This window comes from Sphingomonas gei (genome assembly GCF_004792685.1).
GTDB lineage: Bacteria > Pseudomonadota > Alphaproteobacteria > Sphingomonadales > Sphingomonadaceae > Sphingomonas > Sphingomonas gei.
The window spans coordinates 1-188799 of the sequence record NZ_SRXT01000009.1 but is presented as its reverse complement, the minus strand read 5'-3'; the positions used below and the strand labels follow the sequence as shown (position 1 = coordinate 188799).

The following is a 188799-nucleotide window of genomic DNA, read 5'->3' as shown; positions in this document are numbered from 1 at the left end:
GCCGCCGCGATGCTCCGACCGATACGGTGAGCACAGACGATGGCCTCCCGCCGCTGCCGGGCGCCGACGAGCCCGCTCCGCCTGCCGGCACCGATGGGCTGGGGGAATCCTCGGCCGAGGGTGGCTTCGCTGGCGCACCTGCCGGCGGTCGCCGTCGCCGCACGCCAGAAATGGCCGACTGACCCATCCCAACCTACATCGATCAGGGCCTGCTTCGCTTGCGCGAAGCGGGCCCTTTTTTCGTTTCGCCATCCGGCCACCTCGAACGGTCTTCGTGGACCTCCTTGTCCGGAGCCGACCCGCGTCCGGCACCAGCGATCTGTCAGGCGAGGCAGCCTATGAGCTGCCGCCGGCGAGGCTTTACGAACCCATTCGCACACGCAGGTTTACAGGGACGACGCCGGCACGGTCGCGCAGGCGAAATGCACGTCCTGATCCGTCACCAAGCCGGCGATGATGAAACGGGTGACGCGGTGCTGGCCTCATCGGCCCCGACACCCATCCACCGCCTGTTCCTGACACCTGCGGCGAGACAGGCTCGCATCGCAACCCCCTCCGGTCGCCCGTGTTGCCGCTCACGCGGCTGCCCGCGCCAGCTCCCGCCAGGGGTTCCCCTACGGTGCGATACGACCCCGCACGCCGCTCTTTCGGTGTCACCGGCGGGAAGGCCGTCGGTCCCAACAAGGAGCAACCCCATGAACATCGTCAACATCACCGGCCGCGTCGCCAAGGATCCCGAGACCCGCGGCACCGTCACCACCATCATCGTCGCGACCGACCGCGTGAAGCTCAAGGACGGCAAGACCTATGTCGACGAAGCCACCGGCTACACCGCCAAGGAGACCGAGTTCCACAAGGTCACCTGCTTCAACGGCCTCGGAAAATCCGCCGCAACCCGCGAGAAGGGCAACGTCGTCGCGATCTCCGGCAGGATCCACTATTCTAGCTGGGAAGACCGCGACGGCCTGACCCGCTACGGCTGCGAGATCATCGCCAACAGCGTCGACTTCTTCTGATCGACCCGAGGCGGCGTCAGGCGACGCCGCCTCTCGTTCATTCAACGCGGACCGCGCCATCGGCTCGGCGACGCCGCCGGCAAAACCTCAGGCAAGAAGCGCTTGGTCGCGGATGCGTTGGATCTCCCCCACCGCATATTCGCCGAGGGTCGGCCGCACGCAACGATCAACGGCGTCGGCCGGCCACGTCACTCGAGTTGCCCCGGAAAGTTCTGACGGCGTCCAGCCTCCAGATTGCGAACCATGTTATCGACCCCGATCTCGACGAACTCCGCGAGGTGGAAGCTTGCCGTCTCCTTCAGCTTCCACTGATGCTCCGTAATGACCGCGATCACGGCGTTGACGAGCGCGATCACCGCCTCCTCCTCCAGCGGAAAGTCGACGTAGATTCGCCCGGGGTCGCGAAAATACCGCTTGTCGAGATGGGCGAAGAACCTGTCCCGCCGGCCCATGATCGCGGTGATGGTCGCGCGATGCCCCTCCAACCGCGCAAGCTGCTCGCCGAATATCTCGGCCGGCGGGGTCCCGGCCTTCCATGTGAGGTGCGCGCGGTTGGTCACGCAGAATTTGATGAAAGCGAAGATGCTCCCTTCCGAGCGACCAGGATCCTCGAGCAGACGGGCCGCGGCCAAATGCAGATCGATCTCGGCCGAATGCATCAACAGATAGAGCGTCGGTTCGATCTTCCACAGCTTCTCCCCGTGGATCTCGCGCTGGCGAAGCAGCTGGCGGTAGACAGCAAGTTTAGCCACAAGCCCCGGTGGCTCTGTCGCGTGGAGTAAGGTCGCGTAGTGCGACAGACGCGCCTCGTAATTCGCCTGGAGTGCGGCTTTCATGTAACGTTCCTCTTTCCACCGAGCTGCCTGATTCCGCGCATCCCGGCCGCGGCCGGGACCGGCGCTCTACTCGGCTATCGCCTCCCGAAGCCCCGGTGCCCGGGTCTTCGCCCTTTCGGGTAACGATCACCTTGCGGGGTGCCTGGGGCAAGCGGGGTACCCTAAAAAATCTCTCTCTCTGAATGCCTAGATATGACGTGCGGGGATCCGAGCCCGTCAAGGATGAGCGGTCCCCCCAATTTTCACGCAGCCCGTCACTCACGCTTCGCTTCCGTTCTGGGCCGCGAGAAAATCGGCTCCCCCACTCCCCGCTGGCGCGGCGTTAACCAGGGTCCGGCTCCGCCGGCTTCCCGGTTAACGTCCCTGACCGCCACGACCGCCGCACGTCGAATGAGAAGCCTCATCGAATGGATGAGATTCATGGAGGCTATCATGACCAACTTCACGAACTTCGCCGACCTCGCCAGCCACATTGCGGCCGCGCGCGAGAATGAAGACCTGACCCAGACCTACGAGGGTGCGTTCATCGAGCATAGCGAGATGGCGAAACTGAGCATCGTGGACGCGCCCGAGGCGCTCGACATGCCCGACCCTGAGCAAGTCCGAGCCGCTGTCGAGATGATGACGCAGACGATGTTCGATGTGCTGCGCGACACGCGCATGGAACCGTTTGCCACCGATCTGGTCTGGGGGTTCGCCAACAGCTTCCACGTCGTTGCCAAGCGGATCGAAGGCCGGGAGGACGATGCGGCCAAGAAGCTGGGCGAACTCGCCCGTGCTTACGACCCTTCCGAGATCTACGCGACCGAACTGGAAGACACGCAGCTCCTCTGCCAGACCCTGCAGGGCTGCCGCGAGGCAATGGAATGCATGCGCGACCACGCCGCCGAGATGTACCGCATCGAGACCGGCAAGCCCTTCTCGCCGGTGCGGGGAAGCAGGGTCTCAACTGCGCTCAACGCATCGATGATCGATGCGCGCGACTATCTCGCCTCGCGTGCCCGGGAGCGCCGGGAACAGTTCGCGCCCGAAGGCCCGGTGGTGGCCTTCTCCGGGGGTCAAATGTGGGACGATGCCGACCTGCTCTGGAATGGCCTCGACGGCATCAAGGCGCGCATCCCGGAAATGATCCTTGCAACCACTGCGCAGGCCAAGGGCTGCGATGCCGTGGCGCACGCATGGGCGGCCTCGCGCGGTGTGAAGGTCATCCAGTTCCGGCTCGACCGGAGCCAGGGCAACCGCGCCGCCTTCGTCCGCAACGACCGCATCCTGAACCTCAAGCCGGTCGAAGCCGTCATCTGCGAAGGGTCGGGCATCCAGCAGAACCTTGCGCAGAAATTGCGGCAGGCGGGCGTCCCGCTGCATATCGTCCGCCTCGCGCACCAGCGCAGCGCACAGCGGGCGTGAGCGCTCACGGAGAGGTCCTGGCTTCAGCCGGGGCCTCTCCTCTTCTTCTTTGCGTCGACTTGCGGCGCTCAGGGGCATCGAGCCCCTTCGCGCCGCTCGGACTGACCTTTCGGTCGTGGATCAACCTTTCGTTTCGCCGGCGCACCCGTCACGATAGGAGGGAGCCATGTTCACGGTCCATCCCGACGAAATCAAAGACTTCACCGGCGACCAGCTCGTCGCGCTGTTGCGGCGGCTCCTTTATGCGGAAGCCCGCAAGGCGGGCGTTCCGCTGCGGGGCGTCGAGGTCCCGCTCCAGATCACGGTCGCCGATGGCGGCCAGGACGGCAGCATTTCCTGGGAGGGCGGCAAGGACTCGACCGACTACTTCCCCGGCCGCGACATCATCTTCCAGTGCAAAGCCAAGGACAGCGGCGACGCGCAGTGGAAGCGCGAAGTCTGGACAAAGCCGACCCAACCTCCGCGCATCGCCAAGAAAGAGCTGAGCGACGCCGTCCAAGGCGTGCTGACCCGTGGCGGCAGCTATATCGGGATCACCGCCAAGCCGCTCGTAAGTCCCAAGCCCGACGACCGCGTCAAGGCGATCCGTGAAGGCATCCGCCTCGCCGGCGGCGATCCTGACAAGCTTACCGCGATCAAGGTCTATGAAGGCAACGCGCTTGCGGCCTGGGCAAGTACGCACCCTGCCGTCGCAGTCTGGATCAAGCAGATCAACGCCAGGATCGACCTCGCCGGCTTCTCCACGCTCGACCATTGGGGGACGCGTGCCGACATAACGACGCCGGCGTTCGTCGACAGCCCCGATCGCCGCTTCTCGCTCGGTCCCCAGGGGGCCGACGCGATCGACTTCTCACAGCTTGCCGAGCGTCTCGCCGACGAACTGGACCAACCCCGCACATCGGCTCGCATCTGGGGCGCCTCAGGTATCGGCAAAACCCGGTCGCTCTATCACGCGCTGAGCAGCAGCACCGGCCTGCTCGGCGAATCCACCGCCGCCAATTTCATCTTCTGCGACCTCCGCGAAGTCCGCGACGACCTCTGGAAGGTTGCCAATCAGATCGTCAAGGAACGCTCGGTCGCGGTCCTCGTCGTCGACGGCTGCCCGCTCGACGAAGCGCGCCGTCTCAACGAAATCGCGCGCTCCGCGGACAGCGAGCTTCGCATCATCACCGTCGGCGCCGACGGGACCGACCACGACGATCAGTGCGTCATGGTCCGACCCACCCAAGCCGATCGCGCGACCATTCGCGGCATCCTGAAGGCCGGGCTTCCCAAGGCGAAGAGCGACGAACTCGACTATCTTGCGGACTTTTGCGACGGATTTCCCAGGATCGCCGTTCTGGCGATCGAGACTTACGGCAAGAGGAGTATCCTAAAATCCGCCGACGATGTCGCGCAGCAGATGCTCAACGCCGCCGGCGCGGACCGCGAGACCATCCGCGCGCTGGAATGTCTCTCGCTGTTCGACAAGCTCTCGCCAAACGAGGACCCGCGCGTATTCGACGACATCGCCGAGACGCTCGTCCACATGAAGGGCGAGCTGATGTACGAGAATCTTGTCATCGCCGCCGGGCAGCATCTGGTAGGTCGCAGCTATGGCGCGATGAACGCACAGCCCCGTCCAATCGCAGATTTTCTCGGTCGACGCCGGCTAGATTACCTGCGGTCTTCGACGCTCATCGACTTCCTCGATCGCGCACGGACGCACCACCGCGACGCGATGCTCGCGCGGTGGCGTTATCTCAGGCCGTCGCCAACCTTGAGCGAAGTCATCGGCATTCTCCTGCGCGGCATCCTTGCCGACGAAAAGATCGTACATCCCGACGCCGCGGCCTATCTCTCTGCCGTCGCCCGGGTCGAACCCAACCGCATCGCAAGAGCACTCTTCGACGCGATTGGCCGCCAACCGCTTGACGATCTTGCCGCAATCCCCGTCACCGACGGGCTGCTCGATGCCCTGCGGTACCTCGCCGGCCGACAGGACAGCTTCTGGGCGGCGGCCTCTATCATCCTGCGCCTCGCTGCCGTCGCTGCAACCGAGGGCCCGCCGCCGATCGTCAGCCTCCTACGCCAGATCTTCCAGGTCGCCGCAGCCGGAACACAGGCCAACGACCGCCATCGCCGCGAGGCGCTCGAGCAGGCGCTCGAAGAAGATGACCCCCGGATCCGGCGTGCCGGTGTCGAGGCGCTCGGCGGTATGATCCAGACCTATCTCACGCGCTCCGGGGAATTCGAGCAAACCGGCGCCGAACCCTTTCGCCCCGAATGGCTGCCGCCCGACCGAAGCACGATGTACGCCTATTTCAATTGGGCGCTCGAGCGTATGCGTGAGATCTGGGCGAAAGCCCCTGAACTGCGCGGCGCGATCGAAGAGCATGTCGCGGGCGACCTGCGCAACCTGCTCGCACCCGAGCTACTTCCGACAATCGACGGCTTCGTGCGAGAGGTCGTCGCGCACGCCGGCCATTACTTCAAAGCCACCAAGCGCATCGGCGACTGGCTCTATTTCGACAGCCCCGAGAAACCAACGAAGTTCTCACGCGCGGTTCGCGCCCTCTACGACGCCACCCTGCCCGTTGACCCCGTCGACAGGGCCCTGCTTCACAGCCGTTTCTGGATGTCCGACCTCCACGATCCGGACAAACGCTACGCCCAGGACCAGGACAAGCCTGATTACGATCGATCCGCCAGGATCGTAGCAGCGCTCACGCCGGACATCGCACAAAACCCCGAACAACGCACGCGCGCCATCCACGCGTTCGCCACCCGCAAGCTCCATTCGCCGGGGCCCTTTGCTGTCGCCCTGGCCGACCATCTCGCCGATCCGGTCCCAGCGTTCGAGACTGCGATCCGCGCCCTCGATGCCAGCGGCAAGCATGACGGCGCCGACTTCGTCGGATCGCTTCTCGCAGCCCTGGACAAGCGCCTCATCGATCACCCTGAGAAAGTCACAACGCTCGTCGCCATCGCGCGCGCATCGACGATCCTTGCGGCGAACCCGATCTATATACCGATCTCGCTGCGGGTTACCGACGATCGTCTCGACGAGTTCACCGCCGATGTCCGCGACGGCAAAGTCTCGCCCCGCCAAAGCGCGGTCATTTCTCACGGCCGACGTCTCGAGCAAGTGTCGATGGCCGCGCTCAAACGGTTTATCGTCGCATTGCTCGATCGAGGCCAGGACGGCGGAGGATGGGCGGCGCTCGAAATTCTCTCGCTCCTCCTCCACGACAACAAGGCGCCAACGCCCGAAATGCTCGAGCTGGTGAAACTCGCCCTGCTGTCGCCCTCGATCGCTGACGACGGCGACGGCCATGCGGCGAACTCCGAGTATAACTACGACAGGATGTTCCAGTTTCTCGACGCATCCGCGGCAATCGACAGCAGTTTCGCACGCGCCATCGCCCTCCAGATCGAGCAGGCCTGCCGCACGACCGGCGCACGCTATGGCCGCCCTTCGGATGCTCTGCGCGTAGCACTCGCGATGGTCGTCAAGCGCGCACCCGAAGACGTCTGGCCGGTTTTGGCCGGCTTTTACGAAATCGCCACCCGGGTCGAGCGCGAACGACTCAACAGCGTCGTCTCGGCGTCCAAGCCCTTCGCTTATGACGAGTTGCGCACCGGCGCAGGCGCTCTGTTCGAGACGCCGCTGACGCTTATGCTCGATTGGGTGAAGGCCGATCCGGATGCCCGGATCGGCTTCCTCCTTACCTTCTTTCCAATCCTCGAACAGCGGGACGATGCCTTCGCCTGGCACCCGGCGTTGGAGCAGCTCGCCAAGCTTTATGGGGCGCGCAAGCGGTTCCGCGATGCCCTTCGCCAGCGCATCTATCCCAGCTCATGGGGCGGATCGCTTAACCCGCACCTCACCAGCTTCAAAGGACCGCTCGCGGCCTGGACGAAGGACCGCGGCATTGGCTCCTGGGCGACCAGCATGCTGGATAGCATCCAGCGGTCGCTGGAGAGCAACTTCTACGGGCGCTGAGGCGCCCGGCCCCAACCCGGAAAAAGAAGAGGAGGAGCGGGACAGCGGTTCCAACGAGGGAGGACAAGATGTCCATCACGTTCCGCATCGCGACCGCCGCCGACGATCAGCTTCGACCGACCGCCACGATCACCGCCCGCCAGCTCGCCGCCTTCAGGGCGTTCCTTCGCGAGGAAAGCGAGCGTACCAGCACCGCGCTTCTCGATCCGGACGCAGCCGAAGACGCGTTCCTGTCCTACCATTTCGAGGCACGTGTCTGCCCGCTGGCGCTCGCTGCAGTCACCAATGTTTTTGACTTCCAGACCGATGTCATCAGTGTCGTCGAAGAGGCGCAATTCCGGTGCCGCCGCGTGGCCGTCTACCGCATCGAAGAGACGGGCACGATCATGATGCGGGTCGCCTTAACCTCCGACCTTGGCGTGGAGCTCGATCTTGCAACCGCCAGCGCCTACGCCCTTCTCGAAGGCCTTGGCCTGCGCCCTGACAGCGTAGGCGAAATCCCAATCGACGCTGTCCGCGCCAGGCTGGCCAACCCGGCGGTTCGCCGCCGCGCGGACGAACACGGCGTCACCGCATATCTTGACCGGCTCGATCAGCTTCTGGCGACCGCTGACGCCGACGACACTTCCCGGCTGGAATGGGCATAGCCTCCCTCAAATGCCAACCGGTGAAGGAGGGCGCGCCGCTTACGCTGGTGCGCCTTTTTTTTCCCTGCCTGGTGCGAGATGCGAAGCGGGCGCTTCACGCCGTAACCGGCTGATCATCGCGCGGCGAAGGCAACGACCGCGTCATCGTGTCTATCGCCATCTGCAGATGCACCGCCGGCGCCGTATCCCCGACCGCGTCGAGCAACCCGAGCGACTGTCGCATCAGCGCCAGCGCGACGGCGCGCGTAACCACTGGATCCTTTCCGTAGATATCCATTTCCGCCCATCCAGGTGCGCGAATACCGGCGACAGTGTCAGTGCGCCCGCCCAACAACTCCCGCGCGCTGGGCGCGGGAGCCGGGGCTGGTAACACGTCAAGACATGCGCCTACGCTTTTAGTGCCGAGGCACCTGGACATATGCGCAGGCACCCCGGCGTGAAATCACACCGAGTTGCCGTCCTTGACGGGATTACCAGTCCCGGCGCTGCCCGTTTCGCAGCGCCCGCCGGGCCTAACACAGGCGCATCGTCGAACCAACTCAAAGGCGCCGTTGGCTGGTTGAAAGGCCTCGGCTCTCCGAAGCCAAGGCAAACGAGCGGCCAGCTCTGTCAACGACAGCGCCGCCAATGTAAATGCAGATCTCCGACAGCTCCGGAGCAGCCAAGATGACAGACACCGAGGTCGCATTGCGCGCGGCGATTAATCTACTCAGGGATTCGGTCGAGACCGGAAATATGCCCTCCGGCGAAAGGCTGACGGAAGAAAGCCAAGCGCTTCACGAACGTGCCGCAGAGCAACTCGAACGGCTTCTCGCCCAACTGTAGTCGCGGCCAACACTTCGCGCTCGGTAAGGGTGGCTACCGAGCCGGTGCGGCCATTAAGCTTGCAGACAAGCACCGGTGAAATAAGCTTTCGGAACAGTTTGAAGCGAGGAACTGCAGCATGCGAGACCGGTCCGATCCACGATCGCCAAGGGTCGCCTGGCTCCCCACGGCTGCAGCCCTGTTCTTCTCCTATTTTGCGGCGGCGCTACTGCTCATGCACGCGCTGCGACCGGATTATACGATCGTCGATCACATGATCAGCGACTATGCCGTCGGCGCCTTCGGCCCGATCATGACGAGCGCCTTCCTGTCGATTTCGCTGGGCTGTCTGGCGCTGGCGACCGGCCTCCTGCGGACAGGTCCAAAATCGTGGCTTGGAAGGGCGGGGGCGGGGCTCCTGATCGTCGCGTTTCTTGGACTGATCGTCACGGCGGCGTTCCCGACCGATCTCGAAACTGCGCCATCCACGCGGACTGGCGATATCCACACCATCAGCTTTCTCGTGAACATCGTCAGCATCATGCTCTCATCGATCTGCCTGAGCCTGAGCTATGCCTTCGACCCGCGGTGGAAGCGCCACCGGGTGGCTGCCCTGGCACTGGCCAGCGTCCTCCTCCTCGCCTTCGTTGCGCAATATCTCACCCTGCACAGGGGCGCGCCTTATGGCATCACCAACCGCGTGTTCGTGGCGGTCCTGATGGTCTGGCTTCTCTCGAACAGCCTGTGGCTCAAGGGCGCGGCGAGCGACACGCTTACACGGCCCGCATAAGCAAGGTTCCGATGGCGCCAAGCGCAACCGTATGCGTGCCCATTAGAGGATAAAATCTCTCACAGAATTCCGAGCATGTCGTTGAGGGAACCGCCGCGTCAAGGACGGCGGGGCCCCACCATTTTCTTCGGCGGAGCGAGCGCCGGCGCTCCCTTTCGGCGGCAGTGGCCGCCGAAGAAAATCGTGACCCCCACCGCCGCTTCGCGGCGCCGGCTCTGCCGGCGTCCCTGACCCGGCGGCTCCCTCAACGACAACCTTTCCCCTGTCATTCAAGACGACAGGAGGACAACATGCAGATCATCTCGACCGCCGCCCATGCCGATACCGCCAACTATCTCGCCGCGCTGGCCTTCGCCGAACGCCGCGCGCTGCACAGTTTCTTCGACCAGCACGTTATCGAGGATGCGCCCGGGCGCTACGTCGCCATCGACGAAGGCGACTACAACGCGCTGCCGATGACGCTCATCGACCGGGTGGTCCACACGGTCCCGGGCCGGATGTCCGACGAGTTCTGAAGAATCTGGGGAGGGGCTCCGGCCTCTCCCTTTTTTTGCTGGGAGAGGTACGGACATGGGGGGCATCGAACCCCCCATGTCCGTGCCGCGCCGTTGGCGCGGCGGGTCAGGTTCAGGCTGCCAGCCGCTTCTCGACAGCGTCGATACCGAGGGTCTTGATCCGGTCGGTGAGGGCCGCCAGCCGTTTGGCCTCGAGCTTGAGCAAGCCTGATCTTTCGACCGTCGAAATGGCCTGCTCGCGCTCTTTCTCTTCGAGCCTTCTGCGCCGCTCTTCCAGCCGACGTGCATCCTCTTCGAACGCCAAACGCTCCTGTTCCAGTGTCTTTGCCATATGGGCCTCGTGTTCAACGCTAATCGGGCTGTGAACGCGGTGACTATAGCCGCGATAACAGCGCACCGGAAGAAGCAGGTGAGGGCGAGGGCGCATCGGGCTCATCGCCCGATGACGGCTCTATTCGCTAGAGACCCCGTCGTCCTGGACGGACGCCGGGATCAAAGCTCACGGAGCCAAGGCAATTGCCTTGTCTCCGCCCTGCCGGGTTACGATCCTCGCCTGGCCAATGGGGCCGGTGGCCCCATTGATGCGCGCTTCGGGACCCAAGTCCCGGCGCGCATGGGGGAGCGCATCGCTTCGCTTGCCCGTCCCGTATCGCGCAGCGCGACTGCTTCGCGGCAGACGCTTTGCACCTTCCGCCCGTCGGCGGAGCAGTGCCCAGCCGGACCCGGTAACGGCGCCCCACCAAACATCACCAGACAGACCAGGGACAAGGAATCGGTCTCTGAGGATATGCACACCCTACGCACCTGAAGGTGCAAGGTTTCCGTTGCTGCGCAACGGTTTAGCGCGGATGGGATGGCGACTACATTGTAGTACGGTTCTTGCGGCGCGTAAAAGTCACGCAAATCCGCCACTTGGCTGTAGTACGGACGACTACGATGGCCTGGCGCCCGACGATCAACTTGCCGCGCGCCAGCCTCTAGGCTATAAGTCAGGCCTTCTTCAGTCCCCACCAGCCTCCCTGCTAGGAGGTTGGTCTTGGCTACCAGTTACCGGCACTATAATGTGCGGCTCGAGCGGACCCAGTGGGATCGGCTGAGCACCATCGCTGCGGAGCGCAAGCTCAGCGTCGCCGACATCATCCGGTCGGCGCTCGACGTCTTCCTTTCCTCGTCCGATCTGCTGACCGCCAGCCACCGCCGTCTTGCCCGGATCAGCGAGTTCCAGCAGCTCGCTTTGGACATCATCATCCGCGAGCAATATCCCGAGCTCCGCGAGCGGCTCGTCGCCGAAACCGACAAGCGCCTGGTCCAATATCATGGCGCGTGAGGACATCCGCTCGAACGGGAAAAACATCCCGCTGACCCATCACTCCGCGCGGGGCCGGGTTCAGCGCAACTCGGGCAATTTCACACGCGGCAGCCAGCTCCTCACCCATGAGATGCTGATGTGGTTTTCAGGCGCGAAGCTGCCCATCATCGCCTGGTTCTTCGCCTTCCTCGCCGCCTGGTTCATCATCCTCTCGCTGCGCCTCGACGAGCACGGATTCCAGCTCGTCTGCATGAAGCTCTATTCGGCGCTTTGGAACTGGGTCGACCTCAATCCGAACAAGCGCGTCAACGTCACGCTGCCGAACGGCGAAATCTACAAAACGATCATGCCGGCCGTGCCCTATATCCCCGCCGTCCAGAAGGCTTGGGCAACCACGGTCCACGCGTTTATCGGCTCGATCCTCGTCTCGGTTTTCGTCATCGCGCCGATCACGATCTGGTTCGTCGATATCTCCCGGCGGCGCGGCAAGACCATCCTCCAGGAACGCCACGAACGCGGCGCGATGCTGGTCGAGCGCGGTGTCCTCTTCGCCGAAATCGCCCAACATAACGCCGCCAAATTCGAGGAAGATGCGCGGCAGTTCTTCCCCCGGCTAAGCCCTTCGGCCGTGCTCCGATTGCCCTTCGCCGAACGGAAAGCCGGCGGCATCCACCACCCCTATTCGCTTGCCGGCGTGCCCTATCCGCACCGCATGGAGCAGTCGCACACGATGCTCATCGGCACGACCGGCTCGGGCAAGACCACCGAGCTCAGGAGCCTCGTGGCGCAGATGCGCGCGCGCCAGGACAATGCCGTCATCTTCGACCTGACCGGCGCCTATGTCGAAGCCTTCTACGATCCGGAGCGCGATACCATCCTCAACCCGATGGACCAACGCTGCCCGGCCTGGTCGATCTTCAACGATTGCCGCACGCACAGCGAATTTACCGCGGCGGCTGCAGCCCTGATCCCGTCGGACGGTGGATCTTCCGAGCCCTTCTGGGCGCTGGCGGCGCGCACGCTTTTCATCGAAATGTGCGTCCGCCTCCAGGAGCGCGGCCAGACCACCAATCTCGCGCTGTCCGAGAACCTGATGACGGCGGACCTAAAGCGGGTCCACCGCTTCCTCGCCAACACCATCGCCGACCCGCTGACCGCCCCGGAAGCCGCCCGCATGGCGGAATCGATCCGTGCCGTTTTCAACACCAACGCGCAGGTCCTGCGCTTCCTGCCGGACGAAGGTGAGCAATTCTCGATCCGGGACTGGATCACCGGCGACAAGCAGCCCGGCGCGATCCTTTTCATCACCTCCAACTATGTCGATCTGGCGATGAACCGGGCGCTGCTGACGCTCTGGATGGACCTGTGCATCAACCGCCTCATGACCATGCCGCGCACCCGCTCGCTGCGCATGTGGTTCATGTTCGACGAGCTCGGCGCGCTCCACAAACTGCCGGCAATCGAGAACGGTCTCCAGACCGCGCGCGCGTTCGGCGGCGCGATGATCCTGGGCATCCACAGTTTCGAGAAACTGGTCGAGGTTTATGGCGAACAGGGCGCTCGCAATCTCGCCTCGCTCGCCCGCTCCAAGCTCATCCTCGCAACCGCCGATCTCGACACCGCCGAGCAGTGCGCGCGCTACATCGGCAACCGCGAAGTGCGCCAGATGGATGAGGCGTACAGCTACGGCTATAACAACAATCGCGACGCCTCGACGCTGACACCGCGCAAGCAGGTCGAGCCGCTCGTGATCGCCGATGACATCACGAACCTGCCCTCCATGCACGGCTTCGTGAAGTTCCCCGACGGGTTCCCGGCGGCACGCATTCTGCTCGAATGGAAGGACTATCCCCAGGTCGCGCAGGGCTTCATCGCGCGACCCAATATTAGCCCCGTGCGGTCAAGGCGCGGAGAGGAAGTGTTTGCCGAAGAGGACGGTGCGGGAGGTGAGGCAGGGGGGCGGGATGGCGCCGCCCAGATCGTCGAGGAAGTGGTCGAGGCGACCAATCTCGCAAAGGAGATGGCAGCGCGGATCCTCTTCACGCCGACCGAGGAAGAGAATGCCGAGACGATGCGCGCCGCACAGCGCAACGACGATCGCAACGAGCAAACGACGCCCGCCCCCCATGCCGCCGACAAGGCGCAAGCGGCTCGCGACAAGCCCGAGGATCAGGCCGCCGGCACCCGCACCAGCGAGGAGCGTCGCGACAGTCGCGATGCGCAACCGCGCGGGATCCAAGTGGAGAATCAAAGCCTCGTCGAGCTGAGGGAAGGCTTTGCCAGCGGGCTTGATTCCGATGGCATGGACATGGGGATCTAGGCATGCTCTCGGTCGCCTCGGTCCGCTCCGCCTCGGGTGCCGCGAACTATTTCGCGAAGGACGATTTCAAGGACAATTATTACACCGCGGATGGCTCAGCCGAGCAGAGCGAATGGGGCGGGGCAGGGCCCGAGACACTCGGCCTCGACGGCGAGGTTTCGAAACAGGCCTTCGAGGAAATCCTGAGCGGCACGCTGCCGTCGGGCGAGGGCGTCGCCCAAGTGGAAAACCGCCGCAACGGCGTCGATCTCACCTTCTCGGCTCCTAAGTCGGTGTCGCTCATGGCCTTTGTCGCCGGCGACAAACGCGTGCTCGCGGCCAACATGGCTGCCGTCCAGAAGACGATGGCCTGGGTCGAGAAGAATCTCGCCGAGGGCCGCAAGGACGTGGAGGGCCGCAAGGTCCCGGTCCAGACCGGTAATCTGGTCTATGCGCTGTTCCAGCACGACACGAGCAGGGCGCTCGACCCGCAGGCCCATGTCCATGCCGTCGTCGCCAATCTGACACGGATGCCCGATGGCAAATGGCAGGCGCTCCACGCCGACAAGATCTGGAGCAGCAACACCACGATCGGCGCCATCTACCACGCCTATCTACGCGCCGGCATCGAGAAGCTCGGCTACCAGGTCGATCTCAAAGGCAAGCACGGGACGTTCGAGATATCGGGCGTGCCCAAGGCTGTGATCGACGCCTTCAGCCAGCGCCGCGAAGCGATCCTTGAGAAAGCGGCGGAACTCGGCATCGTCTCGGCCAAGGGCCGTGACGGGGTCACCACCAACACCCGTGATCCCAAGCTCAATGTCGATGACCGCGATGGCCTGCTGAAAGGCTGGATCGACAAGGCGGCAGCGCTCGGCTTCGACGGCAAGAGCCTGCTCGCTTCGGCCGAGGCACGCGCGGGTCAGAGCACCGCGGATAGCCGGCTTGAGCGCGGGTTTCGCGCGGTCAGCGACGCGATCGCCAGCGCTCGCGACCTGGTCGGCGGCTTCCTTCGCGCGCATGACCCGCTGGTCGATTCCGGCCTCGCGCGGGTCACCCAGTCTCCTGCCACGGCCCGATCGCAGCTCGCGGTTGCGTCCGCCGTCCGGATCCTGTCCGAACGCGAAGCGGCGTTCAATGTCCATCTACTGGTGAAGACCGCGCTCGATCTTGGCTTGAAGGGCGTCACGATCGAAACCGTCGAGCACCGCGTCGGACAATTGGTCGAGAACCGCCAGCTCATCCCGGGCGTCGCCCGCGCCGGCGACAAAGGCGTGAGCATGGTCACCACGCAGGAGGCGCTCCGCACCGAAGAGAGCATCCTCAAGGCAGTCGAGGACGGCGCGGGAAGAGCCGCGCCGATCGTCCAAGCCGCCGATGCCCCCGCACGGCTGCAGGCGGCCGCGGATCGCCCACTCAATGCCGGCCAGCTGGCCGCGGCCACGCTGATCCTGTCGTCGGAAGATCGCACGGTCACCGTCCAGGGCGTCGCCGGCGCGGGCAAGTCGACGATGTTGCAGGCCGTCGGGCGTGTCGCGGCAAGCGAAGGCCGAGAGATCCTAGGCCTCGCCTTCCAGAACAAAATGGTCGCCGACCTCGCAGAAGGCGCCGGCATCAACAGCCAGACGATCGCTTCGTTCGTGCTCGCCAACGAACGGTTCGTGACCGAGCGCGACACGCCAAGGTTCGAGGCAGCGCAGGCCAAGTTCGCAGGCGCCATGATCGTGGTCGACGAGACATCGATGGTCTCGAGCGACGACATGCTGAAGCTCCACCGGATCACCGAGGCGCTCGGCGTCGATAAGCTTGTTCTGGTCGGCGATCGCCAGCAGCTCTCTTCAATCGACGCCGGCAAATCCTTCGCGATGATCCAGGCGGCCGGCGGCACGATGGCGCGCATGGACTATAATATCAGGCAGGAGAACAACCCGAAGCTCCTCACGGTCTCTGCGCTGGCGAACATTGGCAAGGCCGGGGAGGCGATGAAGGTGCTTGGCGACTCTGTCCACGAGACTGCTAGCCCCCCCGAAACCGCCGCCGATATGTGGCTGGCGCTCGCGGCTGATGAGCGAGAGGCGACCGCTGTGTTCGCATCGGGTCGGGAATCGCGTGCGATCATCAATCAGCGCATCCAGGACGGCCTCGCGGCCGAGGGCACCGTGCGGGGGCAGGGGATCCACCTTACCGTCTATGAACGCGTCAATCATACACGGGAGGAGCTGCGCTACGCGTCGACTTACCAGCCCGGCCAGACGCTCGACGTCGGCCGCGGTGGCGCGCAGGACGTGGGGCTCGAAAAGGGGCGCTACGACGTCACGCGGGTAATGCCAAACGGCAAGGTCGAGCTCAGCGATGGCCGCCGCAAGATCCGCTTCGATCCCCAGCGCCTGTCCCCGACCGAGAAGCGCGATCGCCTCGAGCTGACAGAGAAAAAAGATCTCCACATTCGCGAAGGCGACCGCATCCGTTGGACCGCCAACGACAAGCCGCGCGACCTCCACAACGCGGCCCTTGCGCGTGTGCTCTCGGTTGACGCCAATGGTGTGACTGTCGAGACCGCGAACCAGCAGCACCTCACCCTCGATCTCGGCGATCCGATGCTCTCCCGGCTCGACCTTGCCTACGCGCTCAACATGCACATGGCGCAGGGCATCACCACCGACAAAGCCATCACGGTAATGGACAGCCACGAGCGCAATCTGTCGAACCAGCGGCTGTTCAACGTCGGCGTGACGCGGGTGCGCGACGAGCTAACCATGGTGGTGGACAACCGGGAAAAACTCGAGCGCCAACTCGATCTCAATCCCGGCAACAAGACCTCCGCACTGGAGACGGTCGGCCGGCTCGATATCGACGGCAAGAAGGCATCGGCGCCGCCGGTCAAGTTCGACCCCGGCCCGATCGACGGCCTCAATATGGCCGATCACCCCGATATCTTAGTCGATCTGCCGCCGATTCCGGACGGACCTATCGCGCCGGCGTCCGCCGCGGCGAAGGCCACCGACCTCAAGGCGCCGCCCGACCTCAAACCCGACAAAGGCGACCTGCTGCCGCCGCTGCCTGAGCGCAGCCTCGGCCTCGATTTGTGACACTCAACCGCCGGCGCGATGCCGGCCCAACCAAGGAGACGGAACATGGCGTGGGATTTTGATGAACGCGGCAAGTTCGGCAGCGAAAAAGCGGCCGAGGATTATGCCCGCCGCAACGGCCTCAAGGACGCTGATTTCCGTACGCGTCGCAAGGGCGACCAGGTCGAACTCGAAGTCCGCCGCTCAGCGGTCGAAGGCCGCAACCTCAAAGACAGCAATGAAGGCCGTCGCGACGGCTGGAACTGAGAAGCGCTCCGGCATGGGGCGCGAGCCTCGTGCCCTAACCGGGAGAGGTCCAATGTCACTTCGTTTCGACCAGCTTGGTCATCTGCCACATGACAGCCTGGTGCTCGCCACGGGCGCGTGTATCCTGATCGGCGTCGCGATATGGATCGCGTCGCGTGTCCCCATCCGCACACACATCGGTCGCGCGCCATCGCCGGTGGCAAGGCCGTTCCTCAGCAATCGGAAGCACGCGATGCTCGCCGCACTCGAGCGGGTCCTGCCGATGTACCGGATTCACGCGCAGGTCTCTTTGAGCGCGCTCGTTGAGCCGGCAGTTGGACAGGGCCACCCGCAAACCGCGGAGCACGACCCGTTTCTTCAGACGATCGTCGATTTCGTAATCGTCGACCCCGCCTCCAGCTCGGTCATCGCGCTGATCGAAATGGATGATCGCTTTGCCGATCCCGAGCTGGGCAACGAGCGCCACGAAATAGCGTCGGCGGCCGGATATCAGACGATACGCATCTCCGCGTCGGACCGCGCGACCATCGCTACCGCCCAAGCGGCAGTCGGGCACCTGCGAGACGCCGCGCTCAAGGCGGCGCCGGCAGTGACGCGCCTGCCTGTGCCAGTGCGCACATGGCCGCTTGGGGGGCGTTTCAATGGGACTCGATGACCGCGACTATATGCGCGAGCGCCGCCGTGCTGAAAGCAAGGGGGCACGGCTCGGCAGCGCATCCTGGATCGACAAGAAAGCGCGGGTTGAGCACGGCGGGCTCTGGTTCGACGCCAAGGATGGCGGGCACGACTTTCACTCCCGGAGGCATCACCTCAATCCGCGTGTCACGCCGCATCCGTGGCAGAAGTGGCTCTTCCTTCTTATGGCCCTGTCGATCCTGATCCCGCTGTACGGCGAGGCAAAGCGCGCAGGGTGGTTGCCCGATTTCACGGCGGCAAAGCCCTTTCCCGAGACTGGATCGGTAACCGTGGCGCGCAGCATAGAACCTGGCGACATCAAGAGTAGGCTGACGGTGGATGCCAGCGAGGCCAACGCTGTCGTTCAGCTATTCGAGCCAGCGAGCAATCGGCATATCTTCTCGCTCTACGTGGCGCGCAACGAGCGTGTCACCGTCCCAGCCCCTTCCGGCACATTTCGGATGCGATTGATCGAGGGGCAGAAATGGCACGGGACCGCCCGCTATTTCGGGCCGAACACCTCTTACGAGACTGTCGCTGAGTTGATGACCTTCGAGCCGCACAGCGCGCAAATCATCGACCTGCATCGCAGACCCGACGGCAACCTCAAGACGCGACTCATGTTCGGGCGGCCAGACGAGCTCTAGCCTGCGCGTCGACGGGCGAAGTGACCTGCCCTTGGGGCGCCCGTCATCCAGGCACCCGCCACGGCACCATTAGATGCCACCAGTGACACTTTACCCGAAAACGCTAGGTAAAGTGTCATGGCTGACAATTCCTAGAGCCGGCCTGCCTGGATATAGCTGCGGTAGGCAAAATTGATGAGGTCGCGTACGAGCTCGATGAGCCCACTGGTCGGTAGCCCATCGAACGGATCACCATGCGCCAGCGCGTTGCGCCGATCGGCCAGCGTCGGCTTCGTCGATCCGATCAATTGGCCTACGGCCGTCCCGCCGCAGCGCACGATCATGGGTATGTCGCCGTCGGTAAGCCCGGCGCCGTCAACCATATGCTTGAGCAACGCGGCGAAGGATCGCTGCGGGGGCTTGTCGGTAAGGCTCGGCGCCTCACCCGCTTTGAGCTTCCTCCTCGGCCGGCCGGGAAGGCGTTCACCGTATCGGTCATTCAGCGCCAGCTCGAGCGCGGTCAGCGCGACCAGTTCACCGGCCTTCATCAGATCGCCGTCGATCCATGCCAGATAAAAGAGCTTCAACGCGCGTTGGAATTTGCGTTGGACTACGTCCGGGATCAGCGGATCGAGCGCCATGCCCACGACAAAACGACGCCACTCCTCGAGGCTCGAAAACGCCAGCCGGGCCAGCGGAACACCCGGCGCCGGCCAGTAGAGGATGAGCGGCTCTGACCGAACCGCGAACGCGAGATCAGGAAACTCCATAGCCTCTTCTACACGATCCAACCGCATCGCGGCGGTTCAGATCAAAGAACGAATGCTGGTTGGCGAGGACCGCTCGTAATCTCGTCGATGACGAACAAGCGCGCTGGCGGCGTCCCCAACAGCTCGGTCTCCGGCACGGACCGGTCAAGCCAACGCATGACCTGGCGCCGCAGGATAATGGCACCGTGGCGATCCTGAAAGCGACTGACCTCGGCGTTGGCAGCGACCGTGACGATGCGGAATGCGAGTGGATAGTCTGCCATCGGCGGTTCCCAGACGCCGGCGAGGTAGAAGAAATTGCCATCGTCGAGCCGAACCCGGTAGCATCGGTCCTTCACGCTCATCTGGAATTCGGTAGCTGGCATGAGACAGCGGTGGCTGGGGAAGCTCTTCCCTTCCGAACGAACGAAGCGATACGACGCCCCGTCGCTGAACCGTGGGTTCGAACCCCAAGTCGCCTCGACCATCTCGAGCTCTGCGCTATTATCCGGATTGTACCGGACGATAGCGCGTTTGCTCCCGGCGGGGGCATTCGAGTCGAATGGAGTTGGCGAATCCATGCGAAAGAACATAATAAGAACGATGAGGACCCGCAAGGCGGCTTGAACGGAGCGATCAATGTGCAATGACTATCGCCTGGAAGTCGACATAGCGTCGATCGCGCAGGACTTCGACGATCTGAAAATCAAGATCGATATGCCCGAGGGTACGCCTAACCTCGCGGCGCGGGAGGACATCAAGATCAGCGATATGGCGCCAATCGTCCGCAGCGGCCGGGTCCGCGGGTCGGGACAATTGGTCAATCGTCGCTGGAGCTGGGCAGGGCAGGGCGGCAAGCCGGTCTATAATTTCCGCTCGGAAGGAAGGGAATTCACATCGCACCGGTGCCTTATCCTTGCTGACGGCTTCTATGAATTCACCAAGCCTGAGAATCCCAGGCAGAAGCGTAAGACCAAGTGGTTGTTCACGCTGCGCGACCATGCCTGGTTCTGCATCGCTGGTATCTGGCGCGAGACCCCCGAAGGTGAGGCATTCACGATGCTGACGATGGAGCCTGGCGAAGACGTCGCGCCCTATCATTCACGCCAGATCATCCCGCTCACCCGGAACCAGTGGTCCGACTGGCTGGACCCGACTGTTCCGGCTGGCGATGTGCTGCGCGCGTTGCCGAAGGGAAGCCTATCTGTAGCGCAGGTCTATCCGCCGTTAGCCGCACAGAGCGCCTTGCTCTAGCTTGCGCCTATCAGTGACCGTGGAAATACCGCTTCGGCTGGCAGTGTTCCACGGCGTGCCTGCCGCCACGCCGCCACGGCTCAGTCGTTGCGCACGATCAGCTTCTTGCCACTGTGGCTGCCGTCGAAGAGCGTCATAAGGGCCGTTGGAAGTCTCTCGAAGCCATCCACGAACTCCTCGCCATATTTGAGCTGGCCGCTCGTTACCAACGGCGTCGCCTCCGCCAGAAACTCCGGGAACGTGTCCATGACATAGGGCGTCGCGAACGCCTTGATGCTAACGAAGCGGTAGTGGATGAGCGTGATCAGCCGGGGCAGGTAGTTCGTGCCCTTTGGCAGCTCGGTCTCGCTGTAATCCGCGATCGTGCCGCAGACCGTCATCTTAGCGTCGGTGTTGAAATGCTCCATCAGCACGGGGAAGATCGGGCCGCCGACGTTCTCGAAGAATGCGTCGATGCCGTCCGGCAGCATTCGGGCGACCTGCTCTTTGAAGTCTGCCGCCTTGTAGTCGACCGCCTCGTCGAGGCCGAGTTCGTCCCTCAGGAACGCCGTCTTGTGCGGGCCGCCGGCCACACCAACAACCCGCAGACCCCGTAGCTTGCCGAGCTGGGCTGCCGCCGAGCCGACCGAACCTGCGGCACCGGTTACAACCAGCGTCCCGCCGGGCTTGAAGTCGTGGACCTTGGTCATGCCATACCAGGCGGTGAAGCCGGTGAGCCCAAGCGGCCCAAGCGCGGTCGATACTGGCATAGCGCCGGGGTCGATCTTGCGCAGGTCCGAGCCGTTCGAGACGGCGAAGTCCTGCCAGCCGACCCAGGACTGCACGGTGTCGCCGACGCCGAAGTCGGGGTTGCGGCTCTCCACCACCACGCCGACCGTCGGTCCGCCCATCGGGTCGCCGATGTCGATCGTCGGCCATTCCGAAGAGCCGTTGCCCATCAGGTTGCGCTGATAGGGATCGATGGAGAACAAGGTGTTGCGGAAGAGCACCTCGCCGTGCCGAAGCTCCGGAACGTCGACCTCGACGAGCTTGAAGTCGCTCAACTTCGCCGGACCCCGCGGGCGGGCGGCGAGCGTGTATTGCCTGTTGGTTCGTTTGGTCATCTCAAGGTTTCCTTGCATTTTTTTGGTGCGGCTTGCCGGATCGCCGACCGCAGTCGGTGGTTGCGACTATCCAGCGGGTCTCAGGGTACTGAGCATCGCTGCGTCGGAACTGGTGAAGTCGGGATCGACGTAGATGCGCACCGCGCGGAACAGGTCGCCCTCGAACTCATAGACGTTGCAGAACAGACCCTGGGAAATCCGCCCGTCCGGGAATGGCGTGCCGTCCGCCATCTCGCCCCGCTCGCGGCCCTCGACCACGATCTTGTCGCCATCCTCGATGAACGACAGGCCGTCGATGTCGTGTTCGAGCCGGCCGAACACGCCCGACATGTGCGTGATGAAGGTCCTTACCGCGTCCTTGCCGATCGCCTTGCCGAACTTTGGGTAGGTGAGGTCGACATCTTCGGTGTAGAACTCGAGTGCGCGGGTGTCGCCGGCGTCAGCGTAACGGAAGAACTGGCGGATTAGCTCGCGCCGGTTCGCAGGGGCGGGGCGGTCGTTCATTAGAGGGTCCAATCGTGTTCGCGCCAGCAGGCTGGGCTTCTCAGACGTCCTGGATGATCTCGAAAAGGTTTCCCCAAGGGTCGGCGAACAGGGCACCTCGCCGCTTGATCGGCGCATATTCGAGCGGACCGGCAACGATCTTGACGCCGCGCCGCTTGAGCTCGGCGAGCGTCGCCTCGATGTTGACGACCCGCCAGCAGAAGTGGTGCCAGCCGTGGACCTTCAGCGACCCTTCAAGGTCGCCACCGCCCAGGCGGTCCGTCGCACCGGGGCCGGCGGCAAGCTCGATACTGACGCTGTCGTCGTTCGGCGGGGAGAGAAACACCCAGTCCAGGCCAACGGCCTCGGTAGTCGCCGTCAGACGAAAGTCGAGCGTCTTGGTGTACCACTCGACGGCGGCGTCGAGATCGGGGACCCGCACGCCGGAATGATCGCCTCTCAAGTCGGCGAAGGGGCTCGACGGGTTCATGGGCACGTCGAAAAGGGCCATCTCTTGTCTCCTTGCCACGCCTCTCAGGCGCCGTTTCGAGGCGCGATCGCCTCCGCTCCACGCCCAACAGGGTGCGGATGAACCGAACACATCGGTGGTCGGCGAAATCCCGGCCGCCGGTCGGCCGGGACCCCTGTTGGGCTCAGGCCGCCAACTGGCGGTGCACCTCTTCAGCGTCGTGAATTGCCGCCATGTGTTTGAAGCGGCCGTCGATCACCTGATAGACAGCATATTCCGTCACCTCGAACGACTTGCCCGTCGGCTCCACGCCAACGAACGTCTTTGCAGGCGTGCCGGTGTTGACGAGCTGGGCGCCGAGGCGGTCGCCGTCGATGATGAGATTGGTCAGCGCCCAGTGAAGATCGGGGACGGATCCAGCCTCCTGGCGCTGGACGTCGAGGATGTCGTCACGCGTCGCAGGCTCGCCGTTGAGGGTCACCTCGTCGTGGATGAACTCGTCCATGACGTCGAAGTCGCGGGCGTTCAGCGCGGCGATGTATCGATCGTAAAAATCGCGAAGCTCAGTTTGAGACATTTTCGTTTCCTTGCTTATGATCTGCGCGCGCCGCCGCGCGTGCGTCGGCGCCAGACCCTTCCTTTTCGGAAGGCGAAAACCTGAACGCCGAGCAGCTCAGCGCCTCGTTGGCGACCAGTTCGAGTGTTTCCCGATCGAGGCCGGCCTTTGCCTGCACGGCAATGCCCTGCGTCACGGTCGTGACGAATGCCGCCAGAGCCAGTGGATCTGCTGAATCCGGCAGGTCCCCGTCGGCTTTAGCCCGCGCGAATCGCTCACGTAGTCGGTCCTGACCGGCGAGACGGTATTCATTGAGTTTGCGCCGCACAGGCTCGGCGTCGTCCGACACGGCAAGCCCGCCGTTGATCCCCAAGCATCCAGTGTGCTCGGGGAAACGCGTATTAAGGTCGACCGCCTGACGGATGATGCGCGTCGCGACCTCCCGCGCGGTGGGTAAGGCGAGCGCTTCCGGCATGTAGTCGAGGTAGCGCTCGTCATATCGGGCGAGCGCCTTGATGAAGAGCGCCTCCTTGTTGCCGAAGGCAGAGTAGAGCGCGGGGCGCTCCACGCCGGTCGCATCGACAAGATCGCCGTAGGTCGTGCCCTCATAGCCCTTCCGCCAGAAGACCTTCACGGCGGCGTCGAGCACTTCGTCGACGTCGAACTCGCGATGTCGTCCCATCACCATGCCTCCATAAATTTCGTAACGACCATTATGGTACCCTTGACCTGCTTTGTCTAGATACCATAATAAGCGTTATCGTAACGCCTATTATGAAAACCTGATGCGGCTTTCAAGGCGTGGATTTGACGACACCACGATGAAGGACAGTGACATGACCGATCGGTTCAATTCCAAGTCGACCGCCGACGAGGTACTCACCGGCACCGAGCTCAATGGAAAGCGCTACCTCGTGACTGGAGTTGGTTCCGGCATTGGCCGTGAAACCGCGAGGGCGCTCGCGGCCCATGGCGCCGATGTGGTCGGCGTCGTGCGGGACTTGGCCAAGTCAGAGAGCGCCACGCAGCCGGTCCGCGACGCCGCTGCCCGGGGTGGGGGAGCGTTCGAGCTTCACGCCATCGACCTCGCCTCGCTGCAGAGCGTGCGCGATGGCGCGGACAAGCTCCTTAACGAGAGCCGTCGGTTCGACGCGATTATCGCTAACGCCGGCGTCATGGCGACGCCGTTCGGGAAGACCGCTGACGGCTTCGAGACGCAGTTCGGCATAAACCACCTGGGTCATTTCGAGCTGGTCAACCGGCTCGAACCTTTGCTGGTCGACGGCGGACGCTTGGTGGTGCTCTCGTCCCAAGCACACCGCGTATCTGACGTCGACCTCGATGATCCGAACTTCGACGCACAGGACTACGATCCCTTCGTGGCGTATGGCCGTTCTAAGACGGCAAACGCTTTGTTCGCCGTGGAATTCGACCGTCGCCACAGCCATCGCGGCGTCCGCGCCGCCTCGGTCATGCCGGGCAACAGCCTCACCGACCTGCCGCGCAACTTCACCGAAGAGCAACTGCACGGCCTGTTCGAGACGGTGGGCAACGCCCGCGCCGAGGCAGGCCTCCCGCCCGCCGAACTGAAAGACATCTCGCAGGCCGCCGCGACGAGCGTCTGGGCCGCCGTGGTGGCTGACAAGGACGAGATCGGCGGCAAATATCTCGAGGATGTCGCGGTCGCGCCCGTCAACGACATGACCAACCCGTTCGCCGACGGCGTGCGGCTCTACGCCCTGGACGGTGAGAAGGCGAAGCGACTGTGGGCCAAGAGCGAGCAACTGGTCGCTGCGCAGTGATGTCGGCGCCGGGGGTGGCGCAGGCCGCCCCAGCCTGAACTGGAAAGGACTTCCATGACCACCATAGGTATCATCGGCGCGGGTGAGGTCGGCACCGCGATCGCACAAGCAGCGATCGGGCTTGGCTACGACGTCGTGATCGCGAACTCGCGCGGCCCCGAGACCCTCCAGGGATTGGTCGAGCAACTCGGTCCGTCCGCACGCGCCGGAACGGCTGCCGAGGCTGCCGCGGCCGGCGACTTCGCTGTGATCGCGGTGCCGCTCAAGCTCGTCAACAACATCCCCGTCGAGCAACTCGCGGGTAAAATCGTGCTCGACACGAACAACTACATGACCTGGCGCGACGGACACTACCCCCAGGTCGATTCCGGCGAGAAAACGATCTACGAACTGCGGCAGGAGCAGCTTCCCACCTCCAAGATCGTACAGGCCTTCTCTCACATCCAGGCGCCGCGCATGGCCTCGCGCGCGAGACCGGCCGGCGCTCCCGACCGGATCGCCGTGCCGATCTCGAGCGACCATCCCGAGGCGATCACGCTCGTCGCCGACCTCCTCGACCGCATCGGCTTCGACATCGTCGACAACAGTCCGCTGAGCGAGGCCTGGCGCAGCGCTCCCGGTCAGCCGGCTTGGGCCGCGCTCAATCAACAGACCAAGCCCCAGCTCATCGCCAACCTCGCACGGGCACGCCAAGTTACGCCCCTGTGAAGGCGGGCCTCCAGCGGGAAGCTGCATCGGGCACCTGCAGACTCATGCCAGTCTCAGGCCCCTCGTTTTCGCGCCGCCTTCTCCGCCCTCAGCTCGATCCAAGTCGGGGCGTGATCGCTGCTTTTCTCCCATCCGCGCACATGACGGTCGACCTGCGCATCTACAAGCCGACCGGCGAGGGCAGGACTGAGCAAAAGATGGTCGATGCGCAGCCCGGCATTGCGGTTGTACGCGTTACGAAAATAGTCCCAGAACGTGTAGACCGTCTCGTCAGGATGGATGGTTCGTAGCGCATCCGTCCAACCTTGCTCGAGCAAGCGGAAAAAGGCGGCCCGGATCTCAGGGGCGAACAGCGCATCGTCCAGCCACCGCTCCGGCTTATAAACATCGCGCTCGGTCGGCATCACGTTGAAGTCGCCTGCCAGCACCACTGGCGCGCCGGTCGCTAACAGCTCCGCCGCATGCTCGATCAGCCGCTCGAACCAGGCAAGCTTGTAGTCGAACTTCGGACCGGGGCGAGGGTTGCCGTTTGGCAGATATAGTCCTGCGACGAGGACGCCGTTTACTGCGGCTTCGATGTAGCGGCTCTGAGCCGGATCCGGGTCTCCGGGCAACCCGCACCGCGTTTCGTGGATGTCGCCCACGCGGCTCAGCATAGCGACCCCGTTCCAGCTCTTCTGTCCATGCCAGATGACATCGTAGCCGAGGTCACGGATGGCGCCCTCAGGAAACTTCTCCTGGGGCGCCTTCAGTTCCTGAAGCACCGCAATGTCTGGTTGCTCCTCGGTCAACCACCGGAGGAGCACGGGAAGGCGGCCGTTCACGCCGTTCACATTGTAGGTGGCGATCTTCACCGTGTCACAGATCCGGCAAGGTTTGATCGGCCCGGCCCCAGCCTTTTAGCGCTTTGGAAGCAGCCCGCTTTACGAGCTCGACGGCATCACCAACGTGGAAGTGGTTCGGCGCATCGATCGTCTCCATCTCCTTCCAAGTGATGGGCGCTGCTACCGGCGCCTCCGGGCGGGCCCGTACCGCATAAGGCATGACGGCCGTCGCGCCGCGCTGGTTGCGCAGGTAGTCGACGAAGATGCGTCCTTTGCGCTGCGCCTTGGGCAGCGCCGCCGTAAAGTTTTGCGGATCGCTTTGCGCGACGGCCCGGGCCAGCCTGTGCGCGAAATCCTTCACTTCCGGCCATTCGGCCTGCGGTACGAGCGGCGCAACCACATGGACGCCCTTGCCGCCGGTGATCATCGGGAAGGTTTCAAGCCCGATCGACTTCAGGATATCCCGGAAGTGAAAAGCGGCCGTGCGCACGTTCTCGAAGTCCAGCCCCTCGTCCGGGTCCAGATCGAAGACAAGCCGGTCAGCCTTTTCGACATCCTCGATGCGCGCGCCCCAGCCGTGAAATTCGATCGTGCCCATCTGGACGCAGGTCATCAGGCCGTCCGCGGTATCGACGAAGAGATAGGGTTCCTCGTGGCCGTCCTTCTCGAGGATGCCGACATGCTTGACGTCATCGCCAAAGCTGCCCGCATCATGTTTCTGGAAGAAGCATTTTTTGGCGCGGCCCTGCGGGCAGCGCACCAGACTGATCGGGCGACTGCCCAGCCACGGCAGCATGATCGGCGCGACCGCCGCATAATGGTCCGCCAGCTGGCCCTTAGTGATGCTGGATTCCGGAAAGATGACGCGATCTGTGTTGCTGATCTTGACGCGCGATACCGCCGGCGCGGCAAGCTCGGTCACTGATTGCTCCACTTCGAGAACGACCGCTTCCGCCTTCTTGTCGGCGCGGAGCCCGAGGTAGCTGGGATGGCGCAGCGTGCCCTCCTTGGTCATCTCGGTATAAGCGATCTCAGCTACGAGCTTGGGTTGAAGCCAATGGGCGCCGCGGACCTCCGCCCGAGGAGCCTTTACGGTTGACGCCGCCTGCCCGAGCGGGAGCATCGTCTCCATCAGACGCTCAATCTCGTCCATGCTGAAGCCTGTTCCGACCTTGCCGGCGTATCGCAGCTCGCCCCCATCGTGAATCCCGAGGATCAACGAGCGAAACCCGCGCGACTTGTCCGAGGGCGTCCAGCCGACAACGACGAATTCCTGGCGCTTGATGCATTTGGTCTTTAGCCATCCGCCCGAGCGCGACCCGATGTAGCGTCCATCGGCCTTCTTTGAAATGACGCCCTCGAGCCCGGCGTCGCAGAATTTGTGAAGCAGCTTTTCGCCATTTCCCTCAATATGTTCCGAATAGCGGATCCGGTGACTCCCCTCGGGAAGGATCTCCCGCAGCCTGGCCTTCCGGTCCGTGAGGGGCAGGCGCGTGAGGTCCTCCCCATCGAGCTCGAGCAGATCGAACGCGATGTAGTCGATGCTGGCCGGCGCGCCTTTGAGCGCGCCCTGGAGGTCCTGGAAGCTCGAGCGTCCGTGCTCGTCCATGACAACCGCCTCGCCATCGAGCAGCGCCGAGCGAAGGTTCAGCTTTGCGGCTTCCGCGACGATGCCTTCGAACTTTTCCGACCAGTCCAGACCGGACCGCGTATACGCGCGGGCTTCTTTGCTACCCACGGCGACGAGGAGGCGGTAGCCATCATATTTCATTTCGTGCAGCCACCGGTCGCCCGTTGGGACCGTGTCGACTAGAGTTGCCAGCTGGACGGGCTGAAATGGCGGCGGACTCAAAGCCGGCCGAGATCGAGCGCCCGCCGGCTTCGTCGCCTTCCTTTCTGCCTGGTCTCCGAGCAACTTGGCCATGACTGATAGACTCGCGCCTGGCGGACTCGTTCCAGCGCTGATGTGACTCGGTTCATCGACACATCGCACCTTCGTGACGGGTTTACGGAAACTCCGCAGGTGACCGGCGTTCCATGAGGTCAGCAAGCCGGATCAAGGAGTATGGATATGGCCGACGACAAGACACTCCGCTCGCCTCAGGACAGCTCGCGCATCGCGCTCGGTGAGGATTATGAAGTCGAATATTGGACTAACAAGTTCGGCGTCAGCCGCGACGAACTTGCGGATGCGGTAAAGGCGGTGGGGAATGGCGCTGATGCGGTAGGTGACTATCTGAAGCGGTAAGGTATTCTCGAGCGCATCATGGCCATAGACGGACATCCAGAACTGTTCACCGCGGCCACTCTCGAGGCGCTCTACGCCGAGATTTCGGCCGAGGGTGGTGTTACCGTCGCCACCCTTCGAGAGCGTTTGACAGCGTTCAGTACGCTGCCAATTGCCGATGCTGACTTGCAGGCATTCCGCGAAGGCAAGAAGCCTTGGAAGAAGCTTTGCGACGAGGTCGTTCCGGTCGAGCATTTCCTGGATGCAAAATATCCAGATGCCGCGCGTGTGCGCTTTCCCCTCGACGATCAGCCACCCGATGCTTGGCTCACAGTGGAGCCGGGAGCGGAGCCAATCGGGATCGAAGTCACAGGTGCCATGGCCCGAGCCGGTATCGAGGTTGCCAAGAGCATGGCCGACGAACCGGCAGTCCCGGGTTTCATTGCGCTGCCGGACGACGCGACCAACGAAGATTTTGCTCGGGTTCGCGCGCGCGGGCGGATTATGAACGCTAGGGTCTCGGTTGATCGCTTGATTGATGATGCGATCACCAGCCGCATGACGGGCAAGGATCACGTAAAATTCACCGGGCATATCCTGTTGATCACAGCGCCTGTCGGCTCTTCGCCTAACCGCTCGCCAGAAGCGCTCAGTGCGGCGCACGCTACTGCCGCCGCGAGCTTGCCGTTCGCGGAGGTCTTCGTCCTAGACCGATCACGAGGATCCCCGATCGTTCGACTGAAGTGATAGCCCAGACTCGCCATCAGGCCTCGCCCGGTGCGTTTACCCTGGGAGGAGCCGATCAGATTTGCTGACGCAATCTTGCGATCATCAAAGCCAAACTGATGACAAGTGCGACGGTAACGCCGGCGATCCACTGGCACACCGAAATTCCAGCCTTGTTCGCGACGAAAATCAACGGGAACTGGATCAGGGAAATGGTAACGGCGAACGCGGTTCCCAGCGAGTCACGCGCTCCGGCAGACAAGATGCTCCGCCGCACCATGAAGGGCGTCAGATAATCGGCCGCGTCGGTGGGCCTGTCCGGGTTGATGCCTTTCGTTCTGGCATCGCGGTCCATGAATATAGACGGCACATCGGTCTCTGTAACCTCGAGAGCCGCCAAACTTTTCGCCACCTCAGGTTCGATCAGCCCTGCGTCCGCGAACGTCCTGTAATCGTAGAGGAGGTCCTTGGTCCTCGGGTAGCGCAGGTTCAGGGGTAGGTGCGCCGGCGGTGACGCCGTCCGGAAGCGATCGAGCAGGCTGCTCTTTGCAGGCGGTGCAAGTTCCCCCGATCCCGACCGGTCGCGCCGATCGTCAAGAAACCCCTTGCTCGCGATCGCCGTGCTCAGCTTTTCCGAAATGATGCGAAATGCAGTAAGCTTTGGACCACCGACGGCGATCGGCCGCTCGACAACCACATCGTCTGCAGGAAGAGCACCTATAACGGACAGCAAGTCGTCGGGAATCCGGACGTAGCCCTTCTCGATATCCGCCACCGCTGCGGGGGCCGAGCGCGCCGCCAAGAAGCGGAGGCCGAAGACGCTGGCAACGAACAGGCGTAGCGTCGCTGAGCAAGTCCGGCTCGCCGGGAACAGGAACAGCGGCAGCTCAGGTTTGAGCGCCGGAAAGAGACCGAACGGAATACCAAGCGCGTTACGTAACGTCTGGTCCAGGCAGATCTTGCCGACCTCGTCCGTCATGCGCTTATCCACCCGAACCCGGCAGTGGATTGCGAGATAGTCTCGCATTTTCCGGTCGTCATCGATGTGCGCCAAGGCAGGGTGAACGAACACCAGCGCTGCCCACCGGCCCAGACCCAACGACTTTTTCGTCCTGGGCGTCACGATGACATAATAGCCTCGTGCCAATCGGGACCGATCGGCCGTCGCGCTGGCCGTTACCGCATTCTCATGAGGAAAGATCCCAGGATCGGGGGCGGTTGGTTCAACCAAGGCGCTCGAAGCCCTCTAAATCGGGACATGACGCGAAGCTATCGATGATCCGACCGCGCAGTTCGGCCCACAACGCCTTATCGCGCACCTGTTCCGCAAAGCGATCGGGCGTGAGATCGTACCCCAATCGCCCAAGCAAATCCCCGATCAGCGTCCTCTGCGAAACGCCGAGATCCGGGTCCGCCTGAAACTCCGACAAGCGACGGATCTCGCCATCGAGCAATAGCGGCCCGAAGCGGCATAAGAAGGCATAGACCGGCATATCGCAACCGATCGCCGCATTGCTCACGGTTGAACGATGAAGATCGTAATTTCCGGTCCGGGTTTCGGATTCCACCATTGCGTCCAAATTTGCCGCATCGGTGATGATCAGAAACGGAAAAGCGCTCCCCGACCGCGCGGCAAAGGTCGCTGGCACACTTCCATAGTAGGACAAAGTGGCTCCGTAGCAGGGTACATAGCAAGGCGTCGAAACGCGGATGCCCAATGCAACGCTGCTGGAGCTGCTCCTCAGCTTCTCGGCCATCCTGAGGGGGCTGGCATTCGATCCACAGCTAAAGAGACCTATGGGGTTGGGGATATCGAAAGCGCCGTGGTGCGAATCTAGGCCCGAGGCTTCCAGCTTCGCCACGATCGAACGAAAGTCGCCAAGGTTGGCAAGAGGCAACGACGTGACGGGCAGCCGTTCGGCCTGGCCATCACGCAGCGCGAAGCAGGACGGCCAGATCTCGAAAGGGTAATCGAGCGGTGTGCTTGTCAGCGCGTCCTTGGTCGTTGTTGCCGCGACGATTCGTCTCCTTTTCCTTGCTTGAGCATAGTTCATGACTGCCGTGACGGGTGCACAAAATCCTATTGCGGCGCATCAGACATATCCGTTATCGTAGATATATGGATAATGACTCGGCCATCCGTGCATTGGGAGCGCTCGCGCAGAGTACGCGCCTCGACGCCTTCCGCTTGCTTGTCCGGCACGAGCCCGAAGGGCTCGCCGCCGGCGACGTCGCCAAGTCACTCGACGTGCCGCAAAACACCATGTCCGTGCATCTGGCGACGCTCGCGCGTGCGGGCCTCATTCAATCGGAACGCCGCAGCCGGGTCATCAACTATCGGGCGGACCTGGAACGGCTAAAGCTCCTGACTCTCTTTCTGGTGAAGGATTGCTGCGGCGGCAACGCCGAACTGTGCGCCCCACTGATCGCCGAGCTCACTCCCTGCTGAAGGTCACCATGCCCTCTGCGGTCAGTTCCACAGCGCACGGTCCGACGGCCAGCTTTTTTCGTTAAGGATCTTTGATGAAACGCCTTCGCGCGATCAGCGATGTGGAGTCGCTTCCCGCACTCGACAACTCAGTCAGCAAAAATCGGCCCGCTATCGGTCTGGGCGACGACAAACCGCCACCACGTATACTGCTGTTGTACGGCTCGCTGCGCGAGCGCTCCTTCAGCCGGCTTGCGGTCGAGGAGGCAGCACGGTTGCTGATCCGGTTCGGTGCCGAGGTAAGGATATTCGATCCCAGCGACCTGCCATTGCCGGACCAGGTGCAGGGCGATGATCACCCCGCCGTCCACGAACTGCGCGAGCACGCGCTATGGTCAGAAGGAATGGTGTGGTGCAGCCCGGAGCGCCATGGGCAGATCACCGGCATCATGAAAGCGCAGATCGACCATCTTCCGCTCGAGTTCGCCGGCATGCGCCCGACGCAGGGGCGGACACTCGCCGTCATGCAGGTGTCAGGAGGGTCGCAATCCTTCAATGCCGTGAACACGCTGCGCCTCCTCGGCAGATGGATGCGGATGATCACCATCCCGAACCAATCGAGCATCGCCATGGCCTTCAAGGAATTCGATGAGGCGGGGCGGCTGAGGGCCTCGAGCTATTACGATCGCATCGTTGATGTCATGGAGGAACTGGTCCGCTTTACGGTTCTGACTCGCGGTCACGCCGACCAGCTCGTCGACCGGTATTCCGAACGCAAAGCCATGCGACAGAAGCTTGATGCAACCAGCGATCTGACTACGCTGGCCAAGGCTTAACGGGCGGCCCGATCTGCTCGGCGGGCAGTCGGCCTACCGGAAATCGCGGGGCTTCACCTTTATGCCCTCGGTCGGCTTTCCAGCTACGATCCCCGACCCGAGGCGAAGATCGGGAACGAAGATCTCCCGCGGATGCCTACCAAGGGGCGAAGCAGCCAAGTCGCGTGGGTCAGGGCGCATCGGGCTTTTCACGACATCGGCACGGCTGACGCGATAAATTTCGGAAACGTCAGCGCGATGGCCCACGCTGGCGAGAAGGGGGGACAGATCATCGAGGCGTTGGGCAATGAGGTGAATGACTTCGCCCTCACGCTGGACCTGCCCACGCACGCCCATCATCGAGGCACCGAGCACCGTACGACGGTTGTTTTCGAACACATTGGTCCAAACAACCAGATTCGCGACATTGGTTTCGTCCTCAAGCGTGATGAACATGACGCCCTTCGCCGACCCGGGCTTCTGGCGCACCAGCACGATGCCGGCCAGCTCGACCCAGCGTCCGTCCTTGGCGGTCTGAAGTTGCTCGCAGGTGATCATCTTTCGCGCCTTCAGCTCATCGCGAAGGAACGCGAGTGGGTGCGCACGTAGCGAAAGCCCCGACGCGCGATAATCTTCCACGACCTCGGCTCCCTCACCCATCGGAGCCAAGAGCACTTTCGGTTCGATCGCCTCTCGCCGCAGCTTCCCATCGCGCTCGTCGGCGGCCGCGAACAAGGGCAGGGCGGCGTTACCGAGCCCCTTCACGTCCCACAGGCCGGATCGACGGCTGAGCGCTAGCGACCCAAACCCATCGGCCTCGCCGATCCGGTCAAGCGCACCACGACCAACGCCTGCCCGGCGCTGGATTTCTTCCACGCTCATATAGAGCTGTTGCCCACGCGCGGTTACGATGGCCGCCCCATCCACGTTCGCCAGATCGCGGACCATACGGAGCCCCAGACGCACCGCCTTATACCGTCCGAATGAATCCTCGAGCGTGCAATCCCATCGACTGTGGTTGACGTCGATGGGCCGGATCTCAACGCCATGCTGGCGCGCGTCGCGCACGATCTGTGCCGGTGCGTAGAAGCCCATCGGCTGCGCGTTGAGGAGCGCCGCGCAAAAGGCGTCGGGATGATGGCACTTTACCCAGGACGATGCGTAGGCGATCAAAGCGAAGCTGGCGGCATGGCTTTCAGGGAAGCCGTAAGACCCAAAGCCCTCGATCTGCTTGAAGGTCTTTTCCGCAAACTCACGATCATAGTCCCTCGCAACCATGCCATCGATCAGCTTGTCGCGGAAATGCGACACGCCGCCCGTCAGCTTGAACGTGGCCATCGCTCGCCGAAGAAGGTCGGCCTCGCTCGCCGTGAAACCGGCGCATTCGATGGCGACCCGCATGGCCTGTTCCTGGAAGAGCGGCACACCGAGTGTCTTCTCCAAGACACGACGCAGCTCCTCGGTCGGGTAGGTGACTTCCTCCTCACCGTTGCGCCGACGCCGATAGGGATGAACCATATCGCCTTGAATCGGCCCGGGCCGCACGATCGCGACCTGTATGACCAAATCGTAGAATGTCTTCGGCGCCATCAGCGGGATCGACGCCATCTGCGCCCGGGATTCGATCTGGAAGACGCCAAGAGTGTCTGCTTTGCGTATCATTGCATAGGTTGCAGGGTCTTCGGCCGGGATCGTGGCGAGGTCGTGTTTGATCCCTTTGTCGTTCTCCAGAAACTCGAGCGCCCTGCGCATGCAACTCAACATGCCAAGCGCCAGCACATCGACCTTCATGAAACCCAGGAGATCGATGTCATCCTTATCCCACTCGATCACCTGGCGATCTTCCATCGCCGCGGGCTCGATCGGTACCAGCTCGTCAAGCCGGTCGCGTGTCAGGACAAAGCCGCCAGGGTGCTGCGACAGATGGCGGGGCGTGTTGATGAGCTGCCGCGCGAGTTCGAGGGTCAGCATCAGGCGCTTGTCGCTGAGGTCCATATTGAGCTCGACTGCGTGCTTTTCCTCGACGCCTTCGCGGCTCCAGCCCCACACCGCGCCGGCCAGCCCTGCTGTCATGTCCTCTGAAAGCCCCAGTGCCTTGCCTACCTCGCGAACCGCGCCGCGAGCCCGGTAGCGCGTCACCACTGCGGTCAGTGCGCTACGGTCGCGACCATAGGTTTCGTAGATCCACTGAATTACCTCCTCACGCCGCTCATGTTCGAAATCCACATCGATATCCGGCGGCTCCCTGCGTTCCGCGCTTACGAAGCGCTCAAACAGCAGCTCCGAGCGCACAGGATCGATCGAGGTGATGCCGAGGACATAGCAAACGGCGCTGTTGGCGGCCGAACCGCGCCCCTGGCAGAGGATTTCGCGCCGGCGTGCCTCCATGACGATCGAGTGGACGGTCAGGAAGTAAGGCGCATAGTCGAGATCCGCGATCAACTGCAGCTCATGCTCGAGCTGCGACCGCACTTTGGCGTCCAAACCGTCAGGGTAGCGCTCTGGGGCCTTCTCCCACGTCAGCCGCGCAAGCTCCTCTTGTGGCGTCCGCCCCGGCACCTGGATTTCGTCTGGATATTGATATTTGAGCTCCTCCAACGAGAAGGTGCACCGCGCGGCCAGTTCGGTTGTGCGGGCGACTGGGCTCGCATCTTTCAAATAGCGTCTGAACAGGCGCTCCATCTCCGCCGATGTTTTCAAGTGGCGGTCAGCGAAGCGCTCACGCCGATCGCCCAGTTTATCGATCGTGCACTTTTCGCGGATGCAGGTGACAACATCCTGCAATAGCCTGCGGTCGGGTGAATGATAAAGGACGTCGTTTGTGGCAACCGTCGGCACACGGGCCGCATCAGCTATGGCGGCGAGATCGCGAAGGCGGATCGCGTCACGCGGGCACCGGCGGATCGACAGCGCCACATAGCTGCGATCTCCGAAGATCCGGTGCATGCGAGCGAGCGCGGTTTCTGTCGTGGCATCGGCGCGATCGGGTACGAGGAGGCCGATTAGCCCTTCGTTCCACTCTTCGAGGTCCGACCAATCCAGATGACAGGCGCCTTTGCCCGCGCGGCCTTTGCCGACGCTCAGCAACCTGCACATGCGACCATAAGCCGCTTTGTCGGTCGGGTAGACGAGCAGTGCCGTGCCGTCGGTGAGATCCAATCGGCAGCCTACGATCGAGCGCACGCCGGTGGTCTTTTCCGCGTCCCAGGCCCGTACGATGCCCGCAACCGAATGCCGGTCGACGATGCCAAGTGCCGGCAGCCCAAGAAGCGCCGCCGCCGCAAAAAGCTCCTCCGGGCTGGAGGCGCCGCGCAGGAAGCTGAAATGGGTCGTAACCTGCAGCTCGACATAGCCGCCACCGGCGGTCATGCGAACGCTCCGTGAATGAACCACCGCATCGGCCCGGTGACGTGGTTCTCCCCGTCACCCACGCGGAAAAGCCAATAGCGACCGCCGGTTTCGGTCTCGACCTGATAATAGTCGCGGACCGTATAGGGCTGCTCGCCTTCAACCCCGTGATCGCGCCACCACTCACCATATAGGCGCTCGGGCCCATCACCTTGGGTGACGCGGTATCGCTTGCGCCGCCAGATGAACAAGCGCGGCGCCTCGTCGGGAAGCAGGGCGACCACGTCGATCGGTTCCGGGCTATCCAGCATCCGCGCAGGTCGAGGCAGGTCGCCAGCCCAGGCTATGCCGCTGGAACTGCCTAGCGCAGCCAGCCGCGCAACGGAGCGTTCCGGCATTGCGCTTGGCTGGGGCACCGCGCGGTGAAGATGCCGGTGTCCGAAGCGGTTGGCGAGCGCATCGACCAATGCGGCAATGTCCGGACCGTTGCGACCGGGACCGGCCAATCCCTCGCTTTGCGCAGCGCTCATCGCCTCGGCAAGCGGTGTCACCAGCGTCATCGCTTCTATGCCCAGCCCGGGTTCAATCGTCTCGATCTTGGCACATAAAAGCTTGGTCAAATGGGCGTGATCGCGCGACGGAATGGCCGTGCCGACCCGAATGGCTTGCCAGTGCCCATCGACCCTGGCGAAGTGACAATCGAGCCTGCGGGCTCCCTTGCCCAACGCCGTCAACTGCAGCACGATGTCGGCGACAAGATCGCCGATCACGCATGCGAACGCCTCGGACGTGGCGATCGGTTCCAGCATTCCTCGTCTGGCCCGAGGCAGGTGGTCGGGAAAGATCGGGTCGATGGGCTCGGCTATCTGGCCCAGGGCCTGATCGAGCCGGCGATAGAGCTGGCGCCCGAAGCGCTTCGCGAGAGGTGCCCGCGGCGCATCGATGAGCTGTTCGATCCGCTCGAACCCAAGCTTTCGAAGCCCTTCCACGTCGCGCGCATCGAGGCGCAACGCCGCGATCGGTAGCAGCGCCAGCGCCTTGCGATGATCGCCGGGAGCAATGGCTACTGGCCGACCCGCCGGGACCTGGCGCGCCACGGCGTGCGCACATCCCGCAGTGTCGGCGACCGCCAGCTGCAGCGAGAGGCCGAAACCAGCAACCCGCCTATGCAGATCTTTCAAAAGCGCCTGCTCGGAACCGAACAAGGAGGCGCAGCCCGTAATGTCCAGCCAGATGCCATCTGGAACATCGGGCGCGACGACAGGGCTGTACCGCTGTCCGGCCCAAAGCGCGAGACGCCGCAACCCTTCGACGTCAGCCTCCGGGTCCGCGTCGACGACTACCAGCTCCGGCGCAAAACTGCGTGCCTTGGTGACGGTCATGCCCGGTACGATCCCGAGCGTCCGCGCCGGACCATCGACCGACGCCACAACCCGCCTCCCATGATCCGGAATCGCCGTGACCATCGGAGCAGGTGCCGCCTCAGGCTGCGAACTGGCGTTCTTCCTGCGCAGCCGGTCGGTCGACCAGTGCGGCAGGAAGAGCGATACGACCCGTCGCATCGCAGCCCTCCACTATCCAACTATGCGGATTTCCGCCGCGCACGCGTTCGAGCTCAACCCGCCAGCGTGGCCGCCCCAGGCTCGGAATGCCGAGGTCTTCGCTTGGGTGAGCTGTCACCCGCCAGCGGGTCGCCGCCGCGGTTCCCCCTACGGCCTGTTCAACCCTTGACGCGCGTCGGAAGACGAAGGCAGCGACGCCCGAGCCTTCCGCTGCAAGTTGCAGACGTTTGGAGGCCGTGGTCGAATATTTCGCTACCTCGCCCACCACCCCGGCAAGGCCTGGTTGGCGCAAACATTCCTCCATCGCGAGAAGCACGTTGGTGTCGCTGCCAGCCTCGACGTGAATCACGCGGTCCGGATGCAGTCCGGCCAGATGAAGGGCAGGGGCGAAGAGGTCGCGCCAGCGCAGACACCAGAAAACCGGACCCTCTACGCGCGCGAGAATTCCGGCGAGAAACACGGTCGCGCTGGCCTCGTCAGCCAAATCGGTACTGCCTGCGATCTCATGAAGCGCGCCGGTGGCCATCCCGCCGCCTGGCAGGCGACAGTCAATGCTCTCGATCCCGAACGGAATAACGCCATGTCGGCCGTCCGCGCCTTCGATCTGCGCAATGCGCGCACGTAGATCATCAAGGACGGCGGACTGGCGCATAGCATCACAGAGACTCGGGAGGCGGTTGATTCGTTCCCACTTTGTTCTCTTGGCGATAGGCCAGAGTCAAGCGTGCTGAAGACCGCCTTTCGCGCTGTAGCCGCAACGACCGGCCAAAACCCGCGCATTTGGAGCGCAGGAATTTTCGATGACGTCGGTTCGGTAGCGGGCAGAGGACGAATCCGGCATGTTCCGGCGATGAACGATCTCAACGGCAAATCTATCGCGGAAATGCTCGCGCTCCATGCGGCGATCAATGAGGCACTCCGATCGCGCAACGTGCTGCGGTCGGCCAACAATCCGACCGGGGACCTGGCCGAATATCTCTTCTGCGCCGCTTTCGGTTGGGAACAGGAGGCCAATTCCAAGAAGGGGTTCGATGCGGCGGACGCCGATGGCGTCCGCTATCAGATCAAGGGCCGTCGGCTGCACAGCCGCAACAAATCGCGACAGATGTCCGCGATCCGGTCGACGGATGGCTTCGATATATTGGCCGGCGTCCTGTTCAACGATGACTTTTGCGTCATTCGGGCAGCGCTAGTCCCGGCAAGCGTGGTGTTCGAGCGAACGAGCTTTGTCGATTATACGAAAAGCCATAAATTCTACCTGCGCGATGAAGTTTGGGACGCACCTGGAGTCCGTGACGTCACCGAGCGTTTGCGGGCGGTCGAGCAGGCATAACCAGCTCCCTTCACTGCTGGTTATGACCGCCTGACCGGGCTGAGCGGTCGAGAGCTGTCACGCGTGAAAAAAATAGCGCGAGACGCACGAACGGGATTCACATTGCCGCAGGCGCTGCTAAGATTCATCTTATGTTCCACCAAGCTGACCTTTTCGATGCCGTTGAAGTCGGCCAGGGAGCAGCCGCCAAGTCATTGAATCTGCCGGCGCTGATTGAACGTATCGCGGATTTCTCAGCGCGGCCGCGCTACGCATTCATGGTGCTCAACCTCATTGCCAAAGCTGCCGGGGGAAACAGCGGTTCGGCGGGTCCATATGTCGATACCGAGGAGGAGGCCCGTGTACCACTCCGCGACTGGCTGTGCGATTCCTTGGTTCCTATGGCAAAGCGCGATGCCCGTCGCCTCATGATCGTTGAAGAAGTCAAAGCATCGCTCGCTGCTCAGGACGCCTTACCAGAGGACGCCCAGGAAGCCGCAGAGATGATCGATCGGGAAGTGCGTGAACGGGTTCGACGCTCGGGCCGGTGCAACGTCAGTCGCGCCGTTTCCGATCTCGTACGCGCCGGCTTGGTGCGACGACACTACCAAGGCTACCGGGTGGACCATCACAATCGTGGCGCTCAGCGCGAGGCGGTGTACACTATCACTGAGGCCGCGGCGCGTGCTCTCTGGTCGCAAAAAGCCCGATAACCCGCGAGGCCTCGCCACTTTCACCAATCTGCGGCTTTCAGCGATTTGCTGAAATCCACGTTTTAGTGAAATATTCCGAACGATTTAACGTTGGATGCGCGGCATCAGGAAGCGTTTGGTCAAGTCGCTCCCTGGGCTCGTGCTATGGGGTGCGGTGACGCACAGATCTGTAGGGCCACCATGAAGCTCATTCACACCGCCGACTGGCAGCTCGGCAAGCCTTACGGGCGTTTTGAACCGGAGGTACGCGCCGCACTTTCCGAAGCACGCTTCGACGCTATCGATGCCATCGGGAGGGAGGCGGCTCGCCACGGTGCCGATCATGTGATGGTCGCAGGCGATGTCTTCGACACTGAAGGACCGGAAGACCGCACGATCGTTCAAGCCATCTCCCGAATGGAGCGCCATGCGTGTCGATGGTGGCTGCTGCCGGGCAATCACGACTTTGCCCGCAACGGCGGTCTCTGGGATCGTGTTCGCCACCGCGCGGGAAGCTGTATCACCGTATTATCGGAAGCGCAGGCCCACGAAATCGAGCCCGGAATCTGGCTCCTTCCAGCGCCGCTGACGCATCGCCACAACCTCGATGATCCCACCGAGCTTTTCGACACCATGGCAACACCGGGAGGCCGAATCCGCATTGGCCTCGCGCACGGGTCGATCCGCGACTTCGGCACTCAGGGCGAGACGAAGAACCAGATCGCGCCCGACCGGGCTCGTCGCTCCACGCTCGATTATCTCGCGCTTGGAGATTGGCACGGGACGCTCAATATCGATGCGCGCACCTGGTATGCGGGCACCCCCGAAACCGATCGCTTCCAACGCGATGAGCCCGGCCAGATACTATTGGTCGACATCGGCGAAGGTCGCGATCCGGTGGTGACACCGATCCGCACGGGGCGCTTCCAATGGATCAAGCGAAGCTGGACCGTCAACGATCAGGCCGGGTTCAATGCCGAGTGCGACCAGTTGTTGGGATCGATCGATCCGCCTTCGACGCTCCTCGAACTATCGCTGGCCGGAATCACGAGCCTTACGGACCGGGTCGGGATGCTGGGCAGACTGGAAAACGATGTTGGGCACCGTGTCCGTTATCTCGACGTTCGCGCAGCCGATCTTGTCGGCCGCCCCAGCGCAGACGATCTTGCTAGCCTCGCGGTTGAGGGCATGCTCGGCGTCGCCGCGGCGAAACTCTCTGCGGCAATTGAAACGGGCGGCCCCGATGGGTTGATTGCAAAGCGCGCCCTGGAGCGACTCTTCGTCGAGTACAGCCGGGAGGACAGGGCATGAGCCTGTACCTGCGCCGTATCGCCATCGACGGCTTCCGCAAGTTTCGGGAGGCGATGGCGATCGAAGGGCTCACCGACGGTCTCAACATTGTCATCGAACCCAATGAGACCGGCAAGTCGACAGTGCTCGAGGCGCTGCGCGCGGCATTTTTCGTCCGCCACGGTACGAAGAACCAGCTCGCCCAATCGTTCGCGCCTTATGGGGAGGCCGTTGGTCCGGAGATCCAGGTGTCGTTCGATGCAGATGGCGCACCATGGACGGTGACGAAGCGCTTCCTGCGCGGTGCATCGATCGAGGTCACCGGTCCCCAAGGCAAGGCGCAGGGCGAAGAAGCGGAAGCTCGCCTGCACGCCCTTCTAGGATCGGTCCGGGACACCAGTCAAAGGGGTGATGCCGGGAGCTATGGCGCTCTGGGGCTCCTCTGGGTTGCTCAAGCTGAGGCGCTCACGGTCACCGGACCGGGGCAGATCGTGCGCGACACAGTACGGTCAACGTTGGAAGCAGAGGTCGGCTCGATTATGGGTGGCCCCGCCTACGCGCGCGTCCGCACCCGGATCGATGAGCAATATGGACGGTACTGGTCGCCCACCGGACAGAAACGCGGGCGACAAAACGAAGCCCGAGAGCGCGTCGAACAGGCCGAAGCGGCCGCGCGCGACGCCTCCGAGCGTCTCGCTGGGCTTGAGAGGACGTTCTCCGAACTCGAAAGTGCGCGCTCCAGACTGAAGGTCGTTCACCGCGAGATCGCGGATGACACAGACGTGCAAGCGCGGAAGGATCTCACTGCCTCTCTCGAGACGGCGCGCGCAGCTGCGCAAATCCTCGCGACGCGGCGGGCCGAGCATGAGGCCATCAGCGCGAAGACGCGCAACCTTGAAGATCTCGTCGATCGTCATCGGAAGGCGACCGACGAACGCACCAGCGCTGAACTCGCGCTTGAGGCTGCGCGCTCACGCCGCGCCGAAGTCCGCGAGGGCTTGGCCACTGCGCAGCAACGGCTTGCTGATGCGCGCAGCGCCTTGGAAGCCGCGCGCACCGCCCGTCAAGAAGCACGCCGTGCCCTAAGCGCAGGCGAGGAGCTCTTGCGCACGTCGCGCCGTCGAAGCGCGGTGTCCGCGGCACGCGCGAGGCACGCCGAACTGGTCGACCTAGAGCGTCTTCAGGTGGAGGCCGCAGCCCTCACTGCGACGCTGATACCGGCCAAAGCGATGGACGCGATCGAGGCAAACGAGCGGCTCGTAGCTGAGGCGCGCGCGGCGCGCGCCGCAGGTGCCACGCGGGTTGCCCTTGTTGGAGACGCTGCGGGCATATTGATCGATGGTGAGCCGATGGCGATCGGAGAGCGAACTCTGTCGGGCGAAACCCGCGTTCGGTTTGGCAATGCCGAGCTGATCATCACGCCGCCGGCAGGGGCGGCGAGTGCCGAAGGAGCGCTTTCTTCGGCGCTGGAGCGACAGGCGTCTGCGTTCGCGGATCTGGGGCTGACCAGCTTGGCGGAGGCGCGCGCACGGAATGATACTGCGCGAGATGCTGTAGGCGAGTTGCGCACGATCGCGGCGCGCATTGCGGCCGTGACGCCGGCCGACGACGTTATCGGGCTCGCTTCCGGTCCTGATGCGCTCAAGCTCTTCATCGTCGAATTGGTCGACGAGGATGAGGCGGTCGAAGCCGATATCCCGGACGTCGCGCTGCTCACGGCCAAGCTGGAAGCGGCCGACACCGCTCTCGCGAGGGCGGAAGGTGCACAGGAAAGCGCTGTTGAGGCGCTCCGCCGGGCCGAAAAAGAGGACGCGCCGCTGGCCAGCGCGGAAGCGGGCGCGGCCAGCACGCTGGCCAACGCTAACGGTCAGATCGAGACGATCGAAGGCCGCCCGGAATTCCCAACCCTGGCGGCAGACGTCGTTCGGGCCCGCGAGCAAACGGCTGAAGCAGCCGTGAAGCTTGAGGAGGCCACCCGGGACGCGACTGCGCACGATCCTGCGGCGATCACGCGAAGGATCGAGACAATCGATGCGCGGGTAAAGGCGGCGGGGGAGGCTCGTGTCAAACTCGAGATGGACGTCGCGCGGCTGGAGGGGACGGTCGAGAGCGAGGGCGGGAAGGGGCTCGCCGATCGGGAGGCAGGGGCTCGGGAGGAGGCTGAGGCGGCACGTGCGGCACTACAGCGGATCACCGAGGAATCCGACACGCTGAAGTTGTTGCGCGATACGCTCGATGAAGCGCGGGATGAGACCTCGGCAAAGTTTGTAGGGCCCGTCGCCAAGCGCGCGAAACGCCATATCGAGCGGCTCTTGCCCGGCTGCGACCTGAGCTTTTCTGAGGACCTCACGCTGGAAGCCGTCGTGCGCGGCGGAATCAGCGAAGGGTGCGGCGATTTGTCGCGCGGCACACAGGAACAGCTGGCGGTGCTGACGCGGATCGCATTTGCGGACATGCTCCTGGAGCAGGGCCGGCCCGTGTCGCTCATTCTGGATGACCCGCTTGTCTATGCCGATGACGCGCGGCTCGATCTTATGATCGAGATATTGAGCGAGGCGGCCGAAAGGATGCAGGTCGTTCTACTGACCTGCCGTGATCGCGCATTCCGCCACGTGCCGGGAAACCGCTTGTCCATGGCGCGAATTTTGCTCGACGGCGTCTAATCCTCGGCTCAGCCCGCGTGTATCACGCCGCGTGCTAAGAACGGTGTGATTCAGCCGCATCCGAGCCACAGCGCGCTTTGCTTAAAAATTGACTTTCGGCTCGCGCCACGCGTCGCCTCGGCTATAGTGGCGTCGCAACGATCGGGTCTTGTCCCGGGCGCAAGTAAGGGTGACGACAGACACGGATCAACCGCGCCTGCCATCATGTAAAATACCCGGGGGGGAATGATGGCCAGTGAACCGATTGACGATGTCGTGGCTTGGTCAAACACACAGGTGCCGTGGCGGCAGGACTGCCTTCGCCGCCTCGCAATCGCCAATGATCTAAGCGAAAGCGATGAGGCCGAATTGCTTGGCATGATCAAGCACGCGGCAGGATTCACACTTGCCGAAACGCCGCCGACCGCGGATCCGTTCACCAAAGCACATTTCAGCGGCGGCAGTCATATCCCTATCGTCTTGAAGGGCATAGCCAACATTGCCGGTGTCAATCGCCTTGTCGCAAACGCATCACTCGATTTTTGCCCGAAGGCGCTGACCATCGTTTATGGTCGCAATGGTAGCGGCAAGAGCGGCTTCGTTCGGATTCTGCGGACTGCATGCCGAACCCGCATCGAGAGCGCCGCGACGCTTAAGGTGCTCGCGGATGTGTATGGCGATGGCAAGGGCGCATTGTCCGCCGACATCATGATCGACGCCGGCGCCGGCGACGTTCCAATCGCCTGGTCGCCGGGGATGGCCGCGGCGCCTCAGCTCGGTCAGGTCGCGGTCTTCGATACTGCGTCCGCCCAGCTCTACGTCGATGGCGGCAACAAGATACGATACCTGCCGTTCGGTCTAGCACTTCCTCACCGGTTGAACGGGGTTTGCCTGTCCTTCAAGGCCGCCCTTGAGGCGGAACAAAAAACCGCGGTCGGCACCAAGATTTCTTTGGCGACGGTCACGTTCCTGACGATACGCGAAACCGCCGCGCAGAAGTTCAATCGTACGGTTACTAAAGCAACCACCGACGCGGCGATTGCAAAGGCATCCGCCTTCAGCGAAGTCGACGACGCCCGGCTCACCGAGGTGACCGGCATTCTGTCGGCCGGATCGACCGCTGCCGCCGACATGACCAACCTTGTGTCCTGGGTCGACACGCTCGCGATTGAGTGCGCGACGGCTGAGACAGGGCTGAGCGACGAAGCCTTGGCGGCGGCCGCAGCTCTCAAAAGCACCGCCGTATCTGCACGTGAAGCGGCGAAGCTCGCCGCCGGCGCGCTGTTCGACGACGAACCATTGGCGGGCGTGAGCAGCGAGAGCTGGCGCAAACTGTGGCGCGCAGCGCGGGATTATTCCGTCACCGAAGCTTATCCGGAAAGGGCGTTTCCTGTTCTGCCGGCCGATGCGGCTGGCGCGGACTGCGTGCTGTGCCAGCAACCCCTACTGCCCGATGGCGCAGCAAGGATGCAGCGCTTCCAGGCCTATATGGACGACACGCTCGACACGGCAGCGACCACGGCCGAGCAGGCCGTCGTCGACGCCATCTCGGCACTCCCGGCATTCAAGCAGCTTACCGCTGCAGACTTCGCAGAGCGCGTCGAACAAATCCGCTCGCGCGACACCGGACTGGCAGACGCCCTGACGACTTTTCAGGCATCGGTGATCGCTCGTCATGCCGAAGCAAAAGCCCGGCTAGTGGGAGGTGCCGAAAACGACATGCCTGCCATGGCGTCCGCCACCGAGGCGGTGAAGGCGTTGGCTACCAAGCTTGCTGATGAAAAGGCCGAACTGATCAAGGCCAGCGACGCGGAACAGCGGCTCAAGCTCGAGTCCGAAAAGGCCGAACTCGAAGATCGCAAGATTTTGAACGCCAACGCCGCGAAACTGATCACGCGCCGCGACCTGATGGTGACCGACGCTGCCTACACAAAGGCGCTGGCGCTGGTCGCAACGACCGGCATCACCAAGCGGGCAAACGAGTTGCTCGACATCCATCTAACCTCGGCTGTGGTCTCGCAGTTCGATGCCGAGCGCGAGCGCTTCGAGATCAAGCATCTGAAGATCGGCCTGGCGCGGAAAAGCGGGCAAACCAAGGCTGAGTTCGAGGTGAACCCGCAGACAACGCTGACAAAGATCACTTCGCAGATTTTGAGCGAAGGGGAGCAGCGGGCGCTCGCGCTCGCCGGCTTCCTGACCGAGGTCGCTTTGACCGATGGTTCGGGTCCGATCATCGTTGACGATCCGGTCTCTTCCCTCGATCGGGAGCGCAGCGCCAAGGTCGCTGACCGCATCGCGGAGGAAGCAGGCAAACGACAGGTGGTCGTGTTCACGCACGACATGGTGTTTTTCAACGAACTCTGCCGCGCTGCCGATGAAGTCGGAATAGATCCTGTGACCGTTGTCCTGTTCAGCGACCTCGACGCGGCCGGAAAGGTCGATCCGGCCGGAATGGGCTGGAAGGGACTCAACGTCGCCAAGCGCATCAGCAACATCAAAAACCGTTTCGCACCGATGCCCAAACTCCACGCAACGAGCCCGGCCGACTATGAGTACGCGATCAAAGGCCTCTATGGTCGCTTGCGCGACACGTACGAGCGGGTGGTCGAGGAGGTGATCTTTTGCGATATCGTGCGCCGTGGTACGGATGTCGTCCAAACCCAGATGCTGCGCTATGTCACCTTGCCCGATACTCTCGCGGTCCGGTTTCACGAGGGCATGTCCCGCGCCAACACCCACAGCCATGACAACCCGGCATCAGATACCGTGCCGGTACCCAGGCCGGAGGAGTTTCAAGCGCACATCGCCGAGCTTGAGCAACTGATCGCCGATTTCAAGGCCGCAAAAGATTTGGCGGAAGCTGCTCGTCCTCAGATGAAGCCTAAGAAATGAGAGAATCAGGCGACGAGAACGCCCAGTTTGGGCATCCGTCAGAACCGCAGGGAACTCTAGGAGCGTAACGGATGCCTGATGGTCTAGACTTTCGACGGACGTGGCTCTGGAACCAAGCCTTTGTGAATCCGAGAACCGATAGCAGCACGGAGGAGCAGGAATACTTCCGTGGGCAATTCTTGGCGATGCGCAGCAAGGTCGAGCAACTCGTCAATCGAATTGCTGTCGATATGCCCGGAATGACGGTACACGACGTCAGCCATCTTGATGCGCTCTGGGAGACAGCGTCTCTCGTCGCTGACGGCAACGTGACGGTGAACCCGCCAGAGGCGTTCGTTCTCGGCGCGAGTATATTGCTACATGATTCAGCGATGAGCCTTGCTGCCTATCCTGGTGGAGTAGATGATCTTAAGCAGACTATCGCATGGCAAGATTCGGTAGCGCGTCTCTCGCTCGCTGCCGAGGAATCGGGCGGCGAAGCTATCGATCCAGATCATCTCAGTCAGGCGTTAATCGGGCAGATAGTGCCAGACGTTTTAAGGCGCTTGCACGCCGAGCATGCCGAAGTGTTGGCAGGTCAAGCTTGGCTGACGAAGGACGGCCAGCAAATCTACCTTATAGACGATCCAGAACTCCGACATTTTTACGCGCAAACCATCGGCCGTATCGCGCACAGCCATTGGTGGTCGGTGCAGAAGGTCGAGGATGAGCTTTCGCAGGATCTCGGCGCAATGGCACAACGCACGAGCAAGTTGGTGGACAAGGTTAAGCTGGCCTGCCTTTTGAGGATTGCGGACGCCATCCACCTCGATAGCCGCCGTGCCCCCAGATTTGCTCGAGTTCTCACGCGCCCAATGGGCATCTCTGACATTCATTGGGCCTTCCAAGAGCGACTGGCGAAACCGCATGTGGAACTCGATGCCGTCGTCTTTACCGCCGGCAAAGCGTTCTGCCACGAGGATGCTGAAGCTTGGTGGCTCGCGTACGACACACTGAATTCGGTAGACCGTGAGTTGCACGATGTTGACCTTCTCCTTCGCAATCGAGGGCGCGAAGTGCTGAAGGCGCGTCGGGTCAAGGGCGCAGGCTCTCCGGAGATGCTGGCACGCACCGTGGAGACCCAAGGATGGCGCCCCGTAGATGCGAGACTGCAAGTTTCGGACGTTCCCCGGATCGTCGAGAACCTCGGCGGATCCAAACTCTATGGCGACGATCCGACTGTCGCGTTGCGGGAACTGATCCAGAATGGCGCCGATGCGGTCCAGGCTCGTCGTCGGATCGAAGACCGTCCGGTGACGTGGGGGTCAATCACCGTCGCAATTGAGAACCGCGATGGCTCACCCTGGCTGATCGTCGAGGATAATGGCATCGGCATGTCCGAGATGGTCCTCACTGGACCATTGCTTGATTTCGGCACGTCGTTCTGGCGGTCACCGCTGGCGCTCGAGGAATTTCCAGGCCTGATGGCGGCCGGAATGCAAGCGATTGGCCGCTTTGGCATCGGATTTTTCTCGGTCTTCATGCTCGGCTCGGAGGTGAAGGTTTTCTCTCGTCGGGCTGACCGAGGCAAAGAAACAGGGCGCCTTCTCGAGTTCAATGGAGGCACTAGCATGCGCCCCATCCTAGCGCCTGCTAATCCCAAACAGCTCCCTATTGATGGCGGCACACGTGTCGAGGTCAAACTCAAGAAGGACCCAACAAAACGTGGCGGTCTGCTCTATCCCGGCATTTACGGCGGCAAGCTCTCAATCGAACGGTTGGTTGCCGCAGTTGCGCCGGCGTTGAATGTCGAAATCGCCGTTCGGACGACAGACCTTCCAAACCCGATCGCCAGGCCGGGGGATTGGATCCAGATGTCGCAGAATGCGATCGTCGGTCGTCTCAATCCTCAAAAGACGTTGTCAGATGAAAAGGAAAGCGATCGAACGTTCATTCGCCCTCTCACAGACTCAAAAAATCAAATCGTAGGACGCGCCTTTATTTCGCCGGACCGTTACGCTTGGCAAGCGGACGGCGGCTGGGTGACGGTCGCTGGTCTCCGTGCAAACCAGCTTCGAAATGTTCAGGGCATCCTCTTGGGTGAAGCCGATACGGCGTCTCGGGATGTCGCGACGCCTTTGGCCGATACCGTGGCGCTGGCGGCATGGGCGACGGAGCAGGCAACGATTATTGCTGAACAGGTTCTCGATGAAGAGCGACAAGCGAAAACCGCAGAGATCGTCCTTGAATGCGGCGGAGATACTGGTTCTCTGAAGATTATTAAGTGGGGCGCTGACTGGCTCTCGAAGGCGGAATTCATCGAACGGTTGCGATCAACGCGGCGACTATTGATAAGTTTCGACGGAGAATTCAGCTACGATGAGGAGGCCGATGATATTCATCCTAAGGAGTTCAGACAGGACTTTAGACAGGCGGATGACGTGGCTTACACGCTAAAATTCGAGGGCGCCGTTCTCAAGGGCAGCTCCGGTACTTGGCCGAAAACAGGGAGCCGTCCCGAAGACTGGGCAGATTCCAACGTCGCTACCCTAGTCAGATCGTTGATATCGGACGTCTGGGGAGATAATGTTGATTACACGACAGAGCTCGGCGTGATCGGCAAGGTCAACGCTGAAGAAATTCGTCGAGAATTACGGGTGTATTCAGGCGCTGGTGCGGATCAATTTGAAGACATAGATTACTGAGAATAGCGTCAGGGTTAAAGACGATAGGGCGCTTTTCACGAACTCGAAGACGGCGTAACGCATCATGTCCACCGGTCATTGAGAGCGCCCGCTCCGGCGGCCATGCGCCGCACTCTGGGTAAGCGGTTCAAGCACCATCATGCTACTGCGCGAGAGCACGAGGCGCGAGATGCTCGCCGCAAGGCTCACCATATCGATGAGCAGGGCGGTTGCAGCCGCACCGACCGGTACCGGGCCATACTCATTGGGATGCAGGACCACTATGCCCGCGATTGCCGCGATCCCCGTCATGAGCCCCAAACCGCCATAACCCATGCACAATCGCAGGAGCGACCAGCGTGCCACCTCGCGGCGCATCTGCTCGAATGCCTCACGTTCCTGCCGGAGTTGTTCGCGCGCTCTCTCAGTCTCCAGCATCGGTCACCACCGCCATCCGCCGCCTGCCGACGGCGATCTGCGTCAAGGCATCGGCAAGCCCGGGAAGAGTGGCCTCGCACTTCGCCGCGATCTGAAGGAGAGTTCCGTTCACCACCTCCCCGAACGGGAAGATCAGCGCCGGCTCTGCATAGAAGCCGGCCCTCGCGAGCGCTATGCGCCGCTCTGGATCGATCGGTCGCTCTTCCTCGCCCCACTTGCGAACTCTGCGATTAAGGAAGCCCGTTCCCTCGAACGGCTCGGTGAAATGCGATACCGGCAGGTGCCGGGCGTCGCCCACCGTCCCGCCATATTTGAGGGTAAGTGGCGACATATCCGACGGCCCGATGAGCGTGACCCTGATCTCCTCATGCGTCGCTTCCTTCTTGCGGATCGACAAATGATATTCCCACTCGAGGCCGCTGCCGCTGAGCAACAGCCGCTCCGCTTCGTCGGCCAGCTCTCGTCCGAGCCCGAGCTCCAGTCCGAGATCGGCGACGCGCCGAAGCAGCCCGAGCTTCACGATGTCGAGCGCCGAGTACAGCCGACGGCGGCCGCTGCCGGGATTCTGCTCACCCAAGGCGATCACACCCCGATTCATCCAAGTCTGAAGCAGCTCCTTCTTGAGGCGTGTGATCCCAAGGACGTCACCTTGCGTAAAATGCTGCTCTGTCAGGGGACGGGCCATGACGACTAAAGTAGCAGCGATACTTTAAGATAGCAATGCCACTTTATTTGGTCATTGGACCCCGCCCTTGGAAGAACGATAGGCTGATCCCGGGGGTAAGGTTCCTGCTGACTTCCCGATCGCACGTATGTCCGATAAATGGGATTCTCGGACATAAGATTTGGCATTGAGAGGGGCCCCGGTTATCGTCGCCCGACCATCAGCACGAGACCATATGAGCCGCGACCTACTCCCGATCTCGACCGATCTGCCCAGTGACTTGCTCGCCGAGATCGAGGGCGCGCGCCACACCTTGGCAGCGTCCAAGGCAAGATCGACCCAAAAGGCCTACGCCGGCGATTGGGATCGCTTTTGCGACTTCTGCGAAGCACGCAACGTCGAGGCACTGCCCGCGCACCCCGACATGGTCGCGCTGTTCGCCCATGTCGAAGCGGAGGCGGGCATTGCTCCGGTGACGATCGGCCGCCGCATCGCTGCGATCAACCATCATCACCGCGAAGCTGGCCTTGCCTCCCCGAGCGCGCGAGACAGCGCGGGCATCATCGCCCAGATGATGGGCGGCGTTCGCCGGAAATATGCGCGGAAGAAGGAGCAAAAAGCACCGGCGGAAGCAGACGTGCTCAAGGCTATGATCGCAACGATCGAGGGCACGGGGATCAGGGCAACGCGGGATCGGGCGATCCTGGCGTTGGGAATGGCGGGCGCTTTCCGGCGCTCGGAGATAGCCGACATGCAGCTCAACGCACTGCAGTTCGTGCCCTCCGGCCTGCGTATCACGATTCCGCGGTCGAAGCGCGACCAAGAAGCGCTGGGCCAGGTCATCGCCATTCCCGAGGGCAGGTTCATTCGGCCGGTCGCATCGCTGCGCACCTGGTTGGAGGCGGCCGGGTTGAACGCGCCGGATCCTGTCACCGGGGAACCGCGCAAGGGGCCGGTATTCCGGCGCCTGACGCGCTCGGACGGGGTTACTGCCAATCCGATCACCGACAAGACGGTCGCGCGCCTGGTCAAGGCGTCGGCAGCCGCGGCGGGGCTCGATCCGTCGACATATTCCGGCCACTCGCTTCGGGCTGGTTTTTTGACGGAGGCAGCCGCGAAGCGGGCGAACCTGTTCAAGATGAAGGATCACTCGCGGCACAAGTCCCTCGACACGGTCGCGGACTATGTTCGCGATGCGTCGATTTTCGATGATCACGCCGGCGAGCAGTTCCTCTAGACCTCCTCGCTCAGCGCGTTGAGCCTTGCTTCCAAGCTGGCGACGTTTTCGATCACCGCCGCGAAGGGCGGGGCTGAGCCGAAGATCATGCCCTGCATGGCACTGTAGTCGCGAGCGAGTGCATCATACATGTCGCCTTCGGGCGTAAGTGCGAAGGTCGGTGGATGCGCGCTCGCCAAGTCGAACGCTGGCCGATTGAAAAAGACATGAGCATGCGCGACGCAGTCGGCGCCTAGCGCCATATCCTCAGTGGCACGTGAGCCGACGTCGGATCCAAGCAACTGATCCATATCGTAATAATGGCGCGAGACGCGGTGACCGTCCTGACGCAGCGAGCCCTTGCTGTCGAACCAGCGGCGGAGGCCGTGCAGGATCACGACCTTGTCCCAGAACGTTCGTTCGGCGTCGACGATGGTGACATTCGGCACGATCAGATCGAACTGAGGCACATCCTCGCTGAGATAAGGCTGCACGGTACGCTGGGAATTGGGGTCGAGCGCCGACTTGGCGCCCGACTCGATCCGCACCAGCTTGTCGACATATCCGTCCGCTGGCGTCGCCGACGGATATTGGACGAGCAAGGTCTGCAGGTCCTTGTCGCGTCGGATGACGAGTCGCTCCGCCGCGATCCCTGCCCGTTCCGCCGCCGCGGCCGCCAATCTGGCCAGATTGTCGAACAGCGGCCCGCCGATATAGGCTTCGCAGGCTTGGCGGATGGCATCGAGCGCCTTTTCCCGCTTCTTCCCGCTCAGCTTCTGCAAGTCGTCAACGCTGTGTGCCTCTCCAAGATCATCGCGGAAGACGGTGACGTCGATGTCTTCGGAAAAACGCTGGATCAGCCCGAAGCCCTTGGAAAGTGACGTGCCGCCCTTGAAGAGCAGGCGCGGCCCATCCGGGAGGCCGTTGAATAGGGCGTCAAGTGTCCAGCAGACCCAGAAGTCCTTCTCGACGTTCTGTGCTGTTGTGCCGATCCGCTGGGCGGTGGTGTTGAACAGACCTGCGCGGGTCTCGTCGTCAGCTCTTAGGATCTCGTCATAAGCCGGGTTCATGCGTTGCTAGCCTCGGGCATCAACAGGGGCCGGAGCAGGTCCTGCATCCAGGAGGGCAGCGTCGACAGGCCGTCGATCAGGTCGCGCCGGATCGCTTGGGCCTGAGGCCCATGGTTGACCAGATCATCGAGCTTGTCGACGAGATCGTCACGGGTGTCTGCGGTGTCGGTATCCCGCAGCCAGTGCAATGCCTGAATCAACCGCATCGCCGGGCGCCCCGCCCAATATAATTTGCTCGCCGCCGTCGGCTTAAACGTGATCTCGAGCTTTCCCAGCCGGATCGATTTCAGACGCGCGTCGGCATGCACGACGATCTTGGCGGGTACGGCATTCGTCAGACCGAGATCGTTGGCGGCAGTGAGACCGTCGACCAGCACCCTGATCTGATCGCGGCGTGCGATTGCGTCGATAACGCCTCGGGGATCGGGCGCGTTAAGCTGCCCTGTCAGTTGATTGACGGTCGGCTGATCGTACAGGCCGCGATCGATGCGTCGCAGCTGGTCTGAGCCGACGAGGCGCTGGAGCGTCTTGTCGACAGCGTCGCGGTTGCCCAAGTCGAGGAAGTCGCTTGGCGTCCAGACCGACCGAGCGCCCCCATCCTTGATGCGCGTCAGAATCGCTGACTTTAGATCAGAGGCGTAGGTCATGTCCGAAGCGTGTACTCATATTTCGGACAATGACAAGGCGTTATGTCCGAAGCGTGTAGGCACATTTCGGACAAGCTGACAGGGAGCCGGCTGTAAAACGCGCCTTTCAAGAGCTTCAGCTCACTTGAGCCCAGCGCCAAAATCGGATAACCAAAAGCAGCTCGGAGATCAGCATGAGCAAGCTTGATCACACCATGTACGCTTTCACGCAGGACAATCCTGGCGGACCGGTTCTTCAGTATGTCGACGATGAACCGGCTCCAATCGAACTTTCGACCGACGCCGCTGGACGTCCCACACGCGCTGGCTTGATAGGCTACGCGATCGCCTATGCGATAGCGTTCGGGGCGGTCGCCTATTTCCTGCTTACCTGATCAGGTTATTCCCGCAACTTCGGATCCAGGAAGAAGCCCTTGTTATGGGACTCGCCGACCTCTTGCTGGACGTCGACCGAGCCCTGAATGCGGCTTGCTCTTCCGGCTTCAGCGACCGCCTTATCCTCGCTGATCGCCACTCTTCCGCCGGCAATGATTGCTGCAGCCGCCCCTGGGTCGCCCCTTCCTCGGTTACCATGAACGGCATCGACGCCGCGAGGCCGATATGCCGCTCGCACATCACTTTCTCCTCCAACGCTGGTGCGACTGAGATCGACTAGCTCGGGCTCCCGAAGGTCCGCGCTGATCTCCCGGCGGATGTCGTCGCGCTTCGCCTGCGCCCACTGCGAAATCATCGCTGCGCGCACCTCCCGCTGATGATCTGACAGCACAGTCGACCAGAGCTCTGGCACATCCATGTTCGGATGCAGAGCTTGCTGCGCCCGATACCATTGCGAGAGATCCTGGCTCATGTTTTCGCTGAGCTGCATACCGTGCGTCTCCGCATAGCTGGCATCCCTGGACAGCGATTGCGACAACTCCTCCATCTTACGTGCCGCCTCAGAGTAGGACTTCGCGCGGGCCAGAGAGTCCTCGATGCCTTGAGAGGATGACGAGGACGTCGAAGCCCGGCTGAATTCGCCAGAGCGCGCGTATGTGCCATCCGATGTCGAAGCGGACGAGGACACGCCGTGCTCGTCCCGGATGCTGCTCGACTGCGTGTTGGAGCTATCGCTCGAACGACTGTCCGAGGTTCCGTGCCGGAGTGAGTCCTGCTGCTGCCCACTTTTCTGCACGCTCCCACTGACTCCGGGGAGCCGGCCGAGTAGCCTTGCGACAGTACCGGGAGCGCCGGCTCGACCGCCACCCCCGGATCCGCCCCCACCAAGGCCGGCCGAAACTCCGCCAGTCACGGTGTCTAGGGTTTGCGCCGACCGATCGTGCCCGTTTGTTACGCTCAAGCTCTGCCCGGTCGACGAGCGATCATCAATGCCTTGGCTGCTCGATGATGACCGCCGATCGCTCTGTTCAATCGATGTGTTGGCGGCCGTACCGCTGCTGGAATCGAAGCCGGAGGTGTGCTCGCTCGATGTTCCAAAGGCGCTACGGTTCGTGTGCGTGCTGGTGAGAATCTCCTGCGCTGTATTTTCAAACGACTGTGCTTGGCGATGTGCCTCGCTCGCCATCTCGCGCCATTCCGAAACGGTGCCCGTGTTCATCGTCGGCGTGAAACCGAGACGCGAGATAGCGCCGCCCATGTCGATCACATCCTGGCCATTCCCGAAGCCAGAGACGAGGGCGCCATTATCCTGTCGCCAGCCAATGCTCGGAGCGCCATCCATATAGCTTGCGGCATTCGTCCATTGGTTACTCTGCCGCATGTTGGAAGTCGCATTGGCCCAGCTCACGTTGCCGTAAGAGTAATTGCCAGTGGTCTGCTCCAGCGCGGCGGCCTCGGCCGCGTTCTGTGCCGGCGCCAGCATAGAGGTCGCCTGGCCGGCGATCGACATCGCGCCGCGAGCCAGACCGGCCGCCAGAAACGGAATGCTCATCAGCATAAAACCCGCAATCGTCGCTGTCTCGCCATTCACCGCCGCGATCCCCGCGTAGGTGCCAAGCGTCACACCGCCACCGGCCACGCCGGTCGCCGCAGCTTCGGCGCGCGTCATGCAGATCATGTGAAGAATGACATACAGCGGTCCCCACGCGGCGAGATAGAAGAACCCCATCGCATAGCCCTTGAGCGTGCCGAGACCGGTCTGTGGCATCAGGAACAAGGGGAAGATCACCGGGAACATCGCGAAGAAGACGACGGTCAGCACGATATTGAGGATCGGCACCCACGCCATCGCCTGCTGCGCGATCGAATCGTAGGTGTTTCGCGCCTGTATGTCCGCCCTAGTCTGGGCAAAGGTGTCGATCGTCGCTGCGCCCGTGCCGCCCGCCATGCTGTTGCGAGCCTGCATAAAGGCATTGATTGCCGTGTTCTGGCGTACCGATTCCGCATAGTCGCTAGACGAACCTGTGAACGCCTGATTTGCGATCGGCAGGTCATGCTTGAGTTTGTCGGCTGCGAGGGTGTTGCTCAGCTTGGGGTAGAGTTCCTTCCCCCAGAGCGGCGTGTTTGCTTCGATCATTGGCCCCCATCTGGCGCTCAGCAGGTCGTAGGCTTGCCTGCAGGTCACGATAGCGCTCGAAACCGTGCCATCGCCCTGCCGCTCCAGCCATTCCTGCGAGCGCGCTTCGGACCCAGGACCGATGTCCGCCCATAGGTCCTTCGATTGCGCGAGGATCGTCAGCGATTTCCGATAGAGCATCACGTCGCCGAACAGGCACTTCTTGAAATGCTCTTCGAGGTTTGTCGAAAACTCAGCGTCCCGGATAACGAAATTGCGCGTGGCGTCGTACAGCCGTGCACCATAGACCATGCCGTTGGTGCTGTAGTTAAGCTCGCCCGGCATGACGAAAACGGTCTCGGCCGTGCGCGTGAGCCAGTCGCCGACCTGGGTCGTGAAGCTAGCCAATATTCCGAGTCCAAGGGGCACGTTCGCGACAGTCGCCGGCGCCAGCGACGGGTTGATCCGGTCGGTCACCTTCACGTCGATCGTGGGGACCATCAGACACAGATAGATCAGTGTCGATTGGAGGAACCAATTCATCCACGCGCGGAAATTGAGCGTGAAAGCGACGACGAGCAGAGAGTAGATCAAGCCCATCACCATCACGACCCGCAGCAAGGATCGATAGCCACCGCCCCCCGACCAGGCAGCGACGGCGTTGAAGGTATTGACGAGATACTCGCCACCCCCGACCGTAAAGACCTCCACCATCGCCCAGGCTCCCTGCCCTACATCAGCCCCTGTGCATTCAGCCCACGCGAGAAATTGAGCGCCGACGACATTCCCGGCGTCATCGAATTCTGCAGCGTTGACTCGAGCATGATGCTGCGGTTGATGATCTGCATCGTCACCTGCAGCTTGTTGTTGAGCTTGACGTCGCGCTGGGCAAATTTTTGACGGGTCGCAGCGATCTGCTGTTTCCACTGGGTCGCCGTTGCCTGGTCGAACGTCTGATAGTGCGTCTGGGCCTGCTCGACGCGATCGAGCATATTGTCCAGCATAGCCGCGAGCAGGTCGACCGCTACGATTTCGGACAGGGTCTCGATCTCACCATCGGTCAGCGCGTAGTGGGCGTAAGCCTGTACCGCGAGGATCTTGTAAATTGGGACGGTCGCGATGTTGAGGAGCTGCTTCTCGGCCGCGTCGAGCGCTGTGTCCGTTCGGATCTTGCTGCTCATTGACTTTATCATGCCGGCGATCCGCGGACGAAGAGCCGACGAAGCAGGCACCGTAAGCGTCTGCTCGCCGACGTCGTAGCAATCCGTGTCATTGCACTTGAGCATCTTCACCGCCGGCGCATCGGCGGTGCCGTCGAGCAATGCGGTCACCACGGCTTCTTCCGCGGGGCCGAACATCACGACCTTTCCGCCCACCGCGGGGTCGGTGGAGGGTTGTGTGACGACCGTCCCGACGAGAGTCATGATATATTCGGAGAACGATTGGTCGAAGGCGCCAAACTTCGCTGACTTCTTGAGCGCCTCCCAAGTGTAATTGTGCGGTTCGCCGACCAGCTGATCCTTCATATTGGCATCGGTATTGCCGGCGATCGTGGCGTCCCGCTTGTTGCCGTTGTTGCATCCTTGCCGGGACGCTGCCCAATCGGAGAACACGCCCTGACTGTTGCCAACGGCTTCGCAGATCGTGGACCGCGTGGAGTCCATCTGTGGCCAGATTCCGCCGACGAGGGCCTGCGCGGTTTCGCAGCTCGAGATATTCATCTGATTGAGTAGCTGCGCTTTCTGGCTGAACTCATCCATCACCTTCCCGATCTCCGGTGACACGGAATCGATCGCCAGTTTGAAGGCGAAGCCCAGCGCATTGTTGGCGGTCGCCTTGAGCATCGCGACGATTTCGGAGGCGTTGATGAAGGAGAAGCTGCCGCTAAACAGATCGATGCCGCCGCATCCCGCGCGAGCGCTTGGTAGCTGCAGATTGAATGGCGACACGCTTTTCTGCGGGAAGCGCGTCCAGACGTTGCCAAGCGAGTAATAGCCGGCAGACTGTCCCTGAAAGGCCGTCGGGCCGGTGACGTTCGCAGCACCACCCGCGTCGTTGAAGAAGCCGTTCATCTCCGAAGCGACGTCTGCGCGAGCAACACCGATGAAGGCGAAATGCGACGCCGCGACCATGGCAAGACACCCTGCAACCTTCGCGCGAAACGGGCGGCGGCGCGCCCGAGCTGTTTGCTGCTCCATCAATAGTCGCTCCCCACCTTGGTGTTGGTCAGCATGAAAATGCGATCCATGATCTCATCGGCGCTGAGCACGCCGTATCCGACCGGGATCGTCCGCTTTGTCTGGGTGTCGAACAGGACCAGCGCCGGCGTCTCGTTTCCAGGCACGCCCATGCGAGCGCGCTGACCGGAATCGACAACGTAGTTGGGGAATTCCCTGTTGGGTCCTCCGTCCATCGAGACAGCCATCACGCTCATGCGATGACTGTCGGTGACCGAGCGCAGGATCGGCGCGAACACCTCACAGGCGCCGCAGCTTTGCGCGTAGAAATAGAACAGGCCGTAGCGCTGGCCGAGGTTCGTCAGGACCGCGTCCCGATCTGCCTTCCGATTGTCGAGCCAGAGTCGCTTGCCGACCGTCGAGACCGGTCTCTGCAGCGTGTAATCGAGATCGGGATTCTGCCAGAGCGCGCGCTGCCAGGTGTCCGAAAAGGTGGACGCGCGATCGAGCTGCTCCCGCTGGAAACGAACATAGGCGATGACATTCGCTTCGGTCGGCTCAAGGATCGCGCGTGCCTTCAGCTCGTCGAGCTGCTTGCTGATCGACGCGATCCTGTCGGCCGCGCTTTGCTCCGGGGCGACGCTCGGCGTTGCCTCCGGTGCCTTCGGCTTTGCACAGTAGAACCACTGGCCGAGCTTGCGCTCGCCGCAATAGAAGTCATCGGGCGCGTCCTTGTCGACGACATCTCGGCTGGGTTCGGGGTCCTGAGCCCTGAGCGGCGCAGCCGCGCCGATCGAGGACGCGACCGCCACAAGCAAGGAGAGCTTAGCGAACCTCAACATCGCTGGGCTTCCTTTCATCGGGTGAAGCAGGTTGCGCTGAGGTGGGACGATAATGGAGGCGTGTCGCTGGGCCGTCCCATGCGGCGAGATGGATGCAGCAGTCGACGTCGCCAGCAGCGGCGGTTTGGCAGCCGTGCCGCGTCGGCGCCGCAGGCGGTGATGCCGCCAGCAACAGGATCAGCGCCGGCAGTTCAACGATGGAGATCGCCACGTTCCAACTCCTCTCTTGTTAATCTGAGGACGGCCATCATCAGGGCCACGTCGATAAGGCGCGTCCCTTGGTCGAGTAGGCGGACGATTCCGTTCACGTGAGGACAGGCCGCCCGACGGCCGGCTTCAGCCGGCATCAGCTTGTCACCTTCCGCGACGAGCCAACCTTTGGCGCCCATTTTCAGAAGAGCTCGGCTAAGATCCCTTCGTGGGATTGGACATTCGAACCACGTGGCTATGGTCTCGAGAACGTCGTCGAAGCTTCTTGGCCGCTTGGCTCGATAGGCCGCGAGGAACACCGCAAGCTCGAGCACCGTCATATCCCATTCGAGGGTGACGGAGGCCGCCGGAGTGGGCGGATCATTTGCCGTGGAGATCATAATAAGCCTGAATCTTGTCCTGGATATCGGACATGGTTTGGACCTCGTCAGGCAGCTTCGCGGCGTCCATGAAGTCCGAATAGACCTCGGTGAAATCCATCACTGACAGGTCGAGTCTGGCGAACTCGTCTACCGTGAAACCCTGACACTTCTCTTTCTTTGCGCTACCCCAGGGTTTGCCGAGCTGGGGGCGCCCTTGCTCCTGCAGGATTCGGGAGAGCTTGCTCTCAAAGCAGCAATAGGCGGTTCGCCTGGTTGAGCAGATCCCGAGGAAGCTGGAGGAGCAATAGGTTCCCAGGTTGTGGCAAAGGCCCATCCGGTCCTTGATGTCGAGCTTCATCTCGTCCTGGCTGCAGGCGAAGAGGACGAGGAACGGCGTGGCGAATGCGGCGATCGCCGCCGGGCCTCCCGCGAGGGCTGCTGCGCCCGCAGCGACGGGAACCGCTCCTGAAACCTTGCCGGCGCAGCAGTTGACCAGGCCGAACACCGGCTTGTGGCAGGTCTCGCGCGTCCCCGTGAAAACCTTGAAATCTGCCTCGTTGAATTCCTTGCCGGCCTGATCGAGCGCGTGAAGCCCGACCAGCGCATCCCTGAACTCGGTCGAAGCCTCGCGAACGATCGGCTCGCAGTCACCGTTGATGCAGTAGACGTCGTTCCCGCAGATATACTGGGGCGTCGCGGCCGAGCTGCCGGACGGCGTGGGACACTGATAGACCTTCTGGCTAACCTTGCAGGGACCGTCTTGCGGGTCGTCCAGGCATTCATCGCGAAGGAAGGTGCAGCTTCGGTTGCCCTCTAGATCGCCACAGTCGTTGGCGTTGCTCAGGTGATGGCAGCTATATGTGCGTTCCCAGTTCCAGCAGGCGCGCGTCACGGCAACGCCGTTTACGGTCCGGGTGGTCGGATCAGGATCGACGCATGTCTCGGTGGCGAGTTCGCAGGTCTGCCCGGCAGTCGCTGCGCTGCACATCGTTTCGTCGCGATGCTCGTTGATCACCTGGCCGACATTCTCGACGGTGTAGGGCCGGCTCACCGCCGGGCTATCACACTCGTAGGTGATCAGATCGCCGTCCTCGACATCCGGCTCGGTGCAGAACCGCGGATTGCCCTGCCGGCAGATGTCGTACCTGACCGTCTCGCGGGACCGCTCGCGACAAACCCCATTTGCGACGGGCGCGGTAAATGAAGGTGAGCAACGACGTGTTCGGTTGTCGCTGCCTTGCGCCGCGGAGGTAGACCAGTTCTCGCAGGTGTAGATGTACTTGTCGGTTCCCGGTGTTGCATCAACGACGAGCGGTGTCCGACAGACCGGGGCACTGGTATCCACCTTGGTGCCGAAATTGCAGGTCGCTTCGTAATAGCCGCTCGTTCCCGACCCCGGCGGTAGCGGTGTGCAACTTCCGCTGGTACTTCCGTACGCTTCGCCGGCGAGATAGCTTGAGGGATCGCCTTCGACCGTCGTGCCTCGGTTCGTTGTCGCGAGAATTTCGGCATTGCTGAACGTCGAGCGCGTGTGCGTGGGATCCGTCGTGATGGTGTATTGCTCGTTGGTGCTCTTGAGCGCTTGCGCGTCGTTCACGAGCTTGTCCGGATCATCATAATAGGTGGACTGAGGCTGGGTCGTCCCTGTGTAGCCCGGGACCGCCGCCGCCTGAGCGTCGCTCGATGGCACAAGCGAGGAGTCGTTGCGCTTCTCCTGCGCCATCGCCTTGCCCTCGGCGCGGGCTTGGTCGATCGTCATCTCCTGCGCGAGGACTGGCTGGATCGCCAGCAGCAAGGCGCACAGCCCGCCCATGAGGCGACGGGCCATCATTGCCGGTCGCGCTTCATATTGGAGAGAGCCACGGCCGCTACGCGCGCACCGGGGCCGTTGCCGTCAGCAAAGGTCGAGAGCGCATATTCGACCGTTACGTTGCCGATCATGCGGTCATAGGGCGGCACCTTGGTTTGGCAGGAGAAGCCGGCGCAAAGATCGAAGTCGGACGAGACGGTGATGTAGGTTGGTACGGCCTTGACATCGAACGCGCGGAAGAGCCGAGGATCGATGCCTATGCTGGCGAACTGGCCCTTATCCACGACCCTGCCGAGCCGCGCCACGAACTCCTTCGCGTCGTTGTTCGGAAAACCTCTGAACACGACCACGCCGCCCGCGCTCGAGGTATCGCGGACGAGTTGCTTGAGCGTCGCATCCGGCATGGAGAGGCTGGCGAAGACGATGAACTGCGGCGCCTCCCCGCCCCTTGCGCTGGCGTTCTGGGACGCGCCCTTCACGATTTCGTCGAAATCGACAGGGCCGGCCGGATCCTTGGGTAGGGCGCTTGAGGCGACTTTCCGCATATTTTCGTTGCCGCCGTCGCGAACCTGAGCGGCTTCCTCACGGAACTGCGTGCCCCGGTCCTTCACTTGGTCGACGAACGCCTGGGCTTCCGCGGCAAGGTCGGCGGAGCGCTTCTTCACGGCCTGAACATCCACGCCGTCCACGGTCTGAGCCAGCAGCGCCGAGACGCTTGCGGTTCCAAGCACTGCGAGGATCCCGATGGTGAGAGAGCGCATCGCCGGACCCTCTAGAGAACGCAGCAATTGCGTTTGCGCCAGACGAGATAGCCCATGTCCTCGCCACCGGCGGGATAGGCGCGACCAGCGTCGGGCGGCATGGTGGAGGCCCCGATCGCCGAGCAGGCAAAACGCCCACTCACGGTCGGGATCGGATTGACCATCTGAAAGCGATATTGCTGCTTCCGCATGATCGGCATGAGATATTTCTTGCAGAGCCCGGCCGAGCCCATCGTCCCCCAGGCCAGCGCTTCGCGATGCATCTTGAAGGCAAAGCGAGAGAGCGCGAGCCGTGAGGACTGAACGTGCCCGATCGATGACGGTATGTTGCCGTTGAGAGGGTACATCGAGCCCTGGCAGCCAGCGCACCAGAAGAGGGGATCGAGCGGCAGATGAACGGTTCCCGCGATGCAGTCGCCCGCGCAGGCCGCCTGCGCGATCGGATTAGCGAAGACGATCGCCTCTGGGTTGATGAGCGCGGCGAGCGAGTCATCCTGCCAGAGCGGATCGACCTCGGTCATGTAGGCGATGTCGAACGAAGCCTGCTCGAAGCAGGCAAAGTCGGTCAGGATCTCCATCCAGTAGAGCAGCGGATAGACATACCAATGGACGTGCCATTTCGCCGTGCTTTGCGAGCGCCCCCCGACCATCGACGGTCCAGTTAAATAGCCCTGACCGATATCGAACCCCGGCGCGATCCGGATGCCACCGAGATTGGGGAAGCACCACGGCTTCATCGTCACATCGGCCAGGCGCGCCGGCTCCCAAAAGCCCACCGATATGCCGATGCGCGGGAGCGGATCGGAGCAAGCGCAGATTGGCGAAGCTGGATTGCTGGGGTCGGGTCGGCCGCTCGGCCAGATCTTCAGCCCGCCAACCGAAAGCGGAAAGAGGCATGACCAGCAAACATCGGTGATCGGATTGACGAACTTGCCATTGCAGGTGGGTCCAGCCGCCGCGGCCGGTGGGGCGAGCGCGAGCATTGCGAGAAGGAATCCGAGCGCCGCAAGCGCCCGTCGCAGCGACCGGATCACTCCAGCTCTCCCATCGTGTTGAGGAAAGCTCGATCTGCGCGTTGTTTTTGAATCAGGTAGATGCAGGTGTAAGCGGCGGTGGCGAGAAGCAGGACCGCCGCACCGATTGGGGCCGGTCGGCCGACCGCATGTCGGAGCGGAGAAAAGAAGCCGACGACCAATGCGCAGGTGACGCACAGGCCTTGCCAGATGAACCGCATGCGCCGCAGTGCCGGTGTTTCCGGCGCCGCCATCGGCGTGCGCAGAAGATCGAGCCAGAGTGGCATCAGCCCGCCCTTCCCTTCTTCACCACCTGTTCTGAGACGCGCATCATGCGCCCGTTCTGCTGGACGACAGCCGGAGTATGCTCGATCCCGAAGCGCGAGGTGAGCTTGCCCTCCTGATCGAAATAGAAGCGACGCTTCCGGTTCGTCATCTCCTCGATCGGAGAGCCGCTCACGAATATGATCTTCGCATTGAGGTCGGTGAACCTGCCGGTTGCCCAGGCGATCTGGTCGACATCGTCCCCGTCGACGAACACCAGCGCCTGCCGGATCGCGACGAAATCGAGCGGATTAATCCGCTGTCCCGCGCGGCCAATGAGGTTGCCCTTCTGATCTCGAATATCGTGCTCGAGCTGGACGGTCGGATCATACGTCCATTCTCTCGGCTCGGTTGCAGGCGATATGCCCGCGACTGGGGTCGGCCGACGCACTTTTGCCTCGACGCGCTTGGCGAACATTTCGTTCGTCCGCGCGAGCTCACCGCTCGCTTCCGCGCGCTTCAATCGTGCCTCGATGGTCGATAGGAGATCGGGCTCGATGACGGGAAACGCCTGGCCTGTCTGACCATAATCCCGCGCTTCGATGCGCGCCGGCGTCGCCATGAAGATCGCGAGCCCCATGAGTCCTGCGCTTCCGCCCACCAGGAGCAACCGCTTCACAGCACCGGCTCCCCGACGCCGATGATCTGCCGCCTGCACACGAAGCCGATCTCGGCATAGCGACTGTCGAAGCCGTCACGATGTGGGGACCCTGCATAGTAACAGCCCCGAGGAATGACGCCTTCGGCTCCGGGCGTGAGCGGCTCGCCGAACCGAGTGAGCGGCTTCATCTGCCCTACGATCGTGCCGTTGATCGTCACGGCCTGCGCTCGGTGCGCGACGACGTCACCCGGCATACCGTAGACGATCTTGCCGAACATCTGCGGCTTCGTTCCGAAATGACGACGCAGCAAAGGGCTTTCCGGTGGGTCGAAGAACAGATAGTCGCCGCGCCGCGGTACCTGGTGTCGCCGGATCAGGAACGCCCAATTTGGGAGGGACTGGCTCACGTTGATGAGGAACAGGTGGCTATCGCGCCACGCGCTGATCGCGTTCATCCCGAGCGTTCCGAGGACGGCTAGGCCGAGCATCGCCCAGAGCCGCTTGCGTGGCCGCCAGCGCTCAACGGGCCGATCACTGGCCACCGTTGCCATCGGGACCTCCGAAGGTTGAGACCGACGGTCCGTGAATCTGCTCAGGCGCGCCTTGCGGCATCGGCTGTGGAAACGGGCCGGTCGCCGGCGGGACCTGGGATGAAAGGGCTTGTGCGCCCGCCATCGGGTCGATTTGACCAGGCGCTGCCAGCTGCGCCTGACGCGACGCGGCCAACGCGGATTGAGCCGCCGCGAGCTCCTGCATCCGCTGCAGCTGCTCGGCCGAGGCGCGCCTTGGCTCTGGCACGCCGGAGGCAAAAACCGCCTTCTTTAGGCTCTCGGTGATGTCGGGCACGTTCTTGGTGAGGACCGCCTCACCGACCAGCACGACCTGGCCGTCGGCGCTTCGGCGTTGCAGCTCTTTGTCGAGCGAGGCCATAAACGCGCGCATTTCGGCCTGAACGCGGTCGGGCGGCGACCCAGAGTAACGCTGGGCTTCGACATAGTCGCCTACGAGCGCCGATAGCCGGGCGGCGACGATATGATCCTGCTTCGGCGCGGTGAGCGCGCGCGTTACCCACATGCCCCAGATGGCGAGCGCAAGCGCGACCAATCCGAGCACCATCTGTTGGCGGGTGAATCCGCCAAAACCGATCCTGCGCGCTGGGCGCGCCGGTCGTGACGCGGAATGTGATGCGGGAGGGAAGTCGAGTTCGGGTTGCTCAGCCATGATCGCGAGCCCTTTCCTGCAGGCGGTCAGGCAGGATTCGATCCCGGCGGAAGGTGATGACTACCGCCGAGAGGATCATGTGCGCGATCGCGAAAATGTTGAGGAAGGCGCCAGTGCGGGCCGGGTCGGCCGTGACATAGCGCGCGGTAAAATTGTTGAGCTGGTGGATGAAGCCATCGAACGAGAAACCGCCGATGGCGAGAAAGAAGAGAAAGAACAGGCCCCAGGTCATCAACAAAGTGCTGCCGAGGAAGCCAAGCCCGTGCAGCGTGAAGTAAAGGACCGATCGCCACTCGGGCGCTGTCAGCCAGGCCCTGCGCTCGCTGGTTGTCGTGGTATCGTCTGCGTTCGTCGCCATGACGCTACTCCGCGGCTATCGCGATCTCGTCCGGCTCGACGAGATTGCTCACCCATTTTTCGGGGTTTTCAGGGAAGGCGATCCGCTCGATCGCCTCGTCCATGCTCATGCCGTCGGCAATGAGGGCGTCGATCGCCGCAAACGTCCTCGGGCTCGAAGAGAAGAGCGTGGCCGAATAGGGATCGAGCACCAGGCGGCCGACCGCGAGCGTGTCGGGTCCCTTGATCATGATGTCCGAATATTCGAAGCCGTTACGCTTCAGCGATCGGAGTAGGGCGTCCGTATAATCGTCCATCTCGAAGCGATCGTGCTTCTTGAAGTCCGCGATCGTCTCCGGCTTCTGCTGCAGAATGACGAACCAGTCGGAATTTTCGAGCGCCGCAATCGAGCCGGCCGACTTATAATAGTCGTTGAGCGATTGGGTCGCAGTGACGAGGGACGCGCCATATTTGCGGCAGGTGCGAGCATAGGTTTCGATGAAGTCGGCCATCGCGCCGCCCCGGAGCATCTGCCAGGCCTCGTCGAGGAGCAGCGCTTTCGGGATCGAACGATCGAGTTTTCGCATCATCTGTTGCGACATGAACATGATCGCGGTGAGCACGACGCTGCGCAGCTCCTCGCGCGCCGAGAGGTCGGACAGCTCGAAAACGGTAAGCTGCGCCTGCAGCTCGAAGGATACCTCGCCCTGAAAGAACCGCCCGTACGTTCCGCCCGACGAGAAGGGCCGCATGGCAATTCCGAGATTGGACGCAAGCGGATTGCCGGTCCCCTCCAGCGCTTCGATCACAAGGTCGATCGACCCCTTGCTGCCATGCGCTTCCCAGACCTGGTTGACCGCTCCGTCGATGAGGCCTCGCTCAGTGTCGTCGAGCACGTTGATGTGCCGCGACATCTGATTGATGATCGCCTTCAGCATCGCCATGCAGTCGAGGAGGTAATCCTCATCCTCGGCCGCCTGGGCCTGGTCGATCATTGAAAAGGGGTTGAGGCAGAAGCCCGAGCTCATCGTGAACTCGACAAAGGCGCCACCTTGCAGCTTGGCCGAATGCTCGAACGAACGCCCGTCGTCGATCACCACCACCTTTGCACCTGCGCCGCAAAGCGAGCCGCACAGCTCCTGGAGCGCAACCGATTTGCCCGACCCCGATTTGCCAAAGACCGCAACGTTGTGATTGCCGGCGGTGTTCTCGAACGGACTCCAGAAGAAGGGCTGTCCCCGCCTGCCGATGAGCAACAGGTGCGGCACCTGGCCCCCGAGATACTCGCCCTGGACCGGCGCCAGGTTGGCGGCCGTCGTGGTGAGCAGCGTCCGCATCCGCTTCATGCGTTCGAGGTCTTTGGAGAGCCCGTTCGCCATCGTCATCGGCATGGCGCACAGGAGCCCCATCACCTGCAGGTAGCGATCGTCGAGAAGATCCCAGCCCGCGGCACGATAGACCGACTTGAGCACGCGCTCGTTACTGTCACCCTTTCCTTTCGGCGAGAAGGACGTGACGCTGTAGAAGACGCGGACCAGCTTGCGGCCCTGGCGGATCTCGTCGTTGACGTAGCGCCACTCCTGCGACTGGTCGCGCAGCTGCGGGAGGAACTTGGACGATTTTGAATCGGCGAGGCTCGTGGTCCGCATGAACTTGAAGCTGGCCTTGTTCGTCGAGGCCTGGGCATCGGGGAAATCGATGCAGAGGTTGGTTGCGACCGGGCACGGCATCCGCAGCTTGTCGGTGAACATGTCGCCGATAAGACGGGCGACGTCCCAAGGGGCCCACCGGTTCGGCAGGTTGCGCACCGAGAACGACCGTAGGTCGAACACGTCGGGATAGATTTCGCCGATCTCCGGGGCGCCTTTCAGCGTCTTGCCCGTCGGTCTGAAGCGTTCGGTCCGCAGCAGCATGCGGTCAGGCTCGACCTGCAGCTCGATATCGCGGCGGATCGCCTGGTCAGCGATCGGGTCGAGCGGATTATAGCTGACCGCATCCTCGCCGGCCGCGGTGGTCGGCGATGTGATGTCGTCGATCCAGCCGATGAGGGCTACCGGATCCATCTTGCGCGCAGTGACATTGACCGACTGCAGAGAGGAGATCAGTCCCTCCATCACCGAGACGATCTGCTCGATCGACACGCTCGACGATTCAGGCGTCGAATAGGAGATCGCGACGCGGTGATTGCGCAGACAGAAGGGCGCGTCGGCAGAGAGCGAGTCCCAGACACCGTCGGTCAGGAAGTCGACGCGGTGTTTGGCCATCCGTTCGTAGACGCCGCGCGCGGAGTAGCGCGGGAGATACCATTTCGAGAGGCGCTCGCCGATGCGCGGCGACATCCATTGGTGGAACTGAAGGCAGCCGGGGGTCGCAATACCTTCCGACAGGAATTGCGCCAGGATCTCGCCGGTGCGCTCATCGGCGCCGACGAGCGGCGCGGCCTCGATTACGAACCCGCGCGACGCGCTGTTGTAGAATATGCCCGTCTTGGGATCATAGCTCCGGTAGGGCAGCCAATGCGCCAGCATCGGGACGGCAAGGTCGGGTCGCTGGGCGTCGGGGCGCTTGCTGTCACCGAACATGCCAGAGAGGAGATCCTCGAAGAAGCCCCTCGCCATCTCAATTCTCCTGGGGCACGGCCGCTGGGAAGCCAGCAGCACGAACGACCGGCCTTGAATCGGGTTTGGCCGGCGGCAGCACACCGGCACCGGCGGCGGTGCGCGCCGTGTCTTCCACCTCGACTGCGCGGGCCTGATATTGTGGACTGGCCTTGACGCGGGCCGTCGCCTCAGCCCCCACTGACGTTTTGGGCAAGCCGGTCACGCCGACAGCACCCACCGTTTTAGGGCTCGTGGTCGTCGGGATGGTCCTGGGAGCTGCCGGGGTCACCCCGCCCGGCGACGCCGACGGAGGCGTGCTCGGCGGGGTCGAGGATGTCGGCGTCGATGGCACGATGGCCCGGGCGTTGCGGCCCGCCTTGGGGGCGAGGCGAGCCGCAACATCGCTCTTGATCGCAGCGACCGGATCAGCGCCGCGCGCTCGCGCAGCGGCGACCACCGCAGGATCAGGAAGATTGGGGTCGATTGCCGATACATCGACAGTCTCTGGATCGGCCCGCTCGACGGCTTCGGCGAGCGATCCCGGCACCGCGGCTAGAAGCGCTGAATTACGATCGGGGATCGCCGTAGCGGAGGCGATCGTCTGTTGCTGCCATTCTCCGCTCTGGACGACGGCGTGCACCGCGCTCATCTCGTGGAGTCGACCACGCTCGTCGATGTAGGGCTGGAAGACGATGCGCAGGACGCGCTCTTGGGTTCGACGCGCATCGCCAGGCTGGACAGGCAAAATCTGCCGTGTGGCCGCTCTGGTCGATCTTGGCGCCTTCGAGCGCGGGTCCGGAACGGGCCCCGCCGGTGTCACCTCCACGCCGCTCCCCTCCCCCGCAATCATCGCCAATGCGCGATCGTCGATTGAGGAGGACGGCGCGCAAACGCCGTCAGGCGCGGCGCAGGAAAAGCTTCCGCGCACGTTGCTGCCGAAGGTCGCGCATCCCGCGAGCAACGTCAGCGAGGCTAGAGCCATTCCTCCCATCGGGAGCCGCGGGCGCAGCGCAAGTCTGAGATGGCCACTCACGACTTGGCGCCCCGGAGCCAGGCCTCGAGGAATTCCTTCGGCCGGTAGCCTTCGAGGATTGCGCCGTCGCTGCGGACGATGACGGGTGTCGCGTTCAGTCCATGCTTTTGAGCGAACTTCTCATTGGCATCGAGGCCCCTGGTGTCGCAGGAGGCCGGCGCTTTGAACGGTTCGCCGGCATAGGCGGCGTGAAGCGCCTGTTCCTGGTTCTTGGAGCAATAGACACGGTCTGCGATGTCACGGCTACCGAGGACCGAGATCGGCCGCTCGATCACCTTCACGTCCATATCGCGAAGGACATTGGTCAATGCGCGGCAATAGCCGCAGCGGAAGTCCGTGAAGATGGTGACGCTCTGTTTGGCCGCCCTGTTCCCCCAGACGATTGCTCCGTCATTCGACAATCCGGTCAGGTTGAGCAAGGTTGGCCGGGCCGCCACGGTCGCTCGCCGGCCGCTAGCCGGCGCGGTCGCAACCTCTGCCGCACCTTCTTCGTTTCCCTCGGCGGCCGCCCCGTTCGCTTTGGCGGCGCCGCCGACCAGCATATCGGGGTTGATCTCGAGGAGGCGGGCGGCCGTCAGGTCCTGACGGGTCTCCATGTCGTAGACCCGTCCGATAATGAGATAGCGGGCGCCATGGTTGACGTAGAAGAGGTTCGCGCCGGCGGTCACCTCGCAGAGCCCTTCGATCTTCCCGCAATTGACCTTGGAGACATCCGTCTTGGGAAGGCGGGCCTTGAGGAGACCGATCACCTTGGCATCGTCCGGGCCGGCGACGTCGGCAGCCAGCGCGATGCCAGCCACACCGATCGCGCCGATCGCCGCCAGGACGGTGGCGCGCCGCGTCAACGGGCGCAGTTTACGCAGTCGATCAATTGCGGACATACACACCCTCCAGAAAGACGATTTCGACATCGATGCCGGTCGGCATCTCGATCACGGGCTGATATTGTTCGGCGCGCTCGATCAGATATTTCGAGACGTCCTTTCCGGACTCGGCGGCTCCGCCGCCGAGCGCGCGCAGGCCAACACTGCCAAAATTGGGGGTGCGGTTGATGCCGCCTTCGCCGTCGTTCGCAATGGTCGCGAGCGGCTGGTTGAACGCAGTGTTCAGGGCGTTACCACCACCACTGACGAGGCCAGCCAGGAACGCTTGCATCGCGAGCGAGCCCTCACGGCTGACGACACGACCGCGCACCCCTGTTTTTCCGCCGAAAGCGATGAAGCCCTTCACCTCGGAGACGGCGTAACGACCGCCGGGCTGGGGGCAGGTCATCTTCTGGAGTTTGACGTAGACCTTCTCACTGGAGAGATCGCCGCGCGCAGCGCCGTTGATCAGGCAACCTTCGATCTTGGTCGTGAGCAACTTGCCATTCTGATAGACCGAACGTGCCGGTCCCGTGACGCGCAACACGACGGGCAGCGGATCGGTCTGGCTGTTGACGCCCGCGCTCGCGTCGACGCCCACGATGACTTTCGCACTCGCGAAGCTGTTGGGCGGCAGATAATTGATGCTGTCGCTGTAGGTCGTCGTACCCTTCGCGACGCGGGTGGCAGTCCCGCCATCCGAGGTCTGGAAGCTCACCATTTTCACTTCCGCGCCGCTGCTGGCAGGCATCGGACGCCCGGGAGAGCCAGCGTCGGGACGCTGGTAATTCTGCACCCCATTTGGCCCGTACATGGCGGACGGACCAGGCGGCGGCGGCGGCGTTGACTTCGCCGCGATCTGGCGCCTGAGCTGGTCGTTCTCAGCCTCGTAGGCGGAAAGCACGCGCTGGCCATCGGCGCGCATCGCCTGATTTTGCCCTTTGAGCAGCTCAAGTTGCTGGGCGAGTTGATCGACCCTCTGCTGTTGCCCGTTCACCGATTTGAGCTGGTTCTCGACCGACTGCATCTGGTTTTCGGAGAGCGCCATCCATTCCTGTTGGTTGAGGTTCTTGTTGACCATGTCCTTGGTCGAGACCTCGACTTTGGCCGCATCTCCGTCGGTGGAGGTAGCCTTGCCGCCATCGTCGCCGAAGATCCAAAACGAGGACGCAATCAGCCCCGCACCCGCCACACCCGCCAGAAGAAGCCGCTGCTTTTTGCGGACGTTCTCATTGGTTGTAAGGTCGTTTGCCAGCGGCGAGACGCCTTCCTCTTCGGGTGCGCCGTCGAGAGGGGCGCGCTTGCGCCGGAGGATGTCGGCAAAAGCCATGTTATTGCCTCCCGTTCTGCGAGACGAGGTAGGCCGTCGTGACCTTGCCCGGATCCAGCTTCGGCTCGGCGATCGACACGGCGAGCGCGCTCGCCGGGGCAACCGTCGCTTCGGTCAGCGTGACCGATGCCGGCCCCTTGTTTTCGATCCGAAGGACACGGCCGGTCAGATCGGCGCCGCGATATTCCGCGATCATCTGGACCTTGAGCGTGCCGACATAGACCGGCCGGAGCGCCCGCTGGCGCATCTCATAGCCATCGACGACGCTGTTCGAATACATCGCCTGGACAAGCTCGACGGCTGACTCCTGCGGATCGGCCGCGGCCACCTGCGGGACCGGGTCGCCCGCTTTCTCCTTGGCAATCGCGGGGTTCGAGATGAACACCTGGACCGCCTGCTCGCCAGCGACCCGACACACAAATTTGTAGACATAGCCGCGCTTGCTCGTGGCGAAGAACGACAGCGCCTGGCGGCCGAACCCTTCCGGCACCGAAAGATAGATGTCGCCGCGGACCGGTTCGTTCACGACTGAAAAGTCGTCCGACGGGTTGCCGGTCGAAATCTTGGACACCGAGGCAAACTCGTCCTCGACGAGGCTGATCCTGGTCAGATCCTTTGCCGAAGCGGCGCAATCAACCTGGCTTCCATCGGACGCCATCACCGTCTGGTCGGCCCAGGCCGGCGCGGCGATCAGGAAAAAGCTCACGACCATGAGCGCGGCGCCGATGAAGCGGCTCAGATAGCAATAATAGCGAGAGAGGAAGACCGCGCCCGTCGCGGCGCTACCGATGACGTAGACCGACATCACAGATCCTTTTCCTTGCCGGTCGTCACCATTCCAAAGCCGATGAGCTTCAGAGAGAGGCCGGAGTATTGCCAATCGAAGCGGAAAGTCCGGCGCTCGTTCGAAACAACCTTGTTCCCGACGATCGTGTGCAAATCCCCGGTCACAGTGGACCAAAGGTTTTTCGGGTCGATTTCCATCGTCTGGATCGTAAAGAACTGCGCGATCGAAGATCCGCGCTGCTCGTTGACGATCTTCATGAGATCCCCGCGGATCTTCCCCTGCGCACTCGGAGCGGTGATCTCGAGGACCGACTTCATCCAATATTCGAGATTGGACGGGCTCCGATCGAGCGTCAGCACCGCCGTGTCGCGCGTGATCAGCTCGAGATACTCGCGCGAAACACCTGAGCTGCTGACTGCCAGGGGCCGCGTCAGCACAGGTTGCAGGACGACTTCCCGGTCTCGCGTCGCGGTGACCAGCATCAAGATGCCGCAGACGACGCCAAGGACCCCCGCAAGGGCGACCAGGAGATTGCGTTGCCGCAGAACGCGCTGGCTTTGCGCATGGGTGTAGGCGATCTCCATTTCAGCCGGCCATCAGTCGGAGATAGGAGGGTGGCGTGGCCTTCATGCCGGTGAACCCGGCCGGAAGATGCCAATAGGCCAGATGGAGGAGCCAAGACGTCGCCCGCCCTGCCTTAGCCTTCTTCAGTCCCCACCAGCCCGCACCCGAAAGCACGACGCCAATGAGAATGTGCTGAGACAGGATTCCCCAGACGAACGGGATAACCATCGCCAGGAACTCATCCAGCGTCCACAGCCCGATTAGCTCGGGATCATCCAGATGAGACGGTACGACGTACTTGTCCGCAGCCATTGCACCACCCTCCCCAAAGGCCGGCCGGATCTGCTATCCCGACCGACCGTCGGCCGTTTCAGATCGTCGCCGTGACGGTGGAGGTGACGATCGGGATGCCGGTACCCGCACCGACGCCGACCCCGACGGGGATCGCGATCTGGCCCATTGAGAAGCGGCCCGAGGCCAGCGCGACGATGCCGCCGGCGAGCGAGAGGACGGTGATGATCTTGCCGCCCGACCCTTCGAGGAAGTCGGTGAACTTGGTCAGGGCGGTGTCGAATGTGGTGTCGGCGCCAGCGAACGCCGGACCTGCAAACAGAAGGAGAGCGAACGCCAGCGCAACGAGAGCGAAGACCGCCAGCTCCGCACGACTGCTGTACTTGAGGACAGACTGCATGAGAGTTTCCCTTCAATCGGAACGCGACTGATCCGCGCCCGACTGAAGGTTGGAGGCCGCCAAACTCGGTTCGCAACGAACCGATCCAAGTGCCGCGCAGGTTTTTGCGAATCCATTTGCGCGATCCGCGTTCCCGGGACAGCGCGTCCCGACCTTCGGGACGGCACGTCCGCAAGTCCGGGACGCAGCGTCCTCGCGTGCGGGACCGCGTGTCCCGGTCGCGGGACGCTGCATTTTTCGGTAAATTCACCCTAACGTGACAGCCCGAGTCGATGATTTGATTCGCGACGTGCGTGCTTTGGGGATACGATTGCCGTTCGGAGACCGGTGGCTCACGTCGGCGCGGGATGACGGAAAGGGATATGAACATGACTGCGGAGACCCGCAATTACGTTCTGGATATATCCACGGACCTCTTTCAACTGTCGACCGAAAGTCTGCGCCTCCACTCCAACGAAACGCTCCAGTACGAGACGCTTGAAAGCCTCATCGAGCGTCGGGCGGCCTCCGACTGCTTCAAAAACGAGCACCGAACCGACACTTTGCGCAGGCACCTCGGCGCTATCCCGACTGAAGGGAAGGTCCGCATCCAGTTCAACATTTTGACGACCAGCGCTGAAAGCCTGGACGAGGCGTGCGAGTATCTGACACTGCAACTGGGTTCGGCAGTAACTGTCGGCGACGTGCTCTCAGTGATGCTCTTTGACTATGTCGCAGAGAAAAAGGCTACCCAAGTTCTCAACCAAATCGGACTGGGCGAAAGGACCCAATCTGGAGGTAATTTCGCCCCAAGCGAAACAGGCTCAGAGAACGTTATCCCTTTCCGCTGATTAACCTTCCACCGTCGCATCCGCCCAACTTCACATAGTCTTGCGATTAACTCGCAACTGTGATTTCGTCACAAATCCAGGAGGCTGAAGCGGGGCACAGCGATGCAATCCCTTCCCATTCCCAGGGGACCGGGAGATCCCGAGAATCACGCTGATGGCGAGCCGCACGACTACATCCCGCTCATTCAGCGGACGATGGCAGAGAAGGGGCTGCACATTCGCGAGCTCGCGGCGAAGACGGGCATCAGCAAAAGCCGGCTTGGCCTTTTGCTTCACCGCAATCCGGCCAAGCGCCCAAGTATCTCCCTCGTCGAGTTCAGGAGGATCTTAACCGCGCTCGATATGAGCCTCATGCAGGCCATCATCAGTGTCGAGACAGCGATCGATGAAGCTGCTGTCCACGACGAACGCTTCGCGACTTTGCTGTCGATGCTGTCCGAGCTCTTCAGTGGCCTTCCGGCGATGCTGGTCCAGGCTTTAGATGAAATCGACGGCATCGACGGCACGGAGATACGGCAGGAATGGGCCGTTCCGCTCAAGGAGGCCATGGTTGAGAAACTGGTCAAGGAAGTCATGAATATCATGGCACGCCGAGCGGTAATTTCCGAGACAAGCCGCCTCGGGCTTTGAGCACCTAGTAGGTCGAGACGCTGACCGATCGAAGAGGCGGCGCCGGCTCTGCAATGGCTTGGATGTCGTTCAGCGAACGCTTCGGCCTCATCGACACCGAAGCGAGCCGCTGCCAGTTCAGCAAAATGTTATCCACATAAGCGCGGGTCTCAGCGATCCGCGGCAGCACACCGTTTCGCACACGCCCGGGTCCAGCATTATAGGCCGCGAGCGCCAAATGAACCTGGCCGAAGTGGTCGAGTTGCTGCCGAAGATAAGCTGCGCCCCCCCGCAGATTCTGCTCGGTGTCATAGCGGTTCACGCCGAGACCAGCGGCCGTCTCCGGCATGAGTTGAGTCAATCCGAACGCGTTCTTCGGCGAGTAGAGTGTTGGCTGATACCCGCTTTCGCGAATGATCATCGCATCGAAGAGCCCGGTCGGAATGCCGTACTGGCAGGCGATGTCGCTCATGAGCGTGTAGAATCCAGACCGCCGACTTTCGGCGGCAGGACTGAGAAATCCTGCGGGACGATAGGCCGTCGTCGCGCAGCGCGGGATATAGGTCCTCATAGCGCCCGTGAACGCCAGACCGTCGCGCATCCATCCCGGGACTAAAATTGGTGCGGTTGGCTGCACGTCCCCAGCCGATGGCGTCGCGCCAATCAGGGCCACCCCGACTTGGGCGAAGGGGTCTTTGTCAGCCGCCGCCCGTGCCTCGCCGGGTCGGAGCGACTGGAAGCTGTTTCGCATTTCGAACTCGACCCATCGCCGGCTCAGATCGTGGACGCGAAAGGCGTCCATACTGCTTACGGCGTTCGCCGGCCCTACGACGACTTCCGTGTCGGCCGCCCCGTGGGATGGTGCTGATTGGAGCACCGTTGGTGATCCGGCAGATGCCGCACCCAGCTGTATGAGCTGCACCGTTCTGGCGGGGTTCGCTCCAGGCACCTGCGCCTGCGATCCGGACGCCAATGCCGCCCAAAGTATCAAACTCCGCACAAACACCGACCGCATCCCGACCTCCAAACCGGCTCGAAGGGAAGTTGAGATCAGGCAAATGTCGATTGTCAACGTGCCGCGACTGGACGAGCCTTCTTGAAAATTCGCTTTCAGGTGCCTGTATGTGGCTGATCGATCGTTACAGCATCGGGCTCGGAAGCCCACGGATCACCCTCCCCGCGCCAGTTCGCGAAGCGCTCGTGCGATGGTACGCCGGGGGGGATGCCAGGGCCGATGAAGAGGCGGCCATCGTGCTGGTACAGCAAGCGCGTATCGGCGAAAAATGGATAGCCTGCGACTGTCTCGGCAGCGCGTGCGCGCCACCGATATTACTCCCGGTCTTCCTGTCGGATGCGGAGACCTACTACCTGCGTCGGCTCACGGGAGCAGGGCGCGCCGAGCATCAGCCCGATTGTCCGTTCTTTCGTGATCAAGCGACAAATCGAATTAGCCAGGTACGCAACCCGGAAACCCCGGCCGACCCACCTTCAGGCTACTTTGAAGCCCTGCGACCGGCGCCGGAAAAGCTGGCACAACGGCCGGAAGAAGACAGTAGCGACGATCGCACCAGGAGCGCGTCCCTTCCGAAATTGGCACGCCTGCTCTGGCGGCTGCTAAACGTGTCAGGGCTCAATGTCGTACCGCCGATCTCTGCGGAGCCGCCCGAACGTTCCATCACCCAGGAGTTCAGGAAAGTCAGCGCCGCGGCTGCACGGATCGAGATCGCTCCCGGCATCGAGCTCGGCCGGGCCTTGTGGACGCACCCCGCCGCGCTGGAGAGCAAGCGCGCCTACGCCACCCTGCGCAGCCTCTCCCCCACATGGCCTCGCGGTCATGCTCCGCAGGGGTTCCTCACCATCTACGCCCCCGAATTCAGAGGCGGGACCATCTATCCTGCGGACTCGGCCCCGATCGTGATCGCCAACAGAGTTCAGTCACCGTCGGTGCGAGATAACCCTGTCAAAGGTCCGTTCCTCGTTATCGTGCTGATCGGTCAATATCCCGAAGCACGCGGCCTTGCTCCGTTGCGCGCATACGCGCAGCCGGTGTTCTCAGGGAACCGGTTCGTACCTATCGAAAGCGAGTTCGAGCGAAGCGCCCTGCGCGCGCTCCTGCGCACCAGGAAAGCATTCGCGCGTGATGAGATCGAGATTGCGATCGAGAAGCCTGTTTTCGACATGCTGACACCGCTTGGTTCCTGCCGTCCGGATTTTTTGCTGGAGGCTCGCTCGCGGCGGACTGGCGAAATACGGCAACTTGTCATCGAGGCAATGGGCTCGCTAAGCGATGAGCACCGTGCGGCCAAGATCGCCAGACACCCGAAACTCGCGGCGATCGCGCCGGTTGTGTGCATTTCGCCCGAAGACGTAGACGAAGCGCGCATCGGCGATATCCTCGCGCGCCACCTGTCCGAGTGACGGGCGAGCGATCTGTGCGGTCAGGTCCACGAAAGCGTTGCGGCGAACGATCCGACGATAAGGAGCGTCACCGGCGTCGAGAGCAGATATCGCCGTTGCCACCGCCACCATGTCCTAGGGACGAGGCGGAGGGCATCCGCGGGCGTCTTCACCGATGTCCACGCCCGGGTCCGGTGGAACTCGCCAATTGTCACGATGATAGACAAGATCAGCGCGATACCGCAGCAAAGCCCCGTTGCGGCGTAAAGCGCGATCCAGTTCGCCAGTTCTGATTGCGTCATCCCAGTCATGTCCGTCCTCTCGGAGCAAGGTTCTGCCTGCTGCTTGAGACTTGCCAGCGTCGAGTTTCTTTTGGATGAACAAAACTCGGCGCGAAATGATCCTCGAACCAATTACGCTACTTGAGCAAAACCTTCACTAGGTCCTCGTACCGGGAAGGATGCACGCGGTCTCTCGACGGGAATTGTGCCAGATCAAGGGACTCGTCGGCAAAGGAGATAGCGATCGAGTTGACGATCGCCGCGTTAGAGCGCGCATAGGGAAGCAGCCAGATGACCCTGCGCGCTGCCAGCCCGACCCTGATCCGGACGAGAGCTCGCCGCAACGGCGGCGTCGGCGCGTCGTTTGAACCGACAGCGACGATGATCGTGGAATACCGTTTTGGCGCTCGTGGCCACGTCAGGATCTGAGCGGCACTAGCACCTTCAACGGCGAGGACGTCGCAGCGGACGATATGGGTCGCGTTGATAGCCCTGCCCGCGCCGAGCGCGGTGCTGTCTCCCAGGATCAAGCATTCGAACATCAACTGTGACTGCTGCTGCACCGACGGCTCAATGGACCGACGGCGGCCCGAAGACCGCCGGGCTCAAGGTAGCCGGTCTGAATCATAAAGCGACTCTATTTCGCTCAAGCTCGCCTCGCCAATGATGAACGTGCCGCTGGCAGCCGAGAAGTACTGGCGCGCCAGATCGTCTGTTGAAGCCTCCGCCTGTGGAAACGCTACACCAAATCGCTTGAGCCACCGCGCATCAATGAAACTTCTAAGCGCCGCTAAAGCACTCTCGCGCGATTCATGGATGGTGATCGACTCAGTGTCGGGCTCGACGATTACCAAAACTATCACTTGCATTGATCGGCTCACTTTTGGCTGAACGACGACCGCAAATGGCTCGGTGAACCGCTCCGATCTTCATGTGTCTGCTGCCCCGACACCAAACCGGCCATTTGGGGGCGCCCGCGCGCTCGTCACAGCGCATGGGCCGAAGTTCAGGCCGTGGCATTCGCGCCTAGCCGGTCGAGCACCGGCAACGGAGTGGAGGGATTGGGCCGGCGGGAAGTTTCATCGCCTATCTCCGGATCGAGTAAGCCGCCGTCGGCTAGCAACTATGCCATCCGTAAAGGTTGGTGTATCCACGCAATACGAAGAACATATATCCGGAAATCAAATGAGTGATCGATGGCAGGAAATGGCCGTGTTCGTCCGTGTGGCGGAAACCGGCAGTCTCTCGCGTGCGGCGAGGGAGATGGAGCTCTCGCAACCGTCGATCTCGCGGATCGTCGGGACGCTCGAGGCGCGGCTGGGTACGACGCTTCTACTGCGCACCACACGCAGCATCTCGCTGACGGATGCCGGGGCCCTTTACCTTGACCGCGCAAAATATCTACTCGCAGAGATGGAGGAGGCTGAGCAGGCGACCAGAGGAGTTGACTCGCTGCACGGAGTGATCCGCCTCGCGATGCCCGTACTCTATGGCGCCCGTGCGGTCATTCCAACTCTGGCGCCATTCCTGGCCCAGCATCCCGATCTCCGGGTCGAAATGATCATGAGCGACGCGCGACAAAACCTCATCACGGATGGCGTCGATATCGCCGTCCGCCTTGGCGTCGGGCAACTCGATGACTCGTCCTTCGGATCCCGCAAGCTTGCTTTGGTGGAGCGATTGGTGGTCGCTGCGCCGAGTTACCTTTCCAAGCACGGCGTACCGGCCAATCCGGGCGAACTCGCCCATCACGATTGCATCGTGCAGCATGGTGAGTTTGGCCGCGAGAGCTGGCGCTTCACGCACAATCAGACCGTCACCTCCGTTAGCGTCCCGGCGAGGCTTTGGATCAATTCTGCACCAGGTGTTCTGGCCGCTTCAGTAGCGGGCTTAGGTATCGCGCTCGCCACTCGCTTGATGGCGGGAGAGGAACTGCGTTCTGGCCAGCTTACGCAGATACTAGCGCCCTATCGCCTCGACCCCGCCGAAGTCTATGCCGTCTTCCCAGCAGGTCCACGGCCCTCAGCTAAGGTCAGGGCGATCGTCGATCACCTCGCAACCTCGCTCGGGGTCCAGCTCTAAGCGAACCGTTTCTGGGCACTCCTCCGACGTTGCCGCGCTAGATATTGCGTTGGCGGTAGAGCCCCGGCACGCGAACGGGCTTCCACCTGCTGCAGATGGGCGAGGGACCGGTCAACGGTTTGGTATAACGAGAAATTGATTACGACGGTCGCGCCGCAGCCCTCTTGCTGAGGGGCGCCGCGAGAACTGCAGCCCCCACGATGAGAACGGCGTCGACAATCCAACCGGCGCTGTCTTCCATCTGCCTTGACCAAACGACGCCGTGCGTGACCGCCAGCGCCACCAACAGGACCGCCGTCAGGAGGCGCAGGGTGAGCGCGAGGGCTCGATCATTGCGGTAGAGGCACGCCAAGGCGAACGCGCTCGCAGCCCCCGCAGCCCAGCCCATTGCAGCTGCGGTCTCGCTCCGCCACAGCACGGGCACGGCGGCCGCCAGCGCCAGCGCCACGGGTTGCCCCCAGATCGTCGCGGTCCAGATGCGCTCCCACATCGGCGCGGGTCGCCCTTTATCGCGACGTCGGGCCAGCCAGATCGTGACGCCGCTCGATGTCATCACGCACAAGGCCAGGCCAAGCAGCCCGTAGGCTGCTTTGACGACGATCCCGCCAAACCATCCGAAGTGGAGCGGTTGGAGTGCGAACAGGATCTGCCTGCTGATTGTCTCCCCGGTGGCCTTCGGCGAGTCCACCATCCGCCCGGACGTATCGAAGACGTAGCGTTCGTATGTCGACAGCTGGCCAGGCCGGTGAACCGTGACATTGACCTTCTGGCCACTGGTGCCCGCACGTTCGATGCTGACTGACCGGATCGAGGCCTCGGGGGCCTTGGCGCGAACGACTTCTATCATCGCCGACATCGACGGCACGGCGGCGGCGGTCTGCTGCGGCCGCTCCCCCTCGAACCCCATGTCGCTGAAGGCATGTCGCAGGTCGCCTTTGTAAGCGGTCGCGGCAAGACTGGCGAAGATGACGAAGAACAGCCCCAGGAACACGCCGGTCAGGGTCACCGTGAGGTAAAACGGCAGTCCCCAGGTGCCGAGACGATTATGCAGATCGGCTTGCTGCAGACGCCAGGAACCGCCCCGGCGCAGCGTGAAGGCGTCCTTGATCATGCGGGGATGCGCCAGCACGCCGGACAGCAACAGGGCAAGCAAGGCGATGCCAATCAGGCCGACCAGGGTGCGGCCGATACCCTCCGGCAAGAGCAGGCCAGTATGGAGCGCGACGATGAAGTCGCTGGTCGGACGACGGATCCTGGCGGCGGGGCGGCCCGCGGCGTCGGCGAGCCATTTCTCGCCGCCAACGCCTTCGTCGCCACCGGCTGACAAAGTCAGGCGCGGAACCGCTGCTGACGGGAGTTCGATCGATACGGTCTTTTTGGCCAAAGTCGGCGCCTTGGCGCGAATGGCGTTGAAGCCTTCGTCCACCGCCCTGGGTGCCACACTCTCGAGAACCGGGCCGGCGGGCTGCTCCCAGCGTTGCAGCTCCTGGGCGAATACCGCGAGCGAACCGGAAAGGCAGACCAGGTAAATCAAGGCGGCCAAGGCCAGTCCGACCGCTGAATGGCCGGCCAGCACCGCGCCCACCAATCCCGGTGAGAGCAGCAGCTTGCGCCGCGCGACCTTCGGCTCCGGTCCGTTCACGCCAGCAGGCCCCACGCGATCGCAGCGCTGGAGACGGCAAGCGCACCGACCATGCCGATGACCGGGCGCAGGATCTTGCGGTCGGCCAGCGCCCAGATGACGAGGGCGGCCCAGAGGAACGGCACGATCAGGCTGCCGATCGAGACACGGTCGGCGGGCGCGCCTACCGGCAGGCCGGCGAACGCCGCTCCCACCGCGAGCGCCGCGAACATCGCGAGGAAGAAGGCGGTCATGCCCCGGGCCCAGCCCCGCCAGCGACTGCGCGGCCGGCTATCCGGCTCCGCGACCCGCGCCGGCTTCGTCCGATCCGCCCGTCGCTCCGCGCTAAGGAAAACGGCGAGCAATCCCGAGAGGCTGAAGGTCAGCAGGACGGCGGCGATCCCGATGACGCTCCCGAGCGACATTGACATCACGGCCGCCGCCGAGCCGAGCGCCAACCAGCCGGCAAGGGCCAACAGGCCGCGCCGGGCGGTCCCTCGCCGACAGCTGTGATGCAGCAGGGTCATCGCGCCGATGCAGGCCGAGACGCCGAGCGCGCAAGTGACGAAATCGTATAGGCTGCTCAGTGTCCCGCCCCCAAATGCGGCAAGTGCCGCCCACCGCAAACAAGGGTCATAGGGCGCGGCAACTCGCTGCAACTGCGGCCGACCGCCAAACTATATCGAAGACCTGCCATTCAGACGCCCGCGGTGAGCAGCCGCCGATCCCGCCTGACCGATTTGGCGGGATAGCGCAGCAATTTGGCGGGCTCGCCTGATGGCGCTGCCCGCGCGGCTGGCTAACAACCGACGTTGCGAACCAGCCGAGGCCGCGTGGAACGCGCGACGACGGAGCCTCCTGGCGCGAGAAACAGGAGCGGAACCATACGCAAGCCTGCTGCAATCACGGCCCGCGATGCGTGGTTCTGCGGAGCCGCTTGATGTTTGCGAAGATCATGTCGCTCAGGTCTCGACACGTCGGAGAGCGCCTCATCATCGCGGCGGCGCGCCATATCGCCGGGCGTCCTCCGGAGGTCGCGGAAGGACGGGCGATGCTGGCGCGCACGGGCGTGAGCGACGGTGGAACCTCGTCGCTCACCGCCGCGATCACGCTCCTGCCGGCGGCGGTGCCCGGGCTTCGGCTCCACGAGATCTCATCGCCGTTCGTCTCCGAAGGCGAAGTCATCCTGCTCGGCGAACTTGCCCGCCGGCAGCGGGTCAACCCGCAGCCGTTTCGCGCCGGTGTGCTCTGGCCATTATCTGTCGAGCCGGCGCTCGACCGGCTGCTTGGCGATGCCGCCAAAGCGCTCGGCGACGCCGGCTTGCTGATCTACCACCGTACCATCTCGAGCGCGGGCGATCTCGCGCGCGAGCTGCCGCCTGTGCAAGGATCCTTCGGATGGTGATCACGACGTCCGCCCCGCGTCAGCCCGGGAGACTGACCAAAGCGCTGACCCGGATGTTCATGAAGCATGCGACGGTCGAGAGCGTCGAGCCGATCGCCGAGAGCTTCTACTGGATCACCCTGGAGAGCGCGGCGTTCAGAGGCGTGGCCTGGACGCCGGGTCACAAAATCCAGATCATGCTCGGCTGGGCTTTCGCATCGCGAACCTACACGCCGGTCGAGTGGGACGCAGCTGCGGGCAGAACCCGCTTTCTTGCCTATGCGCATGGCGTCGGTCCCGGCAGCGACTGGGTGCGGACCCTCAAGGCGGGCGACGAATGCGATGTCTTCGGTCCGCGCGCCTCGCTTGATGTCAGCCGCCTATCGGGTCCGGTCCTGCTGTTTGGCGATGAGACCTCGTTCGGACTCGCTCTGGCGATGAGCCGGCTGCCCTACGCTGGCGCTGTCAGGGTGGCATTTGAAGTCAAATCCGTCGAAACCAGCGAACGCGCGCTCGCCCACCTCGATCTGGCTGCGTGGCGGCCGCTGGCAAGGCGTGACGACGACAGCCATCTCCAGGAGATGGAGGCCCTGCTGCCAGGTCTTGCCCGCTCGAACGCCACGTTCGTGCTGACCGGCAGGTCGACATCGCTGCAGCGCGTGCGCCAGGCGTTGAAGGGCCTGGATGTCCCGGCAACGCGCCTGATGACGAAGGCCTATTGGGCGCCGGGCAAAGCCGGCCTCGACTGATCTCTCGCGCCGCGCCGTGCCAGCGGCGTCCTACTGGGACGGCTCGCCGCCTCCCATGCGCTTTTTGGCGGCTTTGGGTCATTGGATGGCGGGATCGCCTTATCGGATGACAGCGTCCACAGCTACACCAAAGCGAATGCGAGGCATTATCAATTAGTGCCCGCTGTCAACGGGGGGCACTGCGATCTTTTTCCAGTTTCATGAGCACTCATCGTGCGCACCCGCTCTTTCGAACGCGCAACCGCATGCGCGCTGTTCGGTCCGATGACGATGGAGACTGCCAGGCCGTCGCTCGTTGTCTGTCTCAAGCGGTTCTCCCTCGACGACGAGCGCTTAGAATCGCGCCTCGCGGGCAATCCGCGCGAAGCCGGCAGTGCGATCCGCGATGCGGCGCAGCGCGGCTCCGACGCTGCCCAGCTCATTCTCGGCCAGCTCCTGCTCGATGGACGCGGTGTCGCGCGCGACCTCCCCGCAGCGTTGACGTGGTTCGAACGCGCCGCCGAACAGGGAAACGCCGAGGCGCGCAACATGGTCGGACGCTGCCATGAACGGGGCTGGGGCGTGCCTCAGGACTATGTCGTTGCGGCCGGCCATTTCGAGCAAGCGATCGGGCGCGGCCATGTCTGGGCCAAGGTCAATCTCGCCCAGATCCTGATGCGCCTCGGCGATCCCGCCGATCGCCCGCGGGCTTACGAGCTGTTCCGGCAGGCTGCCGAACAGGGCAATCTCAAGGCCATCAATTCGCTGGCGCGCTTCCTGGAGGAAGGCTGGGTCGTTCCCGCCGACCCGGCTCAAGCGGCAAGTCTCTACCGTCTCGCCGCCGAGCGCGGCGATCATTGGGCGAAATTCAACCTTGCCACCTTGCTGCTGGCGGCAGGTGATCGCGATTCCGCGCTCGCACTGGTCGCCGACGCCATAGCCCGCAGCGATGCGGGGTTCCGCCGCCGGGCCGCCCCGCTGCTGCTTGAACGGCCGGACCCTGACTTGCGCGGGCTCGGCCTCGATGCGCTCGCACGCGCGGCGGCGGCCGGGGAAGCCGATGACCAGTATCGCTATGCGCTCGCGCTCGAAGCGGGGCTCGCAGGTCCGCCCCGACCGCGCGAGGCGCGCCTGTGGCATCGGCGGGCCGCCGACCAAGGCCATGCCGACGCGATCCGGTGCAGCCGTCGCGCCACGGCGCTGCGCCTGGTCGCGCGCCGCCTACTCCATCGCTTCACGTTTGCCGGGGCCAAGCGCGCGCCGGTCCCCGCCAATCTCCAACCCTTGAGGTGACACACAGATGACCACATCCGTCCAGACACGACCTTCGGTCACCACGCTGCGCCCGGTGATGGCAAGCTCGGCACTTTCAGCGAGCCTCGCCACCGGGATGATGCTGTTCAGCGCGGGCAAGGCGGCGGCGCAGGAAACGCCGCCACCGCCGCCGGCCGACAAGCCCGTCCAGCTGGGTCCCGTCAGGGTCGGCGCCGACGAGGAGCGCGACACCGGCCCCAACGCCTTGCGCCACGGAACCCAGCTCGACCGCCTGCCCGACGATCTCCAGCACACGCCGCAGACCGTCACCGTGATTCCGCAGGCCATTATCCAGCAGCAGCAGGCGACGACGATCGACCAGGTGTTGAAATATGTGCCCGGCGTCACCGTCGCCACCGGCGAAGGCAATGGCGGCATGAACGGCGACGCCTTCCGCATCCGCGGTTTCGACGCCAAGGGAGATCTTACCGTCGACGGATTGCGCGACTTCGGGGCCTACGTCCGCGACAATTTCGCCGTCGAAGGCGTGCAGGTCTTCAAGGGGTCCTCGTCCGAGAGCTTTGGCAACGGCGCCACAGGCGGTGTCATCAATCAGGTCAGCAAGACCGCGCATCTCGTCGACAGCTACAGCCTGCTCGGCACGCTCGGCAGCGGCCCTCAAAAGCGCGTTGTCGCTGACGTCAACAAGCAGATCGGCGAGACGACCGCATTGCGCCTCGTCGGTATGTGGCACGATCAGGACATCGTCGATCGCGACAACGTTTATTCGAAGCGGTGGGGCGTGCTTGCCTCGGCCGGCTTCGGCCTCGGCACCGACCAGACGTTCACGCTCAACTACATGCACCAGCATGGCGACCGGCGTCCGGACATGGGCGTGCCGATCCTGCTACCGCCGCCAGGCTATAGCGGCCCGACGCTGCCGGTGACCGAATATGGCGTGTCGCGCTCGATCAATCTCGGCAAGGAGACCGACCGCGATCTCACCAATGTCGACATGGTGACCGCGCGTTATCGCGGTCAGTTCGGCGATTGGCTTACCCTTTCCAACGACACCCGCTACGCTCGCTACACCCGCTGGATGGCGTTCACGCCCACCATCTGCGGCACCGGCCCCGGGGGTTTCGTCAACTTCGGCACCTGCTCGCGCGACGTTCTCGCGGGCAACCCCAACGCCGCTTATACGGTCTGGCCGGTGGTCGGAGACGTGCAGAAGAGCAGCGGGGGCCAGAATGTCACCACCGCGATCGCGCGCTTCGACACGGGCGGCCTGAAGCATGAGTTGGTTGCCGGCGCCGACGTCTATTATCAGCGCAATATCTTCGGCAGCCTGACCGGGTCGAGGAGCCGGACCGGCGGCACCTTGCTCAATCCCAATTTCGCCAATCCCGCCGGCTTCACGATCAGCGCTACGCCGGGCGTCACGCGGGCTCGCGCCTGGAATCTCGGCTTGTTCGCAAGCGACCATCTGTGGCTGACCGACACCCTCTCGGTCATTGGCGGTCTGCGCTGGGACAGCTACAACGCCAAGACGCAGAGCTACAACACCGTGACGGGCGTCGAGGGACCCTGGTCCGAAGCCAAGACCCATTTTCTGAGCCCCAAGGCCTCGATCATGTGGGAGCCGACGCCCGGCCAGAACTATTACGTCAGCTATGCCCGGTCGTTCACGCCCGCGGGCCAGAACATCAGCTACCAGGGCGTGGCTACACCCAATCTCTCGCCCGACAAGAACTACACGCTCGAGGCCGGCGGGAAGTGGACCCTCCTGCACGACCAGCTCGGCCTGACCGCGGCGGTGTTCCGCACCATCAAGGATCGCGGCAGCTATGGCGATCCGCTCACCGGAGGCTCGGTGCCATCGGGGGAGAAGGACCGCGTGCAAGGCCTCGAGCTCGGCATCACCGGCAAGATCACCCCGGCTTGGGACGTCCAGGCGTCCTACAGCTATCAGGACAGCAAGATCCTCGCCGGTCCGCCGATCGGCAATTTCAACCCGACCGACTCGACCGGCAACGAGGTCGCCTACGTCTCCAAGCACAACGCCGCGCTTTGGACCACCTACGACGTAGCGACCCTGGTCTCGGGTATGCCGGGCAAGCTGCTGGTGGGAGGCGGCCTCAATTACCGCAGCCGCTACTTCGCCGATTCCGGCCAGACCTATCTGATCCCCGCCGCCACCACGCTGGACGGCCTGATCTCTTGGGAGGATGAACGCTTTCGCGTCGCGCTGAACGTGACGAACCTCACCGACAAGGTCAGCTACTCGTCAGCCTTTTTTTTCCGCGCCGAGGTCGCGCCCGGCCGGACGTTCACGGGCTCGGTCAGCGTGAAGTTCTGATCCCATGCTCGTCGAAATTCCCGACGTGCTGTCCGCTCCCCAACTCGAAGAAGTCCGCCGCATCATCGAAGCGGCGGACTTCGTCGATGGCCGGGTCACGGCGGGCGAGCTGGCCGCCCGCGCCAAGCACAATCTCCAGCTCCCGCAGGAAGGGCAAGCCGCGCGGGATGCGGGGGACATCGTGCTCAAGGCGCTGGGGCGCAACCCGCTCTTCACCAGTGCGGCACTGCCCTTCCGGGTGCTGCCGCCGCTGTTCAACCGCTACGACGCCGGCATGAAGTTCGACGCCCATGTCGATGGCGCTATCCGCGCCATGCCTTGGGCCGGACCACGCATGCGCGCGGATGTCTCCTGCACGCTCTTCCTCACCGACCCCGAAGATTATGACGGCGGAGAGCTCGTCATCGAGCACAGCTTCGGCGCCACCAGCGTCAAGCTCAAGGCCGGGTCGATGGTGCTCTATCCGGCCGCAAGCCTGCATAGCGTCACCGAGGTCACGCGCGGTTCGCGCTGGTCGGCCTTCTTCTGGACCCAGTCGATGCTCAAGGACGACGGCCTGCGCACGCTTCTCTACGATCTCGACATGGCGATCATCGAGGTCCGCCAGCAGCTTGGTCACGACACCCACGGCACGCTGAGCCTTACCGGCGTCTACCATAACCTGCTTCGCCGCGCGGCCGAGCTATGAGCCTAGACGTGGCTTTGCCCGATCAGGTTGCGTCGTTCGCCGACGCCACGGCCTCGGGGCATGCCGAGGCGGCTGCGCAGCCGCCCGCGCCTTACGTCCTGCCATTCCCGTCCGCCGGCTATGCTCAGAGGTCGACGCTCCGCACCAGGCTGTTCGCCTTCGCCATCACCGTCGCTCTGCACGGGGCGGCCCTGATCGGCATCATGTTGTATCGCTCGCCGGGCGTCTTCGTCGCGCCGCCTCCGGAACCCCTGGTCGTGACGCTCTTGCCGCTCGCTCGCCCGCCCGCCGAGGTCAAGAAGCACCACGAGAAGGCCAAGATCGTGCCGACACCGCCGCGCCCGGCGCTGGTCACTCCGATCGTCCGACCGATCGTCCCGAACATGGTCAGCCCGATCGTCGCCACACCGGATGAAACACCACCGGCATCGGTTTCGCCGCCCGCGCTGCAAGCGACGCCCGCGGCGCCCGCCATCTCCGCGCCCTTCTCCGACTCGGCCGGAAACGCTCAGGACAGCTGGGAGGGCCGCGTCCTGGCACGGCTCGAGCGGTTCAAGCGCTTCCCACCAGCGGCGCTCAGCCGGCGCGATCAGGGCGTGGCGACAATCCGCTTCCGGCTCGACCGCCAGGGCCACGTGTCGACCTCGTCGATCGCACGAAGCTCGGGGAGCAGGATCCTCGACGCGGAGGCGCTGGCGACCCTCGCACGCGCCGACCCCCTCCCGGCCATTCCGCCCAATCGCCCCGATCAGATTGAGCTCCTCGTTCCAATCGAGTTCTTTCTGCTGGCGGGTCGGTGACGCCGGTAGAGCGCGAGCGCGAGCCACTCGGTGGCGGAACTGCTCGTTCCCGCCAACTTATTGCTCTATCCCGCCATCCAGTTAAGAATGGTTCGCAATTTGTCGCGCTCCACGACAAGAGTGCGCAGGCGCAGCATGGCAGGGGAACGGAGGCGGGCATGTCGGAGATCGATGCGGAGGATGCCTTCGATCCTCAAGAAGTACCCCGGCCGGTCTTCGCGATCGGTGGTGAGCTTGTGACCGATGGATTCGAGCAACCGCAGCATGAGCATCGCAAGGCGCAGCTGATCATGGCGCTGCGGGGGCTGGTGACCTGCGAAGTTGCTAAAGGCCTCTGGATGGTGCCGCCGCAATGCGCCCTGTGGATCCCGGGAGGGATGGAGCATAGCGTGCGGGGCGTCGGCGAGGTCGCGATCTACATCCTGTTCGTCGAACCGGACGCCGCGCCTGCCATGCCGAAGGAGTGCTGCACGGTGGCGATCGCGCCGCTGCTGCGCGAGCTCATCATCGGCGTCGCCAAACTGCCGCCGCTTTACGACCGCGACGGGGCCCAAGGGCGTCTCACCCAGACAATGCTCGACGAACTGGCCGCCGCGCCGGTCGAGCGTCTCCATCTGCCGCTGCCGGGCGACCCGCGTCTGCGAAGGATCGCCGACGCGCTCACTGCAGACCCTTCCGACCGGGCCACCATCGGTGAATGGGCGCGCCGGGTAGCGATGAGCGAGCGCACCCTCTTTCGCCTGATCCACCGGGAGATCGGCATGAGCTTCGGGCGGTGGCGCCAGCAATTCCATATCATGGTCGCGCTGGAGCGCCTCGCACGAGGCGAGGCGGTTCAGATGGTGGCTTTCGACCTCGGCTATGAAAGCGCCAGCGCGTTCATCACCATGTTTAAGAAGGTGCTCGGCGAGCCGCCCGGCAAATATCTTGCCGCCCGGCAGGTCCAAAATGCGGCAAGGGCCGACGTCGCGAGGGCAAACGAGACCCGATCGCTATGACCTTAGCAGGGTCTCGTAACTTTTGAGATCGAAGGGGATGGCCCGCTCGTTATAGTCCGGCACGCTGTCAGGATCGATGACGGCGTCACCGCCCGCCGCATCGCCCGAGGGCGCGTCGGGCAGGCTCATGTCGCTGGCCAGCGCCTGATTGGCGAGCACATAATCCCGTAGCGCCTGTTCGTAGCGTTTCAGGCCAACCAGGGGCTCATGCCGGTGTGTCGCAAGCTCGCCGGCCAGGACATAGGCGCCGATCATCGCAACGGACGTGCCCTGACCCGTGGCCAGCGAGACGCAGTACCCCGCGTCCCCAAGGAGCACGACCCGCCCGTTCGACCATTCGTCCATGCGGATCTGGTTGATCGCGTCGAAATAGAAGTCCGGCGTGTCCTCCATGAAGGCCAGGATGCGGGGGAACTCCCAGCCAGCGTCGGCGAGCCGGTCGGCCAGCAGCCGCTTTTGAGCGGCGATGTCGCGATAGTCGTAGGTCAGCGGCTCCGGGGCGCCGAAACCAGCATAGGTTCTCGCCGGCTGGTCCTTGTCCAACACGAGAAGGCCGCCCCCGCGATCGCCGTTCTGGCAGAACACCTGCCAATGATCGAGGCCGAGGAAGTTCGGGATCGAGAAGACGGCGATGTAGGAGCCCAGATAGTGGGCGAATTGTTCGTCGGGACCGAACACCAGCCGCCGCACATTCGAGCGCATTCCGTCGGCTCCGATCACGAGGTCGAAGCGGCGCGGAGACGCGGTGGCGAGGTCGTTGGCCAGGGTGACGTCGACGCCGGTGTCATCCTGTTTCAGCGTCTCGATCGAGTCGCCGAAGATGAAGTCGATGCGATCTCCTACGGCCTCGAACAGCACTTGGACGAGATGATCGCGCAGGATCTCGACATTGGGGCTGTTGAATTTGCCGCCGGTCAGGGACCGCTCCTCGCTCCGAAAGGTCTCTTTCCCTGCGGCGTCGACCATCGACATGCCGGCAAGCTTGGTGCTGCGCTCGCGGATCGTGGCCAGAATCCCCATCCGCTGCGCGACCTCGACGGCAGCCGCACCGCGCACGTCGAGGGCCTGGCCGCCCGGGCGCAGGTCGGGTGCGCGCTCGACGACGGTGACCTTGAAGCCATAGTGGGACAGCCAATAGGCGACGCTCAAGCCGGAAACGCTCGCGCCGGACACAAGTACCTTCATATCGGCTGTCGTCATCACTGGTCTTCCGTCTGACTGGGATCGCCGGCGCGCAGCGGATATCCCGCAAGCAGGCGCTCGGCCGTGGGCAAGGCGTCCGCCTCGGAGTCCGCGACGAACAGCGGGTAGCCCCACACCGTGCGGAAGACCGGCGCGGACGCTTTGGCGATGAACCGGCGCGCCGGCTGCGGCTCGACATAGACCATCGCCCTGACGAGACGGTTGAGCGGCTCGCGGTTGCGCTTCATCCAGCGCGAGAGCTGCCAACGTTCTTCGCCGGTCTGCATGTGGTCGGGGTCCGCACTCAGCGCCAGAACGACAAACGGTTGCTCCCGGGCAAGCAACGCGTCGAACAGCGCGAGGCTGTCTCCATCGCCCGCCACATCATAGTGCATCCGAACGATCGGAAAGGCAGCGTCATCCAGGCGCATCGACACCTCCTCTGCCCGAATGGCTCGGGCCACGCACTTCTAGGCATCGCGCTCCGGATTGAATTGCGCGCGACCGGCAAAGGATTGTTCGATCCTGCCAAACTGCCCGCGGCAAGGGTGCAGGCCGGCGGCTCATCAGCCCTCCGGCAGCAACAAACGCCGAAAGAGGGAGAGTCGGGCCGGAAAGCCCGTGACGGGTTATGGAGTCGCGAGAGCCTCTCGCTGCGGCCCGTCGCGGACAGCTTCCCATGCCGCGAGCCACGCCTGGGTTTGGCACTGACCAGACCGATCCCGGTCAGGCCATGACCGACAAAGTCACCGCCGAACGGAAAGCCGCCGGAGACCTTGGCGAGATCGGTAAACTTATTGGCAGAACGGCCCCATCCCCGCTGGGTCGCCTCCGTCTATCCCGTCCTGGAATGAACCCAATCTCCTGCGCCCGGGAGGATGTGCGGCGCTGCATTTCGCGCGCACGATTCCGGGCCAGTGACCGTTCGACAATGCGACCGGGTTCGCATGGGGGTGCGTCTGGTCGGCCTTTGCGAGGATGTATGAGAATCGAAAAGAAGATCCTGATCTGTGGCGCCGGCATTGCCGGCCCCGCATGCGCCTATTGGCTGCACAAATATGGCTACTCCGTCGTCGTGGTGGAAAAGGCGCAGACCTTCCGGGATGGCGGACAGAACGTCGACATCAAGGGCGCCGGCCAGCAGGTCATCAAGATGATGGGCCTCGCCGAGGCGATCGAAGCAAAGGACACCCTGGAACGGGGGCAGAAGTATCTCGATGCCGCGGGCGCCGTGATCGCGGTCTTTCCCAAGGGCGCCGTCGGCACCCTGACGAGCGATTTCGAGATCCTTCGCGGCGATTTTGCCCGTGTCCTCTTCGAAGCCACCAAAGGCGATTGCGAATATCGCTTTGGGACAAGTGTCACCAATCTCGACGACAGTGGCGCGGGCATGTCGGTCACCTTCGACGACGGCAGGGCCGAAGACTTCGAATTGGTGATCTGCGGCGAGGGCATGAGCTCCTCGACCAGGGCCAAGGTCTTGGCCCAGGAGACCCGCTTTCGCTACCTCGGCGCCTACATGGCGTTCTTCAAGATTCCACGCCGTCCGGAGGACGATAACTGGGCCTATTCGGTGAATGGCGTCGGCGGCACCTTCATCACGTTAAGGCCCGGGAACGAGAAGGAGACGACCGTCCTGATCACTTTCCTCAGAAAGGATCACGACATTGAGGGAGACAATTCCGCGGCGAGACGGGACCTGCTGCTCAAGGCGCTGAAAGGCCGGGGGACGGTCGCCGACCGCATCACCGCGGAACTGGATATGGTCCAGGATTTCTACTTCGGGCCGATGAGCCAGGTCCGGGCCTCCGCCTGGTCGAAGGGCCGGTTCGTTTTGATCGGTGACGCCGCCTACTGTCCAACGCCGTTCACAGGGGCGGGGACGGCTCTTGCCCTGGTCGGCGCCTATGTGCTCGCCGGCGAGATCGCCCGAGGCGAAAGCTACGCCGAAGCCTTCGCCGCTTATGAACGGCTGGTCCGCCCCTATGTCGAAGCGTCGCAAGACCAGCTGAGTCCCCGCTTCATTCGGTTGCTGCACGCGAAGACGTGGTTCGGCATATCCGTCACGCACCTCGCTCAGAAATTCTTCTCGAGCGGAGGCGTGCAGAAGGTGCTGAGGCCAAGCGCTGCGAAGCGCGAAAAGGGTGTCGCGGAAGACTTCGTATTTCCGCAGTATTGATGCGCTGGGGCTTGAGAAGTTTTTTGAGGGCTCAGACCATTCGCGATGGCCTCGCAGACTGGCCTCGGGCGAGAAGCACTGCGAGCGTGGGATCACAGAGGCCGAACAGCCGCTAACGCGGCATGTCTTTGTTGCTCCTGAGATGGACACCCTGCAGACCTTGGACGACTCCGTTGATCAGCAACGCCGCGACGGCGCTTGCAGGACTTATCCGCAGCCGGCGCGGGAGAATGGGCGCCAAAAACCCGGCGATGATCTGGGCCGCGCGTTCGTCGGCGCGCTGGTGCTCGCGATCGCCCTGCAGCACACTTGGGCGAACGATCGTCAGCGACGGAAAGCCGAGCTTCTGCAGTTCGACTTCCAGTTCCCCCTTCGTGCGTGTGTAGGCGAAACGCGAGCCGGGATTTGCGCCGAGCGACGAGGTCAGCGCGAAGCGCGTCGCGCCGTGATCACGGGCATGACGGGCAATGGCGAGCGGGTATTCGTAGTCGATCGATCGGTAGTCCGACCTCGATCTGGTCGTCGCTCGCGTCGTGCCGAGCGCGCTGACTACACCGTCCACAGACCACCAGTCCGCTTGATCAGGCATGTTGGAGAAGTCGATGACGATGTTCTCCAGTCGGCCGCGCGTCGCGATAGGACGCCGCGTCAGGGCGATGACCTGGCTGATCCGCACGTCGGCAAGCGCCTGCTCCACCACACAGGACCCGACCAGACCGGTCGCGCCGACGACCAGCAACTTGGTCATGTCCGGACCGCCCCGGATCGATAGGGCTTGAGCGCTCTGGCAAGGAGGCTGTCCAGCATTCGATCGGGCAGGAGCCTGGTCAGGCGGATGAGCAACGCTGTGTTGCGGCCGACGGTATAGCGGGCCCGAGGCCTTTTGCTGACAATCGCGTCCGCGATCACGCGACCCGCCTCCTCGGGAGGCGCTCCGCCGGGGATAGACGCCTTGGCTTGGGCGATGATCGCATGCATCAGCGTGGCGTAGCGACCACGCTGTTCTGTCGTCATCCCGCTGACGATGCTCTCGCCACGGTCACCGACCCGCCCGAGCATGTCGGTCTTCACGGCGCCTGGCTCGATGACAACGACCTTCACCCCAAGCGGCTCGACCTCACGGCGCAGTGCGTCGCTGACCGCTTCAAGCGCGAACTTCGTGCCGGCGTAGGGACCGTAGGTCGCCATCGCCACCTTGCCGCCGACGGAGGAAATGTTGACGACCGTGCCGCGGCTTTCGATCAGTGCGGGCAGAAGCGCCTGCATCATCGCCACATGACCGAAGAGGTTGACGTCGAATAGCTGACGCCACTCGGAAAGCGGAAAGGTCTCTACGGGTGCGTTGACCCCGATGCCGGCGTTGTTGACCAGGCCACGTAGAGGGCGGCGCTCGGGATCCTCGCTGACACGCTTCAGGAGCGCGGCGATCCCGGCCTCGTTGGTGACGTCCAGCAGGATCGGCTCGAGGTTCGCAGCCCGGAGCGTTTCGGCATCCGTACTCCGACGCACGCCCGCGAGGACGTGGAAGCCGCGCTTTGCAAGCTCGCGCGCCGTGGCGGCGCCGATACCGGTCGAGGCGCCGGTCACCACGACGATCTCGCGACGAGATTCCAATTCAGCGGGTATGCGTTCCATCGTGCTGTCCAGTCGCGCAAATATCGGATGAAATCAGGTGAGGATCCGCCACAGCGCGGCGAAGCCGGTGGCGGCGTATGTCTCCGCGCGCATCGGATCTCGGGTCATGGCGTCGGCCGTCGCATCGACCAATCCGGTCACAACGGAGGCAACGAACATCAGTGGGGCGTCACGCATTGGCCCAGTTGCCCGGCTCCGATCCAGAAGCGTCGCGACGCCGGCATATGCCTCGCTGGCGACCTGTTGGCTTGCCGCGGTCACATCGTGCGAAACGCTGAGATGAGCGAGAACCTGACGCTCCCGCGGATGCTCGACCGCCCAGTGCAACCAGCCATCCCAGACATGCCGCACTTGGTCGCGCATGTCGGCTTCGGTCGGGATACCGACCGTGGTCGCCGCTGCCATTTCCGACTTCAGCTGTATGTAGAGCTGATTCAGCAGGTCCGCCTTCGTCTCGAAATAGGTGAACAATGTCCCGTTCGAGACGCCGGCCTCCTTCCCGATCATCGCCGTCGGCGCGCTGAGCCCCTGCGCGGCGATGATCCTGATCGCTGCGGCGATGATCGCGCCTCGCTTCTCTTCACTTTTCGGTCTTGGCATCGGTCATCCTCGACCGTCACGGCTATAGAAGAGTGACTGGACAGTCAACTACGTCGGTGCGTTCTGGCGTGCGCTGCCGTAGCCGCTGGCTCGCCGGAGAACTCATGCCCTGATTGACTGGGCTTCCGGCGCGCCAGCACGACCATGAACACTGGTCTCGGCCATCGGTTGAGCAGCTCTCAATGATCGATCCATCCGTCGGCGTACTGCACTCTTCCAGCCACGCCATCGAGCGCGCCCGGCCGTAGTGGAAGGATCATGCAATTTTCGTCTGGGGCGTTGAACGGCAGCTCGATCGGGTAGCGGCTCAGCCGCTCGTAGCCGAATTGCGGATAATAGCTCGGGATTCCCACGAGCAACACGGATCCGAAGCCAAGCGCCGCGGCGCGTTCGTGCGCCGCGCTGACCAGGCGTTTTCCGACGCCTTGCATCTGAAACTCGGGCACGACAGACAAGGGCGCCAGCGCCAACGTCGTCACGGCCGAGAGATCACTCCGTATTTGCGCCTTCGTGAGCAGAATGTGGCCGCCGGCTTCGCCGCCGATTTCCGCGAGCAGCGAGAGCGCCGGGATATAAGCGCCGGTCCCACGCAGGCGCTCAATCATGAGGTGCTCGCGGTGATCGCTGTAGGGGACAGCGGCATAGGCGCGCTCCACCAGGTCCGCGATCACCGCGCGGTCGCCAGGCCGCTCCGCTCTGATCACGATCATGGACATCTTGGCACGCCGCCTCTCTTGACACTCGACCACCCGGGGTCAGAACCGGGCAAGTCCATCGACGACGAGCGCCAGGCGCTCGTTGCGGGCGCTTGGCCTGATCCGGCCCGAGCGCTCCAGCTCGACAAGTCCATGCAGGGCCGCCCACAATGTCTCGGTCGCGAGCTCGACATCGCCATTTGATGCCGGGACGACTGCCGTAAGCGCCGCAAAGGCGTCCTGCAATTCCGGTCTCGCATCGCCTTGCGCGAAGCGCAGGCTGCTCGCCATGGTGAACATAGCTTCGTAAAGAGCAGGCTGCTCGGCAGCAAACGCCAGATATGCCGTGGCGACTTTCCGGGCCGCCTCCCGACCTTCGGCGCATTCCTGCGCGGCCTGCCGGAGCGCGATCGCGAGTTCCCGGAAACCCTCCAGGGCGACTGCCGCGACAATCGCCTCCCTGTTCTCGAAGTGCGAGTACAGGACCGGCTGGGTATATTCGATCTCCGCCGCCAAACGCCGGACCGTGACCGCGCTCCATCCCTCGCTGGCCGCAATCGACCTTGCCGCCGCGGTAATGTGACCCTCTCGCTCAGCCCGCTGCCTGGCTTTTCGCTCCGAGACTCCCACTGTCGGCCTTTCTCCGCGCCGGATGCGCCGAAAGACTTATAGCTATGGTTGAAAATCTAGCAATGCTAGATTATGTGTCTCGCAACGAGGAGGAGTTGCGCATGCACGGGTTCGCAATCGGCATCGCGCTGCTGGTGGCAGTCGCGATCATCGTCATCGGCGTCATGTATCTCACAAATCCTAGGGCGGCCACACGGAGCTTCGGCCTGCCGCTTCCTGAGGAAGGCGAGAACACCGCCTGGTGGCTTCGGCTGAAGGGCGTCCGCGACATCGTTTCGGGGCTGGTCTTGCTGGCCTTGATGGTTTGGGGCGGTCCACGCATGGCCGGCATCGCCTTGATGATCGAGGCCCTTATCCCCGCCGGCGACATGTCGCTCATTCTGGCCGCCAAGGGCTCGACCGGGCGGGCCTTCGGCATCCACGGGGTCACGGCGGCGCTGATGATCCTGGCGGCCATTCCCTTGATCATCGGCGCCGCCTGACATGCTGCACACCGCCTCGATCTGGCTCCTCGTCGCCGCATTCTTCGGTGCGGGGCTGTTCAACGCGATCGGTACGCCTGCAACGCGGAGCAGCTTCGTCCGCTGGGGGTATCCACCGTGCTGGTGCCGAGTCACCGGTGGGTTGGAGATGGCGAATGCAGCCCTGCTCGCCTTCACGGTCACGCGCGGGGCAGGCTTGATCCTCGGCGCCGTCATCGTCGCGGCGGCGGCATTGACCGTCTTGCGCCACCGTGAGTTTTCCCACCTTGCGCCGCTGGGCCTGTTCGCCGCCCTGCTCGTGGCGGCCGGAATGACGTCCTGATCCAACCGCCAGCTTCAGGCCGTCAAGATCGGGTCACCTGCAGTCTCGATCAGGGCCTGCGCGTGGTGGGTTTTCGCGGCCATGCAAGCCACGTCGCCAAGATGATGACGGCGCTCATGCCAAGGTCGATGTAAAGCTGCGGAGGAAAGTCCGTCAGGCTCTCGCCTGCCTTGAGAAACTCGGGATCGATCCAGGTAACGCCGGGAAAAAGGTTCGCGGCTGCTTGCGCCCAATAGAGCACGCCGCCGAACAGTGCCGCCGCCAGCACATTGGTCTGCCGGTCGCCTGCCCGACGCCACGTGAAGAAGAGCGTTGCCAACGACAGGAAGACGCCGAACGCCATGGTCTGGCCATCGTGGAATTTGGCATGTGGCGGCCAGTGGGGATTATAGATGTGCGTGGCGTTCATGTCGGCCACAAAGCCCCCGATGGCGATACCGACGGCATTGAGTGTCAAGAGACAACGCCCGGCTAATTGCTTGTCCATAGGCCTCCTCGGTAACGCGAGACGGTATTTCGGGCCGTTCTGACACGCCCGTTGTGGTTGCTCATCGCGTCGGAACGACCACCAGCTTTCCCTTCGGCAAACCGGTCGTCTCAAGTTCGACGATGGCGGCAATGGCCTCAGACAGCGATACGATGCGGCCGATGGCCGGGACGAGCAGGCCTCGCGCTGCAGCGTCGGTAATGCCGGCCAGCGATTGTCGCGTCGGATTGCCGAACACCAGGTGATGTCGCGACGACAGGAAAGTGCCGATCATCTTGGCCGGCGTGGGGACGATGTGCAGCGACACGCCGCCACGTTTCAACATCGCGCCGCACTGGCGCAGCGACAGCGCGCCTGCGGCATCGAAGACGACGTCGAAGCGGTGGTAATAGGAGGCGGCGTCGAAGCCGCGATAGTCGACGACCTCGCCGACACCGAGCGCCAGCGCTTCCTCGCGCCCCGACGCACTGCAGCTGCCGACGATCTCGGCGCCCTGCATGCGCGCGATCTGCACCGCCGAGCGTCCAACCCCGCCGAGACATCCATTGATGAAGACCGATTCGCCAGCCTTCAGCTTGGCCTTGGTGATGAGGGCGCTCCAGGCCGTCAAACTGATGATGGTCATTGCGGCCGCCTGCTCGAACGAGATCGATGCCGGTTTGAGGGCGGTGTTCTTCTCGTCCGCGACCACGAACTCCGCGAATGCGCCAGCCCGGCTGATGGCGGTGACACCGAGCACCTCGTCGCCGACCTCGCGCTGATCGACCCCGGGCCCCACGGCATCGACAACGCCGGCGAAATCATGGCCCAATCCGCGCGGAAACCGGAACCCGGAGAGCATCTTCATCTCGCCGCGGCGGATCTTCCAGTCCATCGGGTTGGCCGCCGCAGCGCGCACTCGCACGCGAATCTGGCCTCGCCCGGGTTCCGGCACATCAACCTCGTCCAGCCGGAGTTGCTCCGAACCGCCGTAGCGCTGATACTGAACGCGCCTCATGCCGCGTCTGGACCAACGCTGGTCGGAACGATGGCCGCTTTCATGGTAGCGCTTGCGAGCCGAAGTTCGTTGAGAGGTCGGTACGCGTCGCTGGCGATCCAGGCGCGGAATGCCGCTTCAGACGGCCACCGCTGAATGACCAAGGGCGCAAATGCGGCCCCTTCGTCAACAGGAACTCCGCCTTGTGCCACCAACTGACCTCCGAACGACCCGATCAGCGCGCTGGCGCGCTGCGCGTAGGTCTGAAGGCCCGCCGGATCTTCGACCGAGACAATTTCTATGACCACTAACACGGCACTTTCCGCCATCATGCGTCTCCGAGCGGTTTTGACAGCGGACCTCGCCGGCCGCTCCAAGCGGCAGATAGCCGCTCGTATCCAGACGATCTATCCGCTATGGTCCAGACTATCTTGGAGATCGTCCAAATATGGATCCGTTGTCTGATGTCCTCTCGTTGCTTGAGCCGAAAAGCTATTTCGTCGGCGGGTTCGAGGCGGGCGGCGAATGGTCAGTCTACTTCGGGGAATATGACGGGATCAAATGCTATGCCGTGACCTCGGGTGGGTGCTGGCTCATCCACGAAGGCGTTCCCAAACCCCTGCCCCTCGAGCAGGGCGACTGCGTTTTGCTTCCTCACGGCTTGCCGTTCCGCGTCGCCAGTGATCCGGCTCTGCCGTCCGAGGATTGGCGCCGCGTCTTTCCGGGATCGGGCACCGGCTCGCTCGCGAGGCTCAACGACGGCGGCGAGGTCACGGTGCTGGGCGGCCATTTCCAACTCGCCGGACCGCAGGCGCATATCTTGCTAGGCATGTTGCCCCCGGTCGTCCATTTGCAAAGCGAGTCCGACCGCGAGGCGCTGCGCTGGGCGATCGATCGGATGCGGCAGGAACTGGCCGAGGCCAGGCCGGGCAATTTTCTAATCGTACAACAGCTCGTCTACATGATCCTCATCCAAGCGCTCCGCCTCCATCTCGACGAAGGGCGGGGTGTAGGCTGGCTATTCGCGCTGTCCGACAAACAGGTGGGCACGGCTATAACCGCGATCCATCATGAGCCGGCCCGGCGCTGGACGGTCGAGACCTTGGCTCTCGCCGTTGGAATGTCGCGATCCGGCTTTGCGGCGCGGTTTCGGACTCTGGTCGGCGATGGCCCAATCGAGTATCTTACCCGCTGGCGCATGCTCCTTGCTGGACGCAGCCTGGTGCGGGGCGAATCCGTCGGTGCGATCGCGCGCTCGCTCGGATATGAATCAGAGAGCGCATTCAGCACCGCCTTCAAACGAGTGACAGGCGACACGCCCCGCGATCACGTGCGCGCGGCGAAAAGCTAGGCCCTGAAGTCAGTTCCAGAGACCGATCGGCGCGATTGTTCTCCCGCCTGCGCTCTGGCGAATCCAGAACGCCCTTTCGAACGGGTAGGATCGGACATCAGACAGTACCGGGCGGTCCCGTTCAAATCGTCTGCGTCGGCTTTTCGCCAACCGTCTCTGAGGGGGCCGGACGGCGAACGATCCAGATGCACGTTGCGATCAACAAGCCGGCTATGCTGGCCGCGATCGGCCATCTCGGATGGGCCACAAGGCAGAACGAGGTATAGCCGAGGCTCATGCCTACACAGGCAAAAATCTTGGCGTGCATCGGGACCGCCCGCTCGGCCTGCCATGCGCGGATGGGAGGCCCGAAGCGCTTGTGGTTGAGCAACCAGCCTTCAAGGCGTGGCGAAGACTTCGCGAAGCAAGGCAAGGCAAGCAGCAGGAAGTCGATGGTTGGCAATAGCGGCACGAACAGGCCGACGAAGCCCACACCGACAAGTACCAATCCAAGGGTCAGCCACAAGCTCCGCACGGCCCGCCCGCGTTTCGTCAGCGGCGCTCCCACCGGCTCAAAGGATACAGGCATCGGTCAATGCCTGCACATGCGCAAATGCAGCCTGCGCGCCCGTGACAACGCGTACCTCCTCTTCTTCATTGAGTGGCGCAGCGTTCAGGCCATCCGTGAAACTGCGCCAGTGGGCCGCCGGTCCCTCTGCAGTAGGCGCGAGATGACGGGCGCCGTACGTGTCGGACAACCCGATTTTGGCGACTTCCTTGCGCAACAGGCTCGCCCCGAGATTGGACCCTTCAGCGACATAAAGCCAGCCGAGCGCGGTCGCCACGTCGGCCGAAGCGTCTGCTCCGAAAACGGGCCGACCGGTTTGCGACGGTCTGGCAAGACGAAGGTCGGCGAGGTCGCGCTCGATCAGGGGTAGACGTCGCCGCTGTTCCAAGCCGGAAATGACCGACTGAAGTCGCTCGTCGCGGTAAAGCGCGTCGATATCGCGATGAAAAAGAAACTGCATGCCGACGAACCGGCGATAGCCTTCAACACTGTCGAGGATTCTCGCCAGCGTGATCGACGTATCGAGCTGCTCATGAACAGCTTGGGTCGATGCCCTCAGTCGTTTGGCGCGGCTGGTCTGCTCTGAGCCTGGCGCTCTGTCTGCGATGAGTTCACTCATGGTAATGCTCCTGCATGTGGGGTGGGATAGCGCTGCTAAAAATCGGGCCTGGCGAGCGAGAAGACGACGGGCACCTCGACGCGTACCGGATCGCCCGGGATTGCCGCGTCGGGCGCCGGCAAGGGCGAGCCGCGACGCGCCGTCGCGACGGCTTCCGTGTCGAGCAGCGGGTAGCCGGAGCCACGGCGCAGCTGGACGTTCAGCACCCGTCCCTGACGATTGAGCGTAATCGCGATCGTCGCGACACCCTGCTGGCCGGAACTCTCCGCAGACCGAGGGTAGCGGCGGTACTTGCGCAAATGGCCGAGCAAGCGGGCCTGCCAGTCTGCCTTGGCGGCTGCGGCTTGGGCCGCGACATCCTCCTGCGCTGCGCTGACGGTGGACACCGGGACGGGCATCGCGGGCGGAGCGGTTGTCCGCTCGACTTGCTTGCTTCCCGAGCTGTTGGCGGACGCTGCGGCCGCGCTGGGCGCGGGAGGCGGGGTTGCCGGCGCGGATTGGCCGCCGGCAGGGGGGACGGGCTGGATCGGGACCGGCGTGGGTTCGCGCGACGCGGCACGTTGCGCCTCGCTCTGCCGCTGGCGCGGTCCGGGTGGCACCTGTTCCGGGTGGTCCGGGCGTGCGGCCTGCGGTATATTGAAGACCGTAAGCACTGTGTTGCGCGCTGCCTGCGCGACAGGGACCGAGCTGTTGCTGCCAATCCAGAAAAACACGGCCAGCGCAAGAACCAGGGTAGCGATCACGCCGCTGCCGCCGATAGCACGACAGGATCTCGGCTGCTCATAAACCGACCGCTGCCACAGCTCGGGCGGCCCAGCTTCTACTGGGACGACGGCGACGGGGGCAATGCGCGGGTCCTCGCAATATCCTGCGGTCCCAGCAAGATTGGGCATAGCGCTAGAAAGCATATTCGAGCCGGAAGCTGGCGGCCGTACGTCGGTAAGAATAGAGCCAGTCGACATTGCTCTTCACCCGATTGTGCTGGACGAGGATGCTGGGGGTCAGGCCGGCGAAGCTCAGCGCCGGAACCTTGATGACCGAGACATAATCCTGCTCGGCGTCGTCGCGTTTGGCCCCGAGCAGCTCGCTGTAGGCGCCATAGTCGCGCCAGTGGAAGGAGCCGAGCAACAGCAGGTTGAGGCCCTTGCCGAGCGGCTTGTTGAGGCCCGCCCGGAAGCCATATTGCCGGAAGGAGTTGGTGGGGTCGTCGGTGCTCTTGTCGACGAAGTCCGGGCCGCCAAACAGCGTCCAGCTATGCCCCAGGACATACCAGCCCGTCAGATAGGCTTCGGTCTGCCCGCCACCATAGTCCTTGTACGCGGGCTGCTTATAATCGAAGGTCTTGTGGTCCAGTTCTAGCCGGAGTGCGGCGACCTGCGACAGGTTGAGGAGCCCTTCGGCGCGGACACCCCAGGCGGTGTAGAGAAGGTGGTGGCCGTAGCTTCCGAGATCGAAGGTCGGCGAGATAGTGTAGCTCGCCCTTGCGCTCTGATGATCGTAGCCGATCTGAGTCGAGAGGCTGGTCTGGCTGTAGCGCCCATTGCCCGGAAAGACGTCGCCGAAGACGACAGCCTTGCTCAGGATGCCGCCTCGCCCGCCCAGCGGCACGCGTCGGCTGATCGTGCCCTCGAGGTTGATGCCGGGCGCCTTGATCGGGTCGGGCACCTTTCGATCGATCAGGCAGGAGCCATCCGCTCCAGCGAGCAAGCAGGTATAGCTCGCCGAGGACTGGTTGAGATTGTCGCTATATTCGGGGCCGATCGCGATCGATCCTTGCCAGCCGCCGCGCCGGTTCAGCCCATTGATGAAGGCGTCGACGGTCTTGCGGACGCCCGCCACCTTTTCGCCGTCGCCCGCGAGTTCGGCGCGGGCTTGCCGGAAGGTGGCGAGCGCGTCGCGATCCTTGTGGTTCTCGAACAATATCCGGCCCAATTCCAGTCGGCCGGGGAGGAAGTCGGGCTGCAGCGCGAGCAGCTTGCGATAGAAGCGCTCCGCACCGACGAAATCCTTCTCCTGCCGCGCGAGCGCGCCCTGGGCATAGAGGACAAGCATCGGGTCATGATGGTCGAGCGCCAGATAGGCCTTGAGGAACCGGCGCACGTCAGCCCATTGTCGCCGTACCACCGAGACGTAGAGCGCTTCGCCCATTTCGTTGACATTGTTGCTGACCGTGTAGGTGTGCCCGTCGATCACGATCGTAGAGGGAACGGCGTCGAGATCGTCGGAGCCTTTCAGCACCTCGCGCTCGCGGTCGGTCTCGCGTCGGTCGATGCCATCATCGAGGCGCAGCCGCGTATCGTCACCGGCTGCGCTGCCCGGCGTTCCCGCTTGCGCATAGACCGGAATTGGCGCCAGCGCGGATGCCATGGCGAGGGCGAGCAGGGACAAGGCAGGGAAGCTGAGCCTCCCTGCCTTGCCTTGAGGATAGGCGAACCCGAGGGTGTCGCCGATCCGCATCAGTTCTTCGTGCCGCCGAACGCCGTGTCGTACTGACGGGCGGCGAAGGTCACGATGCCGGCGAGCGTTGCAGCGTTGGCACCGTAGAAGCGGCCATCGACAGTGCCGCCAGTCGCACCGGCCGAGTTGCTCGCGGTGGTGCTGGCGATCGCCCCTCCGCTGTTGAACGTCGCGCTGCCGATGTTGACGCTATAGGCGGCGTTGGAGAGGCCACCTGTCAACGTCTTGGCCGTGAAGTCGGCGTTGAAGGTGCCGCTTAGCAGACCACTTGACGCGGCGTAATTGTTGATGCCCTTGACCGAGTAGCTCGCAGTGCCGCTCGCCGGAATGGTCGTGCCGGTCGTCGTGCCGGCATAATAGACCGTGTGGTCGGTGCTGCCGGACGTGGCAGTGCTGGTCCATTCGCCGAACCAGACGTCGTTATTGGCCACCTGGGCGAAGTGGAACAGGCCGAGATTCTGGTGGTCGTCGGGCCCGGTGATCGGGTTGTTGATCGTGGTCACGCCATTGCCGTCGGTCGTGCCGTCGTTCTTCAAGTCCTGGAAGGCGACCTTGTTGGAGAGGCCAGTCGCGCTAGCGCTGAGCCCGGCCACGCCTGCGGTCGGGTGCGTCGGACCGAATGATGCGCTCACACCGACCTGGTTGTGGGAACTGTCGCTGGTGCCGCCCGCGACTTGCGCATGTGCGGTTCCAGCGAACGCCAGCGCTACGACGGCGGAGGTGGCGAAAAGCTTGAGGTTGGAAGATTTCACGTTACTTCTCCTGCTTGGTGACACCCCCGGCTTTCCGGGGGCGGTTATCCGGCAGTCGCTGCTCGGCCACGGTTTCCATGTCAGGCACGGCGGCGGCTGCCGAATGGCTTGAAATCATAATCGGCCGGTCAGGCTGATGCGGACGGTCCGGCCGGGAGCGGGATTGAGCGAGCGCGTCAGCGGATCGCCATAATAGCGGTCGGTGAGGTTGGTGCCGTCGATCTCCGCGGTGAAGCGCGGGTTGATCCGGAAGCGGACGTAGGCGTCCACCGTCAGATTAGCGCCCCAGGCATAGGGCACGTTCAGTGCGTAGCCCTGAACCTTGTCGTTGTCGGGAACGTTGACCAGCGTGTCGAGCAGCTTGTTCTTGTACTCGCTATACCAGGTGAAACGCGGGCCGAATTCGAGCCGGCGATTGAGCACGCGGGCGCCAAGCGTGAGGTTGAGCGAATTGTCAGGCGCCGCCTGCGTCAGAAGATAGCCGCCATAGAACCCGTATTTCACGCAGTCCGGAATACGATCGAGACCTGTATGACCTGAGTCGAGCGTGGTGGCGGTGCTTTGATCGCAGACCTTGTTGGTGAAGACGTGCGCATAACCAAAATCACCGAACAGCCAGCCATTGTCATAGCGCGCCTGGACCTCGAGGCCGGACAGGATCTGCTTGTCGATATTGGAAATCACAAGGTTGGTATTGCGTTCGATCACGTCGGTGGTGACGTTGCGATACCAGGTCAGCTTTAGATCGGCCTTCTGCCCCCGACCCAGGCCTAGCGTTGAACCCATGTCCTGAACGAAAGCCGCTTCGAGCGAATGCGCGTGTTCAGGTTTGACGCGGGCAAGCGGGTTATAGGACTGCGAGAAGCCGATCGTGCTCTCGAAAATGCTGGGATAGCGGTAAGCCTCTGCATACCGGACATAGAAGCGGCTTGAGGTGCTTAGGTAGACGGTGGCCGAGCCCATCGGCGCCCAGTTGCGAGCCGCCAAGTGGGTATCAGCGTAGGTCGCTGCTCGCAATTCCTGAAAGCTCGTTCCCAACTTACAGCTCTTGGGGTCAAACGGCGGCGCCTTGAAGGTGCCGTTGAGGCACGGGTTCTGCCCTCTCGTGAACTTGCCATCTTGATCCACAAAGAAGGGATCAATATCTCTCAGCTGCCGGATACCATTGTAGGAAAGATCGTACGGGCTATACTTGATCTGAGCTAGGTACGTGCTCGGATCATTTGGGTTGAAATACTGTAGATAGAGATAGTCATTCCAGCTCTGGGCGTCAGTGACATTATAGTCGACAACGGCGGAGTATCCCACGATGGGATACATTTTTGGCGCTTTTCCCGCGGCGATCTGGTCGCGCAAGTAATCGTCGGTGGCATGAAAGCCGGCGTATGTGAGGCCCGCGTTGAGCTTGAGAAAGCTGAACGGCCGCCATTCGCTCTTCAAGTCGATGCGGTATTCCTCACGCCGGCCCGACCTACTGGTCCCGCAGAAGAAGGACGCGCACTTGGGCGCGGTAGCATCAAGGAGGGATTCGCCGCGCGGGCGCAGCACTTCGCGCTGCCAATTACCCTGCACCAGCAGGTCCAATCGTGAGCCCAGCTTCAACTGATTGCTGGCGATGACCCCGAAGCGATCGTTGCGCGAATGCGCGGAGGCCGTGTCCTGCAGGATCGGATTAGTATAGGATGCCGACTCCGGGTAGCCACCGTTGCTGTTCGTATCGCTGAGCGTGTGGGTGTCCCAGAAACTCGCCTTCAGATCGAGCCACCACAGCCCCGGCTGAAGTCGATAATCGAGATTGTAGGCCTGGGCATGGACGTGGCTGGCCGGCCATTGGATCGAGCCGACGTGTCCGCCCCAGCCAAGCAGACGCGAAGCCATGATGTCGCCATAGGTGGAACGCGTGTCGCGATATCCGGCCTTGAGATCGGACACGTCGCTGATGTGCCAGACGAGCTTCCCCAGCCAGGAGGAAGTCCTCGACGACGTGTTGGTGATCTCGGTGCCCGGCAGATAATTGAATGCCATCCGCTGGACGAAGGTACCCTGATATTTCGGGTCGACGTTCTGGGAATAGTAACCGGCGCCGGACTCGCCCGCGAAATAATTTCCATGGGTGCGATAGGCATAGGCGCCGAACAGGTCGAGGTCGCCGAGCCGGCCGGCCAAAGCCACGCGTGCCGCTTTGTCACCGAGCGAGAAGAAATCATTGTCGTGGCTGGTCCGCGCCATGACCAGTACCGCCGGATCGTTGGCTGGGTAGATGATGTTGCCGGGCGTGCCGCGTGAGCCGGGATAGCCGGGGATATTATGATAGTCCTGGCCGAGGAACAGATGCGGCCAGCGTGGCTCGGTCGAATTGTTGCCGCCCTCGAGCTTGACCTCGATGCCGAACTTCTGATCCTTCCGGAGGATATCGTCGGCGTCGAGCGTGTGGATGACCACCGCGCCGCCGATTGAACCGTTTACGCCGCGCGCGGCCACAGGCCCTTTCTCGACCTGGATGCCAGATATTAGGTTTGGATCGATATAGGCCCGGTTGCTGACGCCGTTGTAGCCACGCCAGACGGTCAGGGCCTGCTCCGTCCCGTCGATGATCACAGGCACCCGGCCGGGTCCGGAGACGCCGCGGATGCTGGGGTCGATTGCGCCACCGTTGCGCGCGTCGCCGCTATAGACCCCGAGCATGCCCTTGAGCACGTCCGACGAGGTCACGCCCTTGTAGCGTTCGACCTCGTCCTTGCCCATGTAGGTCGTGGTGGCGTCGCGATCATAGATGTCATCAGCGCCGCGCGCATCGCGGTCCTCTCCCGCCGTCGTGGCAAGGCGTTGGTCGCCTTGCACCTGAAGCGGTCCGGTCGCGATTGCACCGTCCTCGACTTGCCCGACCGGGGCCAGCGTGACCACTCTGCCATCGATCTGGCCGGCGTAGCCGCTGCCGGCCAGCAAGCGTGCCAAGGCCTCGGAACGTGACATCTTGCCCGTCGCGCCTGCGCTGGCCACGCCGCGCACCGTGGCGGCATCGACGCTGACCTGCATTCCCGACTGCTGACCGAAGTCCGCCAGCGCACCGCTCAGCGGCTGAGCTGGTATAGTGAATGTTTGTTCTTCCGCCTTGGCGGTCTGAGCCGACGCGACAGACGGCGTAAACAATGCGTTGATCGCCACTGACGCCGACAGCAGCGCCAGCTTTCCCGCGAAACACTTAAGTCCCCTGTCCCCCAATCGCACCATCGTCACCTTTCCCGCCCGATCAAGAGTGCAGTATGATCCGGCTAATGCGAATCAATAGCACAATAAGGAGACGAGCGACGGCTGGTGATTTCCGGTAAAAAAATTGTCTGGCGAGAACTTTTCTATTCGACCGTGACGACCTTCAGCCAGGGCGACAGGTTGCGCACCTCGATGCGCTGCGCCCTAGCAAGGGCGACCAGGGCGGCATCGGGATCCCGCAAGTCATACAGGCCTGTCACGCGCCGACTTTCAAGGCCCGGTCCTCGGGCGAGGATATAGCCCCTGTACCATGGGCGGAGGGCCGCAATGACCTCGCTGACCGACTCGTCCGCGACGATGATCCGTCCCTGGCGCCAAGCGGCAACACGATCGGGGCGAACATGCTCGCGCCGCACGCTGCCCTGCCAATCAACACTCACTGATTCTCCGGCCGGCAGCATTTCCCGAGCGTTGCCCGCGCGTGCCGGCAGTGAAACCTGCACCGCGCCCCGGCTGACCGCGACCCCCGCTGCGCTGTCCGTCAACGTCACGTCGAACGCAGTTCCGAGCACGCGGGTCTCGCTTTCGCCGGCGAGCACCCGGAAGGGCCGGTTGACGTCGTGCACGACGTCGAAATAAGCCTCGCCCCGCAACAGGTGGACATCGCGTCGCCCACCCGCGATCAATACGCTTATGGCAGACGAGGGAGCCAAGGTGACATTGCTGCCATCGGGCAGGGTTATCGTCTTCACCTCAGCGGTGGCAGTCAGATGGTCAGCGCGAAGTGCAATCAACGCGTCGGGCAGCATCAGCCATGCGGCGCAGGAAGCGATGGCGACGGCCGCTACCCCGCTCCAGGCTCCCTGCCAGCGCTTAAGACGCCCGGTACCGGATCGCAGCGCAACCGCCGCTTGTGCAGGCACAGGGACGTTGTGCTGGACCAGCGCGATTGTGCCGGCAATGCGAAGTGTTTCCTGCCACGCTGCGGCATGACGCGGATCCGACGTTACCCACACATTGAATGCCTCGCGTAACGCCATGTCGTCCCGATCGTCATCGAGGCGAATGAGCCATGAACTAGCCTCGCGGTCGATCTTCTCGCTGGAGTTGTCGGGGTTATCGTTACACGCGGGATCAGCCATTGCAGTTCGATTATCCCTGATATCGGCCGCTGATCATGAGACGAGCCATTTGCATCGATAACGGATCGTCGCGCAGCATTTCCGGGAATTTCGGCAAAGCGCGTTATCTTTCGCCACGCAAGCTTCGTTTGCAGCGTTGGACGCCTTCGACAACCAGCTCATGCGCCAAGCTTTTGGAGATCGAGAGAGACGCCGCAATATCAACGAGCCTGGCCCCCTCGAAACGATGCATCTCGAAGGCGCGGCGCATCCGCTCGGGCATTGCGGCCACGGCCTTTCGGACAATCTCAAGCTCTTCCCTCGCGGCAATTTCAGTCAACGCCGAGGGCTGCTCGCTCGCAAGCGTTTCGGCGAGACCCGCCGAATCGGGGTCGAACAGCCGTTGTTCAAGACCCTTGCGGCGACGACCGTCCACGATAAGATTTCTGACGATGCGACGCAGATATCGTTCGGGTTCGGCAAGCAGTCGCCCCCCTGCAACGGCGTGGAAACGAAGCCACGCTTCCTGGACGACATCCTCCGCCTCGGCACGGTTGCCGGTGAGGCCCGAAGCGTACCGGACTAGAGCCTGTCGTTGGGTCAGGAATATGCTCAGGACATCCTCCTGTCGCGACAACAGACGCACTCCATATACTACTTTTAGCCAAGCCTCCTTAGCGCCCTCCCTCTTGCGAACCAATCGCAATTGCGGTGGGAGGCCATTCTTTCCAAGGCGAAACTGACAAGAGGCACAGGCCAGTGCCCTATGGATTCGATGCGAACCGCAGCCGCCTCCTCTCCATCGACGGAGCCGTCGGCCATGTCCATTCCGGCCCTCGGGCACAAATCCTATCGGGAAGATCGATCGAACGTCGCTACATAGAGCGGACTAGCCGGTGGAAAGGGGAGAAGATCTGCCAAAAAGCGGCACGAGCAAAGCCGCAACCAACGCGATAACGCCACTGGCAGCCATCACATAGGCGACCCCGAGATCATCCACGACCATGCCGCCAAACCAAGCGCCAACCGAGACGGATGCCTGAACCACGGCGACGTAAAGCGCTCCACCGGTTTCGAGTGCCTCCGGAGCCGCTTTCGCCACCCAAGACTGGCAAACAATGGAAAGGGCGCCATAAGCTAGCCCCCAAACGCCAACCATCAGGACAGCGATCACCCCGATGCCTCCAAACTGCGCGAGCAGGAACACAGGGAGCGCCAAGGCCAGCGCATTGAGGACCATCGCCAGACGATAGCTCCGCGTAACCAGCCAGCCTCCCAAGGCGTTGCCGATCAATCCGGCCACGCCGAAGAGCACCAACATTCCACTAATTTGCCCAGGGCTCATCTTCGCCACGAGAGCGAGGAATGGACCTATATAAGGATAAGCGAAGAACGTGCTGCCGAAAGTCATCAAGGCAAGCACTAGTCCGAGACGGGCTTGCGGGATGAATAGCAGCGCACCCAAGTCGCGCCAGCGCGTTGGGCGAACGGGTAAAGTCGAGGGCACGAACGCGAGCAACGCGCCGGCCGCCAGGGCGCTGATAAGAGAAGCGGCGCCGAACGCCGTCCGCCAGCCAAGATACTCTGCTATCAGCGTGCCAGCTGGCACACCGGCAATGGTGCCGATCGACAGGCCGGAGAAGATGATTGTTACCCCTCGCGCACCGGTTGGTTCCGGCATGAGCCGAGCGCCAATCGAAATGCCGAGCGGCCAAAATCCTCCTAGCGCAATCCCGACCAAAACGCGGCCGGCTAGAAGCGTGCTGAAGTTAGGGGCCAGGAAAGACATAAGATTGGCCGCGCATAGCAGCGCGATCAGTCCGATCAGGACGGTCCGCCGATCCCTCCGGCCAACAAGGACGCTGACCACAAGCGCACTACAGGCCGCGACGACGGCCGGCAGCGTCATGGTAAGTCCAGCCGTGCCGACAGTGATCCCGAGATCGTGCGCCATCGCCGGAATGAGGCCAACGGGCAGGTACTCCGTCGTGATGATGACGAAGCACGAACCCGCAACGGCAGTTACAGCAAGATATTGCTGTGACAAAGTCGGCTCCCGCGCCGATCGCGCGACGTCGACAGATTCAGACGAGTCCTTCATCTATTAGGCCTTGAATGTGATAGCGAAGGTCGTGAACGTCGCTAGTCGGCGAGTTCGATCGAGACCCGGTCTGGATAGAAAGCGAGGCAGCCGGCGATTTCGCCAACCGCTTCGAAGGGTTTCTCGTACGTCCACACGCTGTTAATGCCAGACGCGCCAAGGGCGGGTATGCTGTAGTAATTGGCATCGCCCTTATAGGGGCAATACGTCGTGTGCTGCGAACGCTCAAGCAGCGACATGTCAACGTCGCCACGCGGGATATATTGGACGGGAGCATACGACGCTTCTGTAAGCGTCCACGCGCTGCTCGACCTCGCGAATTGATATGCCCCCTCCCTGACAACAACCGTCACCGAAGATGGCCTTATGCTGATAGGATGACTGGCGTCGGGGACGAGTATCTTACGGTCAGCCACAGAAGGTCCTTTCACTGGTAGTTCCCGCCCCTTGGGCGCGCCAGAAATCGCCGATCGACCAAATCGATCAGCCCGCAATCAGCGCCGGCGGTGTGACTGAGCGCGGCAGATCCATGCCCTGTTCGTGAAGATAGATCGCGAGATCGAGCGTGTTGTCGGCAACATCGAAGTGCGTCACGAGCCCGTCCTTCAAGCGCAGAAGGAGGGTTTCGACAGACGTGCCGCTCGTCCCCGTCGGCTCGATGCCAAAGAACGGCGTGCCGTCGTGCTTCCAGTGCATATTGATCGCCACCAGCGCGCGATCACCGGCGACATAATGGTCGATCAGATCGACGCGAGGCCGAAACGCCGAGAGGAAAGCCTGTACCCAGCCCTTGAGCGCGTCACGCCCTACCGTGTCGCGTCCGGCCGGGCTGTTGATCACGACGTCAGGATGAATGATGGCGTCCCAACGATCGAGCTGGCCGTTCGCGAACCCTTCGTAGATAACGTAGGCGAGGCTTGTTTCAGCCATGATGTCGCTCCTTAAAAGTGACGCTGATGAGAACTAGGATTTCAAGCTGCGGGGAGACCAAGGGCCTCACGCACCTCGGGCCCGGACATGCCGGTGTCGTAGACAGGCGCGCCGAAATCGAACTCGCGCGAGCGATCGAGTGCCCCGACGATCACCGGATCGAAGCCGGCGTCGGTCACAAGGCCTGCTGCGATCTGCAGCGCTTCGGCGTCGTCCGATGCGAGAGGTATTCCGACGCGAGGTCCCGGGCGATGAGCCTCTTTCGCCAGGGTTTGATCCCAGACGCTGTTGAAGGCCCGAACGATACGCACGCCCGGAAACCACTCACGCAGGTACGGTCCCGTTCCGAGGCCCGATCGCCTGACCTCCTCAGCCATGGGTCCGTCCCGATCCGGATACGGGTTGGACGTATCGAGCACCACCTTGCGGCCGAAAGCCTCACTCATAGTGCGCCCATATTCCGGCAAGGTGACGAACGGGATCGACAACAAGATGGCGTCCCCGAAGGCGATTGCCTGTTCGGGCGTGCCTGCCCTCGCGCTGCCGCCTGCTTGCTCCACGAGGCCGCCCAGTGTCTCCGGGTGGCGCGAAGAGAACAGGACCTCGTGTCCCGCATGGGACCAGAATTTTCCGATCTGGCCACCGATCTGGCCACTGCCAATTATTCCGATCTTCATGGCTCGTGCTGCCTTTCACTTTTTAGATTTACGAATACGCTATCGCCTAAGCGGCCGCGGCCAGTGGTTCGTCGCAGACACCATTGTGCGGTTCACGGCACGAGGACCGACAGACCGGTGGTGGCGCGGCTATCGACCTCCTGGTGGAGCCTGACGGCATCCCGAAGCGGATAGCGGGTCGGCGAAACCGCGCCGAAAGCACCATCCCGAAAGAGGGTGAACACCTCCGCCATCGCCGCACGAAGCTCGCTTGCGCTTTTAAGATAGGTTAGGGCTTGCGGAGCCAGGAAGGTGAATCCGCGCTCCGCGACCGCATCGGCGTCCGCCTTCGGCCAACCGCCGGATGCTCCAAACGCCATCACGGTGCCACCCGCGCGGACGGCGCCGGCCGTGAACAGACGCTCGGCCGTGTCCGCACCGATCCCGTCGAAAACCACATCGACGCCAGTCCCGCCCGTGATCCGCGCGACCATGTCAAACGCCTCGTCGATTCCGACCGCCACATCGATTGCACCGCTGTCACGCACGAGGCCGCGCTTGGCCTCGCTCCCCACCACGCCGATGACGCGCGCACCGAGATAGGCAGAAAGGCGGGTCATCAATGACCCGATCCCACCGGCGGCGGTGGTCACGAGGACGGTGTGATCTCGCCGAACCTCGAAAAGCCGGCACGCACAGAGCCATGCCATGAAGCCCTTGACCGTGAGCGCAGCGGCGATTTCGAAGTCGATGTCCTGAGGCAGCTGAAATAGCAGATCCGCTTCAATCAGCCGCGCGGCGGCATAGGCGCCCTGCGAACGCAGATATCCGACCCGATCGCCCACCGCGAAATCCTCGGCTCCTGGGCCAACCTCGGTAACGACGCCGGCGCCCTCGATGCCCATCACCCGCCCCGGCTCGTCGGGCGAAATCAGCCCCTTGCGCTGCAGGACGTCGAAATAGTTGAATCCGATCGCTTTCTGCTCGAGCTTCACCAGGCTGGCAGTCGGTGCCGCGACCTCCTGTTCCTCGACCCGCATTACCTCCGGGCCACCTTGCCCATATTGCGCGACTACCAATGCCATAATGCCTCCATATTATTGAAAGGGGCCCAAGCGCGCGGCGTTACGCCACGAAGCGCACGACACCGCCGTCCACGCGCAATGCCGCGCCGCTGGTCGCGGACGCTTGTTCAGAGCAAGTGTAGACGATCATGTTGGCAACCTCGTCGGTCGTGGCGAAGCGCTGGATCAGGCTGGTAGGGCGTAGCGCCTGCAGGAATCCCTGCTCGGCTTCCTCCACCGTAATGCCATTCGCTTCGGCCTGCTTCGCCATATAGTCGCCAAGGATTTCGGACCTCGTCGGCCCCGGAAGCACGGCGTTGACGGTGACCCCCGTGCCGGCGACCGCTTCAGCCAGCCCCCGGGAGACCGCGAGTTGCGCGGTTTTGGTCATGCCGTAATCCAGCATCTCCTTAGGCGTGTTGACCCCGGATTCGCTGCTGACGAACACGACGCGCCCCCAGCCCTTGTCCACCATGCGCGGCAAGTAATGGCGCGACAGGCGCACGCCGCTCATCACATTGAGCTGGAACAGGCCGAGCCAATCCTCGTCGGGGATGGCCGCAATGTCGGCGATACCCTTATAGTCCCGGATGAACGCCGTACCGACATTGTTGACGAGAATGTCGGCGTCCGGCGCTGCCGCGACAAAAGCAGTCGCGCCGTCTGCAGTCGAAAGGTCGGCAGCGATGCCGGAGATGTCGATGCTCGGAAAGGTTGCGCGCATCTGCCGCACCGCTTCGTCAACCCGCGTCGCGGTACGGCCGTTGATGATGACCGACGCGCCGGCTCGGCCAAGCCCCTCCGCCGTCGCCCGCCCGATGCCGGCGGTCGACCCGGTCACGATGGCCAAACGGCCGTTCAAATCTATCTTCATGCGGCTGCCCTCCTGGCTTGGCGCCGAGCCCCTGAAGGGGCGCCGGCGTCACGCGTCACAGTTTGATGCCGGCCGCCTCAAGAGCGGTATCGATGCGGACATCGACCTCCCGCTTCGTGTCGGCCCAGGCCGGCACCGTCTCCAGCAATCGCTGCTGCCAGGCGACCAGATTGGGGAATTCGTTGAGAGGGATCTTCGTCCGCTCGTTCTGCGAGAACGGTCCCGCGATATCGAAGTCGACCAAAGTCAGCCGGTCTCCGACGATGTAGTCGTGCTTTGCGAGATGCGCATCCAGCACGGAAGCACCCGCGCGAAGCTTGGCGGCCGCCAGATTGACGATGGACTCGTCCGCAGGCTTGCCCATGAAGCGCTTGGCTAGCACCTCATCGAAGGTGAGCGTCGCGAAGACACGCCACTGCTCGCCCGACCAGAACATCCATTGGAGAATCTCATACCGCTCGCGCGTTGTAGTACCGGCCAGATCGCTTCCCGCCTTTTCGGCAAGGTAGAGATTGATCGCAGAAGACTCGTAGAGAACGAAATCGCCGTCTACCATGACAGGCGATAGCCCGTGCGGGTTCAGTTCCAGGTACTCGGGCGTATGGCTCTCGCCCTTGAAGAGATCGATGTTCACGCGTTCAATCTCGACACCCATAACTGCCGCTGCTGACGTAATGCGGCGCAGGCTTCCCGAACCCGGATCGCCGTAAATCTTGATCGACATTTGAATTCACTCCTTATTTTCGAATGTATCGTGGGGTTTAGGCTTGAGCGCGGGCGCGCAGGCTATCGAGCACCGGCAACAGCTCGGTGGGATCGGGGCGCCGCGTGTAATCGGGATTGACCTCGGCATAGGCGATCACGCCATCCGTCCCGATCACGTAGCGCGCCGGCATCGGCAGCACCCACGCCGGATCATCGTTGATCTTCGGTAGATCGTTGCCGAACTGCTGGTAGACCTCGATCAAATCGTCCGGCAGCGCGAAGCGCAGGCCAAAGTCGTCGGCAACGGACGCGCGGGCATCACTCAGGATCGGGAAGCCCAGCTTGTTGTCCCGCTGCGACTTGCGGCTGTTCGCAGGCGTCTGAGGAGAAATAGCCACCAGGCTGGCGCCTCGTGCCTCGATCTCCGAGCGAACCTCTTCCAGCGCCTGGAGGTCGTAGTTGCAATAGGGGCACCAGACGCCGCGATAGAAGGTCGCCACAAGCGGCCCCCGCGCCAGCAGTGCGCGCGAACTCACGGTGTTGCCGTCCGCATCCTCAAGCGTGAACTCCGGCGCAGTGTCGCCTGCCTTCAGGGCGTCATCGGCCTGTCCACTGTCGATCAGCGACTGAGTCGCGCGCTGCATTGTCTCGAGCTGGTCGCTGGTCGGTACCAGCGGAAAGCGTCCATTTTCGAAGTCGTCACGCATCGCGTCGAGCTTGTCTTGGAGTTTCATCACCATTTCCTCGTTTCGCGGTTAACCGCCGTGAAACAAGAGGTAGGGTATCCGCATAACGACGTGTACCCACCCTATGCGGACAACATATATCCGAATAGCAAATGAATGGCGGAGCGGCAGGCGGCGTTATTGCTTCACGCGGGGAAAGACAGCGGTCTTTTTAGCTGCCGGCGCCGGCGCTCGCGCTTCGCGACCGCCGATTTCGCGCAAAGTCGGTCAGCTGGTTGGGTACATGGAGCCGCCGCCGCTGTAGATCACCCAGCATTTCAACGAGGATGCCAAACCCCTTTTCCCGCAGCGGCCAAAATCCCATCATCAGGCCTAGAGTGCCGAATAGAATATCCTGAGGGGTGACATGCCGCGTCGCATTTGCCGAGCGTTGCCCGCGCTTCATCGCCTCATCGGCTGTCCGGGGACGGCAATGTTGCTACCCGGCATTCGGATCCTCACGTCGGGCCCGGGTACGATGGCGACGGCATCGCACCTCGCGATCAGCGGCATCGACGATATCCTATGTGATCAAGTGCGAGGGGTTTTCCCGAAATCGGGTTTGCGGCGGCCGAGGAATGCGGCAATTCCCTCGCGCGCCTCCGCTCCGCTGGCCGCGGCGGCAATAACCGCCGCCTCGCGGTCGAGATGGTCGGAGAAGGTGGCCGTCGCCCCGTCGAGAAGAAGTTCTCGCACCGCGCCGAGCGCCGCAGTAGGAGCCGCGGAGAGTTTCGCTGCGATGACCTTCCCTTCCGCGCACAGCACCTCATCGGCAACTGTACGGGTGACGAGGCCGTGGGCGGCGGCGTCCACGGCGGACATCCGAGCGTTAGTCAGGATCATCTCCTGAGCGCGACGCAGCCCGATCAGGCGAGGCAGCAGCCAGCTCATGCCGCCGTCGGCCGTCAAGCCGATGCCCGAATACGCCGCAGTAAAATGTGCCGACGATCCCGCCAGCACGACATCGCCGAGCGCGGCAAGACTGAGGCCCGCCCCGGCCGCCGGCCCGTTGACCACCACCAACAGCGGCTTCGCCATCGACGCCAGTCGCTTCACTGCATCGTGCACCCGATCAGCCAGCGCCTGCAGGTAGGCACCGGCGTTGTCTCCGGCTGCCGAGAACCCGTCGATATCCCCGCCGACGCAAAACATCCGCCCGGCGCCTGTTAGCATGACGCAGCGTACGGATGGGTCGTCGGCGACCTCTGCCGCGGTGCGCGCCAGTGCATCCGCCAGCCCCACGTCGATAGCATTGCCCGCATCAGGCCGGTTCAGAACCAACCGCGCGATACTGCCCTCGCGTTCGACAAGAACCGGACTGCCCATCTGAAATGCCTTATATCGCTTCGCGGGCCCGTTTCGCCGGCCGGTAGAGCCAGGGTCCGTCCCACGCCTCGTTGGACAACACAGCAACGAGGGCGCCCCCCGTAGCAGACCGCGGGAGTTCGCCACTCAACCGCTCAAACCGAAGTTCGAACGGTCCGGCCGACCTCCCCCCTAACGCGCTTCAGCTGCAGCCTGGATTGAAGCTGCTCACCGGCGGCAAGCCGGCTTAACCGACGAAATGGAGCGGACGCCCGGGCATCCGCTCCTTCCCAGGGATCAGTCGAGCCTAAACTTGAAAGTCAGGCCGTAGGTTGCGGGCATGCCGGTCAGCGTCGACAGCGTGTCGCCGGTGTGGACGAAGGTGGTCAGGTAGTATTTGTTGGTAACGTTCTTCCCCCAGACCTCGAGGCGATAGCGACCATCCTGAGTTTCGACGCCAGCGCGCAGGTCGAGCACGACGTAGCTGGGGAGATTGAAGCTGCCGCTGACAAAAGCGGGCGTCGCACGACTATGGTAGACAGCACTGGCACCAACGAACGCCTTCAGGCTGTCCGAAACGGGAGCTTCATAGTCCCCATTCGCCGAGATCTGCCATTTTGGCGTAAGCGGAAGCGCGTCGCCCTTAATGTCTTGTGCAACTCCGATGAGGCCGGGGGTTAGGTAGTGACTCAACACCTTGCTGTTCACATATGTGACACCCGTATTGAGGCTGAGCCCCTGGACCGGTCGAGCCGTGATCGATGTCTCAAACCCGGTTATGCGGGATTTGGGAATGCTGACCAACGACGGCAGAGTGCCGAATACGAAGTTGGTCACGTAGTCGGCGATCTGCTTGGCCCGATAGTCGTAGTAGAAGCCAGCAACGTCGATCTGAAGTGCACGGTTGAACCAGAACGACTTCAGGCCCGTCTCGTAAGCCAACACGGATTCCTGTTTGACGGGAAGCGTCTGGGAGACCGACACGGCAGACAGATTCTCGAACGCGCCCGCTTTGAATCCCTTCGTAACGTTGGCGTACAACATCACGGCATCCGTCGGCCGCCAGGATACGCTGCCGCGGTACGAGAAATTATGCTCGTTCAGGTCCTGGTGAATGAGGCCGGGAAAGAAGGTATTGCTCGAGTTCAGGGTTATGCACCCCTGCGGCCCCGCTACCGGCGGCGTAGCTGCTCCCGTGAGAGCTTGCGACAACGCGCTCAGGGTTCGGGCAAAGGCGCCCGTCGGACCGAAGGGTTCAATGAGGCATCCCTCATATTTGTCCCGCCTGTCCGTGTAGCGCGCTGATCCTTCGAGGGTAATCCGGTCCGTAAGCGCGAAGGTCAGGCCACCGAAGACCGCAGCGGTTTTGATCTTCTGATTTGCGAGGTTCTGGAAACTGTTAAAGTAAAAAACCTGGCTGCCGTCGGGCTGCGGAACGCCGCCTACCTGGGTCGTCGCGCCTGCCGGGATGGGAATTCCCGAATTCGTAGTGTTGATATAGAGGTTGGCCGTGTCGTTGACCTTGTCATACTCGTAGTTTCCACCAACGAGCCACTTCAGACGATCATCGGGGAACAGCGAACCGGCCAAGCGCAGCTCTTGGGAGTACACATCGAACGAGCCGACGATGTTATTTCTGGAGACGGGGTAGATTGTCCCGTCGAGGTCCGTCGGACCAAACGTTTTGGAGTGCGAGTACGATGAGATCGAGGTGAGCTGGACGCGCGATGACAGATTATATTCAACCTTCAGCGCCGCCTGGTAGAAGCTGTCGTCTCGCCTGTTGCTGAGCCCCGGATCGAAGCCGGCGGCGCGACTGTTACCCGTCGCGAGCGGGTAGTTTTGGAGGGCGGCCTGTAGGCTGGGAACCCCGGGGATCACACGATCTGCGCCGCCCGGCACCAAAGGAAGATACGTCGCATACTGCTTTTGCTGCATGTCGGACTTGTCGAACCAACCGTTCACATTCAGCTCGACCGACAAATCGGACGTCGGATTCCAGTCGACCAGAAGCCGGGCCACGGAGAAGTCGCGGACGCCGTTCTTGTTCGACGAGCCGAACGGGGTCACGGCCGGATCGTCCACGTAATTGTATTGCCAGGCCGAGCGATGCTCCGATCGGAACGCAAGGCGAGCCTTCAACGTGTCCGTCAACGGGCCACTCACATAGCCGCCGACATCGACCTCATCGAACCGTCCATAAGTGAGATCAGCGCCGGCCTTGAGCGTATCAGTGGGCTTGGCGGCAATGTAGTTAATCGCCCCGCCCGTTGAATTTTGGCCAAAGAGCGTACCCTGTGGTCCCTTCAGAACCTCGACACGCTCGGGATCGAGCGAGGCACCCTCGGTAAGACGCGAGAACGGAAGCGGAACCTGATCAACGTAGACGCTGACGGTCGGTGCGAATGCCAAAGCCTCCACGAAGCCACCGACGCCGCGCAGCGTGTAAACCGAGGCCCCGTAGTTGCTCTGCGTGAAAGTGAGACCGGGCGTGATCTTCTCGAGACCCTGTGGGCTGGTAATGCCGAGGTTCGACAGTTGCTCGCCACTCGCCGCCGTGATCGAGATCGGCACGCGGCTCAGCCGTTCCGACCTCTTGTTCGCCGTAACGACGATGTCGCCGACCGCGCTGTCCGAAGGAGCGGCTGCAGCGGCGACAGGTGGTTCGGACGGAGCCGGGGCGCTCGATTGCGCGTCCGCATCGCCCGGAGCAGGTACCACCGCCTGAGCGAGCGCCGCGCTGGTCGACAAGGCAGACGCCGACATCGCGAGTATAATCTTAAACCCCTTCATGTATTCCCTCCTATTTGACATTCGTCTTGCAAGAACGTTGTCTGCAAGTACTGGTACGTGTTCGGCCTGGTCGGAATGACGAGCAGGCTAAATCCAGATTATGTGTGGCTTATTCTGTGGCGCTCAGGTGAGGTTATACCCTCCGTCGACTGCTAGCTCTGAACCCGTAACGAACGCACTGTCGTCGGAAGCCAGGTAAAGGGCAGCCACGGCGATCTCGTCTGCTTGCCCGTTGCGGCCCAGTGGCGTCGTGGCGGCGGTCCGTGCGAAATAGTCATCATTCTCAGATGACGAGAAACCGGCGCGCCGGCCGATCGCCGTCTCGATGTTTCCAGGGGCAAGCGAGTTCACTCGAATGCGTCGCTCGCGCAAATCCAGTGCGAAGTTGCGTGCAAGTGCCGAAATGGCGGCCTTGGTCGCGGTATACGCACTAAAGGCTGGAAAGGTCTTCTTCGCGGCGATGGAAGAGGTCAGAATGATCGAAGCGCCATCCCGCAAGGCAGGCAGGAGCGTCTGAACGGTAAAGAATGTCCCTTTCAGGTTGGTGCCAATTGTGCGGTCAAACGCCTCTTCCGAGACGTCTCCGATCGGCGCGAATGTGGCAATCCCGGCGTTTGCGAAGAGAATGTCGGCAAGCCCGTAGGTCGCCACGACATGGTCGCGAAGCGCCTCCAAATCCTGATTGCGCGTCACATCCACGGTAAATGGATCAAACCTGCCGCTTCCGCCGTCGTGCGCGGCCGCACGGCTCAATTCGCCCTCGTCGAGGTCAGCCATCACGACCGTGGCGCCCTCTGCGGCGAAGCGCTTTGCCGCGGCGAGACCGATGCCGCACGCAGCACCCGTCACGACGGCAATCCGCCCATCAAGCTTGCCCATCTGTTATCCTCTCACCGATGCGATAGGTCGGCCGTCCGCCCCAGGACGGGCTCGTGCAGTCGCACCTTCGCAAATTGTCGTTTTCGTTGGACCGTTGCCGGAGCGGCAACGACTAGGCCGGGTCAGCTTCTACACTTGTCACGATAACAAGCGGATCAGCATCTACAGTCTCTACTTGTCCAACGCTTAGTTGAAGCGTGACATCAACACGAGATGCCGCCGCATGTTCTCTACGTTCCCCCGCGAGGCCAACACGAAAGAACTGGTTTCAAACAATCTCCGGCGATTCCTACGCCACTTGATCGTCATCCACATGATAGCAATATGAATACGTTCGGCTCGCTACGGCCTTGACGTCTATAGCCAGCCGCCACAGATCTTCTTTGCAACGTCGCGACCAAGCGCACAAGCAACCGATCCAAAGATTACATTCGTGATGCTGGCAGCGCGCGAACCAGAGACCATATCGGGCTTGTCCGCGCGCGGATCCTGGCTAGCTCGAGCGCCGGTCTTGGCGTTTACGATGTTTCACTTAAAGGCTTGTCACGCGGGCCGCCGCAGACGCCCGGTAGCTCGTGCGGCGCGGCCCGTCCCGATGCCACGAGTCCTCCGGGGCAACCCCCAGAGCCACAATGATAGAGCCTGCAGACAATCACGCCCGAGCACATTGCCCCGCACATTTGCACGGTCAGCATCAAAGCGATCAAGGCCATTATCAGCCTGACCAGGTCATCATCGTGACCGATGACAGCAAGCGACGCAGCTTCCCCGTCAGCCTCGGTGTCGGATCACGAACGCGATGCCGGCTTCCGGCAAAGGCCATCGCGCCGTCGATGGTCCCGCTGGCGTCCGCGTAATCGACACAAAAGCGGGAACGGGCCGGCCTGCGCTTGGCGGCTCGCCTGAAAGCCGCGCTCAGGCGATCTTGGACAACAGGCTGTCCACCGCGACCTTTGCGTCGCCATAGAACATCCTTGTATTATCCTTGTAGAAAAGCGGGTTCTCGATGCCGGAATAGCCGGTACCTTGTCCGCGCTTCGACACGAAGACCTGCTTCGCCTTCCAGACTTCCAGTACCGGCATCCCCGCGATCGGCGAGTTGGGATCGTCCTGCGCCGCCGGGTTCACGATGTCGTTTGATCCGATGACGATCACCACGTCGGTCGAAGGGAAGTCGTCGTTGATTTCGTCCATTTCCAGCACGATGTCATAGGGCACCTTGGCTTCGGCCAGTAGGACGTTCATGTGCCCCGGCAGTCGGCCTGCGACCGGATGGATCGCGAACCGGACCTTCTTGCCGGCGGCCCGCAGCTTGCGGGTGAGTTCGCTCACCGTCTGCTGCGCCTGCGCGACCGCCATGCCATAGCCCGGCACGATGATGATGCTGTCCGCGTCGTTGAGCGCGGAGGCGACGCCGTCAGCGTCGATCGCGATCTGCTCGCCCTCGATCTCCGCAGCCGGACCGGTCGTGCCGCCGAAGCCGCCCAGGATCACCGATACGAAAGACCGGTTCATTGCCTTGCACATGATATAGCTCAGGATCGCGCCGGACGAGCCGACCAACGCGCCGGTGACGATGAGGAGGTCGTTGCCCAGGGTAAAGCCGATCGCGGCGGCCGCCCAGCCGGAATAGCTGTTGAGCATCGAGACGACGACCGGCATGTCCGCGCCGCCGATACCCATGACAAGGTGGAAGCCGATGAACAGCGCGAGCGCGGCCATGGCGAGCAGGACGGTCAGTTCGCGACCCTCCACGCCGATATCGCCGACATACATCACCAGCAGGAGCAGCGACGCCAGCAGCGCGGAGGCGTTGAGGACATGGCCGCCGGGCAGCTTCTTCGCCTTGCCGTCTAGCTTGCCCGCGAGCTTGCCGAACGCGACGATCGATCCGGTGAAGGTGACCGCGCCGATGAAGATGCCCAGAAACTCCTCGACCTTGAGGATGTTGATTTCCACCGGCGTCTTGTGCGCGAGCAGGCCGGCAAAGCCGGTCAGAGCTTCACGCGCGGCAGGATCGAGCGCGTTCACTGTTTCCAGTTCAAAATGCGCGTTGAAACCGATCGCTACCGCCGCAAGCCCCACGAAACTGTGCAGCGCGGCGACAAGCTGGGGCATTTCGGTCATCTGAACGCGCATCGCGACGATCCAGCCGATCACGGCGGCAACGGCGAATGTGCCGGCCACGATTGGCAGGTTGGCGGCGCCGGACCCGAACAATGTCGCCAGCACAGCCAGGGCCATGCCGGCGATGCCGTACCATACGGCGCGCTTTGCGCTCGCCTGATTGGAAAGGCCGCCCAGCGACAGAATGAAAAGGACCGCGGCCGAGAGATAGGCTGCGGACACCACACCGGTATCGAACATGAAATTCCGCCTTAAGACCGCTGGAACATGGCCAGCATCCGGCGCGTGACCAGGAAGCCGCCAACGATGTTGATCGATGCGATCAGGATCGAGATCGTCGCCAACCCGAGCACCAGCGTGTTGGTTGAACCCAGCTGGAGCATCGCCCCCACGACGATGATCCCGGAAATGGCGTTCGTCACGGCCATCAGCGGCGTATGCAGCGCATGGCTGACATTCCAGATCACCTGGAAACCAACGAAACAGGCCAGCACGAAGACCGTGAAATGCGCCATGAAACTGGCGGGCGCCACGGCACCGACGGCGAGCAGTAACAACGCAGCGATGGCCAGCGTGATGACCTGCGAACGGGTCTGCGCCTTGAAGGCGGCGACGTCGTCCGCCCGCTTCTGCTCGGGGGTCAGTTCATCCGCCTTGGGCTTGGGCTTCTGCGCCGCGATCGCCTTGATCTTGGGCGGAGGCGGCGGGAAGCTTACCTGCCCTTCAAAAGCGATAGTCGCGCCCCGGATCACGTCATCCTCCATATTATGGACGATCACGCCATCCTTGCCCGGCGTCAGGTCAGAAAGCATGTGACGGATATTGCTGGCGTAAAGCGAACTGGACTGCGCCGCCATGCGGCTGGGGAAGTCGGTATAGCCGATGATCGTCACGCCTGTGGGGGACACGATCTTCTCGTCGGCCACCGTGAGCTCGCAATTGCCGCCGCGTTCCGCCGCCAGATCGACGATGACCGATCCTGGCCGCATGGCCTCGACCATATCCTTGGTCCACAGAACGGGAGCGTCCCGCCCCGGGATCAGTGCGGTGGAAATGACAATATCTAGACTTGGCGCCAGCTCGCGGAACTTGTTGAGCTGCGCTTCGCGAAATTCCGGGCTGGACGGGGCGGCATAGCCGCCCGTTGCCGCGCCATCCTCCTGCTCTTCCGAAAACTCGAGATAGACGAACTGCGCGCCCATCGATTCGATCTGCTCAGCGACTTCGGGGCGCACGTCGAAAGCCAGGGTGATGGCCCCGAGCGATGTCGCCGCGCCGATCGCGGCCAAGCCGGCCACGCCTGCCCCGATCACCAGGACCCTGGCCGGTGGCACCTTACCCGCCGCCGTCACCTGCCCCGTGAAGAAGCGACCAAAATTTGCACCAGCCTCAATCACGGCCCGATAGCCCGCAATATTCGCCATGGACGACAACGCGTCCATCTTCTGCGCACGCGAAATGCGCGGCACCATATCCATCGCCAGCACATTGGCACCAGTCGCGCTGATCGCGTTCAACGCCTCGCCGCGCTGCCCGGGATAGAAGAAGGAAATCAGCGTCTTGCCAGCCGAAAGCTGAGCAATCTCTTCGGCTTCGGGCGGACGCACCTTTATGATCACATCCGATGCGGACCATAGTTCGCCAGCGGATGGCACCACCGTCACGCCAACAGCCCGATAACTGGCATCATCCAAGCCGGCCGCTTTGCCTGCGCCGCTCTCGACAAGGCATTCATGGCCCAGCTTCTGCAATTGCAAAGCACTGTCCGGCGTCAGCGCGACGCGCGCCTCGCCCTGTACCACTTCCCTGGGGGCACCAACTTTCAAGCTGCCATACTCCCATGCTTACCAGCGCGCATGTGGCTTCGGAGATGCGCAACCAACCGGTCGAGATCTATCGGACTGAATTGAACGACATTCGGACACAGCAGGTCATATTTGGCCTCTGACCGGTGCATCGCGTAACGTTCGGCGAAACAAGACGCAGGGGTCCGACGTCGCAATCCAAACACCTCAAGCGCCCACGAAGAGAACGGCGGTCGAGGAAGGACGGGACGACGACGCTGCCGTTGTAGGCCACCGCGAGAACAGCTGCTTTTGAGGCGATCCCAGCACCCAGCGATTGAAATTCGTGCCAACTCTTATTCCAATCCTTTGTCGTCCCCGCCTTTCAGGCGAACCGTATGATCACCTCGAAAAGGCGAACCTCTCTCAAGGTCTCGCTCCGATTGCGTCCGGCCGGTGCTATCGTGACTCAAACCGCTTCCCAGATCGCCGCGATGCCTTGGCCGCCGCCAATGCACATGGTGGTGAGACCATATCGCTTCGCAGTCCGGCGAAGCTCGTAGACGAGCTTCGTGGTGATGATCGCACCACTGGCACCGATAGGATGTCCGATCGCTATCGCTCCGCCATTCGGATTGAGCTTGGCGGCGTCGAACTCAAGCTGACGTGCCACTGCGCACGCCTGAGCGGCAAAAGCCTCGTTGGATTCGATTACATCAAGATCGGCGACCGTTAACCCCGCCTTTGCCAGAGCATTGCGTGTCGCCGGCACCGGACCGATCCCCATAAGCGCAGGGTCGACGCCGGCATGGCCGTAGGACACGAGCCGAGCGAGAGGCTTCAGGCCATGCTCTTTCACGGCACGCTCGCTGGCGAGAATGACTGCCGCAGCACCGTCGTTGATCCCCGACGCGTTCCCGGCCGTAACTGTGCCACTGTCCTTGCGGAACAGCGCTCTCAGCTTACCAAGATCCTCGGCACTGGCATTCATCCGAACGTGCTCGTCTGTGTCGAACACGCTCGTCTTCCCGCGAGCCTTGATCTCGACTGGCATGATCTGCTCTCTGAAATAGCCCTGCGCGATGGCGTTTGCCGCGCGGGTCTGACTTTCGAGCGCAAGCGCATCCTGGTCTTCGCGGGAGATTTGATAGCGTTCGGCCACATTCTCGGCGGTCACGCCCATATGATAGTCGTGAAACGGGTCCGTCAGAGCGCCGTTGAGACCGTCGAGCAAGGCACCATCACCCAGGCGCTGCCCCCAGCGGGCCGACGGCACAAAGTAGGGTGCCCGGCTCATAATCTCGGATCCCCCGGCAAGAGCGATCTGATAATCGCCGAGCATGATCGACTGCGCGGCCGAAACGATTGCCTGGAGTCCAGATCCGCACAGGCGATTGACCGACAATGCGGGCGTCGCCTCCGGTATGCCCGCACCGATCGCCGCGATCCGTGCGACATACGCGTCACGCGGCTCTGTCGCGATCACGCTGCCGATCACCACATTTTCGACCAGGCTCGCCTCGATACCGGCGCGCGCGATGGCCTCGCGCGCCACGAGCGCGGCAAGCTCGCCCGGCTTCTGGTCCTTGAGAGCTCCGCCGAACGTACCGACCGCGGTGCGGGCTGCCGAAACCAGGAACACGTCTGTCATCGTTCTCTCCGTTATAAATGGTGCGGCTGTCATCCGTTCAGTTGCTCGAACGACCCGCGCTCGCCTGCGAGCGTCTCAAGCAGCGGCGCCGGCGTGAAAGCCCATCCGTTGCGGGCTTGCCCGAAGGCGGAAACCTGATCGAGCACGAGAGGCAAAGACTGTATGTCGGCCTGAAACATCGGACCACCGCGATCCCGCGGAAACCCGTAGCCGTGCAAATAGACCACATCGATGTCGACCGGCCGGTACGCGATGCCTTCACCAAGAATGCGCGCGCCTTCGTTGATCATCGCCAACAGGCAACGGCTCAGGATTTCGCCATCACCGATCTCACGACGCGTGAGGCCGATCTCGGCTGAGTAATCGACGACCAACTTATCGATTGCCGGATCCACCTCGGCGGTCCGGCCATCACGATAAAGATAGAACCCGGCCCCAGTCTTCTGTCCAAAGCGCCCGATCTCGCAGATGCGATCGATCACGCCTGAATAGGGCTGATCGGGAAACTGCGCTGTACGCCGCTTGCGGATCGCCCATCCGATATCCTGGCCCACAAGGTCCATCGTTCGACAAGGGCCCATCGCCATACCCCAACGTTCCAGAGCAGCATCGATCTGCTGCGGGAGCGCGCCCTCCTCGAGAAGAAAATACACCTGGCGAAGATACTCCTCGAAGATCCGGTTACCGATGAAGCCATCGCAAACCCCGGAGACCACGCCAATCTTACCGATTGCCTTGGAGAAACTCAGCGCAGTGGCAAGAACATCCGGGGCGGTTTTCTCGCCACGCACGACTTCAAGAAGCCGCATTACATTCGCCGGAGAAAAGAAATGAAGACCGACGACGCGCGAAGGGTCGCGTACAAAGGATGCGATCTCGTCAAGATCGAGAGTCGAGGTGTTGCTCGCCAGAATAGTATCGGGCCGCACAACAGCATCGAGCGCCGAAAAGACCGCCTTCTTTGCGGACATGTCCTCGAACACAGCCTCGATCACGAGGTCGACGTCGCTTAAGGCGTCGATATCAGGAGCCTGGGAAAAGGCAGCGACCCTGCGATCGGCCGTCGCCGTATCGATGCGGCGCTTATCGACATCGCGCTGGATCGTCTTGCGGATGTTCGCTTGCGCCTTTTCGAGCGCCTCCGGCCGCGCTTCAACCATCGTGACCGTCATCCCTGCATTGAGCAGCGCCAAAGCGATCCCAGTACCCATCAGGCCACCGCCGACGATCCCGACGCTCGCGATGGATCGGGGACTGACGTCCTTTGGAAGGCCCGGAATGCGCGCGACCTGGCGCTCTCCGAAGAAAGCGTGCCGCAAGCCGCGGGAAGCTTCGCTCAAGATGAGCTGCTCGAAAACTCGCGCCTCCAGGGCCAGGCCAGCCTCCAGGCCCTCTGGAAGTGCCGCAACGCAATCGATGACAGCCGCGACAGCCCCGCCACGACGGCCGTCATCCGGCTCCGCTCGCGCCATGTGGACTGCGTCCGGCAAATCTTCAGGAACGGGAAGCGCACCGGTGTTGCGCGCACTGATAGTCCGGGTAGCTAGCGACAACGCCGCTTCGATCGGATCGCCCTCAATGACCTCGTCGATCAGGCCCAGTGCGAGGGCCTCATCTGCCGACATCGGCTTGCCGCTCAGCATCATACCAAGTGCCGCGCGTGCGCCGATCAATCGTGGCAGGCGCTGTGTTCCGCCGGCGCCAGGAAGCAGGCCGAGCGAGATCTCCGGCAGAGCGAACTTGGCACCCTTTTGGGCAACACGGACATGGCCGGCGAGTGCAAGCTCCAACCCTCCGCCGAGCGCCATGCCATGAATCGCGATGATGACGGGTTTGGGGCTGTTCTCGATCAGGAGCAGGGTGTCACGCAGCTGCGCGAATTGTGCGTGATCGCCGTCAAAGTCGCTGATGTCTGCGCCCCCGCAAAACATCCGCCCCTCTCCAGCGATAATGATCGCCTCCGATGTCGGGTCGCTTACGGCCTCTTCGAATGCGGAGCGAAGCTCGGCGACGAAGCCATTTCCGATCGAGAGTGCGTTGACGGCCCCGTTCGACAGGCGAAGAACAACCGCGCCATGAAGTCGGGAAATGCTTACGGGCATAAGATGGTCTCTCCGGACTAGAAGTGGTCGACAAGGAGCGATGTCACGGGGCGGTCCCTGCAGCGATCGCCGAAGCGAGACCTGGTGTTTGCTATGAACCAAGCGCACGGCAAGAAGCCGGCGGATGATTAGTCGCGATTGCGCGATCGACCGCGTCGTACGGATCGATAGGGCAATTGCGGTTTGCAACGCTGCGAACGGCCGCACAAGCAATTGGCCCAAAGATTATGCTTATGATGCGGCTACGGTTCGCGGCATCCTTGGACCAGCTACTTGGTGCTCGCTGCGCGCGGGCAAATTCTTCATCCGTTCACGCCGCGACGCAGGGCATCGGAGCTGCAAAGACGACTAGGCTCAGACAGGGCCGACTTGCTGAATAGGCGCCCGGGGGAAGTGACGAAGAAAGATGCCAACGCCTGCGTCCGGTCGATGCGGCGCTCAGCTCATAATCCCGCGATAGGTCTCACCATCATCGCCGCCGGTCGCGATTCGTCTCAAGTCGTCGTTGATGAGGTGAGACGCTTGCGCCATGATCCGGTCCAACAATGCGCTGACTGTCGGAATATCATTGATCAGCCCCGCGACCATGCCACAGCTCCAAGCGCCGGCGTCCATGTCACCGTCGATCATCACCTTGGGATACACGCCAGCCACCTGTTCATGAATATCCGCGATGGTCAGAGCGTCGCCCCGCTCGCGCTCGATCTCCAGCAGACGCTCCACGGACGGATTCGTAAGGACCCTCTCGGTGTTGCGAAGCGATCGCATCACCAGGCGCGTATCCAACGTAGTAGCCCCCAATATGGCCAGTTTGACATTCTCATGAACCGGGGCCTCTTGTGTAGCCAAGAAGCGGGTCCCCATGGCGATTCCGTCTGCGCCCAGCGCGAGCGCGGCTACAAGACTGCAACCGTCCGCCATCCCGCCCGATGCAAGAAATGGAATGTCGAGGGCGGCAGCCGCGCTTGGAAGTAGGACGAAGTTTGGAACGTCGTCCTCCCCTGGATGCCCCCCGCACTCGAATCCGTCGATACTGACCGCGTCACACCCGATTTTTTCAGCGCTCAAAGCATGGCGCACCGAGGTGCATTTGTGGATGACCTTCACGCCGGCGGCCTTTAGCGCTGGCAGATGAGCCGCCGGACTTCTGCCTGCCGTCTCGACGACTTTCACGCCGCCTTCGATTATTGCGTGAATGTACTCCGCATATGGCGGTGCGGCGAAAGTCGGTAGAAAAGTCAGGTTCACCCCAAAGGGCCGATCCGTCATGTTCCGGCACCTGGCGATCTCCTTCGCAAGGAGTTCCGGGCTTCGCTGCGTCAGTGCGGTCAAGATACCGAGCCCGCCGGCGTTGGACACGGCCGACGCAAGTTCCGCAAGCCCCACAAAGTGCATCCCACCTTGTATGATGGGTCGCCTTATGCCGAGTAAATCCGTGATCCTTGTGCGCATGATCGCTCCTCTGCGCGTCGGAGCGCTCAGGCGCACCGACTATGCGGTTCGCCGATCTGGTCCGACGAGTGTGACTTTGGGAACGAGCCGGCGCACCCCGAGACGAGCTTCTCGCCGACCGACGGCGCCGCAGATCGGGTTTGTACTGTCAGCCTGTTCGCCGCCCGGGTACGCCTAAGACTCCGCCAAAGGACTATCGGCCGACGAACGCAGGCGGCCGCCGCTCGACGCTCGCACGGATACCTTCCTTGAAATCCTCGGTACCAAAAAGCTTGTCCTGCTCCTTGAGTTCTCGCGCCATAGCCGCACGTGCCTGCTGCTCATCGACCCGCGTCAGCGCGCCCCTAATGCTCGCCAATGCCAACGGTGCATTCGCTGCGATGCCTTGGCAAAAACCGAGGGCGCTCTCGTCCAGAGAGTCCGCATCCACCAAGCGGTCGGCGAGACCCAGCGCGAGCGCTTCCTCACCATCGACGCGTCGCGCCGTCAGCAGCAGATCATTTGCTCGCTGCGCGCCGACCAGGGCCGGCAATGTCGCGGTGATCGCGAAGCCGGGATAGAGACCGATGCTCGCGAAGTTTGCGTGAAAGCGGCTCGCCGGGGCCACGACGCGAAAATCGGCGGCAAGGGCCAGCCCGAAGCCGCCGCCTATGGCGCCGCCACGCACTGCTGCAACGAGGGGTTTGCGGCGCGAAAACATACGCGCGGCCTGACCATAGACCTCGGCCGGTCCAGAGCCTTCTGCAAGCGGCTTGGTGAAGTCGGCACCGGCACAGAAGTTCCGGCCCTCGGCCGTCAAGAGGGTGACCAAGACATTGGGGTCCGCGTCGTTCGCTTCGATCACATCGGCGATCGATCGGATCATGCCGACGTCGAAGAAATTGTGCGGGGGACGCGAAAGCCGGATCGTCGCGACCCTGCCCTCTTTTGCAACAACGATACCGTCCATCATCGACCTTTCCAAACAGGCGCGCGCTTCTCGACGAAGGCCCTGAGCCCCTCCACACGATCCTCGCTCGTGTAGGGATCCGGGTTCTCGTCGAGTCTCAGCGCCGCAGTGAGCGGCATTTCCCGAGACCTTCGGGCGATCCGGCGCATCCGCTTGACGGACAGCGGCGCATTCGCGGCGATCGCGTGTGCTCTCTTGAGCGCCGCCTCCTCCAGATCTTCGCCAGGAACGAGCGCGACGACGAGCCCGCGTCGCGCCGCCTCCGCCGCATCGATCGTCTCGCCGGTCAGCAGCATGTCCATGGCGAACGCCGGTGCAATCTTGCGCGGCAGCATGACAGAGGCAAATTGAGCGCCCATTCCCCGCTTCGCCTCGGGACAACCGAAGGACGCGGTTTCAGCGGCGATGGCGATATCGCAGGCGAGCATGAGTTCCAGTCCGCCCCCAATGGCAGCGCCATTGATCGCGGCGATGACGGGTACGTCAGATTCTGCCACGATCTCGAACAGGCCCCGCCTCGGGCCGGTATATGGGTTTTCCAGCAGGCTTTTCCCCGCCGCATCCGCGGTGGCGAACGCCTTAATATCGATCCCCGTGCAGAAGAACCGGTCGCCTTCGCCAGTGAGGACGATCGCCCTCACCCCCTCTTTCGGCGCATTGAAGACGATGTCGCCAAGCTCAATCATGATCTCGAGAGTCATGCAATTGCCGACCTTCGGTCGGTTCAGCTTAACCAGGAGTACATCCCCCTCGCGTCGACTGATTAAGTCCACGTTCTTTCCTTCCACGAAAACAGCATGCTCGCCCGCAGATCATTGTCCTGCGGAAATCTGGAGCCTCTCCCACGGGGATGCGCGGACAGAAGGCGCAATATCAATCCTCCGCGGCAAAAATCATGCCTGTGATAGAACGACCGAGTTCCCCTGCCCCGCGCGGACGCACTTCGCCGAAGGCTCGGCAGCTCCATCTGCATCACAAACGTAATTTCTTCTGACTTTGCGCCGGCCGTGTTGCCTTAGAAAAATCCCGGCGTAATTATCACAACAGCGATGGCCCGAAGGCCGTCGACGACATGATGGCCCCGGACGTCGCGCGACACGTCCGTTAGCCAGATATCTGTTATCCAAGCGGGTGCCGATGCAGCTCTTTGCGCTGCGCGGACGCGTGCAATTGCGGAGGCGAGAGGTCGGCTGCACCGACTCCTAACCCCGCTACTGTCGAACAATGGCGACGCCTGAAGCAATCGGCGTCGACGGGAGAGAATGATGAGCGGTATTGAAGAACGGATCGCCACGCCTGCCCTGGACCTGGACGTCTTGATCGTCGGCGCAGGCTTCGCCGGTCTGTATCACCTTCACAAGCTGCGCGGGCTGGGCTTCAACGCCAAGATCTTCGAAGCCGGCAGCTATCTGGGAGGGGCCTGGCATTGGAACCGCTATCCGGGAGCGCGGGTCGACTCCGAGGGGTTCCTTTATCAATATTCGAACCCGGATCTCTGGGGCGACTTCAGCTTCACGGAACGCTTTCCGGGCGGCGATCAGCTCCGCTCCTATTTCAAGCACGTCGACGCGAAGCTCGATCTGAGCAAGGACATCCTGTTCAACAAGCGCGTCGCGAGCGCTCACTTCGACGCCGTCGCCAATCGCTGGACCGTCGAGGCTGAGGATGGGACCATCGTCAGCACGAAGTTCATCAGCATGTGCATCGGTCAGTCCTCCGCCGTCCATATCCCGCCCGCCATCAAGCAGACGATGGGCGAGTTCGATGGCCCAATCGTACACACCGCCCTCTGGCCGGAGGAATCGCTCGATTGGGCGGGCAAGCGCGTTGCTGTCGTTGGCACCGGCTCGAGCGGTATCCAGGTCATCCAGGAAGTGGCGAAGACCGCACGCGAACTGACGGTTTTTCAGCGCACGCCGCCGATCGCCATGCCTCTCAAGCAGAAGTATTTTTCCGAAGACGAACTCGTCGAGGAAAAGAAGAGCTACCCCGCGAACTTCGCGGCTGTCCGCAACCGTTTTGGCGGATCGGAATATGATCCATTCGGCCCCACCGCCCACGCGGTGACCGAAGAGGAGCGCAATGCCGTCTTCGAGCGCCTTTGGGACCGCGGCGGCTTCAGCTTCTGGCTGGGCGGATGGGACGATGTCCTGACCGATGAGGTGGTAAACCGCTGGTATTACGATTTCTGGCGCAAGAAGACGCTGGCCCGCATTAAAAATCCGAAGGTCGCTGAAATCCTCGCGCCCGCAGAGCCGCCATATCCCTTCGGGACCAAGCGTCCCTGTCTCGAGCGGGACTTCTACGAGGTATTCAATCAGGACAATGTCGAGCTGATCGACATTCACGCGAACCCGATCGAGCGGATAACGCGCAACGGAATCCTCAACTCGGATGGCACGGAACGAGCTTTCGACGTTATCATCCTTGCAACCGGCTTCGACGCGGTCACCGGCAACCTCACGCGGGTCGATTTCCACGGTACCGCCGACCAGACCCTCAAGGAAAAGTGGGCCGACGGCTCAAGCGCCTATCTGGGCGTGGCGACGCATGGTTTCCCAAACCTGTTTTTCATGAATGGGCCTCAGTCGCTGAACGTCATTTGCGGCGGCCCGAGCTGCCAGGAGCGTAACGGGGACTGGCTCGCCGATTGCCTTGTGTATCTGCGAGAGAACGACATCGCGCGCATCGAGGCGACACCGGAATCCGAAATCGCTTGGGACGCAGAGACCGATGCCCACGGCGCGGCCACGTTGTTCCCGCGGGCGGATTCCTGGTACATGGGCACGAACATCAGCGGCAAGAAGAAGAAGATCCTCTTCTACGCGGGTGGGCAGGTCCTTTATTACGCTCGCCTGCAGGAATGTGCGGCAAACGGCTACGAGGGCTTCGTACTGACGCCGGCTGACGAATTGGACACGGCGGACGTTGTGGCGGCTGGCAGCCATGGTTGAGCTCGAACTGGTTTCCTTTGCCGACGGGTTCATTCTACCGGAAGGTCCACGCTGGCACGATGGCCATCTTTGGATTTCCGACATCTTCGGCAAAGCCGTCTACCGCATCGACCCGAGCGGCAAGAGGGATCTTGTTGCCGAAGTACCTGGCATGCCCTCGGGTCTCGGCTTTCTCAGCGATGGCACCGTGCTAGTGGCGTCTATGGAGGACCGAACGGTCCACCGGATCAACGACGGCAAGCTTGAGCCTTACGCCGACCTCGCCGATATCGCGACCGGCCATCTCAACGACATGATGGTCGATGAGGCGGACCGGGCCTATGTCGGAAACTTCGGCTACGATTTTTTCAACGGCGCGCCGATTGCCCCCGCAAAGCTGGCTCTCATCGAGCCGGGCCAGCCGGCACGCGTTGTCGCGGACGACCTGATATTTCCCAACGGGTCGGTGCTCATCGATGATGGGCGGACGTTCGTGATCGCAGAGACCTTCGCCAACCGATTGACGGCGTACCGCCGCGCGGCGGACGGCAGTCTGTCCGACCGACGCATCTACGCGGACCTGGGCTCGATCAGCCCGGATGGTCTTGCCGTCGATGCCGAAGACGGGATCTGGGCCGCAAGCTTCACGACCGGAGAATTTGTGAGGGTCTTGGACGGCGGAACGATCACTCACCGCATCGCATGCCCGGGCATGATCACGCTTGCTTGCGCTCTTGGCGGGCCAGACGGTCATACTCTCTATTGCATGGCCTATTCGGGCACAGTCGAAGACGCGTTCGCTGGGGAAACCTACGGGGCAGTCTGGACGACGCGCGTGCCTATCGGCGCGAAGCCGGCGCGGAGCTGACTGAAAAGGTCGCCCGCCCCACCTCGAGAGGAGTTTCAATGTCACTGCAATCTGACTCGCCGGCACCGCCGAAAATCGCACATCCCGGACGGTTCTTCATCGATGGCGGTTGGCAGGCTCCGTCTACCGATCGCCTCCTCCGACTGATCAACCCCACCAATGAGCGCGAGATCATCAGCGTGGCCGAGGGGGTCGAAGCGGACATCGACGCAGCTGTGGCCGCTGCGCGCAAGGCGTTCGACGAGGGCCCCTGGCCCCGCATGCGGCCAATCGACCGGGCCGCTCTGCTTCGAGATATGCACGCATATCTGATCGGACGGCTCGAGGATCTGGCCGACAGCTGGATCCAACAAGTCGGTATCACTCGCGGAATGGCTCAGGCAGCCACCAAGGGGGCGGTCGATCTGCTCGAATTCTACGCGGATATGGGCGCCTCGTTTCATTGGGAAGAAAAGGTGCCCTCCACGTTCCCGGGGCAGGTCGGGGTGATCGCGCACGAGCCTGTCGGGGTCGTTGCCGCGATCGTGCCTTGGAACGGCCCATTTCAGATGTCGATCGTGAAGATGGCGCCGGCCCTACTCGCCGGGTGCACGGTCATTCTCAAGCCATCGCCGGAAACCCCGCTAGAGGCCTACATCCTGGCCGAGGCCGCCGAGGCGGTTGGCCTGCCGCGTGGCGTTTTCAACGTCGTTCCCGCCGACCGCGGCGCATCAGAGCGATTGGTTTCGCACCCCGGCGTCGACAAGATCAGCTTCACGGGCAGTTCGGCAGCCGGGAAGCGGATCGGCGCCATTGCCGCGGACCGCGTGGCACGGGTGACGCTGGAACTCGGTGGCAAGTCGGCTGCCATTGTTCTGGACGACTATGACGTCGAGCTGGCCGCGGAAACGCTGGCCAGCACTGTGACCCGCCTCAGCGGACAGATCTGCTCGAACCTCACGAGGATCCTCGTGTCGAGGAAGCTCCACGACCGGTTCTGCGCCAGCCTGGCCACGAAGATGGACGCGATCGCAGTCGGTGACCCCTACGACCCCGCCACGCAGATGGGGCCGCTTGCGATGAAGCGCCAACTCGATCGGGTCCATCATTATATCGAGGTTGGCAAATCCGAAGGCGCAGAGCTCGCAGCGGGCGGCGGGACACCGGCGCATCTGAACGCGGGCTATTTCGTGGAGCCGACGCTCTTTGCGAACGTCGATAATGCGTCGACGATCGCGCAGGAGGAGATTTTCGGGCCTGTGGCTTGCGCGATACCCTATGAGGATCTCGACGAGGCCATTTCGATCGCCAACGATTCCACCTTCGGACTCGGGGGCGCGGTGTTCACCAACGACGCCGAAAAGGCCTACCAAGTCGCTAGGCGCGTACGCACCGGAACCGTAGGCCAACACGGATCCAGGACGGATCTTCGGATCGGCTATGGCGGGTTCAAGCAGTCGGGCCTCGGCCGCGAGGGCGGCCAGCAGGGCCTCCACAATTATCTCGAGACCAAAACCATCATTCTGTCGGGCTATCCCGAGCAGCTGGAATCCGCCGGCTAGGCTCATCCCAACCGGCCCTCGCGCTGCGGCGCGCGGCGGCAGAAGTCCAAGTTATTTCGTCGTGGGCTGGCCTCGTCCCGCCCCAAACACATCGACTCGCCTTCAAGCCGCTGCGGTCACGGAGACGGGCAATCCACTGGAGAAACAGGAAATGTCGGCACCCCAGAGCAGGCTCCTGACCGGCGTGCGCATACTTGATCTCACATCGGTGATCATGGGGCCATATGCGACCCACATGCTGGCTGACCTTGGGGCAGACGTCATCAAGATCGAGGCGCCCAGCGGGGACACCGCGCGCCTTCACCCGCCGTTCGGGGCGCCCGGGATTACCGGGGCGTTTTTGAACCTCAACCGCAACAAGCGAAGCGTCGTGCTGGACCTCAAGTCCCCAGCTGGAAAGCGCGCTCTCGATAAGCTCCTCGAGACCGCAGACGTGATCGTCCACAATCTCAGGGCACCGGTCATGAAGCGCCTTGGCTTCGGCTACGACCGCTGTCGGGCGATCAAGCCGGACATCATCTACTGCGCCGCCTATGGGTTTGGAGCCGATGGACCTTACGGGCCCAAGCCGGCTTATGACGACCTGATCCAGGCCGCATCCGGGTTCGCCGCACTCTCGATCCCGATCACCGATGCTCCGAGCTACGCGCCGTCTGTCATTTGCGACAAGATCTCCGGACTAGCGATATCCAATGCTATTCTCGCCGGCCTGTTCGATCGGCAGAGGACGGGCGAAGGGCAAGAGATCGAGGTGCCGATGTTCGAGACCGCGATCGAATTCAACCTCATGGAGACCTTCGCCGGCGCGGCGTTCGAACCTCCTCTCGGCAAGCCCGGATATGCTCGCATCCAGGTTCGTGAGCGAAAGCCGTTTCGTACCGCCGACGGCTTCGCGTGCATCATGCCCTATTCCGACAAGAACTGGCAGGATTTCTTCGCGTTCATCGAGCGTCACGACCTGGTAGGGGACACCCGCTTTCTCCTGCTCAGCGAACGCTCGTCGTGGTTTCCGTTCCTTTACGGGCTCATTGCGGAAGCAGCTCCGCTCCATACGACCGACGAGTGGATCGCGTTCTGCGACGAGGCCAACATACCGTGCATGCCTGTGATCGATCTTGCCGACATTGGCGATGACCCGCACGTCAAGGCCGTCAAGCTGTTCGAAACGGTCGAACATCCGCACGCGGGAAAGTATCACTCGATCAGGCGTCCTGCGAGTTACAGCGCCGCGCCTTTCGAACTGCGGTACCACGCGCCGATGCTCGGGCAACACAGCCGGGAGGTCCTTGTCGAGGCGGGATTGACCGAAAGTGAGATTTCCGACGCTCTGTGCGGATCCGATACAAAAGTCCCTGATACGCAAACCTTGTGAGCGTGCGATGACCGATGCAGAAACCTCCAATCCGCTCTTCAGTCCGTATCAACTCGGGGAGATCGTGCTGCCCAACCGGGTGATCATGGCCCCGATGACGCGGTGGCGCTCCGGGCCAGGGTTCGTTCCGCTCGCCAGCACAGTCGAGTATTACGCGCAGCGCGCGAGTGCCGGGCTCATTATCACCGAAGGGAGCCCCATCAGCGAACAGGGACGCGGCTATCCCGACGCGCCGGGCATCTACACCCGCGACCAGATCAAGGGTTGGAAGGCCGTCACCGACGCGGTCCATCAAAAAGGCGGCCGCATCTTCATCCAGATCTGGCACGTCGGTCGAATATCGTATGTCGCGCGGTTGCACGACCTTCCGCCGCCCGTCGCCCCGTCGGCCATTCCCGCTCCCAACCAGCAGATGAAGATCGGCGGGCAAATGGTCCGCCCTGCCGAGCCCCGCGCTCTCGAGCTGACCGAGATTCCCGGAATCGTCGATGATTTCCGGCGAGCCGCCGCGCATGCGCTGGAGGCGGGCTTCGACGGCGTCGAGCTTCACGGTGCCAACGGCTATCTCCTCGATGCCTTCGCCAAAACGGGGATGAACGCCCGAACCGACGCCTATGGCGGATCTATCGCCAATCGCTCACGGCTGATGCTGGAGGTGACCGAGGCCGTCGCAACGGAAGTCGGGAGAGTGCGAACGGGAATTCGGATCGCTCCCGTCAATCCGACCAACGACAGCTCAACCGACGATGCCCAGGAGCTCTTCGAATATATCGCCGCGAAGCTGAGCGACCTGCAAATCGCTTATCTCCATGTCGTTGAAGGCACCTCGATGGGAGACCGCAACACGCCGCCGTTCGATTACTCCCGGCTTCGGAGCCTCTTCAAAGGTACCTATATCGGCAGCAATGGTTACGACCCTGAGCTGGCACGACATTCCATCGAAACCGGCAAAGCGGACCTCATCTCCTTCGCGCGCTCGTTCGTCGCGAACCCCGATCTGGTCGAACGATTCAAGCGCGGGCTGCCTCTGGCGAAGCTCGATCCTGAGACGCTCCTCGGCGGCTCCGACCCCGGCTATTCCGATTATCCCACTCTCACTTAGCCGCTTGCAATACCTACGCGTCGAGGTGAGATTGTTACCGCCATGCAGCACCGTTACGGACTTGAATATCGATTGATGAACGTCCCGGGCTCACCACCGAACCCTGGGTCTTTTCGATGAGCAAACAAAATTTCTGGTCGTCGGTTTTAACCCCGAAGGATGTAGGCTCGGGCGTGCCGAGCGCAATCAAGTCTGCCGCGCGCGCCCTGAGGGTATTGGAGTTCTTTGCAGAAATACGCCGCGGCGCGAGGGCGAACGAAATCGCCGAACGGCTGGAGATGCCGCAGTCGTCCACCTCTGTGCTGCTGGCCAGCCTGGTCAAGCTGAACTACCTCGATTTCGATTATACGACGCACACCTACCAACCGACGCTAAGGGTAGCGATGCTGGGGGCATGGCTCGACACCGGGCCGTTCCGGGACGGCTCGATGCTGCAGATGCTCGAACGCGTCGCCGACGAGACGTCGGGCTTGGTCAGCTTGTCGCAAGGCAATGATATTTACGTGCGCTACCTGCACGTCATCCAATCTCACAATCAGGCACTTCACCTCTCGTTGGCCCTGCGCCGCTATATCGTCTGGAGCTCCGCCGGCATCTCCCTGCTCGTCGGTCGAACTGAAACCGAGATCAAAAAGCTCGTGGCGATCACGCGCGCTCAGGATGATCCGCTGGTCGACCAGATCAAGTTCGAGGAGGTTCTGAAGATGGTCCGGGAAGCTGAACAGCAGGGCTATTTCTTCTCCCGCGGTATGGTGACCGAAGGCATGGGGACAATCTCGATGCGCTTGCCCGCATCACTTACCGCCAGCCAAGGGCCGCTCGTCTTCGGCATAGGCGGGCGCCTCGAAGTTCTCGAGCGATCCGAGAAGGCTATCGTCGAGCAAATGCGCGGCGAACTGGACAAGCTGGAGCGCGACCGCAGGCGCTTCCAGCAAGGATAAGGCTGGCCACCTCCGCGTTACCGCGGGCCGCGTAGACGCATGCACACTGTAGCATCCGCTGGCTCATGCCGGCGTGCTCGTTGCCGCCCCAACAACTCCAGCGCACTCGAAAGCGCATCACGAATCTAATGTTTCTCGACCACGGTTGTCTGCGCCGAGCATCCCGACCAAGAAACGGAGACGACATCAACCAACCGATACGGAGCGCTGACGAGTCCTCCGACGCCATCATTCCGAGCCCGACGTGAGCGTCGCGAGTGAAGCGCTTCAACCGCGTGCCGAGTGACCAGGCGGCGTGCTGTAGATCGGGCGACATGAAACACGACGACACGCGATCATTCGCCGTGCCGTCTCGAACCAAGGAGTGCCGCCATGAGCGAGCCCGATATCTTGCTCTACACCGCCTCGACGCCGAACGGCTGGAAGGCCTCCGTTATGCTCGAGGAGCTCGGCGTTCCCTACGACGTGAAGTCGATGGATCTCGCGGCCAAGGAGCAGAAGGAAGAGGCATATCTCAAGATTTGCCCCAACGGCCGCATCCCCGCCATTGTGGACCGGTCGAACGGCGACTTCGCGGTCTTCGAAACGGGCGCGATCCTCATCTATCTCGCTCGCAAGTACGGCAGACTCCTCCCGACAGACGCCAACGAGGAATCGCGCGTCATCCAGTGGTTGATGTTCCAGATGTCCGGCGTTGGTCCGATGATGGGCCAGGCCAACGTTTTCTACCGGTATATGCCCGAGAAGATCCCGGTCGCGATCCAACGCTATCAGAGTGAATGCCGTCGCCTTTTCGAGGTGCTCGACCGTCAGTTGCAGGGCCGCGAATTTATCTGCGACGAATACAGTATCGCCGATATCGCGCACTGGTGCTGGGTTCGTCTCTACGATTGGGCGGGCGTCGACGTCACCGGCCTCGACAATTTGATGGCATGGGAGTCCCGAATGGCGGTCCGTCCCGCCTGCATTCGCGGAATCGAAGTCCCGGAACCGGCGGGCGTCCTGGACACGACCAACAAGCATGTCGAGGCCGCCAAGAGCCTCTTGCAGCGCTAACGTACAGCCACCGTGGAGAGGGCAGAATAATGCTGGAATACCGTAGCTTTGACGAGATCGTTAATCACCCCGGGCTCAGGATCGTCCTCGTTCAGGGGATGCCGAGCCCATGGGGCCAGGCCGCGAAGACGTTCTTCGAGATCAAGGGTCTCGATTATGTGGCCGCGCCCTGGACGGTCTTCGAGCCGAATGATCCGATCCGCGCCTGGGGCGCAGCCGACAGCGCGCCGATCGTCGCGTGGCGTGATGAGCGCCCGATTCACAGCTGGCTCGACATTCTGCTCCTCGTCGAGCGCATCAAGCCGTCTCCGGCCCTTCTTCCGTCGGACGTCATGCTGCGCGCGCAGGCGATCGGCCTGTCGAACGAGATCTGCGGTCGCGGGGGGCTCGCCTGGAACAGGCGCCTTCAGATGGTGCAGCCCGCCTTTGCCGACGAAGCTGGGCCCAATCCGGTCGCTACGATGGGACTCAAATACGGCTATGCCGATGAAGAGGTCGCCCACGCCGGGGAGAGGGTTGCCAAATCCCTGCGTGCGCTGACGACCCAACTCAAAGCGCAATATGCGGCAGGCAATCCCTATTTCGTCGGTGATCAGTTGAGCGCCGTCGATATTTACTGGACTGCGTTTGGTAACTTCTTCGACCCGCTTCCAAGCCCCCACTGCCCAATGCCTGACGACTTCCGCCCCACCTTCACCGCGAGCGATCCAGTCGTGCTCGAAGCGCTCGACCCGATCCTGCTGGAGCATAGGGACCGGATCTTCAAGGAGCACTTCCGCGATCCCATGGAACTCTGACTTGGCGCCGGACCCGCGAACATTAACCCGAGGTCGGAAATGACCGTTCGATGTGAGCGGGTTCGCACAGACGTTGCGGGCGGAATTGCTACGGTCACTCTCGCCCGGCCGGCGAAGCTGAACGCTCTGGACATGGAGATGTTCGAGGCGTTGGCCCGCGTCGCGTCGGCCTTGGCCGAGAGCGCCGACGTCCGCGCGGTGGTTCTGTCCGGCGAAGGCCGGGCCTTTTGCGCCGGCATCGACCTGGACGTCCTCCAGGCGCTCCCGCGGGAGGAAAACCGAAAGCTGCTCGCTACCCGATCACACGGCGCTTCAAACATCTTTCAGCACGCGGCCATGGCGTGGCGGACATTGCCTATGCCGGTGATCGCTGCGCTTCATGGATCAGTCTTCGGAGCCGGCCTGCAGATTGCGCTAGGCGCGGACATGAGGGTGGCGGCCCCGACTGCCCGCCTATCGGTCATGGAATTGAAGTGGGGATTGGTGCCGGACATGGGAGGCATCGCTCTCCTGCGCGGGCTCCTGCGCGACGATGTTGTCCGCCGGCTCGTCTATACCGGGCGCATCATCTCATCCGAAGAAGCGCTTGCTATCGGCCTGGTCACGCAACTCGACGAAGACCCGCTTCGCGCAGCTACCGCAGTCGCGAAGGATATTACGAAGCAGAGCCCTCAGGCGGTGCGAGCCGCCAAGCGGCTGATGAACGCGATGGCCGATGGAAGGACAGCCGATCTCCTTCGACAGGAGGCCGAGGAACAGCTCGGACTTCTCGGCAGGGCAGAGAACCTCGAAGCGATCGCTGCCAACTTCGAAGGACGGGCGCCCGCCTTCGCAGACCTTCCCTCCAGATCGTGATCGCCCGCCGCACAGGATATTCGGCCTGATCTATCGGGCTCCACGCCGCTTCGACAGACCTGGCGCAGTTTGAATTTAGGAGTGAGTTCGCTTGGCAACGTTTGATTTTGATCTTGTCGTCATCGGAGGCGGCTCCGGCGGAGTGCGCGCCGCGCGCATCGCCGCTGGTCATGGCGCGCGTGTGGCGCTCGCGGAGGAGCATCTTCTCGGCGGGACATGTGTCATCCGAGGCTGCGTCCCAAAGAAACTTCTCGTCTATGGCTCCCATTTCGCGGAGGACCTCCGTGACGCTCGACGCTTCGGGTGGCGGGTGCCGACACCGGAGTTCGACTGGATTACCTTACGGGACAACGTCCTGAGCGAAGTAATGCGTCTCGAGGGCCTTTATCGTCAGACGCTCGGAAATGCCGGAGTCACCATCTACGGCCAGAGAGCAACGCTGAGCGGCGAACATGAGGTGACCCTCGAGGACGGGACGGTCCTTACCGCCGCCAAAATCCTCATAGCGACAGGCGCATGCCCGGCGCTCCCGCCCATCCCCGGTACGGATCTTGGAATCACGTCGAACGAGGTCTTTCACATCGATCACCTGCCGGAGCGGATCATCATCACGGGCGGTGGCTACATCGCCAACGAGTTTGCTGGCATCTTCAACAAGCTGGGCTCGAAAGTGACCCTCCTGAATCGAACGTCGACGATGCTGCGGGGTTATGACGAGCAGATCAGAGATCGCTTGATCCAGATCTCGACCTTGAAGGGCATCGACATCCGCTTCGAGGCGCAGATTGAACGCATCGAAAAGGCCGATGATGCGTCGCTTAACGTCACGATCGCGAACGGCGAAGAGATACCGACCGACTGCGTCCTGTTCGCAACGGGCCGACTGCCCAACAGCGCCGGTATGGGGCTGGAGGACCTTGGGGTCGAATTCGACCCGGTCGGTGCGATCGTTGTAGATGAGCGCTTCCGCACCGCGGTCCCGTCAATCTTCGCGGTCGGTGACGTCATCAACCGCGTTCAGCTCACGCCCGTCGCGATCCGCGAGGGGCACGCGTTCGCAGACACGGAATTCGGCGGCAAACCGCGCTCGGTGGACTATGACTGCATCCCGTCCGCGGTCTTCAGCCATCCGCCTCTTGCAGCGGTCGGTCTTACCGAGGCACAGGCACGCGAACAGTTCGGAGGGGCCAAGATCTACACTTCGGATTTCCGCCCGATGCGCAACGTTCTCGCGGACCGCAATGAGCGCGCCCTCTATAAAATGGTCTGCCACCCGGAAACGCACAGGGTTCTTGGCCTTCATATGATCGGGCCCGACGCTCCGGAAATCCTCCAGGCAGCAGCCGTCGCTGTGAAGGCAGGCCTCACAAAGGACGCCTTTGACGATACCGTAGCCCTTCATCCCAGCATGGCAGAAGAATTGGTGCTGATGCGGTGACACCCGCGGAGGTGACCGTCGAAGAGCGCGATATGAAACAGGCCGGCCACGATCGCAATGTCGATCCCGCCGTGAGCGTCGGATATGGGCTCTTACTTCGCGCCGGCTTCGCACTCACGTATGTCATTTACGCGATGCTTTTCAAGCTCGCCAATCAACATGGCGGCAGCGGCCCGGTCGATATGTTGTTTTATCGCGCACTCTTTGCGCTGCCACTCGTGTTCGCTTGGTCAGCGCGACGATCGGGCATCGCTACGCTGATTCCGAAAAGCCCGATCGCGCACCTATGTCGATCAGCACTTGGCATTCTGGCGGTACTTTTTACCTATGAGAGCTTCATTCTCCTCCCACTACCGCTTGCCGTCACCATTAGCTTCACGGCGCCGATCTTCGCGACCTTGCTTTCCGCGCTGATATTACACGAACGTGTGGCACTCCACCATTGGCTTGCGGTCGCGATAGGCTTTGCCGGCATCGCCATCGCGAGCAAACCGGGGGCAGCGAATATATCTTCAGGGTCAGTGGCGATTGCGATGACATCGGCCGTCTTGCAGGGCGCTGTAACCGTTACCTTGCGGCGCCTGGGGAGGAAGGAGACAGCGGGAAGCATCGCTTTCTGGTTTCTTGTCTGCTCGCTGTTTGTGGGGGCCGCAGCGATGCCAAGCTATGGCCACTGGCCAGATCGCACTGGGCTCGTGCTTCTTGCTGTCGGAGGCGTGGTGAGCGCGTTGATGCAAGTGATGATGACCGCCTCGCTACAGCATGCGCCAGTCGCGTTGTTGTCGCCGATCGATTACTCGCAGATCGTGTGGGCCGCTTTGTTAGGCCTGGCCGTGTTTGGCGCGATGCCGAGCGCAGAAACCCTGCTGGGCGCTACGCTCGTCACCGCGAGCGGCGTGATGGTGACCTGGTTCGATCGCAGGGCACGGCGACGAGCTGAGGCCTCATTCGTGCCTTAACAGGTCGCAAGTCTTCCTTCTTAAGTTCCGTCCGGTGGCGACATGCGGCTTCAGGCACAGCCCTGTGGCCCCGTTCCTGCCGGTCTGATTTGGCTCATTCGGACTTCCTGAATTGCCAGGTTGGCACTCACAATCATGCGAAGCGCGGCGCCATCACAAGCATAATCTTTGACCCGGTTTCTTGTGCATCCCTCTCGACGTGGGGCACAAGTTGACAATCCCGCGGCTCGGTCGATGGCCAGTGGCCCCTCGCCCCACATCAAAATTGATCGAACAAATCAAGATACCAGGAGAGACAATATGGGAAGGTTGGCCGGTCGAAACGTGGTCATTACGGGCGCTGCGGGAGGGATTGGCCTCGCCACCGCAAAGCTTTTTCTCGCGGAGGGCGCCAATTTGCTGCTCGTGGATCGCCAGCCCATCGAGCGCCCAGACTTGCCCGATGCCACCGACAGTCGATGGATCACGGTTCAAGCGGACCTTTCCATTATGTCCGAACTCGACAAGATTACCGACGCTGCGCGCCAGGCCTGGGACAAGATCGACGTCTATTTCGCCTGTGCGGGCCTCATCAAGATCGCGCCGCTCGGAAGCATTACGGAAGAGGTTTACGACAGACACCTGGCGGTCAACCTCAAAGCCGTCGTTTTCGGCGTCCAGAACGTACTACCAATGATGAGCGAAGGGGCATCGATCGTTCTGATGAGCTCCTGCATGGCCGATATGGGAGCGCCGGGCTACAGCCCCTATGGCGCGACAAAGGCTGCGGTGCGATCGCTTGCTCGCAACTGGTCGCTTGATCTCAGCGATCGCAAGATCCGGGTCAATGCACTGATGCCGGGCGGCATCGAGACGCCCTTGCTCCAGGACTCGCTGCCCGCCGACAACAAGGAGGTCGTGGAAAGCCTGCTCCCGCGCATTCCGATGCATAGGATCGGGGATCCCGACGAAGTGGCGCAGGCCGCCCTTTTCCTCGCGTCAGCGGCGAGCAGCTACATGACAGGCACGGGTCTCGCGATCGATGGTGGCATCGGCCAAGTCTAGGCCCAGCCCCGTGGATAGCCGCCTCACTCGAACGCCGGCGCAGAGCTTGCGCGGCCAGGCAGGACGATACGGAGCCGGGAAATGGGCGCAGCTTTCTCTAATGCTCGCGCCATGAGCGTGGCCTGAGCACGGGAGCAAGCCGCCCTCGGCCTTATTTCGTGAACGATATTACAAGGAGTGCATCATGTCCGATCAGCAGGAATATACCCCGCCCAAGGTCTGGGTCTGGGACAAGCCCAATGGCGGGCAGTTCGCGTCCATCAACCGCCCCGTCGCTGGTCCCACCCACGACGAGGAGCTACGGGTGGGCGAGCATCCCTTTCAGGTCTATTCGCTAGCGACGCCCAACGGCCAGAAAGTGACCATCTTTCTCGAGGAATTGCTCGCGGCGGGGCACAAGGGTGCCGAATATGACGCCTGGCCGATCATGATCGAGAAGGGGGATCAGTTTGGATCCGGCTTCGTCGAGGTCAACCCAAATTCCAAGGTTCCGGCACTGCTCGACCGGTCGGGCGCCACGCCGATCCGCGTCTTCGAATCCGGCGCAATCCTGACCTATCTGGCCGAGAAGTTCGGCGCGTTCCTGCCGACCGATCCGGCCAAGCGCGCAGAGACCTTCTCGTGGCTCTTCTGGCAAATGGGCAGCGCACCCTATCTCGGCGGTGGTTTCGGCCACTTCTATGCTTACGCGCCGACGAAGTTCGAATATCCAATCAACCGCTTCGCGATGGAGGCCAAGCGCCAGTACGACGTTCTCGACCGCCGGCTCGCGGAAACGCCTTATCTCGCCGGTGAAGATTATACGATCGCCGACATCGCGGCCTGGTGCTGGTACGGAAATGTTGTCCAGGGCCAGCTTTACGGGAACGCGGCAGAATTCCTCGCGCTTCACGAATACACGAATGTCCAGCGCTGGGTGGCGGCCATCGCGGACCGCCCTGCGGTGAAGCGCGGGCGGATCGTCAACCGGTTCTATGGCGAGCCGTCCCTGCAGCTTCACGAACGCCACGATGCAAGCGACTTCGACCTGCGGACCGAGGACAAGAAGCCCGCAGCCTGATGGATAACAGTGTCGCGCCGACCATGGACCCGTGGTCGGCCACTGGCTCCGTCAACAATCTCGAGAACCAGACTATTTTCGTAGGCTTCGACGTTGGTTCGATTGCTTCCGCGGTATCAAACTTCCTTGCTATCGCGGACCTACGGCGGCGCAGCATCCCGCAAAAAATCTGGAGCCGTTTCCGCGCCGAGGAGAAGCGATCGCCGCGCTTCCGTTACCAGGCGGCCATCAGAGGCTTCTCTTCCGGCCAAGGTCTAACGCGGCTACCGCGAGTTGCACGATGACGCTGCGGCTGATCTGGAGACGTTCTGTATGGATGCGCCTTGCCGCCTTCAGCGTTTTGGGAGCGGCCATGGTGCTTCTCACCGCACCGACTGGAGCACTCGCGCTGCGTCAAGCGGCGCAAATCCAGTTCATGCACGCGATGGGGACCTTTGCATGCGCGACCTTCATGAATATCGGCGCGCACCGCGCGAGACACGCACCGCTATTTTTCCTAGCTGGAAGTGCCTACATTGCGGGCCGATCTATATCGCGCAGTTCGGCGGACCAACTGCGCTTCCCTTGATAACCACGCTAGGGACTGCGTCCCTCGCCTGCGGTTGGCTTGTGCTGATTGCCGCCGCCGAGGGAATTGATCGAACGGGCGCGCCGCATCGAGCCGCACTTGCGGACCAAAAAGCCGACTGACAGCGGAAGCACGACTAGGAAATCGTTTCACAAGGATAGGCTGCGCTGCATCCTTTCCTATCTGGACAGGTGACAGTGAAAAACCGCCGCTACGCCAGTGCTCCCAGGGGAGCTCCCCACGAACCAAACGCACACGCTGCCAAGGTTGCCTGTGGCGATCTACCCGACCGGAGTATGGTTACAAATCAAATCGGCCGACCTTTGCGAACTTTGCATCGACGATCTCCTCGGCGAGACCAGGACGGCTCTCGATGTCGAAATCAAAATGCTTGTAGAAGCGCACGACTTTTTTGACCGCGGTCGGCTTTCTGATCGTATCCCAAGTCAGGCCGTGAAACGAGCGATGGCTCTGGAACTGACGATCGGCATGCGCTGCGACGTCTGCATTGCTTGGTGTCGCAATTCGGCAGAGGTCGGTCGCCGCGTATTTGATCATGCGCGTAAAAAGAAGAAAATCGTCGAGCGTCAGGCTGTCGGCCGGATTAGGAGCTTCCAAACCAAAGTCGACCTCGAAAAGCGGTCGGTTCTCAACCGCCTTTCGATATGCTGTTTCAAGCGACGCCGCGCTCTTGCTCGGATGCATGAACGCATTCCGGACGCCGCGATAATATTCTAGAACGAGATAGCGCTCCTGCCAGATTCGCCGAATGTTCTTCAGACGCCCCCCAGGCAGTACATCCAACGCCCAATCCGTCGAGCCTTCTTTGGAATTGCGTCCACGCGACTGCCGTCCGCAGACGCTGTCGACCTCCGCCACGAGGTCCTGTAAGAAACCATCAAGCTGTTGATAGGCGCCGACAATGTAGAGGGTCGCCGCGCGGCTAGGCAGATTTTGCATGTCTAGCTCATAAACGACGATCCCTTGCGCTTTCGCTCGCGTTGCAAGGTAGACCGAGGGATCGCCGCTAGCCTTGGCAGCGTCGGTGAAATCACGATTTGCGACCTCCATCACCTCAGCCATGCCATCGCCGTGTCCAAGCCGCTGCAGAAGCTGTCGATAAGCCTCGAACCTCCACTCCATTCGTGGACTCGACCGGACCACCGCGGGAAGTCGATCCTTGTGCGCCAGACGCGCGCGAAGGTCGGCCACCTCGTTTACGCCGTGCTTTGTTTTTGTCCCGATCATTCGAGCTTCCTCATCAATCTGCGGGCGCCATCCTACTCGGCCGCCATTGCCGGTTGTAGGCAGCGACGTGCGCCGGCCCTGCCAACCCCCCGCCTACAATCCCGCGTGCCCCTCACCGATGGCGAAAAAGGTCTTAGTTAAGATCTCGCTGGTCGAATGCGTGCGGACACCCTTCAGCTCCCAGACCGGCTCGGTTCCTTCCAGAAAGCGGTATGTGCGGCGGGCGCGAGCCTAGCCCTGGTCCCTATCGCTTTTTTGGCATCAGGCTTACGATAAAGCACAGATCCTGCTCGCTGAGACAGTGCTCGACAGGCCGGCCGCCTTGCAGTCTTGGATGTCCGGAATTCAGAAACAACTCTGCCAGCTGTTCGCTTGGAAATGCGCGTCTCGCGGCGTCCGACAGCTTGCCGCGCAATCTCGCGGCATGATTTTCGGCCGCGATACGCATGCGACGCACGTCGCTCTCCTGGGCTAATTGACGCTCAAGCCGCAGCAGTGCCTCATCTCCTTCCCGCGCGTAATCTTCAAAGCTTGTCTCCGTCCCGGCAACCTTCTGCGCCAGCCACGCCGCCCCGTCGCCTTCCAGCATCTGTCCGGCCTGAAGGCGGATCGAGCGCTGACGCTCCGATGCCGCCTTTTCCAGTGCGGCGGCCTTTTCGGCTTCGGCGGCGGTGATGGCCTCCTGATTGCGGCGGCGGATCGCCTCGAGCGGCAGGCCGCATAGATCGTCGATCACCTTCGGGAAATAACCCGACGCCATCGTCTCGAGCTGCGCGACACGCGACAGCAATTCGCGATATCCGTCGCCGCCGGCCTCGATCAGCTGAAGGGGTGACATGCCGGTGCTGCGATAGGTCTTTGCCCAGTCCCGATAGGCAGCCTCGGTGTCCTCGACTTGCGCTGCGCCGAGCAGCTTCTTCACTCGCCAACGCAGCTCGACCCGGCGATGCAGGAGATCCTGCAGCTTCGGCTCGACATAGAAGCACTCGTCCTCCCGGCCCCAGAAGACTGCCTGCCCCTTCATCGTCAGCGCTGCCAAATAGTGCCAAACCGCGGCGTGCGGACTGCCATAGCTCTCCTTGCTGAAGCCGGCTTCGGCAAGGCGCTTCGCGGGGTAAGCGGCGAGATCCGTGCGGATCATCCAGTCCGGCAGCTTCGACGACAGGTCGCGTTCGCTCGGATAGTCGCCTTTGACCTTGAGCTTCGCGCCCGGCGAATATTGCTCGCTCGGCTTGATGACATGCTCGAACAATGCCTGGGCCTGCCAATCCCTGTCCGGCACCGTGAACCAGTGGCCACCCTCGGCCTCGACGCCGATCAACGCTTCGAGGCCGGTCCGGCGTACAGCCGGCATAGCCTCGTCCTTCCAGTCCTCGGGGACGCTGGCACGGCGCTTGCGCAGGATATGCCCTTTGAGCCTCGCGCCTCGCTCGGCTTTCTCCTTCGCCACGGCCGCATCGAGCTTGCGCTTTGCTGCTGCGGTCTTGCGATGGTGTATCCATTGGCGCGGCGCCGTGTGCAAAATCGCGGCATCGAGCGCGTCACCGTCCATCGTCCCGGCCTTCAATCCGGACAGGTCGATCTCGACCATCGAAATGTCGTGATCACGCACCTTCCCGCGCTTCTCGCCATCGACGGCATGATAGACCAGAAATTCGACCGCAAGTTCGAAGCCTTGATAGAGGACCAGCGCGTCGGGCTGAAAGCTGCCGATCTTGTGCTCCGGGAGCACTGCATCGAACTCATAGATACCGGCCGCAAACACGGTCTGTTGAACGCGCTCCGCCTCGAGCACCAGCCCGGGAAGCGTGAGCGTCTTAGCCGCTGCCAGCAACTCCTTCGCATAACGGTGAAGGGCCGTTTCTCCGGCGCACAGTGAATCCGGCCGGTGCGCAAAATGCCGGCGCTTGTTAATCGGTTGGCGAAGGGTCAGGACTTCGCTGCAGTCCAGGCAATGGAACGGCCCCTGTGTTAGGTCGGTGACCGCCGACACATGCCGTGCGATAGCATCACCGCACCGCGCGAACGGGACCTTGAGCAGCGTCTGACCGACGGGCTGCGCCATACGTCCGGCAGCGCACGGCCGGCGGCGCGCTCCGCTAGGAGGAATCAGGTCATGGCGATCGATGTCGGACAAAGGTATGCCTGCTACCGACACTACACAGGGGGCGTGCAATGCGGGGCAGAATATTGCCTCTCAGTCGACTAATCGGCAACCCGACACATGCGCCCCACCGCGATGACTCAGTGCACCGCCGAGGCGCGCCCGCTCCGCGCTAGACATGAACCCGGAGTCGCTCGAAAAGCGTGATGAGCGGCACCGACGTCGCGAGATGACAATCGCCGGGATGAGCAGGGAGCGGGAACGTTGGTATCCGACAGAATATGTCGATGTGGACCGTGAGTAACGCGCCCAAACGCCATCACTACGTGCCGCAATTTTATCTCCGGCAATTTGCAATCCCCGGCGAAGCCAACAAGGTCTCGATCGTGGAGCGGCACCGTGACATCCTGGTTGCCGATCGCAAGTCGGTCGGCTCGATCGGCTATGAGGAGGGACTACACGACTTCGTCGAGGACGGAGTTGCCGGTTCAATCGAAGGCGAGGTCAACAAGGTCATCGAAACACCGTTCTCGGACAGCCGAACCTGGGAGAAGATCGAGACCGGTAACTGTGCGAGCCTCGACGACGAAGATCGCCTCTCGATCTACGGTTTTGCCCGCCACCTCCTCCGACGAAACATCCGCATGCTTCGCTTCATGGAAACCGAGAACGCGCGCTTTCGGGCCGGCAAGCTCTTTGAGATCACCTCCGAGGAGCGAGCGATGCATCGGCGAATAGCGGATGGGCCCGGAGGCCCGCACCAGCTATTCCGACAGAGCGTGCTCGACACGTCGATGCCGGAGGACGCCGCCGAGATCAACGTGATGATCTGCCAGTCGCCCATACCGTTTCGGTCATCGACCAACCCGACCTTGCTGGTCTCGCATCCCGGCAGGGCTTCGATTTTCGGCGAGATGTTTGGATCGCTCCGGACCTGGTGGCTGAGCCTCGACCGGCACTGGGGGGCATTCATCATTGCCGGCGGGCCGCCCGGCTTTAGCAATAGCAGCGTGGAACCTGCTGTCGCGCGCGTAATCAACCAATGCTTCCTCACTCAGCTACTCCACGGTGATGCGCGCTACATGCTGGCTGCAGACGCGTATCTCCAACCAGATCTCACCTGGGCTGGTTTTAAGTTCGAGCAGCAGACCACCCATGGTTTCCGCTACCGCGCAGACAGCTGGACCGATCCAGATCCCGCAACTCTATGAAAGGTCGCGGCGGAAACGCGGGTAGTTGCGGGCTCCGTCGCCCCCCGCCCCCCACGAGCCCGCCTGACGGAAAAATTCGGATTGGGTCGGCACCTCTTGAGCCCTGCCCTACCAAGCGATCTGGTCGCTGACTCGGTGCTCGGCCGGCCCCCAGGCTCGTCAATGCCGCCAAACGGCGTCTCCCCACCGAGAAAGGACTTCTCCAAGGTCGCGCCCCTCGTTCAGCGGGTCGAACCTCACGAGCGCTGCCACGCCATAGCGGCGCGCGAGCGCCTGAGCAGCGACAACGTCCGCCTCAGCGCGCTCACGATACCCCCGCTTTGCCCAGTGCCGCGCTCCAAGATGATAGATGACCGCCCGCTGGAACAGGAAAGGTATGCGTGCGAGCAGGTGGCCGGACTTCCGTAAGATGCGGTCGAGGTCCTCCAACTTCCGGATGACCAGATATTCCGATTGCGGCGGCGCGACGGGCAATCTCGGCACGATGCACAAGGGCCATGCCGCCTCAACCAAACGCTGATCGCCGGATAGGGCCGCGATCAACAAATTCATCCGCGAGAGCACGTACGTGCGAAGTGGCGTCTCTCCACGGGCATCTCTCGCCGCGACAATCAGTCGTCCCAGGAGGTCGTTGTCCCCGACGGCTAGCGGCAGCAGCGGCACTGTGAGCAGATTGATTGCCTCAGTGCCGACGCGCTCGACAGGCGCGCTCAGCACAAGCTCAATCGCCTTCAGCGCCTCGGGGGCTGCCTCCCTCGCAAAGCCTGACATCAGCGGAATCCACGTCAGTAGCGCTCGTGCTTCGGCTTCTTTCGTCATCGCCGAGGCATCGAGCGCAGCGTCGAGGGCACGCGACGCGAGTTCGCCGCCTAGCCGCTCATCACCGAGAAGCGCCCGGCTTTCCGCCAGATTCTTGAGCGCTGTCGACAGCTGCCCCCGCAGATCGTCGGTCTCGGGCGGTCCCCAGAACGGCTCAACCACAAAATCCAAATTCTGCCGTTTTACGAGATTGCCAGTCCGCGTGACCACGTCCACCTGAACGTCAGCCGCCTCGGCGACACGACCCAACCCGAAAAGCAGAGTGCTCGTTGAATTGAGCACCCAAGCTTCATCAAAGGGTTCCAGCTCATAGCCGGGCCGGCCGAGACCCAGCTCGTGATAGCGGCGGCGAAAGAAATGACCGAACGCGTCGAGTTCCTCGCTGACGAGCCCGAGAAGCGCCACCGACCGGTTTTCGTTGTGCCTGCGAATTTCCGGACCGAGCGTTTTGTCGGCAACCAGCTTTGGCAGACCCGCGCGAACGCCATGCCGGAGGCATTGATACAGGAGGTCGAGCGATCCATCGACGTCGCGCTGAGCGATGCCCGCTTCCCGCAACGCCCGGTACAGTACCTCGTGCGCTTGCCTGTAGGCTTCGAGATCTTCGGATTCGAAGTTCGTCTCGACCCAACCCCTGACGATCGGATGCAGGTCGAGCGCGCGGCCATCGTTCTCGAGCAGCAACCCCGCCTTCCTCAGGCGCCCAACACCCGCTTCGACCTCCGCATCCGACACATCAGCCCCGGCAAGCCCCGACATATTTGCTTCGCGCAGTGCGGCTATCGCAAAGGGCGCAGCTGGGCGATCAAATAGCGAAACGGCACGTAGAATCTGAAATGCGGTCTCGTCAGGGGCCCGGTCGTTGCGAAACCACTGCTCGACATAAGCTCGCAGAACCCGGCCGACATCGGGATCGTCACCGACAGCGTCCAAGAAGCGGTCGATGGCCCGCAGTTCGCCCCGAGCTCGCTCTCTCACAAAGCCGGCAAAGAGGTTAAGTGTGAGCGGATGACCGCGCAGCCTCTCGGCATAGCTGAGAAGCTCGCCTCGATCCCCCGCCAATCCGCGCTCGCGCAGCAGATCAGCCCCGGCCTCGGGCGAAAGGGTTTGCAGATCGATCCGCGTCGCGGGCCTGTTAATCAGGTCAATAGGCGCAAATCGCGATCCAACGACAATGCCGCCTTGGGAAAGCTCGATGAGACGCTCGAGCAGTGTCGCGACGCCCTCATCCGAGATACGCCCAGCGTTCGGCTCTCCGGGACCAAACTGCACAGTTTCGAGGCCATCCAGGATGAGCACTCCCCGCGCGCTGACCAGCAGCTCAACCGCCAGCTCCAGACGCTCGTCGAAGGAGGCGTACCTGTTTGGCAGCATTCCGAAGCTGCCAAGGATCCAGTCGACCAACGCCATCGACTGTGTCCCGCCCGACGTCCCCTGAGAGCGAAAAGACCAGGCCAGCAGGTAATCAGGCTTGGTGTCCTCTCGCAGGAGTTGTCGCGCCCAATGTCCGACCAGCGTTGATTTGCCCAAACCGCCGGCACCGGTCACGATCGCGATGCGTGTTGTCGCTGGCTGGCTAGGCCCTGCCTCAGCCGGCTGCCAGACCGCGGAGAGGTGAGCTAGCTCCGCGTCGCGACCAACGGGCTCGGCGGTCGGTACAGCAAATTCTCCGAGCGCAATTACTGGCTGCCGCTCCGTCACTTGACGGAGATGCGCCCTCAACCCGACCGGCACACGCAGCACAGCGAGCATTTCGGCGGCACAGTCATCCCAGTGATGACCATCGCGGAGCAAGTCTCGCCGTAAGACGAGAGCCTGTTCTTTCAGTGCCTGCCTGTCGCGGCATGCGCGAACAATTAGCTCGGACAATGCCTCGATATCGGCCTCGTCTGGAGTCCCATCTGCAACGCTTCCACCCTTGACGAGTAGGTGTTGGACGCTGTTGTGACGACCGCGGCTCTTCAAATATTCATACGCACCCGACCTCTCGCTCAAAACCACCGGTACACCGGCGCCGATCGCCTCCCACCCGATCAGCCCGAAGCCCTCCCGCAGGGACGGCATCAGCAAGAGGTCGGCGCTTTTGATCCGTCCAAACAGCGACGTCCGTTCGGTGTCGAACGGCAAGAAGAAATGCGGCAGATAAGCATCGGTCAGCTGGCGCCAATGCTCCGCTACGCCGTCAGATTCTGGCAGATAGTTGGGACCCTCATCAGCTCCGATGATTTCGAGCCGCCAGTCGATCGACGCGAGATCTTCCTTTCGGGTGGCCCGGGCGACTGCCTCGAGTGCCAGCCGCGCCTGTTTTACAGCGTCGTCGGTGCGACTCATCCGCCCAGCCACTAAGATCTGGTAGGCACCCGAGACGCGGCTGCTTGGCCGGATCTCAGGAAGCCCCGGAATCAGAATGTGGGCCGGCTCGCCCACAAGGCGGTGGGCGCTGTCTCCCAAGGTGGGCCCCACCGCAAAGCGGTGTCGAGCGCCGACGAGCACATCCCGCTGTCCGCGTGATTTTTCATCAGCGATGAGCGATCCGTGCCGGATGCCGGCGTAAGCGTGGAAATCCATGTGATGGATCACCGACGAGGTCCCGCCGAACCGCTCTGCACAGACGATCGCGATGTTTCCACTATGGACGTCGTGTCCGATCCAATGCTGGGAATCCTTAGCTACCGGGGAGGATATGGCGTCGACGGCGGCGTGGACCGCGTTGGCGTCGCTAAGGTCGGCCGACGAAAGATGCACGTTCTCCTGCAGAGCCTCGGCGACTTGTGTCGCTGTCGCCTTTTCTACGATGCAAACGACTGTCGTAGCGGAAGCTATTCGCGCGGCGGCTCGCGCAAGATCCGCGTTGAAGCTGTTTATGCCCCCGAGTTGGGCGCCCCATCGGGTCGCCAAGAAAATGAGGCAAGACGGACGAGAGCCGTTGGTGGGCACGATGCTCGTGCCCGAGCTTACCAGGCCCTTCGATTGGCCACTTGAAACGACGAGGGATCCCATGGTCCGCCTTGGCGATTTCCCGCCGATCTAAGAGTTCAATACAGCCAACATGATGCTGCCGAGACTGCACGATGACGCTCACAACGGCCAGCGCGGTTTCCCGGTCAACACCCTGATAAACCCGCCGCCCGACAAGCTCGCCTGCTGTCAGCCTTCAGTCCGCACTCGCTTCTTCCATACGACGCCTAGCCATTTCCTCGTACCAAGCCGGAATGGTGTCGTAGGTTGGTATTGGGTCGTCAGGTCCGAGAATGAGGGAGCGTGACCAGAGGATGCCGGTCTCGTAATGCGGCAAACAATCCAAGACACCAGCGACCTCTAGCCAGTGTGTCGCCTCCGGCAACAGAGCGCGCGGCAGGGGATGCTTCGCAAACGGGTTATGGAACACCTCTAGCTCCGCGCACCACGGTTCGCGCCCCTGTGGCCATAGCTGGCGATATTCGTCGGACATCACGTCCATGCAAAACGGAATGCCATCGAGCGCGCCTGGCGTCCGATCGGCGAACTTTCCGTACCGCATGTAGCGTCCCACTTCCAAGGGCATTCCCCATGTCAGCGCGACGCGGTTGAACTTGCTCGTCGCACACGCATTCGTGAAGATGATGGCTGAAAGCTCAGCATGAGCATCGTTGCGAAACAGACCGGCCGGAAAGCCCGAAGCCCCGAGAAGGCGGTCGGCCTCATAACCCACCGCTACACGTTCGCCGTCAACTACCCTCGCCTCGGCGCTGATGCCGTAGATGTACCCGAGAAGCGCCTCCCGGCTCCACACCATCGAGGCCGGCGCGTGAAAATCCGCGAGCGCAAGCGCAAACGGACTTCCTGCAACATGGTGCTTATGGGCATCGCCGCGAGCCAGTTTGTTTCCAATCGTCTTGGCGAACCGCACGGCCGCCGTTCCGAGAAACAGTTCGTCGCGCCCTTCAGGTTGCACCGAGGGTATCGCGCCGACTGGTTCGAAACGGATCGGTGGGTTCGCGGTGACCGCTTCGACCCACCCGACGCCGCCCAACCGGTTCTCTATCCTGAAGTCCGGTGATTCGAACGGTTGGGTCACGAGCAGGCCTTGTTCGCGAAAGCTTGCAAGGAGCTGAGCCTCCCACAGTCTCGTGTGAAAGTTCTCGGTCTGGCAATCGGCTGCCCAATTACGATCAGGCTTTGGAAGAGATAAATATAGCTGACTGAGCAGCCGGGCGACATTCCGATGGCTGCGCGAGAGCAGCTTTTGAAAGATCTCGCTCGGCTTTCTCCCTTCAAGATCATAAAGGGGCGTTCGACGTGGGACGTTCGAAGGCAAGGGTTCTGGCGGGGTCCCCTCTTTCATAGCGCCGCGCGCCGTCTCGCGGGCCTGTTCGACATCAGCTATTCCGGTCAGATCCGAAACCATCGTCCAAACACCGTCCTCCCGGCGTCGCATGACGATCAAACCAATGTCGCCAGTTTCCACGTGCCGGGTCACGACCGACCAAGCTTGCCCGTCAACCGTCTCCCATCCCTCGGCCGGTATGCGATCTCCGAAGCCGTGGCCGCGCGGCAAAGCGAGCGCGTAGAGGTCAAACTTGCCGTGTGGGAGCTCCTGCACCGCCTACTATCCGATCTTCGCCATGAGACGCCCGGCGGCACCCTGCTCGGCGGCTAGGTTCCGGTTATAAGCAAGCGGCATACGCGGCGACTTCCACCGCAACGCATCCATGATCCCTGCGAGATCCTCGCCGCTGGCGAACAAATCCTGGTTTAGCCCGATTCGTGTTGAATGGGCGCTGATCCCCTTGAGTAGCCGCGCCAGGTCCTCGGCTGTGAGATCCGGCAGCGCGCCGAGATCGAACGCGCGCTGGATGATCGACCGGAAGATCGGCCCGATCGATCCCGGATGCAGCGCCACGGAGCCGATGTCATACTCCACGCGCGCCTTCACCGCGGGCTTGGAGAGCGTCTTGCGCAGATCCCACGTTTCCCGCCCCGAGATGCTGTCGATCGACCGACCGCGCACGGCGGCGCGCGCCTTGTAGCGCCGGACCTGTACCCTTCGGAACAGCGGCCCCGCCTTGATTTCGGCCGCCTCGGTCCACGCCGCGATCGCCGCGACGGTGCGCGGGCTGAGATAGGCGGTCGCCCCCTCCCCTTCCTGGTCGCCCTTACTGCGCCGGATCTGCAGCAGGCGCGCGTCGGGGTCGATCGCCTCCTCAAGATGCTCCAACTCCACCGCTACCAGCTCTGACGCACGCAGGCCGCTGTCATAGGCCGCCGACAACAGCGCCCGATCGCGCAATCCCGTGAGATCATCGGGGCAGCTCTCGAGCAGCGCGCGGATATTGAGCCCCCGCGCCTTGTCCCGCTCAACATCCTTGACCGGTCCTTTGAAGCGGAGCGGGCGCGCCTGCTTCTGCGCAATTCCCTTCTCGCGGCGCACCGCCGCAAGCCTGATCTTCACCAGCGGTGCCGGCGTCGGGTCCTTCAGGTCGAGCAACTGATGGATCTTGGCGATCGATGCCTTGTAGCGCCCCAGCGAGGCTGGCTTGCTCCCCTTCCCTGCCCGCGCATCGAGATAATCTGCCACCGTCTCGGCCGCCGCCGGAAGCGATATCCGGTTGGTGCGTCGGCACCAGGCATCGAACGCTTCGATATCGGACTTCAATGCGCGGATGCTGTGGGGCGATGACGCGCGCTGGTAGGCCGCGATCAGCGCCTCGTTGATGACGATCCGCTCGCCGGCGCGCATCTGCACGATCGTCCAGCCAAGGTCGCTCGGCGCGGTAACGGCCGGCAGGGCAGCCTCAGCGGCCGCCACAGCGGTTTCTGGCCCTTCCCGGGCGGTTTCGGTGCTCACGACGCGCCACGCTCCTCAGCGCGGCTTGTACGTCACCTTATAAAGAGAGGTCAAATATGGATATGTGATAAGTGCAATTATCAAATGTTGATTATTGGCAAGCATCGGAAGCGGAAACAAACTGCTGACTTTGGTTTCCCTATGTGGCAAGATCGCTGTGATGGCTCGAACCGAAAACCTGAAGGCGACCGACTCTCTTCTCCTCCTCGGCCGCTTGGATGGGCGGCTTCTGGGCAGTGCGTGCGCCGATATTTTTCTGGCGCGATCTCGCCTCGCTGGCGCAGCCGCACTGGCGGGCCTCGCTGGCGTACCGATCGGGGTGAGCGACCTTCAACGCTGGATTGCAGGCCGCAGTCCCCCTCCCCGCGCCTCCGAGGGTCTCAACGATCCTATATCCGTCGCCGCCGTCTTCCACCTCGCGCTTGCCCGCGACGAAGACATCCGCGATCCCGTCAACCAAGCCACGTTGAACATCTTGCGATCGGTACTCGACGATCGCGCCGCGGCGACCGCCTATGGTAGCGATGATCTTGCGCACTTCGGCCCAATGTGGCGCCAGATCAGGGCTGAAGCGGATGCCCCCTTCCCTACCGCCGATCTGCTCTCGATCGCGGAGCGCGTATTCCACCTCAGCGCCCTTACCAACCCGGCGCCCCAATCGTCCGTAGACGTTGTCAGCTTCGATGGACGGTCGCTCGACCTGCCGCCCCGACAGCGCGACCGTCTGTGGCTTATCGCCGTCGCCGTGCCTCGAATGCTCTATAGCGCTGGCTTCACGTCCCGGTTCATCCCTTCGCTGGTCCTGCTGCCGAAGTTCCTGCCCCCCTCCCCTGCTGCCTTGGCGGTGATCATGGCAGATGCCATCGGGAAAATGGCACGCACTGGGCTTAAGGAACTCGATGCGATTGAACGGGCCGCCAGCAAGACGCTCGTCGATCGCGGTGCTACCCGACGCAGCAAGGCACCTCTCCTGGCCCGGCTTCAGCTGACCTATCCTGGCCTTCAGACCTCGGCAGTCTCGAAGCTGCTCAATGTCACGCCCCAGGGCGCGAGAAAGCTCCTCGAGGCGTCCGCCCAACATTCAAGCCCAGTGCTGGTCTAGCACCTTGCGGATAGCCTCGTCGGCCTCTTCCCGTGTTGCTCCTCCCTTACTGAGCAACGTGAGCCGAATGCCCTTTCGGTCGGCGCCTTCGATCCGTAAGATCGGCTTTCCACCGGCTCCTGTCACGGTTTCAGGCTTTCCTGACTTCTTGGGGGATCCTGACCTCTTGGGGGGGTCTACGGCCACCGTGAGCGCCTTGATCACATCGAGCACCGGCATGGCCTGACCGCTGTCTTCTTGGGCTTTCGCAAGCCGCTCCGCTTCTTTGAAGGCGCGCGCCTTTCGATCGTCGGGCTTCATCAGAGCCTTGAGCGCAATGGCATTGCGGACGCCCAACTCCTGCGGATCCGCAAACGCCTGTGTGACCTCGATAGGTAGACGGGCCAGATCAAGGTAGCGTGTAAGCCAGCTCTCAGAGACTTTCAGGCGTTCCGCCATCGTCTTCTGCCGTCCGTCATAATAAGCGTCGAGCGCGCGCAGATAATCGCGGGCGCGTTCCAGATCGGTGAGGTCGTCCCGGGCCCGGTTCTCAATATCGGCGAGGCGGAATGCCTCCTCATCACCAATCTCGCGAACGTCGATGAGGAACTTAAAATCCGGATAGTTGTGCGATCGTAGCCAGCTGATCGTCCAATGTCGGCGCGCGCCGCAGATTACCTCAAAGTCATAGTCCGGATCACCTGCGACCCGGCGGACGATCGCGGGGATCTCCTGACGGCCTTGCGCCTTGATGCTCTCAATCAAGTCCTCGCAGCGCTGCTCATTCAGCAATCCATATTCGCGGTTGTGGCCAGCCCACATGCGGCACCGCACTGGGTCGACCAGCTCATGGGTTCGCGTCACCACCGAACCCGACGCCAAGTCGGCAAGCCGATTGGCGCGGCCCGTCAGGACGTTCGCACCAATGCTGGACCGTCGCGCAGGCGCCGCCTCGCTCGTGAGGTCGATTCCGGCCGCGAGATCAGCTGCAAAGCCGCTGTTTTTTCTGCTCATAGGAGCCTCCCTTCGCTCGGAATTGCACGCGTGCAATTCGTGTTTCTACCGAAAATTGCACGCGTGCAATTTCGGCTGCTCACGCCAGCGCCGCTTCGCGCAAACGCTTCTGATGACTGGGCCACATCGACCGAATATCCACTTCGATTTCGCCATTCACACCATCGAGATAGGCCAGGCAACGATTGCGAACTGCAGAGCTGGTAGCTGGTCCATCAAGCTCATAGACCGTCATCAAACGGGCGGTGGCGTTGTCGATCTCAGCGGAATCCTTGAGTGGCGTGCGTACCATCGCATGGCCAAAAAGCGTCCGCATAAGGTTGAGCAACTCCTTCTGCATCGACTTGTTCTCGTCGACCTTCGAAGCAACGAATCGGAGGAACCGCAACTCGGGCGCGAGCCCGCGCTCGGCAAGCTGCTCGATCGTCTCATCCAGCATCGAGAGGAACGCCGCTGTTGACGAGAAATCCATGACAGTCGGTGGCACCGGCACGACCAACGAATTCGCCGCACGCAGCACCGACAATGAGATAGCGCCCAAGGCGGGCGGCGGATCCATCACGATTACGTCGAACCGGTCTGAGATGCTCTCGATGCCCTCCCTCAATCGATCCAAGAGCGGCCCGTTGCCGCGCGCCATGCGGGCGGCCAATTCATACTCGGACTGGAATAGCCGCAGGTTTGCCGGGATGAGCTCGAGCCCATCGAAATGCGTCTTTCGCAGGGCATAATCGAGGGACGATCGCTCCCCCTCCCTTAGGAACGGGTAGAGCGTGTCGTCTTCGCTAAGGTCTAGGTCGGGCACGTAGCCAAACAGCGTCGTCGCCGAGGCCTGACTGTCGCAATCGATGAGCGCGACCCGGTAACCCCGGATGGCAAGATATTGCGCCAGATGGACAGCGAGTGTCGATTTGCCCACACCACCTTTGAAGTTCTGGACAGCGATGACGCAACACGGATCCTCCGGGCTGCGATAGGGCCTGGTTCCGAACACGCCGCGCATGTCATTCAATTGAGCGAGCGTGTACCGCTCCCGTCGATTGTTGTCTGTGCGCGCTGGCTCGGGCAGTCGCCCGTCCTTCTCCGCATCGCGAATCGCAGCAGAGGTCCGCCCCACCAATTCCGCCGCCTTGCTGATCGTGAACGTCGGCTCCCGACGATCGTCGCTCCTGGCGCTTCGCGCCGAATCCCGCAGCCTTTCCAGCACCGAGGATGTTCGGTTCGCCAAGGTCGCGACCGACACAAGGCGATCGGCCTCCTCTAGTTCGAGACTATTTGACATGCTCCCGCCTTTCGAAATTCAAGGCACGGTATACGCACTTGCGCTTTTCGGTCAATAAAATCGCGAATTTCGAAAGTGAGGCCGCCGTTTAGGGGCATTACGGCACTGAGCGAGGGCCAACCTGACTCGGTGGGGGAGGCGAAAATTGCACGCGTGCAATTTTTGCCTAAACCGCCCTGCCCCGCCGTGTGACCCAGCTCTCGCAGAACCCTTTCCAGGCGGCCGCAAGCTTGGCACCGCGAAGCTTCTCAAGCCGCTCGCCCATATGCTCGCGGAACCCACTGGCGATCAGATCGATATCCCAGCCGCCGCCATGAGACCGGCCTATCGCCAGCAGATCATCGTGCCCAAAGCGGATCGAACCGCGCGGGAAGGTCGGCTCATCTGTCTTGGACTTCGCCACCGCCTTCGGCAGTGCCGCCAAAGCCACCTGCCCGATCGACACCGTCTCGACGGTGCCTTCGCGCCGTTCCCGACGGCCGCCAGAATGCCGATCGAGTTCATCGACGGTCTCGATGACCTCCGGCGGGCTCTTAGGTTCGAAGCGAAATTCAATCTCGGCAACCGTTCTTCCCTGACGGATTTCGCGCCACTCGACACGAAAGTGGGCAAGCTGATCAATCTCGGCCTTCGCCTTTTCGAGCACCTTGCGGCGCAGCTGTGCGAAGTCGGTGTAAACCTCAGGTGGTATCCCCAGCGCTGCGCGGAGCGCCGCCATGTCACCGCGCCAGGTTGCCTGTCTTCGATGAAGGCGAAGAGCGCCGAGCTCGTACAATCTCAACGCATAGTTAGACCTGAAGCCGAGCACTGCCTGCCGGTTCAGCACAGCGTAGGTCTCGGAAGCCTGGATCATCTTCCGGGCGTCCGGCGTGAACTCCCACTCGATCCAGCCAGCTTCCCCGCCGTCCTCTTCTGTCTCCTCGCGTGAGCGCGAGATCAACGAGAAGCGGAGCGTTGCCTTCTTGCCGCGCCAGGACTTGTCATCGACGGCGAACAGGGTCCGATGCAGCTCCTCCAGCATATCGGTGATCCGCTCGTTGCCTTTATGCCCCCGGCGAATGTCGGCCTTTCGCATGCGATGCGGCTTGTCTTCCCAAGCATCGCCGCCAGCGGTCAAGATCATTAGTGCAAGCAAACGAGACGCTGTGAGGCTCAGCGATTCGCCTTTGACGAATTTGACCTCGATGATGTTGCCGGGCTTAGCGAATTCATCGCCACCTTTAGCCCGCAATGCCGCGGCCACGCGCATAGCTCGACCGGGCGAGACTTCGTCTGCTATTGGTTCGACTTCTTCAGCTAATTGGCCTGCTTCGGATTCCATGCCATATAACGATCGCAACTGAGTCTTCGGAAACTGATTGCTGCCTGACCTGACCTCTTGCGTCAAGTCAGGTCAGGATAGATCGCCATTTTGCTCCCCCCAAACGGTCAGGATTGATTGGTGTCACTGACGGCGAAAAAATGAGGAGATGCCACGAGTCGCGCAAACCGATCATGGAACGACAGAAAACGGTCGCTGTGGCCCAATTGGCAAAATCATTAGGCCCCAAACGCTCTGAAATTGCGCACGAAAGTTCCTGCCCCCACTAGGTCAGGTTGACCCCAGCAGGTCAGGTTACCTCCCCCGCGCGGACAGGATTTGGCCCCCAAGCGGTCAGGGAAACTCCCCCGCCGGGTCAGGCAAATCGCACCAGTCCATTGAAAGTGCACGGGTTTTTCGGCCCGAATCTGAATCTATTTGAATCATGAATCCTTCCGCTGCGAGCAGCGGCGTTTTTAAAGATGATTCTTTGGAAGAAGTCCGCCGATTCGCTTTTCGCCGCAACCCGCGGCCCAGGGGCGCCAGTCATCATCGTGAGCAGTCGAGAGGGGAGGGGGGTGTTGAGCTGGTGAACAAGAGGTGCATCCATGCCGCTTACAGCCCAACGACCATCACAGGAACTCGTCAACATCGTCGCAGCTCTCGGAGGAACCTGGAGCGGCTATGTTGCGATGTGCCGCTGCCCAGCCCATGCCGATAGCTATCCGAGCCTCTCGATCAGGCAGGGCGACCGGTCCATCCTCGTCACCTGCTTCGCCGGGTGCAATCGCGAAGATGTGCTCCGGGAGCTTCGGCGCGTTCGGCCCAAACAGCATTTTGCAATTCCCGATCCGGCCAACCTTGCTCGGGCGATCAATGTCGAGCGGATCTGGGATCAGGGCAGCGACGTGCGTGGCACGCTCGCGGAGAGATATCTCGCACGGAGACATCTCTTACCGCCGCCGGCCGATCTCCGATTCCATCCGCGCTGCCCTTATTTGCCAAAACCAAAGACCGTGTTTCTACCGGCCCTCCTTGTTGCCGTGCGCGAATTCAGAAAGCTGGTCGCCATCCAGCGAATCTTCCTTGATCCAGAGAGCGCCGACTATACTCGCAAGGTCATGCTCGGCACGCCACTGTCCGGCGCATGGCGGGGCAGGGCAGCAGGGGCGACCCTTGCGATCGCAGAAGGATTCGAGACGGCCGATGCCTTCATGCGGCTGAACGACATTCCTTGCTGGGCCTCACTCGGGGCGCGGCGCCTGGATCAACTCACCATACCCGCGAGCGTCACGACCCTGCTCATCGCCGAAGACAATGATCCGGAAGGCCGGCGCGCAGCAGTGCAGGCTCAAGAACATTATGCGCGAGATGGACTCGATATTCGTCGCTTCCCGCCGCCGCCCAAATTCAAGGATTGGGCGGAGGTGCTCGATGGCCGGTCGTTGCTGCAAACCCGGAGTTGACGCGAAACGGTCAGGACCAATGCCGGATGTGCGCTTCTCCATGCCATAGACAGGTCGCGGCGCCCGACTTCATCGATATAAAGAGGGGATGAGATACGATCATAGCTCTGCGACAGGAGACGAAGGAGAAACAGCTGTCGAGCTGATCGTGAAGCGGTCTCTGAAATGGATCTTCCGACGTGTTTCCGGCCCAGATGTCGGAATCGATGGTATTGTCGAACAGGTCCGGGCCAACGAAGCGACGGGTCGATGGATATCCCTGCAAATCAAGAGCGGAGACCGTTTCTTCCGGGAGAGTGGCCCGGAAGGCGTTGTTTTTCGAGATGAGAGACGGCATCTCGATTATTATCGCTCCCATCAGCTCCCTGTCGTGGTGATCCTCCACTATCCCGGGACCGACGACGCGATCTGGCAGTGGGTTTCACCAGAAACCGTAATCGAGACACCCAAGGGCTACAAAGTGCTGGTGCCGCACGGCCAGAAGCTGGATGCGACCGCCGCCGCCGAGTGGGCTCACCGACTGGGGCGGCGCAGCGAGAAGACAATCCCGCCGGAGCTGCAGCCGGAAACCCGCTTCAGCGATGGATCGCTATCTACCATCCACGATGTGCTGGGCCGCGCTGAACATGAACTTCTGGTGGCAGCGCCGTTCCTGTCGATGGATTTTCTGGCGCTGCTTGATTTCATGGCCGCGAAGCTCTCGGTGCGCATCCTTACGTCCGCCTCCACCTTGGAGCAGCCGCTCCTCAAGGCGATCGGCATTGAAGGTCGATTGGAAATTAGGCTCCTTGAGCATCTGCACCTCAAGTCGATTTTGGTCGATCGAGAGGTCGCTTGCCTGACGACAGCCAACTTCACGCGCAGACGAACGGCCGCGGCACGCGAGGTTGTCACCATCCTCACGTCCCGCGATGCTATCGATGAAATGGCCTTCCAATTCGAAGAACTGTGGTCTCGGGCGGTCTCGCTCTAGGCGCACCAAAACTTTCAGGGGTGAGCCTTAAGCGCAGAGCGCCGTCACATACCGTGACATCAAGCGATCATGCTTCAGCGAGGCGCACGCATCGACGTGTCGGGCGACCACGGCGCGAAGCGCCGGAAAAGGGGAGGGGGGTCGAGGGCGTGATGCTGCCGAGGGTGCAGCCACGCAGGAGATCCCAGATGACCGACCTCTTCCACGCGGCCAATCGCGCCGATCATGAAGCCGCACGCCAGCTTCTTCCGCTACTGAGCTCCGGCGAGACGATCACACGGCGGCACCTCAACCAAGCGATGATGGCCGCATATGGCGGCTCCGACGCCGAAGGCCGGTGGACCCAGCGCGAGAGTTTCGAAATCCTCGAGCATGCGCTCGCCCTGCACATCCGCGCTTCGAACCTGACCCTCAATGCGTTCGACGATGTCCGCCCGATCATCAACCTGGTGACACGCCTCCCTACTCAGACCGTCCGCAGCGAAGAGCAGATCGAGTGGCAGCAATTCTCGACTCCGGTCGATATCGCCGCCGTTGCGGTGCTCCTGGCGAACGTTCAGCCAGACGATGTGATCCTGGAGCCGAGCGCCGGAAATGGCCTTCTGGTCGCGCTGCTTGGCGACCATCTGGCACTACACCTCAATGAGCTAGATCCCGCGCGGCGTGGCCGTCTTGCGGCTGTCTTCCCGGCCGCGACCATTACCGGCCACGACGGTGCGACGCTCAACTCCTCCCTCGCCACGATCGAACGCCCGACACTGATCATCATGAACCCTCCGTTCTCGCGCTCGCTCGGACGTGGGGCTGATGATTTTGCCGCAGTTCGCCATCTCCAAGCGGCGCTACGCCGCTTGCTCCCCGGCGGACGTCTCGTCGCGATCATGCCTGACTGGTTTGGACCAAGTGCCAGGATGCGTGATCAGTACGAGACGGTACTCCGCGACCTCACCGTTCGGACGACGATTCGTCTTGAGAAATGCTATCTAAAGCACGGCACATCGATCGCGGTCCGCTTATTCGTGATCGACAAGGTTCCGGGCAAGGCGCCGCCGGCGATCATACAACGCTCTTCGGTCGCCGAGCTGATCGAAACACTGAACATCCACGAACGCGGCCCCGCTCGCGCCGACCTGCCAGCACCCGTCTCGCTGGAGCGGATCCTCCATATCGCCGACGGCGATGCCACCGCTGAATTCCTGACCAACACCAAGTCCGGCAAGGTGGCGCTCCAAACCAAGGCACGCGCACTCATGGAAGAGAAGGAGGGGACACCGATCCCGCGGGTCGAGCTGATGCGACCGACCAGACGCGAATATATGCGCGAGCACGAACTCTTCGAAAGCGCATGGACCACGATCGATCGGGAGGCCTTTTCCGCCAAGTGGCGCGAAGAAGCCGAGGAGGCGTCGAACAAGACCGATACCGAGACCGTCCGCCTCGCCACCGGCCTCCTGCTCCCGATTTGGTCCGCACTGCCCAGTGACCATCTGGTCGTGAACCGCATCGCCGACAAGGCGGGCAATAGCTGGCTCGGGCGCCTTGTCTTTGACGAGCATGTGGTTCAGCTCTTCACCAAGCTCGGCATCGATCGCGCCGAGAACTTGCCGCCCCAGGACATCGTCAAGTCGGCCTTCTCCGGCCGCGCCGTCGACCTCGCCCGGCCGTTTCCGATGACCATCCGGCGCGCGCTGGTGAACGGGAGCCCGCGGATCGAGCTGGTTGGTGCTCCCTCCCAGCAGCTCGCCTGGCTCAAGTCGATCGGCTGTTTCACCGAGGTGATCCAATACCGCACGCGGGTTTTCCTGCCGGTGCCAACGGCTGCGGAGACGCTCGACCGAATCCTGCTCGGCGCCAGCTGATCGGCGAGGCTGCCTGCGGCAACGACCCCGGCGGCCACCCTGGGAGAGAGGTGAGGGGGAGCGGGGACGGTGTCCGGAATGTGCCGGACGCCAGAAGGAGTTACCCCCGTGATCCAGACCATCAAGCTCAGCAAGCTCCGGCTTTCGCCTATCAACGTCCGTACCGCCCCCGACGAGCAACTGCAGATCGAACCCATGGCGGCCAGCATCGAGGCCAAGGGCGTGCTGCAGAATCTGCTCGTCACGCCGGCGAAAAAGCCGCGTGGCACTTACGAAGTCTTTGACGGCGGCCGACGCTGGCGCGGGCTGCAGCTGCTGGTTGCGCGCGGCACGATCGTCGCCGACGACTACGACGTTCCGGTCAAGGTACTGACTGGCGACGACGCCACGCTGTCCGAAACGTCGACCGCCGCCAATTTCCATCAGCTCAAGCTGACGCCCGCCGAAGAATGTCGGGCATTCCAGCACTTCATCGGCTCGACTGGCGACCTGGATGCCGTCGCCAAACGCTTCGGCGTGACCCGTCGCTTCGTCGAGGGGCGTCTCAGGCTTGCCTCGCTCGCAGAGCCGATCTTCGCGGCGCTCAGCGCCGGAGATATCACGCTCGACGTCGCGAAGGCCTATGCGTCGACAGAGAGCCAGGAGAAGCAACTGCTTGTCTGGAACAATTATCAGAACAACTACGTCAACGCCGACACCATCCGCCGCGTGATCGCCAATGAGTCCCTGAAGGCGAACGACCCGATCGCCATTCTGGTTGGCGAAGAGCGTTACCGCGCCGCCGGCGGGAAGGTCGATGGCGACCTCTTCACCGATGGGAACGACCGTTGGGTCAATCCAGAGATCGCGCACCGGTTGGCCGGCGAGATCATGGAGGCCGAGGCCAAGCGCATCGGCGAAGAGACGGGCCTAGCGTGGATCCGGCCAATCGCCAGCAACTATGCGCACAACGCCGCGCACGGCCTGTACCGCGCGATCCTGCGTCAGCCTGATCTGACCGAGGAACAAGCCCAGCGTCTGGCGGAGATTGAAGAACGACGTTCCGAACTCGAAACCGAGATGCAGGATGAGTCCCTTTCCGAGGAGGACTTCAAGCTCCTCGACCAGGAAGACGACCGGCTGATCAGCGAGGCTGAAGCGATCGACAACCGCGCGCCAGTTCTCCCCGAAGAGCTGAAGGCCCATGTCGGCGCGTTCCTGCTCCTTACGCCGCAGGGCGAGATGATGCTCGATACCCAATATTACAGCGAGCAGCAGATTCTCATCGAGGAGCCGGCCAACGGTGATGAAGGCGGCGATGCTGAAGCCAGCGAGCGCTCGTCGGGCGGCTTCCGCGTTGGCAGTTCCAAGACCTCCGAACCGACTTATCGTCCCGAGACGGTTGCGCCAGGCGGCAAGCCGCTCAGCGCCCGTCTTTATGACGAACTCGCGATGCAGCGACGCGACATTCTTGCCTCCTGCATCCTCGCGCAACCCGCGCTCGCGCTGGATTATGCGCTGTTCGTGATGGTCGACGCCCGGACCAAGACGTCGAGCTACTATAGCTTCAGCTCGACCAAGTACGGCACAACGATCCGCGCCGGCGCGCCGCAGGACCCGAACACCGGCGACATGCCGACGTCACGGGCTCGTGAGTATCTGGCCGAGGCGCATGAGGGCCTCGACGCTGGCTGGACCGAGCACGAAAGCGAGATCGACCGGTTCGAAGGCTTCCGGGCGCTCGACGATGACAGCAAGGCGAACTGGTTGGCCTACATCGTGGCGATCTCGCTCGAGGCGAAGCCCGGCATCAGCAACGAGCAGATCCCCCTTCACAACCGGTTGGCCTCGATCCTCGACATCGATGTCGCCAGCTGGTGGCGCCCGACATCGGAGAACTTCTTTGATAGGGTGAGCAAGGGCAGCATTCTCAGCCTGCTCGACGAAGTGGGCGGACCGGCGCTCAGCGGCCGTCATGCCTCGCTCAAGAAGACCGAGATTTCGGCGAGCTGTCAGAAGCTCTTCGCCGGCGACACCATCGTCGAACCCGAGATCAAGGACGCGGCGCTAGTTTGGGTACCCAACGCGATGCGGTTCCTCGAAGGCAAGCCCGAAGATCACCTCGTCGAGGCGGATGACATCGATCGAGGCGACGCCGATGACGCCGTCGGCACCGATGGCGACACCGCCGCGGATAGCTCGTCGGCTGGGACTGACCCTGTCGACGAGGCCGGATCGGGCACATCCACGGCTGACGAGACGATGCTCGAGCCCACAGCCTGACAGCCTGATGGCGGGGGCGGCGTTCCGCCGCTCCCGTCATTGGTCACTTCCACGCAGGGCAATACGCTCCGCTGGCGCCCGAGCTGGCGGCTTCACTTGCCCGCTCTCCGGAGCGCATTGTCATGTTCGAAAAAGCACGACCGAGCCGCGATGTCGCGGCGGAGATCACCAACCTCATCATCAAGAAGCTCGAAGAGGGCGTTCCGCCTTGGAGCCGGCCCTGGCGTGTGCAGGGAAGCGGTGGGCGGCCGCTCAGACATTGCGGAACGCCCTACACGGGCATCAATACATTCTACCTCTGGGCGATTGGTGATGCCCAAGGATATCGCTCGCGCTACTGGATGACATACCGCCAGGCTGAGGCGCTGGGCGGCAATGTTCGCCGCGGCGAGTCCGGTTCGCTGTCGGTCTATTATTCCAGCTTCAAGAAGATCGAAGCGAACCCTATCACCGGCGCCGAAAAGGAGCGGAGCATCCGCTTCCTTCGCCACTACATCGTCTTCAACGCGGACCAAATCGACGGCCTCCCGGCGTACTACTATCCGCCCATAGAAGATCCCGAGCCGATCGACCTGTCGGTCCATCAGGCCGAGATCGATCGCTTCTTCGCCGCCATCCCGGCGGAGGTCAGACATGGCGGTGACCAAGCCTATTTCGCACCGACCCTCGACTACATCCAGATGCCGCATCAGCGCACATTCCGCACGATGGATCATTACGCGTCGGTGCGCGCGCACGAGACCACACATTGGACAGGCGGCACGACGCGATTGGCGCGGGCCTTCGGCAAGCGCTTCGGCGACAAGGCATATAGCTTCGAGGAGCTCGTTGCCGAGATCGGGAGCGGGCTGGTCTGCGCTCATCTCGGATTACCGAACGAGCTGCATGACAGCCATGCCAGCTATGTCGCGCACTGGCTCAGCATCCTGCGAGGCGACAAGACCGCGATCATTCACGCCGCGTCCAGGGCCGAGCAGGCGTTCAACTATATGCTCGCGTTCAGCGAGCACCCGGACGCGGCGCCCCCGGCTGCAATGTCGCGCGAGGCGGGCGAGCCTCTCGCTGCCGCAGCGTGAAGGAGGCCTCCATGTCACTCGAAATCAAGACGCTCGTCTGCCTCTCGACCGCACATGTCGATGAGGCCACGGCACGCGAGCTGGACACCCTCGTACGGTTCCCGCTGCCGCTCGCCGCTCGCGATGTTCCTGACATCTGGCAGGCTCACGTCGTGGCTGAGCGCTGGCAGGACTATGGCTGGTTCGTCTGGGTGCCGTCACCGCGCCGTGCCGCCATGCCACCGGCGCTCCGCGCCTGTCTCGCATTGGCCGAGGTCGCGGGCGCGACCTGGATCCAGTTCGATCGCGACTGCGAGCCGATCGAGGACCTGCCGACCTACGACTGGTGAAAACCGCACAATCTGAGGAGACCATCAATGGGCTGGCTCACAATGTCCCGCTATCATATGGGCGGGCACGCATCCCCAAAAGCATATCTGGACGCACAGTTCACCTATAGCCGTGATGTCGACGGAGTCGTCAAAGGGCTGAAGCTGCTTGCTTCGTCGTGCCCGCAGAACCGCACCTATTATGCCGCCGCCCAGGAGATGGTCGATGGTGTTGGACGCGACGTCTTCGCTATCGTCTGCAAGGTGATGTGGAATCCCAGGAGCAAGACCGGAGAGCACTTTGGGTACAAGGACATGGATGAATCGATGGGACCGTGCGAGGACAACTGCCCGGCCCATATCCTCGATCTTCTGACCCCGACCGACAAGGAGTATGCACTCGACTGGCGCCGGCGCTGCCGCGCCAATCTCGAACGACGCGCCCGCAAAATCGAGGACGGCGACCGCATCAGGCTGGCCTCGCCGCTCACCTTCACGGACGGCCATATCGGCGACGAATTCATCGTCGTGAAGCGCGGCCGACGGCTGAACTTTCGCGACCCTGAGACACGCATCGGCTACGCAATCAGCCGCTTCATGCAGCGGGAATGGACGATCGTGCCGGTGACGAAGGTCCACAAGACGATATTTGCCTGAGGCTGGACGCCCGGGCCATATGTCCGTGAAAGGGATTCTGACATGTTTGCCCCCGCACCCTGGCTGTCGCCCAAACGCTATCTCCTGTGCAGCCGCGAGAATGCGCAGCGTGTCGCGGCTCGGCTGTTCGACGCGCAACCTGGCCGCGTCAGCATCATTCGAACAGACGAACCGCTGCAGCCGTTTCATGTCTCAACCGCGCCTCCACGCGACGCGCATGTCGAGATTGAGATCATGTCATGATGCGGACGATATTCCTCGCCGCTCTCGCGCTCGGTTCCTGTGAAGCCGCCTCTGAGGTCGATAACGATCGGAGTTTCAACGCCCGGACACGGGCGCTCGACGGTGACACTGTCGCCGTCGACTTCCGCCTCCTGGGCGTTGACGCGTTTGAGCGCCGACAGCCGTGCGAGCGCCGCGGCGCATGCTGGCAATGCGGTAAGGCGGCGCAGGATTATGCCGCGACCCTGCTCCGGTCGAAGACAGCCCAGATCAGGCTTAGCCCTTCGACGACCTATGGCCGGCCGGTCGCGACGGTGACCGTGGATGGCGCAGATCTCGGCGAACGCCTGATCCGCGCCGGGCTCGCTCTTCCCAAGGCCCAGTATCTTCGCGGCGATCCCCGCCGGGCCGCCCGCTACGCCACCGCCTTCTCACAGGCCAAGGCCGCGAAGGCGGGGGCTCTCTCAGGAGGCTGGATTGAACCCTCCAGATGGCGGCGCGGAGAGCGTCTCCAGTGCGAGAGACGTCCCATCGAACGTTAGCCTTAGGCCGTAAGCGAGGGATCTACCCACCAGGAAGGGCCCTGCTCGAAATTCGCATCGAGCCTGACGAGTGGTCCATCCGGAGCATCCGCGACATAAGGCCTCGTCAGCGGCATGCAGCGACCCTTCATCCGCCGCACTTCGCCGGCCACGCGCCCACGGCGCTCGAGCAGATCCTCCAGCCATTCGAGATCATCGAGCATGTCGACCACCCCCCGACCCGCGAGGCAGAAATAGATGCAGCGCTGGAAATCGTCCGCGCCATCATTGGCGAGTATCGCGGTCAACTTGCGCTTGGCCGACGCATCCCCCTCGTGGGTCCAGGCGATCGCCTCTCGAAGTTCGCGCACCGAGTAATACGCATCCTCGACGTCCATGCCGATGGCGGCGTTCGCGAGCATACGACGTGTCGGTCGGTTGTCGGCATCCAAAGCGGCGTCGCGCAGCGTGATGTCGAGATCGAAGCGGTCGTGGAAAACGGTTTTCTTCATCACAGGTCTCCAGCAAGCTGGAACGTACCGTGAACATGTGCGCCGGTCAAGACGGACATGGACAATCGGAAAGGGCATCTCACCATGTCGATCGACATCATCGTCGGGCTTCCGCATCTCAACGAGGGTCCGATCCTTCAGCGGGCGCGGACACTGCGGACCACCGCCCTAATTTCGGCAAACGGCCTGTCGCGCTGGTCTGGCAAGCGCGGCTGGCGCGAATGGATCGGCTGGCGCACGAGTCAGCTTCGCAACGCAAACGGTCTGGCTGCGCTCTGCCTCGACTCCGCCGGATTCGTTGCCGCTTCGCGCTATGGCGGCTTCCCCTGGACCATCGCCGACTACGTCGTCCTGGCTGCCACTTACCCGTTCTTATGGTGGGCAAGCGCAGATTATTGCGTCGAACCCGAAATCGCAGGCGATCGCGAAGAGGTGACCGACCGCATCTCACGGACCATTCGGGCAAACCGTGATTGCTCGCGGCTGGCCGATGATCACGGCATCGCCAGCAGGATGATGCCGGTCATCCAGGGTCGAAGTCCGAGCGATTATGAGCGCTGTGCCGACGCGTTGAGCGGACTGATCGCATCAGCCGCCCTGGTCGGCGTTGGAAGCATGTGCAGGCGCGACATCCACGGGCCCGAGGGCCTGATCGCCGTGATCGACCATCTCGACCGCGTCCTGCCAGCCGGAATCCGGCTCCATGCTTTTGGGGTGAAGGGGACGGCCCTCCCATTCCTTTTGCCGTACAGTCACCGCGTCGCGTCGATCGATAGCCAGGCTTATGGTGTCGCCGCGCGGCGCGCTGCCCTCGGTGGCGGCATCGCCAAGACGGACGTGCTCGTCGCCGATCATCTGGAGCAATGGGTCGGTGCCCAACGCGCTCGCTTGGGCCGGCGGCCTCATCAGCTTCCTCAAGTTCGGCCCACGCCTCACGATCCGCCGCCGCCCGATCCTTGGGAAGCTGCGATCGCACAAGCCCGCGAAGAAATCCGCGACCTCATCGAAGCCGGAGACCTCGATCATGACGAGCTAACCTCGCCGTGGATCGAGCAATGGGCGGCCGACATCTACCGGGACAGGCTCGCAGCCTGAGTGAGGGGAGGGGGAGCCGAGGGCTGAAGAGGGGGCGGGGCCAAGCCGCTCCCCAGCGCCGAGGAGCCCCCCATGCTGCAATCCGCCATCATCACCGAACGGGTCTTTCGCCACGGTCATCTCGCTTGCGGGATCGGCGCCGGCGCCAAGGGCTTCAACATGGCCAATCCGCGCGTCGGCAACATTCAGGCGCGCTTCGAGTGCGCCGGCGGCATCGACGTCGATCCGGGCGCCATCGCCAATTTCGAGCGGATGACTGGTGTGAAGGGGACCGTCATGGACCTTTTCAGCCGCGAGCAATATCGCGCCTTCCACGATCGCGAACCCGGTCTAGGCTGGCGCGAAGCGGTTCCCGACGATCTGCGCGAGATCTTCGGGCGTCTCGACTGCCTGTTCGCCAGTTTTCCGTGCAAGGGCTTCAGCTCGCTGCTGTCGCAGACGGCGAGTCTCACCGACAAATATCAGGCGCTGAACGCGCTGACGCTACGCGGCATCTGGCTCGCGCTCGAGGCCTACCGCGACGATCCCATCGCCGCGATCATTTTTGAGAATGTGCCACGGATCGCCACGCGCGGTCGCTGGCTTCTCGATCAGATCTGCGCACTGCTCCGGTCCTTCGGGTACAGCGTGAACGAGGACACGCACGACTGCGGCGTGCTCGGCAACCTTGCCCAAAGCCGCAAACGCTTTCTGCTGATCGCGCGCTATCCGGAGAAGCTTCCCAACTTCATTTATCAACCGCGCCACCACCGTCTGCGCGGCGTCGGCGAGGTCATCGGCAAGCTTCCGCTTCCCGGCGACCCACGCGGCGGACCGATGCACCGCGTGCCCGCGCTGCAATGGAAGACATGGGTCCGTCTCGCGTTCGTGGAAGCCGGGAAGGACTGGCGCTCACTCAATCGCCTGGCAGTCGAGGACGGCGTTCTTCGCGACTATGGCATTGTCCCCGAGGCGGATCTTCGCGACAATGCCTATGGCGTTTGCCGCTGGAACGATCGCGGACCGCTGGTCACGAGCGCGCGCGCACCCGGGCAAGGCCGGTTCTCGATCGCCGACCCGCGTGCCTTTTCGTCGCGGGAAGGCTCGGGCTTTCTCGGCGTAAACGACTGGACCGGCACGGTCGGCGTGATCAGCTCGCGCGGCCTGCCGACCAACGGCGGCTATTCGGTCGCCGATCCGCGCCCCGGCTATCCTCGGTCCACCCACACCAATCTCCTCGCCGTGTCGGAGTTCGACGGTGCCGCCCGTTGCATTGGCGGCGCAGCCCATGTCGCCGGGGGAGCACTCAGCGTCGCCGATCCCCGGCCGGGCTATGGCGCTTCCACCCATCGCTACGTTCTCGGAGTCCTCGGCTGGGGATCCGCCAAGGGCGTCGTCACGGGCTCGTCGCGGCCGAGCAACGGCGCGCACAGCGTCGCCGATCCCCGCATCAACGGGCACCCGGCGAGCGTCCAGTGCGGCGTCAAGCGCTGGGGACAGTCGGCCGGCGTCGTTACCGGCAACATGTGGGTCGGCTCAGGGCCTAATTCGGTCGCAGACCCGCGTGTCGCGAATATGCCGCGCTTCAACAATACCTTCCGCATCGTTCCCTTTGTGGGACCGGACGGTGCCCGCGCGGGGCTTCCGGTCGGCGATCCGCGCGCGCCAGACGGCAGGCACGTCAACGGCAAGTACCGTGTGACCGGCTATGGAATGGTATCGAACGCTGTCATCGGCGCCAGCACCACCGGCATGGGTGCCTTCGTCGTCGCCGACCCCAACTATGCCGGCGCGGGGCTCGGTAGCCACCACAACAAGATGCGCGTTGTCGCCAGCGATGCCCCGTCCCCGGTGGTCACTGGATCGGACCGTGTCGGTTCCGGAGCGCTGTCCGTCGCCGACCCAAGGCCACGCGGCCTCATGCGTGCCGACCGCACGTCCTATCTGACCCAAGGTCATTATGGCGTCACGCGCTGGTCGGGCGCCAGCGGGGCCGTTCCGGCTTTCGCCAAAAATAACAACGGACCCTGGTCGGTCGGCGACCCCCGCGAGGTGCCGATCGATGACCTGCCGATCACGCTGCCGCAACCCGACGATCGCCTCGTCGCCCGCATCATCGCACTCGATGAGACCTGGCACAGACCATTCACCAGCGCGGAGCTCGCCGCGCTGCAGGGCTTGTTCGACCCTGAGGAATCGTTTCCGGCGCATGTCGTGGATGCGTGCACGTCGTTCGACGAGCTGCTCGCGGCAGGCTTCGGTTTCGAGCTTTCCGGCGGCTCCGACGCGACCAAGCGCGAGTGGACGGGCAACGCCGTCCCGCCACCCTCAGCCAAGGGCATCGCCGAGACAATCGGCGAAGCGTTGCTGCTTGCCTCATTGGGGAAGACCTTCACGCTGTCCGCGCAGGAAATTTGGGTCAAGCCCGGCGCATTGGCACTGGCGATCGATAACCGTCAGAGTGCCTTCGAACTCGATCAGTATGACGTCCGTCCGCTGATGGGCGAGCTCCGGTGAGCGCCCGGTCGACCAAGGCCGAAGTGCGGAACCCGATCCTGACCCTCCCGGCCGTGTCGCGTCTGCGGGCGCTGACCCCCGAGGCGCGTCTCGCCCTCCAGGAGATATTGCTCGACATCCAGCACGATGCGCGCCTGCGCGCCGAGAAGAGCTGGAGGAGCCGCAAGCCGCCAGTCGCAGCTTACTGGGCCGCCTGTGGCGTCTACGCCGGGCACATCGCGCGCGCGATCGGGCCAGGCCCCGGTCGGGGCGCTCGCGGGGCCCGCATCCCGTCACCTTTTGAGGAAACCTTCACATGCTGATCGAACTGCGCAAGCTGCGGATCATCAACGCTCTCTCGGAAGAGACGCCTTGCTACACTGCGGAAATATGGATCGACGGCGCGCTCGCCTTCCACGCCAGTAATCGCGGTCATGGCGGCGCCGACGATTATCGTCAGGTCGGCGCGATCACCGAGGCCGAGGTCAACAGCTGGCTCCGCGCCAATAGACCGCAGCGCCTGTCTCACGGCATGACGTTCGACCCCGATCTGGAGCATGAAGTCGCAACGCTCGTGGATCAAGCCGAGCAGCACGCCCTGCTCCGGCGCCGCCTGCGAACCCACATCGTCACGATCGAGGACGGCGCGGTCTACACCTACCCACTGAAGGGCCGACCTGCCGCCGTCATCGCGGGTGCGATCCGCGCCAAGAAACCCAACATCGAAATCGTCAACGAGACCGGACAACCCGGGCTGGCGCGTGCCGTCCAGCTCTTGCTCGCCGTCGCAGCCGACGCCGAAGACAGGTGAGGCGCCAAAGGCGCCGCTTCCTGGCCGGTGGCCAGTGATCGAGCTGAAGAGAGGAGGGGGAAGGGACCGGGCGAGCGAATTTGCGCTCGAGACCGGAGGTCCACCCCATGCATTACGATGTCGCCATGCGCCACCAGCAGGCGCTCGACCCGAGCGCGCTGACCACCATCGCCGCGACGCTCCACGCGATCGATGCCGCCATCACCGATTGCCGCAACGCCGGCAAGGACAGCGAAACCGATCCCGCTGTTGTCCTCCTGGCGCGGCATTTGGGCACGGTCTGCGCGCGCGCCGCCGACGACACGGACCTGCGTCGGACCTGCCTCGACCAGATCGCCGAGATCCGGCGGCACTCCGTCCTGCGCACGCTCGCCTATCGGGGCGTCAGCTATGACGAAGCGGCCAAGCGCGTTTTCCATGCCGAAGGCCGGGCGGCGATGCGCCGGCTCGCCGAGGCCCTCGCACTCGACGGCGGAAGCTTCGACATTCGCTGCAACAAGGCCGGACCCGCGATCTCGGGCGAAATTACGCTCCATGGCGACGAAATCTGGGTACAGCTCTCGCTCAGCTGCATGGGACCCGACCACGAAGTCCTGTTCCGGCAAGTGCGGGGCCGCAGTGACCATATCGGTGATCGCAATCGCTGGGCGTCTATCAACGAGCTTCTAGCGCCCGATCGCTTCGCTGCCCGGATTCGCCGTGAATTGCGCCTGACCGCGCCTGTCGGTCAGCCGGCGCGCCTCTTCGCCTGATCTCGCGAACTGGAGGATTAACATGGACGTCATCCCGTGGGGACGGGGCTGCGAGACAGCGCCGTTGCCCGTGCCCGGCTTGCCCGAGCTCGCCATCGGCTCGGAGATCATCGGTGCCATCCACCGTCACGCGTGGATCGTTTTTAATCTGTCGGGTGGTAAGGATTCGAGCGCGGCGATGTTCGCGCTCAATCTCCTACTCGATCATCTCGGTCATCCGCGCGCGCGGCGCATGGCGATCCATGCCGATCTCGGCCGCGCCGAATGGGCGTCCACGCCCCAGACCGTGGCGCGGATCGCGGCGCAGGCCAACATGCCGCTGACCGTCGTCCGGCGCGCCGCCGGGGATCTGGTCGATCGTTGGAACCAGCGCTTCGAAAACGCCAAACGCCGCTATGAGGCGCTCGAGACGTACAACCTCATCGGTCCCTGGTCATCCGCCTCTCTCCGCTTCTGCCAGTCGGAGATGAAAGCGGCCGTGATCGGGCCAGCGATCGCCCGAATGCTGCCGGGCGAGCGGATCATCTCGGTGCTCGGCCTGCGGCGCGATGAGAGCCACACCCGCGCCGCCATCCCGGTCACCAAAGCCGATCAGCGATACGCCAAGGCCGGCAACCGGCAGGGCACGGTCATGTCCATGTGGAATCCATTGGCCAATTGGTCGGCGGACGATGTTTTCCGCGCGCACGACCTGCTCGGCATCCCGTTGCACGAAGCCTATACCATGTGGGGCTCGACGCGGCTGTCGTGCCGCTACTGCATCTTTGCGTCGTTGCATGACCTGCAGGCGTCATCCGCCGCGCCCCTGAACCATGAAATTTACCGAGAGCTCGCCGGGATCGAGGCTAGCTCGACCTTTCCATTCCAGCCGACGCGCTGGCTTGCCGATGTCGCGCCGCACCTATTGAGTCCATCGCTCGCGGCAGACATCGCCCGTGCCAAGGCTGACCAGTCAGAGCGGCGACGGATTGAAGCCGCAATGCCCGCAGGGCTGCGCTATATCGCAGGATGGCCGCCACGGATGCCCACAAGTGGCGAGGCTCGGGATATCGCCGTATCGCGGCGCCCCATTCTTGCGCGGCACAGGCTCGAGGAGCGGTATCCGACGGGCCCCACCGTCATGGCGCGCTTTGCCGAGCTGATGGAAACAGCCGCGCGAAAGCGCGCAGCGTGAATACAATCACCGTGCGATGCGGCCCGTTCCTGGTCTCGGCGACTGTCCCCAGGCTCGCCCCGCTCGGCTGGCGGTTTTGGACGCTCGCCGGATTTCCGGGCGATCCGATGGAGCCGCGGCCATATGGAGGAACCCGCTGCTTGCCGCTCGCCGTCGTTGATGTGGGCGGGCACGCGCGCTGGCTCTGCGCCATGGAACTAGATCGCTCCTTTAGGCTCTTCGCGAGCCACGATCTGTTCCCCTGCAGCGATCAAGACGGTGCCTGCGCCTTTGCCGACGAAATCCTGACCACCCACGCGCAGCAGCCCAGACTGCTCTGAACGGAGCCTCTCATGGAAACAACCCGCAGCCAGCGCTGGCGGGAGCGTCGCGCGCTGTGGGCGCGAGACCTCACCGTCATCGATCCCAATGCCTATGCCGTCGACGTCATCGATCATCGCGTGGCGCGCGCGTTCATCGCTCAACATCATTATTTGCCAAGCTATCCGGCCGCGCGGATCGCGGTGGGCCTGTTCGGTACAAACGCAATCTTGGAAGGCGTAGCGGTGTTCGCCGTTCCAGCGACGGACGCCGTCATCACCAGGCACACGGGCTTCAGCGATCCAGGAAGCGGATGTGTTCTCGCGCGGCTGATCCTTACTGATTCCGTCCCGCAAAATGGCGAGAGCTTCTTCGTTGCCCGCGCCTTCAGACATTTGCGTCGCGAGCGGCCGGCGATCGAGGCCGTGGTTTCCTACAGCGATCCTGGTGCCGGCCATATTGGCCGCGTCTATTGCGCTCTGTCGGCCGCACATCGGGCCGTCACGAGGCCGCGCTCGGTCCTGCGCGCCAGCGGCATGACGATATCCGGACGCACGCTATCGAAGATCCGGCTCGGCGAACCGGGCCACGCCGGCGCGATCGAGCAACTGGTGGCGTTAGGCGTGCCGAAGCCGAGGCCGCTCGAGCCGCTCGCCACTTGGCTATGGCGGCTCGAACGCGAACGGCATCTCGTACGCCACCAGCAGGCAGGGCTCTACGCATATTGCTTCGAGCTTACCCGCGAAGCGCGCCGCCGAGGCCGCGCACTGCCGCGCCTCCCATACCCTAAAGCGTTGCCCGTGGCCCAACCCGCGCTTCCCCTCTTCTCGCCCTTGGAGACCTGACATGGCTGACATCACGACCCTGCCCGTCATGAGCGCGGCCGATGCCGAGAGCATCGGCTTTGCACGCTTCAACGACGTGCCCACCCTCCCGATCGACGTGCCGGACGGGAATTTCACGATCAGTGCGAAGACCAGCGATGGACGGCGAATTACATTCTTCTTCGGCGAGTATCGTCGAGGTTCTCCGCCGAGCTTCGTCGACATTCAATATCATGATCAGGGCGCCAGCATTCCGAACGCAAATGGCGGGCGCTCACCAGTTTTCGACATGCTGACCATCGGCATGGGCGGTCGCCAACTGTTCGACAGCCGCAGAGGCACAAACGACGATAAGCCATCGATTGCCGTGATCCTCTTGGGGAACCCCCGCGACGCGCCGCCAAAGAGTGACCGGGCATAATCCGCCTGTGTGGCGCCTCACATCTGCCTGCAGCAGGTCAGCTAACCGGTCGCCGGCGAGCAGGGTCGGCCCCGAGGCGGAGATATTCGTGGCGACGCTGTCGATGCTGAGCAGCATGATCCGCGGCTCATCCGAAGAAGGCCGCCAAGCGCTCAACCACCCATTCGGGGTTATCTTCCGCGAAGGTGTGTCCGGCGTCCGGAACGAGATCGCTCATTACGTCATGGGCGACGCGCTGCGCGGTTTCGACAGTTTGATCGGACGGAAGTCCCCTGGCGCCGTTTAGCACCAGCACCGGCATCTGCAATTTTCCCGTGAATTGCGCCACGTTCTCGCGACCGTCCGCCAGGAGCGTCCCATAGTGCTCGAACCCGGCGCGGATGCCGCCAGGCGCCTCGAAGAAGGGCAGGAACCGTTCGCGCGCCCGCGCCTCGGCATCGGCATGCGTCGACATCATCTTCCAGAACGGCATGAGATAGGGTTCCTCTCGGCCCTCCACGAGCATCGTTGCGACGTCGACCTGACCGTGAAAACCGAAGTGCCAATAGCCACCCGTCGCAGGATTCATCCTGTCTTCGAGCCCGAATCCCGGGATAAGCGACTCGCCGAAAACGAAGCGGCGCACCTCGTCGGGATACCGCGAGGCATACGCATAGGCGACCATCGCGCCGATGTCCGAACCGACCAGATTGATCTCCGCAAAGCCGAGTTGCTGAACGATCGCGTGAACATCCTCGGCCACGTTTGCCTTGGAGTAGCCGCCCGCGGTCTTCTCGGAATAGCCGAAGCCACGAAGATCGGGTGCGATCAGGGTAAAGCCGGCAGCGGCGAGCGGAACGAGGACCCGACGCCAGTCCTCCCAGGTATAGGGAAAGCCGTGGAGCAGCAGGACCGCTGGCCCTTCGCCGCCAACGACATAGTGAATCCGGGCGCCGTTGGACTCGCTGTAGCGATGGGTGAACCCGACGACGCCCTCGACAGCTGTACCTGGGCTAGGCAGGGTAAGCGAGACAGCGGCCATGTCAGCGCCCAATCGCAGCAAGGGGTTGGCGGCGACGCAGCCACAGCACGGCTGCACTCAGCACGAGCAGCACGAGGGCGGGGACGGGATTGCCGCCGATCACGACAAGATGCGTAAACACCGCTGCTGCCATGACACACAGAAGCAGCAGAGCGCCCCAAGCACTGGACCGTGGAACTAGCACCAACAGGCCACCAGCGATCTCGAGCATTCCGGTCAACAACCGGAACCACTGGCCGATGCCGATCTGGTCGAAGATCGCGACCATTGGTGGCGCGCCCGCAAGCTTGGCAACGCCGGCCGCGACGAACGCCAGCGCGAGCAAGATACGGATACCGCAATCTGCTATGCGGGCACCCTTGCCAGGTGCGGCGGGGCCGAACCCGCTTTCTATCGTCGCGCTCACAGTCGCAGCCATCCGCCGTCGACCACCAACGTCTGGCCCGTGACGAAACGTGCGTCCTCGCTTGTGAGGAACGCGACCGGACCCGCGATGTCGGCAGGTGTTCCGAGCCGCTTGATGGCCTGCTGCATATAGATCTGTGCTTTCTGCTCGTTGGGCATGCCGCTCGCACCCTCGGTGTCGGTGATGCCGGGGTGGACAGCGTTGACGATGATGTTATCGGCAGCGAGCTCGCTCGCGAGTGCGCGGACCAGGCCGAGCACGCCCATCTTCGACGAGATGTAATGCGAGAAGCCGAAGCCGGGCGGCGTCACCATGCCGACCGCGTCGGAGCCGATCGCAACGATGGCGCCACCGCCCGCCTTGCGCATCAGCGGTACAATCGCGCGCGCGCCGAGGAGGTGGGAATCCAGGTTCAGCGCCATCACGCCGCGCCATATATCGGGCGTCATCTCCGCCAACGAGGCCATCGGATAGGCGCCGGCGGCATGGACGAGGATGTCGACCCGGCCGTAACGCTGCTCCACCTCACCGGCGACGCGTGTCCAATCTGCCTCGCTGGTCACGTCGGCCGCGATCGAGATCGCGCCGTTGCCAATCGCTTGCGCAGCTTCGGCGCCATCGCTGCGATTGACGATCACGACCGCTGCGCCGCGAGCAGCGAGCAAGTTCGCAATTCCACGACCGATGCCCTGCCGACCACCCGTAACGATCGCGATCTTATTGGCGTGGGTGCTCATGCGACCTCTTCTTCTCGCGGGACAGCGAGTGCGCGAAGCCGGGGCTCGCCGATCTGGTCCAGCATGTCGTGCTGCTGCGGTTCCCAGCCCAGCTCGGCACGCGTGCCCGGATCACGCTGACGGCTGCACGCTGACAGCAAGAGCGCGCCAAAAGGACCGAAGACCTCTTGCGCCTCCGTCATCGACAGCTTGCGTGCTTCGACGCCAAGATCACGGGCGACCGCCTCGGCGATCCAGCGATAGGGAATCTCACCGCCGACGGCGTGGTAGAGGGCGCCCGGTCGACCGCGGGCGATTACGAGTTCGAACAGCCGCGCGAGATCGGAGCTATGGACGTTGGAATAGGCCGCGAGCCCGGCGCCGATGTAACAGGCCGCGCCGGTCGTCGCGACCGACCGGTAGACCTTCGCGACCGGGCCGTCGTCGCCTGGTCCCCAGATTAGAGGCGGGCGGACCACGATCGACCGTACGCCGCTATCGGCAGCGGCACGGACAATAGCCTCGGCTTCAACACGCGCCGCAGCGAACGGCTCGGGGGTAAACGGATCGTCTTCAGCGAAGACATCGGGGCTCCAACCACCCCCGGTGCGCTGCATGAAAACGCCGCTGCCCGACAGAAAGATGACGGTCTTGTCGTGTCCGGCAAGCGCGGCGCAAAGTGCTCGCAGCACCGCCGGCTCACGCTCGAACTGCACCTGAGCAGCATAGATCGTGACATCGGCTTTAAGGGCAGCAGCAACGACGTCATCGAACCGGCTGTCGAGATCGGCCTCAACCGCCTGGAGGCCGTCTGCGGCAAGTCTCGCGGCTGCCTCGCCTGATCTGGCGAGGCCGGAAACCCGGTGGCCGGCACCCGCAAGATGTCGGGCAAGGTGACCACCAACATAGCCCGTCGCGCCGATGATGAAGATCTGAGGCATAAGCGAAAATCCCTTCGCCCACTATCTGGCGCTGGTGATCCATCAGATGTAGCCTATATCTCTCGATGCCATCCATCGTCTGGATAGATACATGCTCGACGGCCTTTCGCTCGATCAACTTCGCACCTTCATCGCGGCGGTTGATCAGGGCAGCTTCTCGGCTGCCGGACGGGCGCTTGGCCGCGCCCAGTCCGTGGTCAGCCAGACCATCGTCAATCTCGAGGGCCAGCTCGGCGTATCGTTGTTCCAGCGTATCGGACGATTCCCTCAACTGACAAAAGAGGGCATGAACCTGCTCCCCGACGCGCGGCGCATCGTCAGCCAAACGGACGGACTGAAGGCCAGGGCGCAGAGCTTCAGCGCAGGCCTCGAGCCCGAGCTCTCGATCGTAATCGATGTCATGTTCCCGCAAATGTGCCTCACGCACGCACTGGCGAGCTTCAAACATCACTTTCCGTCTACGCCGCTCCGGCTTGAGGTCGAGGCACTGGGCGCCGTTGCCCACGCAGTGCTCGATGGACGATGCAGCCTCGGCATTACCGGCACCCTCCCGTTTCCACCGCCGACCCTGACGTGCGAGCCGCTCTTCAGCGAAAAGATGATGACGGTGGTCGCCCCGGGCTCGTCGTTGGCCGGCAAGGCAGGGCCAGTCGCCTTGCGCGACGTCCAGGCGGAGACTCAGTTGGTCCTCACCGACCGCTCGTCGCTGACCGCCGGCGTGGACTATGGCGTTCAGGGGACGAGTGTCTGGCGACTGGCCGATCTCGGAGCCAAGCATGCCTTCCTGCGTGCTGGACTAGGATGGGGGCACATGCCGCACTGGATCGTCGCCGATGATCTAAGAGACGGCCGGCTGGAGGCCATCGAACTGGAAGGCCCGGCCGCCGGCGTGATGCCGTTCCAAGCGGTATATCCAGCCGGGAAATTGCCCGGACCGGCCGGACGCTGGCTGCTCGAACGGTTCGCGCTCGGTACCGCCGTTCCACTCCGCTAGTCGGCTCGCAAGCGATATCGATCGGCGCGTTCGGGACACCCTTTTTCAGCGCCGTATTATTGCGCGGCATCAGGACCGCGAGGCCGCGGCCGTCGACATCTATATCAATGCCGGAGAACCCAGCGCGGCGGGTGAACCGCGCGCTGACGAGGGGAGGGGGGCCGAAAAGGTGGCGTTATGCCGCCTTTCAGACCTGAGGTTCTCCTTTGTCAGCCACCGCGATCGTTCACCGTTGCGCCCAACTGATGACGAACCGGCCATCGAAATCTCCACCGAGCAAGCCGAGGCGGCAAATCGTCATGAAAGAACAGGTGATCCTCATGATGAAAGCAACTGAACTGAAACGCTGGCTCGGAAGCATCTCTTACGACAGCTTCATCGCCATCGACGACGGCGGTTTCGCTCTGGTCGAACTCGACGAAAGCGGCTTCGAGAAAAGCGCCTACCTCGAAGTTTGCGGCACGCCTGAAACCGACGACTAATTCCGGTATCCGTGTCTAAAGTCTTTCGAGACGGTCGACCACGATGCGGCCGGGCACGATGACCGACTTCAGCCATGAGAAGCAACTCCCTCCCGAGGCCGAGATCGATGCCGTTCGCCGCGACGCGCCGCTTGAGCTGATCCGCTTCCAGGACGCGGCTCGCATCGTGCCGTTGAGCGAGCGTCCGACGATGGAGGCGTGGCTCGAAACCTTCAACGCCGGAGAGACGGAGGCAGCATGACCGATTCCATCCCCCGCATCGCCGCGCTCAACGACCGCATACGGCTCGGGCTCGACAGCAATGCGCGCACCGTGATCACGGCGACCTGCCTCGCTACCCTCTCGGGCGATGGCCGCGCTGTGAGCGAGGCATTGGCCCAGGCCCAGGTCCTCGGCGCGATCCGGCGTTACGCTTTCAAACCCGAGGACGGCGCAGAGCGCGCGCGAGGCGAGTTCTCCATCGGCGACACGATCGTTCGCTTCAAGATCGATTATTATGACCTGTCCCTCGAATGGGGCTCGGAAGACCCCGCCGACCTCGCCGCGACTATCCGAGTCATGACCATCATGCTGCCCGCCGACGACTGACCCGCACCCTCTTCCTGTTCGCTTCTACCGGAGACACACCATGCGGCGGATCACACCGGCCAGCCCCGCACAGGGGCAGGCAATTGCAATTGCGGTTGAGCGGCTGCGCGAAGCCCGTACTCTTCTTCGCCAGGCTGGAGCGCGCCAAGCCGCGTCCGCGGCCGGCAAAGCAACCAGCAGCGCTGAAGGAGCGGCGCGGCACGTGCAACACAGGATCCGGAGAACGGCGCATGAGCAGGCATGACCTTCAACCCAAGGGCGACCAGCCGCACGTGGTCCGCGCAACGGTTGGCTGGGACCGCCCGCTCCAGACCTTTTTTGCACAGGTGTTTTTCCGGACAGAAGACGAGCCTGCCGACGGCGAGGCCCTGATCTGGTTCGGCACCGCGCCCGGCGAACTGCTGACGCCCGAGGCCGTGATCGCGATCGTCGAGCCTCATGTCACCATTCCCCCTGGACTCGTCGACATATTGAACGCTGAAATGCGCGCGACGATCGGCGTCAAGGACGGGACACACCAGGCCCATGCCAAGCGGTCGATCTTCGGCTCGATCCACTGATCGGCGCCTGACGCCGTCTCCCCGCTGAGCGGCAGTCCCGCCAGCGCATCGCAATTGAGGTTCAATCTCTCCGCGTCTTCCGCTCAGCCGGCGGCGCGCAACCCCGCGTGCCCGTCAGGCACCGATGATCAAGGAGCCGTTATGGCAGACCGTGTTTCCGCATCGATCACAATTGGAGGGTCGCTCTCGCGCTCGAGCTATGCCGAGCTCGTCGAGCACATCCGCGAAGAGGGCCTCGCGACTGAATGGGACGGGGAGCCCTTCGACGCGCATCACCGCGTTGTGGGTGCTCCGCTCAACCTCTATGCGCACGAAGTCGCCGGAGGCTGCTTCGACGACCTCGAAAGCTGGTGCGCCCAGAACCGGCTTCCGTTTGCACGATGGTCGGGCGGGTATGCCGGGCAATGGGGGCCGGAACGTGTCGTCTTTCGCGGCGAGGGGACTTCCACCTCCTATACCGCGACCGAAGACGACGAAATCGTCGTCGCGCGAGAGAAGATCGAGCAGCTCGGGTCGCTGGAGGCAGTGCTCGCGCACTTCGACGCGGCCGACTTCGCGGTGCCGCCGCTCGCCGTCGAAGGCGACGAGAGCGCCACAGCCGGCACTGCCATCCCGCGAGCGGAAGGATCAGCGCATGTCGAATAGCTACACCAAGGCCGCGTTCACGCTCGTCGTCACCGCCCCCGAGGCCGACCTTCTTCGCCGCGTCGTCGACGCCGTTTCCCTGATCGGCGACCCTGCTGTCAGCCTCGCCGCGCTGGAAGCACATTATGCGACCATCGGCGGCGATTTCGCCGTGATATTCCCGCGGACCGATCTCAGTCCTTTCGATGGCCTGCTCGACCTCTTCGCGGACGCAGCCTATCCCTATCTCGACTTCGACGTCGTGATCGGCGACCCCGACGCTGAGGGCAGGGTCATCTTATTCCTGTCCGGCGAGCAGTTCGGGATCGAGACCGCTGCCAACCTGATACAGCGTTGCGCGCGCTCCGCGCTCCCTTTCGGCTTCGAATGGGCGTCCGATCACGATCGCCTACGCGCCGGCGAATTCGGCGGTGGTTATGTCGTCATCACCGAGACAGCAATCGACTATGTCAGCACCGGCAGGATGCTCGACCGCGCGCTCGATCGCATCCGCGACGAAGGCGCCGATGGGTTTGTGCTCGCCACCCGGCACGCTGAGCACGGGCTCAGCTTCTTAAATGATGCCGACGGCTTCGACCGGTTGGCGAAAGCGCGCGTTTTCTCCGAGGCCGAGGCGGCAAACCTCGACGTCACGATCGCGACCTCCAGGGCCGAGTGGCTCGCCATGCCCACGCCACTCCATTTCTGATCGCCAGGAATAGTTGCGCGCGCGCTGCAGGGCTATAGCTTGCGCACTCGGAGACAGATGATGACCTCGATTCCGACCGATTATGATGCTGCCCGCGCGGCGCTGACGCGACTGATCCCGCTGGCGATGAGCGACACCGGTCAGGCGCGCCGCGTCGCCAACTTCCTGATGGCATGGTGGAACGGGCCCGATCTCGGTCATTTCGAGATCGCCGATATGTTCGGCCTCGACGTCGCGATCGCCAACGACATCACGACGGTCATTGGCTTTCTGGGCCAGAACGACCGCGGCGCCGTCTATATCGACAGCCTCGGTTTCGCCGAGGAAATGCAGGACATCATTGCGCAATGGCGCAAACCGGCGGCACCGTCATCGATGGACTAAATCGGACGGACCAATTCCGGACAGGGCTAATAGAAGCGCCGACCGATCCACTAGTTGCGCGGCACAGACAGTACGGCATAACCAGCGTTCGTCTGGCGACTACCGCCACGGCGGACTTTGCGTGGGAAGACCCCGATGCCCGAAGAGAACAACCTAGTCGAAATGACGATTGAAATCGTCGCCAGCTATGTCGCCCACAACAACATTCGGCCCGAAGACGTGCCCGATTTCATCGCGAAAACTCACGCCGCGATCACCGGCATCGCCAAGGAGCCAGAGGCACCGGCCGAACCATCCCCACCCGCCGAGGCCGAATACACGCCCGCAGTCTCGGTCCGTAAAAGTCTGGCGACCCCCGACCACATCCTTTCGATGATCGATGGCAAGCCGTACAAGACCTTGAAGCGCCATTTAGGTACGCATGGACTAACCCCGGCCGAGTATCGCGCGCGCTACGGCCTCAAAGCCGATTACCCGATGGTCGCGCCCGGATATTCCGAGCAACGTCGAGATGTCGCCAAGCGCCTTGGTCTTGGCCGCAAGCGCCAGGAACCGGCCTCCGCCCCCGAGGCCCAGCAGCCCGCTCCGCAAACCGAGCCCGCCGCAAAGTCGAAGGCGCCGCGCGCGCGCAAGCGCAAAATTGTCGAGGCGCCGACTGCCGTGGCGAAGGCACCGCGTCGCCGACGAGGACAGGTCGCGGCAGAGCCGAGCGACAACGGCTGAGGCAGCGGTGCGGACGAAGTAATCCCGACGGCGCCGAAGCGGCGCGGTCGGAGCGGCGCTGGCGCGCCTAACTCGGCCGAACGGCCGAGGAGCCGAGGAGGGTGAGAGAGTGTGTTCGGACAAGGGGTTCGAGCGCACAATCTCAGGAGACTTCCCATGAACATCGGCACCATCCAGCAGAACGCCAGCGGCACCTACACCGGCAAGATCTCGACGCTGACCGTCGCGATCGTCATCGCGCTGCGCACGGTCCAGTCCGTCAATCCGCGCGCACCCAAGTTCGAGATCCTCGCTCTTTCCGCCGCCCGCC

At 62.8% G+C, this 188799-nt stretch carries 183 protein-coding genes and 2 pseudogenes; 88 read left to right on the top strand and 97 right to left on the bottom strand.

Features of this window, described 5'->3' with window-relative positions:
• Window positions 1-182, top strand: a pseudogene (locus E5A73_RS20435) (DUF736 domain-containing protein); the annotation flags it as partial.
• Window positions 183-695: 513 nt separating this feature from the next.
• A complete protein-coding gene (locus E5A73_RS20430; protein WP_135965697.1) occupies window positions 696-1016 on the top strand; it encodes a single-stranded DNA-binding protein in 321 nt (106 codons plus the stop codon).
• Between the two features lie 188 nt (window positions 1017-1204).
• On the opposite strand, the gene E5A73_RS20425 is transcribed toward E5A73_RS20430, so the two are convergent.
• Window positions 1205-1852 carry an AbiU2 domain-containing protein gene (locus tag E5A73_RS20425; RefSeq protein ID WP_135965696.1) on the bottom strand — a complete coding sequence of 216 codons (648 nt, stop codon included), beginning with the start codon at window positions 1850-1852 and terminating at the stop codon, window positions 1205-1207.
• 432 nt (window positions 1853-2284) lie between these two features.
• Between E5A73_RS20425 and E5A73_RS20420 the strand changes: the two genes are divergently transcribed.
• From E5A73_RS20420 to E5A73_RS20410, 3 genes are all read left to right on the top strand, one after another.
• On the top strand, window positions 2285-3259 hold the full coding sequence (locus tag E5A73_RS20420; RefSeq protein ID WP_135965695.1) for a DUF2493 domain-containing protein: 975 nt from the start codon (window positions 2285-2287) through the stop codon (window positions 3257-3259).
• A gap of 166 nt (window positions 3260-3425) precedes the next feature.
• Window positions 3426-7244 (top strand): hypothetical protein, encoded by a 3819-nt coding sequence (locus E5A73_RS20415; protein WP_135965694.1) that lies wholly within the window; start codon window positions 3426-3428, stop codon window positions 7242-7244.
• Window positions 7245-7312: 68 nt separating this feature from the next.
• Window positions 7313-7891: a hypothetical protein gene (locus E5A73_RS20410; protein WP_135965693.1), complete on the top strand. Its 579-nt coding sequence runs from the start codon at window positions 7313-7315 to the stop codon at window positions 7889-7891.
• A 94-nt stretch (window positions 7892-7985) separates the two neighbouring features.
• On the opposite strand, the gene E5A73_RS20405 is transcribed toward E5A73_RS20410, so the two are convergent.
• Window positions 7986-8168 (bottom strand): hypothetical protein, encoded by a 183-nt coding sequence (locus E5A73_RS20405; protein ID WP_135965692.1) that lies wholly within the window; start codon window positions 8166-8168, stop codon window positions 7986-7988.
• 389 nt (window positions 8169-8557) lie between these two features.
• On the opposite strand from E5A73_RS20405, the gene E5A73_RS21520 reads away from it, so the two are divergent.
• The 3 genes from E5A73_RS21520 to E5A73_RS20395 all read left to right on the top strand — a co-directional run bounded on the left by E5A73_RS21520 (window position 8558) and on the right by E5A73_RS20395 (window position 10000).
• Window positions 8558-8716: a hypothetical protein gene (locus tag E5A73_RS21520; protein ID WP_168356027.1), complete on the top strand. Its 159-nt coding sequence runs from the start codon at window positions 8558-8560 to the stop codon at window positions 8714-8716.
• A gap of 118 nt (window positions 8717-8834) precedes the next feature.
• A complete protein-coding gene (locus E5A73_RS20400) occupies window positions 8835-9485 on the top strand; it encodes a DUF998 domain-containing protein (protein ID WP_135965691.1) in 651 nt (216 codons plus the stop codon).
• A gap of 290 nt (window positions 9486-9775) precedes the next feature.
• Window positions 9776-10000, top strand: coding sequence for a hypothetical protein (locus tag E5A73_RS20395; protein ID WP_135965690.1), 225 nt, complete (start codon window positions 9776-9778; stop codon window positions 9998-10000).
• Between the two features lie 112 nt (window positions 10001-10112).
• Here E5A73_RS20395 and E5A73_RS20390 read toward each other — a convergent pair whose 3' ends face one another.
• The gene (locus E5A73_RS20390) at window positions 10113-10331 is read right to left on the bottom strand and encodes a hypothetical protein (protein ID WP_135965689.1); all 219 of its coding nucleotides are present in this window, start codon (window positions 10329-10331) and stop codon (window positions 10113-10115) included.
• Window positions 10332-11036: 705 nt separating this feature from the next.
• Between E5A73_RS20390 and E5A73_RS20385 the strand changes: the two genes are divergently transcribed.
• Genes E5A73_RS20385 through E5A73_RS20360 form a run of 6 tightly spaced genes read left to right on the top strand, consistent with a single transcriptional unit; the run spans window position 11037 to window position 18265 of the window.
• Window positions 11037-11327 carry a hypothetical protein gene (locus tag E5A73_RS20385; RefSeq protein ID WP_010405779.1) on the top strand — a complete coding sequence of 97 codons (291 nt, stop codon included), beginning with the start codon at window positions 11037-11039 and terminating at the stop codon, window positions 11325-11327.
• A complete protein-coding gene (locus E5A73_RS20380) occupies window positions 11317-13629 on the top strand; it encodes a type IV secretion system DNA-binding domain-containing protein (RefSeq protein WP_135965688.1) in 2313 nt (770 codons plus the stop codon). Before E5A73_RS20385 ends, E5A73_RS20380 begins: the two co-directional genes overlap by 11 nt.
• A 2-nt stretch (window positions 13630-13631) precedes the next feature.
• Window positions 13632-16697 carry a MobF family relaxase gene (gene mobF, locus E5A73_RS20375; RefSeq protein WP_135965687.1) on the top strand — a complete coding sequence of 1022 codons (3066 nt, stop codon included), beginning with the start codon at window positions 13632-13634 and terminating at the stop codon, window positions 16695-16697.
• Between the two features lie 45 nt (window positions 16698-16742).
• Entirely contained in the window at window positions 16743-16943 is a 201-nt protein-coding gene (locus tag E5A73_RS20370) for a hypothetical protein (RefSeq protein ID WP_135965686.1), read from the top strand.
• A 52-nt stretch (window positions 16944-16995) separates the two neighbouring features.
• Window positions 16996-17598: a DUF2726 domain-containing protein gene (locus tag E5A73_RS20365; protein WP_168356025.1), complete on the top strand. Its 603-nt coding sequence runs from the start codon at window positions 16996-16998 to the stop codon at window positions 17596-17598.
• Window positions 17585-18265 (top strand): hypothetical protein, encoded by a 681-nt coding sequence (locus E5A73_RS20360; protein ID WP_135965684.1) that lies wholly within the window; start codon window positions 17585-17587, stop codon window positions 18263-18265. The genes E5A73_RS20365 and E5A73_RS20360 overlap by 14 nt, the downstream gene beginning before the upstream one ends.
• A 131-nt stretch (window positions 18266-18396) precedes the next feature.
• Here the strand turns inward: E5A73_RS20360 and E5A73_RS20355 are convergent, their stop codons facing one another.
• A complete protein-coding gene (locus E5A73_RS20355) occupies window positions 18397-19014 on the bottom strand; it encodes a hypothetical protein (RefSeq protein WP_135965683.1) in 618 nt (205 codons plus the stop codon).
• A gap of 41 nt (window positions 19015-19055) precedes the next feature.
• Window positions 19056-19640 carry an SOS response-associated peptidase family protein gene (locus tag E5A73_RS20350; RefSeq protein WP_240700305.1) on the bottom strand — a complete coding sequence of 195 codons (585 nt, stop codon included), beginning with the start codon at window positions 19638-19640 and terminating at the stop codon, window positions 19056-19058.
• Here E5A73_RS20350 and E5A73_RS20345 point away from each other — a divergent pair.
• Entirely contained in the window at window positions 19633-20247 is a 615-nt protein-coding gene (locus E5A73_RS20345) for an SOS response-associated peptidase (RefSeq protein WP_135965682.1), read from the top strand. The two genes, E5A73_RS20350 and E5A73_RS20345, sit on opposite strands and share 8 nt — an antisense overlap.
• Before the next feature lie 80 nt (window positions 20248-20327).
• Here the strand turns inward: E5A73_RS20345 and E5A73_RS20340 are convergent, their stop codons facing one another.
• The 5 genes from E5A73_RS20340 to E5A73_RS20320 form a co-directional block, all read right to left on the bottom strand.
• Entirely contained in the window at window positions 20328-21350 is a 1023-nt protein-coding gene (locus E5A73_RS20340) for an NADP-dependent oxidoreductase (protein ID WP_135965681.1), read from the bottom strand.
• Between the two features lie 66 nt (window positions 21351-21416).
• Window positions 21417-21854, bottom strand: a complete 438-nt coding sequence (locus E5A73_RS20335; protein ID WP_135965680.1) for a nuclear transport factor 2 family protein — start codon at window positions 21852-21854, stop codon at window positions 21417-21419.
• A 40-nt stretch (window positions 21855-21894) separates the two neighbouring features.
• Window positions 21895-22344 carry a VOC family protein gene (locus E5A73_RS20330; protein WP_135965679.1) on the bottom strand — a complete coding sequence of 150 codons (450 nt, stop codon included), beginning with the start codon at window positions 22342-22344 and terminating at the stop codon, window positions 21895-21897.
• A 142-nt stretch (window positions 22345-22486) separates the two neighbouring features.
• Complete coding sequence (locus tag E5A73_RS20325) at window positions 22487-22879, bottom strand: ester cyclase (RefSeq protein WP_135965678.1); 393 nt, start codon at window positions 22877-22879, stop codon at window positions 22487-22489.
• On the bottom strand, window positions 22866-23540 hold the full coding sequence (locus tag E5A73_RS20320) for a TetR/AcrR family transcriptional regulator (protein WP_135965677.1): 675 nt from the start codon (window positions 23538-23540) through the stop codon (window positions 22866-22868). Before E5A73_RS20320 ends, E5A73_RS20325 begins: the two co-directional genes overlap by 14 nt.
• 154 nt (window positions 23541-23694) lie before the next feature.
• Between E5A73_RS20320 and E5A73_RS20315 the strand changes: the two genes are divergently transcribed.
• Entirely contained in the window at window positions 23695-24660 is a 966-nt protein-coding gene (locus E5A73_RS20315; protein WP_135965676.1) for an SDR family NAD(P)-dependent oxidoreductase, read from the top strand.
• A 15-nt stretch (window positions 24661-24675) separates the two neighbouring features.
• Window positions 24676-25368: pseudogene (locus tag E5A73_RS20310) on the top strand (NADPH-dependent F420 reductase); the annotation flags it as partial.
• 53 nt (window positions 25369-25421) lie between these two features.
• On the opposite strand, the gene xth reads toward E5A73_RS20310, so the two are convergent.
• Complete coding sequence (gene xth, locus E5A73_RS20305) at window positions 25422-26222, bottom strand: exodeoxyribonuclease III (RefSeq protein WP_135965674.1); 801 nt, start codon at window positions 26220-26222, stop codon at window positions 25422-25424.
• A gap of 4 nt (window positions 26223-26226) precedes the next feature.
• A complete protein-coding gene (gene ligD, locus E5A73_RS20300) occupies window positions 26227-28116 on the bottom strand; it encodes a DNA ligase D (RefSeq protein WP_135965673.1) in 1890 nt (629 codons plus the stop codon).
• Between the two features lie 147 nt (window positions 28117-28263).
• On the opposite strand from ligD, the gene E5A73_RS20295 reads away from it, so the two are divergent.
• Both E5A73_RS20295 and E5A73_RS20290 read left to right on the top strand, forming a co-directional pair.
• The gene (locus E5A73_RS20295) at window positions 28264-28440 is read left to right on the top strand and encodes a DUF3606 domain-containing protein (protein WP_135965672.1); all 177 of its coding nucleotides are present in this window, start codon (window positions 28264-28266) and stop codon (window positions 28438-28440) included.
• A gap of 18 nt (window positions 28441-28458) precedes the next feature.
• Window positions 28459-29166 (top strand): hypothetical protein, encoded by a 708-nt coding sequence (locus E5A73_RS20290; protein WP_135965671.1) that lies wholly within the window; start codon window positions 28459-28461, stop codon window positions 29164-29166.
• Between the two features lie 55 nt (window positions 29167-29221).
• On the opposite strand, the gene E5A73_RS20285 is transcribed toward E5A73_RS20290, so the two are convergent.
• Both E5A73_RS20285 and E5A73_RS20280 read right to left on the bottom strand, forming a co-directional pair.
• Window positions 29222-30124 (bottom strand): hypothetical protein, encoded by a 903-nt coding sequence (locus E5A73_RS20285; RefSeq protein ID WP_135965670.1) that lies wholly within the window; start codon window positions 30122-30124, stop codon window positions 29222-29224.
• A 244-nt stretch (window positions 30125-30368) separates the two neighbouring features.
• Complete coding sequence (locus E5A73_RS20280; protein WP_135965669.1) at window positions 30369-31199, bottom strand: hypothetical protein; 831 nt, start codon at window positions 31197-31199, stop codon at window positions 30369-30371.
• Between the two features lie 65 nt (window positions 31200-31264).
• Between E5A73_RS20280 and E5A73_RS20275 the strand changes: the two genes are divergently transcribed.
• Both E5A73_RS20275 and arsH read left to right on the top strand, forming a co-directional pair.
• Window positions 31265-31594 (top strand): ArsR/SmtB family transcription factor, encoded by a 330-nt coding sequence (locus E5A73_RS20275; RefSeq protein WP_135965668.1) that lies wholly within the window; start codon window positions 31265-31267, stop codon window positions 31592-31594.
• A 74-nt stretch (window positions 31595-31668) separates the two neighbouring features.
• Window positions 31669-32409 (top strand): arsenical resistance protein ArsH, encoded by a 741-nt coding sequence (gene arsH, locus E5A73_RS20270; protein WP_135965667.1) that lies wholly within the window; start codon window positions 31669-31671, stop codon window positions 32407-32409.
• A gap of 33 nt (window positions 32410-32442) precedes the next feature.
• Here arsH and E5A73_RS20265 read toward each other — a convergent pair whose 3' ends face one another.
• The 3 genes from E5A73_RS20265 to E5A73_RS20255 are packed head-to-tail and all read right to left on the bottom strand — an operon-like array spanning window position 32443 to window position 37950.
• Window positions 32443-35757: an error-prone DNA polymerase gene (locus tag E5A73_RS20265; protein WP_135965666.1), complete on the bottom strand. Its 3315-nt coding sequence runs from the start codon at window positions 35755-35757 to the stop codon at window positions 32443-32445.
• The gene (locus E5A73_RS20260) at window positions 35754-37298 is read right to left on the bottom strand and encodes a DUF6504 family protein (protein WP_135965665.1); all 1545 of its coding nucleotides are present in this window, start codon (window positions 37296-37298) and stop codon (window positions 35754-35756) included. Before E5A73_RS20260 ends, E5A73_RS20265 begins: the two co-directional genes overlap by 4 nt.
• Window positions 37219-37950, bottom strand: a complete 732-nt coding sequence (locus E5A73_RS20255) for an ImuA family protein (protein ID WP_135965664.1) — start codon at window positions 37948-37950, stop codon at window positions 37219-37221. Before E5A73_RS20255 ends, E5A73_RS20260 begins: the two co-directional genes overlap by 80 nt.
• A gap of 72 nt (window positions 37951-38022) precedes the next feature.
• On the opposite strand from E5A73_RS20255, the gene E5A73_RS20250 reads away from it, so the two are divergent.
• The 6 genes from E5A73_RS20250 to E5A73_RS20225 all read left to right on the top strand — a co-directional run bounded on the left by E5A73_RS20250 (window position 38023) and on the right by E5A73_RS20225 (window position 48810).
• A complete protein-coding gene (locus E5A73_RS20250; RefSeq protein ID WP_240700304.1) occupies window positions 38023-38631 on the top strand; it encodes a hypothetical protein in 609 nt (202 codons plus the stop codon).
• Between the two features lie 131 nt (window positions 38632-38762).
• Window positions 38763-39323: a hypothetical protein gene (locus E5A73_RS20245; RefSeq protein WP_135965663.1), complete on the top strand. Its 561-nt coding sequence runs from the start codon at window positions 38763-38765 to the stop codon at window positions 39321-39323.
• A 180-nt stretch (window positions 39324-39503) separates the two neighbouring features.
• On the top strand, window positions 39504-40613 hold the full coding sequence (locus tag E5A73_RS20240) for a metallophosphoesterase (protein WP_135965662.1): 1110 nt from the start codon (window positions 39504-39506) through the stop codon (window positions 40611-40613).
• On the top strand, window positions 40610-43255 hold the full coding sequence (locus E5A73_RS20235; protein ID WP_135965661.1) for an AAA family ATPase: 2646 nt from the start codon (window positions 40610-40612) through the stop codon (window positions 43253-43255). The genes E5A73_RS20240 and E5A73_RS20235 overlap by 4 nt, the downstream gene beginning before the upstream one ends.
• Window positions 43256-43483: 228 nt before the next feature.
• Window positions 43484-46126: an AAA family ATPase gene (locus tag E5A73_RS20230; RefSeq protein ID WP_240700303.1), complete on the top strand. Its 2643-nt coding sequence runs from the start codon at window positions 43484-43486 to the stop codon at window positions 46124-46126.
• 71 nt (window positions 46127-46197) lie between these two features.
• Window positions 46198-48810 (top strand): HD domain-containing protein, encoded by a 2613-nt coding sequence (locus E5A73_RS20225; RefSeq protein WP_135965659.1) that lies wholly within the window; start codon window positions 46198-46200, stop codon window positions 48808-48810.
• A gap of 75 nt (window positions 48811-48885) precedes the next feature.
• Here E5A73_RS20225 and E5A73_RS20220 read toward each other — a convergent pair whose 3' ends face one another.
• On the bottom strand, window positions 48886-49227 hold the full coding sequence (locus tag E5A73_RS20220; RefSeq protein ID WP_135965658.1) for a hypothetical protein: 342 nt from the start codon (window positions 49225-49227) through the stop codon (window positions 48886-48888).
• Window positions 49214-49912: a MerR family transcriptional regulator gene (locus tag E5A73_RS20215; protein ID WP_135965657.1), complete on the bottom strand. Its 699-nt coding sequence runs from the start codon at window positions 49910-49912 to the stop codon at window positions 49214-49216. Before E5A73_RS20215 ends, E5A73_RS20220 begins: the two co-directional genes overlap by 14 nt.
• A 214-nt stretch (window positions 49913-50126) precedes the next feature.
• Here E5A73_RS20215 and E5A73_RS20210 point away from each other — a divergent pair, with 214 nt between their 5' ends.
• A complete protein-coding gene (locus E5A73_RS20210) occupies window positions 50127-51128 on the top strand; it encodes a site-specific integrase (protein WP_135965656.1) in 1002 nt (333 codons plus the stop codon).
• Here E5A73_RS20210 and E5A73_RS20205 read toward each other — a convergent pair.
• Together E5A73_RS20205 and E5A73_RS20200 are read right to left on the bottom strand one after the other, a co-directional pair.
• On the bottom strand, window positions 51125-52177 hold the full coding sequence (locus E5A73_RS20205) for a nucleotidyl transferase AbiEii/AbiGii toxin family protein (protein ID WP_135965655.1): 1053 nt from the start codon (window positions 52175-52177) through the stop codon (window positions 51125-51127). The genes E5A73_RS20210 and E5A73_RS20205 overlap by 4 nt on opposite strands.
• Window positions 52174-52824 (bottom strand): DUF6088 family protein, encoded by a 651-nt coding sequence (locus E5A73_RS20200; protein ID WP_135965654.1) that lies wholly within the window; start codon window positions 52822-52824, stop codon window positions 52174-52176. Before E5A73_RS20200 ends, E5A73_RS20205 begins: the two co-directional genes overlap by 4 nt.
• Before the next feature lie 173 nt (window positions 52825-52997).
• Here E5A73_RS20200 and E5A73_RS20195 point away from each other — a divergent pair, with 173 nt between their 5' ends.
• Window positions 52998-53198, top strand: a complete 201-nt coding sequence (locus E5A73_RS20195; protein WP_135965653.1) for a hypothetical protein — start codon at window positions 52998-53000, stop codon at window positions 53196-53198.
• 5 nt (window positions 53199-53203) lie between these two features.
• On the opposite strand, the gene E5A73_RS20190 is transcribed toward E5A73_RS20195, so the two are convergent.
• The 21 genes from E5A73_RS20190 to E5A73_RS20090 form a co-directional block, all read right to left on the bottom strand.
• A complete protein-coding gene (locus E5A73_RS20190; protein WP_135965652.1) occupies window positions 53204-56029 on the bottom strand; it encodes a conjugal transfer protein TraG N-terminal domain-containing protein in 2826 nt (941 codons plus the stop codon).
• Window positions 56030-56046: 17 nt separating this feature from the next.
• Window positions 56047-57447: a conjugal transfer protein TraH gene (locus E5A73_RS20185; RefSeq protein ID WP_135965710.1), complete on the bottom strand. Its 1401-nt coding sequence runs from the start codon at window positions 57445-57447 to the stop codon at window positions 56047-56049.
• Window positions 57448-57512: 65 nt separating this feature from the next.
• The gene (locus tag E5A73_RS20180) at window positions 57513-58334 is read right to left on the bottom strand and encodes a conjugal transfer protein TraF (RefSeq protein ID WP_135965651.1); all 822 of its coding nucleotides are present in this window, start codon (window positions 58332-58334) and stop codon (window positions 57513-57515) included.
• Entirely contained in the window at window positions 58318-58545 is a 228-nt protein-coding gene (locus tag E5A73_RS20175; protein WP_135965650.1) for a hypothetical protein, read from the bottom strand. The genes E5A73_RS20180 and E5A73_RS20175 overlap by 17 nt, the downstream gene beginning before the upstream one ends.
• Window positions 58526-58924, bottom strand: coding sequence for a hypothetical protein (locus E5A73_RS20170; protein WP_240700302.1), 399 nt, complete (start codon window positions 58922-58924; stop codon window positions 58526-58528). Before E5A73_RS20170 ends, E5A73_RS20175 begins: the two co-directional genes overlap by 20 nt.
• A complete protein-coding gene (locus E5A73_RS20165; RefSeq protein ID WP_135965649.1) occupies window positions 58905-60737 on the bottom strand; it encodes a conjugal transfer protein TraN in 1833 nt (610 codons plus the stop codon). Before E5A73_RS20165 ends, E5A73_RS20170 begins: the two co-directional genes overlap by 20 nt.
• Window positions 60734-61477, bottom strand: coding sequence for a type-F conjugative transfer system pilin assembly protein TrbC (gene trbC, locus E5A73_RS20160; RefSeq protein ID WP_135965648.1), 744 nt, complete (start codon window positions 61475-61477; stop codon window positions 60734-60736). Before trbC ends, E5A73_RS20165 begins: the two co-directional genes overlap by 4 nt.
• 11 nt (window positions 61478-61488) lie before the next feature.
• Window positions 61489-62460 carry a conjugal transfer pilus assembly protein TraU gene (traU, locus tag E5A73_RS20155; RefSeq protein WP_135965647.1) on the bottom strand — a complete coding sequence of 324 codons (972 nt, stop codon included), beginning with the start codon at window positions 62458-62460 and terminating at the stop codon, window positions 61489-61491.
• A gap of 47 nt (window positions 62461-62507) precedes the next feature.
• Window positions 62508-62777, bottom strand: coding sequence for a hypothetical protein (locus E5A73_RS20150; protein WP_135965646.1), 270 nt, complete (start codon window positions 62775-62777; stop codon window positions 62508-62510).
• Complete coding sequence (traW, locus tag E5A73_RS20145; RefSeq protein WP_276605819.1) at window positions 62777-63394, bottom strand: type-F conjugative transfer system protein TraW; 618 nt, start codon at window positions 63392-63394, stop codon at window positions 62777-62779. Before traW ends, E5A73_RS20150 begins: the two co-directional genes overlap by 1 nt.
• Window positions 63395-63429: 35 nt before the next feature.
• Window positions 63430-63966, bottom strand: coding sequence for a S26 family signal peptidase (locus E5A73_RS20140; protein WP_135965645.1), 537 nt, complete (start codon window positions 63964-63966; stop codon window positions 63430-63432).
• On the bottom strand, window positions 63947-64636 hold the full coding sequence (locus tag E5A73_RS20135) for a type-F conjugative transfer system protein TrbI (protein WP_135965644.1): 690 nt from the start codon (window positions 64634-64636) through the stop codon (window positions 63947-63949). The genes E5A73_RS20140 and E5A73_RS20135 overlap by 20 nt, the downstream gene beginning before the upstream one ends.
• Complete coding sequence (locus tag E5A73_RS20130) at window positions 64629-64994, bottom strand: hypothetical protein (protein ID WP_135965643.1); 366 nt, start codon at window positions 64992-64994, stop codon at window positions 64629-64631. Before E5A73_RS20130 ends, E5A73_RS20135 begins: the two co-directional genes overlap by 8 nt.
• A 4-nt stretch (window positions 64995-64998) precedes the next feature.
• Window positions 64999-67590: a type IV secretion system protein TraC gene (gene traC, locus E5A73_RS20125; RefSeq protein ID WP_135965642.1), complete on the bottom strand. Its 2592-nt coding sequence runs from the start codon at window positions 67588-67590 to the stop codon at window positions 64999-65001.
• Window position 67591: 1 nt separating this feature from the next.
• The gene (traV, locus tag E5A73_RS20120) at window positions 67592-68554 is read right to left on the bottom strand and encodes a type IV conjugative transfer system lipoprotein TraV (RefSeq protein ID WP_240700299.1); all 963 of its coding nucleotides are present in this window, start codon (window positions 68552-68554) and stop codon (window positions 67592-67594) included.
• A gap of 47 nt (window positions 68555-68601) precedes the next feature.
• Complete coding sequence (locus E5A73_RS20115; protein WP_135965641.1) at window positions 68602-69486, bottom strand: DsbC family protein; 885 nt, start codon at window positions 69484-69486, stop codon at window positions 68602-68604.
• Window positions 69473-70798, bottom strand: coding sequence for a TraB/VirB10 family protein (locus E5A73_RS20110; protein ID WP_135965640.1), 1326 nt, complete (start codon window positions 70796-70798; stop codon window positions 69473-69475). Before E5A73_RS20110 ends, E5A73_RS20115 begins: the two co-directional genes overlap by 14 nt.
• A 1-nt stretch (window position 70799) precedes the next feature.
• Entirely contained in the window at window positions 70800-71603 is an 804-nt protein-coding gene (locus E5A73_RS20105) for a type-F conjugative transfer system secretin TraK (protein ID WP_135965639.1), read from the bottom strand.
• A complete protein-coding gene (locus tag E5A73_RS20100; protein ID WP_135965638.1) occupies window positions 71603-72169 on the bottom strand; it encodes a type IV conjugative transfer system protein TraE in 567 nt (188 codons plus the stop codon). The genes E5A73_RS20105 and E5A73_RS20100 overlap by 1 nt, the downstream gene beginning before the upstream one ends.
• A gap of 1 nt (window position 72170) precedes the next feature.
• Window positions 72171-72461 carry a type IV conjugative transfer system protein TraL gene (traL, locus tag E5A73_RS20095; RefSeq protein WP_135965637.1) on the bottom strand — a complete coding sequence of 97 codons (291 nt, stop codon included), beginning with the start codon at window positions 72459-72461 and terminating at the stop codon, window positions 72171-72173.
• Window positions 72462-72519: 58 nt separating this feature from the next.
• Window positions 72520-72840 carry a TrbC/VirB2 family protein gene (locus E5A73_RS20090; protein ID WP_135965636.1) on the bottom strand — a complete coding sequence of 107 codons (321 nt, stop codon included), beginning with the start codon at window positions 72838-72840 and terminating at the stop codon, window positions 72520-72522.
• Window positions 72841-73208: 368 nt separating this feature from the next.
• On the opposite strand from E5A73_RS20090, the gene E5A73_RS20085 reads away from it, so the two are divergent.
• Together E5A73_RS20085 and E5A73_RS20080 are read left to right on the top strand one after the other, a co-directional pair.
• Entirely contained in the window at window positions 73209-73670 is a 462-nt protein-coding gene (locus E5A73_RS20085) for a hypothetical protein (protein WP_240700298.1), read from the top strand.
• Between the two features lie 102 nt (window positions 73671-73772).
• The gene (locus E5A73_RS20080; RefSeq protein WP_135965634.1) at window positions 73773-74300 is read left to right on the top strand and encodes a helix-turn-helix domain-containing protein; all 528 of its coding nucleotides are present in this window, start codon (window positions 73773-73775) and stop codon (window positions 74298-74300) included.
• Between the two features lie 4 nt (window positions 74301-74304).
• Here the strand turns inward: E5A73_RS20080 and E5A73_RS21940 are convergent, their stop codons facing one another.
• The gene (locus E5A73_RS21940) at window positions 74305-75030 is read right to left on the bottom strand and encodes a lytic transglycosylase domain-containing protein (RefSeq protein WP_135965633.1); all 726 of its coding nucleotides are present in this window, start codon (window positions 75028-75030) and stop codon (window positions 74305-74307) included.
• A 371-nt stretch (window positions 75031-75401) separates the two neighbouring features.
• Here E5A73_RS21940 and E5A73_RS20070 point away from each other — a divergent pair, with 371 nt between their 5' ends.
• On the top strand, window positions 75402-76697 hold the full coding sequence (locus E5A73_RS20070; protein WP_135965632.1) for a hypothetical protein: 1296 nt from the start codon (window positions 75402-75404) through the stop codon (window positions 76695-76697).
• A 20-nt stretch (window positions 76698-76717) separates the two neighbouring features.
• Here the strand turns inward: E5A73_RS20070 and E5A73_RS20065 are convergent, their stop codons facing one another.
• From E5A73_RS20065 to E5A73_RS20055, 3 genes are all read right to left on the bottom strand, one after another.
• The gene (locus E5A73_RS20065) at window positions 76718-76987 is read right to left on the bottom strand and encodes a hypothetical protein (RefSeq protein WP_135965631.1); all 270 of its coding nucleotides are present in this window, start codon (window positions 76985-76987) and stop codon (window positions 76718-76720) included.
• A gap of 107 nt (window positions 76988-77094) precedes the next feature.
• Entirely contained in the window at window positions 77095-77520 is a 426-nt protein-coding gene (locus tag E5A73_RS20060; RefSeq protein ID WP_240700297.1) for an SGNH/GDSL hydrolase family protein, read from the bottom strand.
• 42 nt (window positions 77521-77562) lie between these two features.
• Window positions 77563-77826: a hypothetical protein gene (locus E5A73_RS20055; protein ID WP_135965630.1), complete on the bottom strand. Its 264-nt coding sequence runs from the start codon at window positions 77824-77826 to the stop codon at window positions 77563-77565.
• Between the two features lie 337 nt (window positions 77827-78163).
• Between E5A73_RS20055 and E5A73_RS20050 the strand changes: the two genes are divergently transcribed.
• Window positions 78164-79039 carry a LysR family transcriptional regulator gene (locus E5A73_RS20050; protein ID WP_135965705.1) on the top strand — a complete coding sequence of 292 codons (876 nt, stop codon included), beginning with the start codon at window positions 78164-78166 and terminating at the stop codon, window positions 79037-79039.
• Between the two features lie 139 nt (window positions 79040-79178).
• On the opposite strand, the gene E5A73_RS20045 is transcribed toward E5A73_RS20050, so the two are convergent.
• Both E5A73_RS20045 and E5A73_RS21515 read right to left on the bottom strand, forming a co-directional pair.
• On the bottom strand, window positions 79179-80681 hold the full coding sequence (locus E5A73_RS20045; RefSeq protein ID WP_168356022.1) for a PepSY-associated TM helix domain-containing protein: 1503 nt from the start codon (window positions 80679-80681) through the stop codon (window positions 79179-79181).
• A complete protein-coding gene (locus tag E5A73_RS21515; RefSeq protein WP_168356021.1) occupies window positions 80678-81187 on the bottom strand; it encodes a hypothetical protein in 510 nt (169 codons plus the stop codon). Before E5A73_RS21515 ends, E5A73_RS20045 begins: the two co-directional genes overlap by 4 nt.
• 413 nt (window positions 81188-81600) lie before the next feature.
• On the opposite strand from E5A73_RS21515, the gene E5A73_RS21510 reads away from it, so the two are divergent.
• From E5A73_RS21510 to E5A73_RS20015, 7 genes are all read left to right on the top strand, one after another.
• Window positions 81601-82065: a hypothetical protein gene (locus tag E5A73_RS21510; RefSeq protein ID WP_168356020.1), complete on the top strand. Its 465-nt coding sequence runs from the start codon at window positions 81601-81603 to the stop codon at window positions 82063-82065.
• Window positions 82059-82793 carry a siderophore-interacting protein gene (locus tag E5A73_RS21505; protein ID WP_168356019.1) on the top strand — a complete coding sequence of 245 codons (735 nt, stop codon included), beginning with the start codon at window positions 82059-82061 and terminating at the stop codon, window positions 82791-82793. Before E5A73_RS21510 ends, E5A73_RS21505 begins: the two co-directional genes overlap by 7 nt.
• A gap of 264 nt (window positions 82794-83057) precedes the next feature.
• Window positions 83058-84065, top strand: a complete 1008-nt coding sequence (locus E5A73_RS20035) for a tetratricopeptide repeat protein (protein ID WP_240700296.1) — start codon at window positions 83058-83060, stop codon at window positions 84063-84065.
• A 7-nt stretch (window positions 84066-84072) separates the two neighbouring features.
• Window positions 84073-86385, top strand: a complete 2313-nt coding sequence (locus E5A73_RS20030) for a TonB-dependent receptor (RefSeq protein WP_135965627.1) — start codon at window positions 84073-84075, stop codon at window positions 86383-86385.
• Window positions 86386-86389: 4 nt separating this feature from the next.
• A complete protein-coding gene (locus E5A73_RS20025) occupies window positions 86390-87073 on the top strand; it encodes a Fe2+-dependent dioxygenase (RefSeq protein ID WP_135965626.1) in 684 nt (227 codons plus the stop codon).
• An 8-nt stretch (window positions 87074-87081) separates the two neighbouring features.
• Window positions 87082-87873 (top strand): energy transducer TonB family protein, encoded by a 792-nt coding sequence (locus tag E5A73_RS20020; RefSeq protein ID WP_168356018.1) that lies wholly within the window; start codon window positions 87082-87084, stop codon window positions 87871-87873.
• 158 nt (window positions 87874-88031) lie between these two features.
• Entirely contained in the window at window positions 88032-88871 is an 840-nt protein-coding gene (locus E5A73_RS20015; RefSeq protein WP_135965624.1) for an AraC family transcriptional regulator, read from the top strand.
• Here E5A73_RS20015 and E5A73_RS20010 read toward each other — a convergent pair.
• Entirely contained in the window at window positions 88866-90071 is a 1206-nt protein-coding gene (locus E5A73_RS20010) for an FAD-dependent monooxygenase (RefSeq protein ID WP_135965623.1), read from the bottom strand. The genes E5A73_RS20015 and E5A73_RS20010 overlap by 6 nt on opposite strands.
• Window positions 90071-90484: a hypothetical protein gene (locus tag E5A73_RS20005; protein ID WP_135965622.1), complete on the bottom strand. Its 414-nt coding sequence runs from the start codon at window positions 90482-90484 to the stop codon at window positions 90071-90073. The genes E5A73_RS20010 and E5A73_RS20005 overlap by 1 nt, the downstream gene beginning before the upstream one ends.
• Window positions 90485-91035: 551 nt before the next feature.
• Between E5A73_RS20005 and E5A73_RS20000 the strand changes: the two genes are divergently transcribed.
• A complete protein-coding gene (locus E5A73_RS20000) occupies window positions 91036-92232 on the top strand; it encodes an FAD-dependent monooxygenase (protein WP_168356017.1) in 1197 nt (398 codons plus the stop codon).
• Between the two features lie 112 nt (window positions 92233-92344).
• Here the strand turns inward: E5A73_RS20000 and E5A73_RS19995 are convergent, their stop codons facing one another.
• The 5 genes from E5A73_RS19995 to E5A73_RS19975 all read right to left on the bottom strand — a co-directional run bounded on the left by E5A73_RS19995 (window position 92345) and on the right by E5A73_RS19975 (window position 95792).
• The gene (locus E5A73_RS19995) at window positions 92345-92980 is read right to left on the bottom strand and encodes an NAD(P)H-binding protein (RefSeq protein ID WP_135965620.1); all 636 of its coding nucleotides are present in this window, start codon (window positions 92978-92980) and stop codon (window positions 92345-92347) included.
• Window positions 92977-93867, bottom strand: a complete 891-nt coding sequence (locus E5A73_RS19990) for an SDR family oxidoreductase (RefSeq protein ID WP_135965619.1) — start codon at window positions 93865-93867, stop codon at window positions 92977-92979. The genes E5A73_RS19995 and E5A73_RS19990 overlap by 4 nt, the downstream gene beginning before the upstream one ends.
• Before the next feature lie 33 nt (window positions 93868-93900).
• Complete coding sequence (locus E5A73_RS19985; protein ID WP_135965618.1) at window positions 93901-94467, bottom strand: TetR/AcrR family transcriptional regulator; 567 nt, start codon at window positions 94465-94467, stop codon at window positions 93901-93903.
• A 179-nt stretch (window positions 94468-94646) separates the two neighbouring features.
• Window positions 94647-95183 (bottom strand): GNAT family N-acetyltransferase, encoded by a 537-nt coding sequence (locus E5A73_RS19980; RefSeq protein ID WP_206366559.1) that lies wholly within the window; start codon window positions 95181-95183, stop codon window positions 94647-94649.
• A 39-nt stretch (window positions 95184-95222) separates the two neighbouring features.
• Window positions 95223-95792 carry a TetR/AcrR family transcriptional regulator gene (locus E5A73_RS19975; protein ID WP_135965617.1) on the bottom strand — a complete coding sequence of 190 codons (570 nt, stop codon included), beginning with the start codon at window positions 95790-95792 and terminating at the stop codon, window positions 95223-95225.
• A 101-nt stretch (window positions 95793-95893) separates the two neighbouring features.
• Between E5A73_RS19975 and E5A73_RS19970 the strand changes: the two genes are divergently transcribed.
• Together E5A73_RS19970 and E5A73_RS19965 are read left to right on the top strand one after the other, a co-directional pair.
• Window positions 95894-96274 carry a DUF4267 domain-containing protein gene (locus E5A73_RS19970; RefSeq protein ID WP_135965616.1) on the top strand — a complete coding sequence of 127 codons (381 nt, stop codon included), beginning with the start codon at window positions 95894-95896 and terminating at the stop codon, window positions 96272-96274.
• Window position 96275: 1 nt separating this feature from the next.
• On the top strand, window positions 96276-96596 hold the full coding sequence (locus tag E5A73_RS19965; RefSeq protein WP_135965615.1) for a DoxX family protein: 321 nt from the start codon (window positions 96276-96278) through the stop codon (window positions 96594-96596).
• A 49-nt stretch (window positions 96597-96645) separates the two neighbouring features.
• Here E5A73_RS19965 and E5A73_RS19960 read toward each other — a convergent pair whose 3' ends face one another.
• The 3 genes from E5A73_RS19960 to E5A73_RS19950 all read right to left on the bottom strand — a co-directional run bounded on the left by E5A73_RS19960 (window position 96646) and on the right by E5A73_RS19950 (window position 98388).
• Window positions 96646-97083 (bottom strand): DUF6640 family protein, encoded by a 438-nt coding sequence (locus tag E5A73_RS19960; RefSeq protein WP_135965614.1) that lies wholly within the window; start codon window positions 97081-97083, stop codon window positions 96646-96648.
• 61 nt (window positions 97084-97144) lie between these two features.
• Window positions 97145-98080 carry an NADP-dependent oxidoreductase gene (locus tag E5A73_RS19955; protein ID WP_135965613.1) on the bottom strand — a complete coding sequence of 312 codons (936 nt, stop codon included), beginning with the start codon at window positions 98078-98080 and terminating at the stop codon, window positions 97145-97147.
• Entirely contained in the window at window positions 98077-98388 is a 312-nt protein-coding gene (locus E5A73_RS19950; protein ID WP_168356016.1) for a DUF1330 domain-containing protein, read from the bottom strand. The genes E5A73_RS19955 and E5A73_RS19950 overlap by 4 nt, the downstream gene beginning before the upstream one ends.
• Before the next feature lie 119 nt (window positions 98389-98507).
• Here E5A73_RS19950 and E5A73_RS19945 point away from each other — a divergent pair, with 119 nt between their 5' ends.
• Window positions 98508-99410, top strand: a complete 903-nt coding sequence (locus tag E5A73_RS19945) for an AraC family transcriptional regulator (protein WP_135965611.1) — start codon at window positions 98508-98510, stop codon at window positions 99408-99410.
• A 121-nt stretch (window positions 99411-99531) separates the two neighbouring features.
• Here E5A73_RS19945 and E5A73_RS19940 read toward each other — a convergent pair whose 3' ends face one another.
• From E5A73_RS19940 to E5A73_RS19815, 26 genes are all read right to left on the bottom strand, one after another.
• Window positions 99532-99924 carry a YbaN family protein gene (locus tag E5A73_RS19940; protein WP_338112883.1) on the bottom strand — a complete coding sequence of 131 codons (393 nt, stop codon included), beginning with the start codon at window positions 99922-99924 and terminating at the stop codon, window positions 99532-99534.
• 37 nt (window positions 99925-99961) lie between these two features.
• Window positions 99962-100576 (bottom strand): biliverdin-producing heme oxygenase, encoded by a 615-nt coding sequence (locus tag E5A73_RS19935; RefSeq protein ID WP_135965609.1) that lies wholly within the window; start codon window positions 100574-100576, stop codon window positions 99962-99964.
• 35 nt (window positions 100577-100611) lie between these two features.
• A complete protein-coding gene (locus E5A73_RS19930) occupies window positions 100612-101319 on the bottom strand; it encodes an energy transducer TonB (RefSeq protein WP_168356015.1) in 708 nt (235 codons plus the stop codon).
• A gap of 154 nt (window positions 101320-101473) precedes the next feature.
• On the bottom strand, window positions 101474-102943 hold the full coding sequence (locus E5A73_RS19925) for a surface lipoprotein assembly modifier (protein ID WP_240700294.1): 1470 nt from the start codon (window positions 102941-102943) through the stop codon (window positions 101474-101476).
• An 89-nt stretch (window positions 102944-103032) separates the two neighbouring features.
• Window positions 103033-103785: a Slam-dependent surface lipoprotein gene (locus E5A73_RS19920; RefSeq protein ID WP_240700293.1), complete on the bottom strand. Its 753-nt coding sequence runs from the start codon at window positions 103783-103785 to the stop codon at window positions 103033-103035.
• Between the two features lie 114 nt (window positions 103786-103899).
• On the bottom strand, window positions 103900-106950 hold the full coding sequence (locus E5A73_RS19915) for a TonB-dependent receptor (RefSeq protein ID WP_240700292.1): 3051 nt from the start codon (window positions 106948-106950) through the stop codon (window positions 103900-103902).
• Between the two features lie 188 nt (window positions 106951-107138).
• Entirely contained in the window at window positions 107139-108137 is a 999-nt protein-coding gene (locus tag E5A73_RS19910; protein WP_135965606.1) for a FecR family protein, read from the bottom strand.
• A 103-nt stretch (window positions 108138-108240) separates the two neighbouring features.
• The gene (locus E5A73_RS19905; RefSeq protein ID WP_135965700.1) at window positions 108241-108753 is read right to left on the bottom strand and encodes a sigma-70 family RNA polymerase sigma factor; all 513 of its coding nucleotides are present in this window, start codon (window positions 108751-108753) and stop codon (window positions 108241-108243) included.
• Between the two features lie 252 nt (window positions 108754-109005).
• On the bottom strand, window positions 109006-110217 hold the full coding sequence (locus tag E5A73_RS19900) for an MFS transporter (protein ID WP_135965605.1): 1212 nt from the start codon (window positions 110215-110217) through the stop codon (window positions 109006-109008).
• A 41-nt stretch (window positions 110218-110258) separates the two neighbouring features.
• Complete coding sequence (locus E5A73_RS19895) at window positions 110259-110570, bottom strand: DUF427 domain-containing protein (protein ID WP_240700306.1); 312 nt, start codon at window positions 110568-110570, stop codon at window positions 110259-110261.
• 130 nt (window positions 110571-110700) lie between these two features.
• On the bottom strand, window positions 110701-111147 hold the full coding sequence (locus E5A73_RS19890) for an ester cyclase (protein ID WP_135965603.1): 447 nt from the start codon (window positions 111145-111147) through the stop codon (window positions 110701-110703).
• Between the two features lie 41 nt (window positions 111148-111188).
• Window positions 111189-111824, bottom strand: coding sequence for an NADPH-dependent F420 reductase (locus tag E5A73_RS19885; RefSeq protein WP_135965602.1), 636 nt, complete (start codon window positions 111822-111824; stop codon window positions 111189-111191).
• Between the two features lie 92 nt (window positions 111825-111916).
• A complete protein-coding gene (locus tag E5A73_RS19880) occupies window positions 111917-112888 on the bottom strand; it encodes a zinc-binding dehydrogenase (RefSeq protein WP_135965601.1) in 972 nt (323 codons plus the stop codon).
• 40 nt (window positions 112889-112928) lie between these two features.
• Window positions 112929-113729 (bottom strand): SDR family NAD(P)-dependent oxidoreductase, encoded by an 801-nt coding sequence (locus E5A73_RS19875; protein WP_338112881.1) that lies wholly within the window; start codon window positions 113727-113729, stop codon window positions 112929-112931.
• Between the two features lie 67 nt (window positions 113730-113796).
• Window positions 113797-114465 (bottom strand): glutathione S-transferase family protein, encoded by a 669-nt coding sequence (locus E5A73_RS19870; protein WP_135965599.1) that lies wholly within the window; start codon window positions 114463-114465, stop codon window positions 113797-113799.
• A gap of 37 nt (window positions 114466-114502) precedes the next feature.
• The gene (locus E5A73_RS19865) at window positions 114503-115186 is read right to left on the bottom strand and encodes a peroxiredoxin-like family protein (RefSeq protein WP_240700291.1); all 684 of its coding nucleotides are present in this window, start codon (window positions 115184-115186) and stop codon (window positions 114503-114505) included.
• Between the two features lie 516 nt (window positions 115187-115702).
• A complete protein-coding gene (locus tag E5A73_RS19860) occupies window positions 115703-116497 on the bottom strand; it encodes an enoyl-CoA hydratase/isomerase family protein (protein WP_135965598.1) in 795 nt (264 codons plus the stop codon).
• 276 nt (window positions 116498-116773) lie between these two features.
• Window positions 116774-119269 (bottom strand): TonB-dependent receptor, encoded by a 2496-nt coding sequence (locus E5A73_RS19855; RefSeq protein WP_168356014.1) that lies wholly within the window; start codon window positions 119267-119269, stop codon window positions 116774-116776.
• 123 nt (window positions 119270-119392) lie between these two features.
• Window positions 119393-120148, bottom strand: coding sequence for an SDR family NAD(P)-dependent oxidoreductase (locus E5A73_RS19850; RefSeq protein WP_135965596.1), 756 nt, complete (start codon window positions 120146-120148; stop codon window positions 119393-119395).
• A gap of 915 nt (window positions 120149-121063) precedes the next feature.
• Window positions 121064-122515 carry an NAD(P)(+) transhydrogenase (Re/Si-specific) subunit beta gene (locus E5A73_RS19845; protein ID WP_135965595.1) on the bottom strand — a complete coding sequence of 484 codons (1452 nt, stop codon included), beginning with the start codon at window positions 122513-122515 and terminating at the stop codon, window positions 121064-121066.
• 11 nt (window positions 122516-122526) lie between these two features.
• A complete protein-coding gene (locus E5A73_RS19840) occupies window positions 122527-124101 on the bottom strand; it encodes a Re/Si-specific NAD(P)(+) transhydrogenase subunit alpha (RefSeq protein ID WP_135965594.1) in 1575 nt (524 codons plus the stop codon).
• 427 nt (window positions 124102-124528) lie between these two features.
• Window positions 124529-125710: a beta-ketothiolase BktB gene (gene bktB, locus E5A73_RS19835; RefSeq protein ID WP_135965593.1), complete on the bottom strand. Its 1182-nt coding sequence runs from the start codon at window positions 125708-125710 to the stop codon at window positions 124529-124531.
• A gap of 29 nt (window positions 125711-125739) precedes the next feature.
• Entirely contained in the window at window positions 125740-127812 is a 2073-nt protein-coding gene (locus E5A73_RS19830; RefSeq protein WP_135965592.1) for a 3-hydroxyacyl-CoA dehydrogenase NAD-binding domain-containing protein, read from the bottom strand.
• A gap of 438 nt (window positions 127813-128250) precedes the next feature.
• Entirely contained in the window at window positions 128251-129264 is a 1014-nt protein-coding gene (locus E5A73_RS19825) for an NAD(P)H-dependent flavin oxidoreductase (RefSeq protein WP_135965591.1), read from the bottom strand.
• A 193-nt stretch (window positions 129265-129457) separates the two neighbouring features.
• Window positions 129458-130216, bottom strand: coding sequence for an enoyl-CoA hydratase/isomerase family protein (locus tag E5A73_RS19820; protein ID WP_135965590.1), 759 nt, complete (start codon window positions 130214-130216; stop codon window positions 129458-129460).
• Window positions 130213-130986 carry an enoyl-CoA hydratase/isomerase family protein gene (locus E5A73_RS19815; protein ID WP_168356013.1) on the bottom strand — a complete coding sequence of 258 codons (774 nt, stop codon included), beginning with the start codon at window positions 130984-130986 and terminating at the stop codon, window positions 130213-130215. Before E5A73_RS19815 ends, E5A73_RS19820 begins: the two co-directional genes overlap by 4 nt.
• 492 nt (window positions 130987-131478) lie before the next feature.
• Between E5A73_RS19815 and E5A73_RS19810 the strand changes: the two genes are divergently transcribed.
• The 15 genes from E5A73_RS19810 to E5A73_RS19745 all read left to right on the top strand — a co-directional run bounded on the left by E5A73_RS19810 (window position 131479) and on the right by E5A73_RS19745 (window position 146747).
• Window positions 131479-133167, top strand: a complete 1689-nt coding sequence (locus E5A73_RS19810) for a flavin-containing monooxygenase (protein WP_135965588.1) — start codon at window positions 131479-131481, stop codon at window positions 133165-133167.
• Window positions 133160-134014 (top strand): SMP-30/gluconolactonase/LRE family protein, encoded by an 855-nt coding sequence (locus E5A73_RS19805; RefSeq protein WP_135965587.1) that lies wholly within the window; start codon window positions 133160-133162, stop codon window positions 134012-134014. Before E5A73_RS19810 ends, E5A73_RS19805 begins: the two co-directional genes overlap by 8 nt.
• A gap of 38 nt (window positions 134015-134052) precedes the next feature.
• Window positions 134053-135555: an aldehyde dehydrogenase gene (locus E5A73_RS19800; RefSeq protein ID WP_135965586.1), complete on the top strand. Its 1503-nt coding sequence runs from the start codon at window positions 134053-134055 to the stop codon at window positions 135553-135555.
• A gap of 151 nt (window positions 135556-135706) precedes the next feature.
• Window positions 135707-136927, top strand: coding sequence for a CaiB/BaiF CoA transferase family protein (locus E5A73_RS19795; RefSeq protein WP_135965585.1), 1221 nt, complete (start codon window positions 135707-135709; stop codon window positions 136925-136927).
• Window positions 136928-136934: 7 nt separating this feature from the next.
• The gene (locus tag E5A73_RS19790; protein WP_135965584.1) at window positions 136935-138029 is read left to right on the top strand and encodes an alkene reductase; all 1095 of its coding nucleotides are present in this window, start codon (window positions 136935-136937) and stop codon (window positions 138027-138029) included.
• A 116-nt stretch (window positions 138030-138145) separates the two neighbouring features.
• Window positions 138146-138970, top strand: a complete 825-nt coding sequence (locus E5A73_RS19785; protein WP_135965583.1) for an IclR family transcriptional regulator — start codon at window positions 138146-138148, stop codon at window positions 138968-138970.
• 372 nt (window positions 138971-139342) lie between these two features.
• Entirely contained in the window at window positions 139343-140026 is a 684-nt protein-coding gene (locus E5A73_RS19780) for a glutathione S-transferase family protein (RefSeq protein ID WP_135965582.1), read from the top strand.
• 29 nt (window positions 140027-140055) lie between these two features.
• Window positions 140056-140823 carry a glutathione S-transferase C-terminal domain-containing protein gene (locus E5A73_RS19775; RefSeq protein WP_168356012.1) on the top strand — a complete coding sequence of 256 codons (768 nt, stop codon included), beginning with the start codon at window positions 140056-140058 and terminating at the stop codon, window positions 140821-140823.
• A 39-nt stretch (window positions 140824-140862) separates the two neighbouring features.
• Complete coding sequence (locus tag E5A73_RS19770) at window positions 140863-141678, top strand: crotonase/enoyl-CoA hydratase family protein (protein ID WP_135965580.1); 816 nt, start codon at window positions 140863-140865, stop codon at window positions 141676-141678.
• A 91-nt stretch (window positions 141679-141769) separates the two neighbouring features.
• Window positions 141770-143116, top strand: a complete 1347-nt coding sequence (gene gorA, locus E5A73_RS19765) for a glutathione-disulfide reductase (protein ID WP_135965579.1) — start codon at window positions 141770-141772, stop codon at window positions 143114-143116.
• A gap of 11 nt (window positions 143117-143127) precedes the next feature.
• A complete protein-coding gene (locus E5A73_RS19760) occupies window positions 143128-144075 on the top strand; it encodes a DMT family transporter (RefSeq protein WP_168356011.1) in 948 nt (315 codons plus the stop codon).
• A 300-nt stretch (window positions 144076-144375) separates the two neighbouring features.
• Complete coding sequence (locus tag E5A73_RS19755; protein ID WP_168356010.1) at window positions 144376-145119, top strand: SDR family NAD(P)-dependent oxidoreductase; 744 nt, start codon at window positions 144376-144378, stop codon at window positions 145117-145119.
• Between the two features lie 184 nt (window positions 145120-145303).
• On the top strand, window positions 145304-146179 hold the full coding sequence (gene yghU / locus E5A73_RS19750; protein ID WP_135965576.1) for a glutathione-dependent disulfide-bond oxidoreductase: 876 nt from the start codon (window positions 145304-145306) through the stop codon (window positions 146177-146179).
• Entirely contained in the window at window positions 146179-146463 is a 285-nt protein-coding gene (locus E5A73_RS21500) for a hypothetical protein (protein WP_168356009.1), read from the top strand. Before yghU ends, E5A73_RS21500 begins: the two co-directional genes overlap by 1 nt.
• Entirely contained in the window at window positions 146460-146747 is a 288-nt protein-coding gene (locus E5A73_RS19745; RefSeq protein WP_135965575.1) for a hypothetical protein, read from the top strand. The genes E5A73_RS21500 and E5A73_RS19745 overlap by 4 nt, the downstream gene beginning before the upstream one ends.
• Window positions 146748-147047: 300 nt before the next feature.
• On the opposite strand, the gene E5A73_RS19740 is transcribed toward E5A73_RS19745, so the two are convergent.
• Window positions 147048-147995, bottom strand: coding sequence for a hypothetical protein (locus E5A73_RS19740; protein ID WP_135965574.1), 948 nt, complete (start codon window positions 147993-147995; stop codon window positions 147048-147050).
• 244 nt (window positions 147996-148239) lie between these two features.
• A complete protein-coding gene (locus tag E5A73_RS19735) occupies window positions 148240-150132 on the bottom strand; it encodes a competence protein CoiA family protein (protein WP_135965573.1) in 1893 nt (630 codons plus the stop codon).
• 248 nt (window positions 150133-150380) lie between these two features.
• Here E5A73_RS19735 and E5A73_RS19730 point away from each other — a divergent pair, with 248 nt between their 5' ends.
• Window positions 150381-151310, top strand: a complete 930-nt coding sequence (locus E5A73_RS19730) for a DUF4238 domain-containing protein (RefSeq protein WP_135965572.1) — start codon at window positions 150381-150383, stop codon at window positions 151308-151310.
• A 159-nt stretch (window positions 151311-151469) separates the two neighbouring features.
• Here E5A73_RS19730 and E5A73_RS19725 read toward each other — a convergent pair whose 3' ends face one another.
• From E5A73_RS19725 to E5A73_RS19715, 3 genes are all read right to left on the bottom strand, one after another.
• The gene (locus E5A73_RS19725; protein WP_135965571.1) at window positions 151470-155129 is read right to left on the bottom strand and encodes a glycosyltransferase; all 3660 of its coding nucleotides are present in this window, start codon (window positions 155127-155129) and stop codon (window positions 151470-151472) included.
• Between the two features lie 154 nt (window positions 155130-155283).
• Window positions 155284-156711, bottom strand: a complete 1428-nt coding sequence (locus E5A73_RS19720; RefSeq protein WP_135965570.1) for a hypothetical protein — start codon at window positions 156709-156711, stop codon at window positions 155284-155286.
• 6 nt (window positions 156712-156717) lie between these two features.
• Window positions 156718-157956 carry an integrase gene (locus E5A73_RS19715; RefSeq protein WP_135965569.1) on the bottom strand — a complete coding sequence of 413 codons (1239 nt, stop codon included), beginning with the start codon at window positions 157954-157956 and terminating at the stop codon, window positions 156718-156720.
• Between the two features lie 94 nt (window positions 157957-158050).
• On the opposite strand from E5A73_RS19715, the gene E5A73_RS19710 reads away from it, so the two are divergent.
• Window positions 158051-159058 (top strand): hypothetical protein, encoded by a 1008-nt coding sequence (locus tag E5A73_RS19710; RefSeq protein WP_240700289.1) that lies wholly within the window; start codon window positions 158051-158053, stop codon window positions 159056-159058.
• Here the strand turns inward: E5A73_RS19710 and E5A73_RS19705 are convergent.
• The 3 genes from E5A73_RS19705 to E5A73_RS19695 all read right to left on the bottom strand — a co-directional run bounded on the left by E5A73_RS19705 (window position 159038) and on the right by E5A73_RS19695 (window position 162654).
• On the bottom strand, window positions 159038-160051 hold the full coding sequence (locus tag E5A73_RS19705) for a ParB/RepB/Spo0J family partition protein (RefSeq protein WP_135965567.1): 1014 nt from the start codon (window positions 160049-160051) through the stop codon (window positions 159038-159040). The genes E5A73_RS19710 and E5A73_RS19705 overlap by 21 nt on opposite strands.
• Before the next feature lie 79 nt (window positions 160052-160130).
• Window positions 160131-161333 carry an AAA family ATPase gene (locus E5A73_RS19700; RefSeq protein ID WP_135965566.1) on the bottom strand — a complete coding sequence of 401 codons (1203 nt, stop codon included), beginning with the start codon at window positions 161331-161333 and terminating at the stop codon, window positions 160131-160133.
• A gap of 166 nt (window positions 161334-161499) precedes the next feature.
• Window positions 161500-162654: a replication initiation protein gene (locus E5A73_RS19695; RefSeq protein ID WP_206366558.1), complete on the bottom strand. Its 1155-nt coding sequence runs from the start codon at window positions 162652-162654 to the stop codon at window positions 161500-161502.
• Between the two features lie 587 nt (window positions 162655-163241).
• Between E5A73_RS19695 and E5A73_RS19690 the strand changes: the two genes are divergently transcribed.
• From E5A73_RS19690 to E5A73_RS19650, 9 genes are all read left to right on the top strand, one after another.
• Window positions 163242-164099 (top strand): DUF7146 domain-containing protein, encoded by an 858-nt coding sequence (locus tag E5A73_RS19690; RefSeq protein ID WP_135965565.1) that lies wholly within the window; start codon window positions 163242-163244, stop codon window positions 164097-164099.
• A gap of 88 nt (window positions 164100-164187) precedes the next feature.
• The gene (locus tag E5A73_RS19685; protein ID WP_135965564.1) at window positions 164188-165072 is read left to right on the top strand and encodes a DUF4365 domain-containing protein; all 885 of its coding nucleotides are present in this window, start codon (window positions 164188-164190) and stop codon (window positions 165070-165072) included.
• Between the two features lie 188 nt (window positions 165073-165260).
• Window positions 165261-166931 carry a hypothetical protein gene (locus E5A73_RS19680; protein WP_135965563.1) on the top strand — a complete coding sequence of 557 codons (1671 nt, stop codon included), beginning with the start codon at window positions 165261-165263 and terminating at the stop codon, window positions 166929-166931.
• A gap of 108 nt (window positions 166932-167039) precedes the next feature.
• Window positions 167040-169193 carry a ParB/RepB/Spo0J family partition protein gene (locus tag E5A73_RS19675; protein ID WP_135965562.1) on the top strand — a complete coding sequence of 718 codons (2154 nt, stop codon included), beginning with the start codon at window positions 167040-167042 and terminating at the stop codon, window positions 169191-169193.
• A 122-nt stretch (window positions 169194-169315) separates the two neighbouring features.
• A complete protein-coding gene (locus tag E5A73_RS19670; RefSeq protein ID WP_135965561.1) occupies window positions 169316-170269 on the top strand; it encodes an ArdC family protein in 954 nt (317 codons plus the stop codon).
• Between the two features lie 11 nt (window positions 170270-170280).
• Window positions 170281-170598: a DUF5983 family protein gene (locus E5A73_RS19665; RefSeq protein WP_135965560.1), complete on the top strand. Its 318-nt coding sequence runs from the start codon at window positions 170281-170283 to the stop codon at window positions 170596-170598.
• A gap of 27 nt (window positions 170599-170625) precedes the next feature.
• On the top strand, window positions 170626-171234 hold the full coding sequence (locus tag E5A73_RS19660; protein ID WP_135965559.1) for a DUF6927 domain-containing protein: 609 nt from the start codon (window positions 170626-170628) through the stop codon (window positions 171232-171234).
• Window positions 171235-171276: 42 nt separating this feature from the next.
• On the top strand, window positions 171277-171477 hold the full coding sequence (locus E5A73_RS19655) for a hypothetical protein (RefSeq protein WP_135965558.1): 201 nt from the start codon (window positions 171277-171279) through the stop codon (window positions 171475-171477).
• The gene (locus E5A73_RS19650; RefSeq protein WP_135965557.1) at window positions 171474-171998 is read left to right on the top strand and encodes a thermonuclease family protein; all 525 of its coding nucleotides are present in this window, start codon (window positions 171474-171476) and stop codon (window positions 171996-171998) included. The genes E5A73_RS19655 and E5A73_RS19650 overlap by 4 nt, the downstream gene beginning before the upstream one ends.
• 2 nt (window positions 171999-172000) lie before the next feature.
• Here the strand turns inward: E5A73_RS19650 and E5A73_RS19645 are convergent, their stop codons facing one another.
• Entirely contained in the window at window positions 172001-172489 is a 489-nt protein-coding gene (locus E5A73_RS19645) for a hypothetical protein (protein WP_135965556.1), read from the bottom strand.
• Window positions 172490-172573: 84 nt separating this feature from the next.
• Here E5A73_RS19645 and E5A73_RS19640 point away from each other — a divergent pair, with 84 nt between their 5' ends.
• The 8 genes from E5A73_RS19640 to E5A73_RS19600 all read left to right on the top strand — a co-directional run bounded on the left by E5A73_RS19640 (window position 172574) and on the right by E5A73_RS19600 (window position 180341).
• Window positions 172574-173584, top strand: coding sequence for a DNA-binding protein (locus E5A73_RS19640; protein WP_135965555.1), 1011 nt, complete (start codon window positions 172574-172576; stop codon window positions 173582-173584).
• 72 nt (window positions 173585-173656) lie between these two features.
• Window positions 173657-176080 carry a DNA cytosine methyltransferase gene (locus E5A73_RS19635; RefSeq protein WP_135965554.1) on the top strand — a complete coding sequence of 808 codons (2424 nt, stop codon included), beginning with the start codon at window positions 173657-173659 and terminating at the stop codon, window positions 176078-176080.
• A gap of 295 nt (window positions 176081-176375) precedes the next feature.
• Window positions 176376-176870 (top strand): hypothetical protein, encoded by a 495-nt coding sequence (locus tag E5A73_RS19625; protein ID WP_135965552.1) that lies wholly within the window; start codon window positions 176376-176378, stop codon window positions 176868-176870.
• 107 nt (window positions 176871-176977) lie between these two features.
• Window positions 176978-177622, top strand: a complete 645-nt coding sequence (locus E5A73_RS19620) for a hypothetical protein (protein ID WP_135965551.1) — start codon at window positions 176978-176980, stop codon at window positions 177620-177622.
• Between the two features lie 22 nt (window positions 177623-177644).
• Window positions 177645-178796 (top strand): phosphoadenosine phosphosulfate reductase domain-containing protein, encoded by a 1152-nt coding sequence (locus E5A73_RS19615; protein WP_135965550.1) that lies wholly within the window; start codon window positions 177645-177647, stop codon window positions 178794-178796.
• A gap of 140 nt (window positions 178797-178936) precedes the next feature.
• Window positions 178937-179116, top strand: a complete 180-nt coding sequence (locus E5A73_RS21830) for a hypothetical protein (protein ID WP_240700288.1) — start codon at window positions 178937-178939, stop codon at window positions 179114-179116.
• 12 nt (window positions 179117-179128) lie between these two features.
• Window positions 179129-179941 carry a Mom family adenine methylcarbamoylation protein gene (locus E5A73_RS19605; RefSeq protein WP_135965548.1) on the top strand — a complete coding sequence of 271 codons (813 nt, stop codon included), beginning with the start codon at window positions 179129-179131 and terminating at the stop codon, window positions 179939-179941.
• 1 nt (window position 179942) lies between these two features.
• Window positions 179943-180341 carry a hypothetical protein gene (locus E5A73_RS19600; RefSeq protein WP_135965547.1) on the top strand — a complete coding sequence of 133 codons (399 nt, stop codon included), beginning with the start codon at window positions 179943-179945 and terminating at the stop codon, window positions 180339-180341.
• 127 nt (window positions 180342-180468) lie between these two features.
• Here the strand turns inward: E5A73_RS19600 and E5A73_RS19595 are convergent, their stop codons facing one another.
• From E5A73_RS19595 to E5A73_RS19580, 4 genes are all read right to left on the bottom strand, one after another.
• Window positions 180469-181362, bottom strand: a complete 894-nt coding sequence (locus E5A73_RS19595) for an alpha/beta fold hydrolase (protein WP_135965546.1) — start codon at window positions 181360-181362, stop codon at window positions 180469-180471.
• Between the two features lies 1 nt (window position 181363).
• A complete protein-coding gene (locus tag E5A73_RS19590; RefSeq protein ID WP_206366557.1) occupies window positions 181364-181687 on the bottom strand; it encodes a DoxX family protein in 324 nt (107 codons plus the stop codon).
• Window positions 181688-181764: 77 nt separating this feature from the next.
• Window positions 181765-182505, bottom strand: coding sequence for an SDR family NAD(P)-dependent oxidoreductase (locus E5A73_RS19585; protein WP_135965544.1), 741 nt, complete (start codon window positions 182503-182505; stop codon window positions 181765-181767).
• Window positions 182502-183425: an NAD-dependent epimerase/dehydratase family protein gene (locus E5A73_RS19580; RefSeq protein WP_135965543.1), complete on the bottom strand. Its 924-nt coding sequence runs from the start codon at window positions 183423-183425 to the stop codon at window positions 182502-182504. Before E5A73_RS19580 ends, E5A73_RS19585 begins: the two co-directional genes overlap by 4 nt.
• Before the next feature lie 91 nt (window positions 183426-183516).
• On the opposite strand from E5A73_RS19580, the gene E5A73_RS19575 reads away from it, so the two are divergent.
• The 10 genes from E5A73_RS19575 to E5A73_RS19525 all read left to right on the top strand — a co-directional run.
• Window positions 183517-184419, top strand: coding sequence for a LysR family transcriptional regulator (locus tag E5A73_RS19575; RefSeq protein ID WP_135965542.1), 903 nt, complete (start codon window positions 183517-183519; stop codon window positions 184417-184419).
• A 299-nt stretch (window positions 184420-184718) separates the two neighbouring features.
• On the top strand, window positions 184719-184901 hold the full coding sequence (locus E5A73_RS19570) for a hypothetical protein (RefSeq protein WP_135965541.1): 183 nt from the start codon (window positions 184719-184721) through the stop codon (window positions 184899-184901).
• A 58-nt stretch (window positions 184902-184959) separates the two neighbouring features.
• Entirely contained in the window at window positions 184960-185142 is a 183-nt protein-coding gene (locus tag E5A73_RS19565) for a hypothetical protein (protein WP_206366556.1), read from the top strand.
• Window positions 185139-185489, top strand: coding sequence for a DUF3768 domain-containing protein (locus E5A73_RS19560; protein WP_135965540.1), 351 nt, complete (start codon window positions 185139-185141; stop codon window positions 185487-185489). Before E5A73_RS19565 ends, E5A73_RS19560 begins: the two co-directional genes overlap by 4 nt.
• An 83-nt stretch (window positions 185490-185572) precedes the next feature.
• Window positions 185573-186049, top strand: coding sequence for a hypothetical protein (locus tag E5A73_RS19550; RefSeq protein WP_338112880.1), 477 nt, complete (start codon window positions 185573-185575; stop codon window positions 186047-186049).
• A 141-nt stretch (window positions 186050-186190) separates the two neighbouring features.
• Window positions 186191-186694, top strand: a complete 504-nt coding sequence (locus E5A73_RS19545) for a hypothetical protein (protein WP_135965537.1) — start codon at window positions 186191-186193, stop codon at window positions 186692-186694.
• Window positions 186684-187382, top strand: a complete 699-nt coding sequence (locus E5A73_RS19540; RefSeq protein WP_135965536.1) for a hypothetical protein — start codon at window positions 186684-186686, stop codon at window positions 187380-187382. The genes E5A73_RS19545 and E5A73_RS19540 overlap by 11 nt, the downstream gene beginning before the upstream one ends.
• A 60-nt stretch (window positions 187383-187442) precedes the next feature.
• Window positions 187443-187766, top strand: coding sequence for a DUF7673 family protein (locus E5A73_RS19535; RefSeq protein ID WP_135965535.1), 324 nt, complete (start codon window positions 187443-187445; stop codon window positions 187764-187766).
• A 135-nt stretch (window positions 187767-187901) separates the two neighbouring features.
• Entirely contained in the window at window positions 187902-188489 is a 588-nt protein-coding gene (locus E5A73_RS19530) for a Ros/MucR family transcriptional regulator (protein ID WP_135965534.1), read from the top strand.
• A gap of 156 nt (window positions 188490-188645) precedes the next feature.
• Window positions 188646-188799 (top strand): DUF736 family protein (locus E5A73_RS19525; protein WP_135965533.1); only part of this gene is annotated, 154 nt, incomplete at its 3' end.

Excerpts from the sequence above, each read along its gene's own strand:
- E5A73_RS20380 (WP_135965688.1), top strand. The coding sequence starts at position 11,317 with ATGGCGCGTGAGGACATCCGCTCGAACGGGAAAAACATCCCGCTGACC.
- E5A73_RS19625 (WP_135965552.1), top strand. The coding sequence starts at position 176,376 with ATGCTGATCGAACTGCGCAAGCTGCGGATCATCAACGCTCTCTCGGAA.
- traV (WP_240700299.1), bottom strand. The coding sequence starts at position 68,554 with ATGGCTCTAGCCTCGCTGACGTTGCTCGCGGGATGCGCGACCTTCGGC.
- E5A73_RS19650 (WP_135965557.1), top strand. The coding sequence starts at position 171,474 with ATGATGCGGACGATATTCCTCGCCGCTCTCGCGCTCGGTTCCTGTGAA.
- E5A73_RS19965 (WP_135965615.1), top strand. The coding sequence starts at position 96,276 with ATGCTGCACACCGCCTCGATCTGGCTCCTCGTCGCCGCATTCTTCGGT.
- E5A73_RS19885 (WP_135965602.1), bottom strand. The coding sequence starts at position 111,824 with ATGAAGATCGGAATAATTGGCAGTGGCCAGATCGGTGGCCAGATCGGA.
- E5A73_RS21500 (WP_168356009.1), top strand. The coding sequence starts at position 146,179 with ATGGATAACAGTGTCGCGCCGACCATGGACCCGTGGTCGGCCACTGGC.
- E5A73_RS20415 (WP_135965694.1), top strand. The coding sequence starts at position 3,426 with ATGTTCACGGTCCATCCCGACGAAATCAAAGACTTCACCGGCGACCAG.
- E5A73_RS20320 (WP_135965677.1), bottom strand. The coding sequence starts at position 23,540 with ATGGGACGACATCGCGAGTTCGACGTCGACGAAGTGCTCGACGCCGCC.
- E5A73_RS19995 (WP_135965620.1), bottom strand. The coding sequence starts at position 92,980 with ATGACCAAGTTGCTGGTCGTCGGCGCGACCGGTCTGGTCGGGTCCTGT.
- E5A73_RS20200 (WP_135965654.1), bottom strand. The coding sequence starts at position 52,824 with ATGACCTACGCCTCTGATCTAAAGTCAGCGATTCTGACGCGCATCAAG.
- trbC (WP_135965648.1), bottom strand. The coding sequence starts at position 61,477 with ATGCGCTCTCTCACCATCGGGATCCTCGCAGTGCTTGGAACCGCAAGC.
- E5A73_RS20220 (WP_135965658.1), bottom strand. The coding sequence starts at position 49,227 with ATGCTGGAGACTGAGAGAGCGCGCGAACAACTCCGGCAGGAACGTGAG.
- E5A73_RS21505 (WP_168356019.1), top strand. The coding sequence starts at position 82,059 with ATGGTGATCACGACGTCCGCCCCGCGTCAGCCCGGGAGACTGACCAAA.
- E5A73_RS19775 (WP_168356012.1), top strand. The coding sequence starts at position 140,056 with ATGCTGGAATACCGTAGCTTTGACGAGATCGTTAATCACCCCGGGCTC.
- E5A73_RS20070 (WP_135965632.1), top strand. The coding sequence starts at position 75,402 with ATGTGGCTGATCGATCGTTACAGCATCGGGCTCGGAAGCCCACGGATC.
- E5A73_RS20225 (WP_135965659.1), top strand. The coding sequence starts at position 46,198 with ATGCCTGATGGTCTAGACTTTCGACGGACGTGGCTCTGGAACCAAGCC.
- E5A73_RS20190 (WP_135965652.1), bottom strand. The coding sequence starts at position 56,029 with ATGGTGGAGGTCTTTACGGTCGGGGGTGGCGAGTATCTCGTCAATACC.
- E5A73_RS19950 (WP_168356016.1), bottom strand. The coding sequence starts at position 98,388 with ATGGCGGAAAGTGCCGTGTTAGTGGTCATAGAAATTGTCTCGGTCGAA.
- E5A73_RS19805 (WP_135965587.1), top strand. The coding sequence starts at position 133,160 with ATGGTTGAGCTCGAACTGGTTTCCTTTGCCGACGGGTTCATTCTACCG.
- E5A73_RS20005 (WP_135965622.1), bottom strand. The coding sequence starts at position 90,484 with ATGCGCCTGGATGACGCTGCCTTTCCGATCGTTCGGATGCACTATGAT.
- E5A73_RS19985 (WP_135965618.1), bottom strand. The coding sequence starts at position 94,467 with ATGCCAAGACCGAAAAGTGAAGAGAAGCGAGGCGCGATCATCGCCGCA.
- E5A73_RS20065 (WP_135965631.1), bottom strand. The coding sequence starts at position 76,987 with ATGACTGGGATGACGCAATCAGAACTGGCGAACTGGATCGCGCTTTAC.
- E5A73_RS20130 (WP_135965643.1), bottom strand. The coding sequence starts at position 64,994 with ATGGCGACGAACGCAGACGATACCACGACAACCAGCGAGCGCAGGGCC.
- E5A73_RS19845 (WP_135965595.1), bottom strand. The coding sequence starts at position 122,515 with ATGTTCGATACCGGTGTGGTGTCCGCAGCCTATCTCTCGGCCGCGGTC.
- E5A73_RS20030 (WP_135965627.1), top strand. The coding sequence starts at position 84,073 with ATGACCACATCCGTCCAGACACGACCTTCGGTCACCACGCTGCGCCCG.
- E5A73_RS19755 (WP_168356010.1), top strand. The coding sequence starts at position 144,376 with ATGGGAAGGTTGGCCGGTCGAAACGTGGTCATTACGGGCGCTGCGGGA.
- E5A73_RS19530 (WP_135965534.1), top strand. The coding sequence starts at position 187,902 with ATGCCCGAAGAGAACAACCTAGTCGAAATGACGATTGAAATCGTCGCC.
- E5A73_RS19705 (WP_135965567.1), bottom strand. The coding sequence starts at position 160,051 with ATGAGCAGAAAAAACAGCGGCTTTGCAGCTGATCTCGCGGCCGGAATC.
- E5A73_RS20330 (WP_135965679.1), bottom strand. The coding sequence starts at position 22,344 with ATGGCCCTTTTCGACGTGCCCATGAACCCGTCGAGCCCCTTCGCCGAC.
- E5A73_RS19790 (WP_135965584.1), top strand. The coding sequence starts at position 136,935 with ATGACCGATGCAGAAACCTCCAATCCGCTCTTCAGTCCGTATCAACTC.
- E5A73_RS19925 (WP_240700294.1), bottom strand. The coding sequence starts at position 102,943 with ATGGCATCCGCGCTGGCGCCAATTCCGGTCTATGCGCAAGCGGGAACG.
- E5A73_RS19580 (WP_135965543.1), bottom strand. The coding sequence starts at position 183,425 with ATGCCTCAGATCTTCATCATCGGCGCGACGGGCTATGTTGGTGGTCAC.
- traW (WP_276605819.1), bottom strand. The coding sequence starts at position 63,394 with ATGGGGCTCGCGATCTTCATGGCGACGCCGGCGCGCATCGAAGCGCGG.
- E5A73_RS20315 (WP_135965676.1), top strand. The coding sequence starts at position 23,695 with ATGACCGATCGGTTCAATTCCAAGTCGACCGCCGACGAGGTACTCACC.
- E5A73_RS20255 (WP_135965664.1), bottom strand. The coding sequence starts at position 37,950 with ATGCGCCAGTCCGCCGTCCTTGATGATCTACGTGCGCGCATTGCGCAG.
- E5A73_RS19810 (WP_135965588.1), top strand. The coding sequence starts at position 131,479 with ATGAGCGGTATTGAAGAACGGATCGCCACGCCTGCCCTGGACCTGGAC.
- E5A73_RS20370 (WP_135965686.1), top strand. The coding sequence starts at position 16,743 with ATGGCGTGGGATTTTGATGAACGCGGCAAGTTCGGCAGCGAAAAAGCG.
- E5A73_RS19990 (WP_135965619.1), bottom strand. The coding sequence starts at position 93,867 with ATGGAACGCATACCCGCTGAATTGGAATCTCGTCGCGAGATCGTCGTG.
- E5A73_RS19595 (WP_135965546.1), bottom strand. The coding sequence starts at position 181,362 with ATGGCCGCTGTCTCGCTTACCCTGCCTAGCCCAGGTACAGCTGTCGAG.
- E5A73_RS20275 (WP_135965668.1), top strand. The coding sequence starts at position 31,265 with ATGGATAATGACTCGGCCATCCGTGCATTGGGAGCGCTCGCGCAGAGT.
- E5A73_RS19665 (WP_135965560.1), top strand. The coding sequence starts at position 170,281 with ATGTCACTCGAAATCAAGACGCTCGTCTGCCTCTCGACCGCACATGTC.
- E5A73_RS19860 (WP_135965598.1), bottom strand. The coding sequence starts at position 116,497 with ATGGGCAGTCCGGTTCTTGTCGAACGCGAGGGCAGTATCGCGCGGTTG.
- E5A73_RS20055 (WP_135965630.1), bottom strand. The coding sequence starts at position 77,826 with ATGCAAGTGATAGTTTTGGTAATCGTCGAGCCCGACACTGAGTCGATC.
- E5A73_RS19825 (WP_135965591.1), bottom strand. The coding sequence starts at position 129,264 with ATGCGCACAAGGATCACGGATTTACTCGGCATAAGGCGACCCATCATA.
- E5A73_RS20180 (WP_135965651.1), bottom strand. The coding sequence starts at position 58,334 with ATGTTGAGGTTCGCTAAGCTCTCCTTGCTTGTGGCGGTCGCGTCCTCG.
- E5A73_RS20280 (WP_135965669.1), bottom strand. The coding sequence starts at position 31,199 with ATGAACTATGCTCAAGCAAGGAAAAGGAGACGAATCGTCGCGGCAACA.
- E5A73_RS20170 (WP_240700302.1), bottom strand. The coding sequence starts at position 58,924 with ATGATCTCCACGGCAAATGATCCGCCCACTCCGGCGGCCTCCGTCACC.
- E5A73_RS20235 (WP_135965661.1), top strand. The coding sequence starts at position 40,610 with ATGAGCCTGTACCTGCGCCGTATCGCCATCGACGGCTTCCGCAAGTTT.
- E5A73_RS20150 (WP_135965646.1), bottom strand. The coding sequence starts at position 62,777 with ATGCCACTCTGGCTCGATCTTCTGCGCACGCCGATGGCGGCGCCGGAA.
- E5A73_RS19635 (WP_135965554.1), top strand. The coding sequence starts at position 173,657 with ATGCTGCAATCCGCCATCATCACCGAACGGGTCTTTCGCCACGGTCAT.
- bktB (WP_135965593.1), bottom strand. The coding sequence starts at position 125,710 with ATGACAGACGTGTTCCTGGTTTCGGCAGCCCGCACCGCGGTCGGTACG.
- E5A73_RS19640 (WP_135965555.1), top strand. The coding sequence starts at position 172,574 with ATGTCGATCGACATCATCGTCGGGCTTCCGCATCTCAACGAGGGTCCG.
- traL (WP_135965637.1), bottom strand. The coding sequence starts at position 72,461 with ATGGCTGCGGACAAGTACGTCGTACCGTCTCATCTGGATGATCCCGAG.
- E5A73_RS20405 (WP_135965692.1), bottom strand. The coding sequence starts at position 8,168 with ATGGATATCTACGGAAAGGATCCAGTGGTTACGCGCGCCGTCGCGCTG.
- E5A73_RS20365 (WP_168356025.1), top strand. The coding sequence starts at position 16,996 with ATGTCACTTCGTTTCGACCAGCTTGGTCATCTGCCACATGACAGCCTG.
- E5A73_RS19880 (WP_135965601.1), bottom strand. The coding sequence starts at position 112,888 with ATGGCATTGGTAGTCGCGCAATATGGGCAAGGTGGCCCGGAGGTAATG.
- E5A73_RS20355 (WP_135965683.1), bottom strand. The coding sequence starts at position 19,014 with ATGGAGTTTCCTGATCTCGCGTTCGCGGTTCGGTCAGAGCCGCTCATC.
- E5A73_RS19935 (WP_135965609.1), bottom strand. The coding sequence starts at position 100,576 with ATGAGTGAACTCATCGCAGACAGAGCGCCAGGCTCAGAGCAGACCAGC.
- E5A73_RS20390 (WP_135965689.1), bottom strand. The coding sequence starts at position 10,331 with ATGGCAAAGACACTGGAACAGGAGCGTTTGGCGTTCGAAGAGGATGCA.
- E5A73_RS19870 (WP_135965599.1), bottom strand. The coding sequence starts at position 114,465 with ATGTCGATCAAGATTTACGGCGATCCGGGTTCGGGAAGCCTGCGCCGC.
- E5A73_RS20000 (WP_168356017.1), top strand. The coding sequence starts at position 91,036 with ATGAGAATCGAAAAGAAGATCCTGATCTGTGGCGCCGGCATTGCCGGC.
- E5A73_RS20400 (WP_135965691.1), top strand. The coding sequence starts at position 8,835 with ATGCGAGACCGGTCCGATCCACGATCGCCAAGGGTCGCCTGGCTCCCC.
- E5A73_RS19655 (WP_135965558.1), top strand. The coding sequence starts at position 171,277 with ATGTTTGCCCCCGCACCCTGGCTGTCGCCCAAACGCTATCTCCTGTGC.
- E5A73_RS20335 (WP_135965680.1), bottom strand. The coding sequence starts at position 21,854 with ATGAACGACCGCCCCGCCCCTGCGAACCGGCGCGAGCTAATCCGCCAG.
- E5A73_RS19700 (WP_135965566.1), bottom strand. The coding sequence starts at position 161,333 with ATGTCAAATAGTCTCGAACTAGAGGAGGCCGATCGCCTTGTGTCGGTC.
- E5A73_RS20425 (WP_135965696.1), bottom strand. The coding sequence starts at position 1,852 with ATGAAAGCCGCACTCCAGGCGAATTACGAGGCGCGTCTGTCGCACTAC.
- E5A73_RS19910 (WP_135965606.1), bottom strand. The coding sequence starts at position 108,137 with ATGGCTGATCCCGCGTGTAACGATAACCCCGACAACTCCAGCGAGAAG.
- E5A73_RS19770 (WP_135965580.1), top strand. The coding sequence starts at position 140,863 with ATGACCGTTCGATGTGAGCGGGTTCGCACAGACGTTGCGGGCGGAATT.
- E5A73_RS20410 (WP_135965693.1), top strand. The coding sequence starts at position 7,313 with ATGTCCATCACGTTCCGCATCGCGACCGCCGCCGACGATCAGCTTCGA.
- E5A73_RS19685 (WP_135965564.1), top strand. The coding sequence starts at position 164,188 with ATGAGATACGATCATAGCTCTGCGACAGGAGACGAAGGAGAAACAGCT.
- E5A73_RS19780 (WP_135965582.1), top strand. The coding sequence starts at position 139,343 with ATGAGCGAGCCCGATATCTTGCTCTACACCGCCTCGACGCCGAACGGC.
- E5A73_RS19890 (WP_135965603.1), bottom strand. The coding sequence starts at position 111,147 with ATGGCTGAAACAAGCCTCGCCTACGTTATCTACGAAGGGTTCGCGAAC.
- E5A73_RS19745 (WP_135965575.1), top strand. The coding sequence starts at position 146,460 with ATGACGCTGCGGCTGATCTGGAGACGTTCTGTATGGATGCGCCTTGCC.
- E5A73_RS20205 (WP_135965655.1), bottom strand. The coding sequence starts at position 52,177 with ATGAACCCGGCTTATGACGAGATCCTAAGAGCTGACGACGAGACCCGC.
- arsH (WP_135965667.1), top strand. The coding sequence starts at position 31,669 with ATGAAACGCCTTCGCGCGATCAGCGATGTGGAGTCGCTTCCCGCACTC.
- E5A73_RS20265 (WP_135965666.1), bottom strand. The coding sequence starts at position 35,757 with ATGACCGCCGGTGGCGGCTATGTCGAGCTGCAGGTTACGACCCATTTC.
- E5A73_RS20260 (WP_135965665.1), bottom strand. The coding sequence starts at position 37,298 with ATGCGACGGGTCGTATCGCTCTTCCTGCCGCACTGGTCGACCGACCGG.
- E5A73_RS20090 (WP_135965636.1), bottom strand. The coding sequence starts at position 72,840 with ATGCAGTCTGTCCTCAAGTACAGCAGTCGTGCGGAGCTGGCGGTCTTC.
- E5A73_RS19865 (WP_240700291.1), bottom strand. The coding sequence starts at position 115,186 with ATGGTGATGAAACTCCAAGACAAGCTCGACGCGATGCGTGACGACTTC.
- E5A73_RS20100 (WP_135965638.1), bottom strand. The coding sequence starts at position 72,169 with ATGGAGATCGCCTACACCCATGCGCAAAGCCAGCGCGTTCTGCGGCAA.
- E5A73_RS19570 (WP_135965541.1), top strand. The coding sequence starts at position 184,719 with ATGAAAGAACAGGTGATCCTCATGATGAAAGCAACTGAACTGAAACGC.
- E5A73_RS19980 (WP_206366559.1), bottom strand. The coding sequence starts at position 95,183 with ATGTCCATGATCGTGATCAGAGCGGAGCGGCCTGGCGACCGCGCGGTG.
- E5A73_RS19545 (WP_135965537.1), top strand. The coding sequence starts at position 186,191 with ATGGCAGACCGTGTTTCCGCATCGATCACAATTGGAGGGTCGCTCTCG.
- E5A73_RS20050 (WP_135965705.1), top strand. The coding sequence starts at position 78,164 with ATGGCCGTGTTCGTCCGTGTGGCGGAAACCGGCAGTCTCTCGCGTGCG.
- E5A73_RS20140 (WP_135965645.1), bottom strand. The coding sequence starts at position 63,966 with ATGGCAACGGTGGCCAGTGATCGGCCCGTTGAGCGCTGGCGGCCACGC.
- E5A73_RS20035 (WP_240700296.1), top strand. The coding sequence starts at position 83,058 with ATGACGATGGAGACTGCCAGGCCGTCGCTCGTTGTCTGTCTCAAGCGG.
- E5A73_RS19560 (WP_135965540.1), top strand. The coding sequence starts at position 185,139 with ATGACCGATTCCATCCCCCGCATCGCCGCGCTCAACGACCGCATACGG.
- E5A73_RS19540 (WP_135965536.1), top strand. The coding sequence starts at position 186,684 with ATGTCGAATAGCTACACCAAGGCCGCGTTCACGCTCGTCGTCACCGCC.
- E5A73_RS20230 (WP_240700303.1), top strand. The coding sequence starts at position 43,484 with ATGGCCAGTGAACCGATTGACGATGTCGTGGCTTGGTCAAACACACAG.
- E5A73_RS19970 (WP_135965616.1), top strand. The coding sequence starts at position 95,894 with ATGCACGGGTTCGCAATCGGCATCGCGCTGCTGGTGGCAGTCGCGATC.
- E5A73_RS20210 (WP_135965656.1), top strand. The coding sequence starts at position 50,127 with ATGAGCCGCGACCTACTCCCGATCTCGACCGATCTGCCCAGTGACTTG.
- E5A73_RS20340 (WP_135965681.1), bottom strand. The coding sequence starts at position 21,350 with ATGACCAAACGAACCAACAGGCAATACACGCTCGCCGCCCGCCCGCGG.
- E5A73_RS19820 (WP_135965590.1), bottom strand. The coding sequence starts at position 130,216 with ATGATGGACGGTATCGTTGTTGCAAAAGAGGGCAGGGTCGCGACGATC.
- E5A73_RS21940 (WP_135965633.1), bottom strand. The coding sequence starts at position 75,030 with ATGCGAAACAGCTTCCAGTCGCTCCGACCCGGCGAGGCACGGGCGGCG.
- E5A73_RS19725 (WP_135965571.1), bottom strand. The coding sequence starts at position 155,129 with ATGGGATCCCTCGTCGTTTCAAGTGGCCAATCGAAGGGCCTGGTAAGC.
- E5A73_RS19695 (WP_206366558.1), bottom strand. The coding sequence starts at position 162,654 with ATGGAATCCGAAGCAGGCCAATTAGCTGAAGAAGTCGAACCAATAGCA.
- E5A73_RS20195 (WP_135965653.1), top strand. The coding sequence starts at position 52,998 with ATGAGCAAGCTTGATCACACCATGTACGCTTTCACGCAGGACAATCCT.
- E5A73_RS20115 (WP_135965641.1), bottom strand. The coding sequence starts at position 69,486 with ATGTCCGCAATTGATCGACTGCGTAAACTGCGCCCGTTGACGCGGCGC.
- E5A73_RS19620 (WP_135965551.1), top strand. The coding sequence starts at position 176,978 with ATGCATTACGATGTCGCCATGCGCCACCAGCAGGCGCTCGACCCGAGC.
- E5A73_RS20015 (WP_135965624.1), top strand. The coding sequence starts at position 88,032 with ATGTCGGAGATCGATGCGGAGGATGCCTTCGATCCTCAAGAAGTACCC.
- E5A73_RS20105 (WP_135965639.1), bottom strand. The coding sequence starts at position 71,603 with ATGTCGGTCTACGTCATCGGTAGCGCCGCGACGGGCGCGGTCTTCCTC.
- E5A73_RS21520 (WP_168356027.1), top strand. The coding sequence starts at position 8,558 with ATGACAGACACCGAGGTCGCATTGCGCGCGGCGATTAATCTACTCAGG.
- E5A73_RS19645 (WP_135965556.1), bottom strand. The coding sequence starts at position 172,489 with ATGAAGAAAACCGTTTTCCACGACCGCTTCGATCTCGACATCACGCTG.
- E5A73_RS20295 (WP_135965672.1), top strand. The coding sequence starts at position 28,264 with ATGGCCGACGACAAGACACTCCGCTCGCCTCAGGACAGCTCGCGCATC.
- E5A73_RS20135 (WP_135965644.1), bottom strand. The coding sequence starts at position 64,636 with ATGGCTGAGCAACCCGAACTCGACTTCCCTCCCGCATCACATTCCGCG.
- E5A73_RS20185 (WP_135965710.1), bottom strand. The coding sequence starts at position 57,447 with ATGGTCGCGGCGTCGCATTTCGCCTTCATCGGTGTTGCTCGCGCAGAC.
- E5A73_RS19830 (WP_135965592.1), bottom strand. The coding sequence starts at position 127,812 with ATGCCCGTAAGCATTTCCCGACTTCATGGCGCGGTTGTTCTTCGCCTG.
- E5A73_RS19800 (WP_135965586.1), top strand. The coding sequence starts at position 134,053 with ATGTCACTGCAATCTGACTCGCCGGCACCGCCGAAAATCGCACATCCC.
- E5A73_RS20430 (WP_135965697.1), top strand. The coding sequence starts at position 696 with ATGAACATCGTCAACATCACCGGCCGCGTCGCCAAGGATCCCGAGACC.
- E5A73_RS20215 (WP_135965657.1), bottom strand. The coding sequence starts at position 49,912 with ATGGCCCGTCCCCTGACAGAGCAGCATTTTACGCAAGGTGACGTCCTT.
- E5A73_RS20325 (WP_135965678.1), bottom strand. The coding sequence starts at position 22,879 with ATGTCTCAAACTGAGCTTCGCGATTTTTACGATCGATACATCGCCGCG.
- E5A73_RS20025 (WP_135965626.1), top strand. The coding sequence starts at position 86,390 with ATGCTCGTCGAAATTCCCGACGTGCTGTCCGCTCCCCAACTCGAAGAA.
- E5A73_RS21515 (WP_168356021.1), bottom strand. The coding sequence starts at position 81,187 with ATGACCCTGCTGCATCACAGCTGTCGGCGAGGGACCGCCCGGCGCGGC.
- E5A73_RS19690 (WP_135965565.1), top strand. The coding sequence starts at position 163,242 with ATGCCGCTTACAGCCCAACGACCATCACAGGAACTCGTCAACATCGTC.
- E5A73_RS20285 (WP_135965670.1), bottom strand. The coding sequence starts at position 30,124 with ATGACGGACGAGGTCGGCAAGATCTGCCTGGACCAGACGTTACGTAAC.
- E5A73_RS20360 (WP_135965684.1), top strand. The coding sequence starts at position 17,585 with ATGGGACTCGATGACCGCGACTATATGCGCGAGCGCCGCCGTGCTGAA.
- E5A73_RS19600 (WP_135965547.1), top strand. The coding sequence starts at position 179,943 with ATGGCTGACATCACGACCCTGCCCGTCATGAGCGCGGCCGATGCCGAG.
- ligD (WP_135965673.1), bottom strand. The coding sequence starts at position 28,116 with ATGGCCAAGTTGCTCGGAGACCAGGCAGAAAGGAAGGCGACGAAGCCG.
- E5A73_RS19855 (WP_168356014.1), bottom strand. The coding sequence starts at position 119,269 with ATGAAGGGGTTTAAGATTATACTCGCGATGTCGGCGTCTGCCTTGTCG.
- E5A73_RS20110 (WP_135965640.1), bottom strand. The coding sequence starts at position 70,798 with ATGGCTTTTGCCGACATCCTCCGGCGCAAGCGCGCCCCTCTCGACGGC.
- E5A73_RS19535 (WP_135965535.1), top strand. The coding sequence starts at position 187,443 with ATGACCTCGATTCCGACCGATTATGATGCTGCCCGCGCGGCGCTGACG.
- E5A73_RS19740 (WP_135965574.1), bottom strand. The coding sequence starts at position 147,995 with ATGATCGGGACAAAAACAAAGCACGGCGTAAACGAGGTGGCCGACCTT.
- E5A73_RS19680 (WP_135965563.1), top strand. The coding sequence starts at position 165,261 with ATGACCGACCTCTTCCACGCGGCCAATCGCGCCGATCATGAAGCCGCA.
- E5A73_RS19960 (WP_135965614.1), bottom strand. The coding sequence starts at position 97,083 with ATGGACAAGCAATTAGCCGGGCGTTGTCTCTTGACACTCAATGCCGTC.
- E5A73_RS19565 (WP_206366556.1), top strand. The coding sequence starts at position 184,960 with ATGACCGACTTCAGCCATGAGAAGCAACTCCCTCCCGAGGCCGAGATC.
- E5A73_RS20395 (WP_135965690.1), top strand. The coding sequence starts at position 9,776 with ATGCAGATCATCTCGACCGCCGCCCATGCCGATACCGCCAACTATCTC.
- yghU (WP_135965576.1), top strand. The coding sequence starts at position 145,304 with ATGTCCGATCAGCAGGAATATACCCCGCCCAAGGTCTGGGTCTGGGAC.
- E5A73_RS20080 (WP_135965634.1), top strand. The coding sequence starts at position 73,773 with ATGCAATCCCTTCCCATTCCCAGGGGACCGGGAGATCCCGAGAATCAC.
- traC (WP_135965642.1), bottom strand. The coding sequence starts at position 67,590 with ATGGCGAGGGGCTTCTTCGAGGATCTCCTCTCTGGCATGTTCGGTGAC.
- E5A73_RS20345 (WP_135965682.1), top strand. The coding sequence starts at position 19,633 with ATGTGCAATGACTATCGCCTGGAAGTCGACATAGCGTCGATCGCGCAG.
- E5A73_RS20240 (WP_135965662.1), top strand. The coding sequence starts at position 39,504 with ATGAAGCTCATTCACACCGCCGACTGGCAGCTCGGCAAGCCTTACGGG.
- E5A73_RS19670 (WP_135965561.1), top strand. The coding sequence starts at position 169,316 with ATGTTCGAAAAAGCACGACCGAGCCGCGATGTCGCGGCGGAGATCACC.
- E5A73_RS20085 (WP_240700298.1), top strand. The coding sequence starts at position 73,209 with ATGACTGCGGAGACCCGCAATTACGTTCTGGATATATCCACGGACCTC.
- E5A73_RS19900 (WP_135965605.1), bottom strand. The coding sequence starts at position 110,217 with ATGAAGGACTCGTCTGAATCTGTCGACGTCGCGCGATCGGCGCGGGAG.
- E5A73_RS19795 (WP_135965585.1), top strand. The coding sequence starts at position 135,707 with ATGTCGGCACCCCAGAGCAGGCTCCTGACCGGCGTGCGCATACTTGAT.
- E5A73_RS19585 (WP_135965544.1), bottom strand. The coding sequence starts at position 182,505 with ATGAGCACCCACGCCAATAAGATCGCGATCGTTACGGGTGGTCGGCAG.
- E5A73_RS19605 (WP_135965548.1), top strand. The coding sequence starts at position 179,129 with ATGGAAACAACCCGCAGCCAGCGCTGGCGGGAGCGTCGCGCGCTGTGG.
- E5A73_RS20290 (WP_135965671.1), top strand. The coding sequence starts at position 28,459 with ATGGCCATAGACGGACATCCAGAACTGTTCACCGCGGCCACTCTCGAG.
- E5A73_RS20420 (WP_135965695.1), top strand. The coding sequence starts at position 2,285 with ATGACCAACTTCACGAACTTCGCCGACCTCGCCAGCCACATTGCGGCC.
- E5A73_RS19615 (WP_135965550.1), top strand. The coding sequence starts at position 177,645 with ATGGACGTCATCCCGTGGGGACGGGGCTGCGAGACAGCGCCGTTGCCC.
- E5A73_RS19945 (WP_135965611.1), top strand. The coding sequence starts at position 98,508 with ATGGATCCGTTGTCTGATGTCCTCTCGTTGCTTGAGCCGAAAAGCTAT.
- E5A73_RS19785 (WP_135965583.1), top strand. The coding sequence starts at position 138,146 with ATGAGCAAACAAAATTTCTGGTCGTCGGTTTTAACCCCGAAGGATGTA.
- E5A73_RS20245 (WP_135965663.1), top strand. The coding sequence starts at position 38,763 with ATGTTCCACCAAGCTGACCTTTTCGATGCCGTTGAAGTCGGCCAGGGA.
- E5A73_RS20165 (WP_135965649.1), bottom strand. The coding sequence starts at position 60,737 with ATGATGGCCCGTCGCCTCATGGGCGGGCTGTGCGCCTTGCTGCTGGCG.
- E5A73_RS19955 (WP_135965613.1), bottom strand. The coding sequence starts at position 98,080 with ATGAGGCGCGTTCAGTATCAGCGCTACGGCGGTTCGGAGCAACTCCGG.
- E5A73_RS20010 (WP_135965623.1), bottom strand. The coding sequence starts at position 90,071 with ATGACGACAGCCGATATGAAGGTACTTGTGTCCGGCGCGAGCGTTTCC.
- mobF (WP_135965687.1), top strand. The coding sequence starts at position 13,632 with ATGCTCTCGGTCGCCTCGGTCCGCTCCGCCTCGGGTGCCGCGAACTAT.
- E5A73_RS19850 (WP_135965596.1), bottom strand. The coding sequence starts at position 120,148 with ATGGGCAAGCTTGATGGGCGGATTGCCGTCGTGACGGGTGCTGCGTGC.
- traU (WP_135965647.1), bottom strand. The coding sequence starts at position 62,460 with ATGCTCGCGCTCGCCCCACCGGCCGCGGCGGCTGGACCCACCTGCAAT.
- E5A73_RS19575 (WP_135965542.1), top strand. The coding sequence starts at position 183,517 with ATGCTCGACGGCCTTTCGCTCGATCAACTTCGCACCTTCATCGCGGCG.
- E5A73_RS21510 (WP_168356020.1), top strand. The coding sequence starts at position 81,601 with ATGTTTGCGAAGATCATGTCGCTCAGGTCTCGACACGTCGGAGAGCGC.
- E5A73_RS19660 (WP_135965559.1), top strand. The coding sequence starts at position 170,626 with ATGGGCTGGCTCACAATGTCCCGCTATCATATGGGCGGGCACGCATCC.
- E5A73_RS19730 (WP_135965572.1), top strand. The coding sequence starts at position 150,381 with ATGTCGATGTGGACCGTGAGTAACGCGCCCAAACGCCATCACTACGTG.